This is a genomic window from Aquimarina sp. AWH4_224, assembly GCF_056160245.1.
In genome coordinates, this window is sequence record NZ_JBSWWU010000009.1 from 1 (window position 1) to 230,686 (window position 230,686).

187 protein-coding genes (1 of these 187 cut by a window edge) are annotated in these 230,686 nt (G+C 36.7%); 54 read left to right on the forward strand and 133 right to left on the reverse strand.

All coding sequences use genetic code 11. From position 1 onward, the window contains the following. Positions 1-243 precede the first annotated feature (243 nt). Both ACXAGJ_RS17440 and ACXAGJ_RS17445 read right to left on the reverse strand, forming a co-directional pair. A complete protein-coding gene (locus ACXAGJ_RS17440; protein WP_474841466.1) occupies positions 244-2,541 on the reverse strand; it encodes an FdhF/YdeP family oxidoreductase in 2,298 nt (765 codons plus the stop codon). 143 nt (positions 2,542-2,684) lie between these two features. Continuing rightward, complete coding sequence (locus tag ACXAGJ_RS17445) at positions 2,685-4,670, reverse strand: putative porin (RefSeq protein WP_474841468.1); 1,986 nt, start codon at positions 4,668-4,670, stop codon at positions 2,685-2,687. Between the two features lie 137 nt (positions 4,671-4,807). Here ACXAGJ_RS17445 and ACXAGJ_RS17450 point away from each other — a divergent pair, with 137 nt between their 5' ends. Next, positions 4,808-5,407, forward strand: a complete 600-nt coding sequence (locus ACXAGJ_RS17450; protein ID WP_474841470.1) for a ribonuclease HII — start codon at positions 4,808-4,810, stop codon at positions 5,405-5,407. 125 nt (positions 5,408-5,532) lie between these two features. Next, positions 5,533-8,007 carry a hypothetical protein gene (locus tag ACXAGJ_RS17455; protein WP_474841472.1) on the forward strand — a complete coding sequence of 825 codons (2,475 nt, stop codon included), beginning with the start codon at positions 5,533-5,535 and terminating at the stop codon, positions 8,005-8,007. A gap of 36 nt (positions 8,008-8,043) precedes the next feature. Here ACXAGJ_RS17455 and lipB read toward each other — a convergent pair whose 3' ends face one another. From lipB to ACXAGJ_RS17470, 3 genes are read right to left on the reverse strand one after another with little or no spacing between them, the layout of a single operon-like run. Continuing rightward, positions 8,044-8,763 (reverse strand): lipoyl(octanoyl) transferase LipB, encoded by a 720-nt coding sequence (lipB, locus tag ACXAGJ_RS17460; RefSeq protein ID WP_474841474.1) that lies wholly within the window; start codon positions 8,761-8,763, stop codon positions 8,044-8,046. Between the two features lie 52 nt (positions 8,764-8,815). Then, the gene (locus ACXAGJ_RS17465; protein WP_474841476.1) at positions 8,816-9,577 is read right to left on the reverse strand and encodes a hypothetical protein; all 762 of its coding nucleotides are present in this window, start codon (positions 9,575-9,577) and stop codon (positions 8,816-8,818) included. A 60-nt stretch (positions 9,578-9,637) separates the two neighbouring features. Then, complete coding sequence (locus ACXAGJ_RS17470; RefSeq protein ID WP_474841478.1) at positions 9,638-9,796, reverse strand: YqaE/Pmp3 family membrane protein; 159 nt, start codon at positions 9,794-9,796, stop codon at positions 9,638-9,640. 112 nt (positions 9,797-9,908) lie between these two features. Between ACXAGJ_RS17470 and ACXAGJ_RS17475 the strand changes: the two genes are divergently transcribed. The 3 genes from ACXAGJ_RS17475 (at position 9,909) to lysS (ending at position 13,427) form a co-directional block, all read left to right on the forward strand. After that, positions 9,909-10,973 carry a LuxR C-terminal-related transcriptional regulator gene (locus ACXAGJ_RS17475; RefSeq protein WP_474841480.1) on the forward strand — a complete coding sequence of 355 codons (1,065 nt, stop codon included), beginning with the start codon at positions 9,909-9,911 and terminating at the stop codon, positions 10,971-10,973. 138 nt (positions 10,974-11,111) lie between these two features. Further along, positions 11,112-11,576, forward strand: a complete 465-nt coding sequence (locus ACXAGJ_RS17480) for a DUF1573 domain-containing protein (RefSeq protein ID WP_474841482.1) — start codon at positions 11,112-11,114, stop codon at positions 11,574-11,576. Positions 11,577-11,738: 162 nt separating this feature from the next. Then, positions 11,739-13,427 (forward strand): lysine--tRNA ligase, encoded by a 1,689-nt coding sequence (lysS, locus tag ACXAGJ_RS17485; RefSeq protein ID WP_474841484.1) that lies wholly within the window; start codon positions 11,739-11,741, stop codon positions 13,425-13,427. 63 nt (positions 13,428-13,490) lie between these two features. On the opposite strand, the gene ACXAGJ_RS17490 is transcribed toward lysS, so the two are convergent. After that, positions 13,491-13,955 (reverse strand): MORN repeat-containing protein, encoded by a 465-nt coding sequence (locus ACXAGJ_RS17490; RefSeq protein ID WP_474841486.1) that lies wholly within the window; start codon positions 13,953-13,955, stop codon positions 13,491-13,493. Positions 13,956-14,090: 135 nt separating this feature from the next. Then, on the reverse strand, positions 14,091-15,848 hold the full coding sequence (locus ACXAGJ_RS17495; protein WP_474841488.1) for an alkaline phosphatase D family protein: 1,758 nt from the start codon (positions 15,846-15,848) through the stop codon (positions 14,091-14,093). Between the two features lie 179 nt (positions 15,849-16,027). Here ACXAGJ_RS17495 and ACXAGJ_RS17500 point away from each other — a divergent pair, with 179 nt between their 5' ends. After that, complete coding sequence (locus ACXAGJ_RS17500) at positions 16,028-16,630, forward strand: SPOR domain-containing protein (RefSeq protein ID WP_474841490.1); 603 nt, start codon at positions 16,028-16,030, stop codon at positions 16,628-16,630. Positions 16,631-16,710: 80 nt separating this feature from the next. Here ACXAGJ_RS17500 and ACXAGJ_RS17505 read toward each other — a convergent pair whose 3' ends face one another. From ACXAGJ_RS17505 to yiaA, 4 genes are all read right to left on the reverse strand, one after another. Next, positions 16,711-17,055: a DUF6515 family protein gene (locus ACXAGJ_RS17505; RefSeq protein WP_474841492.1), complete on the reverse strand. Its 345-nt coding sequence runs from the start codon at positions 17,053-17,055 to the stop codon at positions 16,711-16,713. A 56-nt stretch (positions 17,056-17,111) separates the two neighbouring features. Then, positions 17,112-17,669 carry a GDYXXLXY domain-containing protein gene (locus tag ACXAGJ_RS17510; protein WP_474841494.1) on the reverse strand — a complete coding sequence of 186 codons (558 nt, stop codon included), beginning with the start codon at positions 17,667-17,669 and terminating at the stop codon, positions 17,112-17,114. Then, on the reverse strand, positions 17,666-18,967 hold the full coding sequence (locus ACXAGJ_RS17515) for a DUF2157 domain-containing protein (protein ID WP_474841496.1): 1,302 nt from the start codon (positions 18,965-18,967) through the stop codon (positions 17,666-17,668). The genes ACXAGJ_RS17510 and ACXAGJ_RS17515 overlap by 4 nt, the downstream gene beginning before the upstream one ends. Before the next feature lie 152 nt (positions 18,968-19,119). Next, positions 19,120-19,599, reverse strand: a complete 480-nt coding sequence (gene yiaA, locus ACXAGJ_RS17520; protein ID WP_474841498.1) for an inner membrane protein YiaA — start codon at positions 19,597-19,599, stop codon at positions 19,120-19,122. Between the two features lie 157 nt (positions 19,600-19,756). Between yiaA and ACXAGJ_RS17525 the strand changes: the two genes are divergently transcribed. The 4 genes from ACXAGJ_RS17525 to ACXAGJ_RS17540 all read left to right on the forward strand — a co-directional run bounded on the left by ACXAGJ_RS17525 (position 19,757) and on the right by ACXAGJ_RS17540 (position 25,217). Further along, complete coding sequence (locus ACXAGJ_RS17525) at positions 19,757-21,244, forward strand: hypothetical protein (RefSeq protein WP_474841500.1); 1,488 nt, start codon at positions 19,757-19,759, stop codon at positions 21,242-21,244. Positions 21,245-21,351: 107 nt separating this feature from the next. Next, positions 21,352-23,847, forward strand: coding sequence for a zinc-dependent metalloprotease (locus ACXAGJ_RS17530; protein ID WP_474841502.1), 2,496 nt, complete (start codon positions 21,352-21,354; stop codon positions 23,845-23,847). A 200-nt stretch (positions 23,848-24,047) separates the two neighbouring features. Further along, a complete protein-coding gene (locus ACXAGJ_RS17535; RefSeq protein ID WP_474841504.1) occupies positions 24,048-24,527 on the forward strand; it encodes a hypothetical protein in 480 nt (159 codons plus the stop codon). A 153-nt stretch (positions 24,528-24,680) separates the two neighbouring features. Further along, on the forward strand, positions 24,681-25,217 hold the full coding sequence (locus ACXAGJ_RS17540; protein ID WP_474841506.1) for a TIR domain-containing protein: 537 nt from the start codon (positions 24,681-24,683) through the stop codon (positions 25,215-25,217). A 5-nt stretch (positions 25,218-25,222) separates the two neighbouring features. On the opposite strand, the gene hemL is transcribed toward ACXAGJ_RS17540, so the two are convergent. From hemL to ACXAGJ_RS17555, 3 genes are read right to left on the reverse strand one after another with little or no spacing between them, the layout of a single operon-like run. Further along, the gene (gene hemL / locus ACXAGJ_RS17545; protein WP_474841508.1) at positions 25,223-26,509 is read right to left on the reverse strand and encodes a glutamate-1-semialdehyde 2,1-aminomutase; all 1,287 of its coding nucleotides are present in this window, start codon (positions 26,507-26,509) and stop codon (positions 25,223-25,225) included. A 2-nt stretch (positions 26,510-26,511) separates the two neighbouring features. Then, on the reverse strand, positions 26,512-27,381 hold the full coding sequence (locus tag ACXAGJ_RS17550) for a glucosaminidase domain-containing protein (RefSeq protein WP_474841509.1): 870 nt from the start codon (positions 27,379-27,381) through the stop codon (positions 26,512-26,514). Between the two features lie 7 nt (positions 27,382-27,388). Next, the gene (locus ACXAGJ_RS17555) at positions 27,389-28,324 is read right to left on the reverse strand and encodes a 1-aminocyclopropane-1-carboxylate deaminase/D-cysteine desulfhydrase (protein WP_474841511.1); all 936 of its coding nucleotides are present in this window, start codon (positions 28,322-28,324) and stop codon (positions 27,389-27,391) included. A gap of 85 nt (positions 28,325-28,409) precedes the next feature. Here ACXAGJ_RS17555 and ACXAGJ_RS17560 point away from each other — a divergent pair, with 85 nt between their 5' ends. Beyond that, a complete protein-coding gene (locus ACXAGJ_RS17560; RefSeq protein WP_474841513.1) occupies positions 28,410-29,336 on the forward strand; it encodes a polysaccharide lyase family 7 protein in 927 nt (308 codons plus the stop codon). Between the two features lie 4 nt (positions 29,337-29,340). Here ACXAGJ_RS17560 and ACXAGJ_RS17565 read toward each other — a convergent pair whose 3' ends face one another. Beyond that, complete coding sequence (locus ACXAGJ_RS17565; protein WP_073318788.1) at positions 29,341-29,667, reverse strand: hypothetical protein; 327 nt, start codon at positions 29,665-29,667, stop codon at positions 29,341-29,343. 28 nt (positions 29,668-29,695) lie between these two features. On the opposite strand from ACXAGJ_RS17565, the gene ACXAGJ_RS17570 reads away from it, so the two are divergent. The 3 genes from ACXAGJ_RS17570 to ACXAGJ_RS17580 all read left to right on the forward strand — a co-directional run bounded on the left by ACXAGJ_RS17570 (position 29,696) and on the right by ACXAGJ_RS17580 (position 31,208). Next, complete coding sequence (locus tag ACXAGJ_RS17570) at positions 29,696-29,872, forward strand: DUF5522 domain-containing protein (protein ID WP_473282397.1); 177 nt, start codon at positions 29,696-29,698, stop codon at positions 29,870-29,872. Between the two features lie 82 nt (positions 29,873-29,954). Further along, positions 29,955-30,503 (forward strand): DUF4136 domain-containing protein, encoded by a 549-nt coding sequence (locus ACXAGJ_RS17575; protein ID WP_073318791.1) that lies wholly within the window; start codon positions 29,955-29,957, stop codon positions 30,501-30,503. A 90-nt stretch (positions 30,504-30,593) separates the two neighbouring features. Beyond that, positions 30,594-31,208, forward strand: a complete 615-nt coding sequence (locus ACXAGJ_RS17580) for a DUF4230 domain-containing protein (protein ID WP_474841516.1) — start codon at positions 30,594-30,596, stop codon at positions 31,206-31,208. A 167-nt stretch (positions 31,209-31,375) separates the two neighbouring features. Here ACXAGJ_RS17580 and ACXAGJ_RS17585 read toward each other — a convergent pair whose 3' ends face one another. The 4 genes from ACXAGJ_RS17585 to ACXAGJ_RS17600 are packed head-to-tail and all read right to left on the reverse strand — an operon-like array spanning position 31,376 to position 34,026. After that, positions 31,376-32,065 (reverse strand): alpha/beta fold hydrolase, encoded by a 690-nt coding sequence (locus ACXAGJ_RS17585; RefSeq protein ID WP_474841517.1) that lies wholly within the window; start codon positions 32,063-32,065, stop codon positions 31,376-31,378. A gap of 52 nt (positions 32,066-32,117) precedes the next feature. Then, a complete protein-coding gene (locus tag ACXAGJ_RS17590) occupies positions 32,118-33,041 on the reverse strand; it encodes a leucine-rich repeat domain-containing protein (protein ID WP_474841519.1) in 924 nt (307 codons plus the stop codon). Continuing rightward, on the reverse strand, positions 33,042-33,485 hold the full coding sequence (locus ACXAGJ_RS17595) for a nuclear transport factor 2 family protein (RefSeq protein ID WP_474841521.1): 444 nt from the start codon (positions 33,483-33,485) through the stop codon (positions 33,042-33,044). A gap of 1 nt (position 33,486) precedes the next feature. Beyond that, positions 33,487-34,026: an AAA family ATPase gene (locus tag ACXAGJ_RS17600; RefSeq protein WP_474841523.1), complete on the reverse strand. Its 540-nt coding sequence runs from the start codon at positions 34,024-34,026 to the stop codon at positions 33,487-33,489. A 278-nt stretch (positions 34,027-34,304) separates the two neighbouring features. On the opposite strand from ACXAGJ_RS17600, the gene ACXAGJ_RS17605 reads away from it, so the two are divergent. The 18 genes from ACXAGJ_RS17605 to ACXAGJ_RS17690 all read left to right on the forward strand — a co-directional run bounded on the left by ACXAGJ_RS17605 (position 34,305) and on the right by ACXAGJ_RS17690 (position 53,538). Continuing rightward, on the forward strand, positions 34,305-34,637 hold the full coding sequence (locus ACXAGJ_RS17605) for a single-stranded DNA-binding protein (RefSeq protein ID WP_474841525.1): 333 nt from the start codon (positions 34,305-34,307) through the stop codon (positions 34,635-34,637). A 272-nt stretch (positions 34,638-34,909) separates the two neighbouring features. Beyond that, positions 34,910-35,503 carry a Crp/Fnr family transcriptional regulator gene (locus tag ACXAGJ_RS17610; protein WP_474841527.1) on the forward strand — a complete coding sequence of 198 codons (594 nt, stop codon included), beginning with the start codon at positions 34,910-34,912 and terminating at the stop codon, positions 35,501-35,503. A 28-nt stretch (positions 35,504-35,531) separates the two neighbouring features. After that, positions 35,532-39,062 carry a bifunctional metallophosphoesterase/BamA family protein gene (locus ACXAGJ_RS17615; protein ID WP_474841529.1) on the forward strand — a complete coding sequence of 1,177 codons (3,531 nt, stop codon included), beginning with the start codon at positions 35,532-35,534 and terminating at the stop codon, positions 39,060-39,062. A 35-nt stretch (positions 39,063-39,097) separates the two neighbouring features. Further along, a complete protein-coding gene (locus ACXAGJ_RS17620) occupies positions 39,098-40,708 on the forward strand; it encodes a glutamate synthase-related protein (RefSeq protein WP_474841531.1) in 1,611 nt (536 codons plus the stop codon). A 19-nt stretch (positions 40,709-40,727) separates the two neighbouring features. Further along, positions 40,728-41,216 carry an outer membrane beta-barrel protein gene (locus ACXAGJ_RS17625; RefSeq protein ID WP_474841533.1) on the forward strand — a complete coding sequence of 163 codons (489 nt, stop codon included), beginning with the start codon at positions 40,728-40,730 and terminating at the stop codon, positions 41,214-41,216. Between the two features lie 26 nt (positions 41,217-41,242). After that, positions 41,243-41,986, forward strand: coding sequence for a hypothetical protein (locus ACXAGJ_RS17630; protein ID WP_474841534.1), 744 nt, complete (start codon positions 41,243-41,245; stop codon positions 41,984-41,986). Between the two features lie 5 nt (positions 41,987-41,991). Then, complete coding sequence (locus ACXAGJ_RS17635; RefSeq protein ID WP_474841536.1) at positions 41,992-42,381, forward strand: DUF2721 domain-containing protein; 390 nt, start codon at positions 41,992-41,994, stop codon at positions 42,379-42,381. 12 nt (positions 42,382-42,393) lie between these two features. After that, on the forward strand, positions 42,394-44,349 hold the full coding sequence (locus ACXAGJ_RS17640) for a thiamine pyrophosphate-binding protein (protein ID WP_474841538.1): 1,956 nt from the start codon (positions 42,394-42,396) through the stop codon (positions 44,347-44,349). 29 nt (positions 44,350-44,378) lie between these two features. Then, positions 44,379-44,564, forward strand: a complete 186-nt coding sequence (locus ACXAGJ_RS17645) for a hypothetical protein (RefSeq protein ID WP_474841540.1) — start codon at positions 44,379-44,381, stop codon at positions 44,562-44,564. A 2-nt stretch (positions 44,565-44,566) separates the two neighbouring features. Then, on the forward strand, positions 44,567-44,965 hold the full coding sequence (locus ACXAGJ_RS17650; RefSeq protein WP_474841542.1) for a hypothetical protein: 399 nt from the start codon (positions 44,567-44,569) through the stop codon (positions 44,963-44,965). Beyond that, on the forward strand, positions 44,965-45,996 hold the full coding sequence (locus ACXAGJ_RS17655; protein ID WP_474841543.1) for a Rieske 2Fe-2S domain-containing protein: 1,032 nt from the start codon (positions 44,965-44,967) through the stop codon (positions 45,994-45,996). The genes ACXAGJ_RS17650 and ACXAGJ_RS17655 overlap by 1 nt, the downstream gene beginning before the upstream one ends. A gap of 13 nt (positions 45,997-46,009) precedes the next feature. Continuing rightward, positions 46,010-46,807, forward strand: coding sequence for a hypothetical protein (locus ACXAGJ_RS17660; RefSeq protein WP_474841545.1), 798 nt, complete (start codon positions 46,010-46,012; stop codon positions 46,805-46,807). Positions 46,808-46,812: 5 nt separating this feature from the next. After that, on the forward strand, positions 46,813-47,463 hold the full coding sequence (locus tag ACXAGJ_RS17665; RefSeq protein WP_474841547.1) for a potassium channel family protein: 651 nt from the start codon (positions 46,813-46,815) through the stop codon (positions 47,461-47,463). A 4-nt stretch (positions 47,464-47,467) separates the two neighbouring features. Then, positions 47,468-48,709, forward strand: coding sequence for a cation:proton antiporter (locus ACXAGJ_RS17670; protein WP_474841549.1), 1,242 nt, complete (start codon positions 47,468-47,470; stop codon positions 48,707-48,709). A gap of 102 nt (positions 48,710-48,811) precedes the next feature. Beyond that, positions 48,812-50,833: a polyphosphate kinase 1 gene (gene ppk1, locus ACXAGJ_RS17675; protein ID WP_474841551.1), complete on the forward strand. Its 2,022-nt coding sequence runs from the start codon at positions 48,812-48,814 to the stop codon at positions 50,831-50,833. 313 nt (positions 50,834-51,146) lie between these two features. Further along, positions 51,147-52,085, forward strand: a complete 939-nt coding sequence (locus ACXAGJ_RS17680; RefSeq protein ID WP_474841553.1) for a hypothetical protein — start codon at positions 51,147-51,149, stop codon at positions 52,083-52,085. A gap of 31 nt (positions 52,086-52,116) precedes the next feature. Then, positions 52,117-52,896, forward strand: coding sequence for a glycoside hydrolase family 25 protein (locus ACXAGJ_RS17685; RefSeq protein ID WP_474841555.1), 780 nt, complete (start codon positions 52,117-52,119; stop codon positions 52,894-52,896). A gap of 36 nt (positions 52,897-52,932) precedes the next feature. After that, positions 52,933-53,538, forward strand: a complete 606-nt coding sequence (locus tag ACXAGJ_RS17690) for a methyltransferase domain-containing protein (protein WP_474841556.1) — start codon at positions 52,933-52,935, stop codon at positions 53,536-53,538. A gap of 48 nt (positions 53,539-53,586) precedes the next feature. Here ACXAGJ_RS17690 and ACXAGJ_RS17695 read toward each other — a convergent pair whose 3' ends face one another. The 18 genes from ACXAGJ_RS17695 to ACXAGJ_RS17780 all read right to left on the reverse strand — a co-directional run bounded on the left by ACXAGJ_RS17695 (position 53,587) and on the right by ACXAGJ_RS17780 (position 71,413). Further along, complete coding sequence (locus ACXAGJ_RS17695; RefSeq protein WP_474841558.1) at positions 53,587-55,665, reverse strand: alpha-ketoacid dehydrogenase subunit alpha/beta; 2,079 nt, start codon at positions 55,663-55,665, stop codon at positions 53,587-53,589. Between the two features lie 46 nt (positions 55,666-55,711). After that, the gene (locus ACXAGJ_RS17700) at positions 55,712-56,785 is read right to left on the reverse strand and encodes a branched-chain amino acid aminotransferase (RefSeq protein WP_474841559.1); all 1,074 of its coding nucleotides are present in this window, start codon (positions 56,783-56,785) and stop codon (positions 55,712-55,714) included. Between the two features lie 88 nt (positions 56,786-56,873). Next, complete coding sequence (locus tag ACXAGJ_RS17705) at positions 56,874-58,175, reverse strand: dihydrolipoamide acetyltransferase family protein (protein ID WP_474841561.1); 1,302 nt, start codon at positions 58,173-58,175, stop codon at positions 56,874-56,876. Between the two features lie 43 nt (positions 58,176-58,218). Then, entirely contained in the window at positions 58,219-58,995 is a 777-nt protein-coding gene (locus tag ACXAGJ_RS17710) for a DUF3050 domain-containing protein (RefSeq protein WP_474841562.1), read from the reverse strand. Continuing rightward, positions 58,992-59,591, reverse strand: coding sequence for an acyltransferase (locus ACXAGJ_RS17715; protein ID WP_474841564.1), 600 nt, complete (start codon positions 59,589-59,591; stop codon positions 58,992-58,994). Before ACXAGJ_RS17715 ends, ACXAGJ_RS17710 begins: the two co-directional genes overlap by 4 nt. Continuing rightward, positions 59,588-60,340 (reverse strand): enoyl-CoA hydratase/isomerase family protein, encoded by a 753-nt coding sequence (locus ACXAGJ_RS17720; protein WP_073318865.1) that lies wholly within the window; start codon positions 60,338-60,340, stop codon positions 59,588-59,590. The genes ACXAGJ_RS17715 and ACXAGJ_RS17720 overlap by 4 nt, the downstream gene beginning before the upstream one ends. 18 nt (positions 60,341-60,358) lie before the next feature. After that, complete coding sequence (paaZ, locus tag ACXAGJ_RS17725) at positions 60,359-62,854, reverse strand: phenylacetic acid degradation bifunctional protein PaaZ (RefSeq protein ID WP_474841566.1); 2,496 nt, start codon at positions 62,852-62,854, stop codon at positions 60,359-60,361. Positions 62,855-62,857: 3 nt separating this feature from the next. Continuing rightward, a complete protein-coding gene (pcaF, locus tag ACXAGJ_RS17730) occupies positions 62,858-64,069 on the reverse strand; it encodes a 3-oxoadipyl-CoA thiolase (protein WP_474841568.1) in 1,212 nt (403 codons plus the stop codon). A gap of 31 nt (positions 64,070-64,100) precedes the next feature. Next, positions 64,101-64,649, reverse strand: coding sequence for a hypothetical protein (locus ACXAGJ_RS17735; RefSeq protein ID WP_474841570.1), 549 nt, complete (start codon positions 64,647-64,649; stop codon positions 64,101-64,103). 11 nt (positions 64,650-64,660) lie between these two features. Further along, positions 64,661-65,068 carry a PaaI family thioesterase gene (locus tag ACXAGJ_RS17740; RefSeq protein WP_170864625.1) on the reverse strand — a complete coding sequence of 136 codons (408 nt, stop codon included), beginning with the start codon at positions 65,066-65,068 and terminating at the stop codon, positions 64,661-64,663. 4 nt (positions 65,069-65,072) lie between these two features. Further along, positions 65,073-66,251 carry a 3-hydroxyacyl-CoA dehydrogenase NAD-binding domain-containing protein gene (locus tag ACXAGJ_RS17745; protein ID WP_474841572.1) on the reverse strand — a complete coding sequence of 393 codons (1,179 nt, stop codon included), beginning with the start codon at positions 66,249-66,251 and terminating at the stop codon, positions 65,073-65,075. A gap of 1 nt (position 66,252) precedes the next feature. Next, a complete protein-coding gene (locus tag ACXAGJ_RS17750) occupies positions 66,253-67,032 on the reverse strand; it encodes an enoyl-CoA hydratase-related protein (RefSeq protein WP_474841574.1) in 780 nt (259 codons plus the stop codon). 9 nt (positions 67,033-67,041) lie between these two features. Continuing rightward, complete coding sequence (gene paaD / locus ACXAGJ_RS17755) at positions 67,042-67,545, reverse strand: 1,2-phenylacetyl-CoA epoxidase subunit PaaD (protein ID WP_073318882.1); 504 nt, start codon at positions 67,543-67,545, stop codon at positions 67,042-67,044. A 39-nt stretch (positions 67,546-67,584) separates the two neighbouring features. Then, positions 67,585-68,340, reverse strand: a complete 756-nt coding sequence (gene paaC, locus ACXAGJ_RS17760) for a 1,2-phenylacetyl-CoA epoxidase subunit PaaC (RefSeq protein WP_474841860.1) — start codon at positions 68,338-68,340, stop codon at positions 67,585-67,587. Positions 68,341-68,408: 68 nt separating this feature from the next. Next, positions 68,409-68,693: a 1,2-phenylacetyl-CoA epoxidase subunit PaaB gene (gene paaB, locus ACXAGJ_RS17765; protein WP_073318888.1), complete on the reverse strand. Its 285-nt coding sequence runs from the start codon at positions 68,691-68,693 to the stop codon at positions 68,409-68,411. A 10-nt stretch (positions 68,694-68,703) separates the two neighbouring features. Beyond that, the gene (paaA, locus tag ACXAGJ_RS17770) at positions 68,704-69,660 is read right to left on the reverse strand and encodes a 1,2-phenylacetyl-CoA epoxidase subunit PaaA (RefSeq protein WP_474841577.1); all 957 of its coding nucleotides are present in this window, start codon (positions 69,658-69,660) and stop codon (positions 68,704-68,706) included. A 12-nt stretch (positions 69,661-69,672) separates the two neighbouring features. Then, on the reverse strand, positions 69,673-70,746 hold the full coding sequence (gene paaE / locus ACXAGJ_RS17775) for a 1,2-phenylacetyl-CoA epoxidase subunit PaaE (RefSeq protein WP_474841579.1): 1,074 nt from the start codon (positions 70,744-70,746) through the stop codon (positions 69,673-69,675). Positions 70,747-70,843: 97 nt separating this feature from the next. Next, on the reverse strand, positions 70,844-71,413 hold the full coding sequence (locus tag ACXAGJ_RS17780; protein WP_474841581.1) for a TetR/AcrR family transcriptional regulator: 570 nt from the start codon (positions 71,411-71,413) through the stop codon (positions 70,844-70,846). 137 nt (positions 71,414-71,550) lie between these two features. On the opposite strand from ACXAGJ_RS17780, the gene ACXAGJ_RS17785 reads away from it, so the two are divergent. Continuing rightward, positions 71,551-71,991: an META domain-containing protein gene (locus ACXAGJ_RS17785; RefSeq protein ID WP_474841583.1), complete on the forward strand. Its 441-nt coding sequence runs from the start codon at positions 71,551-71,553 to the stop codon at positions 71,989-71,991. Between the two features lie 13 nt (positions 71,992-72,004). Here the strand turns inward: ACXAGJ_RS17785 and ACXAGJ_RS17790 are convergent, their stop codons facing one another. From ACXAGJ_RS17790 to ACXAGJ_RS17820, 7 genes are all read right to left on the reverse strand, one after another. Continuing rightward, on the reverse strand, positions 72,005-73,663 hold the full coding sequence (locus ACXAGJ_RS17790; RefSeq protein WP_474841585.1) for a T9SS type A sorting domain-containing protein: 1,659 nt from the start codon (positions 73,661-73,663) through the stop codon (positions 72,005-72,007). Positions 73,664-73,984: 321 nt separating this feature from the next. After that, positions 73,985-74,398 carry a thiol-disulfide oxidoreductase DCC family protein gene (locus ACXAGJ_RS17795; RefSeq protein ID WP_474841587.1) on the reverse strand — a complete coding sequence of 138 codons (414 nt, stop codon included), beginning with the start codon at positions 74,396-74,398 and terminating at the stop codon, positions 73,985-73,987. Between the two features lie 11 nt (positions 74,399-74,409). After that, positions 74,410-75,309: an HTTM domain-containing protein gene (locus tag ACXAGJ_RS17800; RefSeq protein WP_474841588.1), complete on the reverse strand. Its 900-nt coding sequence runs from the start codon at positions 75,307-75,309 to the stop codon at positions 74,410-74,412. 21 nt (positions 75,310-75,330) lie between these two features. Continuing rightward, positions 75,331-75,933 carry a DUF5819 family protein gene (locus tag ACXAGJ_RS17805; RefSeq protein ID WP_474841590.1) on the reverse strand — a complete coding sequence of 201 codons (603 nt, stop codon included), beginning with the start codon at positions 75,931-75,933 and terminating at the stop codon, positions 75,331-75,333. Positions 75,934-76,050: 117 nt separating this feature from the next. Then, positions 76,051-76,473 carry a hypothetical protein gene (locus tag ACXAGJ_RS17810; protein WP_474841591.1) on the reverse strand — a complete coding sequence of 141 codons (423 nt, stop codon included), beginning with the start codon at positions 76,471-76,473 and terminating at the stop codon, positions 76,051-76,053. Between the two features lie 172 nt (positions 76,474-76,645). After that, positions 76,646-77,395 (reverse strand): LytR/AlgR family response regulator transcription factor, encoded by a 750-nt coding sequence (locus tag ACXAGJ_RS17815; RefSeq protein ID WP_474841593.1) that lies wholly within the window; start codon positions 77,393-77,395, stop codon positions 76,646-76,648. A gap of 9 nt (positions 77,396-77,404) precedes the next feature. Next, positions 77,405-79,258, reverse strand: a complete 1,854-nt coding sequence (locus tag ACXAGJ_RS17820; protein ID WP_474841595.1) for a tetratricopeptide repeat-containing sensor histidine kinase — start codon at positions 79,256-79,258, stop codon at positions 77,405-77,407. A gap of 333 nt (positions 79,259-79,591) precedes the next feature. Between ACXAGJ_RS17820 and ACXAGJ_RS17825 the strand changes: the two genes are divergently transcribed. Next, positions 79,592-81,349 (forward strand): aromatic amino acid hydroxylase, encoded by a 1,758-nt coding sequence (locus ACXAGJ_RS17825; protein ID WP_474841861.1) that lies wholly within the window; start codon positions 79,592-79,594, stop codon positions 81,347-81,349. A 20-nt stretch (positions 81,350-81,369) separates the two neighbouring features. Here ACXAGJ_RS17825 and ACXAGJ_RS17830 read toward each other — a convergent pair whose 3' ends face one another. Then, positions 81,370-82,317 (reverse strand): GSCFA domain-containing protein, encoded by a 948-nt coding sequence (locus ACXAGJ_RS17830; protein ID WP_474841596.1) that lies wholly within the window; start codon positions 82,315-82,317, stop codon positions 81,370-81,372. A gap of 52 nt (positions 82,318-82,369) precedes the next feature. Beyond that, on the reverse strand, positions 82,370-85,003 hold the full coding sequence (alaS, locus tag ACXAGJ_RS17835; protein WP_474841598.1) for an alanine--tRNA ligase: 2,634 nt from the start codon (positions 85,001-85,003) through the stop codon (positions 82,370-82,372). A 211-nt stretch (positions 85,004-85,214) separates the two neighbouring features. Between alaS and ACXAGJ_RS17840 the strand changes: the two genes are divergently transcribed. Genes ACXAGJ_RS17840 through ACXAGJ_RS17865 form a run of 6 tightly spaced genes read left to right on the forward strand, consistent with a single transcriptional unit; the run spans position 85,215 to position 89,519 of the window. Next, positions 85,215-86,192 carry a M23 family metallopeptidase gene (locus ACXAGJ_RS17840; protein ID WP_474841600.1) on the forward strand — a complete coding sequence of 326 codons (978 nt, stop codon included), beginning with the start codon at positions 85,215-85,217 and terminating at the stop codon, positions 86,190-86,192. 6 nt (positions 86,193-86,198) lie between these two features. Beyond that, positions 86,199-87,305, forward strand: coding sequence for a CapA family protein (locus tag ACXAGJ_RS17845; protein ID WP_474841602.1), 1,107 nt, complete (start codon positions 86,199-86,201; stop codon positions 87,303-87,305). 4 nt (positions 87,306-87,309) lie between these two features. Beyond that, positions 87,310-87,639, forward strand: a complete 330-nt coding sequence (locus ACXAGJ_RS17850) for a MerR family transcriptional regulator (RefSeq protein ID WP_073318919.1) — start codon at positions 87,310-87,312, stop codon at positions 87,637-87,639. Positions 87,640-87,665: 26 nt separating this feature from the next. Then, on the forward strand, positions 87,666-88,265 hold the full coding sequence (locus ACXAGJ_RS17855; RefSeq protein ID WP_474841604.1) for a LemA family protein: 600 nt from the start codon (positions 87,666-87,668) through the stop codon (positions 88,263-88,265). 3 nt (positions 88,266-88,268) lie between these two features. After that, complete coding sequence (locus ACXAGJ_RS17860) at positions 88,269-88,706, forward strand: TPM domain-containing protein (RefSeq protein WP_474841606.1); 438 nt, start codon at positions 88,269-88,271, stop codon at positions 88,704-88,706. Then, the gene (locus ACXAGJ_RS17865) at positions 88,707-89,519 is read left to right on the forward strand and encodes a TPM domain-containing protein (protein WP_474841608.1); all 813 of its coding nucleotides are present in this window, start codon (positions 88,707-88,709) and stop codon (positions 89,517-89,519) included. It begins immediately after the preceding gene. A 581-nt stretch (positions 89,520-90,100) separates the two neighbouring features. Here the strand turns inward: ACXAGJ_RS17865 and der are convergent. The 4 genes from der to era form a co-directional block, all read right to left on the reverse strand. Next, on the reverse strand, positions 90,101-91,408 hold the full coding sequence (der, locus tag ACXAGJ_RS17870; RefSeq protein WP_073318950.1) for a ribosome biogenesis GTPase Der: 1,308 nt from the start codon (positions 91,406-91,408) through the stop codon (positions 90,101-90,103). Positions 91,409-91,717: 309 nt separating this feature from the next. After that, positions 91,718-93,244 carry a choice-of-anchor I family protein gene (locus tag ACXAGJ_RS17875; RefSeq protein ID WP_474841610.1) on the reverse strand — a complete coding sequence of 509 codons (1,527 nt, stop codon included), beginning with the start codon at positions 93,242-93,244 and terminating at the stop codon, positions 91,718-91,720. 178 nt (positions 93,245-93,422) lie between these two features. After that, positions 93,423-96,164 carry a collagen-binding domain-containing protein gene (locus tag ACXAGJ_RS17880; protein ID WP_474841612.1) on the reverse strand — a complete coding sequence of 914 codons (2,742 nt, stop codon included), beginning with the start codon at positions 96,162-96,164 and terminating at the stop codon, positions 93,423-93,425. Between the two features lie 375 nt (positions 96,165-96,539). Further along, entirely contained in the window at positions 96,540-97,421 is an 882-nt protein-coding gene (gene era, locus ACXAGJ_RS17885) for a GTPase Era (protein ID WP_474841614.1), read from the reverse strand. A 223-nt stretch (positions 97,422-97,644) separates the two neighbouring features. On the opposite strand from era, the gene ACXAGJ_RS17890 reads away from it, so the two are divergent. Further along, the gene (locus ACXAGJ_RS17890) at positions 97,645-99,660 is read left to right on the forward strand and encodes an OmpA family protein (protein WP_474841616.1); all 2,016 of its coding nucleotides are present in this window, start codon (positions 97,645-97,647) and stop codon (positions 99,658-99,660) included. Between the two features lie 6 nt (positions 99,661-99,666). Here ACXAGJ_RS17890 and ACXAGJ_RS17895 read toward each other — a convergent pair whose 3' ends face one another. The 26 genes from ACXAGJ_RS17895 to ACXAGJ_RS18020 form a co-directional block, all read right to left on the reverse strand. Next, a complete protein-coding gene (locus ACXAGJ_RS17895) occupies positions 99,667-101,007 on the reverse strand; it encodes an alanine/glycine:cation symporter family protein (protein ID WP_474841618.1) in 1,341 nt (446 codons plus the stop codon). Between the two features lie 169 nt (positions 101,008-101,176). Continuing rightward, a complete protein-coding gene (locus tag ACXAGJ_RS17900) occupies positions 101,177-101,956 on the reverse strand; it encodes a hypothetical protein (protein WP_474841619.1) in 780 nt (259 codons plus the stop codon). A 104-nt stretch (positions 101,957-102,060) separates the two neighbouring features. Next, positions 102,061-102,648: a Crp/Fnr family transcriptional regulator gene (locus ACXAGJ_RS17905; RefSeq protein WP_474841621.1), complete on the reverse strand. Its 588-nt coding sequence runs from the start codon at positions 102,646-102,648 to the stop codon at positions 102,061-102,063. Between the two features lie 50 nt (positions 102,649-102,698). After that, complete coding sequence (locus ACXAGJ_RS17910) at positions 102,699-103,172, reverse strand: RNA methyltransferase (protein ID WP_474841622.1); 474 nt, start codon at positions 103,170-103,172, stop codon at positions 102,699-102,701. 105 nt (positions 103,173-103,277) lie between these two features. Further along, positions 103,278-104,633, reverse strand: coding sequence for an ATP-binding protein (locus ACXAGJ_RS17915; protein WP_474841624.1), 1,356 nt, complete (start codon positions 104,631-104,633; stop codon positions 103,278-103,280). Continuing rightward, complete coding sequence (locus ACXAGJ_RS17920; protein WP_474841626.1) at positions 104,611-105,453, reverse strand: N-acetylmuramidase domain-containing protein; 843 nt, start codon at positions 105,451-105,453, stop codon at positions 104,611-104,613. Before ACXAGJ_RS17920 ends, ACXAGJ_RS17915 begins: the two co-directional genes overlap by 23 nt. A 20-nt stretch (positions 105,454-105,473) precedes the next feature. After that, positions 105,474-109,565: a hypothetical protein gene (locus ACXAGJ_RS17925; protein ID WP_474841628.1), complete on the reverse strand. Its 4,092-nt coding sequence runs from the start codon at positions 109,563-109,565 to the stop codon at positions 105,474-105,476. Positions 109,566-109,605: 40 nt separating this feature from the next. Beyond that, a complete protein-coding gene (locus ACXAGJ_RS17930; RefSeq protein WP_474841630.1) occupies positions 109,606-111,156 on the reverse strand; it encodes a contractile injection system tape measure protein in 1,551 nt (516 codons plus the stop codon). After that, positions 111,157-112,074, reverse strand: a complete 918-nt coding sequence (locus ACXAGJ_RS17935) for a DUF6734 family protein (protein ID WP_474841632.1) — start codon at positions 112,072-112,074, stop codon at positions 111,157-111,159. Continuing rightward, positions 112,046-113,710 (reverse strand): DUF6734 family protein, encoded by a 1,665-nt coding sequence (locus tag ACXAGJ_RS17940; protein ID WP_474841634.1) that lies wholly within the window; start codon positions 113,708-113,710, stop codon positions 112,046-112,048. Before ACXAGJ_RS17940 ends, ACXAGJ_RS17935 begins: the two co-directional genes overlap by 29 nt. 34 nt (positions 113,711-113,744) lie before the next feature. Continuing rightward, on the reverse strand, positions 113,745-114,539 hold the full coding sequence (locus ACXAGJ_RS17945; RefSeq protein ID WP_474841636.1) for a DUF6734 family protein: 795 nt from the start codon (positions 114,537-114,539) through the stop codon (positions 113,745-113,747). A 67-nt stretch (positions 114,540-114,606) separates the two neighbouring features. Next, positions 114,607-117,762, reverse strand: a complete 3,156-nt coding sequence (locus ACXAGJ_RS17950; protein ID WP_474841638.1) for a vWA domain-containing protein — start codon at positions 117,760-117,762, stop codon at positions 114,607-114,609. Between the two features lie 45 nt (positions 117,763-117,807). After that, complete coding sequence (locus ACXAGJ_RS17955) at positions 117,808-118,950, reverse strand: hypothetical protein (protein WP_474841640.1); 1,143 nt, start codon at positions 118,948-118,950, stop codon at positions 117,808-117,810. A 6-nt stretch (positions 118,951-118,956) separates the two neighbouring features. Then, complete coding sequence (locus tag ACXAGJ_RS17960) at positions 118,957-123,534, reverse strand: eCIS core domain-containing protein (RefSeq protein WP_474841642.1); 4,578 nt, start codon at positions 123,532-123,534, stop codon at positions 118,957-118,959. Positions 123,535-123,564: 30 nt separating this feature from the next. Beyond that, a complete protein-coding gene (locus tag ACXAGJ_RS17965; protein ID WP_474841644.1) occupies positions 123,565-126,348 on the reverse strand; it encodes a hypothetical protein in 2,784 nt (927 codons plus the stop codon). Next, positions 126,336-129,596, reverse strand: a complete 3,261-nt coding sequence (locus tag ACXAGJ_RS17970) for a baseplate J/gp47 family protein (protein WP_474841645.1) — start codon at positions 129,594-129,596, stop codon at positions 126,336-126,338. The genes ACXAGJ_RS17965 and ACXAGJ_RS17970 overlap by 13 nt, the downstream gene beginning before the upstream one ends. Before the next feature lie 16 nt (positions 129,597-129,612). Then, on the reverse strand, positions 129,613-130,023 hold the full coding sequence (locus tag ACXAGJ_RS17975; RefSeq protein ID WP_473282538.1) for a GPW/gp25 family protein: 411 nt from the start codon (positions 130,021-130,023) through the stop codon (positions 129,613-129,615). Position 130,024: 1 nt separating this feature from the next. Further along, the gene (locus ACXAGJ_RS17980; protein ID WP_073319004.1) at positions 130,025-130,315 is read right to left on the reverse strand and encodes a PAAR domain-containing protein; all 291 of its coding nucleotides are present in this window, start codon (positions 130,313-130,315) and stop codon (positions 130,025-130,027) included. Positions 130,316-130,332: 17 nt separating this feature from the next. Further along, positions 130,333-132,078, reverse strand: coding sequence for a type VI secretion system tip protein VgrG (gene vgrG / locus ACXAGJ_RS17985; RefSeq protein WP_474841647.1), 1,746 nt, complete (start codon positions 132,076-132,078; stop codon positions 130,333-130,335). Next, a complete protein-coding gene (locus ACXAGJ_RS17990; RefSeq protein WP_073319010.1) occupies positions 132,079-132,804 on the reverse strand; it encodes a CIS tube protein in 726 nt (241 codons plus the stop codon). It abuts the gene before it with no gap. An 11-nt stretch (positions 132,805-132,815) separates the two neighbouring features. Further along, positions 132,816-132,977 carry a DUF5908 family protein gene (locus tag ACXAGJ_RS17995; RefSeq protein ID WP_170864626.1) on the reverse strand — a complete coding sequence of 54 codons (162 nt, stop codon included), beginning with the start codon at positions 132,975-132,977 and terminating at the stop codon, positions 132,816-132,818. Then, positions 132,977-133,420, reverse strand: a complete 444-nt coding sequence (locus ACXAGJ_RS18000) for a phage tail protein (protein WP_073319012.1) — start codon at positions 133,418-133,420, stop codon at positions 132,977-132,979. Before ACXAGJ_RS18000 ends, ACXAGJ_RS17995 begins: the two co-directional genes overlap by 1 nt. 1 nt (position 133,421) lies before the next feature. Then, a complete protein-coding gene (locus ACXAGJ_RS18005) occupies positions 133,422-133,865 on the reverse strand; it encodes a phage tail protein (RefSeq protein ID WP_073319015.1) in 444 nt (147 codons plus the stop codon). Positions 133,866-133,903: 38 nt separating this feature from the next. Continuing rightward, positions 133,904-135,823: a phage tail sheath family protein gene (locus ACXAGJ_RS18010; protein ID WP_474841651.1), complete on the reverse strand. Its 1,920-nt coding sequence runs from the start codon at positions 135,821-135,823 to the stop codon at positions 133,904-133,906. A gap of 29 nt (positions 135,824-135,852) precedes the next feature. After that, on the reverse strand, positions 135,853-136,854 hold the full coding sequence (locus tag ACXAGJ_RS18015; RefSeq protein ID WP_474841652.1) for a hypothetical protein: 1,002 nt from the start codon (positions 136,852-136,854) through the stop codon (positions 135,853-135,855). Continuing rightward, positions 136,854-137,426, reverse strand: a complete 573-nt coding sequence (locus tag ACXAGJ_RS18020) for a Pvc16 family protein (protein ID WP_474841654.1) — start codon at positions 137,424-137,426, stop codon at positions 136,854-136,856. The genes ACXAGJ_RS18015 and ACXAGJ_RS18020 overlap by 1 nt, the downstream gene beginning before the upstream one ends. A 514-nt stretch (positions 137,427-137,940) precedes the next feature. On the opposite strand from ACXAGJ_RS18020, the gene ACXAGJ_RS18025 reads away from it, so the two are divergent. From ACXAGJ_RS18025 to ACXAGJ_RS18035, 3 genes are all read left to right on the forward strand, one after another. Next, positions 137,941-138,600 carry a hypothetical protein gene (locus ACXAGJ_RS18025; RefSeq protein ID WP_474841656.1) on the forward strand — a complete coding sequence of 220 codons (660 nt, stop codon included), beginning with the start codon at positions 137,941-137,943 and terminating at the stop codon, positions 138,598-138,600. Positions 138,601-138,751: 151 nt separating this feature from the next. Then, the gene (locus tag ACXAGJ_RS18030) at positions 138,752-141,811 is read left to right on the forward strand and encodes a ligand-binding sensor domain-containing protein (RefSeq protein ID WP_474841657.1); all 3,060 of its coding nucleotides are present in this window, start codon (positions 138,752-138,754) and stop codon (positions 141,809-141,811) included. Positions 141,812-141,815: 4 nt separating this feature from the next. Beyond that, entirely contained in the window at positions 141,816-142,565 is a 750-nt protein-coding gene (locus ACXAGJ_RS18035) for a LytR/AlgR family response regulator transcription factor (protein WP_084549604.1), read from the forward strand. Between the two features lie 385 nt (positions 142,566-142,950). Here the strand turns inward: ACXAGJ_RS18035 and ACXAGJ_RS18040 are convergent, their stop codons facing one another. Continuing rightward, entirely contained in the window at positions 142,951-144,663 is a 1,713-nt protein-coding gene (locus ACXAGJ_RS18040) for a helix-turn-helix domain-containing protein (RefSeq protein WP_474841659.1), read from the reverse strand. A gap of 324 nt (positions 144,664-144,987) precedes the next feature. On the opposite strand from ACXAGJ_RS18040, the gene ACXAGJ_RS18045 reads away from it, so the two are divergent. Further along, complete coding sequence (locus tag ACXAGJ_RS18045; protein WP_474841661.1) at positions 144,988-145,587, forward strand: helix-turn-helix domain-containing protein; 600 nt, start codon at positions 144,988-144,990, stop codon at positions 145,585-145,587. Positions 145,588-145,609: 22 nt separating this feature from the next. Here the strand turns inward: ACXAGJ_RS18045 and ACXAGJ_RS18050 are convergent, their stop codons facing one another. Then, the gene (locus tag ACXAGJ_RS18050; RefSeq protein WP_474841663.1) at positions 145,610-147,832 is read right to left on the reverse strand and encodes a DUF5916 domain-containing protein; all 2,223 of its coding nucleotides are present in this window, start codon (positions 147,830-147,832) and stop codon (positions 145,610-145,612) included. A 225-nt stretch (positions 147,833-148,057) separates the two neighbouring features. Here ACXAGJ_RS18050 and ACXAGJ_RS18055 point away from each other — a divergent pair, with 225 nt between their 5' ends. Both ACXAGJ_RS18055 and ACXAGJ_RS18060 read left to right on the forward strand, forming a co-directional pair. Next, positions 148,058-149,977, forward strand: a complete 1,920-nt coding sequence (locus ACXAGJ_RS18055) for a hypothetical protein (RefSeq protein ID WP_474841665.1) — start codon at positions 148,058-148,060, stop codon at positions 149,975-149,977. An 11-nt stretch (positions 149,978-149,988) separates the two neighbouring features. Then, on the forward strand, positions 149,989-151,167 hold the full coding sequence (locus ACXAGJ_RS18060; protein ID WP_474841667.1) for a hypothetical protein: 1,179 nt from the start codon (positions 149,989-149,991) through the stop codon (positions 151,165-151,167). 72 nt (positions 151,168-151,239) lie between these two features. Here ACXAGJ_RS18060 and ACXAGJ_RS18065 read toward each other — a convergent pair whose 3' ends face one another. From ACXAGJ_RS18065 to ACXAGJ_RS18090, 6 genes are read right to left on the reverse strand one after another with little or no spacing between them, the layout of a single operon-like run. Further along, a complete protein-coding gene (locus ACXAGJ_RS18065) occupies positions 151,240-152,670 on the reverse strand; it encodes a hypothetical protein (RefSeq protein WP_474841669.1) in 1,431 nt (476 codons plus the stop codon). Next, positions 152,654-155,227 carry a DUF7452 domain-containing protein gene (locus ACXAGJ_RS18070; protein WP_474841670.1) on the reverse strand — a complete coding sequence of 858 codons (2,574 nt, stop codon included), beginning with the start codon at positions 155,225-155,227 and terminating at the stop codon, positions 152,654-152,656. The genes ACXAGJ_RS18065 and ACXAGJ_RS18070 overlap by 17 nt, the downstream gene beginning before the upstream one ends. Before the next feature lie 12 nt (positions 155,228-155,239). After that, the gene (locus ACXAGJ_RS18075; protein ID WP_474841672.1) at positions 155,240-157,228 is read right to left on the reverse strand and encodes a hypothetical protein; all 1,989 of its coding nucleotides are present in this window, start codon (positions 157,226-157,228) and stop codon (positions 155,240-155,242) included. Continuing rightward, the gene (locus ACXAGJ_RS18080) at positions 157,225-157,893 is read right to left on the reverse strand and encodes a hypothetical protein (RefSeq protein ID WP_474841674.1); all 669 of its coding nucleotides are present in this window, start codon (positions 157,891-157,893) and stop codon (positions 157,225-157,227) included. Before ACXAGJ_RS18080 ends, ACXAGJ_RS18075 begins: the two co-directional genes overlap by 4 nt. A gap of 2 nt (positions 157,894-157,895) precedes the next feature. Further along, the gene (locus ACXAGJ_RS18085; RefSeq protein WP_474841676.1) at positions 157,896-159,635 is read right to left on the reverse strand and encodes a hypothetical protein; all 1,740 of its coding nucleotides are present in this window, start codon (positions 159,633-159,635) and stop codon (positions 157,896-157,898) included. A gap of 23 nt (positions 159,636-159,658) precedes the next feature. Then, on the reverse strand, positions 159,659-161,461 hold the full coding sequence (locus ACXAGJ_RS18090) for a hypothetical protein (RefSeq protein ID WP_474841678.1): 1,803 nt from the start codon (positions 161,459-161,461) through the stop codon (positions 159,659-159,661). Positions 161,462-161,631: 170 nt separating this feature from the next. On the opposite strand from ACXAGJ_RS18090, the gene ACXAGJ_RS18095 reads away from it, so the two are divergent. Together ACXAGJ_RS18095 and ACXAGJ_RS18100 are read left to right on the forward strand one after the other, a co-directional pair. After that, positions 161,632-162,207, forward strand: coding sequence for a sigma-70 family RNA polymerase sigma factor (locus tag ACXAGJ_RS18095; RefSeq protein ID WP_473282587.1), 576 nt, complete (start codon positions 161,632-161,634; stop codon positions 162,205-162,207). Continuing rightward, entirely contained in the window at positions 162,204-162,935 is a 732-nt protein-coding gene (locus ACXAGJ_RS18100) for a tetratricopeptide repeat protein (protein ID WP_474841680.1), read from the forward strand. The genes ACXAGJ_RS18095 and ACXAGJ_RS18100 overlap by 4 nt, the downstream gene beginning before the upstream one ends. Here the strand turns inward: ACXAGJ_RS18100 and ACXAGJ_RS18105 are convergent. The 26 genes from ACXAGJ_RS18105 to ACXAGJ_RS18230 form a co-directional block, all read right to left on the reverse strand. Then, entirely contained in the window at positions 162,928-165,693 is a 2,766-nt protein-coding gene (locus ACXAGJ_RS18105; RefSeq protein ID WP_474841682.1) for a CHAT domain-containing protein, read from the reverse strand. The two genes, ACXAGJ_RS18100 and ACXAGJ_RS18105, sit on opposite strands and share 8 nt — an antisense overlap. Before the next feature lie 123 nt (positions 165,694-165,816). Beyond that, positions 165,817-166,590, reverse strand: a complete 774-nt coding sequence (locus ACXAGJ_RS18110; RefSeq protein WP_474841684.1) for a hypothetical protein — start codon at positions 166,588-166,590, stop codon at positions 165,817-165,819. A 110-nt stretch (positions 166,591-166,700) separates the two neighbouring features. Next, a complete protein-coding gene (locus tag ACXAGJ_RS18115) occupies positions 166,701-167,963 on the reverse strand; it encodes an OmpA family protein (protein ID WP_474841686.1) in 1,263 nt (420 codons plus the stop codon). A 51-nt stretch (positions 167,964-168,014) separates the two neighbouring features. After that, positions 168,015-168,782, reverse strand: coding sequence for a hypothetical protein (locus ACXAGJ_RS18120; protein WP_474841688.1), 768 nt, complete (start codon positions 168,780-168,782; stop codon positions 168,015-168,017). Positions 168,783-168,869: 87 nt separating this feature from the next. After that, entirely contained in the window at positions 168,870-169,268 is a 399-nt protein-coding gene (locus tag ACXAGJ_RS18125) for a DUF2452 domain-containing protein (protein WP_474841690.1), read from the reverse strand. A 64-nt stretch (positions 169,269-169,332) separates the two neighbouring features. Further along, positions 169,333-169,608, reverse strand: coding sequence for a TIGR03643 family protein (locus tag ACXAGJ_RS18130; protein WP_073319090.1), 276 nt, complete (start codon positions 169,606-169,608; stop codon positions 169,333-169,335). Beyond that, positions 169,609-171,099, reverse strand: coding sequence for a cryptochrome/deoxyribodipyrimidine photo-lyase family protein (locus tag ACXAGJ_RS18135; RefSeq protein WP_474841692.1), 1,491 nt, complete (start codon positions 171,097-171,099; stop codon positions 169,609-169,611). It lies immediately after the preceding gene. After that, entirely contained in the window at positions 171,089-172,627 is a 1,539-nt protein-coding gene (locus ACXAGJ_RS18140; protein WP_474841694.1) for a cryptochrome/photolyase family protein, read from the reverse strand. The genes ACXAGJ_RS18135 and ACXAGJ_RS18140 overlap by 11 nt, the downstream gene beginning before the upstream one ends. A gap of 1 nt (position 172,628) precedes the next feature. Continuing rightward, complete coding sequence (locus ACXAGJ_RS18145) at positions 172,629-173,930, reverse strand: DASH family cryptochrome (protein ID WP_474841696.1); 1,302 nt, start codon at positions 173,928-173,930, stop codon at positions 172,629-172,631. Further along, on the reverse strand, positions 173,927-174,067 hold the full coding sequence (locus ACXAGJ_RS18150; RefSeq protein WP_474841698.1) for a DUF2256 domain-containing protein: 141 nt from the start codon (positions 174,065-174,067) through the stop codon (positions 173,927-173,929). Before ACXAGJ_RS18150 ends, ACXAGJ_RS18145 begins: the two co-directional genes overlap by 4 nt. Before the next feature lie 80 nt (positions 174,068-174,147). Next, entirely contained in the window at positions 174,148-174,786 is a 639-nt protein-coding gene (gene pdeM / locus ACXAGJ_RS18155; RefSeq protein WP_474841700.1) for a ligase-associated DNA damage response endonuclease PdeM, read from the reverse strand. A 16-nt stretch (positions 174,787-174,802) separates the two neighbouring features. Then, the gene (locus ACXAGJ_RS18160; RefSeq protein ID WP_474841701.1) at positions 174,803-177,262 is read right to left on the reverse strand and encodes a ligase-associated DNA damage response DEXH box helicase; all 2,460 of its coding nucleotides are present in this window, start codon (positions 177,260-177,262) and stop codon (positions 174,803-174,805) included. A gap of 3 nt (positions 177,263-177,265) precedes the next feature. Continuing rightward, positions 177,266-178,882: an ATP-dependent DNA ligase gene (locus tag ACXAGJ_RS18165; protein ID WP_474841703.1), complete on the reverse strand. Its 1,617-nt coding sequence runs from the start codon at positions 178,880-178,882 to the stop codon at positions 177,266-177,268. Continuing rightward, on the reverse strand, positions 178,879-179,904 hold the full coding sequence (locus ACXAGJ_RS18170; RefSeq protein WP_474841705.1) for a ligase-associated DNA damage response exonuclease: 1,026 nt from the start codon (positions 179,902-179,904) through the stop codon (positions 178,879-178,881). The genes ACXAGJ_RS18165 and ACXAGJ_RS18170 overlap by 4 nt, the downstream gene beginning before the upstream one ends. A gap of 39 nt (positions 179,905-179,943) precedes the next feature. After that, positions 179,944-180,357, reverse strand: coding sequence for a hypothetical protein (locus ACXAGJ_RS18175; protein ID WP_474841707.1), 414 nt, complete (start codon positions 180,355-180,357; stop codon positions 179,944-179,946). 1 nt (position 180,358) lies between these two features. Continuing rightward, the gene (locus ACXAGJ_RS18180) at positions 180,359-181,156 is read right to left on the reverse strand and encodes an SGNH/GDSL hydrolase family protein (protein WP_474841709.1); all 798 of its coding nucleotides are present in this window, start codon (positions 181,154-181,156) and stop codon (positions 180,359-180,361) included. Between the two features lie 13 nt (positions 181,157-181,169). Then, positions 181,170-181,349 (reverse strand): Lacal_2735 family protein, encoded by a 180-nt coding sequence (locus ACXAGJ_RS18185; protein ID WP_474841711.1) that lies wholly within the window; start codon positions 181,347-181,349, stop codon positions 181,170-181,172. 28 nt (positions 181,350-181,377) lie between these two features. Then, on the reverse strand, positions 181,378-182,076 hold the full coding sequence (folE, locus tag ACXAGJ_RS18190) for a GTP cyclohydrolase I FolE (RefSeq protein WP_474841713.1): 699 nt from the start codon (positions 182,074-182,076) through the stop codon (positions 181,378-181,380). 240 nt (positions 182,077-182,316) lie between these two features. Beyond that, entirely contained in the window at positions 182,317-183,474 is a 1,158-nt protein-coding gene (locus tag ACXAGJ_RS18195) for a hybrid sensor histidine kinase/response regulator (protein ID WP_474841715.1), read from the reverse strand. A 25-nt stretch (positions 183,475-183,499) separates the two neighbouring features. After that, the gene (locus tag ACXAGJ_RS18200) at positions 183,500-186,379 is read right to left on the reverse strand and encodes an ATP-binding protein (protein ID WP_474841717.1); all 2,880 of its coding nucleotides are present in this window, start codon (positions 186,377-186,379) and stop codon (positions 183,500-183,502) included. Positions 186,380-186,474: 95 nt separating this feature from the next. Further along, positions 186,475-187,038 (reverse strand): ligand-binding sensor domain-containing protein, encoded by a 564-nt coding sequence (locus tag ACXAGJ_RS18205; protein WP_474841719.1) that lies wholly within the window; start codon positions 187,036-187,038, stop codon positions 186,475-186,477. Positions 187,039-187,566: 528 nt separating this feature from the next. After that, on the reverse strand, positions 187,567-187,992 hold the full coding sequence (locus tag ACXAGJ_RS18210) for a response regulator (protein WP_474841720.1): 426 nt from the start codon (positions 187,990-187,992) through the stop codon (positions 187,567-187,569). Positions 187,993-188,028: 36 nt separating this feature from the next. Next, positions 188,029-188,451, reverse strand: a complete 423-nt coding sequence (locus tag ACXAGJ_RS18215; protein ID WP_474841722.1) for a response regulator — start codon at positions 188,449-188,451, stop codon at positions 188,029-188,031. A gap of 326 nt (positions 188,452-188,777) precedes the next feature. Then, positions 188,778-189,941 carry a PepSY-associated TM helix domain-containing protein gene (locus ACXAGJ_RS18220; protein WP_474841724.1) on the reverse strand — a complete coding sequence of 388 codons (1,164 nt, stop codon included), beginning with the start codon at positions 189,939-189,941 and terminating at the stop codon, positions 188,778-188,780. Between the two features lie 71 nt (positions 189,942-190,012). Next, the gene (locus ACXAGJ_RS18225; protein WP_474841726.1) at positions 190,013-191,287 is read right to left on the reverse strand and encodes a DUF4374 domain-containing protein; all 1,275 of its coding nucleotides are present in this window, start codon (positions 191,285-191,287) and stop codon (positions 190,013-190,015) included. A gap of 32 nt (positions 191,288-191,319) precedes the next feature. Further along, positions 191,320-193,692: a TonB-dependent receptor gene (locus ACXAGJ_RS18230; RefSeq protein WP_474841728.1), complete on the reverse strand. Its 2,373-nt coding sequence runs from the start codon at positions 193,690-193,692 to the stop codon at positions 191,320-191,322. Positions 193,693-193,805: 113 nt separating this feature from the next. Here ACXAGJ_RS18230 and ACXAGJ_RS18235 point away from each other — a divergent pair, with 113 nt between their 5' ends. Further along, positions 193,806-194,819 carry a helix-turn-helix transcriptional regulator gene (locus tag ACXAGJ_RS18235; RefSeq protein ID WP_474841730.1) on the forward strand — a complete coding sequence of 338 codons (1,014 nt, stop codon included), beginning with the start codon at positions 193,806-193,808 and terminating at the stop codon, positions 194,817-194,819. Positions 194,820-194,824: 5 nt separating this feature from the next. Here the strand turns inward: ACXAGJ_RS18235 and ACXAGJ_RS18240 are convergent, their stop codons facing one another. The 9 genes from ACXAGJ_RS18240 to ACXAGJ_RS18280 form a co-directional block, all read right to left on the reverse strand. After that, entirely contained in the window at positions 194,825-195,919 is a 1,095-nt protein-coding gene (locus ACXAGJ_RS18240; protein ID WP_474841732.1) for a heparan-alpha-glucosaminide N-acetyltransferase domain-containing protein, read from the reverse strand. Next, positions 195,912-198,341, reverse strand: a complete 2,430-nt coding sequence (locus ACXAGJ_RS18245; protein WP_474841734.1) for a GNAT family N-acetyltransferase — start codon at positions 198,339-198,341, stop codon at positions 195,912-195,914. Before ACXAGJ_RS18245 ends, ACXAGJ_RS18240 begins: the two co-directional genes overlap by 8 nt. A gap of 1 nt (position 198,342) precedes the next feature. Further along, positions 198,343-199,512: an MFS transporter gene (locus ACXAGJ_RS18250; protein ID WP_474841736.1), complete on the reverse strand. Its 1,170-nt coding sequence runs from the start codon at positions 199,510-199,512 to the stop codon at positions 198,343-198,345. Continuing rightward, positions 199,509-200,849, reverse strand: coding sequence for a lysine N(6)-hydroxylase/L-ornithine N(5)-oxygenase family protein (locus ACXAGJ_RS18255; RefSeq protein ID WP_474841738.1), 1,341 nt, complete (start codon positions 200,847-200,849; stop codon positions 199,509-199,511). Before ACXAGJ_RS18255 ends, ACXAGJ_RS18250 begins: the two co-directional genes overlap by 4 nt. A gap of 1 nt (position 200,850) precedes the next feature. Then, complete coding sequence (locus ACXAGJ_RS18260; RefSeq protein ID WP_474841740.1) at positions 200,851-202,344, reverse strand: pyridoxal phosphate-dependent decarboxylase family protein; 1,494 nt, start codon at positions 202,342-202,344, stop codon at positions 200,851-200,853. A 255-nt stretch (positions 202,345-202,599) separates the two neighbouring features. After that, a complete protein-coding gene (locus tag ACXAGJ_RS18265; RefSeq protein WP_474841741.1) occupies positions 202,600-203,775 on the reverse strand; it encodes a cytochrome-c peroxidase in 1,176 nt (391 codons plus the stop codon). 242 nt (positions 203,776-204,017) lie between these two features. Further along, positions 204,018-204,266, reverse strand: a complete 249-nt coding sequence (locus ACXAGJ_RS18270) for a hypothetical protein (protein ID WP_073319185.1) — start codon at positions 204,264-204,266, stop codon at positions 204,018-204,020. 234 nt (positions 204,267-204,500) lie between these two features. Next, positions 204,501-205,109, reverse strand: coding sequence for an HmuY family protein (locus tag ACXAGJ_RS18275; RefSeq protein WP_474841743.1), 609 nt, complete (start codon positions 205,107-205,109; stop codon positions 204,501-204,503). A gap of 19 nt (positions 205,110-205,128) precedes the next feature. Then, positions 205,129-207,192: a TonB-dependent receptor plug domain-containing protein gene (locus ACXAGJ_RS18280; protein WP_474841745.1), complete on the reverse strand. Its 2,064-nt coding sequence runs from the start codon at positions 207,190-207,192 to the stop codon at positions 205,129-205,131. Positions 207,193-207,319: 127 nt separating this feature from the next. On the opposite strand from ACXAGJ_RS18280, the gene ACXAGJ_RS18285 reads away from it, so the two are divergent. Genes ACXAGJ_RS18285 through ACXAGJ_RS18300 form a run of 4 tightly spaced genes read left to right on the forward strand, consistent with a single transcriptional unit; the run spans position 207,320 to position 212,338 of the window. After that, on the forward strand, positions 207,320-208,222 hold the full coding sequence (locus ACXAGJ_RS18285; RefSeq protein WP_474841747.1) for a DUF6607 family protein: 903 nt from the start codon (positions 207,320-207,322) through the stop codon (positions 208,220-208,222). Positions 208,223-208,245: 23 nt separating this feature from the next. After that, positions 208,246-209,637: an ankyrin repeat domain-containing protein gene (locus ACXAGJ_RS18290; RefSeq protein WP_474841749.1), complete on the forward strand. Its 1,392-nt coding sequence runs from the start codon at positions 208,246-208,248 to the stop codon at positions 209,635-209,637. Positions 209,638-209,646: 9 nt separating this feature from the next. Next, positions 209,647-210,141, forward strand: coding sequence for a DUF2271 domain-containing protein (locus ACXAGJ_RS18295; protein ID WP_073319200.1), 495 nt, complete (start codon positions 209,647-209,649; stop codon positions 210,139-210,141). A 13-nt stretch (positions 210,142-210,154) separates the two neighbouring features. Beyond that, positions 210,155-212,338 carry a PepSY domain-containing protein gene (locus ACXAGJ_RS18300; protein ID WP_474841751.1) on the forward strand — a complete coding sequence of 728 codons (2,184 nt, stop codon included), beginning with the start codon at positions 210,155-210,157 and terminating at the stop codon, positions 212,336-212,338. 527 nt (positions 212,339-212,865) lie between these two features. On the opposite strand, the gene ACXAGJ_RS18305 is transcribed toward ACXAGJ_RS18300, so the two are convergent. The 14 genes from ACXAGJ_RS18305 to ACXAGJ_RS18370 all read right to left on the reverse strand — a co-directional run. After that, positions 212,866-214,524, reverse strand: a complete 1,659-nt coding sequence (locus ACXAGJ_RS18305; RefSeq protein ID WP_474841753.1) for an alpha/beta fold hydrolase — start codon at positions 214,522-214,524, stop codon at positions 212,866-212,868. A 190-nt stretch (positions 214,525-214,714) separates the two neighbouring features. Then, a complete protein-coding gene (locus tag ACXAGJ_RS18310; RefSeq protein WP_474841755.1) occupies positions 214,715-216,379 on the reverse strand; it encodes a tetratricopeptide repeat protein in 1,665 nt (554 codons plus the stop codon). Positions 216,380-216,644: 265 nt separating this feature from the next. Further along, a complete protein-coding gene (locus ACXAGJ_RS18315; protein ID WP_474841757.1) occupies positions 216,645-217,253 on the reverse strand; it encodes a hypothetical protein in 609 nt (202 codons plus the stop codon). Positions 217,254-217,257: 4 nt separating this feature from the next. After that, positions 217,258-217,932 (reverse strand): hypothetical protein, encoded by a 675-nt coding sequence (locus tag ACXAGJ_RS18320; protein ID WP_474841759.1) that lies wholly within the window; start codon positions 217,930-217,932, stop codon positions 217,258-217,260. Positions 217,933-218,166: 234 nt separating this feature from the next. Next, complete coding sequence (locus tag ACXAGJ_RS18325) at positions 218,167-218,973, reverse strand: MOSC domain-containing protein (protein ID WP_474841760.1); 807 nt, start codon at positions 218,971-218,973, stop codon at positions 218,167-218,169. 41 nt (positions 218,974-219,014) lie between these two features. Next, entirely contained in the window at positions 219,015-219,656 is a 642-nt protein-coding gene (locus ACXAGJ_RS18330) for an NAD(P)-dependent oxidoreductase (protein ID WP_474841762.1), read from the reverse strand. Between the two features lie 25 nt (positions 219,657-219,681). Continuing rightward, complete coding sequence (locus ACXAGJ_RS18335) at positions 219,682-220,533, reverse strand: alpha/beta fold hydrolase (RefSeq protein ID WP_474841764.1); 852 nt, start codon at positions 220,531-220,533, stop codon at positions 219,682-219,684. Between the two features lie 41 nt (positions 220,534-220,574). Continuing rightward, a complete protein-coding gene (locus tag ACXAGJ_RS18340; RefSeq protein ID WP_474841766.1) occupies positions 220,575-220,985 on the reverse strand; it encodes an Rrf2 family transcriptional regulator in 411 nt (136 codons plus the stop codon). 156 nt (positions 220,986-221,141) lie between these two features. Next, entirely contained in the window at positions 221,142-222,026 is an 885-nt protein-coding gene (locus ACXAGJ_RS18345; RefSeq protein WP_474841768.1) for a glycoside hydrolase family 17 protein, read from the reverse strand. Positions 222,027-222,050: 24 nt separating this feature from the next. Further along, positions 222,051-223,487 (reverse strand): MFS transporter, encoded by a 1,437-nt coding sequence (locus ACXAGJ_RS18350; protein ID WP_474841770.1) that lies wholly within the window; start codon positions 223,485-223,487, stop codon positions 222,051-222,053. A gap of 4 nt (positions 223,488-223,491) precedes the next feature. Beyond that, positions 223,492-224,931 (reverse strand): glycoside hydrolase family 30 protein, encoded by a 1,440-nt coding sequence (locus tag ACXAGJ_RS18355; protein WP_474841863.1) that lies wholly within the window; start codon positions 224,929-224,931, stop codon positions 223,492-223,494. Positions 224,932-224,974: 43 nt separating this feature from the next. Then, positions 224,975-226,174, reverse strand: a complete 1,200-nt coding sequence (locus ACXAGJ_RS18360; RefSeq protein ID WP_474841771.1) for a glycosyl hydrolase family 17 protein — start codon at positions 226,172-226,174, stop codon at positions 224,975-224,977. A 93-nt stretch (positions 226,175-226,267) separates the two neighbouring features. Continuing rightward, complete coding sequence (locus ACXAGJ_RS18365) at positions 226,268-229,729, reverse strand: hypothetical protein (RefSeq protein ID WP_474841773.1); 3,462 nt, start codon at positions 229,727-229,729, stop codon at positions 226,268-226,270. A gap of 89 nt (positions 229,730-229,818) precedes the next feature. Then, on the reverse strand, positions 229,819-230,686 hold the final stretch of the coding sequence (locus ACXAGJ_RS18370) for a PKD domain-containing protein (protein WP_474841774.1). Its footprint extends 1,412 nt past the window's final position; only the last 868 of its 2,280 coding nucleotides appear in the window; its start codon lies beyond the right edge, outside the window — the gene reads right to left on this strand; it ends in the stop codon at positions 229,819-229,821.

Sequence of the window (230,686 nt, forward strand, 5' to 3'; positions counted from 1 at the left end):
GCAAATATACAACCCCTTTTTTATCCACCAAAACTTTTTTGAAATATTTTTAAAAAGTTTTTCCGAAGCTGTCAATGAACATTACTAAACCACTCATCTCCTCAAATCTCTTCCCCGTTTAGCGGCTGCAAACATACAGCCTTTTTAATTATCAACAAGACTTTTTTAAAGTTTTTTTAATCTTTTTTTAATCCAAAAACTCAACACACTAATACACCATTACTTACAGCTAGAAAAAAAAATTTATGCCCTCACAATTTTCACAACAATGGATTTACTAATAGGTGTATTACTCTTGTCTGCAAAATGATTATAAGGGACCAAAACATTTGTCTCAGGGAAATATGCGCCTAAATTACCTTTTGGAATATTATAGGGAATCGCTAAAAAGTTAATTGCTTTTCGTTCTACTCCATCATATTGACTTATCAAATGAACAACATCAAATTTTTGCAATGCATGCTCCTGCATGTCTTGTTCATTCATAAACACTACTCTTCTCTCGTTATATATCCCTCTATACCGATCATCTAATCCATATATAGTAGTATTAAACTGATCATGAGATCGAATCGTCATTAACAAAAACTCATCTTCTTTTATTTGATGATCCGGCAAACTGCATATACTAAATTGGGCTCTTTTATTGGGCAGTCTACTAAAATCCAAATCTCTTACATTATTAGGAAGATAAAAACCAACCCCTTTTGAACGGTCATTAAGTTCTTGAAACCCGTTGACCACTTTTTCTATTTTCTCTCTTATTAGCTCGTAATCGGTGGACAATCCTCCCCAATCGACAACATGATCTTTTTTGAAGTACGCTTCTGCAATTCCACCGATAATCTCAGGCTCACTTTTAAGATTAACAGAAGCAGGAGGCAACATCCCTTTTGATCGATGCACTTTCCCCATACTATTTTCTACTGTAAAAAATCTTGGTCGACCTTCTTTTATATCTTGTTCTGACCTACCTAAAGTCGGCAAAATCAATGCGGTTTTTCCTGCCACCAAATGCGTTCTGTTTAATTTGGTGCTTATATTCACTGTTAGATTACAATTAAATAAAGCTTGGGCCGTATATTCAGTATCAGAAGCTGCAGACAAAAAATTACCTCCCAGTGCAATGAAAACTTTAGCTTTCCCTGTATTCATAGCTTCTATGGCATGCACCGTATCCAATCCTTCCTTGTCTGGAGGCGTAAACCCAAAGGTATTTTCAATAGCCTCATTGAGCGCTGGTGATACATGATGCATAATCCCAACGCTACGATCCCCTTGCACATTACTATGACCCCTTACCGGACAAGTTCCTGCTCCAGGTTTACCCAAACTTCCTTTCAGCAACAGCAAATTCACACATTCTTTAATATTCTCTACTCCATTTTTATGTTGAGTGAGCCCCATCGCCCAGCAAATAATAATTCTCTTTTTGTGCGCTAGCAGATCAACCGCTTGGTCAATTATCTTTTCTGAAACACCGCATTGCTCCAAGAGCTCCTGATCAGAATACATATCCACATCCTTCACTAATGCTTCATATCCTTGGGTATACGCTTTGATAAATTCATGATCAACAACCCCTCCTCGTTCTTTCTCTAATCTTATCAGTTTTTTAATCATCAATTTCAATAGTGAAACATCTTGATTTATTTTTACCTGAAGATGTATGTCGGTAAGAGCTGTACCCGATGCCAGAACCCCTTTAATTTCCTGAGGGTTTTTAAACCGTATTAAACCTGCTTCTTCTAAAGGATTAACACTAATCACTTTGCCTCCATTTTCTTTACATTTTTGTAATGCAGATAGCATTCTGGGGTGATTCGTTCCTGGATTTTGCCCAATTACCATCACCACCTCAGCTTTTTCAAAATCTTCGAGCTTTACCGAACCTTTACCAATCCCCAAAGTTTCTTTTAATGCTACACCACTAGACTCGTGACACATATTTGAGCAATCTGGCATATTATTGGTTCCAAAAGCTCTTACAAAAAGTCCATATAAGAATGCTGCTTCGTTACTAGATCTCCCAGAAGTATAAAACACCCCTTGATCTGGATGATCCAAGGCTTGTAATTCTTCTGCAATTAAGGCAAATGCATCCTCCCAAGTAATCGGTTCATAATATATAGAATCAGGTCGCAACACCATAGGATCTGTCAACCGTCCACTTTTACCTATTTGATAGTCTGACCACTGTGACAGTTCTTCTACAGAATGCTTTGCAAAAAAGTGTTGATCTACCCTTTGATTGGTTGCCTCTTCTGCAATGGCTTTCACCCCATTTTCACAATACTCCCCTAATTTTGAAGGTTTGTCAGGATCAGGCCAGGCACAACCAGGGCAATCAAATCCATCTTTTTGATTCATTTTACCAAGTACCTGAAACGACTTTGTGACTCCCATTTCTTTGAAAGCGTGTTGAAGAGCCACTTTTACCGCCGGTAATCCGGCAGCATACACAGCAGGTTCTTTTACTTTGATTCCTGTAAATGATGTAGGGCCTAAAACGGATATATTTCTTTTATTAATGATGCTCATGTATCTTGATCTAAATAAAATGTGAGGAATACCAAAGATACATCTTAATCCCAGATTTGCGCCAGGGATTGAAGTGAAAATCCCGGATCTGCCAAACGCAGAACGGAATTGAAACGGAAAGCCCGCCCGGGCGCCCTAAAACATTATAAGAAGAAGTTCCACACCAGTCCAAATCGAATCACAGCATCTCTATAAGCATAACCAGGAGCAGAAAATTCATTATTTTGACTAAAGGCTTCGGAAAAGTTTTCTACTTTAAAGAAAATTCGGGTTTGCCGGACTTTTGCATTAAAAAAGAGGTCAATTTGAGGGAAACCACCGATCTCTTGATCGTTTTGAGAATAAAATTCGGACAACACAGGATCGTATGCATCTCCATTATAGGCCGAGAAATACTTGAACGTAATCCCAGTTTGTAGAAATAACGCATTATTCTTAAACCAATGGTCTTCGTAAAACAAACTATTACGAGTTATAATCTCTGGCACGTTATATATCTGATCTCCGCCCTGTACACTCTGATACATCACAGTATTCTCTAACCCTATCTTACCAAACTTAAAGCCGTTGGTCAATTTTACCTTTAGCACATCAATATTGTCCGCTGTTTGTAGAGGAACCGTAATCGAATCTGCATCTTTGGCGAAATAGGTAAAATTCTTAATCGTACTGTAACTTGCCTCGATATTGGCGATGTTTTTGGCTTTTAGGTTAAGCGATATTTTTTGTGTTTCGGTATTCTCGAAATCATTTTGCCAATTGTAATTGACATAATCGTTTTGATATAACAAGAAGTTATAATTGGGTGCCACAGAATTGGAACTGATTTTTGCTTGTAACCCATACTTCTCGTTTAATTGGTAACCAGCTCCAGCATTTACATAATGTCCGTCAAAATCACCAGATACCAAGGTCATTCCATCCGCAAAAAGCTCAAAACCTTTATAGTTATTGGTATACCGTCCACCTACCGAAAAGACATCTCCTTTTATTCTGTTGGTGATATTAATTTGATTCCCTTCGGAATCGACCTGGCTAAGAATACTATTATATCCATAATTATAATTAGAGCTTCCTCCGATCACTCTGAGGTTCCCTAACCATTTATTATCAAATTCTAAGAACACCTGATTGCTAAAATCTTCAAGTGCAACCTTATCTGATAGTGCTCCACTCTGATACGCTTCTCCAAAAATGTTTCTGGGCGCAATAGCTGCCTGATCAAATTGGAACGATTTATCGGTAAGATCCATAATATGTCCTATGGCTAATCCCGTACCGCTACTATCGGTTCTTTTGAGTATTTCAAATTGGTGATTGAGATAAAACCGTTTCCCTAAAAGGATACTTTCTGCATTTTCAAAATTAACGGTTATTGAAGCTCGATCTGCAAACTCTGCTTCCTCTCCTACAAATTGCCCTTGTGCCAAATATTGGTCAATCCCCTCGGGAGAAAGTCCACCATTCTCTTCGTTCAATAAATCCTGAGAAACGAAATGTGTTTTTATTTGATATCTTTCGTTTTTGGTGATATAGCTTAAAGTAGATCGGAAATTTCCTGTACTCGTCAAGGCGTGTTGATATTTACCTAACGATCTTACTCCTTTGTAAGCGATAGATAAGTTTAGTCTCGGTGAAGTATTTACCGTAAAAAACGCATCTAATTGTTGCCCTTGTTCAAAAGTGGTTTTAAAATACAATTCGGTAAGCGGCGTAGGCACTTGATAATAGTTGATATCATCTGCCTCCATAAAATTAAAATGCCTGGCTCTTGCACCAAATAACGGTAACAAATGATCTCTTTCTTCTCTTTTTGCTAGGCTATTATAAGTTTGTCCAACATTATTGATAGGCAATAGTTCAAAATCGTCTCTTCTGAGGTAGTTGAATTGATAATCTTTTTGCAAGGTAAGTGTAGTATCTACAAAAGTAGTATCATTTTGTACAGAAATGATCTTATAAGCTGTAATCGGTGGTTTTTGCTTTTTATCTTTGGACGAACTGGATGAATTGCGAATAGATCGCTCATCTAAGGTCTGCCCATTTTCTGTTTCATTCTGGTTTCTTTGCTGAGCCCACTGAGCAGCACTATAGATTAATAAAAGTACTAATATTATGTTTTTTCTCATTAGCGTATTTGAACTGTGGCAAAAATATACTTTTTTAACGAAAGTAAATGATAGTCATTGTCTGATTTAGACGATTGTTATTTTCAATTTTTAAAAATAGTTTTTTCGAAATTGAACACATCCTGTATCTTCGCAATATGCTTACATTGAAATTAAACACTGATCTGTTGGAATGCGGCACAGATGAAGCAGGGCGTGGTTGCCTAGCGGGACCAGTTACTGCTGCAGCCATCATTCTTCCAGATGATTTCAAAAATAAAATCCTAACTGACTCCAAACAACTTAGCGAGGCAAAAAGAAAATCTCTAAAACCTCTATTAGAAGACTGTTGTATTACCTATGGTGTTACACATATTTTTATGGATGAAATCGATAAGATCAATATTCTAAACGCTTCTATTCTTGCTATGCAACGATCTATTGAGCAATTAAACCCTCAGCCCGAACATATTGCAGTAGATGGAAATAAGTTCAAACCTTATCATAATATCCCACATACTTGCGTTATAAAGGGTGACGGCAAATATTTAAATATTGCAGCGGCTTCAGTATTAGCCAAAACGTATAGGGATGAATATATGGAGAAAATCCACGAAGAGTTCCCGATGTATAACTGGAAGAAAAACAAGGGATACCCTACTAATGAACACAGAGAAGCAATTCGGAAATATGGAATCACAAAATACCATCGCAAAAGTTTCAGATTACTTCCAGAACAATTAACACTTGATCTTTAAATAATTATATCTTTGAAGCGATTAACAAACCCATGGTTTTATTCAAAATTTGCTCGTTTTAAAGAGGTCTTAAAGCTGAATTTTTAATGTTGACATATCAAATCAGGAATACAAATCGAATTTATATGATGAAAAGAATAATTAGCATTCTACTAATTTTTATTGCTATTTCTTGTGACACCACCCCAAAAAAATCAAATTCTTTAATCGAGTATATCCCCAGAGATGCTCAGGTAATTATTAAAATCAATAACCTCGATAAATCATCAAGCTCGCTTAGAGACAATCATTTTGTCAAAACCAACAATCAATTAGCTTTTATTCAATATTTCAAAAAGTTATCCATTTTGGATCAAACCCATAAGAATGAAGGCTTACTATGTTTTTCACCTAGAGGAAAAAATGATTTTGAATACACCTATGTTTCTAAATTCGATCCTCAACTCATTGAACAGGACTCCATCCATAAGAAAGATATTAAAACCATAAACTACGACGAGCATGTAATCTATGAAATCACTACAGGAGGAGATAATTATTATGCCACCAGACAAGATAGCATCCTTATTGCTTCCTCTTCTCAATTATTGATCGAAAATGCTATTCGGATACAAGCGAATCCATTACCCATAGACAGTGATTTAGAAAAAGTATATAATGTATCTGGTACTGACAATAATTTGTCTGTGTTGATCAATGGTAAAAAACTTAAGAGCCTTCATAATTCTTTATTACCAAAAACCACACTAGAGGATCTGGGTAATTTTAGTGGCTGGACTTCTCTTGATGCAACGATCGAACAAAATGCTATCAAATTTGATGGAATTGCTGTCGAAAAAGATTCCTTATCCAGCACCATTGGGATTTTTGACAATACTATTGCGCAGACCAACCAACTTTCTAAAATTACTCCTACAGGAGCCAAAGGATTCATCTCCTATACCTATGATGATTTCCTGACCTTAAAAAACAATTTATCCAGGGCTCAAGACAGAGATGTTGAGGATATCCCTAATCAATTAGATGAAGTATTTGCAGGGATATCAGAGATTGGTCTTATTTTTCTAGAAAAAGAAAAGGTTTTGGTTTTGAATGCTATTGACGGCACCTCAACAGCAGAGGAATTAAATGGAGAAAAAGCGGATACCTATAGAAACATTTCCATTTTTCGTTACTCTGATGCCGCCATTTTTTCGCAGGTTTTGCATCCATTAGTCCAGGACTTTGAAGGTAAATTTTATTTTGTAAAAGACGATTTTGTGGTTTTCGGTAGTTCTATGAGTGCTTTACGAGATATTATTGCTAATGTACTAAATCAAACACTGCTGGACCAGCAAGGGTATTACAGCAGTGCTGTTAATGGATTATCTAGTGAAGCGTCTATTCTTGCTGTAAGCACTGTCAAAAACATAAAAGAATACGTATCTGCAAACGCCAAAGAGGATTACCAAAAAGAATTAGAAGATGTAAAAGACAAAGGGTACGAGATAGGAGCTTTACAAATTATCAAAGAAAATGATTTTGCCCATATCCATGGAATATTACAGAAAAATGCAGCAAAAGGCTCTGCTACCTCTGTTTCTCAGGCAGCTTCGACTACCTTGGAAAATAAAATTCTAAACACCCCAGTACTGGTAAAAAATCACCGTAGTAAAGGTATGGACGCCACCATACAAGATATCGACAACAATCTATATCTGATTTCGGACAAAGGATCCATATTCTGGAAAAAACAAATCGACGGGGAGATTTTGGGAGATATACAACAAATCGATATCTATAAAAACGGAAGATATCAGCTTCTTTTCAATACGGCCAACACTTTGTATCTTGTCGACAGAGATGGAAATGATGTTGCTCCGTATCCAAAGAAGTTTGACACCCCTATTACGCAACCGCTATCTTTATTCGACTATGATAAAAGTAAACGATACCGAATCGTAATCACCCAGGGGAATCAGGTAAAAATGTTTAATGCTGAAGGAGATATCGTGACCGGATTTGGTTTTAAAGGCACTGAAACCGATATTATTCTCCCTCCGAAGCACATTAGAATTGGCACCAAAGATTATTTACTCTTTGCAGAGAAAAACGGAACGCTTTCTATATTAGATCGATTAGGAAGACCCAGGGTAACTGTAAAGGATAAAGTTGATTTCTCACAGAATCCATGGTATCAATATCAGGATAAATTTACCTCTACTACCAAGGATGGAAAGTTGATTCAAATCTTGACAGATGGTAGTGCGGTTACTCAAAACTTGAAACTTACAGGTGAGAATAGTGGAATGGTGGCCACCAACAAGACGCTAGTCACTTTTTCTGAAAACAAACTTTCTATAAAAGGGCGAACGGTAGAATTGGAATATGGTGTATATACGAAACCACAATTATTCTATATCAACAATAAAATTTACGTAACGATTACTGACACTCAAGCAAAAAAGGTGTTTTTGTATGATAGTAATGCAGAATTACTACCCAATTTCCCAGTGTATGGAAACTCTGCAATCAGTATGGGGAATATGGATAAAGACCCAAATCTAGAATTTGTTGTACAAGGTGAAGATAACAGTATATTGATCTATCAGATTAATTAAATCAAAATACTTACAATATAGTATACCGAAGTTGACTTAGTTAGCTTCGGTTTTTTGTTGGATCCACTCCGCTTCAAAAAGGGTTTTGAAATGTTTCAGTAGTTTTTCTTTCACTTCTTCTACAGAAATGCTTTCCTTGCCTAATTCTACGTTTAGTGAAGTGACCGCTTTCCCTTTGATACCACAAGGAATGATATTGTCAAAATAGCCAAGATCCGCATTTACATTGAACGCAAACCCATGCATGGTCACCCATCTGCTTGCTCGTACTCCCATAGCACATATTTTACGCGCAAATGGAGTTCCTACGTCCAGCCAAACACCGGTCTCACCTTCACTCCTTGTTCCTACGATTCCATATTCTGCAAGAGTAAGGATAACCATTTCTTCCAAAAAACGAAGGTACTTATGAATATCAGTAAAAAAATTATCCAGGTCCAAAATAGGATATCCTACGATTTGCCCTGGACCATGATACGTAATATCTCCTCCTCTATTTATTTTGTAGAAAGTAGCACCCTTTTGAGACAGCTGCAATTCATTGAGCAGAAGATTACTCATATCCCCACTTTTTCCTAACGTATACACATGTGGATGCTCTACAAACAGAAAATAATTAGGCGTTTCCAAACCTGCATCTTCTCTTCGATTTTTAACTTTGATATCTAAAATCTCACGGAAAAGTTCTTCCTGATAGTCCCAGGTCTCTTTATAATCCTTGTAGCCTAGCTCCTGCAGTTGTATCTTCTTATTCATTATTGCAAAGATACAACATTAAAAAAAGTGTCTAAGACTGTCACCTTTGTTTTTACTCTTCTAGTTCTACTTCTATATCTAGAATTTTAGGATTTTCCATATATTCCATAAAATCCACCTCGAGAATAAAACTCTTACCATCTTGACTAAACAAGGCCTTGTCTGAAGATATTTTCTTAATTCTCTTCGGAAAATGATAGTTCAGCTTATACTTGGAGCTGGATAAAAACATTTTCATTTGCTCCAAACTATCCAAACTTTGTTTTAATAATTCCTTATCGAGTATTTCAGTAATCCTTTTGAATTTATTGTTCTTAAAAGAATACATTACTCTAGAGGCTTCTGATTCTGATGAAGACATGTTCAAAGGAGTATTTGGGCCTTTTGCGGCACTCCTATTTTGATTACTCAAGGAGCTAGCAGTTTTAAAATCATTAAATACATCACCTAGTTCAGAAACATTTTTAAATTCTGAATACAAATCAAAATTCATTTCCTGGTCCACCGAATTCATTACCATATGCATCTTGAAGTTTTCCAATCGTTTTAGTTTATCCTGTTCTTCCTGAGGTAATTGAGCGATACTATCTTTCTTTTCCTCAAGAAAATCTTTAAAAACAATAGTGGAATCTATAATTTCTTCTTTGCCCTCTGATATTTTATCTCCACCCATTTTCATCAGTTCTGAGCCATCAAAACTGATAGACATTTTTCCACTTCCATCTTCATTAAGGTAAAGATCTTCGGTAAAGTTACATCCTATCACACATAACAAAAGGATGACACTTAAAATTCCTCTAACTAGATTTTTCATTTAATTCACTCTTTGGTTTTACACTAAGTAAAGTAACAAAAATATCCTTTAGAAATCGCACTATTTATTAGGATTATTTAATATCACTAATGCGGCAATTACTCCAGGAACCCAACCGCAAATAGTAAGCAGTAAAACAATTATTACAGAACCACACCCTTTATCAAGAACAGAAAGAGGTGGAAAAAAAATGGCTAATAAAACCCTCCAAAAACTCATAAAAAATAATAAAATTTGATTGATGTATACTTATTGGTAGTACAACTTCGTATTCTGTTACAATGTTATAAAATTAATCTCTATATTTCTGTTTTGTTTTTGACAACAACCCATGAAATTTCAGAAATATCTTCTTATCGCTCTTTTATGCTTTCCTATTTTTGGAATTGCCCAATATCAATTTACTGGACAAGTAGATAAAGACAATTGGCCTGAAGCAGTCTATCTTTCTCTTATTGAAGATTACAGAAAATTATCCGGAGTGTATCCGGAGCAGATTATACAAAAAACACAACCTGACTCTTTGGGTACTTTTATTTTTGTAGGAGACCATTTACCCCAAGGGAATCATATCTATAAAATTCAAACACATAATTGCTCGGATGCCGAGGAGGACAATGTTCATTTTGACGGTTTTTGTCCAAAGAGCAAAGAGATCCTATTTATTGCTAGAAATACAGATACAATAGCACTGCCTTTTTCTTTTGATCAAGAAATGTTCTGCAAAGTGGTCTCAACCAATCAAAAAAGTGACGCCTTTATCAAAATTGACTCGCTAATTCATGAGATGCAATACGCTTTTGGAAAATATCGAAGCACCACCAGTCAAAAAATAAATGCTGCAAAGTGGTTAACGACCTTACAGGAATATGCACAAGAACAAAACGAGCCATTATTAGAGCTTTATGTGTATAGCTTTTTATCCAATAAAAGCAACGAACTTCATAAGTACTATTTGGAGGATCTAAAGCAAAATGCCTATTACGACGAATTGCTGGATAGATTACAACAGCAATATCCAGAGAGCCGATACACAGAACAATATCGTATGGAATTAGCATCAGATAGATTTTTATCAAACCCAGAGGAACACACTGCAAAAAAACCATGGTTACCCATTATTGCTATCCTTTTACTTCTTTCGGTAGTGCTCAATTTGTTTCAGCTTTATCATCATCGCAAGAAAAAAGCAGTATCTCATCTTCTAAAAGAACAAAATCTTACGCCTCAAGAGCAAAAAATCCTGGAACTCATCCTACAAGACAAAACGAATAAAGAGATTGCAAACACCATATTTGTAAGTGTTAGTACCGTAAAAACACACATTAACAACCTCTACAAGAAATTAAACGTAACCTCCAGAGAAGAAGTTAAATCACTATATACCAGTAGTTAACAAAATTTCCACCCCGGGTCTAGTCCCGATTTCGACCCCAGTTTTTTCATTTTTCCCCTTACAAAACGGCAATTTTGACATGTTCATTTCTATAGAATGTATTTGATCAATTTATGTATTAATCCAAAAAATTAAAAGATGAAAAAACTTATGTTACCTACTATGTTAGCACTATTTCTAATTTTTAGTACTTCGTGCAAAGACAAAGCAACCGACAAAATACAAGCCGAGAATCTGGAAATAGCCGCAAACAACAGTTTAAAAATTGCAGACTTGCCAGTAATGACATTTTCGAAGGTAAGTCATGATTTTGGAACCATAAACGAAGGAGAAATCGTAAAACATCCATTTACCTTTACTAATACTGGTAATGCTCCTCTTATTATTATTAGCGCCAAAGGAAGTTGCGGATGTACGGTGAGTGATTGGCCAAAAGAACCTATTGCACCAGGTGCCGTGGGAACACTTTTGGTTACGTTTAACTCAAACGGAAAGCCAAATCTGCAAACCAAACAGGTTACGATAACAGCAAATACCGAAAAAGGAAAAGAGACCTTGAAAATTAAGGCCATGGTTACTCCAAAACATAAATCTGGACGTTAATTTTGACATCAAAAAACGAATCTTAATCCCGTCGGTTGACGGGATTTTTTGTTTTGAAATATTCCTTAAATTTTGAAAAGCAGAAATCTTTAAAATTGGGTTTCCCGAAATTGACAGATTACCACATAGTTCGTATCTTTGCCAGCTTAAAACGGCAGAATTATGCAATTATCAGAACAAGAACTTGTACGACGAGAAAAATTAAATGCGCTGCGTAATTTGGGAATCAACCCTTATCCAGCTGCTTTGTATCCAACCGATCACACTTCAGAAAAGATCAAACAGGAATTTACCGAAGGTAAAAAGGTGGTGATTGCAGGGCGACTAATGTCGAGACGTATACAAGGAAAAGCTTCTTTTGCAGAATTACAGGATGCCGATGGACGAGTGCAAGTATATTTCAATAGAGATGAGATTTGTACTGGTGAGGATAAAACACAGTACAATGAGGTTTACAAAAAACTTCTTGACATAGGTGATTTCATAGGTGTAGAAGGGGAATTGTTTACCACAAAAGTTGGTGAAAAAACAGTAATGGTAAAAGATTTTACGCTATTGAGTAAGGCGTTACGACCATTACCACTGCCTAAGACAGATAAGGACGGAAATACTTTTGATGAGTTTAACGATCCTGAACTGAGATATCGCCAACGCTATGCGGATTTGGTGGTTAACCCACAAGTAAAAGATGTTTTCGTAAAGAGAACCAAGCTTTTTAACGCCATGCGGGACTTTTTCAATGACCGAGGGTATTTTGAAGTAGAAACCCCAATATTGCAACCTATTCCGGGAGGTGCTGCGGCACGTCCGTTTGTCACGCATCACAATTCTTTGGATATTCCTTTGTATATGAGGATAGCCAACGAGTTATATTTAAAAAGACTTATAGTTGGAGGGTTTGACGGGGTCTATGAGTTTTCTAAAAATTTCCGTAACGAAGGAATGGATCGTACCCATAACCCAGAGTTCACGGCTATGGAGATCTATGTGGCTTACAAAGATTACAACTGGATGATGGATTTTTGTGAACAGTTATTAGAATTCTGTGCAATTGCCGTAAATGGCACAACCAAAGTTACTTTTGGAGATCATGAAATTGATTTTAAAGCGCCTTATGCCCGCGTAACCATGACCGATGCTATCAAACATTTTACTGGTTTTGATATTACCGACAAAACTGAAGATGAGATTCGCGGTGCAGCCAAAGAAATGGGGATAGAAGTGGACGATACTATGGGTAAAGGAAAGCTGATCGACGAGATTTTTGGAGAAAAGTGTGAAGGCAATTATATCCAACCGACCTTTATCACAGATTACCCTAAAGAAATGAGTCCTTTATGTAAGGAGCACCGAGATAACCCAGAGCTTACCGAACGTTTTGAATTAATGGTCTGCGGAAAAGAGATTGCTAATGCATATTCTGAGTTGAATGATCCTATCGATCAACGAGAGCGTTTTGAAGATCAATTAAAGCTAAGTGAAAAAGGAGATGACGAGGCTATGTTTATTGATCATGATTTCTTAAGAGCTTTAGAATATGGTATGCCTCCTACCTCAGGAATGGGAATTGGTATGGATCGTCTGATTATGTATCTTACCAATAATCAATCAATACAAGAAGTCTTGTTTTTCCCGCAAATGCGACCAGAGAAAAAGGCCGTAACCCTTACCGAAGAGGAAAAGGCAGTGGTATCTATTTTGAAAAGCACTTCTCCTATTGATTTGAATGAACTGAAGTCAAAATCAGGATTAAGCAATAAAAAATGGGATAAAACCATTAAGGGATTAACCAAAAACAAATTAGCTAAAGTAGACAAGACCGAAGAAGGATTACTTGTCGAGCTTTTGTAATTGATTAACCCCTTTTATAAAACAATTTAAGAGATGGCTTTGGTACAGTGTACCAAAGCCATTTTAGTTTTTACTCGCAACTAGAACATCAGCTTCCCATACACCTTCTTGTGTAAGGTTGCCTTCACTGTCATACGATTTTCCTTTACCATTTCTGGAATTATTTTTCCATTTTCCACTATACTTGGTGCCGTCTGACCAATACATGGTTCCTTTTCCATGACGCAGGTTATTTTTGAAAGATCCTTCATAACGATCTCCATTGGGCCATGTATACGTGCCTTTTCCAGAAATTTTATTACTCCCGAAACTCCCAGAATAGGTAGCTTTGTCAAACCATACCACATTTCCTTTCACCAAATGTCCTTGAGAAATTTCTACATCATAATATGCTCCTGCATGGGTAAATTTATGCCATCCGTTTGGTAATTGGTTGATCCCGCTTGAAACTGGATAATTTAGTTCTTGTGCTTTAACTCCCAGCACTCCGACAAGGAGTAACCCTATTAGTATTAATTTCTTTCCCATAATATTTTTTATAATGGGTCGATAAACACAAGCTCCTACTTACAGATAACCAGCTTATTTTTTGCAATTTAACCGTAACAAAAAAGGAAGTGCTATGATAAAAACACTTCCTTTTCCCCCTTTTAAAAACAAATCCTAACTATACGAAACTGTTTTCCCTACAGTTTCTGTATAATTTTCTTGAGCAATGGTATCTATAAACATCCATTGCGCTTCTGCCGTACCAGAAGTAAATATCACTTTGAGATATCCCCTCCTGGAGGTATCTGTATATTGCAAATCATCAATTAATGTTTGAAGCGAAAATTCAAAACCACTTACCTGATCACTTTCTATACCCGCAAAACTTTCAAACCCTGGCGAAGTGACCGATGATGTAGCAAACTCCACCCCGACTTCATCTCCTCCTGCGTTTTTAAGCACGTTATGCCATGCATTATGGGTGTCTCCAGCCAAACAAACCATTTTCTTTCCGTTTAACATTTCAAAAAGTTGCTCTCTTTCGGTAAAATACCCATCCCAGGCATCAAGGTTGTATGGTAATACAGTTCTAACTCTGGTAATTTCTTCGGTAGTAAGTGTAACATCTCCTGCCAATAATCTCCCTTTGATTTCGGTGAGTTGAGCTAAAGACCCCTGGAATCTGGCAGCAGTTTCTGCAGAAAGGGTACCAGCTGCTCCTATTTCTGCAACCACCTGACCGAGTAAAATCAGTAATTCTGCTGGCATAAACATTTTACCCATCAAAACTTGCTGTCCAAACACTTGCCATGAAGCACTACTAGCACTTATTGCGCCAGACAACCATTGCTTTTGGTCTGCACCTAATAGTGTTCTCCCCGGATTCAATAAAGCAGTTTGGAAAGCTTCACCATCTAATGCTCCTGTGGTGAAATCAAAGAAGTCGTTGTATGAAATTTGTTTATCTCTTCCTATAATTCGAGTATCTAACATATGAAGGCTAAGAATGGCTCCAAAATCAAAAGTTCTATAGATTTTAGAAGGATCGGTAGTTCTTACCGGAAGAAACTCGCTATACACCTGAATAGCTGTTTGTTTCCTCACTTCGTATGAACCTTCAGACTCTTGGTGGTTTTCTGCTCCATCTTTGTAAGCATCGTTGGTTACCTCATGATCATCCCAAACACAAATGAAAGGTTTTTTCTGATGAGCTAATTGCAATTGCTTATCGCTACGATATTGTCTGTATCGCTCCCGATAATCTTCTAAACTAAGAATTTCGTTTGCAGGTTCATGTACTCTATCCAGTGCTACTGTATTCTCGTTGGTGCCATATTCTCCTTCTCCGTATTCGTAGATATAATCTCCCAAATGCACTATCACATCGACATCAGAATTTGCCATAGCACCATAGGCATTAAATAACCCTGCGGCATAATTAGCACAAGAACACACTGCAAGCTTAATATTATTTACGGCATCTCCGGCCCCTGGCAAAGTAATCGTCTCTCCGGTAACCGAAACTGTTTTGGTATCAATATTGAAGAATCTGTAGTAAAATTTAGAATTGGATGGCAAATCCTGCACATCTATAGCTACCGTATAATCATTTGCTTCAAAAGTCCCAATCTCACCGCTTCTTACCACATTCTCAAATGCATTGTCGGTGGCTACCTGCCAATTCAATGTAATTCCATCTACTGGTGAAGTTTTTGTAAGGGCTTTGGAACCCGGGGTAAAACGGGTCCAAATAATTACACTTGTATTGGTAGGATCAAAACTACCCACACCTTCAAAAAAATTATCGGTTACCAAATCTGGGATTGGTGTGATCGGTAAATCATCGTCATTATCACAACTTACATATATTGGCGCCAACATAAGACCTCCCGTGGCCAAAAGGGATTTTTCGAAAAACTTTCTTCTGTTCATAGTATGCTTTTTTTAATGGCATAAAGGTATTTTCACTCTTGTAGCTAAAGGTTATGCTTCAATTAAATAAACCTTAATTGTTAGGCCATCAAGTTTACCAGATTGTAAGGTCAAAAAAAACGTCGTATTGGTGTTTGATAAGAATCTGCTATATTTGAGTGATTTAAAACCAAATGACCATGCCTTTTATCACAGACGAAGAATTACAGGATCTTAAAACTCAAGTTGAACAAGCCGAAGAATCAAAACGTAGTTCAGATTATATGCGGGACAAAGCCGTAAAGGATGAAAAAGAAAATTCTCGCAAGTTCAAAATTGCAACGATTATCCTTGGTATTTTGGCGCTACTAGGAATTGCAGGTACTGTTTATTTTATGAACTTCAATACTCCAGCCAACATGATATCTCAAAAGGATCATAAAGAGAAAGTAGGAGTATTAGAAAATAAAATCACAGAATTGGAAGGCACACTTCAAAATCTTTCTATGAATCAAGAGTTACAGGCAGAAGATTCTGGAGACGCGGGTACGTTGGATGACAAAGTAGTATATGCAGTTCAAATAGGTGCTTTTGAGGAAAAAAACCTATCCCTATACTCTGACAACTTTGTTAATTTCAAAGAAATTAAAAGTGAAGGCTTTAATAAATATGCTTTAGGTAATTTCGAAACTCTTAATGAAGCAAAGAAATTCAGAAGAGAATTAGTAAAACTAGGATTCAGAAATGCTTTTATAGGTTCGTATCAAAACGGAAAACGGGTAAAAATAGAAGAAGCCTGGTAAAAACATAAAAACAAAAAGAGGTTGATAACACGGATATATCAACCTCTTTTTTTTTGCAATCAATCAACTCAATCAAAAGATCAGACTCTAACCACAACATATTGTCGACCTGTTCTTTTGTAATACACTCCTCGGTGTTTGTAATATTTCACTCCTCTTACTTTGACTACTTTGTAACCTCTTGGCAAGGCAGCCACTCTAACTCCTACTGGAGCAGTAACCACTCGATATCCTCGATTTCTTTTCACATACCACACTCCATTACTTCGATAGTATCGTACATTATTATGTACTACTACTCTAGGATGATGCAATTTGGTCACTACAACAGTATTTGCTGGCTGCACCCTTACCGCAGTTGCACAAGAGGTAGACAGAAAAGAAATTAATAAAACAACAAGCCCCGTTTTTAGTACCATTTTCATATCCTTAGTTTTTATCATTTACTTCTTAGACAGAAAATTTGTACAAAGGTTTAATGCTATTGTTCTTTTTCTACATATTCTTTGATCGAAACACCATCAATAACTACATCACTAAGCACAGATTGCCCTTCTTTAATATGTACTTTACCATATACATCGTGATGCACATTGGTTCTATTTACTTTTCTGTAGGCCTCTTCGGCATCGTATGCTTTGGACTCCTCCATATAATATCTGTTAAACGGCAACTCAAAATTTACTACTCCATTATAATTACCAGTCACTTTGGCTAGCACAAAGTCTTTATCAATATCCAATTCGGTTTTGCTTATTTGTACTGTCTTTGCAAATCCATCTGCATCCTTATCGATATACACTTTGATTTCATCTCCATACACAATGGTAGTATCCTTCATCTTAAAGGAATTCATTTCATAATGAAGTGTAATGTACTTCCCTCTGAATGGATCTGAAGGATCAATAGGCATCGTTCTAAATTTGTATAACTCTCCTGATTTCAGAATATCCTCTTGCTCATAGATCATTTGAACGGGTATAAAAATTTGAATTAGTGCCAACACTATAAATCCTATGAATAAATGTATCGTCTTCATAATTGTAAATCTTTTAATTGTTTTTTAATTCGTTGCTGTTTTTTCAGCATCATATAATTGGTCACAAAAAAGCCAATACCTACCAAAACAAATAACACTCCCCTTAACACGAAACTCATCCCTGTATCAAAAAAACGACAAGCAATAAGAATTGAAATAATTAGTAATCCATAATTAAGAATTCCGAAATTAAACTTATTCGCTCCTATTCTTATGGCAGATATTCCTAATGCAAAAGCCAAAGCATTCATTAAGACCACCGGCACCACTTCTACTGATGAAAGGAAAAAATACACAATCGTAAACAGCACAAATGTGATCTGAAACAAATTGATTTGGCGAATTCCTTTTTTTATGAAATGATAAATAACAAGCCCAAATGCTATCAAAAAGAGTGCTGTGCTGATATACACCTCCTGTAAACCATACTCAAACTTTAGAGGTAATTCCTCCCACAACCAACGAAATGTAAATGTCAACAAGAACGAAACCGTTCCTAATGATCCAATAATCAAGTACCCATTCCTCAAGGTTCTTAAGGATTTGAATATCTCCAATCGACCTATATTATAAAGTAACCCATAAAATGTGATATAGGCTACTAGTATTAAATCTCCTTTATCACCAATAATAGTGGGTAATGCAATCGCAAAACTTATTGGTAAAATCCAATTAAAAATGGTAACTACGTTACTTAAAAGCTTTTGTTTTAAAAGGATTACATAATGTGGGATCACCAACAACATAAACAGTAGGTACAACCAAGGTGTTTGATGACTTCTGTAGTTCCAGAAACCAACTTCTGCTGCATAGTATGTACTCCAAATGACCACAAGTATTGCAATCATATGGGATCGTAACACATAAATTAATGGAAGACACAATGCTATCCACACCAAAAGGAATGAACTGATGTTCCCTGGTATGTTATAAATCTGACTTACCAAAGAAATACAGGCTCCAACGGCAAAAAACAAAAACGTACCCGAAGCCTCTCTCCAGGTTGCAGATTTATCTTTCAGAATTGAAAACCCTACAAAAAACTGCCCTATAAGTAAAGGTATAAAGGCTAATACTGTTTTTGTAATTCTCGAAAAATCGTCCCAATTATGTGCTAACATTAGAATAATTCCTGATCCTATCAGTAGCGCTCCTAATACCCCAAAAATGGTAAATAATCTATTCGGTTTACCAATATCTTTTGTGGCGTAATATTGTTCTATCTTATCTGCGAGCTCTGGCGAAATGACCTTATCTTTTACCAAAGTTTTAAGCTCTTTATTAAATCTCGAACCCATGATATAAAATTGTTTAGTTATAAATGTAAGTAAAAAGACAGCTGCTGTTACACAGCTGTCTTCCAAATCATCAAAACAAGGAGTTGACCTCCCAATCTTATCTCACTTTTATTTTTTGATCAACGAGATAAGCACAACTCCTTCTTTTGATTTTAAGTATTTCCCTTGCTTTCGATGTATTTCTTATCTCTGGTATTTTTTTGCACTGCAATTGCCGCAAATAAGCTTAAGGTAAAGGACATCCCGTAAAAACCTTTTTCACTTAATTCTAAATCTGCATTCCACAAACCAATAATCAACAACAAAATAGAAGTAAGTGTTGTGAACCAACTAATACCATAATAAATTTCGGTTACTGGGATGCCCTCTAATCTATCCCTTACACTTTTTTGCACGGACACTGCCGAGAATAATCCAAATAATAGTATTGTAAAATAATACCCTTTCTCGTTCAGAAACATATCGGCGTTCCATAAACCAATACAATAGGATATCATACCGATGAACAACGCTGCCCATGATGCTGATATGAAAGCAGGCGTTGGTTTTTGATCGTAAACTTTAGATTCTTTGTTTTCTGATGTTTGATTCATCGTATCCTCAGAAACATCACTACTAAATTTGTAATCCATAATAAATTGATTTTGATGATTTTTTCTGAGACAAAGGTGGGCCAATCTGATGGAGTACAAAATTCTATTTTACAAAAAAACTTACGATATATAAGTTAAAAATTTACATTTAATCCCATATTATACTATATTTATAGTAAATTTTACTTACGATATAATGAGTGTTATTTCTTCTATAATCCAAACCTTTTCTGAGGAAGAGAAGCGAAGTTTTATTGCGTTTCTAAAGAAAAAAAACAAAAGGAACGACACCAAAAACATCGAATTATTCAAGCTTTTGGATACTAATGAAGAAGTAAAAGATCTAGACATTTTGATTTATGGAAAGCGCTCCAAAAATGCTTATCACGCATTGAGTAAAAGACTTCATGATAATTTAATAGATTTCGTCGCCTCAAAAAGCTTTGAAGGAGAAACTTCAGAAGAGATGGATATTTTAAAACTACTACTGTCCAGTAGAATTTTCTTTGAACAAAAGCAAAACAAAATTGCTTTCAAAACCCTTCAAAAAGCCGAACAAAAGGCAAAAACATACGATCTGTATACAATTTTAAATGAAATATATTATACCAAAATTCAATACGCGCATTTAAGTTCATCCCTGCATCTCCCCGATTTGATTCACGATTTCAGAAAAAATAAGACTTCTATCCAGGAAGAGGAAAACCTTAATTTATTCTATGCAACCGTACAAAACCAACTGCATCAACAGCATGGAGATTTTAATACAGTGATCAAAAGCACTTTATCACAATTCGGAATTTCAGTTACTCAAGATCTAACCTTTAGGTCACTGTTCAAAATTTTGGAAATCACAAACAAAGCAGCTCAAGAAACCAGGGATTATTTTACCATCCTACCTTTTGTAGAAGAGGCCTACAGTAAAATCATGGATAAAGAAGAGTTGATCGACAAACACTTATTTTATCATATTCAGATTCTGTATTATGTGGCTAATGCTTATTTCAGGAATAAAGACTTTAACACCTCGATGCATCATTTATCGCAAATGAAAGAACAGATGCTAAAGCATCAGAAAAAATATTATCGTCGATTTTTTCCGCAATATACGCTACTACAAACCTTAAATCTAAATTATACTGGCGATGGAGAAAGGGCTATTGATATTCTGGAAAACTTTGAAGAACATAAATACAAAGAACAAGTTACTTACCTGTTAGATCTTAAACTAAGTCTTATTGTATTTTATTTTCAACAACTTCGATTTAGAGATGCTTTGAATGTTTTTAACAGTCTATATCATAGTGACACCTGGTATACACAAAAAGCTGGGGCACTTTGGGTTATCAAAAAGAACTTAGTCGAAATCCTTTTACGCATCGAATTGGACCACATTGACCTTATAGAATCACGAGTAAATAGTTTTCGGAAAAAACATGGCACCTACTTAAAACAGCACGGAGAAAAACGCGCCTTAGAATTCCTAAAACTTATTCTTGAATACTACAGAAAACCAGAAGTGATTACCACCGATTCTTTCCGATCAAAAATTAAACAAGCGCTTATTGATTCCCGACGGGAACAGGAGGATATTTTTGAAATGAGTTTTTACGCCTGGTTACAAGCAAAAGCACATAATAACAACTTGTATAGAATCACATTAAAGTTATTAGCGCAAACCTGATCACACGCTATTCATCAAATTAACAGCATTGTATCATGCTTTAACCAATATTTCACATAAGCGCTTATGCAATTTTATTACCTTCCGCCGTTCAAAAAAATCATTCTATGAAAAGAAATATACTTTGGCTTCTCATATTCACCGTAACATTTACTACTGGTGGATATGCGTTTCAAGCTAAAAAAAAGAGAAAAGGAAAAAAGACTGTGGTACAAAAGAAAGCTCCTGGTCAAAAAAAAGACACTGTAATGCCTTATACCAAAGTCATTACCAAACAAACAAAAACAGACAAAGGGTTATTTGATGTTCATTTTGTGAACGACAAATATTATTATGAAATTCCCGACTCATTGCTTAACAGAGAAATGTTGATGGTAACTCGAATTGCCAAAACTGCCACAGGTATAGGTTTTGGAGGGGGTAAGCAAAATACGCAAGTGCTACGCTGGCAAAAAAAGAACAAACAAATATTGCTACGTGTGGTCTCTCATCAAATCTTTGCTGCAGATTCATTACCCATTCACGAAGCGGTCGTAAATTCAAATTTTGAACCCGTATTGTATGCTTTCCCTATAAAAGCATTTCATAAGGACTCTATCCATAATGCCACGGTAATTGATGTTACTAACTTATACAAGAAAGATGTAAAAGCACTAGGTTTCCCTGCTGCGAGACGCAAAACTTACAAAATTAGCAAGTTGGATGATGCTCGATCCTACATCGATACCATAAGAAGTTATCCACTTAATATTGAAGCTCGACACATCAAAACGTATAATGCTGCAGAACCACCTTCGAATGCAAGCACAGGATCTATCTCATTAGAAATGAGCAATTCTATGATCCTACTTCCAAAAACTCCTATGAAACGTCGTTATTTTGACCAACGCGTTGGATGGTTCGCCAGAGGTCAGGTAGATTATGGCCTAGAAGCACAAAAAAGCAAGACTGTGCGTTATCTTGATCGTTGGAGACTTGAAGTCAAAGAAGAGGACATTGCCAAATTTAACCGAGGTGAACTTGTAGTACCTAAAAAGCAAATTGTGTATTATATTGATCGTGCTACACCCAAAAAATGGAGAAAGTACATCAAGCAAGGTATCGAAGATTGGCAAGTTGCTTTTGAAGAAGCTGGTTTTAAAGAAGCAATTATTGCCAAAGATCCACCTAGCGTTGAAGAAGATCCCGATTGGAGCCCAGAGGATGTACGATATTCTGTAGTTCGATATCTAGCATCTCCTATCCCTAATGCTAATGGTCCTCACGTGAGTGATCCCAGGTCCGGAGAAATATTAGAAAGTGATATTAACTGGTATCACAATGTTATGACTCTACTTAGAAATTGGTTCTTCGTTCAAACTGCAGCTATTAATCCCAATGCTCAAAATGTAGCTTTCAAAGATGAAGTAATGGGTGAACTTATTCGCTTTGTATCTTCGCATGAGGTAGGACATACCCTTGGGTTACCACATAATATGGGTAGTAGCGCTGCCTATCCTGTTGAATCACTACGAGATCCAGAATTCACAAAAAAATACGGAACGGCTCCATCCATTATGGATTATGCAAGATTTAACTATGTGGCACAACCGGGGGATGGTGATGTTGCCCTTATGCCAAAAGTAGGAATCTATGACAAGCATTCTATCCGCTGGGGTTATCGTCCAATCTTAGACAAAACCGCAGAAGAAGAAAAGAAAACCTTGGACCAATGGATTTTGAAACATCAAAACGATCCTATGTACAGATTTGGAAGACAGCAGTTTGGTGTTATAGATCCTAGTTCTCAGACCGAAGACCTGGGAGACGATGCTGTAAACGCAAGTACCTATGGAATAAAAAACCTAAAACGTATTGTTCCTAATCTAATACAGTGGACAGCAGAAGATGGTAAAAACTATGATGATCTCGAAACTATGTATGGCCAGGTATTAGCGCAATACAACAGATATATGGGGCACGTGAGCTCGAACATTGGAGGTGTATATGAATATTATAAGACCTACGACCAGGAAGGCGCCGTTTATACCCATGTCACCAAAGAAAATCAAAAGCGCGCTATGAAATTTTTGCAAGAAGAATTATTTAACACGCCGCAATGGCTATTGGATAACGCTATCTTTAACAAAATTGAATCTGCCGGAAGTGTAGAACGCATTCGTAATTTCCAATCCAGAACATTAAACCGCCTATTAGAGCATGGTCGTATGGCACGACTTATAGAAAACGAAGCATTAAATACCAATGAAGCCTATACGCTTCTTGATATGATGAGCGAATTACGCTCTGGGTTGTGGTCTGAGTTAAGAAACGGTAGAACTATCGATGTATATCGACGTAATTTGCAAAGAGCTTATGTTGATAGAATGGAGTTTTTGATGACCAAAGAACAGCCAAAAATACCAGCAAACATAAGACGTTTTGTAGTACGAACTAACGTAAACGCTTCTCAAAGTGATATCCGTGCTGTGGTAAGAGCAGAGCTAACCACATTGCGAAGAGATGCGAGAAGTGCCGCCTCTAGAACAGCAGATAGAATGACGCGTTATCACCTTTTAGATATTGCGGAAAGAATCTCCAATATTCTAGAACCCAAAAAGTAAAGCTATTGTATCATAGCATATTAAGATCCCTGCATTTCATGCAGGGATTTTTTTTGTAGTTATAATTCAACAAGGTTTAAAAAAAGCTTTTTCCAGAAATTTCCCCTACCAAAAAGGGGTGTATTCCCGATGGCGCGATAAAGAGATTTCGACTAGGTTTGCCTTATCATTTCATTTATAAACTTTTAACATTCACACAAATGGCTCTAGAAAATATAATACCCATTTCTTTTTCTGACCACGAATTGCAACAACTTAGTTTTGGGATTAACGCCATAAACGAAGTATTAAACGGAAAAACTGTAACCCTATCCCCAGAACAGAGAAAACAATACGGACGTATCGCAAATCAAAACAAACAGATTGTAGATTGTGCCAAGAAACATATGGAAAAACAACCGAAATGGATTCCTAATTTTCTGGACAAAGAAGAGTTTGATCGGGATTACCACACTCGGAAACAACTCGATTCTCAAGTAGAAAAACTAAAGACACTTACCCAACAACTCATAGACACTAAGATGTTATTGGATTATGATAACTATTCGAATGCGCTGAGTTTTTACAGAATGGTTCGTTACCTGGCAGGAGAAAACGAACCCAATGCAGAAGAGGTATATCAGGAAATGAAAATACTTTTTGGTAAAAACAAAACAGTTACCGACGAATCCGAAGAATAATTAGCCTATTATTTATTAACCACTTAGTGTTCTTAGCCTCATCATATTATTTTTATTCTATTAAAAAATATGATGAGGCATTTATTAATTCATTAATTTACAACAAAAGACATCTTTAAAACGTTATTCGTAGTAACCAACTTATCGCTTCACATGAGTATACTTCCAAAATACGGTTTGCTTCAATATCGAAACTCGGCTAGATTTTATATCAAATCAGTAGAAGAAAGCCTAGCGCTTTTCAAACAGGAAACCAAAGATCATAAAACCCCTTTGTTCTTAATCCACAAGCCAGATCAGCAAGAAGAACTAGATAGCGCAATCAACTTTTTGAATAATTTCAGAGTGATGCTCTATGTAGACTGGTTAGACGATATAACTGAAGATGATAAAAGTGAAGAACTTACCCAAACTATTTTGCAAAAAATCACCGCCTGTGATAAGTTCATTTTTTTGGCCACAGAGGAAGCGTTACAATCCAAATGGTGTAATTGGGTAATTCGTCTGGCAAAAACCAAAATTAAGACAGAAGATATTATTATGCTTCCTGTGCGCAGTGATTTTGATGATTTTCAAGGAGAAGATATTCTTCAAAAGCATCCGTATATCTACGAAGTAGAAGAACATCTTTATCATATCCAATATCCAAACGGAGATAGCAAAGAACTAGCCGATTGGATGAGGCACTAAATTCTTTATAAGTGATTTGCGATACGCTCTACTGCTTTAATGGTTTCATCAAGATCTTCATAAGATAATGCATCTGTGATAAACCAGGTTTCAAAAGCACTTGGCGCAATATAAATTCCTCGCTCCAGCATACCGTGAAAGAACTTTTTAAAAGTCTCATTATTTCCATTTGCGGCAGTATCAAAATCCACGACCTTGTCTTCTGCAAAATGTACAGAAATCATGGAACCTAATCTATTGATCGTATGCACTACACCTTTGGCAGTCAATACTTCTGCCATTCCTTTATGTAAATAAGCAGTTTTTTCTTCAATAGACTTAAAAATTTCAGGCTGTGTATGTAATTCAGTTAACATTGCCAGACCTGCTGCCATAGCTAGTGGATTACCGCTCAAGGTACCTGCTTGATATACTGGTCCTAAAGGCGCTAAATGATTCATTATTTCTTCTCTGGCCGCAAATGCTCCTACAGGTAATCCTCCTCCTATAACTTTACCAAAAGTGACAATATCTGCATCGACACCTAGTAGCTCCTGTGCCCCACCTTGAGCCAATCTAAAACCAGTCATCACCTCATCAAAAATCAATAACATATCATTGGCATCACAAAGCGTTCGTAAACCTTCTAAAAATCCTGGTACAGGAGGGATACAACCCATATTACCTGCAACAGGTTCTATAATGATACACGCAATTTCTCCTTTGTTAGAATTTACTATACTTTCTACCTGTTCCAGATCATTGTATCTGGCCAACAGGGTATCTTTGGCAGTTCCCTGTGTTACTCCAGGACTATTAGGGCTTCCAAAAGTAACCGCGCCACTCCCCGCTTGAATAAGAAAAGAATCACTGTGCCCATGGTAGCATCCAGCAAACTTTATAATTTTATCACGTCCTGTATATCCTCTAGCCAATCGCACTGCACTCATACAAGCTTCGGTACCTGAATTTACAAATCGAATCTTATCGATATTTGGCACCATAGCGACAGCCAATTCTGCTATCTTGGTTTCTATCTCGGTAGGCATTCCGAAACTGGTCCCCTTTTTAGCTTTTTGCACAACAGCATCTACAACAGGAGGATAAGCATGTCCCAAAATCATTGGCCCCCATGAATTGATATAATCAATGAGACGATTACCATCCTCATCAAATAAATAAGCACCTTTGGCTTCTTTTACAAAAATCGGGTCTCCTCCTACAGCTTTAAATGCTCTTACTGGTGAATTTACACCTCCCGGGATTACTTTTTGCGCCTCAGCAAACAGAGCGCTACTTCTTTGATAGATCATATTTAATTAAAATCTTCTTCCTCTTCTTCGGCGGCAACTCTTAGCACCTGTCCGATTTTGATATTATTATCTGCTAAATTGTTATATGCCTTTAGCTCTTCAACTGTAATCTTATACCTTTTGGAAATAGAATACAGTGTGTCTCCTTTTTGTACCAAATGCCCACTACTTTCAGTCATTCTAGACACCACTGCTACCTCTTCTTTTCTAGGCTTTCTATTCTTCTTGCGACCTAAAACCTGATCGTCATATTTATCTAAATCATAACGTTCTATAATACTAATAAGTTTTTGGGGATACTTCTTATCAGTAGCATATCCTGCTTCTCTCAGCCCCCTTGCCCAGGATTTATAATCCCTTTTGTTAAAAGTAAATAATCGGGCATATCGCTTTCTATTTTTCAAAAAGAGTGAATGGTCTCGGAATGACTCGCTAGCATCATCGTATTTCCTAAAACATTCTTGTAATCGATCATCATCGTGATATACTCTATCACCTTGCCAATCGTGACATTTAATTCCGAAGTGATTTTTTGCCCGCTGTGTAAGATCTCCATAACCAGCACCAGACTCCAAAATACCTTGAGCAAGCGTTATACTCGCAGGAATCCCATAAGATTTCATTTCTTGTTTGGCAATACCTGCATATTCAAAAATATATTGTTGTACACGTTCTTGATAGGAGAGTGTAGTTGCCGGTTTCTTCGAGCTTTCTTTTACAACCTTTTTTTCTGTAGGCTTTTTTGTTTTGGCAACAGTAGTTTTATGCGATGGAACAGGTCTTTTGGTTCTAGAAGTGGAGGTTACTTTTTTACTTCCTCCACAAGAAATTAGAAAAAAAGTACTCAATAACAATACAATCAGTTTCTTCATTTTTGCATCAAATTGTAATAAGGGGTAGCTTCTTTTTCATTAATTTTTTATTCATTCCTGCTATACCCTGTACCCCTCCGGTATGCACGGCTAAAATACGAGTATTTTTTTTAAAAACACCCTTTTCTACAAGATCAAAAATCCCATAAACCATCTTAGCTGTATAGATAGGATCTAATGATATTTTTTGCTCTTTGCTGAACATATTGATAAACTCAATAAGCTCCCGATTTATTTTACCATAACCTCCAAAATGATAATCAGTAATCAGCTTCCAGTTGGTCCTGGACGTGTATTTTTTTATTTCATCAGAAAGAAAATCACCTTTTAACGCAGGGAAACCTATTACCTCTTGATCTAAGGTAGTACCATTAATAATGCCAGAAATTGTCCCTCCGGTTCCTACGGGGCAACAAATCACGTCGTACATTCTATCCTGATGGGTCAAAATTTCTTCGCAACCTTTTACCGCCAAATCGTTAGTCCCTCCTTCAGGGATTAGATAAAAATTACCGAATTCTTTGACAAGTTCCTGCAAAACTTCTTTGGTGTCCTTGGACCTGTAAGTAGTTCGATCCATAAACTTGAACTGCATCCCTTGCTGATTGGCAAAGTGTAACGTATCATTTTCTGATAACGTCTTAACTAATTGTACTCCCAATTCTTCTCCCCGGATTACCCCGATCGTTTGAAAACCCATTAATTTACCTGCCGCGGCAGTCGCAGCGATATGATTACTAAAAGCCCCACCAAAAGTAAGAATAGTAGCATATCCGGATGCTTTTGCTTCTATCAGATTATATTTCAACTTCCTGAACTTGTTCCCTGACACATGCTCATGCAATTGATCTTCACGTTTTATATGTAGCGTAACAGACGCAGTTTCTAAAATGGGATGCGTAATGAGTTGATTTTCTGAATGTACAGTTTCTGAAAAAAGCATGAAAAAACAGTGATTTTAGTTGATCAAAAACCTTTTTATTTATTTTTTACTATTTTTGGTCAACCAATTTAATGATTCTTGAGTTATGATTTTCAAAAATAGGTTTTTCGTATTAGTATTCCTTGGATTTGTTCTATGCCTTGCGAGCTGCAGTTCTTCTGAAGAACAAGAAGAACTTAACCCTCCACCTGTATCTGAAGAGCCTGATCCAGAACCAGACACAGAAACTGAGGATGACAATAATAACGAACAAGAACGTCAGGCAAATGTTATCTGGAAAAATTGGTATTTATCTGTCCCTATCGATAGAGGTAACGGTAAAGCAACTTCGATATATTATGAAGCAATTGAAAATGATGAATTGACCGAAGAACAACGTCAGTACTTTTACAAAAATAGCGACGGAAGCTATACGTTTTATACCAAATTTACTGGTTTTACTACTTCTGGAGGTTACGATTTGGACCAAAGAAAATACTGCCGAACAGAATTAAGAGAATACTGGAGAGGTAATCAAACCACAACCGATAACTGGTCTATGGCAACCGGAACTCATATTATGGAATCTACCTTACAGGTAAACTATTGTAAAGGAAATAAGCAAACTTATGTAGGGCAAATACACGGAATTAAAAACGAAGCTTTGGAGCTTCAGAATTCTCCTGCAACCGTAAAAGTACAGTGGTATGATGGTGATATTGTAATTGAGTATTATCAAAAACCAGAAAGTGGAGAATGGACTAGCGACGGAGATGCAAAAATCAATATTGGACGTGTAGAGCATGAAAAATTCACCATTTTTCTTAAGGTTGAAGGTGGTAAATTATTGTACAAACTGTACTGCGAAGCCAAAAATATCGATACTGAATACGTAACCGTTTATGATTATGTTGGAAATGGATATCGTTATGAAAACTACTTCAAAACTGGAAATTATTTCAAATGGGATGACGATTATGAAGAAGATTCAGAAGTTGTGCTCTATGGTGTAAAAACCTCTCATACTGAATAGCACACTACCAATATTTCATAAAACTCCAGAGTTTTCTCTTTTTCAGATAATCAAGATCGTCTTCATTTTCGTAAGCTTCTCTCTCAAAAGAGATATTTCTGTACGCCAGTTGCGAGTTTCGATATTGTATTACTCTTACGATATATTCTAAAAGATAGATGAGATAGAAGGGTAATACCAATAACTCGGCCTGCTGTCTCAAATGGATGCGTTCGTGATTGATGAAGCTTTCATCTTCCTTTAAGAATGAATCTTTGACCACAATAAATGGCCAGAGCGCAATCCCTACGAAATGTCTACCTATCAAATATTTGTTAACAACAACGCGCATATACCTGCAAGATACTTATTTTTGTATAATGAATGGTCCTAAAAAAATAATAACTCCAAAAGAGGGAGATTATTATATTACCCCAGAAGGGTATCGTTGTTTTACAGAACAATATCATCTAAGAAGAGGATATTGCTGTGAAAGTGGTTGCAGACACTGTCCATACGGATATGACAAGAAAACGAATAGTTACTCAAAAAAATAGTGTTACATTCCCTTATATGGTATGATTATTGTGGCCTATTTTTTTGCATAAGATGTTGTTAAACCTATAAAATCCAGGGATTATGAAATTTTTTTCACTTTTATCATTAATCCTTATCATAACATTGAGTTCTTGCACTACGGTAAGAGTTGCTTCAGATTATGATAAGAAGGCTAATTTTAATACATATAAGAGCTACGCTTTTTATAAACCGGGTATCGATAAGGCAGAAATTAGCGATCTCGACAAAAAACGAATTCTACGTGCTATTGAAGCAGACATGAACGCAAAAGGCTTCCAAAAGTCGGACAATCCGGATGTTTTGGTTAGTATTTTCACCAAGACCAGAGAAAATGTAAATGTATACCAAAATAACTGGGGCTGGGGTTGGGGCCCAGGATGGGGTTATGGATGGGGATGGAACCCATGGTTTTGGGGACCAAACTATAATTCTGTTTCTCGAGTTACTGAAGGCACCTTGTACATAGACCTTATAGACGCGTCTAAAAAGGAATTAATCTGGCAAGGTATGGGAACATCTGCTTTGACCAATAAAGTGGATAAAAAACAAGAAAAAATGAATGAAATTGTGGCGGCTATCCTAGAAAAATATCCTCCAGAATTGAATTAACAGATACAACAAAGTTAAACGCAACAGCCTTTCTTATACAGAAAGGCTGTTTTTTTATTGTACTTTTATAGAGAACTTGACAATACAACTATGCGAAACTTTCTACTAGGGGCAGTAATCATGGCTTTATTGGCTTTAGGAATTAAATACTTTATTGATTCCTCAAATACCCGAAAAACAGAATTGGCATCATCCGATCTTATTTTAAATCAGATCAAGAATGTTGGCAAACTTGTAGTCACCGAAGGTAATTTTGCTGAAGTAATTACATACAAAGATGCCAAAAAGTATTATTGGGATTTTTTTACAGCCAAAAAAGCAGCTGTTATTGTAGTTAATGCAACAGTACAAGTTTCTTACGATCTGGGTAAAATCGAGTATATTCTTAATCAAGAGAATAAAACCGTAACGTTAACCCATATTCCAGAACCAGAAATCAATATCAATCCAGATATCAAATATCATAATCTTGTTTCTGGATTCTTGAATCCATTTTCTGCAGAAGATCATAATGAAATACAAAAAAAGGTAATAAAAGAGTTAGATCGTAAGGTCCGAAAATCCACCCTGATCACCAATTCTGAAAATCGTTTGATTAGCGAACTACAAAAGATTTATATTCTCACCAATTCCTTGGGATGGCGATTAAAATACAATCATACAGAAATCACTAACGAGTCTGAGATCAAGCAATTAATCGATTAATTTTGAACAAAAAAAGAAGGAAAGAGAGCTCTCTTTCCTTCTTCATATAAAACCTGTTAAAAGAAATTTGCTTTGTCCCTCAAACTTCTCGTTTTGATACAGATTATTGTTTTGTACTTATTAAACGCATCACTTCTAATATACCCCACCCCCTATCACAAAAAAAATTAATTATTTATAATATTTGTAATGAAGGACGCTAACTGCTCCTTGTTTACTTTCTCTATTTGGTGAGGAAAATCAAGAATTTCTTTCAATGTACTAGAAGGTAACGAATTGCTTACATGCTCTGATTCTTCTTTGGTCACCATAGTATCCAAACTTCCTAACAGCACAACCACTTCGGTTTGTATGGATCCCAACACTTGATCATCAAGAAGTGGTTGATTTCCTAAATTCCGCATTAAATTCCCCGTTTGAAGAACTACATTTTTCCAGTTTTCAGGACCGTGTAATTGTGCCAAATAATTGGCGAATTTTGGTACTTTTTCTTCAATTTTATCAGGATTAAGCATCTTTACCTCTTTGGCTGCAAACGCTGGAGACCAATCAAATTTTGTTCCTAAGGTGATAATTTTTCGGACACTTCCAGGATACTTATGCTCAAAGTTTAATGCTACGTACCCTCCCATACTATACCCAAAAATGTATACCTCTTTAAGATTATGAGACCGAATAAACGAATGCACGTTATCCGTAAAAAGTTCAATACTAAAGTCTTTTGTCACTGTTGTTCCCCCATGCCCATCAAAATTAAAGTCATGCACTTCAAACTGTTGAGATAAAATACTTTTCAATTCCTGAAATTGATCCACGCACCCTAGAGCTCCATGGAGTAAAAGAATATGTTTTTTCATCTTAATAGGATATAAATTTTATCGTGAAGAACTGTTTCATTTCCACATTATTTTAAAACAGCACTTTGGTATTCGTCAACTTTTCTATAATTCTGATTTTCTCTGCTTCGGAAAATTTATTTTGGCTCAAATCCAATACCACGAGCGTTTTTAAAGATTCTAAATTTTGGGGTAAATTGTTCAAACCAGATTTTCTGATTAAAAGCACCTTTATGTTCTGTAGTTGTTTCAACTGATTTGACAATAATTCCAGATTCATATTTGGATTTTCATCCAGCACCAAACCCTCTAAGTTTTGCATCAACGCTAATTCTTTAGGAAGATCTGTAAGCTGGTTCGCACTCAATACCAAAATTTTTAATGACGGCATTCGAGATAATACTTTGAAACCTTTGGAAAGATTTAGTTTCGGGTTATGACTTAAATGAAGTTCTTGTAAACTTCCTAAATGCACCATTTGTTCGGGAAGTAGGGATATCTCATTTCCGGAGAGATATAAAAAATCAAGCTTCTTTATCTCTCTAAGAGTCTTCATACTTTCTGCCAAATCCAATTGATTATTGGCTAGATCAACTTCCCTAAGATTAGGGAAATGAATAAAAACTTCTGGAGTATGTTTGAAATTATTTTTCCTAAGGTTAATTACTCGTAATTCTTGTAAACTCTTTAAATCATCCGTAAGCGTGCTCAAATTATTATCTTCTAGATTCAATAAGGTAAGTGCTTTTAATTGGTTGATTCCAGAAGGTAATTCTTCAAGATTGCATCCAGGAATATACAAACTAGATAGTTGTGTAAGTTGATCAGCCTGTTTTTCCAGAACCGAAATATTTGAACAATTCAGGCGAAGTGTTTTTATTTTTTCCGGTGCTTCAAAAACACCCTCTACCAAATCGTTTGGGTTCTGCTTTTGAGCATATATTGTTGGTAACAATAAACTGGTAGTTACCATGGCAACAATTACAGATCTCAACATCTAACTTTTATCTTTTATACTACTAATTTTATTCCCTTTAAATGTAAACTCAGAAACACCTTTGAGTTGCAAGGTATCCCCGCTTTTCATCCCATTGGGAAGATCTACCGCCAAAATCCCTTCATAGTCTATTGTAATACGGGCTAGGTCAGTATCAAACTGCCATGACGTAATGGTTTGTTTTCTTTCTTTAAAAAATGATGTAGCAGACTCTGCTTGTTTTACAAACTCATCCAGGCCTTCTATTTTGAGATCCAGGGTATCTCCGGTATAATTTTCGAAGACAATATCCTGATCCAAATCTCGAATCATCCCTTCTACGTCAAAATTATTATAAGAATTGACATAGTTTTCTATCATCTGCTTTTGTTCATTTTGCATGGTATCATTTTTTTTACAGCTCATCAAAACTCCAAACACTATGAATATCCAAAGACATCTCATATTAGATCGTTTTTAATTTGGTCACCACCAGATGTACTTTATTTGATAACTCCAGACCTCCATCTATTTTCAAAACAGGGCAGTCCAGTTTTTTTATCCAATTCTTGTGAATCTTAAGTGATCTTCCCTCAAAATCATCATTTTCATACTGATTGGCCCATTGCAAAAATGCTTTAGAATTTTTCTGAATCTCTTGATCTGTTTCTAACAAATTCCCGTATCGTTCATTTTCTCTTTTATGAAGCCTATCCATTCTTTCTTCATTATCCAAATACAGAAAAATAGCCAAATCAAAGGCTATCTCCCATTCTTTCCCCCAGCTTACCATAGAACCACTCATCACTACATGATCATAATGTTTGAAATCTTGCTTCAAATGCTCATTTCGTTCTTGTAATGGCACTTTTTCGACAAACGGAGGTTCTGTTTTTCTCCAATAATAATCATCGACATCCAAATGCACAAAACCTGTTTCTTTTTCAATGGCCTTTCCCAATGTTGTGGTTCCCGAACCGGAAGCTCCAAATATTAATATTTTCATCAGACTGATTTATAATTATGCATCAGAACATATATCATTATGCTTGCATCTAGCCATTTACATTCTAAAATTAACTAATTCCCAAATAAAAAACACCTACCCACCTTTATTCACAAAGCACTAACAATCAATATTATAAAAGTTTTCAAACGACTACAAACGATTACAAACGAAATTAAATGCTTCCTAACCGAATCCCATTTGAACTTGATACTATGTTTGCATCGTCGAAACATCAGAACTCGATAGTATCAATTGTTTAACGAAAACTAAAAATTATGAACACGCTTAAAAACAAAGTACAGTTGATTGGAAACTTAGGACAAGAACCAGAAATCGTAAATCTGGAATCTGGAAAAAAATTGGCAAAATTCTCCATTGCCACCAATGATTACTATTACAACAAATCCGGAGATAAAATCACGGATACACAATGGCATAATATTGTGGCATGGGGTAAGACCGCAGAAATCATTGAAAAGTATGTAAACAAAGGACAAGAAGTAGCTATTGAAGGAAAGCTCACCTCAAGAAGCTATGAAGACAATGATGGACAAAAACGGTATATTACAGAAGTTGTTTGCAACGAATTGCTCATGCTTGGTAAATAACTTCGTAAGATCAATATCATAAATACGACTATTAAGGCTCCTGAACGGAGCCTTTTTTATTGGATTTTGGGTGACCAAATTATCCAAAACAGGCAGTTTGTCGTCTGAAGTAAGTTTTGAAAAATTAACACAGTCAGGGTGTTATCAAAATTCATTATTTTTAACAATACTAACTATATAAACCAATTTCTTTTTTGAACACGTATACCAAATATTGGTTTCTTGAAGGGTTTAATCTTTTTCAAAAACTCGGACGCATAACCATGATGCGTATGTGCGAAATTCTTGAAATGGAGAATATTAACAAAGGAGAAACCATTCACCTTATCAACAATGATGAGAAAAGTATTTTTTTTCTTAAAAAAGGAAGCGTAAAAATTGTTGATACTTCAAACGATACTACAAAGTACTTAGTAAAAAAAGGAAACATTTTTGGAGAACTATCTTTATATAACGACTTATCGCCAGCAGAAGAAAAAGCAATTGCCTTAGAAGACTGTATCATTTGCTATATAGAAGCCGATAGAATGGAAAAAATCATGCAAAAACACCAATCCTTAAAAAATGGTGTACTCAAAGTGTATGGTTTACGAATAAAAAAACTAGAACGCAGACTTCAAGACTTATTATATAAAGATAGCACTTCCCGAATCACTGATTTTATTACCGATTACATACAAGAATTCGGACAAGTAGAAAATAATAGAATGATAGCCAAAAACCTGTTATCACATAAAGATATTGCCCACTTAACCAACACCTCAAGACAAACGATTAGTAATGTTTTGAGTCTATTACGTAAAGACAACATCATTGATTATGATTCTCAATATGTTTCTATGCTCAAAAAACCTATACCGATATAAAACTAGCAAAAGACACCGTATATTAATTATGAAATTCACACAACCAAAAATCATCTCGACACTCTTCTTTGTATTTGCCTTTTCTGTCTTATACAGTCAAGAAAGCGAAATAGAGAATTCGATATACATTACTGCAAATACCAGTAATGATATTGATCTAGATGTACTACAACAGATCGTCAAAGCATCAGAACAACAAAAAGACAACACCTTATTATTGGTTGGTAATATTGCTGATCCAGCCAGTATTAAAGAAAATTCTACAAAAACTACGATAGGGAAACAATTGGATGTTATCGAAGACTTTAATGGGCAAATTATACTCACTCCCGGATACAACGAATGGAAAGTATCGGGTTACAAAAACGTCAAAAGAATCGAAAAATTTGTTCAGGATAACAGTGCAGCCAAGTACTATCCCGATGATGGATGCCCTATCAAGAAAAAAGACCTTTCCGAAAACGTGGTCTTAATCGCTGTAGATTCTCAATGGTATCTCGAAAACTGGGATAAAAATATCTACATCAATGACAATTGTGAGATTCAAAACCGAACACAGTTTTACGATGAGTTTGAAAGTGTGCTGAAAAAGAATCAAGATAAAATTAAGATCGTTGCTATTCATCACCCGGTTTTTTCAAACTCTACTTCGGGTCTAATTGCCAGAACTGGAGGTACGTCTACCCAGGATTTTCAGAACAAACAATACACCGACTTACGAAATAAATTACTTACTCTCGCACGCCAACGAGAAAATGTCATCTTTGCTTCTGGGAAAGATCAAAACCTGCAATACATCAATAAATATAGCATTCCTCAAATCATTAGTGGTGCCGTGGGAAATACAAAAGGTGTGCGATCGGTGATGAAAGGTGATTTTGGTGCTTCGCAAATGGGATATGCCAAATTAGATGTGTTTAAAAGTGGAAAGGTCACCGTTTCTTTTTTCTCCAGTACCGATACTCCTATATTTTCTACGATCATTTTTTCTGGAGATGTTTCAGAACTTTCCTATAATTTCAAATCGAAAAACAGTTTTGAAAAAACCACAACATCTTCTGTATATACCGCAGAGGAAACCACAAAGGGAAAATTATATCGTGGACTTTGGGGAGACCATTATCGAAAATTTTACAGCACCCAAGTGGAAGCTCCCATAGTATTCTTAGACACCTTATTTGGTGGACTACAACCAATACGCCGTGGAGGAGGACATCAATCTAAATCCCTTCGATTAGAAGATAAAGATGGAAGACAGTTTGTAATGCGAGCCTTAAGAAAAAGTGCTACTAAATTCTTACAGGCGACGGCATTTCAGGATAAATACGTAGAAGAAGATTTACAAGATAGTTTTGCAGATCGATTTTTACTGGATTTCTATACCTCTGCTCATCCCTACACTCCGTTTGCTGTGGGTACACTTGCCGATGCTGCAAATGTATACCATACCAATCCTAAACTCTTTTATGTGCCTAAACAAGAAGCGTTAGGAGTATACAACGATGAGTATGGAGATGAACTATACATGATCGAAGAACGTGTTGCCTCGAATCAAAACGAGTTAGAAAGTTTTGGGAAACCCAAAGATATCCTAAGTACAAATGATGTGTTGATGGAGATTCGAAAAACCGGAAAATCTATTGTCGACGAACCTTCTTACATACGTGCCCGATTATTTGATATGCTTATCGGAGATTGGGATAGACACGAAGATCAATGGCGTTGGGCGCGATTCCAAAATCCCGATGGAACCGAAGTATGTAAACCGATCCCCAGGGATAGAGACCAGGCATTTTCTGTATTTGATGGCAGTGTACTCTCGTTTTTGAGATTTGCTGTGCCCTTTATACGAATGATGCAGTCTTTTGATGAAGAGTTACCCAATACCAAGTGGTTCAACTTTGAGCCTTACCCGCTTGATCTTACCTTTATCAATAAATCCAATTGGGAAGATTGGCAACATCAAATCCAATATATCCAGAACAACCTAACCGACGAGGTGATAGAAAAAGCTTTTAACGAGATTCCTGATGAAGTGAAAGGAGAAACTATTGAATCTCTTAAAACCAAACTAAAAGGAAGAAGAGCTAATCTTGAAAATATTGCCAGAGCCTATTATTTGTACATCAATAAATTTGAAGTAGTCGTCGGGACTCAAAAAAATGATGATTTTATCATCGAAAGACTTCCCAATGGCCAAACTTCTGTAAACATAAAACGTAAAGATCATGAAATTTTCGATCGTACCTTCACCAATGAAGAAACCAAAGAAATTTGGTTATATGGTCTAAATGGTAATGATTCATTTAAGGTCCAGGGACAAGGCGATCATCCGATCATGGTTCGGATTATGGGTGGACGAAAAAATGACACTTACGATTTTAGCAATAGAAGAAAGGTGAAACTTTATGACTACAAATCAAAAGATAATACCATCGTACACAAAAATTCAAGAAAGTGGCTAGTCGATTCTTATGAGATTAATAATTATGACTACAAAAAACGTCGCTATCATGTAAATCAGGTATTACCGCTATTAGCCTTTAATCCCGATGATGGATTACGCATTGGGGTTCAAAACACCTTTACACAATATGGTCTGCAAAGAAACCCTTTTACTCATAAACAATCCATTGGTGCATCGTATTATACAGGATCATCAGGGTTTGATGTATCATACAATGGAGAGTTTTCTAATATTTTTTACAACTGGAATTTTGGTGTAGAAGCCAAATACAACAGCCCTACGTTTGCGATTAACTTTTTTGGAATTGGTAATGATACCGAATACGACAGAGACGAAGTAGATTTAGATTTTAACCGAACTCGAATTGAGAAATTGAGTGCTGCGATTTCTCTGATATGGAGAGGTCGAGATGGAGGTAACTTTTACTTCAAACCGCTATTCGAATCTTTTGAGGTTGAAAACACAAATGGACGATTCATCAATATCGTACCCGCCACCAATGATGTTTTTGAAAGACAAAACTATCTGGGAGCCGAAGCACATTATCATTTTGCCAACAAAAATGACCTTGCTTTTCCTACCTATGCACTTAATACAGGGATCACCGCAGGATATAAAACCAATATTGATGGTGGAGATAATGAAAATAGTTTTGCCTATGTAAGACCGTATTTTTCTATAGATCATAGCCTTTCTAAAAGAGGCAACTTTGTTCTGGCTACAAAAGTTCAAGCCGAAGCGATACTTGGTGATGATTTTGAGTTCTATCACGGAACTACAATTGGAGGAAACAACGGACTACGTGGTTTCAGAAACGAACGCTTTAATGGTAAGTACTCTCTATACCAAAATATCGATCTGCGTTGGCAACTAGGAAAATTCAAAACCAGCTTTATCCCTTTAAAATATGGAGTAACCGGTGGGTTTGATCATGGTCGGGTTTGGGTTGAAGACGACGATTCGGATACCTGGCATACCTCAGTAGGAGGAACTTTTTGGATTAGTGGTTTAGACACTTTTTCGGCAAATGCTGGTTTATATGGCACCGAAGACGGAGCACGATTTGTATTTACTGTTGGATTCGCTTTTTAGAACAAAAAATAAACTTTTAACATACGCTCACACTTATGAAAAAACCGGTTGTAATTGCACAGGTTAGCAAGTTGGAAACCAAAACACCAACACATGCCATTGTAAATGGCTTGGATTTAGTTATTGTAAAATATGAAGATGATATTTCTGTGCTCTATGGTCGATGCCTGCACAGAGGTGCTTTGATGGCAGATGGTCATATCGATGGACACAATCTAATTTGTGGTGTACACGGTTGGGATTATCGCTATGACACAGGAGTGTCAGAATATAATAACAAGGAAGTATTACATAAGTTTACAGCACAAATAAAAGGAGATGATTTATTGGTAGATGAGGAAGAAATCAACCAATACTTGGCTGAACACCCACAACCTTTCAATAGAGAAGAATATTTGGGTGCCTATGCGGATACTCATCCAGAAGAAACTGAGCCTTATACGAACTATATTAAACATTTAGCACAATATGGTTTGAAAAAAGTAGGGCATCACGGGTTTTCAGAAGCAATGGGAGTAGACCGAAACACGCTTCCCAAATGGGAAAATATACAATTTCTACCTGCTCAATTGGCAAAGAAACCTTTATTAGATCACGAAGAAGTTGCTACCAAAGTAGTGATCGGACCAAGGGCCAAAAAACCGTTAACCCTCAATATTCCTTTATTTGTGAGTGATATGAGTTTCGGAGCTTTATCGAGAGAGGCAAAGATTGCGCTATCAGCTGGTGCTGAAATGGCCGGAACCGGAATCTGTTCTGGAGAAGGTGGAATGTTACCCGATGAGCAAGCCGAAAACTCAAGATATTTTATGGAGTACGCTTCTGCCGGGTTTGGTTTCTCTTGGGATCGCGTTCCCAAAGTGCAAGCATTTCATTTTAAAGGTGGACAAGGTGCCAAAACAGGTACCGGAGGGCATCTCCCCGGAGAAAAAGTAAAGGGAGAAATCGCAAAAGTTCGTGAGTTAAAAGAAGGGGAAGCAGCAATATCTCCTGCCACTTTTACAAACCTGGTTACCGTAAAAGATTTTAGAGATTGGGGTAATAAGGTCCGTGAAGTATCTGGAGGAATTCCAGTAGGATTCAAGTTGGCAGCAAGTCACATCGAAAAAGATATTGCCTTTGCACTTGAAGCCGATGCAGATTACATCATTTTGGATGGACGTGGAGGTGGAACCGGAGCTGCACCAACGGTTTTGCGAAATAACATCAACGTACCTACAATTCCGGCCCTGGCTAGAGCCAGAAAATTTTTGGATCAGCAAGGGGTAAAGGACGTTACCCTAGTCATTACTGGTGGACTTCGTATAGCAGAGGATTTTGCCAAAGCCATGATGCTTGGAGCAGATGCTATTGCTGTTTCGAATGCGGCCATACAGGCGGTAGGTTGTGTAGGGATGAGAGCCTGTAACACTAATAATTGCCCGGTGGGAGTTGCCACTCAAAAAGAACATCTAAGAGCACGATTAAAAATCCAATCCTCAGCCAGGCAATTGGCCAATTATTTTGAAGCCTCTACAGAGTTGATGCAAGTTATCGCGAGATCTTGTGGTCATAATGATATCCAACAATTCAATTTTGATGATCTGACCACTTTTGATTATGACATGCATCGACTAACGGGCATTAACTATGCGGGTGTGCTATAAAATACTGTTAGTCGTTATTTTGAGCTTTCCCTCAACGCTGTTAGGCCAACAAGGATGGATGCTAGGTTTTGCCCCATCCTTAGAACTTGAAGAAAATTTGATAGGATTTAATGCAAGAGGGTACTACGGAATTAACGAGCATTTTTGTTTTGGTCCGGAAGTAACCCTATTCCCAAAGCAAGAAGTAGAAAATAATTATGATCTAAAAATAACCGAACTCAACTTCAATGCACATTACATCTTTGAAGTGTCTCATAAAATTGGAGTGTATCCATTATCCGGTATTAATTATACCATTGAACAAGAGCGAGTTTCAAATACTTCTGAAGAGGAAAAAGATGAAGCTTTTGGAATCAATTATGGACTTGGAGTACACTATAATCTAGGAAAAACTTTTGCTTTTGCTGAGTTTAAAGGAGTTTCGGGAGCATTGAATGACGAATTTATTACGGTTGGAGTTGTTTTTGTTTTTCTAAAAAACGAAAAGCAAACATCGCATAAAGAATAGGTAATAACACACAAATAAACCTTAACATGACAAATCAATTGCACTTGGCAGCACAATATCTGGCTGCAGCAGGAATCAGTTTTTTAGAGAAAAAAGAGGATGATAGCCATACAAACCTTGGATTTTCAACAGAAAATGCCATTTTATCTACTCGTAAATTAGGAGATAAAGAGATCCGACTTTGTTTGAATTACAATCTTTTTACTTTAGAATGGAAAGATCAAAACACCATTAATTCATTGAAATTAGACGGGTCAACGCATGCCGAAATAGTAGAATGGATTCAACAAATGGCTCATCAATATGGGTTAGGAACTTATAGCTATGACCTACATTATGATCTACCCTACAAAATTCATGATGACTACATATTTACACTTCAGGATAAACAACAATTAGAGGTACTGAAAAAGCACCGTATCCTGGCTAACACGGTCATTCAAAAATTCCTAAACGATAACCATCTAAGTTCAGAAATACGCATATGGCCTCATCATTTCGATACTGGCGCATTTACCCCTCTGGAGGATGAATCTGGGTTGGCTATTGGACTGGGAATGGCAATCCCCGATACCATGATCGATGACTATTATTTCTACATCAGTGCCTATCACGGACATGATGGTATCGACACTTCTAATTTTGCTGCTCTTACCGCGGGTGAATGGAAGAATGAAGGCTTTAAAGGAGCTGTATTGGCAATTAGTGATATAGATAATACAACCGGAGTACGTTTTTTTAACGAAGCATTTCAAGCTTATAAAAACTAATTCCTATGGAAAACTGGTATATTCCTGCAACGATCATTCCCGGGATTGGATTATTGATCCTTTCTACCTCTAACCTCCTCATAAATCTAAGTACAGAGATTAAAGGACTAATAGAAAAGGATGGAATGAATCAAAATCTTATTGAGCAAAAATTAAAGCAATTAAAATTTCTGAACAGCGCGATGGTATTTCTATATATAGGAGTAGCAAGTTTGGTCATTTCAGCTTTGGTTTCAGGTTTATACAAAAGCGCTGATAGCAATTTCGAATTTTCCATTTATATCTCTATAGCGGGAATTGTTAGCGTACTTCTCGGGTTAATCATATTGATTATTTACTCATTTAGAGCAGTACGGATACGACAACAGCAATTTCATCAAAAAACAAATAACTAAACACACAAATTCATGGCATCAAACAAAAAAACAGTATGGTACAAAGTACTGGACAACAAAGATCGACTCCCAGAAGGCAGAGTACAAACCGTTACTGCGGGACATCAAGGTATTTGCCTTACGCATTTTGAAGGAAAGTTCTCTGCGCTTGATAATAGTTGTCCGCATCAGGGAGGACCGCTTGGAGAAGGTTCTATAGAAAATGGAATGTTACGATGCCCATGGCATGGTTGGGATTTTCATCCTTGTACAGGATTACCCCCTGGTGGATTTGATGACGGTGTAACGACCTTTGATGTTAAGGAAGAAGAAAATGCAATATACGTAGGTATTCCTGAAGAAGGTGAGCATCAAGAAACTATCTCTGATGTTATGATCGAGACCATGGTCAATTGGGGTATAGATACGGTATTCGGTATGGTTGGGCACAGTAATTTGGGGGTTGCAGATGCCATGAGAAGACAAGAACAAAAAGGGAAATTACGTTTCTTCGGAATTCGTCATGAAGGAGCAGCTGCCTTTGCAGCATCTGGATATGCAAAATTAACAGGAAAACCCGCCGCTTGTTTTGGAATTGCAGGACCAGGAGCCACCAATATGTTTACAGGGATGTGGGATGCCAAAGTTGATCGTGTACCATTATTAGCGCTTTCGGGACAAGTACATACGCAAGTTGTGGGTACAGGTGCATTTCAAGAAGTGGATTTGACCAAAGCTTTTAACAGTGTAGCTGAATTTAATCATGCAGTACATCTCAACTCTAATCATAGTGAATTAATGTCTTTGGCATTAAAGCATGCTTTGATCAAAAGAGACGTTTCTCACCTCACTTTTCCTGATGAAGTTGCCTTTACCGCTAAGCCGGAAAAAGAAAAAGCGCAAACACCAGAGAATCGTATTACACCATTTAATATTTCTCCACCCAAAGAAATGCTTCATAAAGCCATTAACATGATCAAATCTGCAAAAAGACCTGCAATAATCGTGGGACATGGAGCACGTTTTGAAATGGAGAGCATCATCCAATACGCAAGCACGCTTAACTGCCCAGTGATTACCACTTTCAAAGGAAAAGGTTTGATCCCAGATGATCACGAATTGGGTTGCGGTGTATTAGGACGAAGTGGAACACCTATCGCTTCCTGGTTTATGAATGAAAGTGATCTTTTGATTGTTTTTGGTGCCTCGTTCTCTAATCACACGGGGATCACTCCCAAAAAACCAATCATCCAGGTAGATTTTGATCCTATGGCGTTGAGTAAATTCCATAAAGTTGACTGCGCGTTGTGGGGTGAAATTTCTGAAACTTTAACTGTAATACGCAAAGAAACTGAAGGAGTAACGCAGAGTATTGATCATCGCGAAGAAATTGCTTCCCGTTGGCAAATATGGAGAAATGAGAAACAAAGCAGGCTTCAGGACTCAAGTGCTGCCGGCATTAGTTCTATTGCTGTATTTGATGCCATGAACAAGGTAACTCCAGATAATGCAGTAATTGCGGTGGATGTGGGTAACAACACCTATTCTTTTGGTCGATATTTTGAGCCAAAACAACAATCTATTCTTATGTCTGGTTATTTAGGGTCAATTGGCTTTTCATTACCAGCGGCTATGGGGGCTTGGGCAGCACAAGGCGATCAAAGACCAATCTGGTCGGTATCTGGTGATGGAGGTCTGGGTCAGTACCTTGCAGAAATTTCTACTTTGGTAAAATATCAAATGAATATTAAGCATATCGTGCTTAACAATTCTGAACTGGGTAAAATTTCCAAAGAACAACGGGCCGCAGAACTCGATGTATGGCAAACCTCTCTACACAATCCAAGTTTCGCTGATTTTGCAAATAACTGTGGTGCTTTGGGTATCAAAGTAGAAAGATTAGAAGATTTGATTCCCGCTATGGAAAAATTAAGAGATCACCAGGGTCCTGCACTTCTGGAAATAATTACCGATGTAAACCTTATCTAACTATGGAAACTTTGATAAAAATAATCCCTATGCTCATACTCATATACTTTGGTATCGGAGTTTTATTTGGCATCTACTTTTTTACTAAAGGAGCTGCCAAAATAGATTCGCTGATTTCAGAGAGCAAATGGACGGTACGGTTATTATTGGTTCCTGGTGCTATTGGATTGTGGCCTATTTTATTGATTAAAATCTTGAAAGCTTCAAAATCTTAATTATGACTTCTGGACAACGAAAAGCACATAAACTCATCTGGATACTCTTGGTTATTGCGATTCCTGTATTTGTGATGTTTGCTTTAAAAAGTATCAAAGAACCTTTTATTACTGATAGTGATCTAAACAGCAGCGAAGAAATCACAGGGAAATTGATCCTGGATGATGCACAATTTCAAATCCAATTATTGGATAAAAGTAATTTACAAATCATCTTAAAACGCCCTCTTAAAAGTGCTTCCTCTTCCGTATATGGAATTTCGTCGAATAATGAAAGGGAGATTTTTTTAGGAGTTCTGGATAAAAAAGGAATTCATCATTTTCAGATCAACGCTGATTGCAAGAGCATCAAAATCCAAGATGAAATCAAACATATCAACCTTTTTAATATCGAATTGTAATGGGAGTAAGTTATCAAACCGTTCTATGGAACAAGAATAAAAAAGTATATGATAAATGGATTGGTATCGGGATTCTGGTTTATCTGATATGCTTTATTGGTATCACGGTGGTTACAAATCCAGCAACCAGTGTAGAAACCTTGATCATAAGGGCATTCGGGACTTTGGCTATTGCTCTTTTACATATTATTCTGGTAATCGGTCCATTAGCCAGATTAAATACTAATTTTCTTCCTTTGCTATACAACAGAAGACACCTTGGAGTAAGTATGTTTCTAGCTGCTTTGGTCCATGGAGGCTTTTCTCTGTTTCAATTTCATTCCTTGGGAAATGTAAATCCGATTTATGCTTTGTTCACTTCTAATATGGATTATGATTCACTGACTCATTTCCCATTTCAGGTGCTTGGTTTTTTTGCATTGATCATTTTGTTCTTTATGGCTGCTACCAGTCATGATTTTTGGTTAAAAAACCTTTCTCCGAAAACCTGGAAAAGACTTCATATGCTGGTGTATTTTGCCTATGCATTAATCATTATGCATGTTTTTCTTGGTGCTTTTCAGCAACAGCCTTCTTTTGCATCCATAGGTATTTTGATTTTTGGATTTATCATAATTGCCTCGCTACATTTGATTGCTGCTTTTAAAGAAACCAGAATTGATGCTACAGTAACTCAAGATACTGAAGACGGATGGGAATATGTTTGCGATGTTGATGACGTTCCTGAAGACCGAGCCAAAATATTCATTGTCGAAAATGAACGTGTTGCTGTCTTCAAATACAACAATCAATTATCTGCAATTTCAAATGTATGTAAACACCAAGGTGGACCTTTGGGAGAAGGAAAAATAGTCGACGGTTGCGTGACCTGTCCGTGGCATGGATATCAGTATTTGCCACACAATGGCCAGTCTCCTCCTCCATTTACAGAAAAAGTAGCGACTTACAACCTTCGTATTCAGGATCAAAAAGTGTATATACTTCCTACCCCTCTCCCCGAAGGAACTGAAGTTACTCCTATACTCATTTAAAAAAACAGAACTCATGAAAAAAAGAGAAGACGAATTTTATATTGGTTATGTGGATGGTATAGGGCAACATACCAAAAAAACAGTACGGCAATTTGTGCTGTTTGGACTGCTAGCTGTCATCTTAATCGCTTCCATTTTTGCATTTACGCAAAATCAATTTAAGAATAGCACTTTCGAATTAGCTACAACGACCAAAATCATGGGAGTTTATCACGAAAACCCATATCCAATGCTTAAAGTGAAAACCGGAGAAAACTCGTTTAAAAATATCTTATTACTGGGCTTTGGGAAATTTAGTGCTAACCCTTACTTAAAAAAGATCCGAAATAAGTCTGGTTCCATCTCCGGAAGTATCATCAGTATCGAGGGTAATCTCATTTATTACAATGGCAAAACCCTATTGCAAATTACAAATGATGAAAAAGTAACATTACTGGAAAAAGGACAAGCACATCAAGCTCCAAGACCTTCTACTATAGCTAAAAACATGGAGCTAAAGGGAGAAATTGTAGATCCCAAATGCTATTTTGGTGTCATGAAACCAGGAAAAGGAAAGATACATCGCAGTTGTGCGGCCTTATGTATTTCTGGAGGTATCCCTCCTGTTCTGGTAACCAGTGATGACAATAATATCTCAGAATATTACCAAATTACAGATCAAAATGGCAAAGCCATACATAAGGATATTTTACCATTTATTGGTAAGCCTTCACTACTTTCAGGGCAGATAGTACAGCTAGAAGACTGGTATCAAATTAGGATTGATGTGAACACCATACAAGAATTGGATTTACCCTCCGGAATTTATTAAATCATATGTCGAAGACCTTAGAAATATTATCCAAATACAAATACCTTATTGCATTAATAAGTGTATTTAATTTTCTATTAACTCCCATTCATGCGAGTATTTCTTCTATACAACCTGCACACCCGGTAGTAATCAATTATACCTTAGTCATATTAGCGAGTTCTTTAATTGCTTCAGACTCCAGAAAGAGGATTAGAACCTATGCTTTGGGAGCCATTACCTTAGTTTTTATCTGGATAGAATTTTCTTATCCCAATCACATGGGTATCTTAGCCTGTCGTCTTGCCTCTTCTTTGGTATTGTTCTCTCACTTTTGCTTACTCTTAATTCATCAACTAAGAAAGATTCGCACTATGAACCTTCAATTTATTTTGGGGCCGATTTTAGGTTTTATTTATCTGGGAATTATTGGAGGTATTTTTTTTGAAACTGTACACCTCATTGATCCTTCTTCCTTCCGGTTTCATAGCGATATCTCTGGATATGTATACTATTATTTCAGCTTTATTAGCATTACTACTGTGGGTTATGGAGATATTACCCCTATTACACCCCAAGCTCAAGCGATAACTCTTGTTCTCAATGTTATTGGGCAATTTTATCTCGCTATTGTTATTGCTCTTTTTGTTGGTAAATACATTAATGAAAAAAAATAACATCATGTTACAATCCTTCAGTATTATCTTTTCTATCGCTGCTCTTTACAGCTATATCAACTACAAATGGTTAAAGCTACCCACAACTATTGCGTTGATGATTATGAGCCTTGTGACCATTCTTATCATCACAATAAGTAAAAGTATTTTTCCTTCATTTTATCAGTTTTTTTGCGACATCATTGTCAATTCAGATTTTAAAACCTTGTTATTGGATGGTATTCTAAGTTTTTTACTCTTTGCCGGAGCATTGCATGTAAATATTGAAGACCTAAACAAAGAAAAATGGTCGATTGTCTTGTTTGCATCCTTAGGAGTTCTTATTTCAACTTTTGTCGTGGGAGGATTGCTTTATCTGATTGCTAATCCAATAGGAGTATCTCTTCCCTTTTTGGATGCCTTATTATTTGGTGCCTTAATCTCTCCTACTGATCCTATTGCCGTTATGGCCATACTTAAGAAAGCAAATATTTCAAAAAGTCTGGGTATTAAAATAGAAGGAGAATCTCTTTTTAATGACGGGATTGGTGTTGTTGTCTTTTCTGGTATTTTAATTTTGGCTGGAATGGGTGAACATGATATAGAAAGTTCTATCGGTTCAGAAATTGGAAAACTTTTTCTGGAAGAAGCCGTTGGGGGAATAGCATACGGTACTGCACTTGGGTTTCTGGGATATTACACGATCAAATCGATAAAAGAAAACCCTCAACTTGCTGTTATGATTAGCCTTGCCATTGTAATGGGGGGTTATGCCATCGCCTCTATGATACATGTATCTGGTCCACTGGCAATGGTAGTTACCGGAATGGTTATCGGCAACAAACTAAATATTAAAAGTAATACTGGCCCCACCCGAAAACTAATTAATGAAATATGGGAAGTTTTGGATGACGTGTTTAACGGTATTTTATTTGTTCTAATAGGGTTGGCAATCCATTTACTAAAATACGATCCATTACATCTTACACTGGGAATAATCACCATCCTAATAGTTCTTCTTTCTAGGTTTATTTCTGTATTGTTACCCTATTCTTTATTACGACATACTGAGGATAGTCCTATCAAAACAGTAAGTGTGCTTACCTGGGGAGGTTTACGTGGTGGGATTTCGGTAGCTTTGGCGTTAAGCCTTTCTGATAATGCTTCTTCCGAGGTTATATTGTATATTACCTATGTAGTTGTGATTTTTTCAATAATTGTTCAAGGCTTAAGTATCGGAAAACTAGTTAAAAGATTGTATCGATAATATCCATCATCTTTTTTTACATAAAAATAACACTAACATCATATATAATTTTGGCATCAAGAGCTTTAGTGTCATTATATTTCAAAATTAAACCTTAAGAATATGGCGCTCATATCAAAGAAATACTATAACAGAGATCTATCGTGGTTACGCTTCAATCATAGAGTATTGCAAGAAGCTGCGGACCGAAACAACCTGTTATACGATCGTATTAAATTCTTGGCCATCTTTTCTTCTAACCTTGATGAGTTTTTTAAAGTACGGGTTTCTGATATTAGAAAGATTAAAGATCTTGATAAACCCCTTCGTAAAAAACTAATTACCAAACCCAACAAGCTGTTAAAAAAAATAAAGAAGCAAGTGCATCTTCAACAAGAAGAATTCGGAGCTATTTTTGGTAATCAGATTCTTCCTGAATTGGAGAAAGAAGGCATCCATTTAATTGATCATAATGCGTTTTCGCCATCCCAAAAGGCAATAGCAGAAAGCTATTATAAAGAACATTTAGAACATAAAACACAGGTTCTTATTGATAACGTGCAAAAAAATGAAAGTGTTTTTATTGAGAATGAGCAATTGTATCTTACCTCGCAATCCAATACTTCAGAAGTTGTTATCGTAAAAATCCCCAACGACACGCGTAGATTTGTGACGTTTCCATCAGAAGGCGAGAAACACTACATCACCTTTGTAGACGACATCCTAAAATACAATCTCGCCAAGGTTTATGCAGAAAAAGGATGTTCTGATTTTTACGCGATCAAAATATCCAGAGATGCAGAATTATACATAGACAACGAATATTCTGGAGATCTTCTCAGCAAAATTAAAGATTCGCTAGGCAATCGAGACACAGGTCAGGTTACCCGATTATTAATCGATCGATCGATACCTGATGAACTACTAAGTCGTATTAAAGACACTATAGATGCCAACGAAACGGATGTTTTATGGGGTGGAACCTATCATAATTTTAAAGACTTTTTTGGTTTTCCTAATCCAACAAACAAAGCCTTTACCGAAGATGCTGTAACACCAATATATGACAGTCAACTTCAAAAGTTCGATACTATTTTTGAAGCGATTACCGAAAAAGACCGATTGCGCTATTATCCCTACGAATCTTTTGACGATGTCATTCGTTTGGCACAAGAAGCTGCTGAAGATGAAACCGTAAGTCGAATAAAAGTAACACTCTATCGGGTAGCGAAACAATCTGGGATAGCAGAGGCATTGCTGAAAGCTGCAAAAAACGGAAAAGAAGTTTTTGTTTTTATTGAGACGAAAGCACGATTTGATGAAGAAAATAACATCAGGTGGGGTAAAATTTTGCAAGATAATGGGGCCAAAGTAATGTATAGTTACCCAGGCATAAAAGTACATTCAAAAATCCTGCTAATAGAACGTCTAGAAAATGGTATCGCCAAAAACTATGGCTATATCAGCACAGGAAATTTTAATGAAAAGACCTCCAAAATATACACAGACTTCGGTCTGATGACCGCTAATCAAAAAATAACTGAAGAACTGAATCAGGTTTTTCAACTATTAGAAGGAAACAGCATACTCCCAAAAACTAAAAAACTATTAGTTTCTCCTTTTTCTACACGTAACACTTTCGAAAAATTAATTAGAAATGAAATCGAAAATGCGTTAACCGGTCAAGAAGCCTACATTATTTTGAAATTAAATAGTCTCCAGGATCAGGGGATGATCGATCTTTTATATCAGGCTAGTAATGCAGGGGTAAAAATTCGACTTGTAGTACGAGGCATTTGTTGTCTTGTTCCTGGTATCGAAGGGCAAAGTAAAAATATCTATGTAACTAGTATTGTAGATCGGTTTTTGGAGCATGGTAGGGTATATATATTCGCTAATGGTGGAAAAGAGAAAATGTATATCGGATCGGCCGATTGGATGACACGTAATCTTGATCACAGGATCGAAGTGATTACTCCAATTCTGGATCAAGATGTATATGCTAAAATTAGAAAGGTAGTACAATTACAAATTGAGGACACTGTAAAATCAAGAATCATCGATGAAGATCAAAGTAACGATTATGTGAGTGGTTCTAAAAAAATACGTGCTCAGATGGAAACTGTACAAGCTTTAGCTCAATAGCTACGTAGTTTTTCTTTATTTATCTAATGCTATGATTATCGCAGAATTTTTAGACAGGTTTATAGAAGTACTAATATCTACCGTATTTCCAGATAAAATATCTATGCATTTTCACCAAATGAGGTGGACATCAAGAGCACTAAGATTCCTGTAGGGTGTAATTACAAGGACATTATTAAGCAGGCTTTAGGTTATTATTTGGGCCATAGGTAATAATCGCTAATTTTCAATTTTAAGTAAAAACACGTACAAATTGTTAGGGGTAAAATATTTATCTTTAAGATAGCACAACAACTTTTAAACCTAACCTGTCATGAGTACCAACCAAGCATTGACAACCGTCTTCCAAAAAGATAAAATTTGGATCCTTATCGTTACTTCTATTTTGATCATTATTGGTTTCACCAATCTCCTTGCAACTCCGGCTATTGACTTTTTGACCAATGTAAATAGTGATATGATGCTGAGTCTTGGGATTGCGATGGAATTAAAAAGTATAGCTTCTAGCGTTGACAGTTCCAAAATCCCACTAATCGGAGGGTTAGCAACAGAGCTCGAAGATATTTTTACACGTGCTATCAATTATCTGGCATTTTCTAATATTGTTCTTGGTGTTCAAACCATTTTGGTAAATATGGGGAAATCCTTACTATTCAAAATACTACCCATTTTTTTTATGGTTGGAATATTCTTTAAAAAATACAACCAAATTGCGTTGCGATTATTGATTATATCCCTTTTGATTAATCCTGGATTAGCATTATACGTGAATGGTATTCACTATGTTTCAGACACTATGGAACTAAGTTTGGGGTCAGACCTACACAAGCAACTGTCTGAAATAAAAAACAAGTATGAGGATAAAAAAGAAAAACTAAAGGCAAAACAGGAAAGTAAGAAGAAAAAACAACTAGAAAAAGCCAAAGAAAAAGGGCATAAGGACATTAGCCTATTCAAAAAAGTGGAAGATGCCGTAGTTGACAAAGTCGAAGATGTTGGAGTCGATGTTAGCGAAGGAGTATCCGAAACTTTTCAGATTCTCAAAGAAGGCAAAAAAGAATTGATGAAGCTCATCCTTAATATGGTGAGTAATCTGGCCGTCCTTTTCTTGATTTTGCCACTATTATACTTCTATATTATGGGGCTGGTACTGAAAAAATTCTTCCATTTTTCAGGATTAAATCTTATCGGTACTCAAGAAATAGATAACCTTAAAAAACTTGGTAAAGATTTCGAATCCAGTAATCACTAACCAATACAACATACTCAAAAAACCTAATCTTATGAAAAAAGCAGCATTTTTCTTACTTACGCTATGTTTGATGATATCGTGTAAAAAAGAACAGGAAAACATAGAAGTCCAACAACCAGAAGTTGAAAAAAAAGAAGTGATTAAAGATCCGTGTACCTCTGAGGAAGATAGAATCCGAACAGAACCCAGTATACTGGGGATGGATATTTCGCATTTTCAGGGAGAAATACAATGGAACAAAATAAAAGCAGATGGTGTCAACTTTGTATACATGAAAGCCACTCAGGGAACAACCTTTAAAGATCCCAGATTTGAAAAGAACCATGCGGCGACCAAAAAGAATTGCTTGTATAGAGGTGCATATCATTTCTATGAAAGCGGAAAAGATCCCAAAAAACAAGCACAAAATTTTACTGAAACCGTAAAAGAACTAATTCCTGGTGATCTACCACCTGTGTTAGATTTGGAAGAATTAGGAATAAAAACTTCGGTCACCAAAAAAATGTACGAAACCAACACACTACTATGGCTCAGAATAGTTGAAGAAAAATTAGGGGTTCGACCTATCATTTACAGCAATCCTACTTTTGCCAATTCGTATCTTAAACATCCAGAGTTTGCCAACTATAAACTCTGGATAGCAGATTATACCAAGGCAGCATCTCCTGCAATGCCTTATACCTGGAAAGATAAAAGTTGGACATTTTGGCAACGTACCGATAGCAAAAAATTAGAAGGTGCCCAAGGAAAAATCGATTACGATCTATTTCAAGGTGATGCCGACTCTTTTCTGAAAATGATAAAGAAATAGAGATCAAGATTATTCGGTATTGATTATCTTGGATCCATGAAAGAACATCAATCTACCGAAAGCCGTTATTGGACAGAACGCTATGCCGAAAACCGGACCGGTTGGGATATTGGATATGTCTCTACGCCCTTAAAAACATATGTTGATCAGCTAACAGACAAAACGATCAAAATACTCATCCCTGGAGCTGGGAATGCTTATGAAGCAGAATATCTGTTTCATAATGGATTTACTAATGTTTTTGTGTTAGACATCTCTCAAACACCTCTTGATGCCTTTGCTCAAAGGGTCCCTCAGTTCCCTAAATCCAATCTGATTCTCGATGATTTTTTTACACTCGAAGGGAAATACGATCTTATTTTGGAACAAACCTTTTTTTGTTCCTTTATCCCTACAGATGATAATAGAATGAGGTATGTAAAACAAATGGCAAACCTTCTAAAACCAGAAGGAAAACTGGTAGGTCTTTGGTTTGATTTCCCATTAACTGGCGATATGGAAAAACGCCCATTTGGAGGCGACAAGGATCTTTATTTATCGTACCTCAACACTCATTTTAAGGCCAAAACATTTGAAAAAAGCTATAACTCGATTCCAGAACGACAAGGAAACGAACTTTTTGGGATTTTTATAAAAAAATAGACCTCCTTGCAGAGGTCTTCTTTCTAATTTTCTTTTTCAAAGGACGGCTTAATACCTTAGTAACTCATCAATTTTTGCCTTCACTTTTTCGGTAGAAGGAATCATGGTTTGTTCTAAAGTACTATTGAGGGGAATAGCCGGCATATTTTCTGAACCTATTGTCATTACTGGTGCATCCAAAGACCTAAAACACTCTTCCTGAATTTTTCCAGCCAAGGCTCTCGCAAAAGAATTATTACTTGGTTCTTCGGTAACCACTAGACATTTTTTAGTTTTTCTCACCGATTCCATAATGGTTTCTTCATCAAGAGGATACAAGGTTCTTAAATCAATAATCTCTACAACATCTTTGATCTCTTTTGTGGCGTTAAGTGCCCAGTGAACCCCCATACCATAGGTCACCACAGTAAGTGTTTCTTGATCATCCTGTGGCCAGATACGCTGTACGATGTTTGCTTTTCCAAAGGGTAATATATAATCTTCAGAAGGTTCTATTGTCCTGGCTGCATCTGTTCCTTTTACCTTAGACCAATACAGCCCTTTATGTTCCAGAATCACTACTGGGTTTGGGTCATGATAAGCGGCTTTCATTAATCCTTTTAAATCTGCTCCATTACTAGGATATGCTATTTTTATACCTCTGATATTGGTAACTACAGATTCTACAGATGAAGAATGATAAGGACCACCACTACCATAAGCTCCAATAGGAACCCGTAAAATCATCGATACAGGCCATTTCCCGTTTGACAAATAACAAGAACGACTCACTTCAGTAAACAATTGATTCAATCCTGGCCAAATGTAATCTGCAAACTGTACTTCTACGATTGGTTTTAATCCAACAGCAGACATCCCTACAGTTGATCCTACGATAAAAGCCTCTTGTATTGGGGTATTGAATACACGTTCATCTCCAAATTTTTGAGCCAGCGTCGCTGCTTCTCTAAACACTCCTCCTAATCGACCTCCTACATCCTGTCCATACAGCAAACATTCTTTATACTCCTTCATCAATTCTTCAACAGCAAATAGAGCACAATCTACCATCACCACTTCTTCTTTGTCTGATGGCGCTCGTTCTCCAAGTTCTTGGGTTGCTGGTGTTGGTGCAAAATCGTGTGTAAACAAATCCTCGGGTTTTGGATCTTCGGCTTTCATTGCTTCCTCAAGATCTTTGGCTACTATATCCTTGGCTTTGTTTTCTATTTCTTGTATTTCTTTCTCTTCAAATCCGTTATCCAACAGCTGGTTACGAAGCACCGGATATGGGTCTCGAGATCTTGCTTCATCAAGATCATCTCGATACCATTCCATACGTACTCCCGAGGTGTGGTGATTTAATAAAGGAACTTTGGCGTGAACCAGTATAGGTCGTCGTTCTTCTCTTATCGTTTGAATCACTTCCTGAATGGCTAAATAGCTTTCAGTAAAATTCGCTCCGTCTATAGATATGGCTTCCAAACCATTAAATCCTCTCGCGTATTCAAAAGCATTTTGTGCCCTTGTCTCCGCTTCGTTTGCCGAAATATCCCAACCATTATCCTGAACCAAATACAAGATCGGAAGCTGTTTTAAGGCTGCCATCTGGAAAGCCTCTGCGATCTCTCCTTCTGTCACTGATGCATCTCCCAAAGAACAAAGCACCAGAGGTGCCTCTTTTATCTCACTCTTGCCGGAATCGTTGTGTGGTATCCCTACAAGTTCTTTATACTGCAACCCTAGCCCAACTCCGGTTGCCGGAATCGCTTGCATACCCGTTGCAGAAGACTGATGTGGTATTTTTGGCTTATCGGCATCTCGTAAACTCGGATGTGAATAATAGGTCCTACCACCCGAAAAAGGATCGTCCTTTTTTGCCAACAGTTGCAACATGAGGTCATAAGGTTTCATCCCGATCCCCAACAACATCGCATCATCTCTATAATATGGAAAAGCAAAATCCTGTGGCAATAATTGCATCGCTACAGCAATTTGTATGGCTTCATGACCACGTGAGGTAGCATGTACATATTTTGAGACTACTTTAAAATTCTCTTCGTATAATTCGGCCATTGATTTTGCCTTGCAAAGTATCATAAAGGCTTCTTGCAATACCTCTTTGGCGATGGTTTTTTCAGCTAACATACTCTTCATTTTTTTAAATACAGATTGCCTATCGGGCATTCATTATTTATCCAACTTTTTCTTCTACATCTACAGGGATAATCCATCCATGTTTATCTTCCTGCTTCTGGGTTTTGATATCATCCAGGGTTGTTTTCATATCCTGGCTCACTGGATTATCTGTAGGTAATGTAATTACCTCATCTTTATAACCAATAGCTTCTACCATGGCAATGGCTACCGCTGTACCTGTTCCAAAAGCTTCTTCCAATTTCCCTTCTTTAGAAAATTGAATCACCTCATCGATAGTGATAGGGCGTTCTTCTACTTCAAAACCTTTGTCTTTTAACAAGGTGATGACACTGTCTCTGGTAATTCCTTTCAGGATAGAACCACTAGTACTTGGCGTTATGAACTTACCAGATACCTTAAAAAAGATATTCATCGTCCCAACTTCCTGAACGTATTTGTGTTCGTTGGCATCTAACCATAATACCTGGTCATATCCTTTTGCTTTTGCTTTTTCTGTTGGTAAAATTGCCGCAGCATAGTTTCCTGCAGCTTTTGCTTCACCTGTTCCTCCATCGGCCGCTCTTATAAACTCAGTTTCGGCATACAGCCGTATTTTCTTTGTAAAAAATGGGCCGGCCGGAGAACAAATCACGATAAACTTATAGCTTGTAGCTGCTCTCATCCCAATAAAAGGCTCATCGGCATACATAAATGGTCTTAGATACAAGGCACTACCATCCTGTGGCGGAATCCAATTGTGCTCTACACCTACAATTTGCTTTACTGCTTCTACAAACAACGTTTCAGGAACAGTGGGCATACCCATACGAACTGCACTATGATTAAAACGTTTCGCATTTTCTTCGGGTCTAAACAAAAGTGGGGTTTTATCCAGCCCAACAGTAGCTTTCATTCCTTCAAAAATAGCTTGCCCATAATGCAAAGCCATAGCAGCTGGATGGGTGGGTATCATCTGCAAAGGTTCGATACGTGGGTTTTGCCAGTTTCCATTTTGGTAATCACAAACAAACATATGATCAGTAAATACGGTTCCCAACGGGATATTATCAAAATCAATATGTTGTAATCCCGAATTCGAAGTTCTTGTAATTTTGATCTGTTGTTCCATTTTTTATTATGTTTTGGGCGCATCCCTTCGGGTCGGGCTATACACGCTACACGGTAGCTTGTTTCTCTCCCTTGCGCATATTTTTTAACTATATTTTTCTATTACTATCAAATGCTTCAAGCTCATCTCCTACCTTACGTAAAAAAGAACCTCCTAAAAATCCATCTACTACTCGATGATCAAAAGACAACGACAAATACATCATGCTTCTAATCGCGATCTCATCACCTTTGTCTGTGGTAATCACCTCTGGTCTTTTCTTAATGATTCCCAATGCCAAAATCGCTACTTCTGGTTGATTGATAATTGGTGTTCCCATCAAGCTTCCAAAAGTTCCTACATTCGAAATGGTAAAAGTACTCCCGCCAATCTCATCGGGTTTCAAGGCATTGTTACGCGCGTTGTTGGCTAAATGATTTACGTTTTTTGCCAATCCTAAAAGATTCTTCTCATCTGCATTTCGTACTACGGGGACAATTAAATTCCCGCTAGGTAACGCAGTAGCCATACCTACATTAATATCATCATGTACCACGATTTTATCTCCATCTACCGATACATTAATCATCGGATACTCCTTAATCGCTTTTGCTACCGCTTCCACAAAAATTGGAGTGTAAGTCAATTTTTCACCATACTTTTCCAGAAACTCATTCTTTACCGCATTCCTCCAATTCACAATATTGGTGACATCTATCTCGATATAACTGGTCACATGAGGAGAAGTATGCTTGGAGTACACCATATGATCGGCGATCATTTTTCGCATACGATCCATCTCTACAATACGATCCTTACCTTCTGTAAATTGTATTGGTGGTGCATTGTAAGACGATTTTGGAGCGGTGGTTTGTGGACGACTTGGTAAAGGATATTTTCTATTTTTAAGATATAGCATCATATCACTTTTGCGAATACGTCCGCCTTCACCAGTTCCTTGTATACTCTGTACCTCTTCTATACTTAGATTTTCCTTTTTGGCAATGCTAATCACCAATGGAGATAAAAATCCATCGTTATCTCCAGTATTTAATGATCTAAACTCACGTTCTGTTTCGGATTTTACTGCTGCAGTTTGAGCTTTGGGTTTTGGAGCCTCAGTTTTGGCAACCTCTTTCTTTTCTGAAGGAGTTTTTACCGTGGCCTCTCCATCTGCATCAATAACAGCGATCACGGTTCCTATTTCTACAACTTCATTAGGTTCAAATCGTATTTCTGAAAGTACTCCATTACACGGTGCCGGCACTTCAGAATCTACTTTATCTGTTGCCACCTCTAGTATGGTTTCATCTTCTTCTACAGGATCTCCAACCTTCTTCAACCAGTTTAAGATCGTCGCTTCTGAAATACTCTCGCCCATTTTGGGCATTTTTAACTCTACTATTGACATTTTGGTTAACTAATGTTCGTTAGTTTAATAATATACAAAATTCTTATGCGGGAACCGCACTACTTTTCAAAGCTTTACGTATCCCTGTCCACAAGGCTATACGTTTCTCCAACGCTTTTTTACTGTACTGTAAGGCCTCGTTCCATTCTTTCTCGTTAGTGCAAAGAACATTCACCATTTCCAGACTTAAAGGGCCATGTTCATCACCATCGAGTTCTATATGACGTTCCAGATAATATACCAGTTGTTTTAATTCTGATTCGGAGCCATTCCCTATACTTTTTACCAATTCGATAAACATATCAGGAATCAGGTCTTCTCTTCCAAAAGTGAATACCGCAGCTATAATATGCGGTTTGTTGGTAGCAATAACCTGAAAGGTAAATTTTACAAAGTCCTTTACTTCATCTATAGTTGCTATTGATTTAAGACTTTCTTCAACCGTTTTACTATCATAAAGATGGTCCAACAACCTATTTATCTGTATAGTATCCGCACCTGCTTCTTGCATTGCGTTTAAGTACATTTCGAAATGACTTACAGACTTTCCGGCTTGATCCACATCACTTTCTTCACCTAATACGATTTCATTCACAAAACGTCTCACCTTAGCGTTTGATGAAGGTATCCAGGGGATACTCGTTGTGGTAAGGTGAAACTGCAAACTTTTCAATAAAGACATAAAATCCCAAACCGCAAACACATGACTCTGCATAAAGACACGAACACCTTCAATATCCTTAATATCCTGATATAGCGGATGCGTTTGCAATTGTAATCGTAGTGGTTCTAGTTCTTTTATGATATGGTTGATGTTCATATTTTACTCTTAAACTCTTCTAAAGTTTTATAAAAAGCTTCTTGTGTTGGTCTTTCTTTAGGAACTTCTCGTAAAGGCGATACTTCTTCCAGAGATTCAAAACAATCTGCAGGAAGTTGTTGATATAATTGAGTGCCCTTAGTTTTCCAGGCAATCATTTCATTGCTCACTTCTTTAATAACTTTTGCTGGATTTCCAACGATCAAGCTACGCTTGGGGAACACCGTTTTTGCCTTTACAAAAGACATAGCTCCTACAATACACTCATCCCCTATCTCTGCATCATCCATGATCACCGTATTCATACCAATCAGACAATTACGCCCTAGATTTGCTCCGTGTATCACTGCTCCATGTCCCACATGAGCACTTTCTTTAAGCACAATGGATTTGCCAGGAAACATATGTACCGTACAATTCTCTTGTACATTTACGCCATCTTCAAGGATAATTTCGCCCCAATCTCCACGAATTGCCGCTCCAGGTCCGATATAGCAGTTTTTTCCGATAATTACATTACCGGTTACTGCTGCCAATGGATGTACAAAACTACTTTCGTGTACTACAGGTATATATCCTTTGAACGCGTATATCATTTAAATCGTTTTAATGTTTCTTTGGTAAAATCACTAAGCACCAATCGCCCGCTGATCACTGCTCTTTCAGCTAAGAGTGTATCCCAATGTTCTGTACCTTGCCAGAATACCTTTTTCATTTCTCTCATTGCTTCAGGATTATAGGTACAAAGATGTTCGGCAAAAGCTTTTACCTCTTGATCCAATGTTTCAACATCTTCAAATACATGGGTAAACAATCCTTTGTCTCTTGCCCATTCTGCACTATAAAAAGTATTGGCGTCTATAGCGATTTGAGACATCGCAGATAATCCTATTTTTCGCTCCACAGCAGGTCCAACTACAAAAGGTCCTATTCCAACATTGAGCTCACTTAGCTTAATCGATGCATATTTGGTAGCCATACAATAATCCGTTGCAGAAGCTACTCCTACTCCTCCTCCAACAGTTTTTCCTTGTACTCTACCAATAATAAACTTCGGGCATTTGCGCATGGCATTAATGACATTGGCAAAACCAGAAAAGAATACTTTTCCTGTCTCTGCATCATTGATATTAATCAGTTCTTTAAAACTGGCCCCAGCACAGAAAGTTCTGTCTTTACCGCTTTTTAGAACTATAACCTTTATCTCATCGTTATTACCGGCATCTGTAATCGTTTGCGCTAGCTTAGCCAGAATATCGCCTGGTAAAGAATTATGTGCAGGGTGGAAAAATTCTATAGTTCCTACTCCGTTTTCAATTTCAATATTTACGTATGGTGCTGTCAATGTTGTATTCTTAAATTTTTATAATATGCCAAATTGTTGGAAGTGGTGGTTCATATGTTTTGTATTCAATAAATCCCACTCGAATTTATTCATCTCTCCAAAAACTGCATTTTTTGTGATTGCCTCAGGGTGCTCTTTGAAATATGCCTCAAACGCATCGTAAGCTTCAATTAGTTTTGCTTTGGCCGTAGCTAAATCTTCATATTTCAAATCCTCCAGTTTCCCAGCTTTCATCAACGGATGCTGATGTTCTCTAGGCATTGGTCTATGATTGTATACCATTTCTTGCACGCGCTCTAGTTTATCCTCTGGAGTGGCGATTTCAAAATCCTGAATTTCTCCAGCACCTATCCTAATCGTATATTCTAAATGTTCGACCATATGCTGCGGAGTCATCATTCCCCATTTGGGTTTCATATCCTCAGTTAGCTTGGCTAAATATCCTTCAATATTTGATCGATCGACTTGTACAAATGGTGTTTTTTTCTGTACCATTGTCAAAATTGTAGCAATAGCTGCCAATTCATCCTCTTGATCAAACACTTCTACAAACCATTTTACAATACCACTTGGCAATTCTTTACCTCTATGATCTCTATCTATTTTTTGTTTACATGTTAATCGTACATACACCGTATCATTATGATAGATCGGGCGTAAGAAACGACATTCCTCCAAACCATAATTAGCGGCAACCGGTCCTTTATTTGGATATACAAATAATCCAGCTGCTGCAGCCAGAATGAAATATCCATGAGCCGTTCTTTTCTCGAAAATACTTCCGTCTAAAGAGGTAATATCGGTATGCGCATAAAAATGATCCCAGGTAAGATTTGCAAAGTTGATAATATCGGTATCAGTAACTGTTCTTTTGTGAGTTTTGAGCGACATCCCTGGCTCAATATCTTCCCAGTGATACGCAAATGGATGCTTATCTGCAGCTTTGTATTTTGAATTTGCCTGATAGATTCCTGTAACCTCGGTTAAAGTTGTTGGTGTTCCTTGTATGGCACATCGTTGCATATAATGCTTAATACCTCTCATACCACCCATTTCTTCTCCTCCTCCTGCTCTACCAGGACCGCCATGAGTAAGCATCGGTAACGGAGAACCATGCCCAGTACTTTGTCTGGCGTTTTCTCGATTCCCTACCAAAATGCGTCCGTGGTGAGAAGCTGCTCCTACCACAAATTCTTTGGCGATTTTGTCATCATAAGTAAAAATCGAAGACACTAATGATCCTTTACCCATATGTGTTAATGAAATAGCATCATCTAATGTATCATATGGCATAATTGTAGATACCGGACCAAAGGCTTCTATCCTATGTGCTTCTGTATTTTGAAAAGGGTTATCCTCTCTTAACAAGATTGGAGATACAAACGCACCTTTTTCAGCATCAGCTCCAACCGTTTCAATTTTATCCAGATCTCCATAAACGAGCTGTGCTGTTTTGGCGATTTCTGACACGTTATTTCTAAAACTCTCTACTTGCTGTTTGCTTGCTAGAGCTCCCATACGGACTTCTTTCAACCTTGGATCACCGATAGTGACTTTATCCAATTGTTTTCCCAAAGCAATCTGCACATCTTCCACTAGATTTTTAGGAACAATGATCCTACGAATTGCAGTACATTTTTGTCCGGACTTAACCGTCATTTCCTTTCTCACCTCTTTAATAAATAAATCAAATTCTGGTGTTCCCGGAACTGCATCCTGCCCTAATACTGAAGCATTCAAAGAATCTGCTTCCATAGTAAAAGGAACAGACTCTTCTATTAATCTTGGATGTGCTTTTAAAATTCTACCTGTATGTGCAGAACCGGTAAAGGTTACTACATCTTGAGATTGTACGGTATCCAGAATGTTTTTGGTCATTCCACTCAATAACTGTAGCGCTCCTTCTGGTAATATCCCAGAATCTACAATAACACGTACTACCGCTTCGGTCAAATAAGCGGTTTGCGGAGCAGGTAATACAACCGCTGGCACTCCTGCCATCCAGTTGACAGCACATTTTTCCAACATTCCCCATATAGGAAAATTAAATGCATTGATGTGTACAGCCACCCCTCTTTTGGGTACCAAGATGTGATGCGCCATAAATCTCCCTCCTCTGGAAAGATCTATAGGATCTCCCTCTACATGATAGGGCTGATTTGGAAAAAGCTTACGTAATGAAGCATTCGCAAATAAGTTTCCAAAACCTCCTTCTATATCAATCCAGCTATCAACTCGTGTAGCTCCGGTACGGTAACTTAATTCATAAAATTGTTCTTTCCTTTTGGTCAGGTATAAGGCCAATTTCTTGAGCATATTCCCTCGTTGTTGAAAGGTCATTTTTCTCAACACCTCTCCACCTTTGGTTCTACCATATTGTAAAACTTCCGGGATATCCAGACCTTCGGTAGTAGAACGACCAATTACCTCTCCAGTAACAGCATCACGCATTACTAGTCCATCTCCAGAACCTGTAACCCATTTACCGTTGATATAACTTTCTAATATTTGCATAGATTAGAGATTTGTATTTTCGATTACACAAGCATATCCTTGTCCCACTCCAACACACATGGTGATCAAAGCATAACGTTTCTTTTGTTCCTGTAGTTCTAAAGCCGCAGAATAGGCTATTCTGGCTCCTGTAACACCTAGTGGGTGTCCTATGGCAATCGATCCTCCATTTGGATTTATTCTTGGGTCATCGTCTGCTAATCCCCATTCACGTATACATGCTAATGCCTGGGACGCAAATGCTTCGTTAAGCTCGATAACATCAATATCATCCATAGTAATTCCAGCCTTTTCTAATGCTTTATTAGAAGCCTGCACCGGACCAATCCCCATTATTCTTGGTTCAACACCTACTACTGCAGAGCTTACTATTCTTGCTAGGGGAGTAAGGTTATATTTCTTTATAGCATCTTCTGAAGCTACAATAGTTGCAGCAGCACCATCATTTAATCCCGAAGAGTTTCCCGCAGTCACACTTCCATCTTTTTTAAAGGCAGGTCGTAATTTTGCCAATACTTCTTTGCTTGTACTTGGCTTTATAAATTCATCATTTGCAAATACAATTGGATCTTTTTTGCGTTGCGGAATTTCTACCACAGTAATTTCTTTGGCCAGCCTTCCGGACTCCTGAGCTTTGGTTGCTTTCATCTGACTCCAATAGGCAAATGCATCTTGATCTTCTCTTGAGATATTATATTTTTCTACCAGATTCTCTGCTGTATTACCCATTCCATCGGTACCGTAGAGATCATGCATTTTTTGATTGACAAAGCGCCATCCAAAACTTGAGTCATACATTTTAGAATCATTACCAAATGCCGAAGAAGGTTTAGCAATAACATATGGACCACGAGTCATATTTTCTACTCCACCGGAGATGAAAAGGTCTCCGTCTCCTGCTTTTATAGCACGATTGGCATGAATAATAGCTGATAGTCCCGAGCTACACAATCTATTTACTGTTTCTCCTGGAACCGTAAATGGAAGTCCAGCTAGTAACAATGCCATACGAGCTACATTACGATTATCTTCTCCTGCTTGGTTTGCACAACCCATAATCACATCATCGTAAGCTTCTTTGGGTATATTCGGATATTTTTCTACCAGTTTTTCTATTACCAGTGCTCCTAAATCGTCAGTTCTAACTGCCGATAATGTTCCTTTGTAGTTTCCTATAGGGGTTCGGATTCCATCAATAATATATGCTTCTTTCATTAGCGTATGAATGTGGTGTTTTCGTATCTTTTTATTGTTCTAATTTTGCCGACAATACTGATTTTTCTATCAGTGGTACATATTTCCCTTCTTCATCAGCTGGGAAAAAGGAAGAAATCATCATCGTTTTTTCTCCTGCAGGAACTGCATGCATCATCATTATCATTTTATCACCTGCGTCATCAAGTGTCATGGATTTTTGAACCAGTACTTTCTTTCCTTCCAACTCTACTTCTTCAATTCCCAAAGAGGTCATCCCATTTTGATTTTCTGGTTCCTCTTCTAATCGTTTCTTTAAAAGGTCATATGGTTGTGGCGCTACCATCTTCATAATACCTGCAGACATATCTTCGGTCACCCGATTTGTTCCATTATCGATCACAAATACGGTTTCATCAACCTCCATCTCAATATTTGCATTGAAAATATTATTCAACGCAGCCTTTTTCTCATCCTCTGGAGAAGTATGTGTTGTAGATTCTGTATCTACGTTAGGTAAAGATTCTTTTTCAGCAGTCTTATTTTTGCCGCAAGAAATGACAGCAATTAAAACAAGTACAAATAATGTTTTTTTGATCATAGTTCGCGTTGTTATTCCCAATCTTTATTGGTTCGATATACTACTCCTTTGAAAAGTGCCACGATTTGGTCGCCTCTCTTAACCTCAACAATATTAAACCCCACTTTTGTTTTGGAAATATCTACTGTTGCTTGAGCAGTAAGGTAATCCCCTTCTTCCAAAGCTTCGATATGATTTATCGAAGTTTCGATAGAAACGGCATATTTACCATGTGTGTTTGCCGAAAATCCAAAAGCCGTATCCGCCAAACTATACGAAATACCTCCATGAGCTTTACCCATACTGTTCAGCATTTCCTTTCTAACCGTCATTCCTACTGTACAGCATCCTTTTTTCACATCCAGTACCTCTATCCCAAGCCATTGACTAAAAGGGTCTAAAGAGAGCATCTTATGTGGAATCGTTTCTGCCTGTATCATACTATTATTCGTTTACCGTTTGGGCGGTATTAAAAAACGTCTGGTTTGATCTTTTCATTTTTCTAAGCATTGGACTACATCGGTATCGATCTTCGCGATATTCATCATATAATGCATCCAACGTATCCACGCACCAATCCATTCCTTTTTCATCGGCCCAACTCAATAATCCTTTAGGATAATTTACTCCTTTGGTCATAGCGTTATCGATATCTTCAGCAGAAGCTATGTTCCAAAACAGCGCATCTGCTGCTTCGTTAATCAGCATCACTAATACTCTGTCGAAAATATATTTAGCTAACTTTTCATCTTTACTTGGTGAGGGAGCAGTACTTCCCTCTCCATACTCATAGTATCCTTTTCCAGATTTTCTTCCTAAATATCCAGCCTCGGATAATCTTTTCTGTGTAAATGCAGGTTTATATCTTGGATCGTAATAGAACGCCTTAAAAACAGTTTCTGTAACTGTATAATTTACGTCATTCCCGATAAAATCCATCAGTTCGAAAGGTCCCATTCTAAACCCCCCCAATGTTTTGAGACTCCAATCTATAGTTGCTACATCTGCAATTCCTTCTTCTAAAATGCGAAGTGATTCTCCATAAAAAGGTCGCGCCACTCGATTGACGATAAAACCGGGAGTATCCTTGGCTATTGCCACCACTTTTTTCCAATCTTTAATGGTACTCACTACTTTTTCCGTCACCTCTTGCGAAGTTTGCACCGCTGGAATCACCTCTACCAGTTTCATCAAAGGTGCTGGATTAAAAAAGTGAATTCCTATACATCGTTCTGGCTTTTCTAAAGAAGATGCAATTGATGCGATTGATAATGAGGATGTATTGGAAGCTATAATCGTATGTTCTGAAACATAACTTTCTAGCTCTGCAAACACCTTTTTCTTAATCTCTAGGTTTTCTATAATCGCTTCTATAGTCAAATCTGCATCCTTTAGGTCTTTTAGGTCAGCAACATGAACTATATTTTCCTGGATACGATTCTTTTCTGAAGTATCAATTCTTCCTTTTTCTACCAAGCGAGAAAGAATTTTCTCTAAGGCACTTTTACTTTTCTCTAGTGCCTGCTCATTGGTATCAAACACTTTTACCTTGCAACCTGCCGTAGCGGCCACTTGTGCAATACCACTACCCATTGTTCCGGATCCTATAACGCCTAAAATCATATTATTTTCCTTTAAAAACAGGTTTTCTTTTTTCTATAAACGCGTTTACTCCTTCTCGGTAGTCTTCGCTTTCTGCAGATTCAATTTGTAAAACCGATTCCATATCTAATTGCTCCTGTAGCGAATTAGTCATGGATTGATTGAGTAGTCTTTTGGTTAATCCCAATGCTTTAGTAGGCATTTGAGCTAAATGAAGAGCTAATTTATGCACTTCCTCTTCAAAAGAATCTATCTCAAAAACTTTGTAGAGCATCCCTAGTTGCTCTGCCTCTTTGGCTCCCACTTTATCTCCTAACATCATTAAGGCCGAAGCTTTTTGAAAACCTATCAATCTTGGCAAGAAAAATGTCCCGGCACTATCCGGAATTAGTCCGATTTTGCTAAACGCCTGGATAAAACTTGCTTTTTCTGTAGCCACCACGATATCACAAGCCAAAGCGATATTGGCTCCAGCACCAGCTGCTACACCATTTACTGCGGCAAGAATAGGTTTCTCTATGCTTCGGATTCGTTCTACTATTGGATTATAATGCTCTTCAAGTATTTTTTTGAACCCAGGGTTCAATTCTGGAGAGGTGACCTCATTCAAATCCTGACCCGCACAAAATGCTTTTCCGTTACCCGTAAGTACAATTGCTCTTACCTCATCATTGGTATTACAATGATCTAAAGTTTCTTGTAACAACAAAGCCATTTCACGATTAAAACTATTAAAAGTTTCTGGTCTATTTAAGGTTATCCTGGCAACACCGTTTTCTATTTCTATTTGTATTGAAGGCATTATTCTATTTTATTTTAAACATTTGAAGTAATCAAAGGGTTCTAAGCAATCCTGGCATTGAAACAATGCTTTACAAGCCGTAGACCCAAACTGACTTACTAATTTTGTATTATGCGAACCGCAATTGGTACACTTAACGATTTTCTTATTTCCTAATAGTGCTTCTTTATCTGCATGCTCTGCAAGAGGAGCTGCAATACCATAATCCTCCAAAGCTTTTCTTCCTTTTGGAGTGATCCAATCGGTAGTCCAAGCAGGAGTTAATACTAATGATACTTCGGCTTTGATATTCTCATTTTCGAAGGCCTTGATGATATCGTCTCCCATCACATCCATTGCCGGACAGCCACTGTAGGTAGGTGTAATTTTTACCTGCACCACATCATCAACTTTTTGTGCATAACGCACCACACCCATGTCCATAATGGATAGTACAGGAATTTCGGGATCGTGAACCTTTTCGAGAACCGAAATTAAAGAGGGGTCGATATGTTGATCCAGATCAATGGTCATTGTTTTGATTTCTGAAAGCAGATCAAATTGATGATTCGCTTACCACTTCATATCAGGATATGCCCTTTGCATATATTGTAAATCGGCCAACAGATATCCCATGTGTTCGCTATGGATACCTTGTTTGCCTCCTTTTTGAAACCATTTTATTTCAGGAATTGCAAGAGTAGCTTCGGATAAAATAGCACTAACCTTTTGATGGTATAATGCTTTAAAACTAGCAACATCTACTCCTACTCCCGCTTCAAAAGTTATACGATCATCTTCAGTCATGTGAAATAGCTCGTCCGTAAACTTCCATAAATCATTTACAGCCTCCTGTACTTTATCATGGCTTTCTTGAGTACCATCTCCTAATCGTTTCATCCAATCTGAAGAAAAGCGTTGATGATAACTCACTTCCTTAATTCCTTTTTTGGCAATTGCAGCCAACATTTCATCTTTACTATTTTGTAGATTTTGCAATAGCAACAAATGAAACATATCAAACAAGAACTGTCTGGTGATTACATAACCAAAATGTCTATTGGGTTGTTCTACCAACAATACATTTTTGTATTGTCTTTCTGTTCTTAAAAACGCAATATCATCTTCAGTCTTTCCTTCTCCAGATAATTGTGCTACGTATTGATAATAGCTACGTGTTTGCCCTAGAAGATCCAATGCCATATTTGTGATCGCAATATCCGTTTCAAGACTTGGTCCATGTCCGCACAATTCTGATAATCTTTGCCCAAGAATAAGGGCATTATCAGCAATACCGTATATATATTGTACTAAATTTTCGTTTTTCATCATTCAAAGTTTGCTTTAATAGCGCAGATATTATCCTAGGTAACTCCCAGGATAATGAGCTTTGCAAATCACATATGTTTTACCTCATCAGGTAAGGTATAAAAAGTAGGGTGTCTGTATACTTTATCCTGAGCAGGTTCAAAAAGCTCCCCATTATTTTCAGGATTAGAGGCAGTAATATGCTTTGACTCTACTACCCATATACTCACTCCTTCATTTCTTCGGGTATATACATCACGTGCGTTTTCTAATGCCATTTCTGCATCTGCAGCGTGGAGACTTCCAAAATGACGGTGTTCGAGACCATTCTTACTTCTCACAAACACTTCCCAAAGTGGCCAATTTTTTTTCATCACTTATATTTTAAATTGCCTTTTTAAGCTTTTTATCTTCTTGTTTTTCGGCATATGCCATTGCTGCATCTCTTACCCATTCTCCATTCTCCCAGGCATTTACTCTTGCCGACATTCTTTCTTGATTACAAGGCCCATGTCCTTTTACTACTTGCCAGAACTCGTCCCAATCGATCGCTCCAAAATCGTAACTTCCCCTTTCTTCATTCCACTTTAGGTCCGAATCCGGGATAGTTAACCCGATGAGCTCGGCTTGAGGAACAGTTTGATCCACAAACTGCTGACGCAGTTCATCATTAGTTTTACGCTTCAATTTCCATTTCATGGATTGTTCAGTATGCACAGATTCCGCATCGGTAGGACCGAACATCATCAAAGATGGCCACCACCATCTATTTAATGCATCCTGAGCCATTGCTTTTTGCTCTTTGCTTCCTTTGGCCAGATTCATCATAATTTCAAAACCTTGCCTTTGGTGAAAACTCTCCTCTTTACATACTCTGATCATTGCTCTTGCGTAAGGACCATAAGAGGTATTACACAATGGTACCTGATTAATGATTGCAGCACCATCAACCAACCATCCAATAGCACCTATATCTGCCCAGGTAACAGTAGGGTAATTAAATATACTTGAATACTTTGCCTTGCCAGTATGTAACTGCTCATACAATTCATCTCTAGAAATCCCAAGTGTTTCGCAAGCACTGTACAAATACAATCCATGCCCTGCTTCATCCTGAACTTTTGCCAACAATGCCACTTTTCTTCGTAATGAAGGTGCTCTTGTAATCCAGTTCCCTTCGGGCAACATCCCAACAATTTCGGAATGTGCGTGTTGAGAAATCTGACGAATATGAGTTTGCCTGTATTTTTCAGGCATCCAATCTTTTGGCTCTATCTTTTCATCTCTAGCAATTCTGTCTTCGAATAGCCTTTCCAGATTTTTAACTTCTTTTTCACTCATAGCTTTGCGTTTTTAAACATCAAAATTAACTACTACTTTTTCTGTAGTTGGTACTGCTTGACAAGACAACACCAAGCCTTTGGCCACTTCGTCTTTCTCAAGCGCATAGTTGATTTTCATTTCAACAGCACCCTCAACAACTTCACATTTACAGGTACTACATACTCCTCCCTTGCAGGCATAAGGTAAATCTGCTCCTGCCGCCAAGGCTCCGTCTAAAATATTATCATAATCATCATCCATGGCAAAATGAAATTCTTTACCCCCGTCAATGATTGTTACTTCTGTTCCTTCGTATTTATGCTCTGCAACCTCTGCAGCACGTTTCTTATCTTCTTCGGTAGCTCCGGAAAAGAAGAGTTCATAATGAATCTTATCTTTGGCCAAACCTGCTTTTTCCAACTCATCCCGAATCAGAAAGATCATTTCTTCAGGACCACAAATAAAACATTCATCCACATCAGCAACATCAAATACCTTTGAAGTAAGCTCTTCTATCTTTTCTGAAGTAAACCTACCATTAAGCAGAGGGATATCTCTTTGTTCTTTGGTCAAGAAATAAAATATCTCGAATCTCCCGAAATAGGTATTTCTAAGTGCTTCTATCTCTTCTTTAAAGATAATTGATTTTGCGTTTCGATTCAAATAAAACAGCTTGAAAGTACTGTTAGGTTCTGATGCCAAATGTGTTTTGATTATGGATAGAATTGGAGTAATACCACTACCAGCAGCAAAAACCACGTAGTTCTTTGCTTTGGTCGTATCAACATCCACAAAAAAGCTCCCCGAAGGCTTCATGATATCTAACACATCACCAACTTTCAGTATATCGTTGGCGTAGTTAGAAAAAAGGCCTCCATGTATTCTTTTTACTGCTACCTGCCATTTGTCTTCAAGAGGACTGGAACAAAGCGAATACGAACGCCTTACTTCATTACCGTCAATCATTGTTCTTAAGGTCAAGTATTGACCTTGCGTATACGAGAATGTCTCTTTTAAATCTTGAGGAACATCAAAGGTGATAGCTGTACAATCCTTAGTTTCTCTAACTACTTCAGAAACTGATATGGGATAAAAATCTGTCATAAGCTTGTTTAACTATAACGTTATAGCTACACAAAACTAACAATTGTTAGTTTTATACACAAATAAATGTATGTTAATTTTAAAAGCGCTTAGACCTTTATACCATGCCCTTAAGCAACACAGAAATCATATCATGCTTTAGTATTTCTGCATCGATGTTTTTTTGTTTTGGATACCACAAATACAATGTTCTTAATGTAGAAAGAGTAGAAAACACCATAATTTCAATGTTAAAGGGCTTTATCTCCGCTTTGTCTACACCATCTTGTACAATGGCTCGGAAGTTTTCTTCGTACTCCTGTCGCATCCTTTCGAAATACTGTAAATTCTTTTCTTCCAGATGCATCCAATCGTTATTTAGAGAAGCTAAACCATCAGAATTGCGTAGGGTAACATCGATATGAAGATCTATTATGTTCTCAAGTTTTTTGATGGCATCTACTTTCGAATTTACAATTTGATTCATTCCTGTGGTAAATTCTTCTGCCAACTCTATAATAATAGTCGATAAAATCTCCTGTTTGGAATCGATATGGTTGTATAAACTTGCAGCTTTTATCCCCATTGCTTTAGCAAGATCTCTCATGGTTACTGCACTATAGCCTTTTTCTTTGAAGAGTATGGATGCTGCTTTTATTATTTCTTCCTTTCTACTTTCGGATTTCATAAACACATTTGATAGTTTTCCCTATCAAAAATAAATTTTAATCCCTTATATCCTAGATTTTATAACCTAAAAACAAAGATTATAATACATTTGTGTAGCTTTTACCGCCAAATAACACTCAAAATGTAACTTAGATCATGAAATTTATATACTTTTTGCTTTTTATCCTTAGTGCAACCACCCCAAAGAACTGTAATAAGAATGCACATCTTTCTAAAGCCAACACACAGCATCAAGAGACACAGGTCTTAAGCAATAAAATTGGTATTTTAGAACTCAACGGGAAAGATGTGTCTCAAGAAAAATTATTTATCGTTTTTAACAAAGAAAACCAAAGGGCTTCTGGTTTTTCGGGTTGCAATACGTTTTCGTGCAAGTACATCGAAGAAGGGGATACTATATCCTTAGGCATAGCAATCGCTTCAAAAATGTATTGTGCTGAAAAAGACCAGTTAGAAAGTGATTTTTTCGCTGCTTTTTCTTTAATTCAAAAAAAACGTGTTGAAGAAAACACCATCTATCTCGAAGATGACAACAACAACGTAATAGTTAAGGGTAGTTTCATTTTAGACGAATAGCCCTTACCCAAGTCTATAAATTACGATTGATCACCACTTTTCTGGTTAAAGATTCTCCATTTGTCATATTTCTGATCTTAATAAAGTACATCCCGGAAGAGCGATCACTCATATCGATCTGAGATTCTCTCCCAGTAAGCGCACCAGACCCGATAAAGCCTCCGGAAATATCATAAATTTTAAACTCAATAGGATCATTATTCCCTTTTGAAATAGAAACGAGTGCAGTAGAAGGCACAAAAGAAACTACAATTGCGTTACCGGTTACAGGTGGATTAGTACCGCCATTGGTTCCTTCTACAGAAAGCATATCCAATGTTGTTCTTTCTGTATTACTTGGATCTAGCCAATTTGATAACCGCGTAGCATCGGTAGTTCCAAAATCCCAGGAAACATCAAATCTTCCATAAAAATCAAACTGATTATTATCGTTTGTCCCATTGCATGCAGCAGCTCCTCCAGCCAACTGACCAATAATTCTCCCGTTAGGATCAAAAATCGCAGATCCCGAAGACCCTCCTTCTGTTACTCCTAAATCCCAATCTTCAATAAACCAGATTTTGGTCTGGGGATTTCCGTTAAAAGGGGTTTCATCCTTCGTAGGTGCATTGTTATCCCTACACACTTTCATGATATCTCCATCAGGATGATGAATTCCTACGGTAAAACTTGGCACATCTCCTGTTCTGTCCCATCCAGCCCATTCTAAATCCCAGGATTCATCCAATCCGCCATCCAAGTTAAGTAACTTGAAATCAGACTCAGTATTGACCGCAAGAACAGTAGCTCCACTAGTGGTTTGATTGACCTCGGCATCTGTACTATTAGCGGTGGTTGCACAAGATGGGTTTGGACTGATCCAATTAAATCGGAAAGCCCAAGTAGATTCGGATCCAGATTGGCAATGATTTGCAGTCAAAAAATAAGGTGCTCTATCATTGCTTGTATTATTTATGAGGTTACCCGAACATACGAAACCATTTAAAATAACGAAGGCTACTGATTTTTTCAATTGATCTTTTAGCGCATCAAAATCATTACCCACAGGGCAGTCTACATCTTGGTTACAATCTCCAGAAGTATTTAATGCTTTTTCGCGCACCATGGCATCTGTAACAGAGCGATACCCATGTATCACTTTTGCTATGGTTAAATCCCCTTGCCCTTTTACACGAGCTGGTTCATAATATTCTATCCAAACATTTTCTCCGGCCACCATCCAGGTTCCTAACAGTTTATCCGGTCGATTAAAAATATTGGTATAAGCTCCCAAAAGATCCTTTCTATCATTACTATACAAATATATTTTCGCTCCTCTGGGAACTTCGTAATTACTAAATACAAAATTTAAAGATGTAGCTCCTTCAGAAATGATATTAATTCTCCAGATTCTATCCCCATTCGGTAGTTCGTTCCAAACTCCTGAATTTTCCAAACCAAGGTTTACCTTTAGTTCATGGCCAAACCTAAAAGGAATATCCCTTTTGGTATCATTAATAGCATCTTCTGCTTTAATTTTATTCAAGTCAAAGGGTTTCATTTTAACCGGAGATATGTTGTCTTTGTTCAAGCTTTGCAAACTCCAACTTAGAGGTTCTCCTTCATTTGTAACCTGGCTTGTAGCCAAAGCACCAACACACAAAAACACAACAAGTAAAAATAACTTCTTCATCCTAAATTCATTTTATTATAGTGGTTAATCAAAAAACACTTTTGATCTAATAATAGTGTTTCTTCCTATTATAACACCGTATGATGTGTTTACCCTACTTTATTCTTCACAAATTTAATCAATTAATTTCCCATTTTTTAAAAAAGTAAAATTTCAGTTTCAAATGACACCCCAATAAAATCTAAAATCGGACACCTAATTAAAGGTGCCCGATCTCTATCTGCCAGAATCAGATCTAACCTACTTGATCAGCACTCAAGTACATCAACTAACAACTAATTTTCTGTAAACACCTCAGTCATGGTACAGAATCAATGTTATTTATCGCAAAAACTTTTCGAGTAAATCAGGTGTCGGAATTCTACAAGCGCTCTTTCCAAACCACCTGTATCTGTTCCTAGCTATATAATCGTAGGCAATATCATTTATAAAAACAGGAAATATCTTGAACAATTTAATCAACCTCCAACACCTCCCAAAACCACCTATGATAGTGATAGCAGCTTGAGACTTTCTTTCTATCCTCTTGGATTCTTTATCGATTAATATGATAGAATCTATTTCTGAACTATACGTATTCAAACTCTTTAATAACTCTATACCTATTGAAGATTGTAATGCTGCAAATACATAGATATTCTCCAAATCTCTATCAATAACAAAATTGATAAACCCATTACACAGATTACATTCTCCATCAAATAAGATGATTTTTTTACCTTTTTCTATTCCCATAGTATTACTACTTAAAGTTCATAAAACAGTTTGGGCTTAAAAACACCAAGCCATTTCTTAAGATATTTATTGTAAAACACCCAGTATTCTTTGTCTGCAAAGAAAACCGGATATATACTCAACATTATGAAGGAGAAGTTGTCTATTCGCATCAACATCCAAATCCCAATATGAAGTGCTATTCCAGATAGTAAGTACCAGTTTCTTAATTTTCTGAACCAAATCGCTATGGGAAAAGTGAGCTCCCAAAAAAGCGTAAACCAAGTTGAAGATTTCACAAAAAAACTACTCTTAGTAAGCCATATATTAAGATCCGAAGCTCTAAAATCTTCAATCCTTAACACATAATACAAAGCTTCTCCATTTTGCCATATAGGCTGCAACAACTTTGATAGACCTGCTGCGAAATAAATCAAACAAAATTCAAAGATGATTCCATATAACGCTAACAAAGGAATCATTTTTAAGGTCTTGTTCTTAAAATCGTTATTTAACCTCCCGGTGATTAAATTAAATGAAGTTGCTAATAACAGTAAAGGAATCATAGTTCCTATTACATTATCAGCACCATCTTGAGTAAATAATGCTCGTAATTTGATTGTGATTAAACAAAAGAATACTACTATTCCGGATAACTTCATTTTGAACCCAAACAAAAAACAACTACTTGCCAATAACCCTATTATCAAAAAGGCGTATACCACATAAACATCCCCAAAATCAATAAATAGGCATTCTAAATTTAATACATCCAAAGTTTGCATATAGGTAAATAAAGGCACGATCGCTTTATCCCCTATCAATTGATCAGAAAACATCAAATAAAGTAAAAAGTCCTTTATAACAATTAAAGAGATGAGCACTCTAGCTATTGTTAACCCGATGGTTCGGTTATTATGGAATTGTATCATAATTCTTATCGTTTTCAGAAGTTAGTTCAATTCGTAAGGAATTGTTGTATGCGTAGCATATTCATAGTTTTTCTTGTCAAAATAATCCAGATTTCTATCCTCGTATCTCGGGAAATGCTCTTCAACAATCTTGATTACAAATTTTACTCCTTTGGTACCGGGAGTATTGTCTGTACTATTTGCATAAATGATTCTAGCATAGTTCTTGAGCGAAAGGAAACCTGGTGAATACGCTATGCAGGCATCTGGCGTGGGATCTTTACATTTTTCTATGTAGGAAAAAATATTATTTAAACATCCCGATTCATATTTGATCAAGCGTTGCGCAATGGAGAAAAAATGATCTTTGTTATATGAATATATCGTAGCATTGATATCATACCAATCGGATATTTCTATCTTATTATTCTGATCACTCGAAGGAGTATGGAATTGAAAATACACCCTTCTAGTTGTTGTAGGGGGATTGGAAAACATACCCCAATTCTGTTCGAAAAAAGGGATGGTATACATTTTTACAATATCAGTCATTAGGTTTTGGGGTAAAACATGAATATTATCTAATACCGAAATTGTTACCATACCGAAATGCAAAGCAAACAAGAATACCACCAACCTTTTCATATCTATTATTTTTTTAGGGAAAGTTAATTTTTAGAAAGCTGAGCTTTTTCGCTCCGAATCAGCTCAGCATGCTTCTAATTAATTACAGAAACACAAACAAAATGTGCTTGCTATTTCTTAACCATCACATCCTAGTCTTTGACGGAAATAAGGGCTAGTGATATAATCACAAATGTTAAAACCGCCTGATGTAGTGGTTGTACTAGATGAGGAAGAGGTTGTAGTCGAAGAAGTTGTAGAAGAACTTGTAAACGTTGGATTACCTGTGGTTCCTCCTCCTGTCGTTGTCGTAACCGATGCAGATCCTGTACCTCCTTCAGATGTTACCGAAATAGTTCCACTTCCGGAAATCGAAGAACTCGTGCCATTTACACTAATCGTAGCAGAGTTTCTTCCATCCATAGAAAGATCAGATTGCAAGGTTGGAGCCACTACCGCTGCAACAGTGTCGGCAGTAAAGGCAGCATTGTCGAATGAATTACTCGTCAATGCTAAAGCAAAAAGTGCTAGTGCGCATAGTCCATAAATTGACTTTTTCATAATTGTTTAAATTTTAAAGTTAAAAATGGTTTATTCGAAAGGCGTGATTAAGATTTGTGTGATCATTCCTTTGCGTTGTAAACCTATTTAAAACCTTAAAAAAGAAATAGTCTGATATGACTTCTGGCAGGTATAGTTTGATAAACGGTAGTTATTGTTTGATATTAAAAAACTACCTGATACTCAATAAATCAATAAGTTGATTCTTTCGATTTCGGGCAATGGGCAGTTGCCTACCATCAATCATCTCTATAGTACCCCCATCCATTCGAAGTATTTTCTTTACCTGATTGAGGTTAATCAAGCAAGATTGATGCGATCTAAAAAAACTATAATCCAAAAGTAATTGCTCATAATGCTTTAAATGCCTGGATACAAAACGCTCCTCCTTATCCACAAGAAAAAAACGGGTATAACTCCCTTCTGCAATGCAATATAAAATATGATCTACTCTAACTAGTTCATAACTATCGGTAGTAGCTAGTGCAATACGATGCTGTTTATTATCTTTTTGCTGAAGATTATTCATCAGAGCATTTAATTGCGCTTGACTGTTACGTTTTGTATGATTGAGTTGTGCTCGATCTACTGCCTCTTTCAACTGAGTAACATCAATGGGTTTCAACAAATAATCAATGGCCATAAATTTGATAGCATTAATGGCATAGTTTTCATAGGCCGTAATAAAAATAATTTCAAAGTTGATCTCCTCTAACTCATTTAAAAGATTGAATACGGTTTGTGTTCCTAATTTAACATCCAAAAAAACTAATGATGGATGCTGCTTACTAATCAGATCTCTTGCTTCATTTATCGTAGCCGCCATACCCATTAATTCCAGTTGAGGGCAGTGTTGCGTTAGTAACATGGCAAGTGTTTCTTGACCGTTTAATTCATCTTCTACAATTATTGTCCTCATCATGCTTACTTTTTAAATTATACTAAGATCCACTATCACTCGAGTTCCAAGGGCAACCCCATTTTCTTTAAGATCTTGAATAACAACCTTTCCTTTTGGGTAACCTGCTTTTTCCAAAATCTGTAATCTTCTGCTGGTATTGTTCATTGCAATCGCATTTCCTTTTTCACTTTCAGGTTTGGATGCAGATATCTCTAATGCCTTTTCTCTACCAATACCATTATCCTCTACAATACATTGAATTTTATTTTCTCCTAAGCTTTTGAACTCTATTTTTAGTTGCCCCCCAGGGACCGATCTATTGGAAAGCCCATGCAAAATTGCATTCTCAATATAGGGCTGAATAATCATGGACGGAATCACCGGATTTATGTCAAGAAGTTGTTCTTCTATAATGATTTCATATTTAAATTTATCTCTAAATCTAAGAGCTTCCAGTTTAACGTACGATTTGATAATTTGTAACTCCTCTTTGAGATCAATTTTCATGCTATGAGAGTTATCCAAAATTTTACGTATCAAATAGGCGATCTGTGTTAAGTATTCGTAAGCGGTATTTTTATCCGATTTCAGAATATAATTTTGAACGGCATTAAAGCTATTAAATAAGAAATGAGGGTTCATTTGATTACGCAGTGCCTCCAACTTATTTTCTGCTGCTTCCTTGCGCAACGCCAAACCTATCGACTTTTGTCTTAAGAAATAAATATACACTATAGTCGTAGAGAACAACAATGCTATAATTCCGATAGCAGCCCATTTTTTTAGCGAACGATTTTCTTCTTCTCGAATAGAGTTATCTTCTTCCAACAGGCTAATCTCTTTATCTTTTTGATTGAGCTCTGTTTGTTTCTCTTCTAGATTAAGTTTATGAATCAATTTATCCCTGGAAAGGCTATCCCTTATTGCCAAAGATTTTTTCAAATCATCATATGCCAAAGAAAAATATCCTTGTTCTTCCTCCAATTCGGCTTTTAAGAGATATATTTCTTCTAACCAAGTGGGGACTTTATTATCCACCGACAACTGTATAGCTTTGTTAAAATAGAACATAGAACTATCATATTGCTTTTTCCGTAAAAATGCTTCTCCTAAGTTAGCTTGCGCTACAATAACCGCTCCTAACGGAACAAAAGTAGAGTCTACCATATTTATGGTATTGGTGGCATTACGGATAGCATCATCAAAGCGTTTTTCCTTGAGATCTATATGAGAGATATTCGCCCAAATCATACCCAGCTCTCTATAATTCTTATTTTCTTTATGAATTGCCAGAGCTCTTTTATAATAGGATCTGGTTTTATCATATTCTTCAAGAGAAGAATAAATATTTCCGAAGTTGGTCAGAATGATCCCCAAATGCAGACTATCCTTTTCTTTTTCGGCAATATCCAGAGCTTCGCTGTAATATTTAACTGCTTGTGTATTACTTTTCACCGCCTTGTAACTTGCTCCCAGATTGATTAAATGAATTGTAGCCAACTCATTATTTTTTATCTCCTTTGCCAGAGCAAGACCAGCTTTAAAGGCAAATATGGATTCCTCGACATTACCCAAGTTACGCAATGAAAGTCCTTTGGTATTTAAAATATTAATTAAAGCAACTGTATCAGGCTCTTTTCTGTAGATATCTTCAGCCTTCTGCATATACATTACAGCACTAGCAAAATCAAATTTCAAAAAATCAGACCTGCCTATATACCAATAAGCCTCTTGGGCAATATCTCTTCTACTGTCTTTTAAAGATGTTTGCAATGCTCTTTTTGCGTAAAACTGGCAGCTATCCAAATTGCCTTGATTGATATGATATCTGGCCAAAGAAATCAATATATCAGATTGTTGATTAAGACCTAGTTCCTTTTTCAACCCTTTCAACCTGTTGTAAATTGAGTCCTGTGTATCTTTCTGTGATTGGGCGTTTTGTGTAAAAAACAAAGAAAACGACAATAAAAACCAGATGTAATATCTTTTAACAGCCATTCTAAAATCTAAAATTATGGATATTGACAAATCATCATTTTTACTCTAAAATTTGACACTATTTTTAACTATTAACTCAAAAATAAGTGTTTTCTTACAGGATCTTTAAGATATCTTCTCTAAATCTTTGTTGGTTTTTCCTAAAGAAACGACAAAGCATTGTAGATTTGTATATATTTTAGAATCTTTGAATGCAATTATCAGATAACAATGAGTACCATGCCGGAAGCCATAGAATCCAATCCTCTTATTGATAGATTACCGCCGCACTTGAAACAATTTATTAAACCGCAAAATTATGAGGATTATACTCCGATTAACCATGCGGTCTGGAGGTATGTTATGCGAAAAAACATTGCTTCTTTAAGCAAAGTGGCTCACGACTCTTATCTAAAAGGATTAGAAAAGACTGGGATTTCTATCGAAGCTATCCCTAGTATGTATGGTATGAATAGGATCTTGAAAGAAATCGGTTGGGCAGCTGTTGCTGTAGATGGTTTTATCCCGCCCAATGCATTTATGGAGTTTCAGGCATACAACATTCTGGTAATAGCCTCAGATATTAGGCAACTCGAAAATATTGAATATACTCCAGCTCCTGATATTATTCACGAAGCTGCGGGTCACGCTCCTATCATTGCTAATCCGGATTATGCAGAATACCTGCGTCGTTTTGGGAAAATTGGTTGCAAAGCTATTTCTTCCAAAAAGGATTATGAAATGTATGAAGCCGTACGCGCCTTATCCATTCTTAAGGAAGCACCTGATACGGACCCACAAGATATTAGAAAGGCGGAACAAAAGGTAGAGGTACTTCAAAATCAAAAAGAAGATCCTTCAGAAATGGCTTTGATTCGAAATCTACATTGGTGGACGGTAGAATATGGTTTGATAGGAACCACGGAAAATCCTAAAATCTATGGTGCTGGATTACTTTCGTCAATTGGTGAGAGCGAATGGTGCATGACAGATCAGGTGAAAAAGCTGGATTATTCTCCAGATGCTGCTTTTCAAGATTTTGACATTACAAAACCGCAACCGCAGTTATTTGTCACTCCAGATTTTGCTTACCTGTGTCAGGTGCTGGAGGAATTTGCAGACACCATGGCTTTACGAAAAGGAGGACATAGAGGACTAGCTAAGCTAATCGAATCGAATAATTTAGGAACCATCGAGTTAAGTACCGGATTACAAGTATCGGGAGTGTTTACTCGAATGATAAAAAATGAGGACAACGAAGTTATTTATTTTGAAACCAAAGGGCCAACAGCATTATCATTTCGTGAGAAAGAGTTGATCGGTCATGGTATAGATGCTCACCCTGAAGGTTTTAGATCTCCTTTAGGGAAATTAAAAGGGATCAATCTTGCCATAGAAAATATGTCCCCAAGAGATCTGAAAGCCTACAACTTTTATGATGGCGAGTATATCGAATTTGAATTTGAAAGTGGGATTACCGTAGCCGGAAACAACATTACTGGGATGCGGAACATACAAGGGGAGTTGATCCTGATACAGTTTAGTGAGTGTACCATCAAATACAAAGAAGAATTTCTCTTTAGACCAGAATGGGGAACTTTTGATCTGGCCGTAGGAAAAGAGATCGTTTCGGCATTTTCTGGTCCCGCAGACGATTACTCGTTTGATTTGGTAACTCATCAAAATACAACGACCACCCTTAAAAAAGAATACAGCACCAAGCAACAGGAACTTCACGATTTGTATCAATCAGTTAGAAACATTCGCGAAGGTAAAAACACCAAATTTTCTCTTGAAGCCGTTTTTGATATTCTTACTCAAAACCATGAAGAAAATTGGTTATTAGCCCTAGAAATCTATGAGCTTACCCATGATAGTAATACAGATTTTGCAACTCAGGTTTTTGAATACCTTAAAAGTATTGAAAAACATCAACCGAAGATCAAACACCTTATCAGTAGTGGATTAGATATTATCTCAAATACTCAAACTGTGTAAAAGTGCTGCGGTAAGCAGTTCTAAAACTGTATAAAGGGGAAGTCCTTCTGAATACGACTCTTTTTCGACTCTAATTTTTCAAGGAATTGCAGATGTTGTTCACTTTTGGGATAAAAAGGTTTGTGCGCCATACCTCGCTGAATTTCTTCAACCCGTTTCATAGTATCTGCAGTCTTTTCAGAAATCCAGGTATGATAAAATCGTTCCCAGATATAATCAATCGCTAACTTACTTGGATGCACCATATCCTCTTCGTAAAATCGATAATCTCTAAGCTCGTCCATCACAATCTCATAAGAAGGAAAATAACTCACCTTTGCCGAAGTATTTGCCACTTGATGAACAGCGGTTAACAAATGAGACTTACTTCTATTGTTCGCTACAATACCATCTTTTATATGACGAACAGGAGACACGGTAAACAAAATATCGACATTAGTATTGATACTACGAATAAGATGAATGCAATTTTGCAGGCTTTCTATAATATCATTTACAGACAACAATTCTTTTGAGAACTCTTTTTGAGGAATTTTATGGCAATTAGCCACGATTAGATCCAGCGCTTTGAGGCGATATACCCAAGATGTTCCCAAGGTAATGCTGATATGTGTTGCAGAAGAAATTGCCTTTCTTCCTAAACGTATTGCAGTGTTTAGATCGGTAAGCAACTGGCTTTTATTTGGATTGCTCAGTGCAGAATGCGCATCAAAACAATGCCAATTTTCGTTATGAAAAAACAAATCCTCCTCAGTATATTGATCGTTTTCTGCGATCATCCAAAGTAATGTCTCGATAGCCTTGGGATGAAACAATATACCAAAGGGATTGACTAGATTTTTAAACTTATAGTATTCAAATTTTGCTCCGATATTTTCTGCAAAACATGATCCCAACAATAGCACCTCAGATGCATAGGTGATCTTAGGCTCTTGAGACACTAATGGTATTTTGGTCTGTAGGTTCATTTAGACCTTTTTATACTTTTAAAGTTAGAAGATTAGTATTCCAAACTTAATATTACTGTATATATTGTTTTGCATTTTGCAAAGCTTCATCTAATCCTCCAGGATTCTTACCTCCTGCGGTAGCAAAAAATGGTTGGCCGCCTCCACCTCCTTGAATAAATTTACCTAATTCTCTAACCACCTGGCCAGCGTTTAAGCCTTTTTCTTCGACCAAATTTTTAGAAACATAACAAGAAAGCAAAGCTTTACCATTTTGTTCTGATCCAAATAAGGCAACGATATCTTCTAATTCATTACCCAATTCAAAAGATAAATCTTTTATTCCTGCAGCATCCAGGTCCACTTTCTTCGCAAGGAAATTCACTCCATTGATTTGCTCAAATTCTGATTTCAGATCTCCTTTTAGATTCTTAGCCTTTTCTTTAAGCAACACTTCAATTTGTTTTTTGAGACTTGCATTTTCTTCTTGTAAAGAGGTAATTGCCTTTATCGGGTCTTTGGAATTCTTAAGCACTGTTTTTACACCTTGATAAGCTTCAGACTGATTTGTAAAATAGTCTTTTGCTGCATCACCGGTAATTGCCTCGATACGTCTTATACCAGCTGCAATAGCGCTTTCTGAAGTTATCTTAAAGTGCCAGATATCTTGAGTGTTTTGTACATGAGTACCTCCACACAATTCCATAGATTCTCCAAATCGGATCGCTCTTACTTCATCTCCGTACTTTTCACCAAACAACGCTATGGCTCCTTCAGAAATAGCCTGATCGTAGGTAATTCCTCGTTGTTCTTGCAATGGCAGATTTTCTCGAATTCTAGCATTTACAAAATCTTCGATTTCTTTCAACTCATCGCTATTCACTTTTGAGAAATGCGAGAAATCAAAACGCAAGTTACCGCTATGTACCATCGATCCTTTTTGCTCTACATGAGTACCTAAAATTGCTCGCAAAGCTTGATGCAACAAGTGCGTTGCTGTATGATTCGAAGCCGTTCTTGCACGTTGCTTTGTATCCACAACCGCTGTAAATACACCATCAACAGTTTTGGGTAGGCTTTTTGCAAAATGAACAATCAAATTATTCTCTTTTTTGGTATCAATGATATAGGACACATCTCCATTGGCAGCTTCGAGATATCCCTTATCTCCAACCTGTCCTCCACCTTCTGGATAGAACGGAGTTCGGTCAAAAACAAGCTGATATAAATCTCCATCTTTTTTACTACTCACTTTGCGATAACGAGTCACTTTTACTTCAGAAGATAATTCGTCATAGCCTACAAAAGTTTCAGAAGCATTATCTAATAAAAGCTCCCAATCACCAGTAGATACCTGTGTTGCAGCACGAGATCTTTCCTTCTGCTTTTGCAATTCTACTTCAAACGCTTTTTGGTCTAATTCATATCCTTGCTCGCTTAAAATCAAGGCCGTGAGATCAATAGGAAAACCATAAGTGTCATAAAGCTCGAACGCTTTTTCACCAGAAACAACCTTTCCTTTGGTCTCTTTGATGACATTATCCAACAAGCTAAGTCCCTGATCCAAGGTTCTTAAAAAAGATTGCTCTTCTTCTTTGATTACATTAACAATCAGGTTCTTTTGTGTTTTAAGCTCAGGGAAAGCATCGCTCATCTGCTGACTTAACGTTTCTACCAACTTAAACATAAAAGGTTCTTTGGTATCCAAGAAAGTAAACCCGTAGCGTATTGCTCTTCTTAAAATTCTTCGTATCACATATCCAGCACCAGTATTACTTGGCAACTGACCATCTGCAATAGAAAAGGCAACTGCTCTAACATGATCAGCAATTACACGAATAGCTACGCTTACCTTACCGTTATCATCGGTAGGCAAACTGTCTTTATCATATGTAGAATTGGTAATGGTTTCTATTTCTCTAATCAATGGTGTAAATACATCAGTATCATAATTCGATTTCACACCTTGTAGCACCATACATAAGCGCTCGAATCCCATACCTGTATCTACATGTTGCGCCGGTAATTTTTCCAGGGAACCATCTGCTTTTCTGTTGTATTGCATAAAAACCAGATTCCATATCTCTACAACCTGTGGGTGATCCGCATTCACCAAATCACGACCAGGGACTTTCTTCTTTTCTTCTTCGGACCGGATATCTACATGAATTTCGGAACAAGGTCCACACGGGCCCTGATCTCCCATCTCCCAGAAGTTATCACTTTTATTCCCCATGATTATTCGATCCTCGGGAACGATAGCTTTCCACAGATCATAAGCTTCTTGATCCATATCTAGCTTTTCATCTTTGGCTCCTTCAAACACCGAAACATACAATATATCTTTATTAATTCCATATACCTCGGTAAGGAGTTCCCAAGCCCAATGGATGGCTTCTTTCTTAAAATAATCACCAAAACTCCAATTCCCCAACATCTCGAACATGGTATGGTGATAAGTATCCATTCCTACCTCTTCCAAATCATTGTGCTTACCGCTTACACGAAGGCATTTTTGAGTATCCGCAATACGATTATTTTTAGGAACACCATTTCCTAAAAAGAACTCTTTAAACTGATTCATCCCCGCATTGGTAAACATCAAAGTAGGATCATCCTTAATAACCATAGGTGCAGAAGGTACAATACCGTGTTTTTTGGATTTAAAAAACTCTAAAAACTGACTTCTTATTTCTTGGGATTTCATGCGTTCTATAATATTGCTATTCTTTGTCAAATAATACTCTCTAAATTCTAAAAAAACCAACCTTTTATCCAATCACCAGCATCGATATTTCTGTTTACCTTTTGTCAGTTTTTTCTGGACTTTACAACATTTTATTATATTTGTTGCGTTGTCTTGTTATGAAACAGGACTTTTTTGGTTGATATCCTGCAAAAATAGCATATTTTAGATTATGTCAAAGGTTAAATATTACTATGATAGCGATACTCTTTCTTACCGCCGAATAGAGCAAAAGAAAGGACGTAAATTTGGTATCGCAGCTTTAAGTGTTATAGGTGCTTTTTTGGCTGGTTTTATTTTACTTCTTGTATATCTAAACATCCCTCAGTTAGAGACTCCGAAAGAAAAAGCATACCGACGAGAGTTAGAAAATATGCAGCTTCAATACGAATTGATGAATAATCGATTGAAGCGTAATGAAGATATTCTTGGAGAAATTGCTGAGCGAGACGATAATATTTACCGTTTGTACTTTGGTGCTAACCCCATTCCTGAAGAAGTAAGAGGTGCAGGTTTTGGTGGAGTAAACCGATACAAGGATCTTGAAGGTTTCGACAATTCTGAAATCATTGTTGAAAGCAGCAAACGAATCGATAAGTTAACCAAACAAATTGTAGTACAGTCCAAATCCTTGGATGAAATTGCTGCGTTAGCCGAACAAAAAGAAGAATTACTAGCAACTATACCTGCTATACAACCTATACAGAATTCTGATCTAAAGCGTATGGCTTCTGGATATGGATGGCGTAGTGATCCATTTACCAAAGCAAGGAAATTTCATTATGGAATGGACTTTTCTGCTGCAACGGGAACGCCAGTATATGCTTCAGGAAATGGAGTTGTTACCAGAGCTGATGCGAATTCTTCTGGTTATGGAAAACATATTCGAATTGACCATGGCTTTAACTATGTTAGCCTGTATGCCCATTTGAGCAGATATAATGTAAAAAAGGGGCAAAAAGTAAAAAGAGGAGATGTTATTGGATATGTAGGTAGTACCGGACGTTCTGTAGCACCTCACTTACATTATGAGATCTTTAAGGATGGCGAACGGATCAATCCTCGTAATTTCTACTACGGAAGTTTAACTTCTGAAGAATTCAGTGAAATGCTGAAGGCCTCCAACTTAATCAACGAAACTCTAGACTAATCATCCATGCGTAGGATACTTCTATTTGCCTTTATTTTTGTTTTCGGTAGTACTGTACGGGCTCAAAAATATTCAAAAGAGGCTATTGATTCTATGTTCATTATTGCACAAAAAACCCAGGAAGAACTAGCCAAACCCAAATTTGTGAAGGTCATGGCCGTAGGGGATATCATGATGGGCACCAACTTCCCTAATGATAGTTATTTACCTCCCGAAGGCAAAGGACCTTTTGATGATGTAAATTCAATTTTGACACAGGCGGACATCCTTTTCGGGAATTTGGAAGGGACTTTGACCGATGAAGGGGAAAATGCCAAAAGATGTTCTGATCCCTCAAAATGTTATTCTTTTAGGTCACCAGAGTCTTTTGGAAAATATCTGGAAGAGACTGGCTTTGATGTCATGAGTATTGCCAATAATCATATTGGTGATTTTGGAGAGATCGGTATTAAAAACACTTCCAAAACGCTCGAAAAACATAAAATAGCATATGCTGGAGTTTTTGCGCAACCTTCTACCATTTTTGAGAAAAACGGGATTACTTATGGATTTTGTGCCTTTGCACCTAATAAAGATTGCCTAAAAATTCATAACTTAACCAATGCAAAAAAAATTGTTGAGGAACTAAAGCAAAAAGCAGATATCGTGATCGTTTCTTTTCATGGAGGTGCCGAAGGTTTTAAACACACCCATGTCCCTAGAAAAACAGAACGTTTTTATGGGGAGGACCGTGGAGATGTTTTCCGATTTGCACACTCGATGATAGATGCTGGTGCAGATATGGTTTTGGGCCACGGTCCTCATGTATCCCGAGCTTTTGAAGTTTATAACAATAAATTTATCGCTTATAGTTTAGGTAATTTTTGCACCTATTCCAGATTCAATTTGGATGGTATCAAAGGGTATGCTCCAATTGCTGAAGTACATATTGATCTGGATGGGAATTTTGTAAAAGGAAAACTGCATTCTGCCAAGCAAATTGATGAAGTTTATCCTTTTATGGACGAAAAGAAAAGGGCTTTAAAGGAAATTCAAAAGCTAACACAAGAAGATTTCCCTGAAAGCAAACTGGTTTTTGACGAAGACGGAAGTTTTACACAACAAAAAGAGTAAACACATGTACGTAGACCTACCTAAGAAATTATATTACGGTATCGGCGAGGTTGCCGCTGCATTCGACGTGAATACCTCTTTGATTCGCTTTTGGGAAAAAGAATTTGACATTTTGAAGCCCAAGAAAAATGCCAAAGGCAATAGAAAGTTTACTCCTGAAGACATTAAGAATCTTGAACTTATCTACCACCTCGTAAAAGAAAGAGGATTTACCCTTGAAGGAGCAAAAATCCATTTAAAAGAACAAAAACAAGAAACTCTTGACACTTTTGATATTATTCGAAAGCTAGAAGCTATCAAAGGACAATTATTGAAGATTAAAGAGCACTTATAATATATTCATTTCAACCACTTCGAAAAATGAAAAAACTTCTTATACCAATTCTTATTATCGTAGCCATATTAGGGCTATTCTATTTTTTATTTGCCGGAAGGTATAACAATGCCATTTTACTACAGGAGGATGCCAAGACCGCATGGTCTAATGTCGAAAGTGCTTATCAAAGACGAAGTGATCTTATCGGCAATCTGGTAAAAACGGTTCAGGGTGCTGCGGACTTTGAACGCTCTACACTCAAAGAAGTCGTAGAAGCAAGAGCTAAAGCTACTTCGGTCAACATAGACCCCAGCAATATTACTCCAAACCAAATGGCTCAATTTCAGCAAGCACAAACGGGATTAACCTCTGCGCTATCCAGATTACTAGTTACCGTAGAGCGTTATCCTGATCTAAAAGCCAATCAAAACTTTTTGAATTTACAAACTCAATTGGAAGGTACCGAAAATCGAATCAATGTAGAACGCAATCGTTACAATGAAACCGTTGGACAGTTTAATAAATACATAAAAGTTTTTCCAAACAATATTATTCTAGGCCTATTCGGAAGTTTTGAGGAAATGGCAAGGTTCAAGGCCGATGAAGGTTCTGAAAAAGCGCCTGATGTGGATTTTGATTTTTAATACATGTCTGAAGTAGAAGATTTTCTAACCCAACAACAAGAACAGCAAATTATTGCTGCCATTAGGCATGCAGAAAGGCTTACCTCTGGAGAAATACGAGTCCATATAGAAAGTCATACCGATCTCGATGTATTAGAGAGAACAAAAGAAGTATTTCATCTTCTTAAAATGGATAATACCGAACAGCACAATGGTGTATTAATTTATGTGGCAGTAACCGACCATATGTTTGCAATCTACGGAGATAAAGGAATTCATGAAGTTGTTGGAGACGATTTCTGGAATAGTACCAGAGACGCTATTTTAACCAAATTTAAGGAGAACAATTTTACACAAGGGTTAATTGATGGAGTACTCCTGGCTGGAGAAAAATTACAAAAATATTTTCCTTGGGAACATGGAGATATTAATGAACTTCCTGACGAAATATCCAAAGGATAGATGAAAAAGACGCTGCAACAATTCATAATATCTTCTTTACTTATAACAATAACTATTGTGTTAGGTAGCAATACTGCCTATTCACAACGCAATATACCTCCTAAACCATCTTTAGAAACTGCCGTTTACGATGACGCCACATTACTTTCTAATGCCGAGGTAAAACTACTTGAACGAAAATTGATCCGATATGCGGATACAACTTCTACCCAAATCGTTGTTGCTACTATTACTTCTTTACAAGGAGAAAATATCGGATTGTATGCCGCAGAATGGGCTCATAAATGGGGCGTTGGACAAGAGAAAGAAGACAACGGCGTTTTTATTTTGGTGGCTAAAAACGACAGAAAAATATGGATCGCAACAGGTTATGGAGTCGAAGAAAAATTGACCGATTTTACCTGTAAAACAATTATTGACGAAATCATTACTCCTGAGTTCAAAAAAGGGCGCTTCTATACCGGCCTGGACAAAGGAACAACAGCTATTTTTGAAGTTCTAGCTGGCACTTTTGATGGCAATAGAAAGTCTTCTAAAAAAAGCATCCCCATAGTACAAATCATTTTTCTGGTCATCTTTTTTATTATCATTCTCAAGGCTTTTTCCAAAAGCAACCATGGAAATGACGGTAAAGGAAACCGCGGGAGAAGATCAGGAAGCGGTAGCCTTTTGGATGTTATCATCCTTAGCAATATGGGCCGTGGTAGTTATGGAGGTGGATCCCATGGCGGTGGCAGCTTTGGAGGAGGAGGTTTTGGTGGAGGCTTCGGCGGAGGAGGTTTTGGTGGCGGTGGAGCCGGAGGTAGTTGGTAATTCTACCTGTTAGACCTTCCTAAATTAAAAACACTCTCTTGATTTTGATCACGCTGATTACTTACTTTTCCCTGAAAACAACTTTTCTCTGTTCTTTCAAAGCGTTCTTATCATAGGAAATTTTCTTTCCTCATCACCTAAATTTAAGCCGCCCTAAATTGTACAAATTAAGGCAACTCATCTTTCTACACTCTAAAATATTATATAGTTTAGATGCAATCACCGGTGACAAGGTATCGCTGAAAACCTTTATAAAATGTAGGCACAAATAATCTTAATTATGAAAAAATCTAGAAAAATTAAATTAAATCTAGACAAGCAAACTATTTCTAAGTTGGGTCAAAAAGCAATTAAAGGAGGACAACACTATACATGTACACCTACCTGTACTCAAACGGCCTTACACAGTAGATGTGGAAATCTTCAATGCTACTAATGTTAGAGTAGAGATTACATAACATTTAGACTTATTTAGATACAGAAACAACTAAGTCTTTAGACTACAACAATTCAAAACAGTCTTGCCTTCACTGAAGCAAGGCTGTTTTTTTACCACTTACTCTTGTTACGAGTTTAAATTGTTACTTCTTCCTGAAATACACCGAAACAGGCACCCCATGAAAATCAAATTCCTTACGCAATTGGTTCTCAATAAATCGCTTGTAAGGATCTCTGATATATTGTGGTAAATTACAAAAGAACGCAAACTGTGGTTGCGGAGTAGGTAATTGTGTAATGTATTTGATTTTGATATATTTCCCTTTGTATGCAGGAGGTGGATTGTTTTCTATAATAGGCAACAACACATCGTTAAGTTCGCTAGTTTTGATTTTTTTGGATCTATTTTTATAGACCTCAACAGCAGTTTCTATAGCCTTATAGATACGTTGCTTCGTCAATGCTGAAATAAAAACAATCGGCACATCAGTAAAAGGCTCTATTTCTTTTTTGATGTACTTTTCGAAATCTTTGAGTGTATTACTTTCCTTATTTTCAATAAGATCCCATTTGTTGACCAAAATTACTACTCCCTTTCTATTTCGTTCTGCCAGCCAAAAAATATTTTGCACTTGCCCATCAAAACCTCTAGTAGCATCCAAAACCAACAAACATACATCACAATGCTCTATAGCTCTTACCGATCGCATTACTGAATAGAATTCCAGATCTTCTTTTACTTTTGATTTACGCCTTATCCCTGCAGTATCTACAAGGTTAAACTCAAAACCAAAACGATTGTATTTGGTATCGATAGCATCTCTTGTGGTCCCTGCTATATCTGTTACGATATATCGGTCTTCTCCTATCAACGCATTGATGAATGATGATTTTCCTGCATTAGGTCTCCCCACTACTGCAAATCGAGGTAATTCATCTTCTTCGTCCTCTTCTTTCTCGGGTAATGCTTCTACCAAGGCATCCAAAAGTTCTCCTGTACCACTTCCATTGATACTTGCAATCGTGTAGTATTCTCCTAACCCTAAACTATAAAACTCTACTGCATCTGCAGCTCTCTTGGCATTATCCACTTTATTTACGGCAAGAAACACAGGTTTGTCTACTTTTCGCAGCAATTTAGCCACATCCTCATCCATCCCGGTAACTCCAGTTTCTACATCAACGATAAAGATAATTGCATCAGCCTCATCTATAGCTAATTCAACTTGCTTGTCTATCTCCGCTTCAAAAATATCATCACTACCTAGTACATATCCTCCTGTATCGATGAGAGAAAACTCAACCCCGTTCCAATCACTCTTACCGTAATGGCGATCTCGTGTCACACCACTTACAGCATCTACAATAGCTTCTCTTCTTTTTATCAAACGATTAAAAAAAGTTGATTTCCCTACATTAGGTCTCCCTACAATTGCTACAATATTACTCATTTCGAGATCTTTCTAAATTTTGTGCAAAATTAGACTTTTTATTTTAGCAGACCATAGGATTTGTAATAGATTAAAAATGAAGAGAAGTTTATAAAAAATAAAAAGCCCCACGGCCCGCGTTAAGGCCTATGGAACTTTTCATAATTGATAGTCAGTCAGTGAAATAATTACTTACTTCAAAGATAGCATGTATTGTAGTGAAGTTGGTTACTGTAAAACAACAAAGTTTTTATGGAAGTAATTTAACATAACATTTAACTGTTTTAAAAACAAAGTTTTACCTCAACTTTTTGGATTTTAACATCACAATTATTTACTGATTTCATAGATAGCAACTGTATTTGAGACTTCATGAGTTGCAATCAAAAGATCTTTCCCTGTTGGACTATCTGATGCTTTTACTACAATTAATCCTTCTGGGCTAATATCATTTGCATCTCTAAGCCACTCGATAAATCTTGGATTGTAAGGATTTGACATATCATATACCATTACTCCTCCGGTACGTTCTAACCCAACAAACAATAATGTTCTATTCCCCACTCTAAGGGTTACCACCGCTTCAGGTTCTGCTCCTTTGTCATCGGATCTTGCATCAGCTTCGCTTCCTTCGTTATTATTAAAAGCACTTGGGTCGATATCAAAAACAGTTTTTCCGATTTGATCTCCACTATCAAAAATCAGTGAGCCCGAGGTAGACCAAATACTGAAAGATCTTCCGCCATAGGCATAAATTTCATCAAAATCCCCATCCCCATCGGTATCTCCATTTGCTGTAGTTGTTTTTAACCTACCTAGATTTTCATCCAACTGTAATACATCTGCATCAGGAAAAACAGTAGGATCTAGAACAAGATCTTTTACTCTTTCCTCTTCAGAATAACCATCATAATCTCTAGCATCGCCTTCGTTTGCTGTTATTAAAAAACCAGCCCCTCTAATATTAGTATAGGTTATCGCATCTGGATGATAGAAACCATATACAGGCCAATTCTGGAAATTCCCAACAATGTCATCTCTATCACTTGCGTCGATTTGATTTTCTGGAAGGGCGTAATTTTTAACTCCCAGACCTACAATATCTCTAATCGACTTTGAATTCAGATCAACGATTGCAATTCCGTTATTTTCTTGTAAAGTAACATAGGCAGTTCTCGAATCTTTGGAGATAGCTATATACTCTGGTTCTACGTCTTGTGCAAATGTAGCTCCTGGGCCAAATACTCTGAAATGATTCCCTGCACTAGCAGCGCTAAAGGCATTGAAACCAACATTAAAAACTTCGTCTGTAAGCGTATTAATAATAGTGATAGAACCTTCGGGGTCATTAGTATACAAATCATCTGGTTCTCCTTCGTTTGCAGCCACTATAAATTTCCCATTAGGGCTAAAGGTTACCATATCCGGAAGTGGTCCGGCAGGATACGTATTTAGCAAATGCTGAGAATCTGAGTTATAAGTAGCAACAACTCCATTTGCTTGTTTGTTTGCAGCGTTTTCTATAGCTACTGCAACTACACCATTTTGAACTGCAACACTATTAGGTATTCCTGAAAGTGCTATGCTCGCTCCTTTTACAGGCACAGATGGATCTGTAATATCCCAAACAGAAAGTTCTGCTTCGTTAGGGTTTACTATAAATAATTTACCGGTACGAGCATCGAATGCTGAGATTTCGGCGAATCCTTCGTCGCCACTACCATTGCTAAAGCCTCCTATTTTTGTAAAACTAAGATTTTGAGAGCCACCTCCACCTTGAAAATCATCAAGATCGCAGGAACTAAAAATTCCCATAGTTATGGCAGCAAAAAGAAATGATTTGTTAAAAAGTTTCATTGTCGATACGTTTTGTGTGATTAAAACCTCAAATGTTGGTATCTAATATTTCTTTAATGTTATCCAAAAGCTAAATAACATCAAGCCATCTTTGATCTAATATTACCATTTTGTAACAAAAAAAGGCCCGCTATTAAAGCAGGCCTTATCTTTTATGGGTTTAGTTTCTCTGGATATATTAGTCTACAACAAATCGTTTCACCATATTAAATCCATTATCTCCTTTGATGCTAATCATATAAATACCGGACGATAATTTTGGAAAATCGGTAAGACTCACCTCCATAGTTGCTTCTCCTGCTGTCATGTTTTTGGTAACTACCGGTCCCATTGCTCTTCCTGATAAGTTATATACAGATACTCTTACAAATTGATTTTGTTCTAAGGAAAGGTTTACTTTAAGGTCATCTGTAGGCTTTAATAAGGTAGGGAATACACTGGCTGTTCTAACCGTATCTCCGCCACCACAATCTTTTACAATCACAACAACTTCAGCAGTACCCTCACATGCCCCTAATGTAACCGTAACAGAATAACTCGTGGTTACTGTAGGAGCAACCGTAATAGATCTCGTTGTTTCTCCGGTAGACCATAGATAGGTTTCACCTGGAGAAGCTGTAAGTGTCACTGCATTTTTTGCAAAAGAAGTATCTCCTCCTCCTCCATCAGTACAAATTACCTGATCTTCTCCTGCAGAAACTCTTAGTCTGTTAACCGCTACAAAAACCTCATCTGTAGCAGTACAATTCCCTTTACTAACAATAACAGCATAGTTGATATCTGTAGTTGGAGAAACTGTGATAGACTGGGTAGTTTCTCCAGTTGACCATTCGTAAGTATCACCTTCTTCAGCAGTAAGGGTTATTGTATCTCCCACACATATAGATTGATCATCTCCTAAATTAACTACAAAATCTTCTACAATTACTTTTACGTTATCGGTACCCGAACAATCTCCAGTATTCACTGTTACCGAGTACATTGTTGTTTCTCCCGGAGCTACTGTGATCGATTGCGTAGTTTCTCCATTAGACCATTCATAGGTATCACCCTCGGTAGCGGTAAGTGTTACCTCTTCTCCAGTACAAATAGTTTGATCTTCTCCTGCACTTACCACAGGCGAATCACCAAAGGTTACAGAAACTTCATCGGTAGCCTCGCAATCGGCACAGTCTTTTACGGTAACTGTATAGGATCCAGACTCTGTAACTGATATTGTTGGTGTTGTTGCTCCTGTTGACCACAAATAGGTAACTTCATTATTCTCAGAAGTAATACAATCTCCAATATTGATATTAAAATCTCCTCTATTAAAATCATTGTCTGTAGTATTAAACCATCCTGAAGCTCCATACCTTCCTAATTCGTCTTCGGTAACGTTGGCTCCATTTCCTAACTGAAAAGCTGGTCCCATTCTAGAAATATCAAAAGACCAGGAACCATCTGTATTTGATATTGTTCCTGTTACTTCGGTATAATAAATCCATCCATCTGTATTTTCTGTATTACAAAAATGGTCTTTAGGGCTTCCAGAAGGAGTACTGGTTGTTCTCCCAGAATAGGTTACATCCACATTTAAAGTCATTTGAGCATCATCATTATCAGCAACAGACCCCTTTAAGGTCGCGGTTCCGTTATCTAATTCCTCCCACTTGAGATCGATATTACTATATCTTTTTACAATATTGTTCCCATCATCTTTTAGCCATAAAACATACTCGAAGTTTTTCCCACATCTAGCAGTATTCTCTATTTCGTATGTTCCTGTACAGTCATTACAGGTAGAAGGATCTGAAACAGAGGCTGAAAGTACAACCTCATCGACTCCACAAACTGACACATCCTCTCCAGCGTCTACTGCAAGCAAACAGGCAGGAATCTCTGGATCAATACATGGTTCAAAAGGGTGGTGATGTAACTCTCCTTGATTGTGATAATAGTTATTGGCAATCACTTGCCCGTTAATATTTCCTGAAGAGTTTTTTACAACATCTGCCTCTGGAGCAAATAAGGTCCCTACCAAAGTTCCTCCTCCGTTCAAGGTTACCTTTCTCGCGTTGTAAAAATTCCAAAGAATAAAGCGCCCATGCTGATCACCAATATTGTTCATATTAAACACTGTCCATTCAAAATCTGATGGAGCATCTACATTGATTACCAATGGAGTTGTTGCATTTGGAGCATTTTCGAAAGTCATGTAGGGCAACCCTAAAAGCTCATTCGCCGAAAGGTTTAAAACATTTACCTGATTAGCAGCAAGTGTAATTTTGTAGTCTGAAGTCACTATAACATTAGCCTGTAATGTACTCCAAGAAGTCGATTTGGTTTTGAAATTTTCGAAGGCTCCTGCAAAATCTATAAGATTACTTTTTCCCACGGTAACTCCGTTTTGCTTTCTTTGTACCTGAATTCTAGGTTTAGCATCATAGCTCCCAGATGTGATTCGGGTGTTTACCGAAGCGTTATTAAGATCTACATCATGAACTGAAGAACCATTAAGGTTTCCAACCTTTGCATATCCGTGATTTAAATGAATTCCCTCTCCGGATTCGTAGTGAATTACACCTCCCACAATCAAAGAAGAAGGTTCGCTATCACCATTAAAATAATTTTCACCTCCTGTATGTGCAGCTAAAGTAATAATACCTTTCATTGTTAAATCACCTCCTAGCGCAACAGGTCCTTCGGTATCCCCTCCTTTTACATGAGTTTCATTTCTTACAAAGGCATTAAACCCGAGACTAGCATGTATCGCATTCTGGCAATTTGTATCTGGATCTGGGGTGTTTTTTACTTTTTTATCAGCATCCAGAGTATTGAATCCTGAAAAAAGAATAAAGATCATCAGTAAGCTACTAAAACACATATAATAAAGTGCTCTTTTGCCGTATCCGTTAAGTGTTCTTGTAATTTTTGACATTGGTAGTTGTGTTTATACATTCAAAAATTTGAATCGTTAGTTTATTTTTGGGTTTGTTATTCTGAAAAGAAGTTCGCTAAGACCACAATACAATCATCCCAGGCTTTAGGCAAGGGTTATTTTTATTGCTACAAAAAGAATAATTGTTTAATTAGCTGACAGGTCCTATTGAAGAAGTGTTCACGTTTCATATTTTGGGGCTTTAGTGTAAATTTGGACAGCTAATTTATGCATTACCGATTGAATGTCAACACTATCACAACCAAAAAACGTTAAAAACACTTTTTTCTACTTTTAAAAGCAAATTAAAGCATTTTTAAGTAGTATTTAACCTACAGATTTTTATTCAATTCTATAAAAACCAACAGATTACAATCACCTATTATACCCAAAACGTTTTAGTTGATTTTGGTTACTACGCCAATTTTTATTGATTTTTACATACAATTCAATATGAATTTTCTTACCAAAAAACTTTTCTAATTCTTTTCTGGATTCTACCCCAACTCTTTTTAGTGCACTACCTTTATGACCAATAATAATTCCTTTCTGGGAATCTCTTTCTACCATGATTACAGATCGGATTCTGATGATATCATCATCCTCAAAAAACTCTTCTGTTTCTACCTCTACGGCATACGGAATTTCCTTTTTGTAATGTAGGAGAATTTTCTCTCGTATGGTTTCATTCACAAAGAAACGCTCAGGTTTGTCTGTCAACTGATCTTTGGGGTAAAAAGGAGGAGATTCTGGTAATAAAGCTACCAATCGATCAAACACTTCTTTAACATTAAAGTTTTCTAAGGCGGATATGGGATATATTTCTGCATTAGGAACTTTTTGTGACCAAAATTCAACCTGCTCTTCTAGTTTTTCCTGATCGGATCGATCGATTTTATTGATCAGCAATAAGACCGGAATCTTTGCATGAGTTATTTTCTTAAAAAAAGCTTCATCTTTAAGTGCTTTTTCTCCAATTTCAACCATATAGATCAACACATCCGCATCCTCGAAGGCCGATTTCACAAAATCCATCATGGATTCCTGCAATTCGTAGGCTGGTTTGATAATACCAGGAGTATCTGACAAAATAGCCTGAAAATCATCTCCGTTTACTATTCCCAAAATCCTATGTCTTGTAGTCTGTGCCTTAGAAGTTATGATCGATAACTTTTCTCCTACAAAAGCATTCATCAATGTAGATTTACCCACATTAGGATTACCAATAATATTTACAAACCCCGCCTTATGCGCCATGCTAAAATTAATTTTTGACAAAGGTATATGAATATTTATCAATAGTATAATTCTACTCTTACAATGTTAAGCAACTGGCATTTGTTAACATTTTTATTCTGAAAATCGTTAGCAAGTAATTATTAATATGTTAATTTTTACTTCATTTTTTTATAATTTTAATATCAGTATGTTTTCAAAAACCCCGTGAAAACTAGTTTTAGAAACAAAATACTGGGATACTTTGAAAAATTGCGTAATACAAACCTTATCGATTTTTACAAGCAAAAAACTTGTAACGATAGGGGCTCTCTTTCTACTTCCGTTACTATTTTATGCGCAGGGCGATGATAAATTAATCGCAAAGGCTGACGAACGCTTTGATGCATTTGCTTATATCGATGCCCGAGCTATATATCTGGATGTTGCACAAAAAGGATATGCATCTCAATTGTTATATCAAAAATTGGCCGACTCATTCTATTTTACAGCAGACCTTGAAGAGTCTCTAGAATGGTATGAAAAATTAATCAACACCTACCCCGAAGACATTGATCCCGAATACCTTTTTCGATATGCACAAAGTTTAAAAAGTGTAGAACGTTATGCCGAAGCCGACCAAATGATGGATCAGTTTTATCAACTTACAGGAGGAGATAAAAGAGCAAAATCCTTTATCAACAAAAGAAATTATTTGGATTTCATAGAAATGCAATCTGGAAAATATGATCTCTTCACACTAAATATCAATACACGAAACTCTGAATACGCACCTAGTTTCAATCATAACAATCAAGTTGTTTTTGCCTCCTCCAGAAGTAAGGAAACCAAAGATTCTAAAATCCATGCCTGGACCAAAACACCTTTCCTGGATTTATACTCGGCAACGATACAAGAAGATCAGATAAACTTGCAAAAACCAGAGAAACTAAAAGGCAAAATCAACACAAAATTTCATGAATCTTCTTCTTCGTTTAGCAAAGACGGGAAAACTGTTTATTTCTCCAGAAACAACTTTACCAATAATAAATTAGGAAAAAGTAGAAAAGGAGTGGTACTGCTCAAAATATACAGAGCTTCTTTAATTGATGGGAAATGGACAAACATCGTTGAGCTTCCGTTTTCTAGTGATAATTATTCGGTCTCTCACCCCGCAATAAGTCCCGATGGCAAAAAGTTATATTTTGCCAGTGACATGCCAGGCACTTTGGGGCAATCAGATCTTTATGTAGTGGATATTTTGGGGAATCAGAAATACGGAAACCCAAAAAATCTTGGCCCAAAAATTAATACCGAAGGACGAGAAACTTTTCCTTATATCAGTGACAGTGGAAGACTGTATTTTGCCAGCGATGGCCATGTCGGCCTGGGAGGATTAGACATTTTTGTAGCAGTACCATCAGAATCTGGTTTTTCTGGAGCTTTTAACGTGGGAAGACCAGTAAACAGTTCTAAAGACGATTTTACTTTTGTACTCAATGAAGAAACAAAAATCGGATATTTTGCAAGCAATCGAAGAGGAGGAAAAGGTAATGATGATATTTATAGTTTTAAACAAACCGAAGAACTTATTACCACTTGCAAGCAATACATACAAGGTATTGTGAGTAATACTGCAACCAACGAAAGTATGCCTGGGGTTACCCTTGCTTTGCTTGACGCAACGGGAAATACAATTACTGAAACCACCACAAATAGTGTGGGGCAATACACCTTTGATATCGAATGCGAAAAACAATATACCGTGCATGTAGCCAAGGACTTTTTTATTCCTAAAGATATTCCTGTCACTTCCGACGATACTTATGAGTTTTTGCACGATGTTCCTGTTCCTCTTACTCCAGAACAGCAACCTGAATTACTGCTCACGTCGGTAGCGGTAAATGTAGGAGATGATCTGGGGAAAATACTGCAGTTAGAATCTATTTACTTTGGATTAGACGATGCCACCATAACCTCACAGGCCGAAGTGGAACTTCAAAAAGTAATTTCTGCCTTGCAGAAGTATCCAGAGTTAAAAATTGAAGTTCGCTCTCACACAGATAGCAGGTCAAGTTACTGGTACAACAAAAAACTAAGTGTAAAACGCATGCGCGCTACCACAAAATACATCATAACTAATGGTTTAATCAATTGGAGAAGAGTGAGAGGAAAAGCCTATGGAGAGCGAAGACTCATCAACGACTGCACTGACGATGTACCTTGTACCGAAGAAGAACATCAGCAAAACAGAAGAAGCGAGTTTATAGTCATTGAATAAATACTGTTACTTCTTTAATTTTCCAAAATACATTTTCGCCGACTTATTCACTTTGGGAGCCAAAATTAAGCCAGATAGTACAGTAGGAATTGCCATAAGTGCAAAAGCACTGTCTATTAAGTTGATCGCAAAATCAATTTTGACTACAGCAGCAATGACTATAGAACCTAGGTAAATATAGTTATAGAATTTTCCGTATTTAGGCTTTGTCAAAAAACCTAAACAGTTAGTACCATAATAGGAGTAGGAAAACAAGGTTGAGAGCGCAAAAACGAGTACCATGATTACAACGACACCATCTCCTATCCCGTAGGGTAGCACCTCGTTAAAAGCAGATAAAGTTAAGGATATCCCGTTCTTATCACTATGCTGCCAAACTCCTGTAGAGAGTATGGCTAATGCAGTCAAGGTACAAACCAATAACGTATCAATTGCAGGTCCGATCATAGCCACCAAGCCTTCTCGGATAGGCTCGTTGGTTTTTGCGGTACCATGCATCATTGGTGCGGTTCCTATCCCTGCCTCATTAGAAAATGCGCCTCTTTTTATTCCCGTAGTGATAAGAAATCCTAAAGCTCCTCCTGCAGCTGCTCTTCCTGAAAATGCATCCGTAAGAATCAATATAAACATATCAGGCACTACATCAATTTGCATGACCAAAATAGTGATGACGGTAATAAAATATAGCCCTACCATAAATGGCACTAATCTACTGGCTACAACCCCTATACGCTGTATACCTCCTAGAATGACTACAGATGCCAGTCCTGCCAATACAAATCCAATATGCCATTTGTATTCTTCTTCCCAATCCCATACATCAATTAATGTTTGCGTAAGCTGATTTGCTGTAAACGCAGGTAAGGTACCTATAAGACCAGCTAATGCGAACAAAACAGCCAAAGGTTTCCAGCTTGCTCCCAATCCTTCTATAATTACATACATGGGTCCGCTAAGTACGTTCCCCTTTTCATCCCTGAATCGATACATTACAGCGAGAGAACATGTATAAAATTTGGTAGCCATCCCTATCAAAGCACTGACCCACATCCAGAAAACAGCTCCGGGGCCACCAATTGCAATAGCAACCGCTACACCTCCAATATTTCCCATTCCTACCGTTGCAGCAATGGCTGAGGATAAGGCTTGAAAGTGACTCAGCTGTCCTGGCGTATTTTGATCATCATATCGTCCTCGAAGAATATCGATGGCATGCTTAAAATAAAGGAAAGGTGTAAACCGGGAATAGATCAGGAAAAATAACCCTCCTCCAACTAGTAGTATTAATAAAGGCCATTCAACCCAAGTACTCAACTTTGCCACCAGGCCTTCAAGAATTTTAAACATATCTATAGAATTCCTATAAATGTAGTGACAAAAAACGAATCATTAATTAGTTTTTAATTCAAGTTAAGATTCTTTAAAAGTCATAATATTGAAATTCCTTTCACTTCAAAAACTTCAACACTGCGTAAAACAAATCGTTCACACAGTGCTGAAGTTTGTGAATTCTCAATTAATCCTGAATATTCTCTAGATTGAAGCCATTGTTAAATTTTACGTTTTTGGTATACTGTTCGGTCCAGGCTTCTTTTACCACATTACCATCCCAATCTGCCGGTGCATATTTCCGGTAGGTAGATACATAGATTCCATCTATTTTTTCATAGGTAACTTTCATCAGGCTTGGTTCGGTTACTCCAAAACCTTTAGCCGTGTATAAAAACTGATCTATTCTATGAGTTTCAGGATTGATATACAAGATATACTTATCACTGGTCTCCCCTATATTATCTCCAAAAGTCATTTCGACAACCTTATAAGATATCTCATTCACTTTTCTATTAGGTAATAGTTTATGATTTACTCCAGGGTCCAATAATTTGAACATCATAGCAAACCAATAGTAGTTGGTTTTCCTAAGTGCATGACCAATGTACGCAGGTTGTTTCTCTGTAATAACGTTGTTATCTAATTTGGAAACGGTCTTGGTGCCGTCAAAGAATTGGGTATGAACACCTTTCATTTGTGGAATGGCATATACTTGTCTTTCTGAATATTTACCGTAGGAAACCTCTCCGTTAAAAATATACCGTTCTTTAGAAACATCGACAATATTATTCCCTGTTACTTTAAAAGTGTAATCAAAGGAAACATCTTTCAATTTATGAAGTGCATTCATTCCACCATTAGCGTCTACTACTTTGGTGATTAGTTCTCTTGCATCTTGAGCTTGAATTGTGGTTGCAACTAAAATTAATACAACTGAAACCATTCTTATTATTTGTTTTTTCATGACTATTTAATTTTATAATGTTTAAAAAAATATTTACATCACAAATTTCTTATCAAATAGGGTCAATAAAAATAAGATAGGACAGGAAATCATCTTGAACTAGTTCAAGATTTATTGGAAGGACGTGAACGTATTTTGCTTAAAAACTCGGCTGAAATCCCCAAATAAGAGGCGATTACATATTGTGGTACACGATTTACAATTTGTGGGTATCTCTTTGCATATTCGAGATAACGTTCTTCTGAAGTCTTACCGATATTGGCAACAATCCTCTTTCTAGAATTGGCAAATGCCTTTTCTGTGATCAAACGAAAATACTGGCTCAACCCATGAATTTCTGAACACAGTTTTTCGACATCGGTATATTTCATTTGAAAAATAATGGAGTCTTCAAGAGCTTCTGCAAAATGCGTGGCAGGCTCTTGATTGATCAGGCTAGAGAAGTCTGCAAAAAAATAATCTTCGATACCAATACTCACCGTATGTTCTTTTCCATGATCATCCAAATAGAATACTCGAACTGCACCTTTTACAATGTAACTACGGTACTCGCAAACATAACCGGGTTGAATAATAAACTGTCTTTTCTTTAACCGTGAGGTTCTTATAATAGAAACGAACCGTTCTTTTTCCTGATCCGACAACTCTACATAACGCGCAATATTATTCAGTATACTTTCGTACTTCTCCATTCTTTAGTTATTACTTATGACCATGTGAATTACATTACAACATTTCCAAATCATTTTGCAGCACGTATAAATCGCGGTTTATCGACCCCCCGATCATACATAATGATACTTCCTGCAACAGCAACGTTAATACTTAATTCTGATTTAAATTTTATTAGAAACTGAGACTTTTCGATGGCTTTTTTGGATAACCCATGATCTTCTGCTCCTAACAAATATACACATCTTTTAGGGTGGTTAAAGGTCTCCAAAGGTACAGCTCCCTCTGTTAATTCTACGCCCACCAACATCGCTCCTTTGGGAAGGTGCTTATAAAAATCCTCGAAAGTATCATAATGAAAATAAGGCATCGCTTTTACCGCATTGTGGGTATCACTGGCTTGCTTAGCATATCTATTCCCTATGGTAAAAATAAAACTAGCTCCCATGTTTTGAGCAGATCTCCATAGTACCCCTAAGTTTTCTGGAGTTTTTCCGTTTTGAATTCCTATTCCAAAAAACTCATTTTCAAAATTATCTATCATGAGGTAAAATTATGAAAGATCAACGTATTCTAACACAATACTTGTTCTAAACAATATCGGCAAAACAATTTATTGTTCAAAAAGTAAGTATACCGCCTTTAAGATTTAAATGTTGATTTTTATCGTTTTCCCTTCTTTATTGTATTCTTTTTTCAATCCTTCCAACAGGTAATTGAGTTGAAGTTCTTTCTTACCTGAGGCAATGGTTTTCAGGCATGCGTATTGCACTACATTTACAATATTAGCTCCGGTAATGGCATATTTACGGGATATTTCTTCTAGAGAAATGGTGTTCTCTAAGCCAATCTCTTCTGGCAGTATTCTTTGCCAAAGTTGGAGTCTTTCCTCTGGTCCAGGCACTTGAAATTCGATCATGGTCTGAAACCTTCGGGTAAAGGCCGAATCAATATTGGTTTTGAAATTGGATGCTAAAATCACTAAGCCCGGATGTGCTTCAATGCGTTGTAGAAGATAAGAGACTTCCTGATTGGCATATTTATCATGAGCATCTCTTACATTAGTTCTTTTTCCAAATATCGAATCTGCTTCATCAAAGAAAAGAATCCAGTCTTTATTTGCCGCTTTATCAAATAATGAAGATAAGTTTTTTTCGGTTTCACCAATATATTTTGAAATCACCATTGATAAATCAATACGATAAACATCTCTCTTGGTGTATTTCCCTAATAAACTTGCCGTTAGAGTTTTTCCGGTACCTGGTGATCCATAAAACAATACACGATATCCTGGTTTTATTTTACCACCCATCTTCCAATCGTTCATCAACACATCATTATGTTTTAACCAAATTTCAATTTCCTGAATCTGTCGCATTGTTTTTTCCTGAAGCACAAGATCACCCCATTCCAGTTCGGTATTGATCAACCTGGCCGGAAAATTTTGACTCAACTTAGGGCGTTGTACCCTACCTGTGGTTAAAAATGAAGAAAATTCTTCATCGATCAGTAATTTACCACTCATCTTTGGTTCTCCTTTGGGAACATCACCAATATATAAAATCTGCTCTCTGAACAACATAGAACCTGTTCCCAGATAATCAATTAATGCTGCTCTTTCCTCTAGGTAATTACCAGCTAATATATATAAGGCTGTTTCACCTGTTGGGATGATCCCACGATGAAATTTTCCTTTTACTCCGCCAAAATCCACAAACTCATTTCCGTTAGGAAAATACGAAGAGATAATTGTATTTAATAAGGAGGGTGTAAAATGAGGTGTAAGAGCCAACAACAACAGTATCACCTCAACTTCGGACAACTGATTATCCCTAATAAAAATTGACAAAGGAGATTGATCTCCTATCAGTTGAAATTGGGGTGCTGGTATTACCTCTTTTTTGAATTCAATATGTAAGCGATACCGTATATATTCTTCTAAATATAGAAATAACGATTGCACTTCTGACGAATAGCGAGTATCAGGCATTACTATATTTGACATAGGCATTCTTTAATTTGATATCGTATTTATTCTTTTTGTACCCTGGTCCATTATACCCTTCGGCAAATTTGGCCCAGTTTTTCTCTTTTACCCAATCGATCAGTTTTTTTCCTTTGAAAGTAGTTTTTGAAATGAACTTCCCGAACGCTTTCAAATGCTCTCGTTCATGCTCGTACATTTCTGAAACAAAATGATCGATTGAAGCATACCCGAGATGTTCATAATGAAAACCCATGATCTGAAACGAACCCCAGGAAGCTGCTACGTACGCTGCTTCATGAAAAGCTGCTTTATCTGATAATCCAGCTGCTTTTTCCAAACGATCGTACTCTCCCGCTCCTCCTTTATAGTGAGTTTTTGTCCATTTTTTATACAACACGTTCTTGGTTCTTTCAGAAACATATGAAGAAGGATTAACTCCTCTTTTTTCTAATTCTCTCCAAAAAATATGGCCTTCAAACAAAATTCTTGGTCTCCCATGCAACAAAAAGCCTTTACCACTACTTTCTATTTCATTAACAGCTTTTACCATGGCCAATTCGAGACCAAAATCATTGGCAAAATCCTTTACATCTTTTTCAGACAAAAACTTATCATTAAAAGCTACTAAATTCTTTTCTGCTTCAATAAGTTTGGACCATGTTTTTAAACCAACAATCCCATCAACTACTAAGTTATTTTTTAATTGAAAAGCTTTTACAGCCTGGTCTGTATCTTTTCCAAAAAAATTGGAAACAAACACGGTATATCCTAACTTAGTTAGGATTTGTTCCAAATGGTGGACATCTTCTCCCTGGGATCTATAACGTATGGTTCTCATCTATCTAATAATTTGAAATCCTAACCTAAAAATACTTGATCTATTTCTAATTGTATTGGATCTATTTCACAAAAACTACCTTCTATAGTTAACGTTACTGTAACCTTGATACGTACATCTCGTACTCGATAACGGTGCGCTATTTCCTTTCCTTCAAAAGAACTGCCATCTCCAAAGTCCCAAATAAATTTGAAATCCGTATCATCTGTATCGCTTATATTTTCTGCAACAAATGTAAATGCTATTGGGAAAGCATTGGGTTGCGGACCATCAATGATTGGTCCTTCGGTAATGATCACATCTCCTTCTCCTCCTAGTGGTGGTCTATTGAGACGACTAAATTTAGCTTGATACACCGGTTTGTTCAATACCGTAAGCGTTGCCGATACTGGCTGATCATTAACAGTAAACTCTATAGGCTCGTTATATCTTCTAAATGTTCCTGCAACCAATATCAATTGATTGGTTCCTACTCGTAATCCATTTGCTCGTCGTACCACCGCTACTTTTCCATCTGCCGGCGTAACCACAAATGGCACTGGTAGTTCGTTAACGGTTTCTCCACTAGAATCCAAACAAATTCTAGGGCCAACAGTTAAAGACACCTCTTCTAAAGGTTGCTCAAAATCGATCTGTACTTCTTGAGATGCTGGGCCACAGGAAGGATCTGCGATAGTTAATGTTACAATGACAGATCTTCCTTCTAATGCTGAAAGATCTTCGTATTCATACTCTTGTGTTAAGGTCGAGCCTTCGAAAATTGGACTTCCATCTCCAAAATCCCAATTGAGCACAAATGGTTCTGGTATATAATCGCCAGTTACATTAAAAGTAACTATTGCTTTGGAATTATCTTCATTATATTGAATATCATCCGGATCTACAGTAATCGTAAATTCTGGAGTTCTTCCTACCAATAAGGTTGTTCCTGAATCAAATCCATCAACAGCTAATCGTATCACTTGTCCGTAAGCATCGAATTCTTTAGGATTGACTGTAATTATTCGATCTTGGATCAATAATCCATTGATAGATGTAGCCCCTAAAGTGGTTACCGTACCTGTAGCAGGTTGAAGCTGCGTAATATTGATTCGCTCGATACAACCAATAGTATTATCTAATATATTTTTCAGATTGCTCAAAAACTGCCCCAGTTGCGTAAAGTCTGTGAACGAAGAATAATCTGCACTATCAATATCCGAGAAATCAGGATTACTTAGTATAGGTGGTCTGCCCAGTAAATTTGGTAGTGCAGCAATTAGATCTCCACTGCTTGGGCTTCCGTTGGCATAAACACCATTGCTAAGCGCATAATAGAAAATATGTGTTTGACCACTTAGTATGCTTATTCGACTTCTTAATTCATCAAAATTTCTAGTTTGCAATCCATCCGTGATAATAATGACGATATCCAAAGGAACTGAAATTGGGGTAGATGAAGAAATCTGCCCTGTTAAATACCCCAGAGCGCTTGACCAATAATCTGCTTGAGCTAGATTATTACCATCAGTTTTATAATTAGTAATCCAATTGGTAAATTGGGTTTTGGTCTGTGCGGTTATTGCGGTTTGCGTGATAATTCGCGTGGGCAATGTATTATCGTCAACATTCATATTACATAATGTAATAAGATTGCCTGAGTCTTCCTGATCATTTACAAAGACCGTTAGCCCATTTTTAATCTCAGTAACTTCACTCCCGTTTATAGATCCTGACTCATCAATCAATAATGCAATATGCACAGGAATATCGCAGTCTGCTGGGTTTACACATAGCTCATTTCTATCCAACTCTAATTCGATCACTATTGGATCTTCAAAAGTAATAGGATCAATGATTATAGTGTTTTCACAAAACTCCGTATTTACCTTTAGGCTAGGTGTAATGGTATTAGGAGCTGTTTCTGGGAGATTATCGTATTGTCGGACAACATTCCCTGACGCATCTGGAGAAACTTCTGTTATTGTTCCATCTCCAAAATCCCACTCATACCTTACAATTTCATCGATATGAGGCCCTGATACATTATAAGTAACTGTCACTTCTGTATTGAATGGGTTATCGTACACTACGGTTGTGGTCACTACTGGTTCTGGTTTTCTATGGATTGTAATTACGGCATCGGTATCTTGATTATTTACTTCAAACCGAATGGGCACCCCAATAAGTTCAGGACTTACTAACTTAGGGTCAAAGAAGGATTCTCCCATTTCATCTCTTACGATCCCAGCATTTAAATCTCTAGGTACCTGAGCAGTAACAAAACCATCTCTTGGAGTTACTTTGAAAGGGATCGGTTCGGTATCATTTCCAAAACATAGGGTTTCCATAGGTAATTCTAACATTAATACACTCTCATCACAGCATAGGTATGGAACCATAAAATCTGCTATTACCGGTTGGAAAACTCCTTCTATCTCTGCATCTCCTTCTCCCCCGTCTCCAATCACTGGTGTATCTTCTAAAAACACCAATACCAGCGTTCCTCTTGGTGTCACTCCCGCTCTATGCTCCAAACCGTGACGTCGATTGACATAATAGGAGGTGTAATTTTCTTCCAGAACTTCAATACTTGAAACTCCCAAGGCTACAATATTGAAACTAACTGCCTTTTTACGCTTAATATCTTCAAGCTTTTCTATAACTTCTTTATAGTTCTTCCCTTGATGACCTTCTATTCTAAAAAAGTTCTTATCACGATAAACATCTAGAGGTACTTTATTGTCAATTAAGTTGGTGTGGTAACTACTATTTGCCCCTTCTCTACCTCTGGCAGATTTGTCATAATCCCAAAGTTTTAATAGTGTTTTATCAACCTTGTTATAAAAAGGTATAGCTCTTTTACCCAAATACCCTTTGGTTAGGGATGGAGTAACCTTGATCAATCTGTAATCTGTGGTAAAGTTTTCAAGCTGCTGCACAGCACGTAAAACCAAGCTAAAAAGTCGTTGTTCTGTTTTATGAATATCAAAACAAACACTTATTTCTTCATTACTTACATCTTCGTCACAATTACCACATCGATCTCCTGCTTTAGAAGTATGAGCTTTCGATTTATAAAATCCGTGTCTACATTCGTAGCATGCCGCTCCATCCTTAAAAATCTCTCCCAGCATTAAATGTTTAGGAAAATCATTCTGATTGGCCACACATTGACTATGAGTCAGTTCTAGTAGCAATTTTTTGATTTCATTATAAGTTTCCACCACATCTTTTAGCACATCGTACCGATATTGTAGATCGTTGGGTACTAATCCTGGTGGGAATTCGAATAACTCTACTACTTTAGCTTCGAACTTGGACTGAAGATTTGGTGCTTTTAACACTTGAAAAATAGCAGCGAAACCGGTCTTCAAGTCCTGAATTAGTTGAGTATTCTCAAAAGGAGACACTAGTAAATCAGTTAGTGAGAAAACCGTTTGAAAGTCTTCGATCACCGGGATCACTTTGGGTAACATTACCTCTGGTAATTGATAATAGAGATTTTTATAGTTAGGCTTGCTTATGGTAGCATCCAGGCTATTGATATATTGCGCGTTAACCTTGGTGGTCATCAAAATCTTGTAGTTCGCTACTACATCGATCCCCTCTCCATCACAGCTTAGACTGCTACACCGATTAATGTTTCTTTCGAAATGTTCAAGATAGATCAGCAAAACCATATCGCTAAAATCCTCTCCTTCATTGATTGCTAGTTGAGCGATTGGAAAGGTTTCGCTATCTTCTTTTACTGGAAGGAGTTCGAATAAATCAAGTTGCACATCATCTTCATAAAAGAACGGCGTATAATTGGCTCTAGTATTATCGTATTTGCGGTAATGCGTATAGGTAATCCTAGGGAAATCAATGATTTTGTTTGCTCCACTATCCTTGTACAAATGCAGTAGGTCACCATCTGTAGTAATACCAAGTCCCTGAGTGATAGTAACAGCATTGGAAGCTCCTGTGATGTCAAACCCGCAGACGATTCCTACTCCACTGAGATTGATTCTGGATAGCCGAATCTGATCGTCAAAATGATCAACAATTTGATTCAGATGACTCTCTGTCAAAAATTGACTTTTAGAGAATCTTCTGAAGCCTGGTGATATTTCTGCTAGCTTAGTGATCATGATTTGTGTCTATTTTGTATTGTTTTTATCTATTAAAATGTTACCAATCGACAAATATGAGTTTGTCTTTCCAGGGTAACTTTATCACACTTATATTCCATGGCAAACGATCCAAAAGAATATCTTGAGTTTTTCTTTCTATAATCACTTTGGGGTTCTCTCCGTTTAAGAATAGTTTACCCGGTCGTTGCAAAAATTCATGCTGTAAAAGATCTGTCGAAGCATTTTTCAGCACCCCCCAATTATCTAATGTGGCTTGCAACAAATCTCCACATTGTTCCACTTGTTCTGTTGTTAGTTCAATGTTTCTGGCAATCGGTTCATAAATTGGTATCCCACACAAGAATTTTTCAAAAATCATTTGGTGCTCCTGTTGTCCCTCTCTTTTAGTGGCTAGAAAATGCAGTAAATGCGCTGCTAATTCTTTGTTTTTGAGCTCATCGTTTTTATCCAAAAGCTCGCAATGCTCAAAGAAGTGTTTTAAATACGGATGTAATACAATTAATCCCGCATTGGCGATATAATATGATGTTTCTTCAGTAGTTTGAACCTCGTTGTTTCTAAGGAAATCTGTATTCGATGGTATCTCAAATTCTTTCTCTGTAGCTGTTAACTCCTCCTCTACAAGGTATTCTGATGCATCTCTTTTCTTATCCTGATTTTGGAGAGATTCCTGAAGATCGTCTTCTTTCTGATTACTTAATTTTTCGGTGTTCACAATAGCAACACCAATTTCAGGCACACTTCCTGAGGTATTTATATTCTGGTCATTGTTATCTATTTCCAACAGTTCTTCTGTTTCCAACAATCTCTTGATAGTGTCTTCTATCCAAAATGATCCTGATTTTTCTTCTTGGTTTTGTTGCTCTTGTAAGTTGATTAATTGCTTGTATAATACTTTAACTTCTTTTGTAATCAGGAAAATGATAATCTCTTCCCAAACCACCTCTCTAGATGAAATTTCTTCTTTAAAAAAGGACAGCATATCTTTAGTCAACAATTCATCAAAAGGAATGATATATTTGGTATCAGCAAAAGTCTTTTGCAGTATCTGAATCAATACTTTATCCGAAAACTGTTTGATCAGTCTTCGTCTGTTATTGGAGTATTGAATACTATTAACCAATCTATCCCCAAAACCAGAAACACCTATTACTTCTTCTATTTCAGAATCATTAAATAATGTCTCATGATGTTGAAGTTCCCACCAAGGGGTTGTCCCTTTTTCCAGAAAATAGAAGAATGATCTAAGCTTACTTGTTTCTTTACTTACAAAGCCTGATTCTTCTTGAATCGTACGCTGGTTGATTTTCTTTTTTACTTCTTTCTCTATGGTTTTGATTAGTGTTTCCTCTAATTCATCAAATGATAATTCTCCATCAAACTTTAGATCTACATCCAATTTTTCAATTTGTATGCTGTCTGAAGTAAATGAATGATCCAAATCCTTGAAATACAATTCTAATTTGGGAAGTATCTTTTCTTTCAAAAACACATCAAGATTATCTTTGATATCATACGCCTGCTCCTGGGATGTTGTATTCAACTCCAGATACATTTTATTGATGATATGTTTTTTTTCTATACTCATCTAGCAGATGTATTTCATATTAAGCATTAAATTGGCAAACTCTTTTGGATAATTTTTGAAAGCAAATTCTATTACATCCGTAGATACTTCCTTCATTCCTTTATAATGCATCAAATGCGTATATCCGGTTTTATCGATATGATTAATATCTGAAGGAGCTATATAAAAACTCTCTTCAAGATGTGTAGAGCGCCCGACATAGCTTTTGATAATATGATCTAACTTATGATCACTAACCGAATACACATAATCATTGTGCGTAGGTTTATTTCTGGGGTAATACTCATAAATCTGATCTGTTTTACCATGCTCCTGAATGGTTTTGAAAACATAAGTCTGCTCCAAAAACATCGTAAGCTGGGCGGTATGATAGTCATCAAACTGTAAATGTTGATTTTGATAAATGGTCGAGAAATAAGCTTCGTAATAATCGTAGATTATTTTTCTATCAGTACATCTAAACAATCCCATATTCAAAAACCTTAAATCCTCATTGGCATACTCATACTGAAATTTCACTCCTTTATCCAAAAAGTAGTGATACAAACAATATGGATGAGAGTTTAGTCCCTCGTCGCATTGTACGATAATATCTTTGTTCTTTATGGGCTTAGTAATGAATACATCATAATCCATATACAAATATCCTGGTAGCAAATCTGCCAACATTTTATACCCTAGTATTTTGGCATCTACAAAACAAGAAAGTTCACTCATCTGCCCCAGTTCACTATAAATTACATCATAAGGAAGTTCTAGCTGTCGAACTAGTTCTCGCCCATAATAATCGGTCATTATATGTACTTCACCATATACCTTTTTGATCATCATAGCGCTCAAAAACATGTGAATACAAGATTGAAACTTATCATTATTTTGATCAAATGGTTTAGTCCAAAGTAATTGTACTGGCGTCATGAACCTTTATTTTTGTTTTGTTATGGTTTACTTTGAATAATTCGATATTAATTACCTTATCTTTATTAGGATACAATTCGAAATTTATTTTTTTATTTTGATGATCCGATTCATCATGAGAGTATTCTTCGGCTTCGGTATCTGCATGTTTCCGTTCATTAACCGTACGTAAGGCATCATCATGTTCTATGACATCGCTACATAAGTGGCCTGGAGCGGCTAATTGTCTCACTCCCATTTTTCTTAATCTCAATGTAAACTCAGTGTCTTCGTAGCCGTAGGTTTCTATCTTCAGATTATATCCCCCGATTTTCTTAAAGTCTTCACGATGTACCATAATTCTGCCAAAAGATCCTCCTGTACATAAAATAGAAGGTCGTAAAAAGAATCTTTTCTCTTTTTCAATAAGTGAAAGGCTATAATTGAGATAACTACTGCTCACAAAATTATCTGCATCAATATTGATAAGGTACTCTCCTAATGCCAGATAATGGACTACATTTTTGGGGAGGGATCTATGATAATACTCGGCTGTGTAATTTTTGTAATAAATAATAAGACCTTCTCTTACCCCCTCGATAAACCAATTCTGGTTAAACAAAAAATCTTCAAGTCCATCGGTAGAATTATAATCAATGATATTAATATCTACCTTACCTTTAAATTTTTTCACCACTTCCAGATTGTGTTTCAAGGTAGTTATTAAGTGATCAAAACGATTCATTACAACCGTACATAAGCTAATCTTGATTTTATTATCAGAAAGTCGCTTATTGCCTATCAAGTGATCATATTCTGGAAATTCGTTGGTGATAAGATGTTTGATCTGTTGTTGAACGGGCTTGGTGTATTTGCTTAAAAAAGTAAGGTGAGTGTACCCTATCCTTTTGGCTTCAATTTGAATCCGTTCATTTTTTAATAGTAGCGTTTCTACTGTTGCTTTTTGAGCTTTGGCTACACAATACAACAGATATTGATCAATGATTTTGGAAATATCAGCATTGAAAAATCGTATTTTATTTGAGCTTCTATTGATATGCAAACACTTCAGAAAATCCTTAATATAAGCATCCCTGAGCTCTAAATCATTAAACCCTATGATTGCGGTATTGTATACTTTATAATGAGTCCTATTTAATTCTTCAACATAAAATGGGCTATTGTCCACAATCCACTTAAAATTCTCTATTTGATCCCATCGAACTTCATTTCCGCTAATTGCATTTTCGTCAAAAGAAATATCATCCAGACTTTGCACAATCACATCTGATTGGCAATTTTTGATCATTTTGGCTACTTCTTTTTTACGTAACATCACATCCCAATCCACATGCACAAAGGGTTTGGTTTGTTTTGAGATGGCCAACATTTTACCCTCAATCCAGGAACTTCCCTCAAAGCTTAAAAACGTAAGATCAGTAGAGAGGTTATCTATTGGAAGTTTCTCAAAATAGGGTGCACTATCCAGGTCTGTAACAATTTCCACTTCGAACCCCCACTTTTTTGAATACAACACAGACAGGTACAAACATCGTAGAGACGATTGTATAATATCTTCGAGGTCTAGTCCCTCTCTATATTCTTTCCATCTTTTTGTAAGCGGAGCTGTCCAGAAACTGTATACAATTTTATTCATCAATTACAGATATCATGTTTTAGTTTATTCATTTTCAAAAAAGAGCCGGTTCTGCAAAAGCCATTTTCTCTTCTATTTTTTTATACTCTGCAAAGAATTTTTCCTTTAGTAATTCTTTGATTTTCTTCACATTTTTGGGATGATATTTCGATGCTCCAAAAAGATGTGCATATCCTAATTCATTGGCGTAAGAGGATTGTTCATCATGAGACTCTCCTTTGATTAAAACGGACGGCTCAATTCTTTGAACAGCTAACAAACTAGCTAGGTTATATTGTTCCAATAATAACCCAGGTTCTAAGTACCACCCATTTTGATCTCTACTGTTCTTAAAATCTTTGAATTCCTCTTTATGGGTGGTTAAAATATCCTCCAGTTCATTAAAACATTTCACGAAATCATCTCTTACCTCTAAATCATTAAATCCAAGGACACCACATCCCCAGGCATATTTTAGTTCGTTATTCCAAAACTTTAGCTGCTGACTATAATCATCAAAAAAAAGAACCAGTTCCTTATAATTATGAAAACCAACGTCTTTTCGCTCCACCAAAACCCGATCAAATTCAAAGACAATATTTTTTTTCAAAAAGATATCATTATCGATATGTACAAAAGGTTGGTGTTGATCTTGGATAGCATACAACTTGGGTTTCATCCATAATTCTGCGTTTTTATCAAAATCGACCAAAGTTACATCACATGGTAAATCGCTTAAGAAATCATATCCTATTTGATCTACATATAATTCAACATGGTCGTACCAAAGACAACTATGTAAAATACTTGCTGCAGTCATATAGATGGTATCCATAAGCTTATTTCCCATATTCCATCTGTTATTGATGATAGGATAAGTGGATAGGCTGTATATAATTTTAAGCGGTTCCAAAATATTATAATAAATCTCCTATAGACATAGATAAAATATCATCATCTCCTGCATTGAGTCTTCTTACATCACCTGTATACCCATAATAATATGGTACTCTGTCAAAAGTGATCGATTCTATCGGTACATTTACATTACAAAAACCTCTAGTAACTGTTAATACCGGTGAAACCGTGTTTGCCTGATTAACCGGAAGGTTATATACTTTTACAACCTGTCCAAGCACATTTGGTTGGGTATTCGAAATAGGAGAACCATCTCCAAAATCCCATCTGAATTCATTTATCGTATTGATTTCTGCACCTGTAACTGTGAAAGTTACAGTTGCTGTAGCTCCATTATTACTATACACAATAGCACTAGTAGTAGAAAGTTCGGGTTTTTCATAAACCTTCACCCCAAAATTGGCATTTTGATTATTTACAATGAATCTTATACTAAATCCATGTAGTTCTGGACTTACTCTACGAGCATCAAAAGAATAAGTGCCGTCTGAATTTCTTATCACACCTCCATCAAGACCAGCAGGTACATCAGCTCTTACTACAGCATTTCTAGGAACCACATCGAATGGAATAGGTTGTGTATCGTCGTCAAAACAAATCACCTCATCCGGAAGACTAACCTCAACTTCATTTTCATCACAGCATAGGTATGGCAAGCAAAAATCTGCAACAATTGGATTTACGGTTGTAGGATCAATTTCAAACGCTGCTGTTTCTAAAAACTCCCCTTCTTCGGAAAAAGCTACATCTGTTTCACTTACCAAAAATTGTCCATCCGATTGATTGTTTTGTAAATAAAATAGGACTAGTGTTCCTCCGGGAGGCACACCTGCTTTATGTTCTAAACCAAAATTGCGATTGAGATAGAAGGATTTAAAGTCTTGCCCTATAATGTCTATATTTTCAACGGGTAATGCTACTACATTGAACCCTAAGCTATTTGCCTTTTTAATCGTATTGATTCGTTGCACCACTTCGGTATAATTTCTCCCTAAATGTCCTTCAACTCGATAGAAATCGTGATCAATACAAAACTCTAAAGGTTTCTTGATCGCCAATAAGTTATCGTGATAACTCAAATTCGTTTTTTGTGTACCTCGAATCGTCTTATCAAAATCCCAATACTCAATCAATTTTTCTCCTACATTATAGTAAAATGGGATAGCCTTTTTGCTTAACACTCCCAAATCCATCGTTGGGGTAATCTTTATAAAATTATAATCTGCATTATAATTAGTCAATTGCTGAGCAGATCTCTTGATAAGGGTAAACAGTCGTTGCTCTGTTTTACTGCTGCTATAGCATATGGCAAGTTCCTGATTAAATCTGTCAATCACCACTTCGTCTTCTGTAGTTTCTGGACAAAAGATGTTAGAATTGATCAAAATTTCGTTCAGGTTTCTAATCTTAGCTTCCAAATCCCTAAAATTCTGTGCCAAGAAATAATCTGAGGTATCCAAATCAGTTTCTCCATCTACACTAGGAACCGAAGTTGGAGGAATAATATTCCTGATATTGGTATTGATCTGACCTACAGGATTGTTATCCAAGATATACAAGAATAGCTTGGTGTTTTCTGAAGCAGGAGTTAAAAGCACATTAAATGCACTTATAGGATCAATCTGTCGTTCCAGAAAACTAGTCTCGTCATTAATAGTGATTACAATATCCGGATTAGGAATGGTAGGATCATTCAAGATCGACTCCTGAACTTTTAACAAACCTGATTTCCAATCATCATTATCTCCTCCACGCGTGGCATATGTTTGTATCCATTGAGTTGTGGCCGGATCTGTTGCTCTTTTATAAATACTAAACAACGAATTATCATTTCTATTGGAAGACATTGGAATTAACGAGATAAATGTATTGGTATCTCGTACCGATTCTACGTAAGCATTCAAAGCATTTCTTACATTTTCACGTTCGCGGCTAAAAGAACCTGACTCGTCCATCACAAATACAATGTGATAACTCCGGTTCCCGTCAGAATCTACACTCCCTTCACAAATAGGATCATCACCGGCATCACCAATATCATAGTCCAATTCTATTGGAGCACAACTATCACAAGTTGTAGAGGTAAGACCAGCTAGTATTGGTGATTTGTAAAATCCATGTCTGCATTCGTAACAAGGTCCTGATTTTTCTACTTCTCCTAACATCAAATGTTTCGGAAAGTCTTCGTACCCAGCACAACAATCAGATACATCAATATCAAGTAGTAGTTGTTTAATTTCATTATAAGTATCAACCAGATCTTTTAATGCGTCATACCGATACTGAAAATCATCTGGAATTTGAGTAGCCGAAAACACAAAAAGCTCAGAGAGTTTATCTTGTATAGCTCCGAGTAATTGTGGTGCATCCAATTCTGTTAATAATGTAGTGTAGCCATCAATTAATTTTTGAACTGTATTATCTTCGGTTATCGCATCAAAAAAGCTTTGTTTTAAGTCTGCATAGGTATCAAAAATATTAGGAGTTCCTACTACTTTGTTCATTACCACTTCTGGAAGCTCATAATACAATTTGCCATAGTTAGTTTTTTGTATGGTGGGATCATGGCTAATGATGTAAGCTGCATCAGTTTTGCTTACCAATAACACTCGATGATTTACAACTCTGCTTTCTCCCTGATTATCACAACCCAATGTTGTACATAAATCCTCATCTTCTATATAGGTTTCGCGATACAACAGCACTACCATATCCTTGAGTGTAGTCAAGTTACTTAGAGGTCTTACTCCTTCTCCACTAGTTGTTGTGGTCAATTCTCGCAAGGTAATTTGATTTTCTCCTCTGTAAAAAAATGGCCTGTATTGCGCCTGGGAGTTATCGTAGGTTTGATATCCTGTATAAGTGATCGATTCCAAATCAATGGATAAGGTCCCATCTTCTTTGGTTTCAAAAAGATGCATCAAATCTCCATCGGTGGTTACACCTACTCCTTGCGTAATGGTAATTTCGCTAGTAGATTCATCGCAGCTTACCTGAAAACCGCAGACAATACCAACACCACTAAGGCAGGTTCTGGACAATCGTATTTGATCATCAAAGTAGTCTACAATTTGGTTGAGATGCCCTTCGGTGAGCACCTGATTTTGAGTAAACCTTCTAAAATTGGTGGTTATTGCCTCTAATGTCGTTGTCATAACCTTATGTGTGTTTTGTTATTGTCTAATTTCTTAATGTCTATTTTATTTTATTTCTTCATAGATCTTTCTTTGGTACGAAAGAACGGAATAAACATCTTTCCAATCTTCTTTTTTACTTAACCAAATTGCCTGATCCCATAAAGTAATTTGCATTTTTTCTCCTCCATTATTAATTCCTGCCCAAAAAGCAGCACTTACTAATGCATTCCAAGCCCCAACAGGATCTTTTAACTTATCATCCAATATTGCTGCTGCCTCGGCGTGCTCTACTCCAACATAACTGCCTCCTTTTTCACTAATAGCTTTTGCTGCGCTGTATAATGGATGTTCAGTGATACTAGCTGAAAATTCGTAATAATCTGCGGTTAACAATCGTGCTATATCTTTAATCAAAATCTCAGGAGGTGTTCCCGTATCTGGATAATGTGATAATTGATGCCCGACTGTATCAAAACCATGTGGTAATACAAATGCATTCCACAATATTGGTGATAGTTGATCCAGAGGAATAGCATTAGAATAATCAACTCCTCTTCGAGCCACTATATTTCTAAATAGTTGATCCCATGCTCCAAAATCTTGACCCGTAACACTATTTGGCATTAGGTCTTTTAATTTGATCATTTCAGAAAGCTTTTCTCTGAAAATCTTATGCGACTCCGAACTATCATATCTGTAAAGAAACTTTAGATACCTATCCACACCATCGGTTCCATTAGGGGTATTAGTAGAATCATTTACATAAACTCTCATAAAATCTAATTGGTCCAATATTCCCAATATCTCATATGTAGGTTTTACTTCACTTTCAAATTTTTCAAATCGATCTTTAAACTCAACAAATACCTTATCATGCTCGGCTAGCATTCTTTGCCTTAAAATGGGTAAACTGAATATGTTATTAGAAATAGTGTATGCGCTATTTTTAGCATTGACACGAACCAGATTCCAATTGTTCCAATTAGCATTGGGTGTTAGTCTTAATGCTACATCATATTTTCCAAACTTTCTATGTCCTAACAAAAAACAACACCACCAACCACTATCCATGAAGGATTTAAAGTTTTGTGCATTCTTTTTAATATCGAACCCTAAATGCTTTTTTAAAGAATTCTCTTTATCCAGTTCGATAATTTGGTTAATGATGTTAATTAATTCGTTCATATGTTCCTCTACTCTTTCCATATTTTATTAGATCCCACCTGTTAGAGGACTCGCTCCTCCCATCCAAATTGATCTAGATCTATTTCTTAATTCACTTATTATTGGTCCATGGAGCGCTTTATCACCATCCAAATCACTTTGACTTAAAGCTTCCGTCACAAAAACTATTGAGGTATCTAACGCCTCTGAAAATGCGGTTGCCATAGTTCTATTTATAGTATCTCTAACAAATTCTGCCACTTCGATCAAATCTTCTGCATCTAATTCTTCATCTGAAATAGTACTGATTAACTCAGCTTGTAAACTATTGGTTATTTGATCTAAAGCATCATTATTTGGGTTGTTAACTCGTATTATTAGCTCATCAGGACTTTCTTGAAGATTAACTTGTGTATCGGTTACTTCTCCTCTTTCAATTTGATAAATCTTCCGTAAAAAAGATCTCCAACTGCCTGAAGATATACTAGCTCTTATATTACTACCAGACTTAGTGAACATAAGCACCCTCTTTACTCCTGCATCCCTGGCCTGTTGTTCAATTACAGGAAGTGCTGCTCTAGCGGTAGCACTTCTATGAATACCTTGACGAGATGTTCTATGCGTTCTTTGATGAACAAGAATTGCTGGTAAGTTATTTCCATTAGAATAACTTGAATTAATTTGTTGAGAACGGGCCGTAGCTCTAGATCCTATATCTTCTAAACCTTCAATACCTGACAACATAGAACCAAATCTTTCGTACAACCCGGAAACTTCAGCTGAAAATTGGTTCTCAGGAACATGGTGAGATTCATATGGTTCACCTTCAGGATGAGATGCGGACCTAGGAACTGTATGAGTCCCGACGATTGGTAAAGGTCCATATTCTTCTGCATCACCATACATTTCAAAGAGCTCTCTAAGAACCTGAGCCAAATCATTTTCTTTGTCCTCCAATCTTTGATCTGATTCTGAAGCCTGACGACTGGCTTGTTCATCAGTAGAATTTTGAGCAGTATTTAGTTTTTCCTCAGTATCTTCTCCTTGTGTTTTGGTTTCTCTATACAAAGAACGTGCTCTATCAATTTTACCCTGTGCATCTTCTTGTTTAGCTATTCCTTCATCTGTATTTCCAAATTCAGATTTTCTATTCTCCCACTCCGTTAGCTTTTCTCCAACCGTTTTAGTTTGAGACGCTACCATAACCTCAACACCCGGTCCTTGAGTATCAATCCATAACCTATGTCCTTCTCCTCCTCCATTAAATTGAACTACTTCTCCAACCTCTGTATCTTCAAGGTTACCGGAAGCTATATCTTCATTTTGTTGATCTCTATTTCTTCCAGTCAATCTTCTAAACAATCTTTTTGCCGCATTCTTAACACGATTCAGTAATCCCACCACTGCATCTTCTATCTTTTTACGGATTTTTTGAATGATCTCCTGTACTTTTTGAGTCAGCCCTGTGATTCCTAATAAAGAGGCTAAGAACCCTATCAATACCGGAATAGATTTCTTTAATGCGTTTTCGATCGCACTGGCAATAGCACTTACATTACCCGAAGCCACTGCTTTTACACCATCGATAAAGGCGCGTACCATTTCAATAATCTGGCTACCCCTCTGGATAAAGAATTTTACAATATCAATAATCAGCATGGCAGCCTTGATAAATGCTCCAGCAGGATTAAGCAATCCTAATATCCATTTGATTCCTGCTTCAACGACCTTAGAGATGATCATATCTCGTATGGCATCCATCACCATTTCTTTCAGGTTATTGAACTGTTCTTTGATATACTCCCAAAGACCGGCAATACCATCATTACGTAATATGGTGAAAATCTCAAACGCCGTTTCAACAACCCTCACCACAGGTTCACCAAGTACGCGTACTGCTATGTTACGTACAAAATCCCACGAGATTCCTAAAATTTGCGCAACCAAATCAAAAATTCCTGAAAGACTAAACAAATTATCCGGTATGGTAATCCCTACCCCGCCTAAAGATCCAGTAAGCCAAGCAATAAGTCCTTCTTGCATATGCGTAAGGATGTTGCTTACAAAATTATTTAATCCTTGCCCAACCCCCTCAATCAACAATCCTAAGAATCCAATTGGGTCTTGAACAATAGTAGCAATAACACTTAGTGCAGAACTTAGCAGCTCTGTCAACATGTTTTTGATGTTGATGATTGTTTGGATCACTCCACCAATAGCATCCAAAGCCATATCAATCAATCCACGGTTGGCAGCTTGCATCTCTTCGATACGAGCATCTACTTCTTGTAGACTCTCATTATACTGATTGGCCAAACTATCGATCAATTCATCTTGTTTATCATCTACCGATTGTTCTAATTCATCAAAACGTTCCTGAATACCTTCTGCTGCTTCACGACCAATATCTTGAAGGTTTTGCGGTAATGTTGTAACATAATCCTGCACCTCTTGTTTACCTCTGGTAATTCTGTCTTTGGCAGCAGTTAACTCTGTAGCCACTACATCTGCAATATTGGTAATTACCGAATCCATACGATCGATAAATACCTGTCGCCCATCTACGAAAAATTGATTTACCTCGTCTGGTAATCCGGTAAAGACATCACCAACCCGGTTTAAGAATCCGCCAAATCCTCCATATCGTTCATCAAGATAGGCATCCATCTTACGTTCTACATAATCTTCAAAAGCTTGCTTGGCACGTTCCGCTCCAGCAGTAAATAGATCATTTACTCGTGTATCAAGATCGCTAAGGATCGTTTCTACATCAGTTTTAGTATTCTCATAAATGGTATTAATCTCACCAGCAATACGCTCACGCTCTGCAGTATCTGTTGTCCCTGTTTGTACTTGCTGTCCTTCTACCTGATTCAATAATCCAGCACGATCTTGGTGCATGCCATCCAAAGTCTGCTGACTATTATTTTCTGCAGTGCTTTGTGCTCCTTGTAATACGCCTTGTTCTTCGGTTCTAAACTGCCCAGGAGCTTGTGCGGTGTCCTCTCTGGCATCATTGGTAGCATCCAGTGCTCCTACAAATTCTGGTTCATTGGAGTTGGCCAACTGCTCATCGGTAATTTCATTTTCGGTCATCTGCTGATCCACCTCGGACATATTATCCTGTAGTGGTTGGCTTACTTCGGCTTCACCTCGAGCTGGTGGCATCGCATTTTGTGCTCTTACACCATTAGGAGCAGCACCTACAGGCGCTGGAGGTAAGGCAGTAACCTCTCGTTCTGGTATTGCATCTGTATTTGGTTCCTGAGCTGTTGTAGCAGCGATATCTCCAGAGGCAGCGGTTTGTTCACTTTGTACGTCCTGAGTCGCTGCATCACGCACCTCATCAATATTATTGTTGTTTTCAAAATCGGCGGCTTCTTCTTCATTGGCTGGCAACTGCATACTCTCGATACGCTGCATCAACTGCGCTTTGAACGCTTCTGCACTAAAGGTTCCAGCTTCTTGCTCTTCCATAGAATCTACTTGAGCTGCTTGTGCTCCACCAGTACGTTCGTTTGGTGGTGATACCGCTGCTGCCTGTGCACTGCCTGCAGATGCTGTAGCCGGCTCATGATCTTGCTGCTCTTCTGCTCTATTTTCGACGCGCTGCTCTAGCTGTTGGAAATTAGGATCTTCCTCTGGGCTACGCGGTGTCGTAGGTTGCACTTCTTCGCCGGCAACTCCTGCTTCCTGAGCTGCTTGTTCGGTTGGTACTTCTCCTTCTTGTGGAGGTGCCTCTAAAAGTTCGGTAGCTTCGGCAACCGGAGTTGCAGAAGGTTCTTCTATGGCTTCGGAAGAGGCTTGACTTCCACCATTGTTCGTTGTTGTAGATTCATTTTGAGTAGCCGGACCAGATGCACCTTGCTGAATGGTGTGCGTTAACTCGTGCGCTAATAACGTTTGCCCTTCTGTAGTAGCAGGATTAAATCTGTTTTGATTAAAATGGATATCGTTTCCATTAGTAAATGCCTGCGCTCCCAATGTTTGGTTCATCGCAACAGACTCACTACCTGTATGTATTCTTACACCACTAAAATCGGCTCCAAAACCGGATTCCATCTGGCTTTGAACTCCGCCTGGCAAAGGAGATCCTTGACCCCTAGTATTTCTAATAGAATGACCAATACTAGAAGGAGTGTTCAGTCCAGTATTTCCTGGGTTCTCTCTTGCTTGCACCTCTTCCTCTTCTTGAAGTTGTACATCTTCTTCAGACATCATTTGTACTTCTTCTTCCTCTTGCATCTGAACATCCTCTTCAGACATCATCTGCACTTCTTCTTCCTGTAACTGTACTGGCTCCTCTTCTTCCATCCGCTGAAGAGGTGAAGTACCTGATAAATGTGTTAATGGTTGGATACGTTCTGCAATCGGTTTTTCCTGAATTTGCTCATCTTCAGACATAGTTTGTACTGAAGCGGGAGTAGCACTAATAGTTGATGCGGCTCCCTGTTGCTGCTTATTTACAACTTGGTCAGCTACCTGATCTGCCTCTACTTCATACTTATCGCCCGGTTGGCCTACCTTGACTTTGGGTTGTATAAACAACTCACTTCCGCTTTTTGGCTTAAAAACGGAAGGGGTGTTGTTGCCCTTGTTGGTATGTGCTGTTTTTGGCGAAAACATGCGCTATCTACATCTAATTTTAATCCTAAGTTATAGTGTACCTAAGGTCGTTCTACCTAAAATGATCTGACCATCAATATCATCGTCGTTTTCGCAATCAATCAGGCGACCTGCTGGATATAGTGTCTGTAGACTGAATAAACGATCTACAAAGGTTTCTAGCTTAGAGGTTTCCTCTCCTGTATCTGTATCGGTATATCTCATCTCTTCTTCTCCTGTATTTAATGTTTTGGCTTCTAAAAAGGCTTTATAAGCTTTTTCTAATCGGTATAATCCGTTCTCCTCATCTGGAACTTCATCTTTTCTATGACCCACCCAACAAATTCTAGCCACTACATGTGCCGGAATTTCTTGCTTGATCACATTCTCCATATAATTTCTAAAATCTGTATCTGCAAATCGATACGTGTATCCAGGAAGTATGATACTTACTCTATACGAATATGGGTCTGCTGGCTCGCAATTGTCGCAAGTATCCGCACAAACAGGAATGAAGCTCTTTTCGTGAGCATCAAGTTGTTTTACGTCGGGTCTAAGTAAGATATGCTCAACCAAAAACAATCCTTCTTCGGTAAAATCATTCTCAAAGAAACTCAGGGTCTCAAAAATTCCATCTCTAAACTCTTCTTGTGTATCATAAAATCTGGAATGTATAGCCGTGATTCTCTTAGTACTTGATGGTGGAAACTCAGGATTAATGACACTAAACGAATACACTCCCGTATTTTCAGATTTATTAAGCTTGATATGATCTACATCAGTATCATCCTTTATCGTTTTGGAAAAAGCTTCTTCTAACTCATATTTGCTGGTCTCAATAAGTAATAATACCGAAAAATGGAGCTCATTAATCGCCGCAGTTTTGGAATTGTAATTCTCGGTAGATCTCAATATTGGATTTCCTTTGGTATCCAATACTTCCCATCGAAATATGGTACAATCATTATCGTCTACATCTGTTTTGATATTGATATAGGAGTTGGAGATATTTCTTCGGTTGTAGTCCTTGATTCCCAGTAAACGCGCTAGTCGTTTTTGAGTTCCAGACACATTATCGGTATCCCAAAGATTTGCCGGAGGTTGTTTATAGTAATTAAATGCATTACCGCGCTCTTGACTAATCACTTTATATTCTCTTAAAAATGCTTCTTTATTACGCAGCACTACTTCTCCTGTTGCATCTCCATAAAGCGTCTTCATCAAAAAGGTATACTCGCTAAACCGTTCTGCAAAACGTGCTAATAGATGATCTAGAATCTGATTTCTTCGATCTACGTTGTTGTCGATTTCTTTGAACAAAGCATTGGTAAGCTCATCATCATTGTTGGTGCTGTAATTATTCACCAAATCCTCAAACCCTGCTACATCTTTTATCGCTTGTGTAAAATAGGTGTTTTCTGAAACTCCACTAACCGATAGCAGTTCTTTTACTTTTCCTAAATGTTGAAAGTAACTTGCTAATATCTTATCAAAAAACAACAAATACCCCTTAAGTTGTTTTGCTTGTGCTTTTCGATCTTTTGTCGCTCTTGCTGGTAATCCATCTATCCCAATACCATAAGTGTCTGGGAAATCATTTTGGATGGTAGTATAAGCTGCATTATCAAAATATTGTCCTTCCGGAAAGGATAATTCTTGATCCAAAACCAATGTTTCTTCAGGTTTAAGCTCATCTAAATATGCTTCCACCTTATTTTGATTTAGATTGAGAGGTAAAAATCCTTTATTATAATTGATAACACTTTTATCGCACAATACTGGTTTTTTCCCATCTTCTACACAAATAATCCATTCGTTAGATTCCGCAGTATTACCATCACAATTACCAACAGAGATTTCTTTTACGAACTTTACGCCTTCGATATTCATAATCAGAGTTATAATATCCGAAAGTCTTACCTCTGTTCTCAAATTGGCATTTTCTAGCTCTTTGGTATCAATAAATCCTTTATTAAGTACAGGACCTTCAAAAATTTGATCTGTGGTATATCCACGATCCAACATTTGCTGAATGGAGTAAAAATTCAAAGTAGGAGAAAAATAATTGTCGATCGCCAATAAAACCTTAGCGTGTATCAATTCTTCATCAGCTTCATTTTCAACTTCTATACTAGCACAAACCGAAATAGGATGTAATGCTACTTCGGAAAGATCAATTAAATCCTCGCATAGGTTTCGATTTTGATGATAGGTAGTTCGAACCTCCTCCATCAATATTTCTTTTTTGGCCTGTATCCGTTCTTCCTTCTTTTCTTTGGAAAGCTCTTCTGTACCTTCTTCTAAAAAGTCATCATCATATTCCAGTGTGATATTATATAGCCCTTTTAGTGTAAACTCCTTTATAAATTCAGAAGTGGACCTTGCATCAATTCCTGTAAGATCAATATCTGCTTTGTTGTAGGTGAGTCTGTCTTTCTTGCAATCCAAAAATACTTGCTTCTCAAACTTGCTTAGCCAGCAGTTTTTTATCCCTGGGATATCTATAAAAATCTTTCTGTAATCTAAAGCAGTGACTGGTTTGGAAGGAAAAATATCTGCCGGTTTAAAAAACTGGGTTTCTAAACTTTTATCTTTTTCTTCACTCACCAACAAATTTTCAATGGGCATATTAATCCGCATACCAAGATCAGAAATGGCATAAGACAACATTTCTAGCATGGTAATCCCCGGATCGTGAGAATTATAATCTGTCCATAGCTTTCCCCCTAGTTGTGAAATGTATTCTATTCCTTTTTCTCGAAGAAAATAGAAATCCAGATCGTCTTCTGAAGATACATTTTTTGGAATACTTATATTGAGATCTATACCTGACATGTGTCTATTGCTTTTTCTTCTTCTTGGTTACACTTGTTTATGTTGGTGTCTACTGAATGTTCTTTGGCAGAAACCAAAATTGAAGCTGGGTTCGAAGGTTCGATACTCGTTAGAAATACTTCCCCATCCTTACGCATTACTACATCCTGTAAATAATCCACATAGAATAATTTTTCTAAGTAATCAATTAGTACACTGCGATGCAGAGTAACCCCAAAATCTATGCTTCTGGAAGTATCGAATGCCCAAGGAGATAAGAATTGAGTAATATCTTCACTAAGTTGTTTGATATAAAAATTCTCATCAAACTGGTCATAAAATTTGACCGATAGCGAAATTCTAACCTCCTCATAACTTGGGTTAATGACTTCAGTTTTTACATGCATAGAATTGAGTTTATTGATGTAAGCACTTACCTTATTCAAAGTCGCTCTGCTCACTCTAGGCTGAAAAATATCGAAGACATTCTTATTTATTGTATCTGGAATCACCACCAGAGTAACATCTCCCGGAGATAAAAAGGAAGAAGTACTAGAATGATTTAAACATTTTACTTGATAGATTTCTGGAAATTCTTGTAATACCAAACTCTCATAATCCCATAGGGTGATGGCTCTGTTTTTATGACGAAGTCGTTCACTAATTCTTCGATAATACGCATCATCAGATTCTTCTGGTTTCCCATCGAAAGAATTATAAGGTTGTGTGATTCCTTTGATTTGAGGAACTCGGGTTACCAACTTGCTAATGGTCCCATCCGGCAATCCCTGTTCTAAATGTGATAATTCATTGCTCCGATCTTCAAACTCGGCCAAAATCGCCTGTGTATGTATTGATTTTACCTTGCTGACCGCATCATAATTTTTATGAATTCGAGCCCGTAGCCAAATGTATCCTCTTGGCAATCTTGTATTTTCTGTAGTTGCTTGTTTTGGAATACCAAATCTAAGTATTCCAGAATTCAATAGGTTATCAGTGCTATTTTTTACGATATCATTTTGCAGATTTTTCCAGTGATTATCACATAAAATCGACCATTCTACTTTTTCATTTCCCTCAAAAGAAATGGTTAACGGGTTTTCACTCCCTTCCAAAACCTGAATAAGTAATGAGATTTGTTGCCCGATCTCTACATTATCTAAACCAATAAATAAGGAACCTCCTCTACAGTGTTGTGGCACCAAATAATTGGTTAAAAAATCAGTATTATTTGCTGGGTCTTGCCCATTTTTTATCAAAACCTGTTGTTTCAAATATTCATGTTCTTCGAATTGCCCAAAAGGAGCTTCATGAAACAGAGTAACCAGGTTACTTTCGTAACTACTTTTCTGAGTTTCCTCATCGATAACCTCACCTGGCCCGGTAGCTTCTAACAATTCCAATTTCGTTTCTGTAGAAGCACTATATTTCAAAGTTATTACATCTATCAAAGGGATATAAGGTTCTTTGGGTATGGCTGGCACAACTGGAGGGTCAGCGGGCGGTGTAATAATCTCTTTGGATATCGCTAAAGCATATTGAGTTGGGTATACTTCTTGTAAAAAAGAAGTGTTTAATGACAACCGTAAAGGACCATTTTTATCAATTACATATCCAGAATTGCTAAATGTATAGTTTGCATCATATACATCTCCATTTTTCGTGAATAAAGATAAGTCTCTATTATCTGGAGTAGAAGTATTATCAGAGGAATCAATATCGGTATAACTACCTCTATCTAAAATATAAGATTTGACTTTAAAATATGAATCATTGGTAACTGGATTAGGATTGTAATTTCCATAATGATCATTAAAACTAGTTTCTGGTGTATCTTTCCATAAAATATTAACAGCAATATTTGTCCATGGTTTTTTAAAGACTTCGGGGTAATCTATGGTGAAGTTCGATCTCTTGATTGGATCAGTGGTAAAAGGGTAAAAAGGTTTTTTTGCATTGATCACTCCAGTATCGTTTTCTAATACTAGAGATGCTATTTCTTCTACAGCTATGTCTACTTTGATTTTGGTTAATGTATTAAGTGCCAGTCTACGATTGATATCATATCCCGCTTCGGTAGATTGATCAATCAAAAAACGAATTACTGGTCGATCTGTACTGTAATCTTCTAAATGAGTTTCTTTATTGTAGGCTACCACAGCAGGTTCATCCAAGGCTATTTGAAATTTCAAAATCATTTGATTTTGCAACAAAATTGACTCGCTACTCAACTCATAAGGCCCCAGCCAGCCTTTTTCTCCTGTGCAATAAACTCTAATGTTGTCATTTAAGGATTCAAAAGAAAAAGTTTCCGAAGGCAATTGTATTATTGGTTGCGGATCATCTGGTCCTGCAACGGGTGGTCGTTGATAATCGACTGTTATGGTAAGATCACGAACTCCTTCTTGGAGCTCGAACAAGGTAGATGAAAGGCTAAAGCCTGTTTTTGCATCGGCCAAGGGAGGATATGTATCTATGGTCGATGGATATCCGAATGGCCACCAATCAACCTGTCCCTCGGGAAAATCACCTCCTATCCCATCAAAAGAATTTGCTATATCTGCGGCTTTCAACTCTCTTAGATTGGTAACAGCTCCATTTTCGGGATTTGTTTGTGCTTCCTGATGATTATAAATATTTTTCAGAAACGCGATACTTGCCTTATTCGCAACAAGCTCTTCTGAAGTTTTATAAATGCGCTTAACCCCATTTTGATCCTTTCCTCCATCTAATTCTGTGTTTTCTTTGATCCGCTCACTTGCACTTTTTTTGGCGATTTCAAAAAGCAAATGCACCTTATCTGCTTCAGGAGATAGTTTATCCACTTGTAGGATCTCTTGAAAATAAAAGTCTAAATGCCTTTTGGTAAGTCCATTGAATCTATCTTGCGAAAACGTCAATAACCTTAAAAAACAGATAAACAAAGTGAAATGAGGAGTGACTCTACTATCCTTTTCCTGATCTGCAAGCGTGTTGGTTATTTCTTCTTTTAGTTTTTGATAAGCCGTTTCTCCACGTCTTGGAATCGTATTTTCATTAAAATCGAAATAACGAAACAAATCCTGCCAATTTCCAGAAGGTACCTGATCATTGTCGAGGTTAAAATAGTTTACATTTTTCGCAAAATTATAAGCAAACAAAATCCAATCTTCGATATCCAAATCATGAAGCTTCAAACTATCTGGACTCAACGCTTTATTGAAACGCTGTTGTTGATCTCTCCCGTTTCTTCTTAAAATACTATCTATATATTCACAGTTTTCTGACATTGTTTTGCTTTAATAATTAAATATCAGTTCCTTCTTCTAAGTAGAATGGGAACACCACATTATTTCTTGAATTAGTGGCTCTTACCGTATATTCTACTTTTATAAATAATTCGCCTTGCAGGACATCGCTTTCGGAAATATCAATTCGATTTACATCGATTCTAGGTTCGTGATAGAGAATAGCGCTTTTGATCAATTCGGAAACATAAGTGATCAATGTTCTACTTAGGTTTTCGAATAGGAGTTCGTCCAAATTGCAGCCGTACTGCGGAACCATTATTCGTTCTCCTAAACGTGTAGTGAGCAAAATCTCAAGACTACTTTGGATATCCTCTTCGTCTGAGATCATTTTTACCGCAGCAGCATCTCTGTTAAACTCTGGCGGAAAGCTCCAACCGATTCCTAAAAATGACTTTTTATTTTCCATATTATCCTATCAAAACTGTTGGTTCTCCTGCCACGATGGTACCTCCATGTGCAGTGGAATCTCCCATTCTTGCGGCGGGAACACCTCCAATCAACACCGTTCCTGAACCAGCCACAATACTATCTGGGGGACCGCTACATGTAGCCATATCCCCAACTCTTGCGGCGGGCATACCGGCTATTAAAACAGTAGGTTCTCCCGGAGGAAGGATCGGACCTCCCACATGTGGAGCACCCCCTGGATTTACCATTGGGCAAACATGCATATCATTTACTCTAGCAGCTGGTGGCATATTTTTAAATTTTTCTATTAATTAATTTGAACCAATGATCCCTTTAATACGGCAGTTGCCCCTGAAGACACTTCGGCCCCAGCAGAACCTTCTGCTTTGAAAGCGGCACTTGCAGTAAGATTCACATTGGTTCCTTCAATATTTACATCGCCAGAGGCTTTAATTTCTATATTTCCAGCACTTTCCATCAAAATCCCTGCACTATCAATAGTAATCACATTCGAATTTTCGTCTTCTACGATAATCGTACCTTCATCCTCATCGAGTGCAATTCTTTTTCCGGCAGGAGTGGTGATATTCAAGGTCTTTTTATCATCGTCAAAAAGTACTTTCATCTCACTACGTGTTACAAAGCCTTTTTCATGATTGTCATCACTTGCAGTAATAGGAGCTGGTTTGGCGCTACTATGCAACATTCCCAAAACGACCGCATCATTTGGATCCTGATTAATGAATCCAACAATGACTTCGTCTTCTATTTCTGGACGAAAAAAGGCGCCTCTGCTATCTCCTGCATCCAGGGATGCTATCCGGCACCAAATTCCTTGCTCTTCGTTATTTACAATCGGTAGCTGTACCAAAATCCGTTCTTCTCCATCGGGATCGTCTTGTAATTGAGAAACCACACCTATTTGAAGTCCTTGTATAGCCGGTAATAATCCAGACGCTGGTTTCATATTGATCTCATAGGTTTCAGAAAACCATTTGGGATCCAAACCAAATTGTGCATCTACGGTCCAGTTACCTTCGGTAATAGAATGGCGTACGCCGCTCACAAATATTTTACCATTAAAACGGTCTCCTACACCTTCCAGCTTTAGAATGGTATTAGGTTTTACATCTGGAATGCCTTGAAATTTGACACGACCTCTAATTTTGGCTAGTTGTTGAAATAACCATTTGGCATCAGCCCAGTTTTGCAGTTCAGAATCTGTAACTGCTCCCCCATGTCTGAGTTCTACATTTTCTACTCCTATGGTATCTGCAAGGTCTGAAGCACTCAAATTACCATTGAGAGAAACGGCTGGATCATTAGCTTCTATTTCCAGGAGCTCCTGATCTGCATGATTCCAGGCGTAAGAAGACACCTTGCTGATTTGATGTCTGGCATCAATCTCTGCATCAAAATCCAACAAACTGGCTCCAAAAGTTATCGTTTCAATTTCTTCCTGGCCCACATCGGGTGCAGCTATTTTGATTTCACCATCATCAACAATACAGATTTTGCCATTGGCTTGCGCTCTGGACATAATAAAATCCCAATCCGAAGCATTGTACTGCACTAATTCTGTATGTGTATGTGTTGTTGCTTCAACATCATTTCCAATGCCATAAGTGCCTATGATTTCTTCAAAAATATCACTATCAGCACTATCGTAGAAATATTTGCTTTTTCTACCTACTGTAAGTTTGACCGCCTCATCTCTACATTCTATGATCAATTGATTGCTTTTAGGGCGAATCCTAAGATTATGTTTGATGATAATTCCTTTGAAAATCGTAGCTTCATCAGAATGGTACCCTGCTGTAATCTCCACTTCTTTACCTGGGATCAAAAAATCTTCGTTGCTCAGTGGAAAATCTCTTGCAGATGGGTCACCATCGTTAATCACCAGCTTTGCGGTTGGTATTCTATTTACCTCTTTATCGACAACAATACTTTGTACCTGATATTTTTTGGAAAGCTCTTGTCCATCCATCAATATCTTGAAAGTAACAAGATCTGCACTTTGAGAAGTTTGTATGACACCGCTATTATTCATTTAAGACTGTTTTTGTAATGGAGGAAAAAACAATTCTTGTCCTACCTTCAATTTTCTAAAATTGCTAATATTGTTTACTCTTGCGACTTCGAGATAGTACTTTGGGTCCCCATAGATTCGATACGTCATCAAGGGGAGGGTATCTCCTGCTTTTACGACCCGATAATGGGTAAGGTCAGGAGAGTTATTATTCTCTTCTGCTACTCGTTCTTCGGCTTCAATAAATCTTTTGAAAGTAGCTTTTACCATCGCTCTTAGCGGAGTACCGTCTGGCTTGAACAGTTTGTACTCCACGTCCATCGAAGTGAGGAAACACCTGAATGACAAAGATCCCCAAGTTATAATTAGATAATTGGGTTTATGTTTGTCTCCATTATAATCGTATACTGCTTTTTTGAACGCATCCAGATCATCGATAATTCCATTTCCCTGATCCTTATACACCGTATCTCCAGAGCTTGATAGAGGATCATCACCATAGTGTATGATCACCCCTGTACGGTCAAAAAGAAAGTCCAATGTAAGGTCTTCGGGCAGTGATCTCACAAATTTGGGATCATCTCCACTGGTTCCTTGAGCCTGTTCTTCCTGATAATCGGCTTTAAAAGAAAACGAATAGGTTTCCGGATTCAAAAGTGCTGTATACTTTAGATCCAAAAGCTCTTCCTGAAAGCGTTCATCTTTGAAACAGCGTATCACTAATTTCTGTAATTTACCTTCACTCATTTGTTCACTGATTATCGTTCTTCACGCATTTCAAGAATATCCATCACTTGTTCTACACAAGATGCGATCAATGCAGATTTTTCTTCTTTTCCGAAAGTGGCAACTGATTTTTGCCCTTTGCTACTTTCATCAACATTGATTTTGATATGCAACTCTTTAATTTCTATTGGCATTAGGTAATGGTTTTAAAATAGTTATAGGAAAGCTCCAAAGACTCTATCGACAGTTTATTTTCTTCGGCATTAAAATCCTCGACAGTCCATTTTACCGGATAGGCATGTACCACATTCCATGTTAATAAGGGTTCATGCTTTTCGTTGAGCAATTTGATGGTGAGATTGATCGGTTGAATTTCAAAATCTTCAATCGCTTTTTTACACCATTCTATTAACCCAGAATCTATCAAAAGTCCTCTTTTTAGCACCAAATTGGGATATTTGGTTCGTACCGGAATTTTATGTTTAAACCTATTTTCTCCACCCTCAGCAATTTCTTCGGTTTCAAGATCTACAGAAAGACCCGAAACCGACTGAAACTGATGATCATTAGTCCTATTTTCAATGTCCTGAAATTCGACTTTGAAATGAAAACCAACCGGTGGATAGTAAGCCGCCATATTAAACTAGAGATAATTTCTCGTGAACAAATTCTGCAGTTTCGATAGCGATCTCGTTACCGTCTGCTTTTAAATCTGTGGATTGAATTTTTGTAATGTAAGCACGTTCGGCTTTCCAGGTTACTACTGGTTCGTGTTTTTCATCAAGCAGACTGATCGTTAAGTCACCTCTGTACTGCTCTTCTCCTTCTTGAAAATACACGGTTTTTACCCACTGCTCATAAAACTCTTTGTTCGTTTCTACAAAGGTTCCCCTTTTGATAGTGATGTTACTATATTTTGAAAGTCCAGGTTGCTTCGTTTTATGATACTCGTTATCTGCCCCTGCTCTATATTCGATCATTTCTCTTTCAAAATCCAATCCAGAAACTTCGGTACAATTAAATTCTGAATCTCCGAAAGACACTCTAAAATGAAACTTTGGTAATGGATATGTTGTTGCCATGTTTATATACTTTATAAATTATTAAGATGATTTGTTACTTATGCCTCTTGCATTTTGTGAGAGAATTTAAGGATGATAAATTCTGCAGGACGTACTACTGCCATTCCTATTTCTACGATCATATTCCCTTCAAGAATATCTTGAGCGGTCATTGTTTCCCCTAATCCTACATTTACGTAAAAGGCTTTATCTGGTGTTGGACCGGTTAAGGCTCCTGCTCTCCATTGTAAATTCAAGAAATTGGTGATCATTGCTTTAACTTTCACCCAGGTATTTGCATCATTAGGTTCAAAAACAAATTGTTCTGTCGCCTTTTTGATAGACTCTTCGGCCATATTGAAAAAACGACGTACAGATACATATCTCCATTCGTTATCATTTCCTGCCAAAGTTCTAGCTCCCCAAACCAAGGTTCCTTTACCGGTAAATGTTCTGATAGCATTGATTGATTTTCCTGTTCCATGAACATTCAAGTCTTCCTGATCTTCATGAGAAATATGTATGGTAGGCTTAATTACATAGTTCATCCCTACATTGGCAGGTGCTTTCCAAACTCCTCTGGCATTATCTACTCTTGCATATACTCCAGCCATCCCACTACTTGGTGGTAGAATTACTGGTACTTGTCCGATTTCTGCTTTAATTCTATTGTATAAGGCATTATCTGAAGCTTCTAGAGTATTCAATTTTACTGTAGTTGCAGGGATACTCGATGCTGGTAGCGCAGCGATAAGCAGCGATAGTTGTCCAGAAGCGATAAGTGTATCAATTTTGGCTTTTAAAGCATCTCCTGCAGCACTTGAAGAATGAATTCCTAAAGTATCATAAAGTCCAGGTTGATTTACGGAGATCTCATTGTTAATTTTAGATTGAGTATCATCCTCATTCAATCGATCAATACTTTTATTAAGATCGAGTACCGTTTGGTCTAACTCATCGGTTATCCAGGTATCCAAATCGTTAGACTCTGTAGCAGCTCCAGCAGCTCTTCCTATTGCTAAAGCAGCATTCAAATTATTTTTTAGTCCGTTGATATAACTAATAACTTCATTGATTTTTGCCTGTAAACTTGGCACCAAAGCTACAGCAGCAGCGTCATCACCTGCAGCAGCAATATCTCCTTCTATGGTTCCTAAATCAGCAACCAGGGTATCTACAACCGTTGTATCTATATCATCAGAGATGTCTTGAGCAGCTTGTTGTACATCTGCAGGACCAGCAGCTGTTTGTGTCACATCTACCTGACTTTCATCATAATTATAATCCAAAATGGTTTCTACGAATGGATAGTAAGCAGCACCATATTTAATGAAATCTTTTTCCAGATTGATCCCATCTCTTAACCCTTGAATATTTGAATCTACAGGGGTACTATCATCATACGCATAGGTATCTATAATTGCAAAACGATCCTGTAACTTGTTACACTGTGTAAGGGCGCTATTGTATAATCCATAGAAATCACCACTGCTAGAAAGGGAAGTAGCATCCGGAAAAACCAATAATGTAGGCTCGTCTTCTTTTTCTACCAATTTTAATCCTTTGGCCAAACCTGGAGTCGTTTCTGACCCCAAAGCTACAGCGGTAACTGGAGCAGAACCTTCCCCATATTGTCCTACAGACATGATATAACATGGTCCTCCACCATTAGCAAAGTACAACTGTAGTGAGTAATACATAAGGAAAGGCGATTTGGTAGTTAAAGGTGGTATCGAAATAACATCGTCTTTAACATCAACAGTAATACTGTTTTCCAACTGCGCAAAACCAAAATATGTTTCATACTCTAACATCGAAGTAATACGTGTTGGAATTTCGTGAAGATCCCCCTCTGCTTTATTTGTTGCCTTTTGAGTGTACCCAATAAAAGCAGGGATAGCAGTTTCTACTTGAGCTACAGAAGGGGGAAACTTAGCGATTTCCTCAATGTAAACTCCTGGTGTGCTGTACGTTGCCATAATTATGAATTTTAATTTGTATTAAATTTTTAAATAAATATTTCTGAATAAAAGTCATCGTTTTCTTCGCTTACCCCGCTTTTGCCAGGATTGAGCAAAAAGACATTTCTTAATCTAGGTTGTAATTGATTGGGTCTAAGTTTTATAAACCCATTTTGTGTAAGTGGATGCTCATTTTTTGTAACAAAAATTTCTTCAGTACTTACTCTATTATATCTCCAAAAGGTCTTTCTGTTTTCGAATCGCAGTATTGGTGATATCGAAGTCTCTGGTAAACATTTACGGACTTCGTTTGCGCTATTAGGTATTTCTACCGTTGTATCTTCCAAAAGGTCAACATTGGCATCTCCCTGAACCGCTAACCGAATGTAACCCAACAGTCCGTTTCTTTTTTGTGTTTCTATATACGTATTTAAAATTGCAGCATTTTCGGGAACTTCGATATCCGTATCATCGATGGCAAGAATAGTTTCTAATCCCAAATCGTCTACGGGAGCTATCTCTTTGGTAAGTATCTCATGTATAATTTCTCTACTACCCTCCGGTTGTAATAAAAAATCTGTATGTACTTCCTGATCAATAAAAAAATTAGGAAATGCATTGGATTCGCTATCAGGCCGCTTATTAGAGAAGAAATACAATCGGTTTTCTGAAGTCTCGGCACTATTGGTATAATTATTAAAGTAGGTATCAGAAAATCGAAGCTCAAACGTAAAATCTAAATCATCGCCCATCTCAATCTTGGGGCAAAATGCAGTGGTACTCTCACCTGCCTTGTTGTATTCTTCTACATTTACATAAAGTAGTAATTCTGAACCTGTATTGCGTAAAACCACTTTATGATTTTGCAATAATCTTTGCGTTATAGGTGTTGGGGTAATCTTTAAAAAAGTCAAAAAATCATAACTTGCTAATTGTGATTTCTTTTCTTCATTAGACAAGTCCACAAATTTATCTGCACCGTCATCCAAATAGAAATCATGATGAATTGTAATCCTAGCCAAAGGTTTGTATGCTATTTGGAAACTCATTAATTCTTATTTAAAGTTGCATTAATGTTGGTGATTACGGCTCCTTGTGATTGAAGCACATCTCTTTCTATTTCTAAAAGTCTTACCTTATATAGCACAGATGGATATTGTTTCCCTCCTAAAACACCCCAGATATAACTCAACTGTTCAAAAGAAGGTGTATATAATTCCGTAATAAACTTAAAATCTCCTAAGTCCTGCATATCCGCATCATCTCTATTAAAGTTGGTATTTAGATGCGTGAAAACATTTTTACCTTGAAAAAACTCCATAATACTGGATACATTCTTTAATGATTCGGTATACAAATCGCTATTCGCACTGAATAGGATATACAGATTAACGTTTACTTTTGGGTTCTTATAAGAAACTGTAGAGCCCTCAATTTTATAATTAGGAACATTTTTCAAGGTGGGTTCTTCATCTATGTTAATTAGAGTTAATGCAATATCCGCATCCTCCTCACCATCTCCAGAAGAAATGGTTGCTATGTTAGCTAACTCCACAGGATCTTCATCTGTAAAATAGCCATTCAACTCTTCTTTAATTATTTGCAATACCTGAAAAATCATTTTATATCAGTTAAGATTTGAGCATAGCACTATACGCTATACCTGAACTATAATAGCTGCTTCTCATAAGTGCATACCACACCTACGTTAAAAATAATCTCTGACATATAGACTCATCTAAGAACTAAATGAATCTTCATCTTCTCTAAAATCGATAGGAAGTTGATTTATCTTAATAGGGAAAAAATAAATCAAATAAACTATATGCAAAAAGCACATAACTTTTAAGGGGTAACTTGTGTGAAGATACAAAAAAAAGCGTATTAAAAATGTTATCTAAAAATTAATTTTAAGTTTTGTGGTTTTAACGTAAACATAGTAACAATAAGCCATAACAAGGGTTTTTCAATTTTTATCACAACCTAAAATCACATTTACTTTGAAAGAAAAAGTAAGCCCCATTATTTGTCTGTTTGCATCAAACAAGCCAAATATTTCTTTAGTTCTCGACCCTTCAAAAACTGATAATACGATACAGTAGAAACAATAAATCTAAACGAATTCTAATTCGATCATGACGAATACTAAAAGTACCTCAAAAGAGATGATTGAAGGTGCTACTTTTACATTAAATAGCCAACCTCAAAATAAAGCTGTTATGAAAAAGGTAGCCATAATAATTATCCTGTTTCAAAGTTTTCAATTCCTTCAAGCACAAAAGGGATTTGAGAAATCTGAAAAGTATTTGGTAACAACCGAAATTACTGATCAAGGACAGGAATATCCTACATACGTCGTTAATTTGGTGCGTTCTGATAATAGCTCCGAAAAAATATCTGCGCTAACGATTAACGACACAGAGCTTTTTGAGGATATTTTTATTACCACTTTAGAGAACCCCGGCCTAAAAGGGGTCTCTGAAGTGATAAAAATGGAAGTAGAATATCTAGCTTGCTGTGCGCATGTGGAATCCTTTTACTATATGGTACAGGAAAATGGAGAAGTAACAGCGTTGCCTGAGCTTAAAAATATATACTGTGAAGAATCTGATACTGATTTTCAATATATATTCCCGAATCAAGAATATGGAATTGATGGTAACATATTAAGTACTCAAACTTTTTATAAAAGTACATCCGATACTAAGTATGTAAGTTTAAAACAGAGTTTTACCTGGAATCAAAATGAAGGAATTACAGGAATCTCAAAAACGACAGCCATTACAGGATATTAGTAACCTTTACACAACTCAATCTGATAAACAAAAAGGGGGAAACTTTTGTTTATTATACCGACAGATCATATGATCTGTCGGTTTTGTTTTTAATGATGCCAATGCCAAACTCAGTTTTAATTATATTTGTTACCAACCAGATCTATCTTTTATGACTCTTCTAAGACATATAAGTTTCTTTTCTTTAGTTCTAATTGCTTTTACTAAAAGCACTTTTGCTCAAAATAACCAATTACGAGCCTATACCCTTGAAGATGGATTACCACAATCACAGGTTTATGATATCATTCAGGACGAGATGGGATATCTCTGGTTAGGAACCCAAGGAGGAGGATTATGCCGCTTTAATGGAGAAGAGTTCGAAATCTGGAACGAGACCGATGGTTTACAATCCAACTATATTCATGCCCTCCACTTTGCAAGTGATAGCCTTTTCATAGGAACCAAAGGAGGTCTATCCATAAAAACCAAAAATAAATTTACCAACCTAGAAGGCCCTAGAATCAACAAAATATACAGAATTAACGACAAAACTTATCTTGCTACAAATATTGGCATCTATCGATATGACAGAAAACTGGGGTTAAAAAAGATCAACCTCAACGCCAAAATCAATACCAGTATCATTAGTGATATTGCCTTTGATGGTAAACTCTATTGGATAGCAACCAATAAAGGACTGTGGAAACTAAATAAAATTCAAAACAAAGCTACCATCATGGAGCGCCACAGTGCCCATGATTTTACAGCTGCCATCTATCATAAAAACAAAATATTTGCAGCAGCAGTCGATCAAGGGATTTTGATTCTTAATACTAATTCCAAATCTTATGGTAACTACTGGGTATCCAAACCACTACGGGTTACCAATGCTTCGGTTCATAATGATAGCGAACTATGGTTTGCTACCGACAACGAAGGGATCAGAATTATCGACGCCAATACCCATAAACAAAAAAGAACGATCAATAGACGTAATGGTTTATCGATATCTCATATTCGAAAAAGTATAGTTGATCGTCAATCTAATATATGGATCGCTACTTCTGGTGGTGGGTTTTATAAATATTTTCAAAATAATTTTGTACACTATGATCAGGATACCGGATTAAAAGGAAACCGGGTTTATGCAGTACATCAAACCAAAGACGGTATATGGGCATCAAACTCTGAAGTAGGTTTGGTAAAAATTGATTCCTTGGGCATACACCATATACCACAGGATGATCGTCTCTCTGAAGTAAAAATAAAAACGATAACAGAAGATCTTAACGGAAACATCTGGGCAGGAACAGATGGTAAAGGAATACTATTTAAGAAAACAAAACTGGTAGATAGTATCGTCATTGATTCCAGCAAAATTCAGGATTCTCAGGAAGAATATATTGTGCAAACAGATACGATCAAGAAGGTGGTTTACGAAAACCATATTATCGATAAAGACAATGGTATCCCCTCAGAATGGATAAGAACCTTGCACATCGATAAGAACAAAATATGGGCTGCTTCCTATTCTTCTGGAATTTTCAGATTTAAATATGATTCGATAAGAAACCGAATTACACAACTCAAAAAATTTGAAAGGCGTAACGGAATCAAAGACCTACAAATCCGATACATGAAACAGGATTCGTTGGGTAAAATTTGGTATGCCACCCAAAATGGTCATCTTGGTTATATTTACAAAGATCGTGTTACGCATCTGGGAAACGTACTGAATCAAAAAACTGCAATAAGCACCTTGCTTTTTCATAAGAACAAACTATTTATTGGTACTGCAGGTAGAGGGATTTGGTGGTCTGAATTAGAGGACAAACCCTTCTCTGTTAAAAAATTGAAAGGGCGAAAAAGACCATATTCGGATAACATCTATCAAATGATATTCGACGATCAAGACAACTTATGGGTAGGAAGTGAAAGAGGAGTAGATAAAATAGAACTCAATCAATCCAACGACATTGTTGATATTTTTCATTTTGGTAGAAATGATGGTTTTTTAGGTATCGAGACTCATCTCAATGCTGTGACGAAAGATAAAGATGGAAATTTATGGTTTGGCGCCATTTATGGACTTACCAAATACGAGCCCACAGAAACGACCAAAATTACCGTAAAACCTAGGTTGTTTTTTGAAGATGTTGAAGTTGCCTATCAAAGTATTGATTCAATTAACCTAAATTCCTGGACCAACAGCACTAAGGTATTAAAACTTAAACCGCATCAAACTGAATTATCCTTTAGCTACAAAACGATCGATTTGGATCATCCCAATGATATAGAATATCGATTTCGATTGAATAATTCAGAATGGAGCCCCTGGTCTTCTGAAAGCAAACAAAATCTAGCAGGATTGGCATATGGAGCTCATTCTTTTACCGCGCAATCCCGTAATTATAGATGGGAAGAAAGTGATAATGCTAGCTTCAATTTTTTTATTGATAGTCCTATTTATGAAAAAACTTGGTTTCAGTTATCCGTTTTGGCAGGAATTCTATTGGTTCTAGGAGGATATGCACTAACATATATCAGACGCGTAAAACGAAAAAACAAGATAGAAAGAGAGCGCTTACAAATGCAGAATCATCTGCTTTCTTTAGAACAGAAGGCCTTACGTCTGCAAATGAACCCTCATTTTATTTTTAATGCCCTGAATGGTATAAAAGCTATGGGAACCAGCAATCCTCAGCGTATGAATACTACCATCAATACCTTTGCAACTTTACTAAGAGAAACTCTTGATAATTCCAGAAAAGACTATATTACTCTGGATCAAGAAATACAAACCTTAAAACACTATATAGAAATAGAGCAATTAATGGCTAATAAACCATTTACCTACGCTATTGATATAGATTCGGACCTTGATCCTGAAGAAATTCTAATTCCTCCTATGCTCATTCAACCTTTTGTCGAAAATGCAGTTAGACATGGGATTTTAAAAGGAATACGAGATGGAGAACTGAAGATACAGTTTCATACTACCGAAGAATTCTTACATTGCACTGTAATTGATAATGGACAAGGAATTTTTCAATCTCAAAAGATTAAAACAAATACCGACCATCAATCTATGGCCTTGACGGTAACCAGAGAGCGATTGGAATTCATTTCAGGAAAAGATTCCTTGAATATTGAAGAAATAATGACCAACGGAAATACAGTAGCAGGAACACAAATTGCGTTCAAAATACCATTACAAACTGACTATTAAGACTATGCTAACAGCGATTATTGTAGACGATATGCCCGATGCCTTACAGCTTTTAAAAAGTGACATAGAGGCCAATCATCCAGAAATTAAAATCATCGATACTGCTCAAAGTGTTGTAGGAGCTGCAAAATCTCTTCGCAATAAAGAACCTGATATCCTTTTTTTGGATATCATGCTAGGAGACGGAACCGGTTTTGACGTTTTGGAAATTTTTCCGGAACTGCAATCCAAAATCATTTTTGTGACCGCAAGTGATGAATACGCCATCCGGGCTTTTAAATTTGCTGCTATCGATTATGTATTAAAACCTTATTCAAATGAGGAACTTGCACAAGCCATCGCCAAAGCCAAAAAACAAATCCAACCCAACAAAGAGCGATTGAATATTTTGAAAGATACTTTGTCGGCACCAGAACAAAAACCCGATAAAATATCGCTTCATACACTCGACAAGATCATCATTGTAAATCTCGATGACATCATACGATGCGAATCGGATAGTAATAACACCATATTTTATTTACAGGATGGGCAAAAAATATTTGTGACCAAAACTCTTAAGTATTTTGCAGATATGCTTAAAAACTATCAGTTTTTGAGAGTACACCAGAGTCATTTGGTGAATCTACAATGTATTAGTGCCTTTATCAAAACTGATGGAGGCTATTTGATGTTGAAAAATGGCGAAAACATCCCTGTTTCTGTTCGAAAAAAGAATGAGGTAATGGAAATTTTGGATCGACTTCATCGATAGCAAACAATAGCTATCCTCCATAGATCTATTCAAATATATCTTCGCAATTTTGTGATTCACAATTATTGCCGCGTACTGATTCTCTAGGGTTTGTGGTTAAACATGAAATATGGATCGATTCTACGGAGAAGGAATCGCTACCACCTTTAATGCTGCCCATATTAGAAATTTTGGCGACCTTAAGTTTTTTGAATTGTAACCGCTTATTTTTTGCTTTCATGAGTTTGTAATTGATTGTATCTTTCTAAAACTACTAATAATAAAATTTATAGCCAGCCATATCTGTAAACTACCTCTACGTTTTCCGGAAAAACACTTTTCAAAAATATGATTTTCAGCGTTTTACGCAAATTAAATCAATAATTAAAAATAAGAACAATTATAACTATTCTTCCTGTTTTTGAAGCTGCTTAATGAAGTAAGAAGGATGAATTCCATTTTTCTTGTAGAAAGATTTTGAAAATGCCTGGCTGGTATTAAATCCTATTTCCTTGGCGATAGCAGCCATGGTATATTGTTTAAATTTTTTGTCTTCTTTTAGTTTTGTTACCGAATAATCGATTCTTAAATCATTAATATAGGTGCTAAAACTCTTGTTTTTATATTTATTGACTACTTTGGAAAGATACTTGTAATTGGTATTGAAACGTTTGGATAACGAATTTGTAGTAATATCTGATTCCAAAAAACCGTAACTTTCTTCAAATTGGGAAAGTTGATCCAAAATATCTGCTACGATTTCTTCGGCTATTCCAATGTCAGTATCCTCAGTATTTGACATTAACCTACTTTCCTTGTATTTATCACTTGAGATGGAAGTGGTCGCATTATATAATTCATTGAATTTTTTCTTGTAGGTTTTTCGTTTTATATAATTCTGAATCCAAAAAGCGAGAAAAAGAACACTAATAAAAATAAGACCAATAGTAATATAAGAGAACGATTTCTTCTCATTCTCTAGAGCATCTATAATTTCCTGTTTTTCGGATAGTAGTCTTGGGGTGTCGTATTTCTGAACTACGTTTTTGATCAAATATTTATAGTCACTATTCAAACTACTGTCGATAGCCAAACGTCTTTCTATATATTTCAAATGCAGATCCTTATCCCCAGTTTTTTTATAATGCTCAATAAGTACATCATAACTATTTCGAATCTCTGGGATCGCCATATGATTCTTGCTGTATATTTCATCTACTTTTTTATGAGCTTCCAGGGCCGTTAATGACTCTCCCAAAGCGGATAAAGTCTTACCCAAGTAAAAATACCCCATACTCAAATTTGCCGTACTTACTGGATCATCTGTATCCGAAATCAAATCAATTGACTTTGCTAAGCTATCTTTTGCAGCCTGGTAATTCTCTTTATAAAACTGATTAATCCCTTCATTAAGGATAAAGTGAGATTTCCATTCATAAGTATCTTCTAAAATTGCAGAATAGGCATATCCTGTTTTATTATATATAGAAGCGGAATCCAATTTTCTGTGATGGATATATGCATCAGATAACGCAAATACTGTTGTAAAATAGTCCTGGGGTTTTTTCTCTTTGAATTCTGTAAAATAAGCAAAACATTTTCTTAACGTAGGAAGACTGGTCTCGTGCTCTCCTACATGGGCCTTGATCAAAACCATATCCACAAGTGCCTGATGGTAGTAGAATTCTTTATTGTGCTTTTTGGCCTCTTCGGTCACTTTCAGGTAATAATCAAATGCTTTTTTGAAATTAAAGGTATTATAGTAAATAGTCGCTTTATCTTGATAGGCGAGTAATGGATAACGAGCATTGTTCAGAGGTTTACTTAAGGCAATAACACTATCGTTGTATTGCTGTGCGAGATCGTAATCACTAATTTTGGAATACAAATAGAAGCCATCAGCAAGCACAAGACTATCGTTATTTTGTCTTGCTTTTTTGATATATTCCTTAAGGATTTCCTTGGCTAATTGTACAGAATCACTTCTGTGTTTGTAGTACGCTCTTCTTAATACTTTATAATCTTCCTTTTTTTCGTTATCCACCTGATAAGCATGTGAAGATAAGGAAACAGTACACATCAAAAGGATTAGACCATACAAGCGTACGTTGTAATTCATGAGGATAGGATTTCGAATATCATCTAAAGGGGTAATCATAGTATTATCTAAAACTCTAAACGAATATTTATCATAAATATTTGGACGTTATAATCCTTACTGCAAAAACAAACCCAATCTCCTGGATAGAATTACAACTTCATAAATATACTTATTTATATTTAAGCAGCAACCAAGCACAAAAACCTTACAACCAACTATTTACAAAACAAATTTAACAATACGGATTCATGGAATTAGTGGTGTTTTTTCCGGAATCCGTAGAGCTATCACTTGGTATTGAGCTTGTTGTCCATCTATATTTGAGTGTCAAGTGAACAAATTATGAATACAACTAAAAACACAAATACTTCAGTACTAAAAGCGGCGGCTACATCTCCTATGAAAGTGGTACATCGTAGTGTTTCTTTTGGTAAAAAAAGAAATTCTAAGCAAAATCCAATTGGAGGCAAAGAATCAAATATTAAGGTGTTTGCAAAAAACAACACATCTGAAATATCGAATATCGAATTAATCCCTCAGCTAAAAAAAACAAAAAGACAGTCACTTTCTTTGGTTCTTCCGGATATTATGGTGCGTACAAGAGATGAAATACTTCTTCATAATATAACGAATTATATCATCGATAACATGGCCTGTCCAGATCTAAATGTGACGAAGATTATGGGAGTAGCTCATATGAGTAGGACCCAATTACATCGCAAACTCAAGAGTTTATCCGGGCTTTCTACAACAGCTTTTATAAGATGTATCCGCCTAGAAAAAGCTGCTTATTTACTACAACAAAATGTGGATAATGTAACTCAAATTGCATATCGAACTGGGTTTTCCGATCATTCTTACTTTACCAAATGCTTTAAACGTAAGTATGGTGTTTCTCCTTCGGACTATATTCGAAACCACAGGGTATCTTACCTCCTTTAGCCTCTTTTGTTAGTAGTAAAACCTACAGGTTAAGCCAATAAGTAACTTTCAACACTATAGATCGGGTACGAACATCAAACGCAAACCGGTCTAAAGGATCCACCTCTCCAGTAAGGAAATTATCAGTATATACCAAAATCAAATCTGATACAGGAGCAAAACGCCATTGAATACGAGCATTGATATTGGTGTTATCGCTTTGAGAGTTGTATTGTACAAATAGTGAAGTGAATACGCTTTTTGAAAACGTATAATCCACACGAGGGCTAATCAGAAAAGTTTCTCTGCCCCCATCCAAATGAGGTAAATCAAAGTAGTTTACCGCATAATTCAAGGAGAATGAACCTCGGGGTTGATACCTGATCGTAAAGCTACCTCTTGTTCCGTAACGCCAACCATTAAAATACTCTCCGATATAAGGGCTTAAGCTCCAACTAAACGCTTTTCTGCGGTCACTTCTAAAATTACCTGTAAAACTAACATAAGAAAAATCCTGATCTGCATCCAATTCTAAAGAATCAGTACCCGTGGGATCAAATGGATCAAACAAATACACATAATTATGATTAAGATTGAACTGGAAAGTAGCACGCTCTGCTAGTTCTCCTCCCCACCCTACAGAAAAGAAATGATCTGTTTTTCCAAACCCAGGTCTCCAAAATACATCCGCCTCAGCCCTATAGGTATGGTTATTCATGAATTCATTTTGAGGATAGTATCGGAGTTCTGTAACCGGATTGATCCTAAAATAATTGGTTCTTGGCACAAAACCTACTTCGGCATTATAGTCTTCATCCACATACTCATGACTCCATAAGACTCCAAACTTTCTGGTGTTGTAGTTTAAAGTACTTCCTTGAGCAATCGCTACATCGGTATCTGGCGTAAAGGTACCATGCACAAAAGTTTTTCCTGACCAGGTATTATCCCTGGTAGCATAATTAAAATCTATTCCTGCCATCCTGTTATAACGATTAATGTCTAGGGTATCTAATCCATCGATATCAGCTACTTGTCGGTTTACCGCAATAAATCCAATATTTGATCTCGTCCATAACTTACGTTGTGCAACGGCTACTCCATAATTAACACTCGGGATCCCTTGTTCTTCGCTAGAAGCTGTTTGCATATTCAAGAATCCAATTCGGGTATTAGGATCGAGCTTTCCACTTAGTCGCAATCCGCCGTATATTCTGTTTTGAACGAGTTCTTCAGTACGTACATCCTCTCCAACACCAATTCTTCTCGAGAAAAAAGGATTAATATTTGCGAACCCAAACTGTCCAAAAAGATCTGCATTTTCCAGAAAGAACTGTCTGCGTTCTGGGAAAAAGATTTCAAAACGATCCAGGTTGGTAATTTGCTCATCTACTTCTACCTGAGAAAAATCAGGATTCACCGTCAAATCCAGATTAAGTCCTGGCGAAAGTGCTATTTTAGCATCTCCTCCGGCTTCAAAAAAAGTATCAGAGGGTGTATCATCTTCGAAATCCTTATTTACCCCAGAAGACACGAAGGGAATTAACGAAACCGCACTACTTTTTGTTGTCAGTTCTTCTTCCCAAATCATTTCGGCGGGATACGCCAAAGTAAAAACAATCTGATTTCTTGGCACTCTGGAATGTGTACTAATTTCATTGGATTGGGAATCGAAACGATAGCAAGAGAATCCCCATTTCTTGGATGGCGTGGGATATCTGAGGGTGCTAAATGGGATTTCTAATTCGGCGGTGTAATATCCATCGTATTTTTGGGCTTCTCCTTTCCATTTGTTATCCCATGATGTAGAAAAATCTCGTAAAACATTCCCTCCATTACTAATGATTCCTTCTCTGCGAACTCCCTCAGGGTTAATTCCAAAATAAAGTGCATTGGTACCATCATCAAAAGTATCAAAAAGCAGTGTGATATTATCCGCACCTCCGGCTCTGTAATCCCTACGAAGAGAATTAACTATCCAATCATTACCCGCTGCATAACATTTTATACCAATGTAAAGATTCTTTTGATCGGTGCACATATAGATTTCGGTCTGTGCTTTTGCAGGAATAGAATCTGATGGAAAGTATTGCACAAAATCTTTTGCTGGAGTTAGTTTACTCCACACTCCCTCATCCAAAACACCATCGATCTGGATATCTTCATTGGTAGTACCTACTGTGAATGATTTCTTCTGAAAAATATCGGTTTGTGACCAGCTTATTGATACCGAAAACAGTAAAAGTAGAACAATTAACAATCTCATTTCAGAATCTTCGAATGGCTATTAGTTAGGTAATATCTTGTTAGAATTCCCTAAAAATAGAACACCAAAATTTAGTTTCTGTTAAAATTATGACAAACTAGAATCTCAACAGTCCCTCACCCATTTTCATTCATGATGTGTTAACCTTTACTCATAATTCTCATAAAGCTTTAGACATACCCAGTAGTAGGGTATTACTTCAACATAAATTAAAATTACATACCAATGAAAACAAAAATTAAGATGGTGATCTTAAAAAGAAACATGGTAATGGCATTCGTTTTAGGAATAGTCATGACCAGTAATTTATGGTCACAGCAAATCCTTTTGGATAAACCGGTAAAGGCAGGGGAACTTACATTATTCCCAGATTTGAACGATCAAAATGTATACTATTATTTATCAGACAAACCCAGAATAGGGCTAGATGATAAAGGCAGGCCACAATTCTCTTTTCTACGATTTGTTGAGAACGTGGCCTCGGGAAGTGACGAAGAGGCGAGAAAAGAAGGAGAAGGAGGTGGAATTGTGCACGCCGTAATTCAATTAGGAGTAACCGAAGATCAATTACGAGAAGCAAGGACCGCCCTGCGTAGGATCAATAACCGGGGAAAAATTGAAGGCCCTATTGTGTACAAAGGCGGTACTATAGCCTTAATCTCTTCATTTACAGACACCGAAGGAGATTTGACCAAACAGGTGATCGGTTTGGGAAAAGCTCCTATTCTAGATGGGCAAAAAGCCGCTGTATCTATGGAATTGACCAAAAAGGGCGCTAAAATTTTATGGCAATCTTTCAAGACCCCTACTCCCGATATGAGTATTTCATTCGAAATGGAACTTTCCGGTTTTCGATCTCCCATACGGGCGTTGCTAGAGGCTAACTTTGATCAAATTTATGAACACAAAAACTTTGAAGCTGCTGTAGCATCACCGATTCTAGCCGCCGAAATCAAAGCCTCTTTTGAAGATTTAACAAAAAATGGAGCGATCAAATTAACGCAGGTTGGAGAAGATGAAAACATGGATAAACTCATCGAGATGGCGTATAGTAAACTTACGCGTATGATGTTTGAGCCTGTAGAAGGTACAGGAACACCGAATTTGGGACAACTTTCTTCTACACTAGGTACAGGGGGTCAGACCAGTATGTTAGATCGGGCAACAAATATGCTGAATACCGCCAATAGACAATCTAATATCCAAAGTTACAATGTGCCTGAAGAGCAATTGAATCGAGATATTACAGAGGAAGAAGCAGCAGAAATACAGAGAAACCATAGAGAAGGAGAAACGGAAAGTAGTAACTCTCCTCAACAGGGGAGGAATCAAAACTCAGGAAGTAATGGTACTCCTTCTCTTGCTATAGCTGCAAGTTTTGAGATGAAAAGAGTACGCCAACGAGGGACATTTACATTAGACTTCAATAAGTATTTAGCAGATAATCTTGTAGTTCGATTTGATGAAAACTTTGGTCAGATCAACTGCGATGCTTGCTTTAGAGAAATCAATTTAGATGATCCTTTGTATAAACAACGTGAAATCGTTGCTTTTTTGGATGGACTCAATTTCGAAGATTTCGGTAAATATATCAACTATGTAAATGTGATCATGAAGAAAAAGCACGAAGAAGGAGAAATCACCATAGACGAAGTACGGATTGACAGAAATAATTTTAATACATCTGGTAATAATTTTAAAATGCTTTACGGATGGAAAGGCGATAACAATCGAAAGAACTGGGAAAAATATCAATTTAAGACCGAATGGAATTTCTTTGGTGGAGTAAAGGTCGAAAAAGACTGGGAAGAAACCATTACTAATACCATCCCCATTGCTCCTCCTTTTAGAAGAACAATTATTGACCTGGAAGCCGATCCAGATATTATCAAGGACGCGGGAGTACGATTTATTGAGGTTGTTTTACACTATGAAATCGCTGGCAAAAAACAGTCAAAGCGCTTAAAACTCAATACGAAATCCCAACAATTTTCCGGTCAGCTAGAAATCATACAAGAGCCTGATAATTTAAACTATGACTACGAAATTACCTGGTATATCCCAGGAAAAGATGCGATCTCATCTGGTAAATCAACCAGTAATAGTTCTATTCTTTTTTTAGACAATTTATCTGATAAAATTTAAAAACAAATACAATGAAAAATTCAATCATAACATACATTTTCATTGGGTTATTATGTTTAAACATCCCAATGATTCAAGCACAGGTTACCGACTCTTCGGTAACGGATAGAGAAGAACAACGATATCCTGGAGTCACTCCAGAGGACAGACAGGTTATATCAGAATATGCGCAATTGGTTACCGAAGCCAGAAGAAATATATTAGGGGTATACAGCAATGTAATGACTGACCTTATCGATAATGTATTAACAGGTACCGAAAGCAGTACAAGAGTGAATATGGGGCCTGTAATAGCAAATCAACTGACCCTAGAGTTAACAAGTCGATTAAATCAATTAACACAAGGGCTCCCTTTATTTTCAAGAAGTTACCAATTACTAAGAGCTATGCAACAAGAACGAGATCGTGCAGCGGCCGCTTCTCAACGTTTTGATATCATTTCGCATTTTAGACAAGAAAGAGCTAGAATTCAAGATGCTTTATCTCATACGATAGAAAGCGATGTAAGGGACCAAGTATTACGAGAATTTTCCAGTTTACCCCCGGATTCAGATCGCACCGTTTATTTAAGAAGATTACAGGATTTCAACCATCAACATAGTGGTAATCTATCTCGACTGATCCCTAATCAACATGTAGCTGAATTTAGAACCATAGTGAGATACCTCAATTCGTTTAGAGTCCGCACTAGCAGACAAGGTGTAATTTATATCAATATTCATGTTGGTCCGTTTACCGTCTCTGGAAATGGGGATTATGATGGCTTGGAAGCAACTTTCCCTTGGTATCGCTATCAAAACCCTAAATCTGTTAAGTTTACTATACTTGCTCCCATGGGAGAATTACTACAAGAAGAATTAAATAGATTAAGAAATGCACACCGAGGTTTGTACAACTCTATCTTTGACATACAAGTAGTAAAAGTAGTTCGTTTTGAAGCTCGGGAAGAAGGCAGAGTGGACGCATTACCAGGAAGAACCGAGATCATAAGATATCCAAATGGGGTATTAGGAAGAAATAATCATTTTAGACAAGGGTTTCTTCATCCGAGACAAAATTACACAGAAGCTTTTCGACGTTTTTATCAATTTGTAGAAACCAACGAAGCACAATATCAACAGTTAGGAAATGAATATCAAAACTCGAATTGGACTCCAGTAAGAGATGTTAGATTTGAAAGAAGACTTTAAATCCTGTACTTAACAAATAAAAAAGAGGCTATTTAAGCCTCTTTTTTTGAAGACAAATTACTAAATCCCTCTCTAATGTACATATAAGTAATTGCCTTCAATTGTTTTTATCTCTTCCTGTACTAATTCATTGTTCAACAACTTAGTAACTGAACAATAGATAGGCTTGTTTTTGTCAAAACTTAGTTCCAATTCGTTAATAACAACATCCATATTATCAGAAAACAAGATCTCTTTGTGGTGCTGAACTCCATTAAACCAATAAGAAAAAAGAACCTTAACACTATCAAAATCTTTCCCAAAATTATCAGTATCAATTTCGATCTCAATTCTTCTATTACCTATATATTGAGTATCTATGGGAGTAGTTACATCAATCTCTGAACTACATTCTGCTTTCTCTTTCCACTCCAAAATTGTTCTTTTGCCTTCGATGTCGATTTCAGTAATTCGATATCGCATAGGAGTATCTACATAAATAGCGTAAGGAAACGAAATATGATAGGTATGCAAATCAGTATTTTTCTTCAAAAATTTCACCTCTTGTTTCACACTTTCTATACCATCTACACTTTGTGCTTCAATCTCTACAATTTTCATGAATAAATCAGGACGGATATTCTCCTTGAAATCGTAACATTTGATTTCTAAACCCGCATAGGCCGGAGGGATTTCTTCGTTAAGGTCAAGTTGTTTGACTACATCTGGATATTGTTCAATGTCTACTTTGATCGGTAATGCATCAGATTGGACAATTCTATTTTCTATAATTTCTTTCTCCTCCTCTTTTTTATTATACAAATGCTCTTCTACTTCTTTTGATGCCGCATATTCTATATCTGATTTTCCTAAAAAGTCAGCATAAAAAGAATACTGTAAGCTAAGGCCCAAAGTTTTCTTTTTGAGGCAATCCATAAGAATTTGAGATTCGTATTGGTTTAATCGAATGGCAAATACCCTGGTTTTCCAATATCCTCTAGTGGTTGACACACTTTCTTTACCACTTGACTCCAACACTCCTTTTTTTACAACATCTTTTTTTGAAGGGTTTGTACTGGTCGATGGTATAATTAATTGGGTGTGTATACCCGTAATAGGTAAAGGAATTACTTTTGACTTTGAAGGGAGTTTTATTTTCGCTCTTTTCAGTATTTCCTTATCTAATTTCTCCATCTCCATCCCTACCTGTAATAGACTCATAAAACTCTTTTCGCCCTGATCATTATAGCATTTAGATCCCGTATATCGCATATCTAAAAACTGAAAATCAGGCGTTCCATCGGATAGTTTTCTAATTCGCAATTTACCCGGTTCGTAATAAAACACATGAGGATCGACTTGATCTTTATAGAGGGAAACTCCGTCAATCATTCTTTTTGAATCATAGACTGGTTGGCCATAAACCCAACCTGTTGTAAGAGCAATTACGACCCAATGAAAAAACCTCTTAAAAAGAATCTCGACCCCCATGATTTTACTATTACTACTATTGTTGCTCTTCATTTTTTTCTTCTTCAGGCTCCTCTTTTTTCTTCTTAAACAAGCCACCAATGATTTTGATGCCTTTATCAAGAATTTCTTCTTCACTTACATCACCTCCTAGGATCGAATCTTTTACTTTTTTGAGCACACCGTCTTTTGCTTTATCCAATAGATCATCTTTTTTCTTATCTGGAAAAAGCCTTTTGATTTGACTTTCTCCTAATACCAGTAAGTTGGTGTTTCCTTTTTCCCATCTACTGGTCATCACATCCCCATTGTCCATTATTAAAATGACTTGATATTCGTATGACATTTCTTTTCCTTGTGGAACAAATAATTGTATCTCGTTAAAAGATTGACCGTCTTCGCTGACACTTAGCGATGGAAATTCGATTTCGTTGATTCCGTTTGGGTCACCTTGTAAAGATTTGAGATTTAACTTCATAGAGTGAGCTCCAGAAAACTCTATTGCATTCAGTATTTGCACTTCGATATTGGCGATCTCACTGCCAGAAGTTCCTCCAATTATTTTTCTCTTTACTTTTTGATTACATTCTCTGCACTCATCGTTAAGCACATAATCCAACCATATTTTGACTACAGTATTTTGTCCTGAAATCTTGTTTAGAATAGTGGGATCATTTTCAACATACTTTGAACCAGAAGCAATTTCCTGCCTTGGAATTTCTATGGTTTCAAAATACTGGCTACGACCTCTTTTCTTGAGTACAATAAACCTCTTTGGAATAATCGGATAATCCAGATAATTGGTCCATCCCGCTTTTACTTCTTGCAATGAATTAAACTTGACTTTACCGTAGGTTATAGGTGAATTTACCTTTAGATTAATGGGTACTTGTACCACCTTCAAGCTATCTCCATAAGGCTTAAAATTCAACATTACATTTCCGCTTCGATTGTTCAACATGGCTCCTACGAAATTATCTACATTGCTTTCCATCTTCCAATCCAGAATGATCGGTTTTTGATAATCTGAAGGGACACTGGTACTCACACTCTCTGGTTTCACATTGAAATTAGTAAGGGTTGCTCCAAAATCTACAGATGGATTCTCACGCAAGTCGATTGATTTTAATGTAATACGTTTCCCTAATCGTGAAGACAGATAATTTTCGGCCAAATCGATATCATCAGTTGTAATATTTGAAGTCAGTTCGACATTAAGGAGCACGTTCCCTTTTTTCCGATCTTCTGCAGACATATAGTAGACATTAAAATCGTACTTATTACTCTGTTTATCCCAATTGATAGAATAATTTGCCGGAAAATAGTACAGTACATTAGATCTTGGGTTCTGATCTTTGTATATGTCTTCAAAAAAATTAAAAGTATCTGTAAATAATTGATATTGCTCCCCATCTATACTTCTTGAAAAATCCAAAGGCACTGATTTGGTTTCAGGCCCCAAACGATCAGTACTTCCTGGGTTTGCAGGCTTTATAAAAGGTATTGTTCTTACGATCCCTATATTGCGAAGTACATTTGTTTGGGTTGCCGGTTTGTTTTGTGCTACCCTGACACGACGTCCAGTATTTGTTGTTCCCGAAGCCACTCGTACACTACCATTAGAAGTAGATGTTCTAGGAGTCACTCTTACCGTATTACTTTGTCCTGTATTTGGTCTAGGTTTAACAACAACTCTTCCTGTAGTACTCGCTCCTGGTTTTTTGGCCACTACTGCTATTCTTGGCTTGGTATTTTGCGTAGCACTGTAGGATAATACATTATAGGCTTCATTACCTTGTAAGTATTTTTTGTTTTCATTATAAATGTACCATTTGTCACCAACAAGATATACCCCTATCGCATTATCAAAATTTTTGATACTTCCTTGTGAATTAAAGGTTGCAAATACCAATGCTTGTTTTTTACCATTTGTTCTCGGGTGGTTAATCCCAGTGGTATGATTACGACGATTATTACTATTGACTTGATGCTTAAAAATTCCAGAATTGATCAGTACATTAAATTGTGCTCCATTAGGCATCGGTTTTCCGTCTAGATTAAAGATATACCAAAACCCTCTGGAATATCGAACTCCCACATGATGGGGATTATAAGGCCCTCCTTTTCCATAATTTTGAGTAATCAAAAAAGTAGCATTTGGATTATTGTTTAATGCACGATGACTTATTTTGGTTGCAGCGCCTGCTTTATTTGCTGTAGTAGTTTTATGTATAAAAGCGTTTGATGATTTATTAGCTACCAGAACATTGAACTTTGACCCAGGTTTGATAGCACTTCTATTTTGACTAAAAATGGTCCATTTTTTACCGTTGAGCCATACTCCTAATGACTGTGTAACATATGGTCCTCGGTTCCCGTAATCGTGAGTAACAAAAAGTAATTTGTTTTCAATACCAGCCGTAGGTATATTCCCCAAGGTTGTAATATGACCCGACGTGTTTGATGCACTAGCCACATGTTTAAAAGCTTTTTGAATTGTTAATGGCTTGGCTACAACTGCCCTTGCCGTTCGTTGCGAAAAAGTAAGCCCAACCCACAAAAACAGTATGCAGGTTATGCCTATTTTTATATATTTTGAAATAGTTCTCATCGTTTCCATTTTTTATTTGCTATCCGTATTTACCACCTTCAAAACATCTTTGAATTTATCCAGAATCTTAGCCGTTTTACTTACTTTCCCATCTTTTCCTGGCTTAAGCAGTACTTCTCCTGCGCCAATTATTTTTTCCAGGTAATCCGGATCTTCATCCTTTAACTCCTGAGGGATAGTGGCGTAGACATAATCATCATTAATTTTTGTTTCCCAATCCAATACCATTTTACCTCGTTCTTTATGAGTAAGTATATATCGATAAGCATACCCCTGAGTATCTCTATCTGTAAAAATGGTGCGCTCTACGAGGGGTTCTCCTTTGGATACCGTAATTGGGATATTACTCTCGGTTTCGTTACCGAATTTCATATACCGAAGCTGAAGTGTAGCTCGAACTACTCCAAGTGCTTTAAGCTCTTCTAAATCTGATTCGAATTCTATGGTTCGTGGCACAATAGGAGGGGCTAAAGTAATATCATTATGCATCCAATCTCCTTCTACCCACTCTGGTTCTGCTGGGAATTTGTTACCACCTTTCAGGCTCCATTGTGCCGAATATTTATAGTTATCGGTATTCTCATCATCTCCTCTGGCATAAGAAATCACGGTTTTCAGCCCTTTATTCTTCATATAATCATAATCGATGATCACATTATCATTGAAGTCGTTACCCGAACTGCGTTCTTTTTTTACAGTAATAGTTGCATAATTGGCCTCTCCTTCTTCGAATAATAATTTGGATTCATTATCCAATAAAAAATTGATATCTCGGTGTTGAAAGAACCGGTCATTAAGCAGTACAGAAGAGACACATTTTTTGTTGTTTTTTACCCCGTTATACCAACTGGCAAGGTTTGCCGTAACCGTAAACGGTTTTTCTACAGCTAATCTAAGATTGAGATAATAGGTCTCACGTCCCTTCTTAACGGCGGTTTTAAGAAACTCCCTATTATAGGTATACTTTCTACTATATTTTATATCGGGCATTGCCTCTTTCTCCTTTTCGGTAGGAGGTGCTAATTGCTGAGATTCTACAGAGTTGGTCATTTTCTGTAAGAAAAAATCGAAAAACGCTTCTCTTACCTTTTCAATTCGATCATCTTTTACATTATCATCCCAATCGATTTTGATGTACTCTTTTTTATACATTTCATCTACCACACTGCGAACTTCATCATAGGTAATACTATCCGTAGAAGATCGTTTCCCGAAAAGTCCATCAACAAGACCTCCAAACAGTCCACCTCGCTTTTTTTTGCTTCTGTATTGTCTATACTGTGCCGAGTCTTTTTCAAAATGCTTCATCATTTCCCTCCAACGTACTTCTACACGTCCTTTGGCTGCTGGTACTCTGGTGGTATATTTATAGCTTAATTCTACTGTAAGATCTGTAATAGCCATATCTTTTTCGAAAGTAGCTGCCAACAGTTGCGCACCATTGGGCGTTAATGACGAGGCCACAGCTGCTCTCCCTCCTGGAAGAATAGGCGCATTAAACGATTGAACAACAGATCTTGCTAATTTGTCATCTCCAAGAGTAGCAGAAATGATTTTCAAAGATTTTTCTCCGTCTGGTTTAAGCTCCAAAGCTCCCATTAATCTACTTCCTTTTTTGGCTCCTTGCTCTCCATTTTTAAGCATCATTTCTAACTCAGCTTGTTGCTGTGGAGTTGGCCCCCAATGCATTAACATATGCAACAATGCTCCACCAATTCCTCCTTCTGCTTCTTTCTCTTCTGTAATATATTTTAGAAAGAGAAACTCGGGTGTATTTTCTGTATTTGTAGCCAATCGCAATGAAAATGGCAAGTAATAATAGTCCTTACTTTTTGCATCGGATAGACTAATCGCTTTCCCCAAAAGGGTCACTGCAGTACCATCTCTCAACGTAACAGATAATCTATTTTCGTTGTCCACAATTTGGGCTTTGACAGCCATTATCCCTACCACAAAACAGCAGATTGCTGTCATGGCGTAATGTTTAATTTTTGTTTTCATAATGAATGATTTAAGAGTTCATAAAAATTTTTCTTCAGTTTATACGTTCGATACGATTCTGGGGGATAATTGAGGTAAAACACTAGTGTGAGGTATGTATTTTTTAAGTCTTTTTGGTTATTCGCTAAAGCACTGTCCAAAAACCGAGTATCTTCTTGATTAAGTTGAAAAGAGGCTGCTATTTTGGTATGAGCCATGGGAGTGGCTTTACCAATATGTACCATGGATCTATTGAGTATATCGACAAGTTTGGAGGTACCTTCGATTACAAATCCATCAACATCATTCTTTACATCAGGGATAACAGCCCCCATCAATTTTGCATGTATTCCTTTTTTATCACGTAGTTGTTCTTGCGCTTTCTGAAATTGCCAGCTTGTTAATCCCCATGTGATTAGAAAATGTAGAATACCCCCCGAAGTCTCTTTGTCCTGAAACTTTATAAATGAAAAAGAGATATCGTTCTGTTTAGTCTCTGCAAAACGGAGGTTGGTAGGCAAGTAATAATATTCGTTGTTCCCGATACTTTTACATGCGGTAACTTCTACATGGGCAGCGACAATAATAGATTCGCAATCGTCTGCATCCAGTCGTTGTGCTATTACTTGGTCTGAAAAGAACAGAAGTTGCATCACTAATGCGATATGTATGCTACGCAAAATCATGTTTATAGTTTTGGTAACTCATCAATAAAAATGAGCCCATATTTGTCAACTCCTTCATATTTCTTTACCGATCCATCTTTCAAAAACCAGGTAACACTATATTGTACTTCCTCTGTATCTTTGGGTAGGGTGATTTCAAAAAAATCACCGTTTGTTTTTCTATCGGGATATATGGTTTTCATATCGGTACGTTGATCTTCAAAAAAATCGTAAGCTATTTTTACGGATACCGCTCTTACTTGTTCTCTAACCAATACCGAATAGTCTCCAGAGAGTTCTATTTTTCTTCTTTTAAAAGGGGTATATAAATTGATCATTGCGGCAGATTCTTTCTTCCAATTTTCCGAATAGGAACCTCCTCCTATAAATTTCCATATGGTTTGATATTCATAATGCAACCATTTTTCTCGTTCTGCATCATCGTGGTTGAGATACTTCATTGATATTTTTCCGTTGGCATCTGCATAGGTGTTCTTGGTAAGCAACACCTCTTTTGAAGTCTGATCCCCGTTTTGATGGTTTTTCCTGAGTTTTACCGTTACACTATTGAGCATTCTGTCGAACTCTTTCTCCAAATTTCCATCTACTCCCACATGCACATCTCTTTGCTGAAATACAGGGTCCCAAAGCGGAACATCTTTGAATACTCTTTTGTTATTACCGAATTTTTTGTAGAGATCTCCGGCATTAAAGGTGATGTAGTGATTACGGCTTACTGCACTGCGACCGTTAAAGGTCATATTACTTTTTCCGGTAGTACGGTGTTCTTTATATTGATACCCAACATTGATTCCAAAACCTGTGGTGTTCGAGCTTCCCATCGTTCCATTTTGCCCAATTAACGATCCCAGAGCGTCTTGCAATCCACCTCTTTGATCTTCAGGGACTTCTGAAGCCTCTACCGGTTCAAACATCAATTCCAAAAGTTTAGAATACACCGTTTCCACCAGGCTTTCCATCGATTCGTCGCTACCTGTAGACGTTAATTTTATGGCTTGGTCTTTTCTTAGTTTGTCAAACCCCAGACTTACATCTACCCCCACAAAATAGATCGACCCACCTGCATCAAAAGCGTGACTTTTTTTAACCTCGGACCAATCTACTTCTAACTCTGCTTCATAATTATCAGTAAGCCCAGAAAATGACAACTCAAACAACAATGAGATGTCTGGTGTAGCCATCTTAAAACTTTCTAACAGCAACTTTGACTTTACCGGATCTAACTGAAAGGATAGTGGGATTTTACTATTCTCCAAAATTGGTGCAGAACCACTCCCTATTATTTTCTTTTCATTTTTACCGGATTTTGAGTTTACAATAGAGGAAACCAAAGTATACTTCCCTCTTTCAAAAATCACAGGCCCTTGAAGCTTGATAGAATCATTCTCCATTTTCTGTTTCAGCACACGTTCTGCTTTACGAATGGCATCTTCTGGTGTATCATACAGCACCAAAAAATTTAAGATCCCTCCGCCATCAGCCTCGGTGATGGATTTTGAAGAATTTTCTGTAGGTTTCTCCAAGACATACCTTAGGAATGAAAACTCAGGAATCGAATCATTTTGTAAGGATAGTCTCGCCCTTTGGGGGAGGTAGAGATATGTGTTTTCTTTGTTGTGAATCGGAAAACACATCAATCCGTTGGCAGAAACTCCCTGATCAATCAATACTTGCTGAGCTTCTGCGCTTAGCGCACCTACAACCAATAGGATGTAGAACATTATGGTTTTTGAAGTTCTCATTTTTGTGAAGTTTTTAAGTTGTATTAAAGCTCTTGAGGTGGTAATAAAAACACGTAGTCACTCTCTAGTGGTTTGGCTTCTAACTCAACGGGACCATTAGTGCTATACCAACTTACCTGATAGATGATCGGTTCATCTTTGTCATGATACAGGTTGATTCTGGTGGTATTTTCTGTATCGTTTTTGCGCAGTACAACCGCTTTTTGCGGTGTCGGATTCCCATTAAGTATGGTAAAGAATCGAACAGAGCATGCCTGGATATTTTTCTCTTTGAAAAAAGTACGATCTGCATCGATCTGAACCACCCTTTTTTTGAAAGGAGGAGTTAGTGCTATGGAAGCATCATTGCCAGTCATCCATTTTCCTTTTCCTTTGGGGATGTAAATGGTTTTATCATCTCCTTTTAAATTCCAACTGATCTTATAATCAAAATCCAGCCAACTGGCGTCTTCGATACCTAATCTGGGATAAAATACATTTTGATAATCCGCTCCTTTTTCGAGATCATTCCTGCTTATCACGATATCTCTGGTAACATCTTCCTGCCCCTCCCCATATGTTTTTTTGAAACTCACCGATACGGAGTTTAAAATTTCTTTGAAGGAATCAATATATTCTCCATCCAATTGGAATATCACCTGTCTTTTGAGGAAATCTTTATCCTCAAGATTAACTACTCTGAAGTATTTATCCACACTCTTAGGATCCTCGCTAAATGTTTGATACAAACCACTTATGTTTCCTGAAGAATATACGGGAACCTTGATGGTTGTAGACTTGCTTAGATTTAGGTAAAATTTATTGGTCTTTACATCTTTTCTCTTCTTTAATACAAACTGATCATCGGTTACATATTTCTCGTTACGAGCCCCGCCAAACACCTTGCTAAAAAATCCTCTTTTACGTCTCCCTTTGATTTGCCCTTGTTCTACTACAGTTTCTTTTTCAGGTTGTTTGGCCCATCCCATTTCGGCATCAAACATGAGTTCGATCAACTTATCGGTAACGATATTTAAAATTCCATCGATATCATCCGTCTTGATCCCAAGCCCTGCAGATCGATCAAACACATCAATTTTCAATACCTGATCCTGTAACATATCATCATTGATCTTTCGGATCTGTCGTTTGGTAAACTCCTTCTGTTGGCTTAAAATCTTACTGTAATGCTCATAGATATTTGACATCTCTGCATTGACAACGGCATTATATCCTTTCACTTTTGCTTCGTAATAGCCATTTACGACGACCGATACATCAGATGTTTGTCCTTGTAGCGATTCCCACAACAGGGTTGCCCCTTCCTGATTGAGTTTGGCTGCTATAGCCGCCTTAGAATTTTTATATAAAGGAGCATGACCAGAAGTAATGATATTAGCGGTAAAAGCCTCTTCTCCATCTGTATTATTGAGAATCGAAGAAACAATTTTAAAACTTGCCAAACCATCTTCTCCGTCTTTTATGGCTTGTTTCATGGGAACAACACCGGCTATTTCACCATTCCCTGTGCGATTTTTCAGTTCTTTTTCCAAACCAGCAACTACTTCTTCAGGTAAATCAAACTGTATCAAAGCATGAAAAAGTCCTCCGCTTGCTTCTCCTCCCTGGCCAATGTATTTCATACACATTAACTCAAAATCTCCATCATCTTTTAATGCTAATCTTGGATAATCAGGTAAATAATAATACTTACTACTGTCATTACTATCCTGTAAAAGTTGTACTCCATTAATGATCATCCTGCCCTCATCCAGATTTACCTGAGCAGACATGTCGGTGATTCCAAAAAGGAATAAGCTCCCTATTAATACTACTACTGTTTTCATTGGTTTTTATTTTTTGTTATTCAAATAATGTTAAATCCGATTGGTGGGGTTTAAAAATGTTATTACCTTGACTGCTACAAAGCGTTATTTGTTTTCTTAATACAGAAAATCAAAAAGGTTAACATTCTTTATACTTTTTTTGTGTTAACCTTTATCTTTAAAAAACAATAATGAATAGAAGCAAAGACGATATTCTACTCGAAGAGCTTAAAAAGGGGAATGATAAAGCCTTTAAACAGGTGTATCAGGACAACCGTAATAAGTTTTTAAGCTTTGCCAAAAAATATGGGTTAGAACAGCAGGATTTGCTTGATATTTATCAGGATTCGTACATCACCTTATTTGAAAATGTAGTAGAAGGGAAACTGGTCAAGTTATCCAGTACCTTATCCACCTACCTCATCAGTATTGGTAAGTACAAAATCCTGGATCGATTAAGAAAGAACAAACAACACGTAAACAGTGAATTGGTTTTGGAGCTCACCAAACAAAAAGACGAGTATCTGGAATCTTTTGACTTAGAGACCGAAGAACTGACCCCCGAAGAGGTTTTGTTGGAGAAATACTTTGATCAATTAGGCGAAAAGTGCAAGAACATATTGATCTTATTTTACTACAAGAAATACAGCATCCGGGAGATCATGAAAGCTGGCAAATACAACTCAGAAAATGTAGTTAAGAGCCAGAAATCAAGGTGTTTAAAAACACTAAAGCAACTATTCAACAACACCCCAAAACGATTATGAAGAAGGAAGAATTGCTACATAAATATTTTTTAGAGGAGCTTTCCCAAGAAGAACACTCTGAATTTACAACTCTTTTAGAAAAGGATGCTGAGTTCAAGGAGCAATTCGATTTTGAACGCAGTGTACAGCGTGCAATCAAGAGTAAGAAACGGAAAGAATTACAGGAAAAAATTCAAGGATTTGAAAATGAATCGAATATCTCTCCCAAAGACAAAGTGATTATCTGGAGGCCCTTATTAATTGCAGCTTCAATAGCACTTTTGTTCTCTTTAGGAATCTATGTTTTTAATCCTTTTAAAAATGATGATCCATCGCGCTTGTATGCTGGAAGTTATCAGAAATATCCAAACACTGTCTTTCCTATCACCCGCGGAAGTGACCAAAACAAATCAACTGAATTCCAGGCTTTTGAAGCCTATGAAATGAATGATGATGCAAAGGCGATTGAATTGTTTAAGACACTTCAACAAGAGCAAAGTGCGGATTATATCGATTTTTATTTGGGGCAATCGTATTTGAATAATGATCAAGCCCAGGAAGCGATCACTCAATTTCAAGAAATCATTTCAAACCAGCAGCAATTTTCTGAAGAAGCGCAATGGTACTTAGCTCTTGCGTATCTCAAAAACGAAGATATAGAGAACGCTATTAAAGTATTAGAATCAATTCGTTCTACAAAAGGATATAAAACAGAAGAAGCTGAGAAATTGTTGGAACAGATCAAGTAGTTTTTATTTTCTTACTGATCAGAAAAATAATCGCTACAATAAAAACACCTAATCCAATCCATATCCAGATTAAAGTTTTGGTTGTGATAGCACTGGTATCACCTATAACAACAAATCCAGACCAATAATATGGATGAACATAATTGTTGTCATAATTCTTTTTCAGGAAAGTCAATTTCGCCAATCGCAAAGCTTCATCTTTTCTCTTTCCTTTTGACAATTCCTTATAGAAATCACCCATAATTTCTGCTGTAGGCAAATCATTTATTTGCCATTTGGAACTAGTTAAACTTGCAGCTCCTGCATAGAAAAAAGCTCTAGAAAGACTCAGCATTCCTTCTCCTCTTCTTAAACTACCAATTCCAGTTTCGCAAGCGCTTAATGATACTAAAGACGCATTGATTGGCATCGCATAAATATCTCTTACATATAACTTTTCTTCAGTAGATTGAGGGGTAAAAATCAAATGGGAGTTTTCAGATTGTTTATCATCCAAAATAGCATGAGTAGCCAAATGCAAAACGCTATATGCTGCACTTTCCTTAGTAAATCGTTCCAAAGTTGCCTGTCCACCCAAATACTTTTTCCCGTTGAAGTAAGACAATATGTTGTTTACCTCCTTTTGAGTATGCGGTAAGGATGGATATTCCTCGGAAAAATCTGGAGCAAACGCCAAAATTTTGGTTGCATCTATTTCTTTTTCTCTTTGCTGTAGCCATAGGGTAGCAGAATTTGCGTAAGCGATGTTATAATTTTCTATTAGATATGTATTACCGTCGTATAAACTTTCAAAAGGTATGTAATTTAATATCCCATCAGGAATGATTAACACATTTGTGTCATCATTGTCTTGTAATAAAGGGCTTATCAATTGATCATACAATAAAGCTGAAGATTGCTGTAAACTATCTATTGAAGATAATGGATTTGCAAGTTGTTGATGATAGCGCAAAATTTGTTCTCCCTGATCCTTTGATCCTTCTATTTTTGTCAATCTCTTTTGGGTATCTAAAATAGTAACAGCGTATACTGTATTGTTTCCAAAAAAATAAGAAATCGCAGTTGTTTTTGCGTCTAATTCTTTTTGAAAATCTTTTAGAGACAAAACTTCGGTATTGTATTTTAAATCATAATACGATGGGAAACGCGTCTCCAAATCTTGAATCAGAGCGTGATAATTTGATTTGGCTAACAATAACCGATCTTGTAAAGTTGGATCCTTTTTATTTTTTAATATGCTTTTCTGCAAATAATGGATTGAAGCCTTTAATTGGCGTTCTTCTTCTAACAATTTTTCTGGAATATTGGAGAACGTATATGCTTTTGAATTAAGAATTGCTTGTAACAATATAGTGCTCTTACTTTTTTCGGACAAAAAGAAAGCTTCATCAATGTAACTGTCATCGCCTGTTTTCTGAAGCAAAGCATAAACAGCAGCTAGAGCATTATCAAAAATAGGATAAAAGGTCTCGATTAAAAATTGCTTATCCTCTTCATTTTCAAAAGTTAGTCTGATCTCATCCATAACTTTTATTCCTGTTTTTGCCGTTTGTAGAGCGTCTTCAAAGTTGGTTGCAGCATTCAATGTTTTGACTTTTTCTATCAATACTTTTAAGTATTCTACTTTATTTTGAACAGTTTCCGGAAGTGGATTATCAGAAAAACTAGTACTATCAAAATTCGTAGCTAATGCCGACAAGGATTTTTGATAACTCTGTAAGGCCTGATCATATTTTTTGGCTTCGTTAAGCACGGTACCCTTCAATCTAAACAGTCTTGCTATATCAATTCTTTTTGAATCAGAATGCTCAGCATTTAGCAGTCTAATAGCGGTGTCTAATTCTTCAATTGCTTTTTCAATATTACCCTGTAAAAAATAAGTTTTACCAGTTTTTTCATGATACTGAAATGTTAGCGGATCGTTTTCTAACAGTTGTTGATATGCAATATCCAGATAATAAAATGAGCTATCAGCTTGGTTCATTTTTACATGATTATCGGCGATGGCAAAACACGATTTTACGATTCTATTTTTGGAGGGAGAGCCTTTCTCAATCTCCTGATCCAGACGTTTTCTTAAATAGGTATTCGATTTTGAATACTCCTCTTTTTTCCTATATAAATCTCCTAATAATCGATATGTGGGTATAGCAAAACTCTCATCTAGATGTTCTGAAATTAACCGTAAACTTTTGTTATATAGCTCCTCTGCTTTTGTGTATTCTCCTTCATGCTTGTATGAATCACCTAAAAATTCATAAGCCGAAGACATTAATTGAAAATACCTTGAATTCATTACGGAATCAGGAATATTACTGATAAGGTTTATAGCTTTATTTGCATATATTCCTGTTTGTTCATGATTTTTGGTTTTGGAATAATAATTAGCTTTTTCCAAATAATGCCTACTTTTCAGAGACGTATTTACGTTCAGCGAATCAAAATACGGAGATCGTTGTTCCAAAATTGAATCTATCGAATTAAGTGCTGATTTGAATCGAATTAAATCATAGTGATAGCTACTCGCAAAACTCATCCCCTTAACAACAAAAACGGCATTTAACCAATCTTTCTGTTTCTGAAAAAGTTGATACGATTGTAAGTAGTAATAGTATGTAGAATCCAGATCTTGGAAACGATAGGTTCTACCTTTATTATATAACTCTCTAGCTGTTACTATATCTAAAGAGTCTTGATTTTGTTGCGCTCCTAAAGTAAAAAAAGACAGTAGAAGGCTTAAATAGAAAAAGAATCTCATAAAAAAACCCCATGTATTACATGAGGTTAAAGTATTAATTATTAAAAACTTAATATAGCTTTTATATAAAAAAATCCTTCAATTAGCTGTTCTAAATATAAAACTTTGAATAAATGTCAAAAATTAAAATATCGAAAGAGGTACCCTATAATTTCGTTTAAGGTTTGATCCAGAGTTATGGATTTTCACAAAAACATTACCGCTAGCACTTGAAATATTGATTGGATAGGCCACATGATTCTTATCTCCATGGATTAGTAAGGGCTTACCAGTTTTTCCAACATTATTCCCTTTTATATCATAAAATAAAGCTTTAAAATTTGAAACTGTTTTTGGTACTACAATAAATTTCAAACTTCTTTTAACATCAATAGGCAGGCAATGCGGGTTAGTATCATCTGGACAAGGTCTTGGCACTTCGTCTTCCTCAATAGTCTCAAATCGCATAGCATTTCTGATTTTATCACATAAATCCTTACTGATTCTATTGCCTCCACAGCCATTCCCAGCATAGATTCCTGGGTAATCATGTTTTTCCGGGTTTTTCTCCATATCCAGTATCTGAGCACCTATCTTTTGCATACGATACTTCGATTTTTTACTGGATTTGCTTGTGGTTTTTGAAGACTTACTCTTCGATTTCTTTGCTTTTAATCGCTTAAGTTCATTTTTAAGATGTGCCAGATACAAATCGGATTCAAATAAAACATAGTCGTTATCAAATTGAACAGATTTTAATTTTAAATACCTCTTGTTAAGACCTTTCCGCAGAATTTGATCATTTTTTATACCAATATCTTTATTAATTTTATTAGTCTTTACTTGTGCAAAAAGAAATCCATTGCATAAAAAAGTAGCCCAAAAAACTATAATGATATGTCTTGTGATTGTTTTCATTGTGTGAATGTTTATTATTGATGTTATTGTATTGCTTTAGGGTTATCTATGGTCTATAAAAGTAACCAATTGCAAATTAACTAAATCATTTCAAATCAATTATTTACGGATTACAACTTTATAAATTCTACCCTGCGGTTTTTGGCTTTACCTTCTAATAAAGAATTATCGGCTACAGGTTCTGTCTCTCCTCTGCCTTCGATACTCAACAAGGTTTCGTCAATATTGAACTGGGATACCAGTATATCTTTTACTGCCTCAGCTCTCTGCTCAGAAAGTATTAGATTCGATTCCTCATCACCCTCATCATCTGTATGACCAATAATATGAATGGTAAAATTATCTTGCTGTAAAGCATTTGCGATCCTCTTTAAAATCCCAAAAGATTCTGGTTTTAATACTGCAGATCCCGAATCAAACTGAATGGCATTGGTAGAAAATTTTCCTTCTTCGATGAGCTGCCCACGTATATCTTGTCCCCCAACTGCAAATTTAAAGTCGGAGATCAAAAAATCATCTTCATACCCGTTCATATGCAATTTTATCTTCGATAATTGCACATTGGGAACTAGTCTTGGTACATCAACAATTTTCACTTTGTTTACCCACATTCTAAACCTGGTTTTGTTTACCGCTATCGAAATATGGGCGGGCTGATAAAACTCCTCATGAATAACGTGATCAATATTGTTTGCTATGAGATGTTTCCCGTTAATTCTATTATTAATCCATATCTGATTCTTCAAAGCCGTCCAAAAACCAACTGAAACCTCAACACGATTCTTCCCTCTAAATTTGTAAGATTCGTCCTCGTCTAAACAAACCCAGAAACGCGATCCTACCCCTCCATTGTTTGCTGGGTAATTGGTTAGCATCATATCAAATTCAATCGTATATTCTTTGGGCAGTTTTTGATCCAGCAGTGGCAAATAGTTGGATTTATCGCTCATTTTTAACCATTTTCTACCCAATACTTCTACCAACTCGCCCGTACCATCGGTATCCCATTTTGAAGGAAAATCTCCCAGATTATCCAAAGAAAAATCATCATAAAACAGAATATCGTTCCCTGCTACAAAGTCAAACTTGGTATACATGGTAATGTTTCCATATTCTTTTTCTGAAACCGTTTCTGTTCCTGACTCCATAGTTCCTTGATTCTCGTCTTCATTAGTTGTACCTCTTGGGTTCTTATCCAAGGTTTTATCTATGGTTTTACTTGTTTTTTGAGCTACTTTTTCACCAGTTTTTTGGATGACTACTTCTTTGGCCTTTTCTTCAGCCTTTTTTGCTATTTTTTTCCAAAATTGTGCTTCCGCATTTTGTGATATACACAATGCTATTCCAACGAGTATTATTGTTAATCCCCTCATGATTTCTTGTTTTTATGTTTAATATGTGTTTTGTACTATTGTGCTATTGATCTATAGCTTTATGTTTTGATGATCATATACTATCTGGTAAGTGAATATCCCTTCTGGATGATTTTGCAGTTTCACTTCAACAATATTCCCATATTCATCATATTGATGTTCTGAAACGAGTTGGTATCCATCATACAAAATTGAGGTAACTTCTCTTGTTTGATAGAACAACATAGCCATCGAATTGGCGGTTTGCAGTTGATCTTGTATCAATGTTAAAGCTGTTGGGATCATTATATCTTTGCACAATCCCAAATTGGAACTAGTACTGATTTCTAAGGCTTTGCTATCGTTAGCCAAAATGGTTTTCAAGTCATTATTCTCTCCTAGAAAGAAATGCGATTTATTGGCACCATTGGTAACCAAATAACTATGATGCTGCAGATTATACTGAACCTGCATTTTGGAAAACTTCTCACCTTTATGCATCTGTATCTCAATAAGGTTTCCCTCGTCGTATACAAATCGAAAGTTTGATTTTGGAATTACCGGATTCGTAGAAGTTTCCGTAATTTCTGCAATAAGGTCCCGATCATTATACTTGATAAACGAAGTGGCTATATGATGATCATACGAATTGGATCTGATAATGGATAGTAAACGATAATGTTCATCATATCCAAAAGTTGTGGTCGTTTGTTGCTCTGGATGTTCATCATTGATTTCGATTATTTTTTTGGGAAGCCAATAAGCAAAACCTGGTTTTGGTTTGCAAAACGCTCCAAAAGAACAATTCAAAATGAATAAGAGTGTGAAAATTCTGGTCATAATTTTAGTCTTTACACTCCTTTATGAGGAATTCCTCAAAAGGTTAACATGTAATGACTAATTGACCGAAGTTTAATTTTGTAAAAATTACATTTTCTCCCAGATTTTGTCGGCATTTAATCGAAAACTGCCCAGGTGATCAAAAGTACATTCATCTGGAGAAATGATGGATAAAAAAGGGTTCTGATCCTTATTACGATACAAGTGATACATCTCTCCTACAATGGGTTCAAAAGTAAATTTGGCACTATATACCAAATTGTTATACTCGTATTCTTCTAGCAAGGCATCATAAGCTGCTTTGAGCTCATCGTATCGAGCTTTAATTTGTTTATTTACCTTATGAATATTAGTATTTTTCCAGGCAACAGTATCATTTGTAGTAATCACTGGCGCTCCCAAATCTGTTGCATAGGGCTTGAGGGCTGCATCATAACTTTCGCTTTCCTCGTTGTATACGATATGGTCTGGTTTTTTCTTTTTCATCTGTCTTGACTATATAATACTCGTTTGATTACAAAGTAATAATTATTGATCGCATATGCACCAATTATCGCTTTGAAATCTTGTTATGTGTTATTTGCTTTTGTCTTGTGCATTTAAAACGGCCTTCTTCAAAAGAGCGTTTTTTTAGATGTTTGGTTTTTCTGCCTTGTACACGTTTTCGCCACATTCTAAAACTCGAAGGTTTCATCTGTCGGCGCATTAATTGTATTACTTCTTGCTCTTTGAGCCCAAATTGCAATAAAATGGCATCAAAAGGCGTACGGTCTTCCCATGCCATTTCTATAATTCTGTCAATATCTCGTATGGATAACTCTTTCATCTATTCTATTTTTTTTCTTCCAGGAAGGGTATGTTTTTTCAAAATCCGCACTGCTTCACGCTGTACCAAAGGATCATCTTTCATGTCCCATAAAGCTTTACTCGCCGTCTTTCGAGTTGAATGAATATCCACTATGGGAGATGGATAGTCTTCTCCCAACACAAAGTTGTTAAACTTTTGATCCAAGGTGGTCATCTTATAAGGCTCATGGATAAATTCTACTGGAACATTGCGCAGTTCTGGCACCCATTTTTTGATGAATTCGCCTTCCGGATCATGTGTAATACTATTTTTTACCGGATTGTACACTCGTAGCATATTGATTCCGGTTTCTCCTGCTTGCATTTGTAGTTGCGGAAAATGAATTCCCGGCTCGAAGTCCAAAAATAAACTAGATAAATAGGCACTCGCTTCTTGCCAGGGTTGCCATAGGTTATGTGTAAAAAAAGACACCACCATCGCCCGCATTCTAAAATTGAGATATCCGGTTTCCTTCAGACAGCGCATACAAGCATCGATCAAAGGATATCCTGTTTTTCCTTCGCGCCAGGCCTTTTGATATTCTGCCGAAACTTTCTTTTTGAGTCTGTGATATCCTTTGTTTATACTTTCGAATTCCATCACATCTTCCATCTCGAATTTTTGTATGAAATGGACCTGCCAATGTAATCTAGAGGTAAAAGCATCAATTTGCTTTTTGTTGTCAGATACTTTTCGAAATTCTATCGCATATTGAAATACTTGACGTATCGATAGATTTCCCCATGCAAGATAAGGAGAAAGACGACTACATCCTTTTCTAGATAGTTCGGGCTTTGAAATATGGAAACTATAATTTTTATACCTCCCTTTGTAGAAGAAAGATTTCAAATATCTCATAGCGGTTTCGGTACCTCCTCGCTGAAATTTGGAAGCCTCATCTACTTCCAAAGATTCGATATTAAATACTTTTTCCAGGTCTTTTATTTTCTCCAATGGGATAAAATTATCCTTGGTAGCCTTACATTCAAATTGGGGTTCCGTCAGGTATTTTTCAAAATCTTCCCTCCAGGTACTTCTGTTTTGTAATCCTCTGATGATTCCATTATTACCATTTTCGTTCCAGGTGATCAAATTGTTTTTACAAAATATCCTGAATACCTTGTCTCGGTCATAGGTTTTGCGTATTCCTGTTTCCTGATGAGAAAACACAGTATCTATTTTCCAAAATTGCTGGAGTGTACTAAAAACCTGAATCACCTCAGAAGAAACCGCCAGTACTTTGGTATTATAAGCCGTTAACTCATGATTCAAATCGATTAGGGATTGTCTGATAAAGTTCCAGTGCCGCTCACTGTAATGGTTATCTTCTTTTAATGATTTTTCAAAAACATACAATAGTAAAGTAGGTTTACCCGAAGATATTGCATTATGGATCGCTTCGTTATCCTCTAAGCGCAAATCTCTTTTAAACCAAACTACATTCACCTGCTCTTTTGCATTAGTACTCATCCGCATTCTGTATTATATCGTTTGCTCTTTTCTTTAAACTCATTAGTTGATCTTTGTCCATTTTGTCCAATAGATTCAACATCATTCGCATTCGTTGGTTGGATGAAAAGTAAGCTCTTTTTTCATCCAAAAAATTCCAATACAAGGCATTAAAAGGACATGCATCATCTTCTACTTTTTTAGACACTTTGTAATGGCAATTTTTACAATAATTACTCATTTTATTAATGTAACTACCGCTAGACACATAAGGCTTTGTGGCCACCAATCCCCCATCTGCAAATTGACTCATACCTCTCGTATTCGTGATTTCTACCCACTCTATAGCGTCGATATAAATCCCCAAATACCATTCGTCTACCGCATCGGGATGAATTTGCGTAAGCAATGCGTAATTCCCTGTAATCATTAGCCGTTGGATGTGATGTGCATACGCTTCGTCCAAACTTTGTTTGATTGCATGGTGCATGCAATTCATCTTTGTATCAGCTGTCCAGAAAAAATCCGGGAGTGTATTGTAATTATCTAAAGCATTTAAACCTTTGTAATCTGGCATTTTTGCCCAATACATCCCTCGCATGTATTCCCTCCATCCTAAAATTTGACGTACAAAACCTTCAACCTGAGAAATGCTAATATCGTCCTGATGTTCTCTCCAATAGGTCACAACCGTACTAATGATTTCTTTTGGACTCAACATCTTGCTATTCATAGCAAAGGAAAGTCGACTATGAAAAAGAAACTTTTGCTCTTCGTGCATCGCATCTTGATAATCTCCAAAAAACTGTAATAAGTGTTTACAGAAGTAGTTCAATAGATCCAATGATTCTTCTCTACTTATTGGCCAATTAAACCGTTTGGAGTCGATATTGCCTATCGTCTGTACGCCTTGATCTCTAATCAAACTGACAATAGATGCAACATCGTGATTATAGGTTTTCTCATTTGGAATTTCAGGAGTACCTGTCCATTTCTTTCGATTGCTTTGATCAAAGTTCCATTTTCCTCCTTCTGGATTTTTGGCGTCCAACATCATGATATCGTACCTCTTGCGCATGTAGCGATAAAAGTATTCCATCACATATTGCTTTTTCCCTTCAAAAAAGTTTTCAAAATCAGTACGAGATGTCAAAAAATGTTCAGTATCAAAGGCATTGGTATTGGTATCTATATCAATACTATCACAAAAACCTTTCAATTGTTGATCCAAACGGTATTCGTCTGGTAATTGATACTCAAATCTGGCAATGTTTTTTTCTTTGATAATTTGCGAAAGGTTCTTTACCAAATCTTGTTGATTTCTGGGATCATCAAGTGTATAATAAATGACATCGAATCCTTGATTTTTTAACCCTTCTGAGAAATTACGCATCGACAAGAAGAAAGCGGTTACTTTCTGAATATGATGCTTTACGTAATCTGTTTCCTGACGCATCTCGGCCATGAAATAACATACTTCTTCATCAATATCCTGAAACCAGGAATGCTGCTGATTGAGTTGATCACCAAGAATTAATCGTAATACCATATTAAAATAATGTAGGTTGAAGCCAAATGCTTTGATATTTTTGTTGGGGGTCGTAGCGCTCTGCCTGTAGTTTTATATTAAATTTTCGATCTCTGGGGTCGTTCCCTACTCCAGCTACATACATCCAATTACCGTAATTACTATGTACATCATAATCGATCAAAAGCGATTCGAAATATGCCGCTCCAATTCTCCAATCCAACTCCAATTCTTTGGCAAAGAATGAGGCAACATTCTGACGGCCTCGATTACTCATCCATCCTGTATACTTCAACTCCAGCATATTGGCATTTACAAAAGGTTCAAACGTCTCTCCATCTATCCATTTTTGTATAGCTTCCTTGTTGTTACTCCAATCATACGAACGCTCTAATATTCCTTTTTGCCAGAAAATTGCATTTCCATATTTCAGAGAGATATATTTAAAGAAATCTCTCCATATTAATTCAAAAATTAACCAGTAGGTCGAATCATTTTTTGCAATTTGTTGCTCGTACTTTTTTACCTCATGGTAAATAGTTCGCGGCGAAATACAGCCATTTGCCAGCCATGCAGATAATTTTGAACTATAATTAGTACCAATCAATCCGTTTCTGGTTTTTTTGTAATACGATAGCTTTTTTGTGTCCCAGAAATACGAGGTGACTCGTTGTAACCCTTCTTTCTCGCCCCCTTTGAAAGGAAATGCTGATCTATGATCTGGTTGAAATGCTTCAAAACCCAAATCAACCAAGGAGGGAAGTACCGTATCATTTGTAATCATATTAGCCTCAGGAAGTTTTTCGATATCCACTTCTGATCTCACCTTGCTATATTTCTCGCATTTCTTTCTGAAATTGGTAAACACCTTTGGCACATCTGTTATTCCAAAAGGAATATCTTCTGGATGAAACAAAAACTGATCGTAGTGCTCAAACCAATCAACAGTATAATGTTTCAATGAACTTTTGACTGCAGCCAGGACGTCACTTTCTTCTTGAGTCCATTCTCTTTGCAGATATACTGCAGCCATGTCTCTATCTTCAAAAAACTGTGGTAATACATCCTCGGGGAATTGTCGATAAACAAACAATGGTATATTGAGTTGTGCTAAGTTCTCCTTTAACTCCGAAACAGATTCTAGTAGAAATTTGGCCCTGAACTTTCCGGTTTTCCTAAACCCAAATCTATCAGTTTCAAAAAGTCTAGGATCAAAGAAATAAATCCCGATCACATTCGTGTTCTCCGACACCGCTTTTTGTAACGAAGTATTATCTTTTGTGCGTAGATCATTTCTAAACCAAACCAGTCCCGTCTTACTCATACTGCCATTTTTTTGTTTCTTCTGCACCTTTCACTACAATATTTTACCTCATCCCATACTTTTTCCCATTTTTTCCTCCAGGTAAAAGGTCTTTTACAAACAATGCAGGTTTTTTGGGGAAGGTTACTTTTTTTCATCAGCAAAACATTGTTTAACAAATTTAATGAATAGTTAAACAAAAAAGAAGGGATTGATTCACCTTTAACAGAATAAATAACTATTGTATACGTATTACCTCATCATCGGTAACTGCAAAAATCTGATCCCCTTCTTCAATATCCATGATATATTTACCCGTAAAACTCCCAAAAGAAGGCAAGATCAATTGGTTGGACTTTTTTACAAAACAGGATACGGTAAGGGATTGCTTTGCAACACCTCTTAAACGAATTCCAGGATGGATATGCCCTGCGATATTAAATAACCCATCACGAGTTTCGGGATGATGTGTAAGAAATAGGGTATTTACCATTAATTCATCGACGACCTCGATCTGTAATTCTTCATATTTCAAAGGCGATATTACATCGTGATTCCCTTCAATCAGTATGATTTTTGCCGACATGGACTTTACCCATTCTGAAAACAATATCCATTCATTATTCAAATAACTATGAAACAAATCCCCTAAAAAGCAGATTGTTTTGGGTTGAAAATAGGTGTTGACCTCATTTAATTGGTCAAAATTCTCGGCAATCACAGATTGAGGTACTGCACTACCGTGTTTTCTAAAATGAGTGACCTTTCCTAAATGCACATCAGCAATTAAAAGCAAGTTTTGCTCACGCCAATACATAGCACCACTGGGGTGAAGTTCAAAATTCTGGGTATCAATATGTAGGTTTGCGGTTTCCATTACACATCCAAAACTACTATTTTTCGAGTTGTACTCGCATTTTTTTGATGCGATCCGCTAATTTTTCTGAAGACAACTTCTCACGCAGACGATCAGTAATAATTGGAAACGAAAAAGGAGTTGGCTTCTTGCAATCTTTCCAGATGATATTTTGTGTGGCAATACGTTCCATCGCCTGCTGTAGTCGTCCTTCTTCTAATTGATGGGCAAAGGTTTCTGTAAAAGCCTGTTGAAACAACAAATTATCCGACTCATAATCTCTAAATACATTAAAAAACAACTGTGAACTGGATTGAAGGTGCTTGCTTTTCAGCATTTTATCAGGATAACCTGTAAATACCAATCCTGAAATCACCGCTATATCTCTGAATTTTCTTCTAGCCATCTCTGTCGAATTCAAACTCTTTCGCAAATCGCTATGCAAAAAACGAGTAGTAAAAAGATCATTATCCAACACTTGCTGCATGTCTATTTGTTGATCAGATAATAGCTCAAACCCATAATCATTAAAGGCAATAGAAAAACTAATTGGGGATAATAAACTGATACGATAGGCCAATAAACTCCCTAGCGCTTCATGCACAAAACGCCCCTCAAAAGGATAGAAAATCGCATGGTAACCTTCTCTGGTTTTAAAGGTTTCGATCAAAAACTGATCTGGACCAGGGATAATACTTTCTCTTTGTTGCCTTTCAAAAATATGGGATAAGGCTCTTAGCTCTTTTGATTTCCCTGAGCTTGCGTTGGCCAGGTAGAGCTCTTCTCTCAACAATTCACTCATTTCTGAAGAAAAACTCATTCGTCCCCCCATCCAACTAGGAACTTTGGCCGTCTTTTGGGTAGATTTTTTTACTAAAACCTGCATGTTTTTCACCTTAAAGAGCTCGAGATTACGACCTGCAAAAGTAAATACATCTCCCGGTTTTAGTTTTGAAATAAACCATTCCTCGATAGATCCCAGGTATCCTCCTTTTAAATATTTAACCGTCATAATTGCATCGCTCACAATAGTTCCTATTTGCAAACGATGTCTCATCGCTACTCCTCTGCTATTTACCTTAAATTTCCCATCAGCTTCGATCTCCACCTTCTTGTATTCATCATAGGCCTGTAGGCTCTGAGCACCTATCGTAATAAAATTGAGTACCCATTGATATTCTTCTTCGGTTAGGGTTTGGAAACAAAAAGTGCTCTTTATTTCGGGTAATATATCTTTTGGGTAAAAGCCGTTGGATACGGCCAAAGTCGTAAGATACTGTACCAAAACATCAAAACAATTGAGATATGGAATACGATCTTCGATCTCTTTTTTCACCACTGCTTTTTGCAAGGCAGAAGCTTCGATAAGTTCGATCGCATGGGTAGGTAAAAAGTAAATCACACTTTCTTTACCTGGTTGATGCCCGCTACGCCCGGCTCTTTGCATAAATCTTGCTACTCCTTTGGGTCCTCCGATCTGGATAATGGTTTCTACAGGAGCAAAATCTACTCCCAAATCCAGGCTTGAAGTACATACCACTGCCTTCAATACTTCATCTCGAATCGCATGCTCTACCCAAATTCGGGTTTCTTTGTTAATACTCCCATGATGCATCGCGATCTCGCCTGCAAATTCGGGATACCGTTCCAGGATTTTTTGAAACCAAATCTCACATTGGGCTCTGGTATTAGTAAAAAGCAAGGTTGTTCTGCTATTCTTAATAATTGGAACCACCTCATCCAGAAGATGTAATCCCAAATGCCCTCGCCACGGAAAAGTTTCCATCTCTTTGGGAATGATGGATTTTACCTTGATTTTTTTGGCAATATTTGCCTTGATCAACATCGAATTCTTAAACGCTTCAGATTGAGGCCCCAAGAGCACTTCTTTGGCCTGATCCAAATTACCAATGGTTGCCGAAATTCCCCAAATACGAAGTTTTGGTGCAACAGTCTTTAAGCGAGAAATCCCTAATTCCATTTGTACTCCTCGTTTGCTGCCCAATAACTCATGCCACTCATCCACAACAATTGCGGTTACCTCTTTAAACATTTTATCATAGTCTTTGGAGGCTAGCAAAAGATGTAAACTTTCTGGAGTCGTAATCAATAAATCTGGCATGGACCTTTTCTGGGCGGCTCTCACTTTTTGTTCGGTATCCCCTGTGCGGATTCCTACGGTTAATGGGACATCAATTCCTTCTACAAAACGTTCTGCTGCCTGTTTGATTTCTATAGACAATGCTTTTAAGGGAGTAATCCAGATCGCTTTCAGGCCTTTTTTATGCTTGGAAGCGTAATTTGGATTTCTCTTTATATAATCCAATACAATACCTACCCAAAGTGCATAGGTTTTACCACTACCCGTAGGAGCATTGAGCAATCCATGTTTCCCTTGTAAAAAGGCAGTCCATGTTTGTTTTTGAAACGCAAAAGGAGTCCAACCTTGCGTCTCAAACCAATCCGCTGCAATATGTTGTAATTCTTTTCTATTCATAGTCTACTCCTTGGATGGGATCATTGCTTTTAGGTCCTCTAGAGTATTGGCTTCTTCTATCTTTTTGTCCTGCCTCCATCGTAAAATACGAGGAAATCGAGTAGCAATACCACTTTTATGTCTTTTGGATAGTGCAATACCTTCAAAAGCAATTTCAAAAACCAATTCTGGAGTAACACTACGTACAGGGCCAAAACGCTCTACGGTGTTCTTTTTGATCCATGCATCTACTTGTTTGAATTCTGCATCGGTCAATCCAGAATAGGCCTTTGCAAAAGTGACCAGCTCTCTTTGTTCCTGATCCCAAAGAGCAAAAGTATAATCGGTAAATAGATTAGATCTTCGACCATGACCTCTCATGGCGTAAGTGAGCACTGCATCTATGGTTAAAGGGTCTACTTTCCATTTCCACCAATCTCCCTTTTTACGGCCTACTTGATAGGGAGAATCTTTTCGTTTTAACATCAGCCCTTCACTATGTTTCTCTCTGGATTTGGCTCTTTCCTTTTCTACTGCTGCCCAGGAATCGAAATACATTTTTTCCGAAAGTTGAAAGGTGAGATTGTCGGTATTGCTGTAATTGGAGGTATATTCCTTGTGCAGTTTTTCTAATATTTCTCTACGTTGATCATAAGGTGCTTGCCGGATATCCTTCCCATTCCATTCTAATAGATCATACGCTCTTAAGACCACCGGAGTTTTGGCCAATAGTGCTTTAGACACAGTTTTTCTTCCGATTCGGGTTTGTAAGTCATTAAAACTTCCTATCTGACCATTTGGGAATGGCAAAATTTCTCCATCTATTACTGTTCCATCAGGAATCTGATCTATAAATTGATGAAACTCGGGATATTTGTCAGTAACGAGTTCCTCTCCTCTACTCCATACAAATAGATGCCCATCTCGAATGATAAGCTGTGCTCGAATCCCATCCCATTTGTGCTCTACACTCCAATCCTGTACATTCCCCAATTCTGAAACCTCATTTTCTACGGCATAGGCCAGGTAAAACGGATAGGGTTTTGACAAATAGTCCTGAGCCCGTTCTGCTATCACCAAATCATGGAAAGAAATAGTATTAGGATCCCAATTCCCCATTAATTTGTACGCCAAAATATCTTCGTCGATCTGTGTAGCTTTGGATAAGGCTCTGGTCATCAACTTTTGACTTACTCCTATCCTAAAACCACCTGTGATCAATTTGGTGAACACGAAACGTTCGTAATAATTGAGTTCTCTAAGGTTATCTTGTAAATACTCTTTTTTCTCAGGTTCCTCTTTCTTTTTAAGCGCTAAAATTTCTTGTAAAAACTGGGTCAGGCTTTTCTCTGTATGTTGTTCTGAAGAAGGAACGACCAGTGCTATGGTTTCTGCCAAATCTCCAACGATATGATACGATTCTTCAAACAACCAAAGTGGAATACTTGATAATTCTGAAGCCCATGAACGTAATAAAGTAGTGTTTACAGGTCTTGGCGGGCGTCTATGGGAGAGAATAGCAATGGTCCACACCTTATCTGGATCTTCTGCTTCTTTGAAATAAGAGGCAAGCGCATCCACCTTTACATTCGTTTTATTGGTACTATCTAGCTTTTTGATCAATTCGGCAAAACGTTTCATCCGTCCACCTCACTTTCTTTTTTTGCTTCCAGTTCATTGAGTTCTCCTTCATATTGCGTTCTTTCTGTTCTGGCATCGTATCCCAGCTCCCTCAAATACCTTGAAAAAATATCGGTATACCCATGGGTACTTATTATTTTCTGTGCACCCGTGGCCTTTACAGCATCTAACAATCCCTGCCAATCGCAATGATCAGAAAGTACAAAGCCTTTATCAATAGCTCTTCTGCGACGTGCTCCTCTAAAGGTCATCCATCCACTTGCCGAAGCGGTTTCATAAGGCACCATTTTTCGGATCCAGGTACTTCCATGGGCACTTGGTGGAGCAACTACAATATTGCCTTTCAATTCTTCTTTGGAAACTGCGGCTGTAATTAATGTGGTTTCTGGTAAATCGGCCATAGGCCGAATCACGTTGGTCATATTTTCAACGGCACCATGAGTGTATATCTTACCAATTGAAGTATCCAGATGTTTGAGTAACCGTTGTGCCTTACCCAAGGTGTACCCAAACAATACCGAGGTTTTCCCTTCAGATTGATTGGATGCCCACCAGCTATTGATATCTGCGAAAACTTCCTTTTGCGGAACCCATCGAAACGCGGGTAAACCAAAAGTACATTCTGTAATAAAGGTATGACATTGAACAGGCTCAAAAGGCGTAGAAATACCATCGTCTTCTATTTTGTAATCCCCGGTAAACACCCATACTTCTCCTTGGTGTTCTACTCGTACCTGCGAACTCCCAATAATATGGCCTGCTGGATGGAGAGAGAATTTCACATTATTAATCATAAAAGACTCTTCATATCCGATCCCCGTAACCGAAATATTTCCTAATCGATGTTCGATAATAGGAACATTATCATGATGTGTAATGTACTGTTTATGTCCCCAACGGCTATGATCGGCATGGCCATGAGTAATAATCGCTTTATCTACTTTTCTCCAGGGATCAATATACACGTCTGCTGCTTCGCAATAAATACCATTTTCATTAAATATAAGCAGCGGTGTTTTCATTTGTTTTAGCAAAGATTACTTTGGTACGGTGGTTTTATTTCAAAATACGATTTTCAATAAATGCACAAAAAACACAATCGTTAAAAGTATAGTACGCCACCAGTTTTTCTGTATTATTCGTGCGATCGAATACTCATCCACTTCACCAAAAGAAATCCTGTTATGCATCGGAACAAATTGAAAAAACGTCTGCATCCAAACCACAATAATGAGTATCAAAAGAAATAGATGTATGATGTCGAAATGAGTAATTACTTTTACAATTGCCAAGCTTAATTGGCCAATCATAAGCGGCATTACGATATATGTAATTCTATTTACATATTGTTTATGCCATCGCATTAAATCTGGTCTTTGATAAAATGTAAGGCCGGGATAAATCACCAGCTGAACAATCCAGATTAAGACCAGCATCCCGAAATCAAAAACTAATCCTGCAATTTCTGTATTCATATTATTCTTGCATTAAGGAATCAAGTCGTGCCATTATTTGTTTATGACTTACTATGAAGTTCGAAAAATCTTTAGCCCATGTTTGATAGGTTAACTTTGAAGGATGAACTCCATCGCTAAAAAAATCTTTAGCTTCCTCATTAATATTCATTTTTTGCTTCCAGCTATCAATAGTGACGATCTGTTCCTGATAATATACATTATCGTACTCTGATACTAATGCTGCCAATTCTTCTCCTAATATTTCTACAAGATTTCCTATCGTAAATTTTATTGCAGGGGTAAAAGCTGGAAACTCTTTGATAGGTGGCATATTAGTAAAGACAACGATACTATCTTTATATCTAGTTTGTAAGATATGAATTAATTCCTGAATGTGATGTTTCCATTTATTCGGACGGTTAAGGGTAAATGCATCATTTCCTCCTAATCCTATAATGATTACGTCTGCATGCTGGTCTTTGATTCTAGGGATAAGTCTTTGAGAAACCATTTTGGCTGTGTATCCGCTTTTGGCATATACTTTCCAGGTGATATTTGCGTTCAAATGGGAGGCTAATTCACTTGCCAAGGTTCCAGAAAAACCTTCCTCATGGGTTGCGACTCCAACCCCGGCCATTGTACTTTCTCCGATAATAAGAATATCTAAATGTTTACTTGTAGGTAAGGTAACTTTACCATGATTTCCTTTTGCTTCAGGTAATGAAGGGACTTCTTTTCTTATGCGTTTCCCTTGAAAATACATGATCGGTAAAAGGGGGATTGATAAGATGACTCCTAATAGGTATTTAAAATTCATCTACTCCGTTTTCTTATGCCGATTGACTGTTTTTGAGCATCTCTATTTTTTTCAGAACTTCTTCCGCCTCTGCATATTTTTTATCGCTTTCTGCTCTATTAATGCTAGACAGCTCATGCCATTGACTCATCAATTTCTCATACTTCTTCTGAAGTACATCTATTTCTGACTTTTTCTTAAATAATCCAAACATGTCTTCTATTTTAGATGTTACGGCGTGATTAATCCTTCAAATAATTTTGCAATTCTGCAATTTTAGCTGGTGTGTTGAATACTCCCCCATAGTACGAAGTAACCGTAGCTGACGTATCGTCTTTGATTCCTCTAGAAGACACACATAAATGTTTAGCATCTATGATCACAGCTATATCCTCGGTATTTAAAATTTCTTTCAAGTCCAAAGCGATCTGGTTGGTTAATCTTTCCTGCACTTGCGGACGTTTGGCATAATATTGAACAATTCGGTTTAATTTGGATAAACCGATCACCTTTCCAGAAGAAATATAAGCCACATGGGCTTTCCCGATAATAGGAACAAAATGATGCTCACAGTTGGAATAAAAAGAAATATTCTTTTCTACTAGCATCTGGTTATACTGATACTTATTATCAAAAAGTGCAATCTTGGGTTTATTTTTGGGATCTAAACCAGAAAAGATCTCATCAATATACATTTTGGCAACTCGTTTTGGAGTTCCTTTAAGTGAATCATCGGTAAGATCTAATCCCATAACATCCATGATCTCACCAAATAAAGATGCTATACGCTCTTTTTTTTCTTCATCCGAAATCTCAAAAGCATCTGGTTTCATTGGGGTTTTAATACCTGTATATAAATGATCATCTCCTATTTCTTCGTGGGTGAATCCATTTAGCACATAACCGTTGGTGGGATCTAGCGTGGTATCTTCAAATTTCATAGCAATTTTTAATGTTTATGCTTAGAGGGCTTCCACAAGTAATACTTACATTTTTTTGTAGTCATTCTCTAAATTAAGTCATTAATCAACAAATCATTGATTTGTGTATTACTCAAAATTACAAAATTGTTTAACTAATAAACTAAAACATTAAACAATAATTAACATAGTACTATAAGATTTATTGATAGAATTCAAAAAACCTTTCTTACTTACCTACATTACACACAACTGAAAAAACTAATTTGCTTTATTTGGAAGCATAAAACTGAATTCACTTCCTTCCCCGGGAGTACTCTTGACCTGTATTGAACCTTTAGCTTGTTCGATCATATCTTTACAAAGCAATAGACCAAGACCCGTTCCGCGTTCTCCAAAAGTACCAGTTTGAGTAGACATTATTCTATCTTGAAAAAGCTTATCAATGGTATCCTGATCCATTCCGATACCTGTATCCTTAATAGCAATCCTAACTTTATCTTCTATTTCGTCCCCATAAATAGTAATACTTCCCTTTTCTGAGGTAAATTTAACAGCATTAGCCAACAAATTTCTTATCAAAAATGAAACTATATTTTTGTCGGCCCAAATGATCATATTCGGATCTATGGTATTTACTAGTTCGATATTTTTGTTGTTAATTTTATCCTCGAACAGTTGCAAAACCTCATCTACAATGATATTTAAAACTATATCCGAATTTGTAAGCTGTCTATTTGCTATTTGAGATTTTGCCCAATACAATAGATTATCCATAAGTAATTGAATCTTGTTCAGCTCCTGTTGTACTGTGTCTGTGCAATCTTTTAATTCGTGCTTAGTCAATTCTATTTGATCATCACCAAAAATCTGTAGTAAACCATCCAGTGTCGCCAATGGAGACCGAAGATCATGGGAAATAATCGAAAAAATTTTATCTTTTGTTTTATTCAATTTTTCTAATTCTTCTCGTTGTTTGGAGATCAAACGAGATTGACTGGCTATTTCTTCATTACTTTTCTTTATCTTCAGATAGGCGTCATGAAGTTTTAAAGTAGCACTTACCCTGGCCATGAATTCTAATTTATCAAATGGTTTCTTTAAGTAATCATGTACTCCCGCGTCAAAACTTTCTTTCATTGATGGTGCATCCACCTTAACGGCAGATATCATGATAAAGGGAATATCTTTGGTTTTGGGAGATTCTTTTAAGACCCTCAATAATTCTAATCCATTCATTTCTGGCATCCCCCAATCTGATAGAATAATATCTGGTGTTACCTTTTCCATTAATTGTAAAGCTACCTTACCATTGGGGGCTGAATAAATGTTATTTTCAAAATCCATCTCCTTAAGCAATAAACTTATATACCTTATGTTTTCCGGTCTATCATCTACTATTAATACTGAATATTCCATTTAGAGGGTAATTTTAGAAGGGTTGTTAATTATTTTTTTTCACTATCTCTTTTAAATATAAAAATGCGCTTTCATCAAAACTGGTTAAAGCCTCCATCATTAATTGTTTCCATTTTTCGAGATTTTCTGAAGGTGTTTGATTCAATTCTTCAAAAATATCCAACCAGGCTCCCGTTTCATAAATACTTAATGTATCCATTTTTTCTTTAAACTTATTAATGGCATTCACATCAGAAACTTCCAAAGCTAATTTAGACATTGGGTTCTCATAACCTTTCTCTTGAAGTTTATCATGACGATGTTGTTTTACAATACTATCTTCTAATCTGGGAAGATAAAAGTAAAATTTACTCCCTATATTCTTTTCAGAAACTACACCTATCTCACAATCGTGTGCTTCTACAGCCATTTTACAAAATGTAAGGCCAAGGCCTGTTGATCTGGCTACTCCCATCTTTTTTGCCTCCACCTGAGAAAATTTGGAGAAGATTTTACTTAATTGATCTTTTGGAATGCCAACCCCGTTATCTTTTACACTAATTTTAACCCGATTTGCTGTATCATCTAAATGTACAAAAACTTTGACCATACCTTCGATAGAAGAAAATTTGATTGCATTAGTAAGTAGATTGATCAGTACACGCTCTACAATATCCTTATCGGCATTTACCATAATTTCTGCTGGGATATCGGTTTGTATGTTGATTCTTTTTTCTTCTTTTAGGAGATGAACTTGCTTTATGGATTCAAGAACAAGATTTTGCAAATTAACTCTATCCAAACGAAGCTGAATCCCTGCATTTTCAAATTTTTGTACCTCCAACATATTTTCTATCAGGTCTAGCATTACCCTACCTGAACGGTTAATACTTTTGAGTTCTGAATTATTGGAATCATCTGAAGAATATCCTAAAATAGTGACCAAAGGGTTTTTGAGATCATGAGCCAACATGCTAGTAAATTCATGTTTAAAATTTTCTAACTTTTTTAGCTCAACATATGCTTTTTCAGTTTTTGCTTTTTGTTTGGATAAAGCCACATTCCTATCCTGTATTGTCTGTGTTCTTTCCTGTACTTTTTTTTCTAATTCCCTATTCTGCTTTTCTATTCGATTAAGTTTAACTCTATAATACCCGTAAGCAACTAAAAGTATGATCGTAAGCAATCCTATCCTAAAAAACCAAGTTAAATACCAAGGTGTTGGAATCACTATGGGGATACTCGTGTATTGTTGATTCCATATTTTATCGCTATTGGTAGATTTTATTCTTAGTTCATACCGTCCTGGGTCGAGATTTTCGAATTCTAAATACCTATTTTTTTGTAGCAATCTCCATTCTTCATCTTGCCCAACCAGTTGGTATGCATATTCAATTACCTTTGTCTTATTTGGATTTATTGCCGCAAACTCAAATGTACTTCTACCTTTATATGGGATTTCAATTTTTTCTGGTATCGAATTATAGATGGTTTTTCCAACGCTTATTTTCGTAAACCTAATTTTAGGGAAAGTAGTTTCGCTATGCACCCGGTTAGGATGAAAATAGGTAATCCCATTTTTTCCTCCAAAATACATAGTTCCATCTGCAGTTTTTGTAAATGCCTCTAAGTTATAATCATCACTTGCCAATCCATCTAATGTTGTATAATTTGTAAACATTTCTTTTTGAGGATCAAATCTGGTCAAACCATTGTTAGAACTAATCCAATACATATTAGTTGCATCCTTAAGCATCCCCATGGTAGAATTATTACTTAACCCATCCGATTCAGTGTAGTTTAAGAACTTGTTTTCTTTGAAATAAAATTTATTAATTCCCCCACCTAGGGTAGTTATCCAAAAATAACCTTTTGCTGGTTCTTCATAAATATGTAAAGTTTTATACGTATTTAGGCTATACTCGCTTTCAAAATCAGGCATAAATCGTTTAAATGTCCGAGTACTTTTATTGTAAGCATTCAAACCTCCACCATAAGTACAGATCCATATAATACCCGTCTTATCTTGATAAAAAGAAGTGATATGATCATCACTGATAGTATTTGGATTCTTTGGATTATGAACTATAGAAAGAAAGTCATCGGTTTCTTCTCTGTATTTATTTATTCCTCCTCCGTAGGTTCCTATCCATAGCTCTCCCTGGGCATCTTCAAAAACTGCTGTTATGATATTATGGTTTATACTGTTGGGGTTATTTGTATCTGGTAAATACCTTTTGCTTTTTCCTGTTTTTTTATCAAAAAGATTTAAACCTCCACCCCAGGTTCCTACCCATAATCTTTCTTTCCTATCCTCATAAATGATTCGAATCCAATCATGACTAAGGCTTTGATTATCATTAGGGTCGTAGAGAAATCGTTTAAAACTGTTTGTTTGTGGATTGTATTTGTTCAACCCTCCTCCAAACGTTCCAAACCACAACATTCCTTCGCGATCGGTAAGCATGCTATACACATTGTTGTTACTTAACGAATTCTCTTGTTTTGGATCGTTTTGAATAGTGTAAAACGGAACGGATATCAATTTATCAAAGCCTTTAGTATAAAATCCCACATACATTACTCCGTTCTGTCCAGCGAAAATTCCGCTTACATCGTTATCGTATATGGAATTTCTTGAATATGGATCTTTCTGATAAGAATAGAATTTATCCTCTTGATAAGAATAATAAGACAATCCTTCTGTTGCACTTGCAATCCAGATCATATCCTGAAATTTGGCGATAAATTTTATTTTACTCCCCGCTTGATATTCATTGATATCGGACTTATTATAAAACACAAAAGTATTTTCCCCGATATTATAGCGTGCTAATCCATCCTTATCTGTTCCAATCCATAAAAAATCACCATCAACATATAAATTCCATAGTGTTATACTATTGAAATTATTCTGAGTATTCATATGATGAATTTGAGAACGATCCGGTGAAATTCGAAACAATCCCATATCTTCTGTGCCCACCCATAAATTTTCGTTTGGATCCTCTGTGATAGAAGTTATTTTTGCATCAGAAGGAAAAATAAGAACAGGTTGGAAAGTCTTAGATTCTGAAGAGAAAGTATACCCTTACCTTCAGAACCTATATAAAACCTACCTTTCTTATCCTCATAGAGTGCTTTGACGGCTAAAGTTGCTGATGATGTTTTTAATTTCTGGATAACAAAATTTGAAAAATTATTTGTCGTTTCATTATAAACACTCAAACCAGTTTTGGTTCCAAACCAAAGGGTTTTATCTCTTTTCTCTAGTATGGTCCAAACAGAATTATCCGCAATAGATGTGCTATCGTTAAATGAGTGAGTATAGGAAACAAACTCATATCCGTCAAATCGATTTATCCCTCCAAAATTAGCAATCCAAACAAATCCCTTGGAATCTTGATAAATGTAATTTACACTACTTTGGTTAAGCCCATCTTGTTTACCAAAATGGGTAAACTTAAAAGACTTTTTTTGTGCATAACCTGAAATGGCAACCAATATCCCAAATAATAATACCAAAGGTATAGTAGGAGAATATCCCCTACATAGTCGGTTGGTAAAAACTATTATCACTTTCATTAGATTATCTATTGCCCTTTTATAAAAATATTCAAAATTAAGTACATAGGAGTTTTACAAGCCAATCCATCTGCGGTTTAACAAATTTATCAATCAAAAAACACTTTGAACAAAACACAATATCGAAAAGATGTGTTTTTTATCGATTTTCAACGCATCACATCATTACATATTTGATTACCAAATGTTTATACTTTTTATTTTTGCTTTATCAAAAAAAACAGTCTACTAGAAATGTCTGTTTTTCTGTAATAGTCAAAATGTCAAGAAATATTTACAGATTTAATGTATAATCTTTAAAAACCTGGAATATGAAGTTTTTTTACGGTATGATTTTGTTTGATGTAAAAGCATTTAAAAAGTTTTTTAAGCAGTTGCCTGCTGCTTGCAGTAATGCCATACATAGATAAAATTACCCCGAGCTGATTTGAGTACTAAAAAAGCATAAAGTTTAAATACACTTTATGCTTTTCTTTTTTTATCCCTGGATTGGATAAAACAAAATGAACTTAATTCACTATTCTACCACTAACATTTTAATAGAGAATCGCTTATTTTATCAATAGTACTATCACTAAAATTCGTAATAATATGAGTGATGGTTTCCCGTGTAAGCATTTTACCTACACATCCTTTTACATTGGGAATGGTCTTGATCCATGCTTTTTTTTCGGGAGGCAACTCAGCTCCAATCATAATGATGATATTGCACTCTTTGTAATCATGATCCAATTTTTGAAACTCTTCCAAAAAGGACCATCCATCCATAACCGGCATATTAATATCCAAAAAAATTAAATCTGGAATGTATGAAGTATTTAGAACTTCTAGAGCTTCTTTTCCATTTTCTGCAATCTGCAATTCCTCACAAATTGTAGATTTTTCTAGCATGATTTTATTAAAAAAATTAGTGGATCGACTATCATCAATAAGTAAACAATTCAATCTTTTCATTAGTACTGGAGGTTATATTTCATAATTAAAAAGTATTTACGTTGCTATTCGATACGAAAAATGTTTTTGTAACATTCTATTAATATCAAATTGTGTTAATGGCTTATTAATGAAATCATTTACATACTTGTTTTCTCCTGCTCTCTCTAAATCTCGAGGATCGCTAGAAGTAGACAGCATTATGATTTTTATATTTTCTTTTATTTCATTTCCTAATCTTGCGAATTCTTTCAAAAAATCCCAACCACTCATAAATGGCATATTGATATCCAAAAAGATAAGATCTGGCTTTATATTTAGTTTTTGGTCCAGATTTTTTAAGTAATCCAAAGCTTCCATCCCTCCTTGTAAGGTTTTCACATTTTTAAAAGCCCCGTGTTTTAACAGTAGATATCTATTAAAAAAAGTAGTCGCCCTATCGTCATCAATTAATAAAGATGCATTAATAATATTGTTCATTAGTGTAACAGGTTTTAATAAAAAATAAATGTTTTGGGTATGTGATGTAATGGGGGGTGGCATTACATTGAATTTGAGAAAATGATGTTTTAATCATTTGCCCTATCAATTCGAGCACGAAATTAGAACACTGCTTGAACAAGCTGATGTTATCAAGAAGAAATTAGAATGTTTTTATCGATGAAATTCAATAAAAATCGACGAAAAGCAATTTTTGCAACTTTTTCATTACCAATCAGTTAATTAGTATTTTTAATTTTACACAAATACCATAATCTAACAGTATTTTTACCATAAAACATAGTTGTAAAAGAGACTATTTCGTTTTACAATATTTCCAGGTTGTAGTTTTTGACCTTTGCTTTTTTATATTTTCTGCCGTACCAGAGCAAAATCCCACTTACTGGGAGTGAGGCACAAATCAAACTGGCTAAAAAAGCAATGATTTTTCCGACAATACCACCAATAGCTCCTATATGAATATCATAATTCATTCGTATCACTTTATCTGCAAAGCTGGCATTTTTATACTTCCCGTAAATACTTGGGGTTTCAATTTCGGCAAGCGTATTTTGATCAAAAAAGAGATAATCCATATTGTAATACAGCCCTTTGGAGTTACTTACTTCTACCAGAACCGAAGTAGAATCATTTTCTGGATAGTGTAATTCAAAACTCTTTGCATCCTTATAAACATCGTATAACATTGGGATTAACTGATCGTATTTTGGAGTAACATTCTTTTCCACAATCAGTCTTGTTTCACTTTCTGGAATTACAAATCTTGGATCATTACTACCCCCAGTTGCCTTGTATGCAATAAAGTAAAACCAATTAAAAGCCATCACACATCCGGTAAAAGCGAAAATCAACCCAAAAGTCGAAACATAAAAACCTACTACGGTGTGTAGGTCAAAATTCTTACGTTTCCAACGGGTTTTTGCATTCCAATCGAACTTCAGACGTTGTTTCCAGTTTTTGTTATTCCTCGGCCACCAAAGAAACAATCCACTTATCAAAATGAATAAAAACAATAGGACTGAATAAGAGACAATTCTGGACCCTATAGCATCAGGTAGCCATAAACGTAAATGTCCTTTCAGCACAAAACCAAAAAAACCAGCATCATTATCGATCTGCTTGATTAACGCTCCACTATAAGGGTTTAAATATACACTGTGGTAAAAAACTTCGGGTTCTGCTTCGTAGAAAACTACTTCTATAGCTTCGTTAGGTTGACCATAAATTACTCCATGTATGGTTCTATTAGGAATAACCTGCTCTGCCAAATTTTTGATTATTGAAGCGGGAAGAAATGCCTGTTCTTGAGGAGTTACGTACTTATAATCATCATAGAAACTTTCAATTTCTTCCTTAAAAACCCATAAACAACCGGTTATAGATACTACGAACACTACCAAACCTGTTACCATACCCAATATTCTATGGATTTTAAGGATGGTCTTACGTGTATTTTTCTTCTTTGGCATGATTAAGCAGATATAAAAAAGACACTCTCCTCTGCACAAAGGCATCAGAGAGTGTTGGGGATATAATTGAGTTAGTTAGTTACTTTGAAAATTCCTTTAAGTCCTAATCCTAAAACTTTTGCTCCTTGTGTAGCAGTGGCCGTTTCAGGATCTACAATATACACATGGGTTTCCGTATCTGTTGAACTACTGATATATGCCTTACCATCCTCTACAAACATAGGCGAGGTGTATCGATGGCCATGCACTGGGATTCCGGTTACATCTGTCACTGTTTTTGCCTCAAGATCAATTACCACTAATTTGAATACATCTTTTTTGAAGAAAGCTCCCCACTCTAAGGCTCCATTAGTATCATCAACGATGATTCTTCCAATCGCTTTACCATTACCCACATAATCCATCCAGAACAACTTACCGCCATTGGTTGCTTCTTCGATATTAAAGAAATAATCGGTATCAAATTCTGTGGCTCCATTTCTAATTCTTAAAATTCCTGAAGGTTTGGTTGCAGCTGTAAATCCTGCACTTAGTGCCGAAGTAGAGAATGAATAAATATCACCATTCTCTGTCTTTTCTATACCTGTGCTATGTCCATTCACTCCGATTGGACTAGTTCGAGTATCTTCGATAATTTTTTCTAGCTCCATCCCTGGATAATTAAAAACTGCCAAATAAGCACGATCCACATCTGGAGTTACAAAAGACCCATCAGCCAACCATTTGTGGTAGGACACAAACAATTTATTATCTCTAAGCACCATCCCGGTTACCCATGGAATGGATCCCGGATCTTCGGCAGTACCACTCCCCATATCAATATCGATAGGATGCTCTACAATTCTTTCTAACAATCCGGTTTCGGCATTGATAAAGTGAAAACGTTTATCAGAAAGCCCTCCATAGGTTAACTCTACCGCAATTAAGGTTTGATCATCTACTGCTGCATAATTATCTAATGTGGATTGAAAGGCGAAGTTGGCTACTTCATTTAGCGCTCCATTTTCATCCAATTGGTAGGCGATACATTTATCATCATCGGCATAACCCGCAGTAAACACTGTGTTTCCTGCACCATGAAAAAAGCGCCATCCACGAAGTGGTGTTCCCTGTCCTTCTACAGAGATTTCTCCGGTGGTTAATGATTCTAAAGAGGGTAACTCTAAAATATAGTCTACAGGACTTGCATCTCCTACAGGAAAGGCTTCAAATCCAACTACGTATTTAGCAACAGCAGTTGGTTCGGGTTCTACCGGACTTCCGTCATCGTCGCTTCCACATGAAATAGCAAACAGTGCTAGTGCAAAGAGTACCACTACATTTTTTATCCATTGTATTGTTTTCATTTTTGATATGATTTTAAATATTAGTGTTTATGTTAATTTGATATAAAGTATCTCAGTTTGATATAAAAAGCTCTACCAGGTTGCTGTATCTCAAAATTGTCGTAGATCCTGGCATCGGTAATATTTCTTGCCAAAAGAGATAGGTTGTATTTTCCTTGATCAAAAGAATATCCTAGTTGTAGATTATGAGAAAACTGCTCTGGGATGATATCTCTATCTTCGGGATTTCCTTCTACAAAGGAGGTAAGCGGGTATTCGTGGACATAGTAGCTACCCCAGGAAATTGTAAATTGATCCTCTGGTGTAATTACTCCACTAAATCTCCCTCCTATTCTTGCATTTCCAAACAGATACGGGATATTGGCAATACGCTGGTTCTTTAAGAAGTCTACCCCGGCATTTTCTCCCGCGTTTTGATCGATGATATTCTGATAGGTAGCATTGATATCCAAAAAGTACCGATTATGGAACAACGTTCTGATCTCGCCTTCTACACCTGTACTTCTGGCATCCGCTGTGTTGTAGTATCGAGAAAAAATACCTTCGGATCGAATGGCAATAAAATTCTCGGATTCTCGTAAAAAGACATTGGTATCTACCTGAAGTTTAACATTAGAAAAATCTTTATTAAACAAAGCGCCCAGATTGGCATTATAGCTCATTTCGGGTAACAGCTCTGGGTTTGATTTTAGAAGGAATCCATCTCCAAAAACCTCATATCCTTCGGGAATTCTGAATGTTCTCTCAAAAGATCCTTTGACCTGCAGGTTTTCTAAAATCTTATAGGTAGTAGCAAACCCATAGCCCAATTCTTCAAAGGTATTCTCGAATCGAGTAAAACGATCTTCTTCAACACCAGTAAACAAATCTTCAAGAATCCCTTCAGAATTGAGCAGGTATCCTTTGGTAAATAAAGAGGTGTTCCATCGGGCATCGAATGCTTTAATATCATACGATAATCCAAATATGTTTTTATTGACAATATGAGGGTCTTCAAATGCGATTCTTCCTGTCCTTGCCGGATCTTCTCCTTTTCTTCGGATGTAATTTTTGGTATAGTTAACATGTAATGCGTGAGACTCATTGAAGGTATAGCTTGCCAGTGCATTGATCAAGTGTAGATTGTCCTTAAACTCGAATAGCGTTTTACTGGCTTCAAACTCTCCCAATGTTTGATCCCCTCGTTCTATAAAATCACCAAACCAGTCGTATTTGCGAGAAGAAGTATCTACTACCTTCTCATTATTTTGAGTAATCGATCCATAAATTTTCAGTTTTAATTTCTCCTTCAACAAGTCATTCTTTTCATAAGAAATAGACCCCGAAATCACATCATTTTCGGTAAATACTTCTCCAAAAGGATTTTGTGGATCGATAGGATGCTGTATTTCATTTTCGTTGGCAGAAACTGTGAATCCTATCAATAATTGATCTGCAAATGTTTGCTCGACCAAGCCTGTTTTTATGGTAAACATCTGAGAGTTATACGCATCATGAAATCGTTCTACATCATCTCTACGAATACCTGTATCATTACCCAGCTCATCTCGTACTTCAATCCCATCTATGGTATAGTTGTTATCTGAGTAGTTATAGAAGGATGAGAGTTGCACCATCCATCCTTTTTTACCATAATACTGCCCATTTAGCGTGGCACGATGCGTATTAAAAGAGCCTACATCATAAGACACATCCAAAAAATCATTTTTACGTCTGTTGGTGATGATATTTACCGCTCCTCCTAATGCATCAGCACCGAGGTTTATGGGTACTACTCCTTTATACACTTCGGCTCTTTCTACCAAGGTCGCCGGAAAGTTATTTAAGGATAATGAACTTCCGAAATTCTCTAAGGGAATCCCATCAATAAAAAACTTTACTTGTTTCCCTGATAATCCATTAAGTGAAAAATCAAAAGAAGATCCCAAACCACCGCGTTGTCGTACATTAACCCCTGGAATGGTTGCCAATACCGAATTGATATCAACACTCACATTTTTTAATCCTTTGGTTTGTATAACTTCAACTTCGAAAGCTTCTTCGCGAGTCTTTTGCGCTTGGCTTTTACCTTTTACGAGTACGTCATTTAGCTCTTCTATATCTTCCTTTAGAACTACTTGTAGCCGTTCTTGGGCCAAGGGTACAGTAGTAGTAAGATACTCGGTCTTAAAGCCTATATAGCTCACGATCAAAGTATAGTTTCCTTCCGGGACCGAAAAGCTAAATCGCCCATCAAAATCACTACTGGCTCCTGTATTTTGTAACTCATCTATACGTATAGATGCCCCGGGGATGGGCTTTGAACTTTGATCCAAAACGACTCCTTGTACAACTTCTTGACCGCTACACAAAAGCGTAGCGAAAAGCAGGAAAAAAATGCTGTTTTTTCTTTTTAAAATCTTCACTGACGATAACTAATTTTTGTTTACTTTAGCGACCTGAGAAAAACTATTTATAATTGGTCTAAATAAACTTAGCTACAAAATTAATAGCTCGCTGAGAAGAAAAATGACGCATTATGGATAAAAAAAGACGTAAAAAGACGTCACCTACAACCAACAAAATACTTGAGAAACCAATTAACAGCCTCTATTCTATTACTACCTTAAACCAAGTATCAGAACAGTGTGGAATTACCTCCAAAAAACATACTTTTTTGGAAACCTACGGTTCTGGCACTTTTGAAATTCATCAATTTGATGGGTTATCCATTATGATATTTGATGCTGTTTTTAAAAGAGATATAGTACTTGAAGGATATATTTCCGACCAATTTCTAGAACTTTCTTTTTTGATCGAAGGAGAACAAATCATCAAAATAGAAGGGCTACCACAAGATTTGATTTATGAAGGGCAAGAATGCTATTTCTTATATCTATCTGCTATCAAAGGGACAATATCTTATCGTAAACGAAAGTCTTTTAAAGAGGTTAAGATTAGAATGACCATGGATTTCATCAAAAGGCATCGACTCGATGCCGCCTACAATATCCTTGAAAACTATTCATTGTTAAAAGTGAAAAATGATTTTTTGAGGCCTTTATGTCCCAAAACTCAGGAAATCCTTTCAGAAATTCTAATCGATCAACGAAAAGGGTTACTAAAACGACTATTTCTAGAATCTAAAACCCTAGAATTAATCGCTTTAAAGCTGGAAACCCCTACCACAACAAAAACCAAAACAGCAACCCAATCGGATCATCTGATAAAAAAGCTATACCAAACTCAACACATCATCTCTTCTGACCTTTCGATTCAATATTCTATACAGCAATTATCTAAAAAGGTAGGATTAAACGATTTTGTCCTTAAAAAAGAATTTAAACAGTTGTTTGGCAAAACTATTTTTGAGTATGCCACCGAACTTAGGATGAAAAAAGCAAAGCAATTGCTTCAACATAGCACAAAACCTATCTACGAAATCTCAGAATTAGTAGGCTATAAGAATTCTACGCATTTTACTGCAGCTTTTAAGAAAATAGAGAGTATAACACCTAAAGTGTATCGAAACAATACCAAAAAAAATGTATAATCATATTATCTTATCGGAATCTGTTTTAGTTTATTTTTTTCCGTCTTTTGTTGAGATAATTTATCTAAAATGAATTTTTGGAATCCTAAAGTCAATAATAGGTAGATAGGAATCAAACAAAGCACACCTATTACACCTAATTGTTGATATCCCAAAATGCCCATCCCCCAGCAAATCAGAACCCATTGAATGACGTATATGGTAGTAACTCGTTTGCTACAATAATATAAAAACCGAATCACTCCGTTTTCTTTGACTCTGGTAACGATCTGATGCATTATCCATAATCCTACCAAATTAAACCCTGCAAGATAGCAAACTCCCCCTGGCCCAAGGTGAAAATAATCGCCGAAGTGATACTCAAAATTATAAAAACATAATCCTCCACCTAAGAGCATCAAAAGGCCCCCTGAGATCCCCATTCTAGAAAAAAGATGATTCTCACTTCTATTCTCTTCCTTGTACCACATCCCAAAAAACATCCCTATCAGGATAAAAGAAGACCAAGGAAATACGGCAAAATACACATTCCATCCAGCTCCCCAGAGAAGATCCAACAGATAACTCACACCTGGAACCTCGATCTGAAAACCATGTACCTCCCTGGTCAATATAACAATACATCCAGCAATCAACAACGGCACATATTTGTTTCTTGAAAAATGATTAATCACCCCCATAAATAACAATGAAACTCCTGCCAATTGTAAAATATCTCCGGTTCCAAACATATAAATCATATTATCTACCGTTGCCGGAGCGGTCCATCCATAGGCTTCGATAAAATCATCCGGCATAAAACCTAACCAAACGGGAAAGATAAACTTCAAAAAGTTCATCAAATAACCAACAGTTAAAATGTATAAAGCTCTTTTGATAGACAACATAATACTTTGATTACGTGATAAGGTAAATGATACTCCCATCGCAATCAAAAAGATTGGTGTTCCTTTACCAATAAAGTGAATCACTGTCCCTAACCAAGTTTCGGATTGGGTAATGGAGGTGCCATAAATCCATAAAGTATGTACCAAAACAACCATGATCACCGCCAATCCTCGGGCCAGATCTATTGCTAAAATTCTATTTTGATTACTCATGATTGCTTTCAATTTTTAATTCGCTATTTACTTTGTATATGGCTATTGGATTAGTGATTGTTCCCTTAAATTGTAGACTCTCCACTGGATCTGCCAAATCCAACATGTGTTTGGTGTTTTTTAGTTGTAATCGGTTAAGACAACATCTTTTAAATTCGGGGACGAATAGATCTATTTGTTTGAATTTTTCTGAAAGTTGGGGGTTTACCGCCTGATATTTCAAAACACATTCGGCGACCTTTTTCCAAAAAATAGCCTCGTCATAGCCACCCTCCTGTACCAAAATGTTTGATAAGAATCTGAAGAAACAGTCAAAAACATCTGTAAAAACAGCAAGTGCTTTTATTTCATCATCAGCTTCTACATGCAAGCGTTTTGCTTTTTCAGGCAAATCAATCGTATGATCAAAAATGGCAATCTCTTCGGTAATATCTTTCATAATTGCCTTTACGGGAATATTATCTTCTAAGACCAGAATTAAATTCTCCCCATGAGGCATAAACACCAATTCATATTGATATAAACAATGTAAAAGCGGGGTAAGGTAGGCGTTAAGGTAGCGTTCTAACCAAATCGCTACAGATACCCCTGATTTCTTAATGGTTTCTACAACCAAAGATTGTCCATTATTGTCCAGATGCAATAGAGCAGCCATGGTGATCAGGCTTTGGTTATTGTTTATCTTTAGATATGGACTTTCCCTCCATAAAGCCGATAACATTTTGTTATGTGGTTTGGTTTTTCCCAAAGTCTCATAGTAGCGATTTCTGTACCCTACGGTAGCTATTTCTCCTAACATAGTAAAACCTGTTTCCTGCAAAAAATTGTCATTTTCCAACAAATCCGAAATCCATTCGGTAATTATCGGAGTGCTCCCCATATAATATGGAGATAGCCCTCTCATAAAGCCCATATTGAGAATAGACAATGCTGTTTTGGTATACAGTTTTTCGGGATTTGTGGTATTAAACAAAGTTCGAATGGATTGTTGTGCTGCATATTGGTCTGTGCCTTCACCAAGCAAGACAATGAACTGTTGGGCTATGTCCTGGGCAAAAGTGGTACTAATCTTATTTTCCCATTGCCATGGATGCACAGGCATAAAAATGTAATCCTGAGTGTTTAATCCTTTTTTGTTTAACTTTTCATTAAATGTCTGTAATAGATCAGGGCCCAATTCTTTTTCTATTAAAGTTTCATATGGATATAATGCTGTGCTATGAAAATCTGCTTTGGTTTTGTGAGCTGCGATCCAAACTAACGAAAATGTGGTCGATACTTCTGGGGCGAAATGATGATACTGTGAATTATTAAAACCTATGCGACCATTATTGGCTACAAAACATGGATGCCCCTCGGTCATCGCTTTTTCTACCTGCTGAAAATCGACTTCGGTTAAAGCTACCGAATCAAATTTTTGATGGGCATACTTATAAGCAGCTCCAAAAAGAGTACTGGTAATCTCTTCCATATAAGTAGGCAACATCGCATCCAGTATCTGTAAGGTGTCTTTTAGTTCCAAAATAAAATCCAATGCATCTAATTCTACTTCTTTCCCTTCTCTTGTTTTAGTAATCGATAAAAGATCTATATGTAAGTGATCTAAAGCCTGCTTTTGGGCTTTAAAAAAATATGCTGTTTCGGGAGAATCCGTGGTTAATTTATAGATAGTCCAAGGTTCTTCCTGTCCTATAATTTCCAGATCTAAAATTAGTTCATGCGCAAACTCGCTTATCGCTTTCCGAATTAAATTTCGGTTTACGATAGCCCAAATTTCTGGATTGAGATGGTCGATTTGCTCTGTTAATACTGAAGTATTTGATGTTGTGTTCATTGTTTTGTTTTTTGTGATGGCATTTTTGTAATCCTGTCGTGTACATACTGCCAATCCGGCTTTTTTATGAGGTAACTGAATAGTCTTGAGGTATTGAAATCCTGCTTTGGTATTCAAAACATGAATCTTATTATTTTCGATATCTGGTTCTACTACGATTCTCTTAGTATCTGATTTGGAAAACAAAAAATCCATAACGGTGGTAAACACATTCCAGGTAAAATTTGAGATTTTTTGTTCTACTGGAGCTACCAAAATATGCATCCCAACATCTCCTTCCAGTACCGGATAATACGCTCCAACGACGTCATTTTTTGGATCATAAAATTCCATCAAAAAAATAGAAGTGTCATTTAACATTCCCATACAAGCATGATGAGACGAATGCCCTACTATTTCTTCGTATTCCTTTGCTACCTGATCGATACCGTACTCTTGCATCCCCCAATATTTGGCGTATGGGCGAGTCACCCAATCGTAAATCGTTTTTGTATCTTTCTCAAGATCAATATATCGTAGTTGAATTTCACCTAAACCTTCTACATTTTTGCTGAATAACACCTCCTCTTGTTTCTTTATCATATCCATATCAGGTAGTTTTCAGAATTGTTTTTTTGATTGTTGTTTTGAAAAAGATTAGGAACAAGCCTAAGGTGACCGCAAAACCAATCCAGGCAATGGTAAAGGGTATTTGCAATCCATAATGATCTACCAAAATTCCTACAAAAAAAGAAGCTATCAAAACGCCCAGATTTTGAAAAAAATGGACTTTACTATAATCCAATGCATAACTTTCTGGGGTACTGTATTCAAAAAGTAATACATCAAAACGTACAATCGCCCGAAAGACTGCCCAGCCATATAGTATCCTACCTAGTATGACAATTCCTGACACAGGAACTCCCTGTATCCATAAACCAACAATCCCGATGCATAATGGAATTATGATTCCGTTACTGGCCTTTTTCTTTTTGGTTGCATCCCACCAGAGCACTAGAAGCGCTACTACAGCCGGTATGGCATAGATGCTACCTGATACAAGCTTACTATCGTAAATCGATATATACTCCCAATAGGATGAAAAAAAAGGTCTTGTAATAAATCCACTGGCATAAAGTACTAATGTGGTAACACCTATCTTAAGCACAAATCCTTTTGGAAAGAGTTTATCAGGGATGTTGTTTTTTGTTGGTTCCTCAATATTCTCAGAAATCACATCCTTCTTAGTTTTCAACAAATAGGCGCTCATCGCCATTTGTACAAAATCACCAAGAGCCATAATGATAAAAATATAACTAGCATCAATAAAATCGACGGTTACTCCACCGATTACTGCGCCCAAAACACCTCCCAAATGCACTACTACAGAAAGTAGGGCAATGGTTTTGGGGTGTTCTTTTTTGGTACTAATTTTTAGGATATACGGGTATACCAACAAATAACTCCCCTTAAACAAGATCATGATTAATGAGATGATCCAAAAATTGATATACGAAGTTGCACTATAGCAGCATAAAGCCAATATTCCTGCAATGCATTGCGTATATACCAAAATATGAAGCTCTGCGACTTTTTTAGCGATGTATGCCCAAAAAGGAAAAGATAACATTACCATAAAACAAATAGCTGCAAAATAGTATCCCACCTTATCGGGATCCTTGATTCCGAAGCGAGCTTCAAAAAACTGGGGATAAAAAGGATGCAATAGATAATCGCTTACCACGGCTACCAAAGTCATTACGATTAGGAATCTCTTCATTCTACCCATTCTTTGTTTTGGACCTCTTCTTCAGCATTCACCCCAAACTGCTGAAAAGCAATTCGTTTTTCGATAGGGTAATAATCTGTTCCTGTAAGTTCCTTGATGATGTATGAATTACGATAACATGCCATACCAAGATCCGGAGTCACAAACCCGTGCGTATGTAATTCTGCATTTTGTACAAAAATATCCTTGCCCAGATGATCTATAGCATAATTACGATGCACCTGATATCTCCCTTTTTCATCCCATCGAATTCGATCCTTGATCCCCTCAACAAATTCTGGTTTCCTATAACCGTAACCCGTAGCCAATATCAAACCATCCGTTTGATGCTGATAGTACTTGTTCTCTTCTAATTGATGGAATTCTAAGTAAAATCTATCTAGCGCATCATCGTAGGTGGCTTGTTTAAGCTCAGAATTTGTACGGAGGTTGATCTTTACCGTATTAGACAGTTGTTTGGTGTAAATAAGATCAAAAATATCTCCAATCAGATCTTGATTAATCCCTTTGTATAAGTGTTTTTGATTTTTAATCAAATGATCTCGTTTTGCCGAAGGAAGATTGTAAAAATAATCTACATACTCGGGAGAGGTCATTTCTAAAGTTAGTTTGGAATACTCTAATGGAAAAAATCGGTTGGATCGTGTTATCCAATTCAATGCATAACCTTTGCTATCTACCTCTTGTAATAGGTCATAGAAGATCTCTGCAGCACTCTGTCCGCTGCCAACAACGGTAATTGATTTTTTGGATTGTAATTCTTCTTTTACTGAAAGATAAGTGGACGAATGAACCGCATGATCCTGTAATCCTTTACATGCATTAGGGATGTAAGGGTTAGTTCCTGTTCCCAAAACCAGTTTTTTGGTTTTATATACCTTATGTTCTGCAGTTTTGCCACAATAGGCAAAAACAGTATAATATTCTTTTTCTGGATCGTAGCTAACGTTAGTGACTTCAGTTTGAAAATGAATATTCGACAACTGTCGTATTACCCATTGGCAATATCTGTTATACTCTTCTCGTAATACCAAAAAGTTTTCCCTAATGTAAAAGGAGTAAATACGTCCTTTTTCCTTTAAATAGTTTAGAAAACTAAAAGGACTTGTTGGATCTGCAAGAGTGACCAAATCTGCCATAAAAGGAATCTGAAGGGTTGTTCCCTCCAGCATCATTCCCCGATGCCAATCAAAAGATATTCTTTTATCCAAAAAGACGCCTTCTAGCTCGGCTATAGGTGCGGTTAAACAGGCTAATCCCAAATTCATAGGGCCTACGCCTATGGCTACAAAGTCATATATATTTTCTTGCTGTATTGTGGTATCCATTTTAATTGTAATTTTTATAGGTTTTCGCAGTTTCTTTAATCATTTCGATGATACTTAACAAATCATCAATGGTACTTTTGGGATTGAGTAAAGTAAATTTGAGGTAGGTATTTCCATTAAATTTTGTACTTGCCACAGAGGCTTGACCTGACTTAAAAAGGGTATTTTTTATGTACAGGTTTACTGCATCAATATCTTCTTGGCCAGCAACATAACGAAATACCAGGGTGCTCAGTTCTGGTTTATGCACCAATTCGAAACATGGGTCATCCTTAAGGCTATGGTATAGATGTAATGCCAGATAATGTACTTTCTCCAAGAAAGAACCAATGGTCTTTTCCCCCGTCATCTTTAAGGTGAACCATAATTTTAAGGCATCAAACCTGCGGGTTGTTTGTATGGATTTTTCAATAAGATTTGGGTAATCTTCATTTCTATGCTCCAACGGATTAAGATAATCCGCATAATAAGAGACATATTTGAAGTTTTTGGTGTCCTTTACCAAAAAAGCGCTAGAACAAACCGGTTGAAACATGGTTTTATGGAAATCAATGGTCACAGAATCTGCTTGTTCGATACCTTTAAGAAGATGTTGATGCGTTTCGGTTAGGACATAACTACCTCCATAGGCTCCATCGACATGAAACCAGATATTGTACTCCTTGGCGATTTTGGCAATGGTTTGTATAGGATCAAAACTCCCAAAATCTGTTGTCCCTGCGGTTGCTACTATCCCGATAGGAAGATTACCTAACTGTTTTTCCTTTTCTATCGCCTGCACTAAGGCATCAGGTTTCATTTTCATGGTATCATCTGTAGCAACAGGAATGACAGAATGATATCCCATCCCTAACAATGCCGCATTCTTCTGAATACTGAAATGTGCTTTTTCTGAACAAAAAAATCGAAATTTAGACACCTCTTCTGACCATCCGTTTTCTTTAAGGTTAAGTCCAAAATGTTTGAATGCATAATCGTCTCTGGCGAGCAATAACCCCATAAAATTGGATTGTGTTCCGCCGCTGGTAAACACTCCATCTGCAGTCTTGGGAAGTTTCATTGCATCACAAATCCACCGAATCATTTCCTGTTCAATAAAAGTAGCTGAAGTACTCTGATCCCAGGTTTCTACAGCCGTATTTACTGACGAGGCTATCAAATCTCCTACCAATGCTGGCAATAATACAGGGCAATTGAGATGAGCTACATAATTGGGGTGATGAAAAGCAATGGTATGATCCAGAAAAAGTGTTTTAATCTCCTGTAACGCTTCGTCTATAGATAAATTCGCGTTTTCGTCTATAGCTACTAGGCCAGATTTTGATTCAAAATCACTTTGAAAATCCCCACTATAAAATTGATCTCTATCCAAAAAGGATTTGATGTGTTGCGTAGCTTTATGAATATATTCTTCGTAGGTATACTTGGATTTCGAATCAAATAATTGATCGATACCACCCTTGGTTGTAACTGTTGTTTGTGTGTCGAGGAGCATTTTTTTAATTTTATTTAATCTAAATAAGGTTTACAAAACTACATGCACCTCATCAAAGATTGATGACGAATTTTGGATAAAAAAAGACGTGGATTATTCGAAACATCATCAAAATGAAAACACACACACCACATTAACTCATGATTATCAACATTTTAATATTTCTTGAATTCTACCTATATAAAAAAAGCCACCTAAATCTTTAGGTGGCTTTTTTTATACTATTATGTTATTAACAAGAAATGGAAGGTGTCATTAATTCACAAAAGGATCACTCCATTTTGTATCCGTATATACATTGGTTCCTGATAAGGTTTTTATAAAAGCTTCTAACGCTAGAATATCTGTTTCGGTTAGATTCAGGTTTTGACCATTAGTTCCTGGCCCACCTCTTAATCGATTATCAAGATTTGTATTGCCTGTAGCATCTATTTCATTGTAATGTTCTATAACATTCACCATAGTTGCTGAACTAGCATCGTGCATTAAGGCTCCATTCAAAACTCCTTGATAGTTAAAAATATCTCTCAAGGTTGGAGCTCTGGTAACTATAAGATCGGTGGCAGTAGGATCTCCAAATACCCCGACAACCCCATTATTTAAGCTTATAGGATCAATATCGAACTCGGGAGCTCCATGACAAGTAATACAACCTGCACCGTTTTGATTGGGTGGTGTAAAAAACAAGGTCTTCCCTAGATTTTCTTGATCTGTAAAATTAGGAAAGGGTTGATTATCATTTTGCACTTGTGCTCTCCCAATATCATATTTAGCATCAAACGATTGGATACTCCGTATAAATTGCGCCAAACTTTCTTGCAGACGTTCTTCGGTAATGGTTGTATTTCCGTAGGCAAACTCAAACAGTTCTTGGTAATACTCCAAATCGGCTAACTTTACCAATAAATCAGACAAATCAGGCGCTCCATCTTGACCGCTAAATCCCATTTCGGCATGATCCTGTATCGGTTGTGTAGTTTGCTCTTCCAGCGTATTTGCTCTTTCATCCCAAAAGAAACGGGTTTCTCTTGCAAATCGAGAGTTGATTAAACGCATACTATGTCTACCCGTAACTCCATTCACTCCTGTACTAACATTAGCATTATCGCCAAAAGCAAAAGCTTGTTGATGACAACTAGCACAAGCAATAGTATTATCTACAGATAAATTTTTATCATAGAATAAAACTCTACCTAATGTAGCCTTTGCATCTGTAATCACATTGGTATCTGTATTGTCCTTTGTAATATAAACAGGAATGTCTTGATTGGCATAATTATATAGATTGCTTAAATCGATATTGTCTCCAAAGATTTGTTGAAGCACAGAAGATTCGGTTCCGTTATCCGGAACATCTACATTATTATCATCTCCAGAACAGGAGATTAGCATTAAAATTATAGTAATACCAAGTAGTTTGTTTATAGTCATATTTTGGGTTTTTGTGGTTGTCCGTAGATGTAAGACTACTAAACCTAGAAAAGGTTTAATCTGTACCCAAAATATTTGATGAATGTGAAAAATCTAAGTTTTTGATTCAAGATCTCCTCGAACCAGATTAATTGTAATAGGATCTAAATATACAAGAATTTATGAAATCGGTTTTGTTTGTAAATTCCTTGTAAAAGAACATACAAACAAAACCAATTACAAATTACCTTGATAGTTCAATTTTACGCCTGTGCGTTTTGCGGAGCCCAGTGCGAACAAAGCATTCCTGGAGCTGCTTTTTCTGGATTTGCACAACCACTTTCTTCATAACGAACACATGTTACACAATTTCTATTATCCTTTAAAGCTTCTTGCATCTTAAAACTATCACAAGTATAAATTCTGCTTACCATAACTTTATGGATGGCGCATACATTTTTGTCTAACAAATTTTCACAATTTGCACAGGTATTTCCTAATCGAATAGCCATTTTTAAAGGGTTTTAAGTTTCTTATAAAATTAGGAATACTAGTATATAGAAACAATATAAACAGATGTATTTTATTGATTTATAGTTAGATTGATTAAAAATAAAAGCCCCCTTTGATGACGCAAAGGGGGCCTGCCACAAAAAGTAACAAAAACAATAACTTAACTAAAGCAAGCCGGTTACATAGTTTTATTGAAGTCTTATGTTTTTGTCAAGCAGGATTAGTGGTTTTTACTACTCAAAAGAAGTATCTCCTGTATTTGGATTATAGATATAATTGAATGTATAGTATCTTGAATCTTGGGTATTGTCCTGATCTTTGTAATAGCTTAAGATTTCAATCTTAGCATAGTTTCCATTTCTGGTCTTAAATACTAACACCTTACCTGGGATTGGAGTTACCAAATTGGTCATAAAGTTGTAATTGTACCATCCATTATCACTTCCTATTGGTATTGCAAAACCACCGTCTGTATCCTGACCAAAGGTAAGTCCCTCTGCCGTGGTAACACTTGCAAATGTTCCGTTTACGATAGTCGCACTTGCTTCACCATTACGCACAGGTTCATCAACAGTTCCAGTTACTACTCCGCCATTTACAGCTATCGTAGTTGCTCTAAAAGCGATGTCCCAATCTGTTTCGCTGGTGGTTACCTCTCCTGTTTCGAAATCAAACTTGGTAAACGGTCCCGCTTCTTGCCCGGGTTGCCCGGTAGAAGGGGCGAAAAGATTTACAAATTGTTTCGATTGTATTGGCTCTACAACCGGCCCATTATCATCATCACTATCGCAGGCGACAAAGAAGAAACTAAAAATGGTGAGTACTAAAATTACTTTTTTCATTTTGATTGTGTTTTAAATTTTAAAAATTATAGTTAAGTCGAGAGTACAATTGTATTCCCGGAAGTGTTGGGATAGCAGCATCGGTATAATCAAAAAGATTATTGGCTCCTATTTGCAAGTCGAAGTTTTTGAAAAAGGTCTTGGTAGCAGACACATTGGTCGTCACAAAACCGTCAACAAAACTGGTATCAAAATCATCGATAAGTCCGTTTCCATTGGTATCAAAAAGTGCATATTTGCTTCGGTAAATAAGTCTAAGATTGATGTTGGTATCAATCGAAGGGATATCACAAAACACCTTGAAATTTACATTGTGTCGAGATCGGTTAACCAACCCAAAATATTCGGATCTTTCTACTTGTATGGTCTGGTTCGTTTCGGGATCGCGAGCAAAAACCTCTCCTCTATTTACCTGATCTTCTTTTGTTTTATCGAAGGCGTATAGTAATTGGTACCCGGCATTGATCGTAAGAAAATCTCTGAAGGTATATCCAAAATTTGCTTCTACACCTGTGGTATAGATCTCATCAAAATTTACATAACTAAACACATTTTGACCATTGGTTTTTCTAGCAATGATTCTAGTATCGATTAAGTTTTGAAAGTCATTTCGGAATAGATTTACCTCGGCATTCCATTTAGGTGCTTTATAAGTAGCTCCTAGGTTGTATCCAATCGAACTTTCGGCCTCCAGAGGATCTTGTAATTCGTCCACGGGTACAACTACCTCTATAATTTGCCCCTGGTCGATAAGTTCATTGAGCTTGTCTACCGCCACATTATATCCCAACACTGTATACCCAACAGCAGAATTCGTGAAATCGAAATACAATTGTCTAAAGTCCGGAGCTTTAAATCCATAACCTACAGAAGCTTTTGCCGCGATTCGATCAGTAATCTTATATCGAAGCGCTAATTTGGGACTTAACTGATTACTATATTCAGAATGATTATCAAATCGAGCTCCTGCAATCAGGTTTACCTTTTCAAAAAGATCTGTATCGTATTGTACATACCCATATTGAGAAGTAAAATCCACGGTTTCATCAAAAAATGTACGATCCAATTCGTCATACTGAAATCCAAAACCGGTGGTAAGTTTACTTTCATTTTTGAAGGTATACGTTCCTCTTACTTCTGGTCTAAGAAGTCTTTGATCAAAATTACTATCCGTCAAAACATCGTCTGATATAGGGTCAACCAACCTCTCTGTAGCCGTATAATTGGTATAATACAGCTCATATTCCAGATCGAGTTTGGTGTTAAACTCATGATCAAATCGCAAATGGGCATTCCATTCCTCCTCTTCGCTATCTCCCTCAAAACTGGTATCGTCTAGTGTAAAACCAGCCTCTTGATTTTGATTATAATATCGTGCAGAGGCAAATAATGATAGTTGATCCGAAAAATCGTTGTATACCCTGGCATTCAATGTATAATTCTCAAAAGGGTTTACCGTTTGGCCATCAACATCAGGATTAAGGTCATACCCATCGCTCGAAAATCTATTAGCAAAAATTCCATATCTGAAATTTTTAACCCTTTGTTTAATATCCAAATTGATATCCTGTTGCATGAAGCTTCCTATACGATACGATGCACTCCCTGATAAAGTTTCGGTTTTAGGTTTTTCGGTAATGATATTGATCACTCCTCCTAATGCTTCGGATCCATAAAGGCTGCTAGACGGGCCTTTTACGACCTCTATTTGCTTTATATTTCCTACGGTAAGTCGACTAATATCAAAATTACCAGCACTTCTGCCTACCAAAGGAACTCCATCTATTAGGATCAGTATGTAATCTGAAGCTATCCCTTGAATCTGAACTCCTTCAAAACCACTTTCATCAGCAACGGTGATAATGCCCGTTTGTTCATTTAGGATTTCATCTAAACGTATGGTTCCTGATTGAATAATATTTTTTTTATCCACTAAGGTGACTGGAAGAGGTAAAGAAGAAAGTTGCCGTGCGGTTCGTGTCGCAGTAAGAACAATTTCGTCCATTTCGGTAACCCTTGTGGTATCTGTTACAATTTCCTGTGAAAATATTTTTGCAAACACAAAAACAATTAACACACTCATATACAATTCTTTACCCATTATTACTATTTATAATCATTCTTAATAATGCGCAAATATATTCGTTATTTTTATTTATTCTAAATAAATTTAAGTAATTTTGGAAAAAATTTTATCAAAACATCTAACAATGAAAACAATAACTTCTATTGCATTTGGAATCATAATTACCTTTTCGCTTAATGCACAAAACAAAAAGACAAAAGATCTTAACGCCATCAAGAGTATGTGTGGTTGTTTTGAAGTGACCTTTAACTTTGCAGAAACTTTTCAATACAGCAAAGATTCATTATATAAAGGATCCAAGTCCAAAACGGATAAAGGATTGGAATGGGCGCAACTGGTTGTTGATGAAAAAGACAAAGTATCTATTCAACACATTTTACAAGTTGGGAATCCGTCAAAACCACATATTGTGAAACACTGGAGACAAGATTGGCTATTCGAGAATACTGATTTTTACATGTTTGATAGCAATAATAATTGGTTGTATGAAACCAAATCAAAGCCTAGTGTAAAGGGGCAATGGACCCAAAAAGTATATCAAGTAGATGACAGCCCTAGATATGAAGGTTCTTCGACATGGGTGCATGTAGATGGAAAAAGCTTCTGGGAAAACACTACTCCAGCTCCACTGCCAAGACGTGAAAAAACAACAAGAAGTGATTATAATTTAATGATCAGAGGTAATCGACATGAAATTACTAGCAATGGTTGGGTGCATGATCAGGATAATGAAAAAATCGTAAGAGAAAACGGAAAAGAAGACATGCTATTAGCCAAAGAAAAAGGATATAATACCTACGTAAAAGTGGATGATAGTAAATGCCAAGCTGCAGCCGATTGGTGGAAAGAACATCAAGGAAAATGGGCTTTGGTTCGAAATAAATGGGATGAAGTATTTGGTAGAAATACAAACTTATCCTTAGAAGCAAAAGTAGATAACAAAGCTTTGTACAAACACTTATTCTCTGAAGATTATACCCAAGAAAATGATATCGCTAAAGTGATCGAATCTTTTGTAAAAAAATAATAGTTATAAAATAAAACAAGCAGATGAAAAGAATGCTTTGTATAACCTTGTTCTTTGTAGCAGGAATAACATTGGCACAAGATGCCAATGTTTTTTTGAATCGTGCCTACTGGAAAACCAACCCTAGTATTGCCGAAATTGAGCAAAAAATTAAAGAAGGAAATGATGTTGCCGAGTTAAACCAACACTATTTTGATGCAGTATCCTGGGCTTTGATCGAAAAAGTAGATAATGCCACGGTAAAACACCTTCTTTCAAAACAAGGGAATGATGTTAATAAACTGACCCATGATGGGAGAACCTACATATTTTGGGCCGCTTACAAGAACAATCTGGAGATGATGCAATTTTTGGTAGATAAAGGAGCAAAAACTGATATTATAGATAGTCATGGATATTCACTGACCAATTTTGCAGCCGTTACCGGACAACTTAACACCAATCTTTACGATTTCTGTATCCAACATGGTGCCCGTATTGATCAGGAAAAGAATAATGACGGCGCTAATGCTTTATTGTTAGTTGCTCCTTTCATTACTGATTATTCCCTCATCGACTATTTTACAGCTAAAGGAATCGATTTACATAGCACCGATAATTCTGGGAATGGGATTTTTAACTACGCTTCCAAAAAAGGAAATACCAAATTATTAGACTATCTAATCAGAAAAGGAGTTGCTTTCAAAGGACTAAATAAAGAAAACGGAAATGCGATGCTTTTTGCAAGTCAAGCTACTCGCGGACATGCAAATACCATAGAAGTCTATACCTATCTCGAGAATTTAGGAGTCTCACCAAATGTAACCGACAAAAATGGGGTAACACCTTTGCATATTCTTGCGGCCAAAAGCAAGGACAAAGAGATCTTAAATTATTTTATAGATAAAGGTATAGCCATCAATGCACAAGATGGTAAAGGAAAATCGGTATTGACCTATGCTATAGAACGAAATTCAAACGAAATTGTTCAGTTTTTGATGGATAAAGGAGCGGATGTATCGATTACGGACCAAAAAGGAAATACCCTTGCCTACTACTTGATCAATTCTTATAATCCAAAAAAACAAGATGACTTTGAGCGTAAGATGGAAATATTAACCAAAAAAGGTTTGGTATTGACCAAAGGACAAGGAAACGGAAATACGCTGTTTCATATCGCTTTGGACAAAAAGAATATCGACTTATTAAAAAAAGTCAATGCGTTAGGCATTGATGTCAATGCTAAAAACAAGGATGGAATTACTGCTTTGCATAAAGCTGCAATGACTTCAAAAGACGATAAAATTCTTACCTACTTGTTGTCTATCGGTGCAGACAAATCTATAAAAACTGATTTCGAGGAATCTGCCTTAGACCTGGCTCGCGAAAATGAGTTATTGCAGGAGAATAATTTAGTGTTGAATTTACTTAAATAATAAAATACGATGAGGAACAAACTTTTTTTCGGTCTTTGTTCATTTTTGATGATTATCATTTTTGCTTTTTCTAGTTTTAAAACCACTACAGAGAGCACCAAATACAAATGTCTCATCCAGATGGTTAACTATACAGGAGAGGGAGCCTATGTTGTTATTTCTTTGCTGGATGCAGATGGAAATTATAAAAAAACACTTCATGTACAGGGTGAGGATGAAGAATGGTACCACGACATCCCCGAGTGGTGGAGTTTTTATGGGAAAAGACGCCCAGACATCGATGCCATTACTGGTGCTACCATAAGCGGTGGTGAACGTGCTATCAGTGTTATTGAAATTGAGAATGATAAAATTGATACCGGATATAAAATTCGTTTTGAAACTGCTGTTGAAGATCAGGAATATTACAAAGATGATATTCAATTTGAACTCACCTCCGAAACCATCAAGAGTAAAATTGAAGGAAAAGGATTTATACGATACGTGCGTATGCTTCCACAATAATTATTAGAGCCATATGACCATTTCAATCTGGAGATATAGCCACCTTGTGTTGGCTATATCTTCTTCGCTTTTTTTATGTATTGCTTCTATTACTGGAATTATTTTGGCTTTTGAACCCATTTCAGATTCCATTCATTCGTATGCGATAAAAGAAAGCAAAACACTTACGCTTTCAGAAACCATAACCACTCTAAAAGAAAACTACGAAGAGGTCATCAGTTTTGAAATTGATGCTAATGATGCTCTGCTAGCATCCGTAATTACCAATGAGGGGAAAAGCGAAACCATATACGTCAACCCTTTAACTGGAAAAAAATTGGGTACCCCGACAGAAAAAGCCCCTATTTTTAAGTTTGCCACCAATCTGCATCGTTCGCTATTCTTGAAAAGTATCGGACGTTTTTTTGTTGGATTAATTTCCTTTCTATTAATTATTATTGCGATAACAGGTATACTATTGATTCTTAAAAGGCAAGGAGGTATCCGAAAGTTTTTTGGCAAAATCGAAAAAGAATATTTTTCTCAGTATTATCATATCGTTTTTGGAAGGCTTTTTCTTATTCCAGTTCTTATTGTTGCTATTACCGGAGTATACTTGTCTTTGGAACGGTTTTCAGTATTGCCAAAACCCAAAATTTCTCACCAAATAGAGGATGTTTCTTTTACAGCTTCTCCAAAATTGACTATTCAGGATTTTGAAATTTTCAAAACCACGCAATTGAAAAATGTAAGAACAGTAGAATTCCCATTTTCTGAAGCCGAAGAAGATTATTTCTTGTTAAAATTATCGGACAAAGAAGTTATCGTGAATCAATTTACTGGAGCTATTATTAGTCAACAATCCTACCCTTTTGTTGCTTTTGTTTCTTCGTGGAGTTCTATTTTGCATACCGGACAAGGTAATGTACTTTGGTCTATTATTTTGTTGTTATCATCATGTTCTATCCTCTTCTTTATGTACTCTGGTTTTGCCATGACATTAAAAAGACGAAAAAATCTGATAAATTCGAATTTAAGGCACTCCAAAGATGAATCAGAATACATCATATTAGTAGGCTCGGAGACGGGAAGTACCTTTAAATTCGCAAATCTTTTTGCAAATGCGCTATCAGCAAGCGGAAAGACCGTTTTTGTTTCAGAATTAAACCAATATAGTCTATATAAAAAGGCAAAGCACCTGATTATTTTTACTGCCACCTATGGCGTGGGTGAACCTCCGACCAATGCCAAAAAATTTACTCAATTATTCAATACGCTTACCCCGATTCACCCATTACAATATGCTGTAGTAGGTTTGGGTTCTCTTGCCTATCCTGATTTTTGTAAATACGCCACCGATGTAGATCAACTGCTTCAAACAAATTCGAAGTTCGAGCCAATTTTAGAACCCTACAAGATCAATAATCAATCCTTTCCCGACTTTAAAAATTGGGTATCTACTTGGAGCCAAGAAACTCAAATACCGCTTGAAGTTAAAAATCCTCCAGAAAACAAAAAGATACAGCTCAATCAGTTTACGGTAATCAACAGAACCGAACTTAATAGTGATGATACTTTTTTACTTCGACTTCGTTCGCAAAAGAATATTCCTTTCGAATCTGGTGACCTGTTGGCGTTTTATCCCAAGGAAGACTCCGTAGAGCGTTTGTATTCTATTGCCAAAATAGATGGAGACATTCTCCTGTCCGTAAAAAAACATGAATTTGGAGTTTGCTCAAACTATTTGAGTCAGCTACATCCTAATGAGCAGGTAGAAGCTATTATACAACCAAATCCAGATTTCCACTATCCTCAACGAAATAAAGATGTTATCATGATTTCGAACGGGACAGGTATTGCCCCGTTTTTAGGAATGCTTAATCGCCACCCCAAAGCCAACCATCATTTGTTTTGGGGAGGACGCACCAGAGATTCTATAACTATGTATACTGATTTTATCACCAGAAGCAGGATATCCAATCATTATATCGCCTATTCTCAAGAAGGAAAGGACAAAAAATATGTTCAGGATGTAGTACAAAAACAATCTGAATTGGTATCGTCTGTTTTAAATAACAAAGGTACGATCATGATTTGTGGTTCTGTTGCGATGCAAAAAGAAGTCATTATGGTATTAGAAGAGATCTCAGAAACTCAACTCGGCGTATCGCTATCTCATTTTCAACAAAAAAATCAAGTATTAATGGATTGCTATTGATTGTTATTTCAATAAAATACAAATAAATAATCAAAATACATCAACAATTAACTTGCATACGATAAATAACCTTTTTTGCATTCACAAAACAGCAATATGCAACCAAGAAATAGTAAAACGGCTGTTATCCCCCAATAACAGCCGTGACCAATTTAAATCATGTAGGTATTATCCCTTAGCAATACCTCTCTTTTTTTTGAATGTGTCATGTAAGATTATCCACATCATCCAAGATATATCTACATTCTTTTTACACTTTCAAAAGACAACCTACTACATATTGCTCATAGTATGTGTTAGATTTCTTTATTGATTTGTATGAGATCAAATTTCGTAATTAACTCTTATCTAGACTAGTACAAATCGGCCAAAAACTATCTTTTTTCCGACATCATCGAATAAGGAATTTAATTATCCCGACACCACGCTATAAATCTCACTATCAACAACTAAAGCATACCAAAAAGAGCTCTATAAGCTATTAAATTCTGAAATACACCATTCCTCTGAATCGCTAGGAAAATAGATCAAGGTCGGATAAGGTCTGAAGGTTTGATCGCGAATTCTTTTTTAAAACATTTTGAAAAATAGGAAGGGTTTGTAAAACCAGCCTGAAAGGCAATTTCGGCAATACTATGCTGTTGCTTAAGAAGCAGTTCCTTGGCTCTATTTAGACGCACAGAACTAATAAGTTTATTTGGTGATTTATTGGTAATGGATTTTAGTTTTCGCTGTAACTGTCGTTCACTAATCCCAATCTCTTGACAAAGCATTTCTACCCCAAAATTTTCATTACTCATATGATGATCTATGTTTTGAAGTACTTTACCCAAAAAAGAATCGTTTGCATGTATCTTATCCTGATCTACCTTATATTGTGAGGTGTTGGATTTTGGTTTTTCGTCAATTGTAAATAGCAACAAAGATTGTCCAGATTCGGTTTTGAATACAGACTTATACGGAGTGAAACTCACATTGGTACCGATCAACAGATTTTTTACTGTTTGTGTTACTATGATCTGGTTAGGTACAGGATCTTTGAATATCGTCGTGGCAAAACCTTCGGTTTCCTCGCAGATACAACGCCCGATATAGCATTCTTTGATATCGATACCCAATGATAGTTTTGCATTATGTTCTTGCATTAGATGCACCAGATCTGTGCTGCAATGTACTGCTTTGCTAGGGCCTTCAAAAGTAGCAGTAAAGGTTTGTGATGTGTAGGCAACTATACTCCCTTGATGCCTATCTACACATTTACGGATGAGTTGCTGATGTAACTTATTATCTTCAGAAGCCTCTAAATGACCGATCATCACGGTATACAATTTTTTTTCATATACTGGTTCTGGTTCGATATTCAGGATAAAGCTTTTCATCTCTTCCAAAACAATATCGGTGTTTCCTACCCAAAACAAATGATCATTTCCTTCGAGCTCCACAAACTTCGCCCCTCGAATGTGTTTTGCAATAAACGCCCCTTCTTCAATTTTTACATCAATATCATCGGTTCTTTGTAGCAACAAGGTAGGTACTTTTATAGAACTTAAAATATCTACAATATCTACCTGAGTATTCATTTTTGTCAACACCATGGCTGCTCTGGGACTTGCTCCCGAACGAAAATAATTCGCTAGCCACTCCATAAAAACAGGGTCTTCAGCTTTTGAAGGCGCTAGAGACTCCAGATTCATTTCTCCGCTTCCCCAATTGCTCTCGATCATATCATAAACCTGTTGTCGTTCTTGATCTGTTGGAGCCCAGGGATAATCCTCAGCATATCTCCGTTTTGCGAAAATCCCGAAAGTGATCAATGAAATCACGCGTTCTGGGTAAGTCGCACTAAACAATGCCGAGACACTACCTCCTTCAGAATGACCAAAAAGTATCGCTTGTTCTGATCCTACCGCATCCATTACCACTGTGATATCCTCCATTCGTTCTTCGAGTGTTGCAAAATCTACCACTCTATCCGAAAGTCCAGTTCCCCTTTTATCAAACAAGATTACTCTTGCAAACTTGCCGAGTTCTTCAAAAAAACTTACCAGTTCTGGGCAAGACCACATCAAATCGATATTGGATACCCATCCGGGAATATAAACCAGATCCACCGATCCGGAACCAAAAACCTGATAGGCTATATTGATATCTCCACTCTTGGCATATGCTGTTTTAGGTTTCATCATCGTATATCGTTAATTCATGCATCGTAAAACTAGAGAAAGAAAAGTCTAAAACCTTAATAGTGGTATGCACAATATGTATACGCAATCCTAAAAGTTGTTAAAAAATGGGGTACATTATGTAGACATCAAAAAATTAAAACACTGTAAATCAAAATATTAAACCAAAAAAATAGGCTTCGAGAGTTTGTGATTACACTACTTTTTCGTTTTCTAATTGAATCAAATATGATAGGATTTCTTGTTCTGGAGTCAGTTTCATTTTTTTCCGAAGACGATATCTTGCAGTTCGCGCACTGTCTGGCGAGATTCCCAAAATACTGGCCATCTCCTTTACGTTAAGATTTAATCGTATCAGCGAACAAATTTTTAAATCATTGGTACTTAAGTCCGGATGGGTTGACTTTAACTGAGTGTAAAACCCCTGATGCGCATCTTCAAAAAATCGGCTAAAATCTTCCCAATCCTTATCGATACTCATATTCTTCCTAACGATCTTATTAAGATCAGCAATTAATTTGTTTTTTTCTACCGAAGACGTTTTTTGAATTTGCTGTATAGTCTTTTGAATTTGCTGTACAATTTCATTCTTTTTGATGAAGTTAAGGGTATACGAACTCAGTTCTTTGTTTTTGAAATCTAATTGTTGTTTGAGCTCTTGCTGTTTTAACTCTGCATTTTCCAGTTTTTTCTGGCTCAGTTCAAAAGCAGATTCCAGAAGTTCCTGATTTTTTGTGACCAGTTGTTTACTTTTTTGAGCACGTTGTTTATAGATTACAAAAATAAAAGTCCCTCCTATTGCTAATATGAATGTCCCCATTAGCAATAAATATTGAATCAATCGATCTTTCTTTTCTTGCGCCTTTAAGCTTTCCAGAGCCTTATCTCTTTTCTCCAACTCATTTTCGAACTCCATATAGGCTATTTGTTTTGATTTCTCCAAATTAAAGAGAGAATCCCTAAGAATTATATATTGTTCATAAAATTCATAGACTTCTTCGGGGTTGCCCTGTTGTTTTTTTAGTTCTTTTAATTCTTCGTAAGCCAATAGTTCATACTTTTTTAAACCATTTTCTTTGGCCAATTGTAGTCCTTTGTTTAATTCTCCAGCCGATTCTTGCAATCGACCTGATAATCTCAAAATTTTTCCATGAAGAATCAAGTTATTGGTCAAACCATCAGTATCACTCACCATACTTCCTAACTCCATTGATCTTTTGACATGATAATACGCCTGCTCAATTTCATTTTTATGAAGATATAACATTCCCAATTTACTATGTGCCTCTGCAATACCATAGGTAAAATTAGAATCGGTATGCATTTGCAACGCATCGGTAAGATATCGTAAGGCCTCTGTATCTTGTCCTTGCTCTACGAGCATCGTTCCGATTTTTGTAAACGTGGTTGCAATTCTACTCTTTAATCCCAATGCTGTAAACTCATTAATGGCCTGTTTATAGTAAAACTTGGCTTTTTTATACTCCTTGAGATCTGCGTATACCATCCCTATATTAAGTCTTGTATTGGCAAGTCCTGTCTTATCCTCAATTTCCTGATATATCTTGTGAGATCCATTCAAATATTGCAGCGCCATGTTGAGATCTCCTTGCGCCCAATAGGCAACTCCCACAACGCGATTCGCTCGAGCTTCACCGTTTCTATACTTGAGTTGCTGAGATAGTTGTAATGCTTTTGTTCCAAAATTGATGGACTCGTTGGCATCCATAATCCAATATTCGTAGCCAATCGTATTTAATAAATCTACTTTTTGAATATCTTCCTTTTCATGCACATTTAATTGATGTAAAAGACTATCTATTTTTTGAAGTTTTGCAAAAGAGGATGTAGACCACAAACCAAAAAGGGTTGTAAGAACTAGGTAAATACTAGTTTTTTTTACGGGTATCAGTTTTTCAAATAGACAAGAAACTCTAAAAAAATTCATCAAAAAATGACGGTTACAGGAGTTAGTGGTTTTAGGTTTATTAAATTCCCATAAAACTACTCATCATTTTTTTAATCCAATCTGTAATAAATGTTAAATCCGAGAGAAGTTGTATCATTTTAAACACCTTATAACAAAGGTTCGATTTATTTATTAAAAATTCAACAGAATGTTATTACTTTTCATAGGAAGCCAACTTCGAATTATTTTGCTCTTCTGTTTGGTATTTTTCTTTATACAAAATGATCAGATTGCAAAAAGAAATGATAAAACCTGCAGAAAACAGATAACACAGAAATAAAAGAATAATAAGTTGTATTCTATTGGATGTGATACTTTCTTTGGTCCAGGCTTTTTCGGGATCCCCTAAAACAATCATCATTCGCTCATTTCTGGCAGGTAAAAATCCATGAGCTACTTCAAATGCTTCAAAAGGATTATTACTTACAAACTCGTTACCTATAACAATATCTTTCTGCAGATACGGTAATGTTTTGGTTTCACGAGCATAATGATAGGTTGCGTATACCCCAACAAAAAGAACTATGAACTCTATAGAAAGGCGCATCCAGGTTCTTATCACCTTATTTCTTAAGGAATACAAAATCAAAAATCCTGCAAGCACTGTAGCAATGAACACTCCAAATTTTACAAAAAAAGAAGTATTCTCGTCCGCCGCATACCAAGAGGGTAATGGTATGATAAAAGCACCAGTTATCGAAACTATCCAGGTACTAAGTAAGGTAATTTCTTTCCAAACCTCTTTTAACTTTGAAACTAACATAGACCTATTCTTTTGGAATTGCTAAGACTAATGTTTTTTCTTCTTCACCATTATTACTCATGATCAAATGTAATTCTGGTTCACTTATGCGGTTGTCCTTTTCCAACCAAAACAAATAATATCCCGGGACAAAATCTTGGGATGCATTTTGAGTGGGCTGATTAAAACGGAAACGTTTAATTTCCTGTTCTTTTTCAAAAGATAACTTTCCAAATACAAAAAAACCTTCTTCTTGTCCTGAGTTGACCACTACCTTAATTTTGGTTGTCGCATCATTCTGGGCAGTATTCTGAATGGTTTGTAGTTTGGCCTCATAATCCTGGAAAACGGCATTCAGCATGAATTTTTTGTCAGTTATCTGATCAAAATTTTTATCCATATCCGCCAAAATCTTTTGTGTTGCTCGAAGTGTTGATAGGTATTCTGAAGTAAGCGCATATTTTTCATTACATTTTTCTAATAATGGAAATAATTCCTTCTGTTTTTGATCTAATTCAGCATATGCATTGATCAATTCTCTGTCTTTTGAAATTAATATCTTCTCCTCTAGTTGAGTTATTGTTTCATTTGTCTTTACTAAAATTGCAGTTAGATCATTAGTTTTTGGAGCATAACTCGCGCAACCAGATGTAAAAACTATAGCAAAAACCAAAATAATACTGTTATAAATCTGCTTCATGCGTAATCCCTTTATGTTGTTGGTTTCAGTATGTTATACTTACCTATAAAATTAGAGGATCACTTACTATTCTACTATTACAAAACCGACATATCCATAAAGATTTACGACCACAACTCTTTCTGTTTAGGGCTCTTTTACTGTTCCTTTTTACAACTATAAAAAACCCGACATCTCTGCCGGGTTCTTGTTATGATGCTATGGGTTCGATAGCACTATAAGTAAAAAACGAAATCAAGCTCTCAATTGCACCGATTCTAGATTTTTAATCGGATCATTAAGATTTATTTTTTTTCCTTGTTCTGTTTTTGGAACAAATACGTTGATTGTTAAAAAATAAGGGCTTTTACCATATTGAAGCACATTATCAATAGAGTCAACATGCTTGCTTCGGCTCTCCATCATATTTTTGGCAAAACGGAAATCCATTTCTCCATCGATGGGAGATTGAGGAGGCACATTACATCTCGCTCTTGGACTGATCCCGATCATTTCTACGTCTCCCATCTGAAATCTTACCCCGACTCCTGGTTGTACATACAACTGTTCTTCCCAAAATGCTTCGACTCCTGAGAGTTCGATATTGGAACGAAATCTAAGACGCATATTTTCCAGGGAATATCGGTCCAAATCTTTTTGCAAATACTGTAACGAAGCTTCGCTTACTACTGTTACACTACTCTCAAAAGGAATGTCCATTAACCTTCCTTGCTCGTCTTGTATCAATCGAAGCTTGATATCAAAGAAATCGCTTAGATAGTTGTTCAAATCGGTATTCTCTTCTCTTAGCTCGAATCCAATAGGATCTTTGGCTGTTTTTTCGCTAAAATACACCATTCCTTCTTCAAGGTCGTAGCTAGTTTTTAGCTGATTCACGAGACTGGTTCTTTTGCCGTTAACATATCGCCCATCTTCGTCAACCATGGCAAAAATTCTATCATTTTTTAACGAATGCATACCGATTTCGGCTTCTTCTACTTCTAAAAACCCCAAAGACTTGATAGGATATATCCTTAATTTTGAAATAATTGGCTGATTCATACCATCTAGATTATGTTTATTTGAAAGACATCAATAAGATCTTAATATCCGACTGTGAATCTTTTCTTTAGAAATTTAGATGCATTCACCTCATCCAATATGGCAACGGCAAAATCCTCCATCGAAATGGCACTTTCCCCTTTTTCATTACTAATCAAAGTATCTTCGGCTATTCTAAAGTTTCCCGTGCGTTCTCCTTCAAAAATATATGCAGATGGAGATACATTGGTCCAATTCAGCTCAGTTTCTGGTCGATAAACTTCTTGCAAAGTAGTAAGATGTGCCTGCGCTATTGATTTATATTCTGATGGAAAATTGGGAGCATCGATCAGCAATAGATCATCCGCTACATTCAAGCTTCCCGCTCCTCCTACAACAATCAATCGTGTTCCTGCTTTCTTTGCAGCTTGAACCAAAGATTTTGAAGCCTCGATAAGTTGATCATTATTATCATGCGGAGGTGCGTAGGAACTAATCACAACATCACTACCACTAAAGGCTTGTGCCAAATCATCTGTATTAAAAATATCTACTTGGCTTGTTTGTACGTTTTGGGTATACTCTAGCTGAAAATCCGATACTTGTTTTGATGTGATTAAATTCAACTCGTGTGCTCTATTTGCTGCTTCTCTGGTGATTCTTTGGCCGATGTTTCCTCCGGCTCCAACGATTGTAATTTTCATTGTAAAATAATTTTAAGTTTATATATTATTTGATAAAATTCTTGATAAGCTTTGCTACTTCTTGCGGGTATTCTTCCAGCATAAAATGCCCTCCTTCGAAAAGATGGATCTGAGCATTTACCAGATCTTTGGTATATGCTTCTGCGCCTTCTTTACTAAAAAATTTGTCATGGATTCCCCAAACAATCAGTGTTTTGGGTTGATGTGTCTTGAAGTACGATTGCCAATCTGCATATTTTGGAAAGTTGGTTCCATAATTGGTAAACAATACCGTTTGTTTTTCATGAATCCCGCTACGTTGCATAAAGGCAATGTCTGTTAGATAAGAAGTTGGATCTATCTTATCCTCTTCGATATGTTCGTGAAGGTATTGTTCTTTTATACCTTCTGGTGACATTAAATAATCTTTGAAGTTGGTAAGTCCCACTAAGTCATTTTCCTGCTGAAATTTCCCAATTTTCTGGGCCCATTCTCCCAAACCTTCCAGATAGGCATTTGCGTTTTGAATGAGCAATCCTTTGATCCGATCAGGTCTTTTTGAAGCGATCCGTAAGCCTATAGGCCCACCGTAATCTTGCATCATTAGGTAAAAAGAAGATAGTTCAAGTGCTTCAATAAACCTCTCCATCGTACTAGTGATATTATCAAAAGTATATTCATAATCCGTTATGGTTGGAGCTTCACTTAACCCAAACCCTGGATAGTCTGGAGCAATCAGATGGTAATCTTCTGCTAGTAAATCTATAATTTCCCTATACATATGTGAGGAGGAAGGAAAACCATGCAGTAACAGAATGGTTTCGTTATTCGGATTACCTGCTTCTCGGTAAAACAGTGCTATCCCGTCAATGGTGATGATATTGTTTCTTATTTTCATTATATTGTAACTTTTTTTATTACAGTTTAAAGTAAAATTTTTTAGAATTGATTCATAAACTCTTCTAAAGTTTGCTTCTCTAGTTCTTTACTAATTGCCGTATCGATATCTTCCAAGATCGTATCCATTTTTGAATTAATCTGTTTTCCTACTCTACAGTTTGGGTTTGGTTTATTTTTTAAAGGAGATAATACCGTATCGGTACCTTTTGCGATTTTGAAAATATCAGATAGTCGTATCTTATTGGCATCTATCAACAATTTAACTCCTCCGTTTTTTCCTTCTTTACTCTCTACCAATCCACCTGCTTTTAGAGCTGCGATTTCTTTTCGCACTAATACTGGATTGATATTCAAACTTTCAGCAATCCAAGTAGAATTCATCCAATCTTCTTTATACATGGCTAATAGTGTCATGATATGTATTGCTATGGAAAATTTGGTCTTGATCATTACTGTAATTTTTTTAATTACAGTATAAAAGTAGGTAAAAAAAAGTAAACCTTACAAGTTTTTTAAAAAAAAAGTAGAATTATAGTATAAACAACTTAATGAATAAAATGTGCACTAACTCCAGTAAAAATCTTGATCTATTACTTCGGTTTTAGCTTAAAACTTCATCTTTTCGTTTTTATCCCAAATCCCCCAGTATGCGCCAACATCGCCTTCTGCACCTACTTTCCAAGATTCGTCAAAAGAAGAAAAATAAAATAATTCGATTCCTTCTTCATTCGCCCATTTTTGGGTGTTGATAAAGTACTTTATTGCATTTTCGTAGGATGGGAATGCTCCTTCTAGATTTGTTCCTTTACTCGGCCAACCTGTTTCAGAAATGATCACTTTTTTTCCATTTCCTGCCCGTAGCGCTCTTTGGTACATATCTTTCATATACAATAATGAGTAGTCCAGATCACAGCCTTCCCAAAAAGGATAACAATTGGCCAAAATAACATCACAAGCTTCGCTAATTCTAGGATGATCTACAAACTCATAATAGGCATCCACATACCCAACTGGGATATCTTTTATTTTTGATTTGGCCAGATGGATAAAATCTAGTAACTCTTGTTCGGTCAAATCCCCTCGATATAGTACTTCATTTCCAACTGCGGCAATATCAATACATCCTTCTTCATGCAATGCTATAAGATTCGCTACTTCTTTTTGGTTGATAGCGTCATCATCTCCTAGCCATGCTCCCACCAGGGTTTTTATTCCATATTCTTTGGCAATTTTTGGAATCAGCTCATTTCCTTCTGTAGTAGAAAAAGACCGTACCCACTTGGTATGTGGGGCTATGATTTCCATACGACGTCTTATCTGTGCTTCAGACAACTGATCTCCCGGCTGCTGGCCTTCTACATAAGGACTAAAACACAATCCATACATGCCTTCTGCCAAAAACTCTCTGAACATCTCTTGCAGATCTTCCACACTCTTCCCTGCATAATCTATCGATGCTAATGCTAAAAATTTCTCAGTTCTAATTGACATGATTGTACATTTTCTATTTAAAAATTATAACTCTCCTCTACGCTCTACCAATTCTGCCTTAATTGCTCTGGCTCTATCTTCGGTCAAACTATATTTCCACATTACCCAAATCGCCAACCCTGCAGTAATGGCGGGTAATGCGATATCTGTAATACGCATTCCCGTTAACGCTTCTGCAGTTTGTGTCGATGCAGTTGGGTCATATCCCAATAGACTAAGAATAATCCCTGAAAACACCAATGCTAATCCTTGCCCCACTTTTATCATCCACCAGTAGATAGCTCCAAAGGTCCCCTCTTTTCTAGGCATTCCATTTTCTAACTCATCCAAATCACATACATCGGCTGTCATGGACATCATTAGCGTAAACAAGCACCCCATACCAAATGCCATCAATGGGATCGGTAAGAAAATCATATAAGGGTTTTCGGGATTGAATCCCCACCATTTCAATAAGTATCCGATAATGGATATGGTTGTTGCAATAATAAATGCTTTGCGTTTCCCATATTTATTGGCCATCAAGTTAATTATAGGTATGGCAATAAAGGCAGTATATGCTGCAGTTACCGCCGGGAAAAGTGCTACCCACCATTTTGAAGCGCCCCAATCTCCATCAAACATGTAGAAATTGATAATAAACACTCCAAATTCTGCTACAATTTGAAAACCGTTAAACACTAAAAAGGTAGCCAAACACAATTTTACAAAAGGAGCATTTTTGAACACCAGTTTGATCCCTTTGAATATTTTTCCCATACTACTCCAAATACTTTTTAGCGTAATTTCCTCTCTCCCTTTCATTTTGCTGGCATCGATACCTCTACAAAACAGCGCTGGTAAAATCCCAAGAACTATGATAACAATTCCTGATATCAATGCTATTTTTCGTACCCCTTCTGGTTGCGAATCGAACAGGTTTTTATCAGGGATCAACACATATAAAAAAGGAACCAGCATCCAGGCAATTTGACCAATAGTATTGGCAAAACTCATAAGTCGGGTACGTTCATTGTAATCTGATGTCATTTCGTACCCTAATGCTATTAATGGAGTGGAGAAAATAGTATTTCCAAAAATCAAAAGGATAGAGAAACACAGTAAATACCAAAAGTTGTACATTTCTGGATTTACATCATGTACTTGCCACAAAACGGCAAAAATTATACCTGTAAATATCGCCCCCAAGAAAATATAAGGCCTTCTTCTACCATATTTTGAACTGGTATTATCAGAAATATACCCCATCACCGGATCGGTAATCGCATCAAACAAACGAGGAATTCCTACAATTAAACCCGCCAAAATCGTGTTCATGGCAAAACCCTCTGGGGATTTGAGAATAACAACAAAAACCCCAAGTATTCCTGGAATTAAATTATTAATAAGATGACCCGCTCCAAAAGCGGCTTTTTGACCTACAGGGACTTTATCTTTTGCGGCAGTTTTAATATTTGACATCGTTCTAAGTTTTAATTACTATTGTTTGAATAGCCTGTGCGTTAATAGAAATATCTTTTGATTTTTCATCGAGAATCAATGAAAACTGTTTTGATTTCGTTGTAGGGTTGAACACTATTACAGTAATAGATCCATTAAGATTCTTGGCAGCGGTTACCATGATTTCTGTGTCTGAGTGGTTCACCTCGATGATTTTGGCTTCAGGGCGAATGTATTTGCTAAAATGTACCATCGTATAGTACAAAGGCGTAAAGTATACCTCATCGGTATCTGGATCTACAATTACCGGAGCAACACACCAATTTTTGAACCAATTAGGACCTCCTTGTGGGTCCAGTACCATATTCCAATCTACCCATCCATCTACCCAATTGTTTAAACAGCCAATAATATCTCTTGCATAGCGATACACAGGCACATATTTGGGGTGCAGATGCTTCTTATCTTCGGGAGCCCAATCCCAGCCCCAATCGGTAGCTTCTTTGGACCAATACCATGCATCATCTCGCCAGTGGGGCACTTCGGCATCTACGCAAGCCTCGGTTTGGATCAAATATTTATTTGGTGCTTTTTTATGTGCATATTGCAGCGCTTCTGGGAAATAATCATAAGTGCTCTCGTACCAATGAATCGCAGTACCGTGATAATATCTCGACGTGGCTTTGTTTTCATACATTACATCAACCCATTCTTTTAACCCTTCCCGATTTTGATCATATCCCAGGATTTTGATCTTCCCTTTACCTTCTTTTTCTAATTTTGGTCCTAAGTGATTTTGTACAAAATCCGTCATCTCTTCCGGAGTAAAATGCATGCTTTCCCAATTGTCTCCATTACCATGAGGTTCATTTTCTACGGTAAGTCCCCAAATAGGAATTCCTTGTTCGTGATAAGCATCTATATATTTTGAAAAAAACAATGCCCAGGTATCATAGTATTCTGGCAATAATTTTCCTCCTACCCAATGTTTGTTGTCTTTCATCCAGGGAGGTGCTGTCCAGGGAGAAGCAAAAATTTTGAATCCCTCTTCAGAAACCGCCATTGCCTCTTTGATCATGGGAATCAAATCTTCCAAATCTTCGTCAACCGAAAAATCTTTGAGTTCTTTATCTTCTGTTGGCGCATATGAGTATTGACTAAGTGAAAAATCACAAGAGTTGATATGTGTTCGCGTAAGCGAATAGTTTGCTCCCTCCTTTCCAAAATAAGCCTCCATAATTTTGGCTCTATTTTCTTTACTCAACTTATTGAGTAAATATGCCGAAGCTTCTGTAAAAGCACCTCCAAAACCTATAATGGTTTGATAACTTTTTTCAGGATTCAATAGGATACGATCTTTGGATACAGAAGATGGGAACTCCTCTATTTTCTTCATTTGATTACCACTTGCTGAAGTTTCGTATACCGCTACCTCAAGAATGTCTTTATCTGTACATGCGCTCATGATCAAAACAATTGCTAGTATGCTATAAATCTCTTTTCTCATTTCAAAAACCAACAGACATTATCTCTTTTACCACAGGTAATTCTACATCTTTCATCATTTCATCAATATCTCCATCATAGGTTTTAGTGATTGGGTTTCCGCCTCTGGTTAATCCCTCAAAAATCCCCTTGTCTACCTGTTCCCAAAGGGCGTATTTTGCTTTTCCGTCTACCGTAATTAATCCAAAATGATTTTCAGAACCCTTATGATTTTGGGCATCTTTCCAGGGTTCATCAAAAGCCTCGAAGTAAAAGCATGAGATTCCCGCTTTATTCGTCCATTCTCGCATATACTTATAGTACAAGGCTTCTTTTAACTCGTCGGTGGCTTTGGAACCATTGGGTCCGTAATGACCGTTAGACACTGTTGCCCATCCGGTCTCTCCAATGTGAATAGGCTTTTCTACCCCTAGACTTTTTACATATTTTGAAACTGCTTGATATTGCTTTTGAGCAAATTTTAAGGCTCGTTGCATGCTAGCTTCTAATTTTTCTTCAGAAGAAAGGCCTTCCTCTTCTACATCAACTCCCCAAAAATCTGGATTATAATGTGTATTGTGATAAGGATATGTGTGCATGGATATATAATCCACGGCTTTGATCAGGTCTTCTAAATCTTTTACATGATAGCTTTCTTCGCCTCCTCCCCAGGAGGCAAAATCATCTGAAGAGGTAATCCAAAGGTCTCTATGTAGTTTACCTTCCTTTTTCAAGTTTTGTAAATAGTTGACCCATTTTAATATCACTTTTGGTGGCACATAGTAGCTTGTCGCCCATCTAATCATAGCTTCATTACCCACTGCAATGACCTTTACAATATCCGGATATTGATTAGCCAAGGCTACCGCTCTTTGTATCTCACCTTCGTTATGTATGCTCTCTACGGTATGATCAGGTTTTTGATCTGTCCAGGCATTTTTGCAATCGATCCATGCTCCTAGCATCACATACATTTCAAAAGTTTTGTCTTCTTGCTTTAATTGCTGTATTGCTTTCAGCAAATTTGAAGCCTGCGCCAATTGCACATTGTACGTTCTTAATACTTTTATATTCATCGCATGTAGGATCTTCAAATCTTCTTTCAGCTGCAGTATGGTGGGCTGAAAAGCTCTCGATGATTTGCGATACCCTCCATAGGATATTGCCAAGTAGTCTGGATTGCCTAAAATGTCTTTTGCGGTAATGCCTTTTGGGGAATGCATAGATTGTTTTGTTTTTTGTTCTTGGTTACAAGACAACATCAGTAACAGCAAAACCAGTGATTGTACTATGTAATGTCTTTGTATCATGTATTATTATTTTAAAATCGTTTTCTCAAGATTTACTTTTATACTTTCAATTTCCCCAGTTCTCTTAAACAATTTTTGTGTTGTTGTGGTGTCCAATTTTAGACCCGGAGTAGAAGAAATGGAACCATCGCGATAGGTGATATCCAAGCAATTTTCTGCAGCTAACGAATACACAATCGGTACCTGACAATAGGTAAACACCAATTCATGTCTATACAATTGCAATGTTTTTTCCTTTTGAGTTACATCGATATAATGAAATGATTTTGGGTGTTTTAGAAATTCTTCTGCTCGTAACAAACATGGGTTAAATCGTAGCCTCCCATTTTCAACAAACACACCTAATTCTCCTAAACGACTTAAAATATCCTCTTTTACCTGGCCAGTCATTCCCGGTTGTTGTGCTCCTTTGCCTGCAGGGGTATGTGAGTATGGATCTGTCGGGAAAGCTCCATACAACTCTGGGGACTTATGGACACCAATCCCTTCATTAATTTCGTAATAATGCTCTAGTAATCTCCCAATAACCTCATCAGACTCTTGATTACGTATCGCTTTTAAACAACATTCCTGTACTGCTAATAACAGTTTCGAAACCATATGCCAATAAATTGATCCTAATCCTTCATATCCATAAAAAGTTCCTGATCGACCTGTAAACGCTTTGTGATTAAATACTTCTTCAAAAATCTCCAGAACTAATTCTCGATCGTTTTGAGCCAGCTCTTTATATGTTGTTGAAAGACAATTCAATTCATTTTTTAAACTATCTGCATTATTAAAATTCCCGTTAAAATGGTAGTTTCCCAGCATATCTTGTTCAATGATCTGGGTATTACCGTCAGTAAGCAAATGCTGAAGTAAAGACGAACTTTCTGCTTTCTCTTTTGGAATGATGTTTTTTTCGGTAAATGTTGGTAATTCTTTATCCGGATATAACAAATAACTGTACTGGTCTGATCTAAACAATTGACTGTGCTTTAAACCGTCCAACAGTTGAAGAGCTTCAACTGAAGATAAATATCCCGAACTTAATACCGCTACCTGCCCTTCTAGCATTTCGCTCAAATAAGAAATGGATATTTCTTCATCATTTTTAACGGTCATCAAATTGTAAGCATGATACATATTATCGTCTCTCTTGTTTGCCGCAATAGAATGCTCTATATACAAAAGACTTATATTGATAAAACCTTCTAAATCATCTCGTAAAATATTCTCTTTTCGACCTGAAAATGATTGCTCATAAATACACAATCTGTAATCACTTGCAGCTACACCAAGGCCATCTAAAATAAGTTTCCGGTCTTTGTCACTTATTTTGCCTGAAAGCACATGTTGGTGATCTTCTAATGTTCGAGTAACCTGAACAAAGAAAATCATCAGCTCTTCAGAAACGGCCGTCCCCTCAATTTTTGAATTGGATAATAGCTTTTTGAAAAAGACCAAGAAACGTCGTAAATAACACAGAGTAACCATCGAAACTCCATTTCCTACCAAAGCATTATTAGCATCATTCCATTCTGGTCGTTGTGTGTTTAACCAGATACCTGCCTCCGGAATAAAATTAGATAGCTTAGCCAAAGTAGTAGCCAATAGCTTTTCTATAAAATTCACCTGATAAATTGTGTCGTTTTGATCTTTTAACAACGCTCCATCGGCTCCTAAAAGGTCTCTTTCTTCGCGTATTTTTTTATCAAGATCATAGTCAAAAACAATAGTATCTTTTGGATGTGCTAAGAGGTCATCGTACGGTTTAATTTTATAAGGCACATTGGCATACACAAATCTATCCTTGTTGAGAAACGGTTGTAATCGCTCTGGATAATGGTCCTGAAAAAACTCTAAAAACTTCAGCAAATAGATGATTTGATGATCTCCCCAATATCCGATATACGACCACGGATCGTGCTCTTCGATCACTTCCCAATCGATCCCTCCTTTGGTAATTCTATAAGGATTATAGCCATCAAACGTACTAGCGTTTAGAAATTTGTGAATCATACTTTCTACAAATTCTGGATAGGCGTGTGCCAAGGCTTCCCAGTTTTGGAAAATATCTCTCCAATTCCCTTCGTAGTCCAAAATTTTGGATCCATCTATCTCGCTTTGGGTATTTATTGAAAACTTGTTCCAAGGCCGGCTTGGGTCTCCATGTCGCCTACTAAACTTAAGTGGCATATACTCTAAAGCAAGTCTTCTGAAATTTTTATCTTCATTCTGATAAGCAGCTTCCCTGAGATCAAAAAGTGTAAACGTATCCGGGAAATTTTTCAACAGGTCCTCATTGTTTTGATAAGCCTTTTTGTTTGCTTGAGTGAGGTAATTGGTAAAATCCCATTTTTCGATGACATAATTCGCATCAAAAATACCACCTCTCATAATATTAAATAAGGTATTAGCATAGTGCCTGGCATTGCCTTTTTTATCTGCGGTTAATTGAAACCCATCTGATGCCGAGGTAAGTTGTATTAATCGCGATGTGCCCAATGCTATATCATCATTTACTTTTTGGATGATCTCACTATCGGCGGCAACAGTTTCCGAAATTTCGACAACCTGTGATGGCCCTTGATTTACATTAGCAACTACCATCCAATCTTTGCTACCTCCGGACGCTATGGTAATTTCAGCGTTTACAAAATAAGCTCCTTTTTCAGCTTTAATATCGACCTCCTGATCTATGTTTAATCCATTTCTATAGCGATCGAGCTGAAATGATGAAAGTAAATATTTGCAATTCTCAAGACCTTTTGACCAGACGATATTTGCTTTTAAAGCTTCGCTAGGTTCAGCACGATCTACAATGATTGCACTAAGCGTATAAATTCCTAATCCATTTTGGTGTACGAGTTGATGCCTTTTGTAAGCATCCACCAAATTACTACGTATCGCCTGTATATCTGTATTCACACCATGTGGCATAATATTTTGCAAGCCATCTAATATTTCTATTTGAATTTCAGAATCCGAATTGTTGATGATGCTACTTTTTCTAACAAATCCATAGGCATTACTCGAATTCCACATATACCTATAGGTTAGTTTTAAATCGTGATTTATTTCTTCGAATAAAATCTTATTCCCATAGGTATTTTTATAGATATTTCTAGAATATTGATAGGTCCCTGAATAGCGCTCAGAAAATGGTTCCCATATTGATAATTTCCCTTCTTTTTTAATTCTAAAAATGCTTTTACTACCTGTCATATCATACGACTCGGTAATTTTATCATCGGTATAGTATGGAAAAATAGCATAGTCTGAATTTTTTCTACCCACAGATAATCCCCCATTGCTGGATATAAACATCCAGTGATTGGCATCACTCACGATACTCATAAAAAAGGGGCGCATAAGATCACTATTCGAAATTCTATAAAATTGTTCGTTTTGGATAGTGACCGATTCGAGCTTTATCTCTTTATCTTGCCTTGTTCCCGGTGTTAATACGGAATCTTTTACCATTTTTAATTAAAGTTAGAAGGTTGTTATTTTGGTTCAAACAGGGCCAAGTAACCTAATCCTCGACCCTGTAGATTTGATTGGTTAGAATATTAGTTTGGTGTGATATTGAAATCGTCTAAATAAAAGGTGACATCTGCAGGTGTGGTACCGGGATCAACGTTTCCTGGTTTTACCACCAACATCGTATATACCGTTTCGTCTGATGAGTTAGGAAAGGGATTCGCAGACAAATCAAAAGACATTTCTACCCAATCATTTGCTGTTGCTAATGTTTGGGTATATGGTGCAGGATTACCGATACCCCCTGGATTGGGAATAGCCACAATCTCTAAACGAACTTCTTGATTAGGTTGTGTAGAATAAATCTTGAAGGTAATCGTCGAATTGTTTGTAAAACTCCCGGTATTGAAAATATTTTGAAAACCTCCAAACCCATCTGCACCTGTTAATTTAATAAACTGATACACCTTATCAGAAGTATTGATCCCTCCCGAAACTGGATTATCTACGATTTCTCTGGATTGATTAGATCCAAAAGAAACATTAAACCCTTCGCAGCTTTCAAAATCAACAGGGAAAGAAGTCACATCCATTGTTGGTCCTCCTACACATCCAACTCCTGTTCCGCCAGCACTAAAGAGTCTGAAATCATCTATAAAATAGGTTTCCTCGGTGTTGGTATTCAACTCAAAGAACAATATGATTTTATCGTATTTACCGCTTTCTCCACTATCAAAATTAAAGGTTAACTCCTCCCAGGCACTAGCTACACTCGTGGCAGCTGCTACCTCTACATTTATTGCCGCATTGGTTTTGTCCTCTAATTTGACCAGTACATTGGTTCCTACATTTGGAGACCATACTTTCATCTTAAATCCTCCATTCGCATTAAAATCAAACTTAGCATCAAAATCAATTTGATTGTTGGCAAATAGTGCTGCTCCCGATCTATCAATT

Coding starts and splice junctions, on each gene's coding strand:
- ACXAGJ_RS17440 (WP_474841466.1), bottom strand. CDS start 2,541: ATGAGCATCATTAATAAAAGAAATATATCCGTTTTAGGCCCTACATCA.
- ACXAGJ_RS17445 (WP_474841468.1), bottom strand. CDS start 4,670: ATGAGAAAAAACATAATATTAGTACTTTTATTAATCTATAGTGCTGCT.
- ACXAGJ_RS17450 (WP_474841470.1), top strand. CDS start 4,808: ATGCTTACATTGAAATTAAACACTGATCTGTTGGAATGCGGCACAGAT.
- ACXAGJ_RS17455 (WP_474841472.1), top strand. CDS start 5,533: ATGATGAAAAGAATAATTAGCATTCTACTAATTTTTATTGCTATTTCT.
- lipB (WP_474841474.1), bottom strand. CDS start 8,763: ATGAATAAGAAGATACAACTGCAGGAGCTAGGCTACAAGGATTATAAA.
- ACXAGJ_RS17465 (WP_474841476.1), bottom strand. CDS start 9,577: ATGAAAAATCTAGTTAGAGGAATTTTAAGTGTCATCCTTTTGTTATGT.
- ACXAGJ_RS17470 (WP_474841478.1), bottom strand. CDS start 9,796: ATGAGTTTTTGGAGGGTTTTATTAGCCATTTTTTTTCCACCTCTTTCT.
- ACXAGJ_RS17475 (WP_474841480.1), top strand. CDS start 9,909: ATGAAATTTCAGAAATATCTTCTTATCGCTCTTTTATGCTTTCCTATT.
- ACXAGJ_RS17480 (WP_474841482.1), top strand. CDS start 11,112: ATGAAAAAACTTATGTTACCTACTATGTTAGCACTATTTCTAATTTTT.
- lysS (WP_474841484.1), top strand. CDS start 11,739: ATGCAATTATCAGAACAAGAACTTGTACGACGAGAAAAATTAAATGCG.
- ACXAGJ_RS17490 (WP_474841486.1), bottom strand. CDS start 13,955: ATGGGAAAGAAATTAATACTAATAGGGTTACTCCTTGTCGGAGTGCTG.
- ACXAGJ_RS17495 (WP_474841488.1), bottom strand. CDS start 15,848: ATGAACAGAAGAAAGTTTTTCGAAAAATCCCTTTTGGCCACGGGAGGT.
- ACXAGJ_RS17500 (WP_474841490.1), top strand. CDS start 16,028: ATGCCTTTTATCACAGACGAAGAATTACAGGATCTTAAAACTCAAGTT.
- ACXAGJ_RS17505 (WP_474841492.1), bottom strand. CDS start 17,055: ATGAAAATGGTACTAAAAACGGGGCTTGTTGTTTTATTAATTTCTTTT.
- ACXAGJ_RS17510 (WP_474841494.1), bottom strand. CDS start 17,669: ATGAAGACGATACATTTATTCATAGGATTTATAGTGTTGGCACTAATT.
- ACXAGJ_RS17515 (WP_474841496.1), bottom strand. CDS start 18,967: ATGGGTTCGAGATTTAATAAAGAGCTTAAAACTTTGGTAAAAGATAAG.
- yiaA (WP_474841498.1), bottom strand. CDS start 19,599: ATGGATTACAAATTTAGTAGTGATGTTTCTGAGGATACGATGAATCAA.
- ACXAGJ_RS17525 (WP_474841500.1), top strand. CDS start 19,757: ATGAGTGTTATTTCTTCTATAATCCAAACCTTTTCTGAGGAAGAGAAG.
- ACXAGJ_RS17530 (WP_474841502.1), top strand. CDS start 21,352: ATGAAAAGAAATATACTTTGGCTTCTCATATTCACCGTAACATTTACT.
- ACXAGJ_RS17535 (WP_474841504.1), top strand. CDS start 24,048: ATGGCTCTAGAAAATATAATACCCATTTCTTTTTCTGACCACGAATTG.
- ACXAGJ_RS17540 (WP_474841506.1), top strand. CDS start 24,681: ATGAGTATACTTCCAAAATACGGTTTGCTTCAATATCGAAACTCGGCT.
- hemL (WP_474841508.1), bottom strand. CDS start 26,509: ATGATCTATCAAAGAAGTAGCGCTCTGTTTGCTGAGGCGCAAAAAGTA.
- ACXAGJ_RS17550 (WP_474841509.1), bottom strand. CDS start 27,381: ATGAAGAAACTGATTGTATTGTTATTGAGTACTTTTTTTCTAATTTCT.
- ACXAGJ_RS17555 (WP_474841511.1), bottom strand. CDS start 28,324: ATGCTTTTTTCAGAAACTGTACATTCAGAAAATCAACTCATTACGCAT.
- ACXAGJ_RS17560 (WP_474841513.1), top strand. CDS start 28,410: ATGATTTTCAAAAATAGGTTTTTCGTATTAGTATTCCTTGGATTTGTT.
- ACXAGJ_RS17565 (WP_073318788.1), bottom strand. CDS start 29,667: ATGCGCGTTGTTGTTAACAAATATTTGATAGGTAGACATTTCGTAGGG.
- ACXAGJ_RS17570 (WP_473282397.1), top strand. CDS start 29,696: ATGAATGGTCCTAAAAAAATAATAACTCCAAAAGAGGGAGATTATTAT.
- ACXAGJ_RS17575 (WP_073318791.1), top strand. CDS start 29,955: ATGAAATTTTTTTCACTTTTATCATTAATCCTTATCATAACATTGAGT.
- ACXAGJ_RS17580 (WP_474841516.1), top strand. CDS start 30,594: ATGCGAAACTTTCTACTAGGGGCAGTAATCATGGCTTTATTGGCTTTA.
- ACXAGJ_RS17585 (WP_474841517.1), bottom strand. CDS start 32,065: ATGAAAAAACATATTCTTTTACTCCATGGAGCTCTAGGGTGCGTGGAT.
- ACXAGJ_RS17590 (WP_474841519.1), bottom strand. CDS start 33,041: ATGTTGAGATCTGTAATTGTTGCCATGGTAACTACCAGTTTATTGTTA.
- ACXAGJ_RS17595 (WP_474841521.1), bottom strand. CDS start 33,485: ATGAGATGTCTTTGGATATTCATAGTGTTTGGAGTTTTGATGAGCTGT.
- ACXAGJ_RS17600 (WP_474841523.1), bottom strand. CDS start 34,026: ATGAAAATATTAATATTTGGAGCTTCCGGTTCGGGAACCACAACATTG.
- ACXAGJ_RS17605 (WP_474841525.1), top strand. CDS start 34,305: ATGAACACGCTTAAAAACAAAGTACAGTTGATTGGAAACTTAGGACAA.
- ACXAGJ_RS17610 (WP_474841527.1), top strand. CDS start 34,910: ATGTGCGAAATTCTTGAAATGGAGAATATTAACAAAGGAGAAACCATT.
- ACXAGJ_RS17615 (WP_474841529.1), top strand. CDS start 35,532: ATGAAATTCACACAACCAAAAATCATCTCGACACTCTTCTTTGTATTT.
- ACXAGJ_RS17620 (WP_474841531.1), top strand. CDS start 39,098: ATGAAAAAACCGGTTGTAATTGCACAGGTTAGCAAGTTGGAAACCAAA.
- ACXAGJ_RS17630 (WP_474841534.1), top strand. CDS start 41,243: ATGACAAATCAATTGCACTTGGCAGCACAATATCTGGCTGCAGCAGGA.
- ACXAGJ_RS17635 (WP_474841536.1), top strand. CDS start 41,992: ATGGAAAACTGGTATATTCCTGCAACGATCATTCCCGGGATTGGATTA.
- ACXAGJ_RS17640 (WP_474841538.1), top strand. CDS start 42,394: ATGGCATCAAACAAAAAAACAGTATGGTACAAAGTACTGGACAACAAA.
- ACXAGJ_RS17645 (WP_474841540.1), top strand. CDS start 44,379: ATGCTCATACTCATATACTTTGGTATCGGAGTTTTATTTGGCATCTAC.
- ACXAGJ_RS17650 (WP_474841542.1), top strand. CDS start 44,567: ATGACTTCTGGACAACGAAAAGCACATAAACTCATCTGGATACTCTTG.
- ACXAGJ_RS17655 (WP_474841543.1), top strand. CDS start 44,965: ATGGGAGTAAGTTATCAAACCGTTCTATGGAACAAGAATAAAAAAGTA.
- ACXAGJ_RS17660 (WP_474841545.1), top strand. CDS start 46,010: ATGAAAAAAAGAGAAGACGAATTTTATATTGGTTATGTGGATGGTATA.
- ACXAGJ_RS17665 (WP_474841547.1), top strand. CDS start 46,813: ATGTCGAAGACCTTAGAAATATTATCCAAATACAAATACCTTATTGCA.
- ACXAGJ_RS17670 (WP_474841549.1), top strand. CDS start 47,468: ATGTTACAATCCTTCAGTATTATCTTTTCTATCGCTGCTCTTTACAGC.
- ppk1 (WP_474841551.1), top strand. CDS start 48,812: ATGGCGCTCATATCAAAGAAATACTATAACAGAGATCTATCGTGGTTA.
- ACXAGJ_RS17680 (WP_474841553.1), top strand. CDS start 51,147: ATGAGTACCAACCAAGCATTGACAACCGTCTTCCAAAAAGATAAAATT.
- ACXAGJ_RS17685 (WP_474841555.1), top strand. CDS start 52,117: ATGAAAAAAGCAGCATTTTTCTTACTTACGCTATGTTTGATGATATCG.
- ACXAGJ_RS17690 (WP_474841556.1), top strand. CDS start 52,933: ATGAAAGAACATCAATCTACCGAAAGCCGTTATTGGACAGAACGCTAT.
- ACXAGJ_RS17695 (WP_474841558.1), bottom strand. CDS start 55,665: ATGTTAGCTGAAAAAACCATCGCCAAAGAGGTATTGCAAGAAGCCTTT.
- ACXAGJ_RS17700 (WP_474841559.1), bottom strand. CDS start 56,785: ATGGAACAACAGATCAAAATTACAAGAACTTCGAATTCGGGATTACAA.
- ACXAGJ_RS17705 (WP_474841561.1), bottom strand. CDS start 58,175: ATGTCAATAGTAGAGTTAAAAATGCCCAAAATGGGCGAGAGTATTTCA.
- ACXAGJ_RS17710 (WP_474841562.1), bottom strand. CDS start 58,995: ATGAACATCAACCATATCATAAAAGAACTAGAACCACTACGATTACAA.
- ACXAGJ_RS17715 (WP_474841564.1), bottom strand. CDS start 59,591: ATGATATACGCGTTCAAAGGATATATACCTGTAGTACACGAAAGTAGT.
- paaZ (WP_474841566.1), bottom strand. CDS start 62,854: ATGCAAATATTAGAAAGTTATATCAACGGTAAATGGGTTACAGGTTCT.
- pcaF (WP_474841568.1), bottom strand. CDS start 64,069: ATGAAAGAAGCATATATTATTGATGGAATCCGAACCCCTATAGGAAAC.
- ACXAGJ_RS17735 (WP_474841570.1), bottom strand. CDS start 64,649: ATGATCAAAAAAACATTATTTGTACTTGTTTTAATTGCTGTCATTTCT.
- ACXAGJ_RS17740 (WP_170864625.1), bottom strand. CDS start 65,068: ATGATACAGGCAGAAACGATTCCACATAAGATGCTCTCTTTAGACCCT.
- ACXAGJ_RS17745 (WP_474841572.1), bottom strand. CDS start 66,251: ATGATTTTAGGCGTTATAGGATCCGGAACAATGGGTAGTGGTATTGCA.
- ACXAGJ_RS17750 (WP_474841574.1), bottom strand. CDS start 67,032: ATGCCTTCAATACAAATAGAAATAGAAAACGGTGTTGCCAGGATAACC.
- paaD (WP_073318882.1), bottom strand. CDS start 67,545: ATGACCATTGATCTGGATCAACATATCGACCCCTCTTTAATTTCGGTT.
- paaC (WP_474841860.1), bottom strand. CDS start 68,340: ATGAAAAACGAAAATTTAGTACAATATATATACGGTATTGCTGATAAT.
- paaB (WP_073318888.1), bottom strand. CDS start 68,693: ATGAAAAAAAATTGGCCACTTTGGGAAGTGTTTGTGAGAAGTAAGAAT.
- paaA (WP_474841577.1), bottom strand. CDS start 69,660: ATGAGTGAAAAAGAAGTTAAAAATCTGGAAAGGCTATTCGAAGACAGA.
- paaE (WP_474841579.1), bottom strand. CDS start 70,746: ATGACAGATTTTTATCCCATATCAGTTTCTGAAGTAGTTAGAGAAACT.
- ACXAGJ_RS17780 (WP_474841581.1), bottom strand. CDS start 71,413: ATGAAATCCGAAAGTAGAAAGGAAGAAATAATAAAAGCAGCATCCATA.
- ACXAGJ_RS17785 (WP_474841583.1), top strand. CDS start 71,551: ATGAAATTTATATACTTTTTGCTTTTTATCCTTAGTGCAACCACCCCA.
- ACXAGJ_RS17790 (WP_474841585.1), bottom strand. CDS start 73,663: ATGAAGAAGTTATTTTTACTTGTTGTGTTTTTGTGTGTTGGTGCTTTG.
- ACXAGJ_RS17795 (WP_474841587.1), bottom strand. CDS start 74,398: ATGGGAATAGAAAAAGGTAAAAAAATCATCTTATTTGATGGAGAATGT.
- ACXAGJ_RS17800 (WP_474841588.1), bottom strand. CDS start 75,309: ATGATACAATTCCATAATAACCGAACCATCGGGTTAACAATAGCTAGA.
- ACXAGJ_RS17805 (WP_474841590.1), bottom strand. CDS start 75,933: ATGAAAAGGTTGGTGGTATTCTTGTTTGCTTTGCATTTCGGTATGGTA.
- ACXAGJ_RS17810 (WP_474841591.1), bottom strand. CDS start 76,473: ATGAAAAAGTCAATTTATGGACTATGCGCACTAGCACTTTTTGCTTTA.
- ACXAGJ_RS17815 (WP_474841593.1), bottom strand. CDS start 77,395: ATGATGAGGACAATAATTGTAGAAGATGAATTAAACGGTCAAGAAACA.
- ACXAGJ_RS17825 (WP_474841861.1), top strand. CDS start 79,592: ATGCCGGAAGCCATAGAATCCAATCCTCTTATTGATAGATTACCGCCG.
- ACXAGJ_RS17830 (WP_474841596.1), bottom strand. CDS start 82,317: ATGAACCTACAGACCAAAATACCATTAGTGTCTCAAGAGCCTAAGATC.
- alaS (WP_474841598.1), bottom strand. CDS start 85,003: ATGAAATCCCAAGAAATAAGAAGTCAGTTTTTAGAGTTTTTTAAATCC.
- ACXAGJ_RS17840 (WP_474841600.1), top strand. CDS start 85,215: ATGTCAAAGGTTAAATATTACTATGATAGCGATACTCTTTCTTACCGC.
- ACXAGJ_RS17845 (WP_474841602.1), top strand. CDS start 86,199: ATGCGTAGGATACTTCTATTTGCCTTTATTTTTGTTTTCGGTAGTACT.
- ACXAGJ_RS17850 (WP_073318919.1), top strand. CDS start 87,310: ATGTACGTAGACCTACCTAAGAAATTATATTACGGTATCGGCGAGGTT.
- ACXAGJ_RS17855 (WP_474841604.1), top strand. CDS start 87,666: ATGAAAAAACTTCTTATACCAATTCTTATTATCGTAGCCATATTAGGG.
- ACXAGJ_RS17860 (WP_474841606.1), top strand. CDS start 88,269: ATGTCTGAAGTAGAAGATTTTCTAACCCAACAACAAGAACAGCAAATT.
- ACXAGJ_RS17865 (WP_474841608.1), top strand. CDS start 88,707: ATGAAAAAGACGCTGCAACAATTCATAATATCTTCTTTACTTATAACA.
- der (WP_073318950.1), bottom strand. CDS start 91,408: ATGAGTAATATTGTAGCAATTGTAGGGAGACCTAATGTAGGGAAATCA.
- ACXAGJ_RS17875 (WP_474841610.1), bottom strand. CDS start 93,244: ATGAAACTTTTTAACAAATCATTTCTTTTTGCTGCCATAACTATGGGA.
- ACXAGJ_RS17880 (WP_474841612.1), bottom strand. CDS start 96,164: ATGTCAAAAATTACAAGAACACTTAACGGATACGGCAAAAGAGCACTT.
- era (WP_474841614.1), bottom strand. CDS start 97,421: ATGGCGCATAAGGCGGGGTTTGTAAATATTATTGGTAATCCTAATGTG.
- ACXAGJ_RS17895 (WP_474841618.1), bottom strand. CDS start 101,007: ATGTTTAAAATTCTTGAAGGCCTGGTGGCAAAGTTGAGTACTTGGGTT.
- ACXAGJ_RS17900 (WP_474841619.1), bottom strand. CDS start 101,956: ATGAAAAAACAAATAATAAGAATGGTTTCAGTTGTATTAATTTTAGTT.
- ACXAGJ_RS17905 (WP_474841621.1), bottom strand. CDS start 102,648: ATGGAGAAGTACGAAAGTATACTGAATAATATTGCGCGTTATGTAGAG.
- ACXAGJ_RS17910 (WP_474841622.1), bottom strand. CDS start 103,172: ATGATAGATAATTTTGAAAATGAGTTTTTTGGAATAGGAATTCAAAAC.
- ACXAGJ_RS17915 (WP_474841624.1), bottom strand. CDS start 104,633: ATGTCAAATATAGTAATGCCTGATACTCGCTATTCGTCAGAAGTGCAA.
- ACXAGJ_RS17920 (WP_474841626.1), bottom strand. CDS start 105,453: ATGAGAACCATACGTTATAGATCCCAGGGAGAAGATGTCCACCATTTG.
- ACXAGJ_RS17925 (WP_474841628.1), bottom strand. CDS start 109,565: ATGATCACTAAGCTAGCAGAAATATCACCAGGCTTCAGAAGATTCTCT.
- ACXAGJ_RS17930 (WP_474841630.1), bottom strand. CDS start 111,156: ATGAGTATAGAAAAAAAACATATCATCAATAAAATGTATCTGGAGTTG.
- ACXAGJ_RS17935 (WP_474841632.1), bottom strand. CDS start 112,074: ATGACGCCAGTACAATTACTTTGGACTAAACCATTTGATCAAAATAAT.
- ACXAGJ_RS17940 (WP_474841634.1), bottom strand. CDS start 113,710: ATGAATAAAATTGTATACAGTTTCTGGACAGCTCCGCTTACAAAAAGA.
- ACXAGJ_RS17945 (WP_474841636.1), bottom strand. CDS start 114,539: ATGGGAAATAAGCTTATGGATACCATCTATATGACTGCAGCAAGTATT.
- ACXAGJ_RS17950 (WP_474841638.1), bottom strand. CDS start 117,762: ATGACAACGACATTAGAGGCAATAACCACCAATTTTAGAAGGTTTACT.
- ACXAGJ_RS17955 (WP_474841640.1), bottom strand. CDS start 118,950: ATGGAAAGAGTAGAGGAACATATGAACGAATTAATTAACATCATTAAC.
- ACXAGJ_RS17960 (WP_474841642.1), bottom strand. CDS start 123,534: ATGTTTTCGCCAAAAACAGCACATACCAACAAGGGCAACAACACCCCT.
- ACXAGJ_RS17965 (WP_474841644.1), bottom strand. CDS start 126,348: ATGTCAGGTATAGATCTCAATATAAGTATTCCAAAAAATGTATCTTCA.
- ACXAGJ_RS17970 (WP_474841645.1), bottom strand. CDS start 129,596: ATGTCAGAAAACTGTGAATATATAGATAGTATTTTAAGAAGAAACGGG.
- ACXAGJ_RS17975 (WP_473282538.1), bottom strand. CDS start 130,023: ATGGAAAATAAAAAGTCATTTTTAGGAATCGGTTGGAGCTTTCCGCCA.
- ACXAGJ_RS17980 (WP_073319004.1), bottom strand. CDS start 130,315: ATGCCACCAGCTGCTAGAGTAAATGATATGCATGTTTGCCCAATGGTA.
- vgrG (WP_474841647.1), bottom strand. CDS start 132,078: ATGAATAATAGCGGTGTCATACAAACTTCTCAAAGTGCAGATCTTGTT.
- ACXAGJ_RS17990 (WP_073319010.1), bottom strand. CDS start 132,804: ATGAGTGAAGGTAAATTACAGAAATTAGTGATACGCTGTTTCAAAGAT.
- ACXAGJ_RS17995 (WP_170864626.1), bottom strand. CDS start 132,977: ATGCCAATAGAAATTAAAGAGTTGCATATCAAAATCAATGTTGATGAA.
- ACXAGJ_RS18000 (WP_073319012.1), bottom strand. CDS start 133,420: ATGGCGGCTTACTATCCACCGGTTGGTTTTCATTTCAAAGTCGAATTT.
- ACXAGJ_RS18005 (WP_073319015.1), bottom strand. CDS start 133,865: ATGGCAACAACATATCCATTACCAAAGTTTCATTTTAGAGTGTCTTTC.
- ACXAGJ_RS18010 (WP_474841651.1), bottom strand. CDS start 135,823: ATGGCAACGTACAGCACACCAGGAGTTTACATTGAGGAAATCGCTAAG.
- ACXAGJ_RS18015 (WP_474841652.1), bottom strand. CDS start 136,854: ATGAGTTTCCAAATAGCATACAAACCTTTGGCTAGGATTACAATTCAT.
- ACXAGJ_RS18020 (WP_474841654.1), bottom strand. CDS start 137,426: ATGATTTTTCAGGTATTGCAAATAATTAAAGAAGAGTTGAATGGCTAT.
- ACXAGJ_RS18025 (WP_474841656.1), top strand. CDS start 137,941: ATGACGAATACTAAAAGTACCTCAAAAGAGATGATTGAAGGTGCTACT.
- ACXAGJ_RS18030 (WP_474841657.1), top strand. CDS start 138,752: ATGACTCTTCTAAGACATATAAGTTTCTTTTCTTTAGTTCTAATTGCT.
- ACXAGJ_RS18035 (WP_084549604.1), top strand. CDS start 141,816: ATGCTAACAGCGATTATTGTAGACGATATGCCCGATGCCTTACAGCTT.
- ACXAGJ_RS18040 (WP_474841659.1), bottom strand. CDS start 144,663: ATGAATTACAACGTACGCTTGTATGGTCTAATCCTTTTGATGTGTACT.
- ACXAGJ_RS18045 (WP_474841661.1), top strand. CDS start 144,988: ATGAATACAACTAAAAACACAAATACTTCAGTACTAAAAGCGGCGGCT.
- ACXAGJ_RS18050 (WP_474841663.1), bottom strand. CDS start 147,832: ATGAGATTGTTAATTGTTCTACTTTTACTGTTTTCGGTATCAATAAGC.
- ACXAGJ_RS18055 (WP_474841665.1), top strand. CDS start 148,058: ATGAAAACAAAAATTAAGATGGTGATCTTAAAAAGAAACATGGTAATG.
- ACXAGJ_RS18060 (WP_474841667.1), top strand. CDS start 149,989: ATGAAAAATTCAATCATAACATACATTTTCATTGGGTTATTATGTTTA.
- ACXAGJ_RS18065 (WP_474841669.1), bottom strand. CDS start 152,670: ATGAAGAGCAACAATAGTAGTAATAGTAAAATCATGGGGGTCGAGATT.
- ACXAGJ_RS18070 (WP_474841670.1), bottom strand. CDS start 155,227: ATGAGAACTATTTCAAAATATATAAAAATAGGCATAACCTGCATACTG.
- ACXAGJ_RS18075 (WP_474841672.1), bottom strand. CDS start 157,228: ATGAAAACAAAAATTAAACATTACGCCATGACAGCAATCTGCTGTTTT.
- ACXAGJ_RS18080 (WP_474841674.1), bottom strand. CDS start 157,893: ATGATTTTGCGTAGCATACATATCGCATTAGTGATGCAACTTCTGTTC.
- ACXAGJ_RS18085 (WP_474841676.1), bottom strand. CDS start 159,635: ATGAGAACTTCAAAAACCATAATGTTCTACATCCTATTGGTTGTAGGT.
- ACXAGJ_RS18090 (WP_474841678.1), bottom strand. CDS start 161,461: ATGAAAACAGTAGTAGTATTAATAGGGAGCTTATTCCTTTTTGGAATC.
- ACXAGJ_RS18095 (WP_473282587.1), top strand. CDS start 161,632: ATGAATAGAAGCAAAGACGATATTCTACTCGAAGAGCTTAAAAAGGGG.
- ACXAGJ_RS18100 (WP_474841680.1), top strand. CDS start 162,204: ATGAAGAAGGAAGAATTGCTACATAAATATTTTTTAGAGGAGCTTTCC.
- ACXAGJ_RS18105 (WP_474841682.1), bottom strand. CDS start 165,693: ATGAGATTCTTTTTCTATTTAAGCCTTCTACTGTCTTTTTTTACTTTA.
- ACXAGJ_RS18110 (WP_474841684.1), bottom strand. CDS start 166,590: ATGAAAACAATCACAAGACATATCATTATAGTTTTTTGGGCTACTTTT.
- ACXAGJ_RS18115 (WP_474841686.1), bottom strand. CDS start 167,963: ATGAGGGGATTAACAATAATACTCGTTGGAATAGCATTGTGTATATCA.
- ACXAGJ_RS18120 (WP_474841688.1), bottom strand. CDS start 168,782: ATGACCAGAATTTTCACACTCTTATTCATTTTGAATTGTTCTTTTGGA.
- ACXAGJ_RS18125 (WP_474841690.1), bottom strand. CDS start 169,268: ATGAAAAAGAAAAAACCAGACCATATCGTATACAACGAGGAAAGCGAA.
- ACXAGJ_RS18130 (WP_073319090.1), bottom strand. CDS start 169,608: ATGAAAGAGTTATCCATACGAGATATTGACAGAATTATAGAAATGGCA.
- ACXAGJ_RS18135 (WP_474841692.1), bottom strand. CDS start 171,099: ATGAGTACTAATGCAAAAGAGCAGGTGAATGTAGTTTGGTTTAAAAGA.
- ACXAGJ_RS18140 (WP_474841694.1), bottom strand. CDS start 172,627: ATGGTATTACGATTAATTCTTGGTGATCAACTCAATCAGCAGCATTCC.
- ACXAGJ_RS18145 (WP_474841696.1), bottom strand. CDS start 173,930: ATGAGTAAGACGGGACTGGTTTGGTTTAGAAATGATCTACGCACAAAA.
- ACXAGJ_RS18150 (WP_474841698.1), bottom strand. CDS start 174,067: ATGAAAAAAAGTAACCTTCCCCAAAAAACCTGCATTGTTTGTAAAAGA.
- pdeM (WP_474841700.1), bottom strand. CDS start 174,786: ATGGAAACCGCAAACCTACATATTGATACCCAGAATTTTGAACTTCAC.
- ACXAGJ_RS18160 (WP_474841701.1), bottom strand. CDS start 177,262: ATGAATAGAAAAGAATTACAACATATTGCAGCGGATTGGTTTGAGACG.
- ACXAGJ_RS18165 (WP_474841703.1), bottom strand. CDS start 178,882: ATGAAACGTTTTGCCGAATTGATCAAAAAGCTAGATAGTACCAATAAA.
- ACXAGJ_RS18170 (WP_474841705.1), bottom strand. CDS start 179,904: ATGAAAACACCGCTGCTTATATTTAATGAAAATGGTATTTATTGCGAA.
- ACXAGJ_RS18175 (WP_474841707.1), bottom strand. CDS start 180,357: ATGAATACAGAAATTGCAGGATTAGTTTTTGATTTCGGGATGCTGGTC.
- ACXAGJ_RS18180 (WP_474841709.1), bottom strand. CDS start 181,156: ATGAATTTTAAATACCTATTAGGAGTCATCTTATCAATCCCCCTTTTA.
- ACXAGJ_RS18185 (WP_474841711.1), bottom strand. CDS start 181,349: ATGTTTGGATTATTTAAGAAAAAGTCAGAAATAGATGTACTTCAGAAG.
- folE (WP_474841713.1), bottom strand. CDS start 182,076: ATGAAATTTGAAGATACCACGCTAGATCCCACCAACGGTTATGTGCTA.
- ACXAGJ_RS18195 (WP_474841715.1), bottom strand. CDS start 183,474: ATGGAATATTCAGTATTAATAGTAGATGATAGACCGGAAAACATAAGG.
- ACXAGJ_RS18200 (WP_474841717.1), bottom strand. CDS start 186,379: ATGAATACTCAGAATAATTTCAATAGTATAACACTATGGAATTTATAT.
- ACXAGJ_RS18205 (WP_474841719.1), bottom strand. CDS start 187,038: ATGAAAGTGATAATAGTTTTTACCAACCGACTATGTAGGGGATATTCT.
- ACXAGJ_RS18210 (WP_474841720.1), bottom strand. CDS start 187,992: ATGAAAAGATTGAATTGTTTACTTATTGATGATAGTCGATCCACTAAT.
- ACXAGJ_RS18215 (WP_474841722.1), bottom strand. CDS start 188,451: ATGAACAATATTATTAATGCATCTTTATTAATTGATGACGATAGGGCG.
- ACXAGJ_RS18220 (WP_474841724.1), bottom strand. CDS start 189,941: ATGCCAAAGAAGAAAAATACACGTAAGACCATCCTTAAAATCCATAGA.
- ACXAGJ_RS18225 (WP_474841726.1), bottom strand. CDS start 191,287: ATGAAAACAATACAATGGATAAAAAATGTAGTGGTACTCTTTGCACTA.
- ACXAGJ_RS18235 (WP_474841730.1), top strand. CDS start 193,806: ATGGATAAAAAAAGACGTAAAAAGACGTCACCTACAACCAACAAAATA.
- ACXAGJ_RS18240 (WP_474841732.1), bottom strand. CDS start 195,919: ATGAGTAATCAAAATAGAATTTTAGCAATAGATCTGGCCCGAGGATTG.
- ACXAGJ_RS18245 (WP_474841734.1), bottom strand. CDS start 198,341: ATGGATATGATAAAGAAACAAGAGGAGGTGTTATTCAGCAAAAATGTA.
- ACXAGJ_RS18250 (WP_474841736.1), bottom strand. CDS start 199,512: ATGAAGAGATTCCTAATCGTAATGACTTTGGTAGCCGTGGTAAGCGAT.
- ACXAGJ_RS18255 (WP_474841738.1), bottom strand. CDS start 200,849: ATGGATACCACAATACAGCAAGAAAATATATATGACTTTGTAGCCATA.
- ACXAGJ_RS18260 (WP_474841740.1), bottom strand. CDS start 202,344: ATGCTCCTCGACACACAAACAACAGTTACAACCAAGGGTGGTATCGAT.
- ACXAGJ_RS18265 (WP_474841741.1), bottom strand. CDS start 203,775: ATGACTATAAACAAACTACTTGGTATTACTATAATTTTAATGCTAATC.
- ACXAGJ_RS18270 (WP_073319185.1), bottom strand. CDS start 204,266: ATGGCTATTCGATTAGGAAATACCTGTGCAAATTGTGAAAATTTGTTA.
- ACXAGJ_RS18275 (WP_474841743.1), bottom strand. CDS start 205,109: ATGAAAAAAGTAATTTTAGTACTCACCATTTTTAGTTTCTTCTTTGTC.
- ACXAGJ_RS18280 (WP_474841745.1), bottom strand. CDS start 207,192: ATGAGTGTGTTAATTGTTTTTGTGTTTGCAAAAATATTTTCACAGGAA.
- ACXAGJ_RS18285 (WP_474841747.1), top strand. CDS start 207,320: ATGAAAACAATAACTTCTATTGCATTTGGAATCATAATTACCTTTTCG.
- ACXAGJ_RS18290 (WP_474841749.1), top strand. CDS start 208,246: ATGAAAAGAATGCTTTGTATAACCTTGTTCTTTGTAGCAGGAATAACA.
- ACXAGJ_RS18295 (WP_073319200.1), top strand. CDS start 209,647: ATGAGGAACAAACTTTTTTTCGGTCTTTGTTCATTTTTGATGATTATC.
- ACXAGJ_RS18300 (WP_474841751.1), top strand. CDS start 210,155: ATGACCATTTCAATCTGGAGATATAGCCACCTTGTGTTGGCTATATCT.
- ACXAGJ_RS18305 (WP_474841753.1), bottom strand. CDS start 214,524: ATGATGAAACCTAAAACAGCATATGCCAAGAGTGGAGATATCAATATA.
- ACXAGJ_RS18315 (WP_474841757.1), bottom strand. CDS start 217,253: ATGTTAGTTTCAAAGTTAAAAGAGGTTTGGAAAGAAATTACCTTACTT.
- ACXAGJ_RS18320 (WP_474841759.1), bottom strand. CDS start 217,932: ATGAAGCAGATTTATAACAGTATTATTTTGGTTTTTGCTATAGTTTTT.
- ACXAGJ_RS18325 (WP_474841760.1), bottom strand. CDS start 218,973: ATGAATCAGCCAATTATTTCAAAATTAAGGATATATCCTATCAAGTCT.
- ACXAGJ_RS18330 (WP_474841762.1), bottom strand. CDS start 219,656: ATGAAAATTACAATCGTTGGAGCCGGAGGAAACATCGGCCAAAGAATC.
- ACXAGJ_RS18335 (WP_474841764.1), bottom strand. CDS start 220,533: ATGAAAATAAGAAACAATATCATCACCATTGACGGGATAGCACTGTTT.
- ACXAGJ_RS18340 (WP_474841766.1), bottom strand. CDS start 220,985: ATGATCAAGACCAAATTTTCCATAGCAATACATATCATGACACTATTA.
- ACXAGJ_RS18345 (WP_474841768.1), bottom strand. CDS start 222,026: ATGTCAATTAGAACTGAGAAATTTTTAGCATTAGCATCGATAGATTAT.
- ACXAGJ_RS18350 (WP_474841770.1), bottom strand. CDS start 223,487: ATGTCAAATATTAAAACTGCCGCAAAAGATAAAGTCCCTGTAGGTCAA.
- ACXAGJ_RS18355 (WP_474841863.1), bottom strand. CDS start 224,931: ATGAGCGCATGTACAGATAAAGACATTCTTGAGGTAGCGGTATACGAA.
- ACXAGJ_RS18360 (WP_474841771.1), bottom strand. CDS start 226,174: ATGCATTCCCCAAAAGGCATTACCGCAAAAGACATTTTAGGCAATCCA.
- ACXAGJ_RS18365 (WP_474841773.1), bottom strand. CDS start 229,729: ATGGTAAAAGATTCCGTATTAACACCGGGAACAAGGCAAGATAAAGAG.